This is a genomic window from Mesorhizobium erdmanii USDA 3471 (genome assembly GCF_000472705.1).
GTDB lineage: Bacteria > Pseudomonadota > Alphaproteobacteria > Rhizobiales > Rhizobiaceae > Mesorhizobium > Mesorhizobium erdmanii.
In genome coordinates, this window is record NZ_AXAE01000012.1 from 104,778 (window position 1) to 322,746 (window position 217,969).

Consider the following 217,969-nt stretch of genomic DNA (forward strand, 5'->3'; position numbering starts at 1 on the left):
ATGGCGTGGTGTTGTTCGCTGGGGCGCCGGGGTGAGTGGTGGAAGAGGCTGGTAACCCGCCGGCACACCGGACCGGATGCCATATGTTGCCATGGCCGACGCGGGCGGGGGGGCGCATTGTTGGGGTGTGCTCGGCGCCCGCGTCAACCAGGGCGGCTCGTACCGCCGCAGCAACACCATGGCATATTGCCTGATGTCCGAAACTTCCGTGAAAGCGGAATAGGCAGCGGCGCGGACCCGATTTGCCGAGTCGCAACGGCAATTGCGAGAAACAGTTTCTCGCGCCCACCGCATTGACCTCAGGCGGGCGGGCGGCAAAGGACTGGCGGGTTCAACAGGGATGGCGCCCATGAGGGAGCAGACGAACTTGAGCGAACAGACGATTTTCAGCAATGCCAAACTGGCCGATGGGTCGCTGGTCGACCTCACGGTCACCGGCGGCCGCTTCAGTGCGATTGCGCCGGCCGGCAAGACGCCGCCGGCTGATTTCGCCGCCGTCGCTTCCACCATCATCGCCCCTGTCTTCGTCGATCTTGGCGGCCAGCTCGTCGTGCCGGCCTTGGTCGAGGGGCATATCCACCTCGACACCTCGTTTTATGGCGATGCCTGGCGTCCGCACATTCCCTGCACCAATGGCTTCGACGTGCGCGAGCGCGTCGCCTTCCAGGCTCGCAACCTCGCCGCCGCGGCGCCGATGGCGGAGCGGGCGAAAAACCAGCTCGAGCTGTGCGTCGGCAATGGCAGCCTCACCATGCGCAGCCATGTCATGGTCGACGGCTCGGTCGGGCTGAAACATGTCGAGGCCATCCTTGCCGTGCGTGAGAATTACCGCGACCTCATCGACATCCAGCTCGTCGCCTTCCCGCAAAGCGGCATTCTGTCCTCGCCTGGCACGGCGGAGCTTCTCGACGAGGCGCTGAAGCTCGGCTGCGATCTCGTCGGCGGGCTCGATCCCGCCAATTTCGACCGCGATGTGAAGGGCCATCTCGACGTGGTGTTCGGGCTGGCGCAAAAGCATGGCGCCGGTGTCGACATCCATCTGCATGATGGCGGCACGCTCGGGCTGTTCCAGGTCGAGGAGATCGCCACGCGGACCAAGGCGCTCGGCATGGCAGGCCATGTCGTGGTCAGCCACGCCTATGGGCTGGGCGACATCCCGGCCGATGCGCTCGACAAGGCCGGCGCGATGCTGGCGGCGGCCGGCGTTGCGATCATGACCAACGCGCCCGGAAACCATGCCTTCCCGCCGGTGGCGGCGCTCAGGCAGGCCGGCGTCACCGTGTTCGGCGGCTCCGACAACATCCGCGATTCCTGGTGGCCTTATGGCGATGGCGACATGCTTTCGCGCGCCAACATGATCGGTTACCGCTCAGGCTTCTACGAGGATCACGAGCTGGAAGCCGCCTTCGACGTAGTCACCCATGCCGGAGCGAAAGCATTGGGGTTGGCGAGTTACGGGATCGTGGTCGGCGCCAGCGCCGACTTCGTCGCCATGCCGGCGCAGCATGTGCCCGAGGCGGTGGTGGCCGTGCCGAAGGAGCGCACGGTCTATCGCCGGGGCAAGGTTGTGGCGCGGAACGGGACGATGCTGGCGCGCTGATGCCATGGTTGGCGACGGATGGCGGAAGGGGCCTGGCGGCCAGTGCAAGGGAGACACGCCAAGCCCCGCCAGCTTCTGGCGGGAGCCGGCATTGTTTACATTAGTAGTATCTAATTTGTTTGCAAGGTGTCCTTGTGGACAGGCCCCGCCGGATTTCAGAACCCGGTCGCGCCCGTTACCATCAGCACAAGAACCAACGCTGCCACGCCCCAGACAGCCGCCGCCGCCAAGGTTTGCGCGTTCAGACGGAACCTTCGATTCGGCTTTGGCAGTTGCATCCTCGTCACGGCTCAGAAGCGATCGAAATCGCAAGCCCGAACCTTCTCGATGACCCAGTGATGGTGGCGCCAATGCTTCCTGACCTTCACGAAGCAATGCCGATTGTGATGTTTGCGCCAGCGATGATCACGCCAGTGGTGACGGCCCATGCCGCCATTGTCCGTCGTGATGACGAGGCTGGCCGCCTGCGTCGGGGCAACGTTGATGGGGGACAGCACGGAGACAAAGAGAAGTGCGCTGAGAAGGGTGGCTTTCACCTTGAGTCCTCCATTGTGATTAAAATCTTGTGGCGTTCTGGCAATCAATCTATCGCCCGGCGGTCGGCTGCCTGGGCCGATCGGGCAGGCACCGGGGAGAGGGCGTGTTGATCGGATGGCTGCTCGCCGAAATAGAGCGCACCGCCCAGGACGAGGAAAACAATCCCGACCGCCGCCAGTCCGACCATCAACACAGCGATCGCCGTCCCCGGCCCGTGGCCTGTCCTGGTAATGATGGACCGATGCTGCATCGCTGTTCCTCCGAAATTCAGTCCAGTCCGGAGACCTTGCGGCAAACGACGAAAAAGGCGGGATGTTCCCGTTGAAGCGCCGCATCGGCCTTTTGCGTTTCCTTGTAGGACCAAGGTCTTAGATCGCTGGGGCAAAGGTCCGAGGGGCCTTGTTCGGTTCCGGCAATGTCCATTGGACGTTCCATTACTTTAGCTAAATGAGATATAATATCTTGCCGTATCGAGAGGTGGTTTCGGGCGCTGGAAGAGGCAAATTGCGGCTGGCCGACACCCCCGAAAGCGATGTGCGAATCTCCACATTTCGCCGGTCGAAGGCCCCCGAAAGGCAGATAAGTGGAACCTGGTTCAATCTCGACGGCGAAGCGAACGGGCTCTTGTCTTGCCAGCGCGTTTTTCGGGTGAGGGCAGGGGCTTGCGGGTGTTTCTTACCCCAGCCACCACCATAGCGCGGCCACCACCGCCAGGACCGCCGCCACCGCCAGCCCCAGCATGATGTACGACCCCTTGATGATGTCGCGGATGATCTTCTTGATCGTCTCGCGGTCGTTGAGGTTGGGGAAGGGCTCGTTGGGCGTCGCCACGCCGAGGAAATCGCAGAGCGGCGCCCAGCCTTCGGTCACCTTGTAGACCAGCAGTTTTTCAGGCGGTACCGCCGCCTTCACTTCCTCGATGTAGCTGTTATAGCGCGCCACCGCCTTGGCACTGTCGTTCATCACGCCGTTCAGCGTGCGGCCCCACACCAGCTTGCGCGACATGTCGCCGAATTTCCGGCCGAACGGCGTCAGCCATTCCAGGATCTTGAATTGCCAGACATTCTCGGTGAAGTAGATCGTGTCGATGGTGCTTTCGTACCAGGCTTCGGCGCCGCGCGGGTGGAGGGTCAGCAGCACCTTGGCGTCAGGGTAGGCGGCCATCAATTCCTTCCACACGCAGCAACCGGGATTGTCGACGGTGGCCGTGTAGTTGGCGAACACACGGTTCCAGTCGTGCTGTGTGCCGGGTGGGCTGTTGGCTACCTTGCGCCAGAAATCGAGATGGCCTTTGTTGGCCTTGTTCATGATCACTTCCTGCATATGGTAGGAAGGCAGGCCGAGCCTGTTCAGCGCGGCAAAGGTCGACCACGTGCCGGTGCGGCCGAAACCGGCCCCGATCAGTTTGAGCGTCATGTCCCCAACCCCTTATCGGACTAGTTTTCTTCGTTCTCGCAGTCCGTGAGAATGAAATTGCTCCCGATCGGGCCGGATCGCAACAAATATCGGGGTTGGTCCTGCGTCGATCATGTACTTGCGCAGTTGCTAAAATAATGGAACGCTGCGCACGGGTATTGGGATGCAAAGGCAGGGAGTCGCTCGAACCGGGACGTTCGGCGATTTTATGGATCGATGTATTTTGGGCGATTTCTCGTGGGCATGTCGGCGACGACCATCGTCGTCGCGGTCTGGACCTACATGGCCACCGGGTCTTTCTGGCAGGCACTGGTGTGGACGGCGGTGACCCTGATCATCCTGCAGGCCGGCTATTTCCTGCTCTTCCTGGGATTGATCCTCAGGCGCGCACGCGATGCCACGACGAACCAGGATCCGGTCTACACGCCGCCGCCCTTGCGTCGGGATGGCGTCTGGTTTTGAAGCTTGGCTTAAGCCGTAGCGGGGATGGCAGTCCTCGCGGCCCGCCATCCCTTCGCGTGGAAGATGTCAGGCCTTGCCGGCCAGTGCATTAAGCTTCGCGCAGAACTCGGCGTGCGGCTTGCTCATCGCGGCGTCCTGGCATTCCTTCATCATGGCGGCCTGGTGCTTTTTCGACATTTTTGCCCAGACCTTCTTCATGTCGGCGTCGGCCTTCATGGTCTTCATGGTCTTGTCCGTGAAGAAGGGTGCCATCATCTTCGGTTCGTCGAGAATACCGGCCAATGCCGACCCGCCGATCACGGTTGCGGCCAATACTCCCAGGCAGACGGTTCTGATGTTCATGAGTTCTCTCTCCCCTGTTCCTGCCACCGGATCGGCGACAGTCGACAAACAGTACCACCGACGACAATCCATTCAGACACCGCTAATATCTTTGACTGGTCACGTTTCGGTGAGCGCGTAGGCGGCGATCCTGCCCTTCGGCTGTACCCAGCGTCACCAGCTCATCCATTCGCGCGTGCGCCACGCCAGTCCGGCAAAGGGCGCAATCAGCGCGATGACGACGAACATCAACGTGAAGGGATGCTTGGTCACGGAAGGTCGTGGGGCCATATCGGGATTACTCCTTGTGGTTGGAAATGCGTGGGGCGGTTGGAATGCGTGGGTCAACGTCATCTCCGCGACATGGTTGCATCCGACGCGGGCCACGCCGCAAGGCGGTTGGAACAACGTGGCGGCGCCGGCGTTTTTCCTGGCGCGACCGGTGAGGCTGCCACCTCCGCCGGCGCCGTCGAAGGCTCGTCCTGCTCCCGGCAGGACGAGCCTTTTTCGTGGCCCTGGCGAGGTGGTCGGGAACGACACTGCCTGCTCCACGTTAGCTGTTGCTAAGCAAGGGCAAATCGATTCCCCTTCAGAACAGGAATCGCCAGGTCTGAAGCCCGACTGTCGTTATTCACTGGCAGCGCAAATACCAGACATGCTTAGTTTCGGGTTTCACAGAAAACCTGAATGAATCCGGTCGCCGGAAGCATATAGTACTAGGCGCTCCATGCAATTTATCCCCGAAAGTTTGGATGGAACCTCACGGGGGTGACTGAGTTTTACTGCAGGGCGGAATTCAGATATCCAAAATGGAGGTTTGTTATGAAACGTTATCTTTCAAGTGCCGCGGCCGCGATCGTCCTGATGGGCGGCGTGGGGATTGCCATGGCTGACACAATCGTCGTTCAGCCAGAACAGGAGACCGTCGTTCGCGAATACGTCAAGAAGCAGCCGCTGGCGTCGGTGAACCTTCTGGGCGTCGAGCTCAAGCTCGGCTCGTCGGTACCGGACAAGGTCGAATTGCGCGAAGTGCCCAACGTCAAGTATCGCGTCGCCGTGATCAACGACCAGACCGTGCTCGTCGACCCGGAAACCCGTCAGATCGTCGAGGTTCTGCACTGACCCCTGGCAAGGCAATGGCGGTCGGTTGGACCGACCTGTCTTGAGAAAAGCCCGTCACGGCTTCGCGGCCATGACGGGCTTTTTCTTATCTTGCCGTTGCCTGTTATTCGGCGGCCAGCTTGTCCTGCGTGCTTGTGTCGAAGTCGCTGGCGTCGTGGCGCTCGTGCAGCTGCATCGCCGGCTCGCCGAAGGCGCGGTTGACCATGCGGCCGCGCTTCACCGCCGGACGCTCGTCGATCTCCTTCGCCCAGCGCTGCACATGGGTGTATTCCTGCACCGACAGGAAGTCGGCGGAATCATTGTACATGCGGCCGAGCGCCAGCCCGCCATACCAGGGCCACACCGCCATGTCGGCGATCGTGTAATCCTTGCCGCCGAGATATTCGGTCTCAGCCAGCCTGCGGTCGAGCACATCCATCTGCCGCTTCACCTCCATGGAGAAGCGGTCGATTGCATATTCGAATTTTTCCGGCGCGTAGGCGTAGAAATGGCCGAAACCTCCGCCCAGATACGGCGCCGAACCCATCTGCCAGAACAGCCAGGACAGCACTTCGGCGCGCGCCGGCTGTTCGGTGGGCAGGAATTCGCCGAATTTTTCGGCGAGATAGACCAGGATCGAGCCGGATTCGAAGACGCGCACTGGGGTCTTGCCGCTGCGGTCCATCAGAGCGGGGATCTTGGAGTTGGGATTGACCTCGACGAAGCCGCTGCCGAACTGGTCGCCATCATTGATGCGGATGAGCCAGGCATCGTATTCGGCGCCCTTGTGGCCGCGCGCCAGAAGCTCTTCCAGCATCACCGTCACCTTGACGCCATTCGGCGTTGCCAGCGAATAAAGCTGCAGCGGGTGCTTGCCGATCGGCAATTCCTTGTCATGCGTCGGTCCGGCGATCGGCCGGTTGATGCTGGCAAAGGCGCCGCCATTTGCCTTGTTCCAGGTCCATACTTTCGGCGGTGTGTAGTCGGTCATTGCGGGCCTCGGATGGTGGGGGAGGAAGAATGGGTTGGGCAGATACGCTACAACTAGGGCTGCGGAGCGAGAAGTTCAACTTGCGTTGAACTATTGTCGCGGTCCTTGGTCTCCGGCCCTTGCACCCTCTTTGGCAAGGCATACCTATACAGATATGACCTACCCAGGAAATGACAGCATGACCATCAATCCCAATCCGCGCTCCGTCGTTGCCGTGCGCGCGACCGTTCCCGATGATGCATTCACCGCCGGCGCGCTGGGCACGCTCAGGGAAGGCAGCGGCGTCGTCATCAGGGATGACGGGCTGGTGCTGACCATCGGCTATCTCATCACCGAGGCCGAAGAGGTCTGGCTGACCGCGCATGACGGCCGCGTCATCCCCGCGCACGCACTCGCCTACGACCAGGAATCGGGCTTCGGCCTTGTCCAGGCGCTGGCGCCGACCGGGCTGCCGGCCGTGGCGCTGGGCGACGCCGGCAAGGCCCGGATCGGCGATGCGGTGGTACTGGCCGACGGCATTGGCCGTGCGGTCGAGGCCAAGATCGTCACCAAGCAGGAATTCGCAGGCTATTGGGAGTATCTGCTCGACGAGGCGATCTTCATCGCGCCGGCGCATCCCTCCTGGGGCGGCGCGCCGCTGTTTGGCGCCGACGGCACGTTGCTCGGCATCGGCTCGCTGCGCTTGCAGATGAGCCGTGCCGGCGAAGTCGCCGATATAAACATGATCGTGCCGATCGATCTGTTGCCGCCGATCCTCGACGATCTCCTGACGCGCGGCCAGGTGGCCAGGCCGCCGCGTCCTTGGCTTGGCGCGCTCTCGGCCGAGAGCGACGGCAAGGTGGTGGTGATGAGCGTGACCGAAGGCGGCCCGGCGGCAAAAGCCGGCCTGCGCCAGGGCGACGTCATCTCCGAGGTGCGCGACGGCGCCGTCGACGGGCTCGCCGACTTCTATCGCAAGCTGTGGGAGAGCGGCTCGGCCGGCGCCGAGATTCCGATGCGCGTGGTGCGCGACGGCCGCGAGACCTGGCTGCGCGTCAAATCCGCCGATCGCGGCAGTTTCCTGAAGAAGCCGCAGCTGCAATAGGCCCAACCGGCCAGGCGATGCATCCCAGACTGCTCAAGACCTTCCTCGCGGTGGCGCGCAGCCGCAATATCACGCGCGCCGCCGCGGCGGTGCATCTCGCGCAATCCAGCGTCAGCGACCAGATCCAGACGCTTGAAGCCGAACTGGGTGCCGCGCTGTTCACCCGCTCGAAGTCTGGTCTCGAGCTGACGCCGGCGGGGCTGGCGCTGAAGCCGATCGCCGAAGATCTGTTGCGGCTCGATGGCGAAGCGCGCGCCGCGGTGATGGCGGCAGCGGGGCAGGCGAGCCAAGCACTGACCATCGGTGCGCTGGAAACGATCGCTTCCGCACGGCTGGCGCCGTGGCTGCCGGGGTTTCAGGCCGGCCATCCCGAGATCACGGTGCGGATGAAGGTGGCCGATAGCGGCACGCTGCTGCGGCTTTTGGAGGACGGCGACATCGATGTCGCCTTCTGCTTCGAGCGCGGCGATGGTGCGAATGCCGATGAACGCCTGGCCAGGCGAACCATAGTCCGCGAGCCGCTGGCGCTGGTGGTGGCGCCGGGGAAAGGCATCGCGCCGTGCGATCTGGCCGGCCTTGCCAGTTCGCGCTTCGTCGCGACGGAACCCGGCTGCATCTATCGCCACATGTTCGACACCGGCTTTGCCGAAGCCGGTGTCGAGGCGCCAAGACTTGTCGTCGAGGCCGGCAGCATCGGCGCCATCGCGCGGCTGGTGGCGGCCGGCGCCGGCTTGGGCCTTGTTCCGCACCTCGCCGTCAGCGACGCGCTGGCGCGTGGCGATCTCATTGAATTGCCATGGCCCGGTCGGGCGCAAGCAGCATCGCTGACGATGATCTGGCGGCGCCGGCGCGTACAGCCGCCGGCGCTGTGGCACTTGCTCGCCGCTGCGCGCGACACGCTGGCGCCGGAACGTTCTCGGGCCGGTTCAGAACCTGAATCGACAAGCCGCTCCAAAGTCTTGCTTTGAAAGCAGTTCCCGATGCCGGTTCACTTCAGACAAGCCGGTGTCCGCCTTCGACATGCAGCGTCGTTCCGGTGGCAAAACCATTGCCGAGAAGAAAGAAGATGGCATCGGCAATGTCGCCGGGCTGGCCGATCCTGCCGACCGGCAGCCGCTCGTCCATCGCGGCCAGGGTTTCGGCCTTTCGGTCGCCGGCAACCTGCGCCCAAATCTCAGTGTCGACCCAGCCGGGCGAGACGGCGTTTACGCGGATCGGCGCGAGTTCGACGGCCAGCGCCCGCACCAGCCCTTCGAGCGCTGCATTGACCGCCGCGACGACCGAGCCGCGTGGAGCCGGCCGGTAGGCGGCGATGCCGGAGACGAAGGTCATCGAACCGCTCGCGCCGAGCCGTCGTGTGCCGTGCTTGGCAAGCAGCAGAGGGCCGAACAGCTTGCTGTCTACCACGCGTTGTGCCGCCTCGAGATCAAGCTCCGGCAGCAGCCTGTAGGCGCCTTCGATATCAGCCGCCGTGCTGACGATATGGTCGAGCCCGCCGAGGCGCGCGAACAAGGACGCAACCTGGTCTTCGCGCGTGACGTCGACGACGGCAACGGCGAGGCCGACGGGATTGCCCAGCGCTTGTTGCGCTTCTTCCAGCTTCTGTTCGCTGCGCCCGGCGATGACGACTTCCGCGCCGGCCTCGACGCAGCGCCTGGCCAGCGCCAGGCCCATGCCGGAACCGCCACCGACGATCAGGATTTTCTGGTTCGAAATGCTCATTTCGCTCTGCCTTTGTTTTGAAGGGACAAGGGCAGGGGAATGGCAGCTCGAAGCGGCGAGGAGAAACGGAAGAAACCGATGGTGTTATCGGAGATGCCGATGATGCCGCGCGGGAAGGGGAGGTTAGCCAAGGTGCGCTTGAGCGCTTGTCTGCATCTTTATTCCCGCTCGGCGCTCGCGAACACCACCAGGTTCTCGTCGGGGTCGCGCATGCGCATGATCCAGAAATGGTCGGCTTTCTCGATCGGGCCGGGTTCGAGACCGGCATCCGCAAGCCGCTGCCTCTCGGGCGCCAGCGGCAGCACCCCGAGCGTCAGGGTCGAAGTGCCGGCCTTGTCCTTGTCCTCGAACAGCTGCACTTCGGCACTGTCGGTGAATTGCCATTCGGCCAGCCCGGGCATCGGCCGGCGCAGCGGCGGCTTGCCGAAGAGTTTTTCGTACCAGCCAATGCTGGCTTCGAGGTCGGAGCAGTTGACGTGGGCGAAAATGGTTTCGATTGCCATCAGGGAACCTCCATCGGACGATGCACTCTTGCCGCAACGCGGTGCTGGATGGCACGTTCCGATTCTTCCTGGCTGCGTGCTCCATTGCTGACGAAAACTGACAGTGGGTCATGCCATGATGGCGGGAATCGCACGACGATGGAGGCAATTGCGATGACAACAATCCTGAACGGGCAGACCCGTTGATGGCGCCGGTCAAGGTCGATCCCGACAAGGTCCGGGAATTCCCCGACGCGGCGAGCTTCCACGCCTGGCTCGGCCAGCACCATGCCACGGAAACCGAGGTGTGGATCAAGGTGCACAAGGTTGGGTCGGGACTGAAATCGATCACGCCGAAGGAAGCCATCGACGTCGTGCTGTGCTTCGGCTGGATCGACGCGGTGCGCAAGGGGCTGGACGGCAACAGCTTCCTGCAGCGCTACACGCCGCGCGGCAAGAAGAGCATCTGGAGCAAGATCAACATCGACAATGTCGCGCGGCTCATCGAGGAGGGGCGCATGACGGGGCATGGGCTGAACCAGGTCGAGGCGGCCAAGGCCGACGGGCGCTGGGCGCGCGCCTACGGCAGCGGCAAGGAGATGAAAATCCCCGACGATCTGCAGGCGGCGATCGATGCCGAGCCGGCGGCCAAGGCGATGCTGGAAAGGCTCAGCGCGCAAAACCGCTTCTCGCTCGCCTTCCGCACCCACAACATGAAGACCGAGGCGGGGCGCAAGAAGAAGATCGAGACCTTCGTCGCCATGCTGAAGCGCGGTGAGACGATCTATCCGCAGGGCAAGAAGTAGGCGTTCAGGCGCACGGTTCCGCCGATGCTTCATTGGCGGGGCGAGCGGCCGGCAAGGTTGCCGACGACGCCATCAGAACGTCCTCGCGCACGGCCTGAACAAGGAAGTCGAGCACCGCCGTCACGCGCGGCGGCATGTTCCGCGATGGATAGACGACATTGATCGGCAGGCGCGCCGGCGGAAAGTCCGGCATGAGCTTGACCAGCCTGCCTGCCTCGATGTCCGGCCCGGCCAGGATGTGGGAGAGCACGGCGAGGCCGGCTCCGGCCAGTGTCGCGCGATGGACGGCCATCGAATTGTTGGCCGCAAGGCGCGGCTCGATGCGCAGGACAACGTCATCCGCTCCGCTGGAGAACGACCATGAACGGCCATCGCCGGCGCGGCTGTAGCAAATGCAGGAATGATCCTTGATGTCTTGCGGCGTTCGCGGTGCGCCGCGTCCCTTGAGATAGCCTGGCGAAGCCACCAGAAAGGCTGTTGTCCAGCCGATCCGGCGGCACATCAGGCTGCTGTCACCGGCTGGCCCGAGGCGCACCTCGAGATCGATCGCATTGGCGATGAGGTCCGAAGGCTCATCCCGAAAGATCAGCTCGACATCCAGCGCCGGGTGGCTCTCCAGCAGCCCCGCGAGGCGGTCGCCGATGAACAAGCCGAGCGGCGTGGGCAGGCTCAGCCGCACTTTCCCGGAGACGGTTGCCGCTTCGGCGCCGCTGGCTTCGCCGAGCGCATCGACCGCTTCGAGGACGCGCAGCGCCATCGGCAACATCTGTTCACCTTCCGCCGTCAAGGCGAGCGCGCTCGTCGTGCGGTGCAGAAGGCGCGTCTTGAGGTGCGATTCCAGCGCGGAGACCTGCCGTGATACCGCCGGCTGCGTCAGATTGAGGTCGAGCGCAGCCGCTGAGAAGGATTTTGTCTGCGCCACCCGCAGGAACGTCCTCAACGCCGATACGACGTCCATCCTCGCCTCATACTTTTCGACATAAGCCTTATGTCCGCATCCTAGGCGGATAGCGGTTTACTGTCCAGATATTACGGATATTTATTATCCTTAAGGACATAAGATATCCTCAAAAAAAGGAAAAGCCATGACACAGCGCCTGAACGCCGCCCAGCAATCGCCTGAACTGTTCAAGAAGGTCGCCGAGATCAGTATGGCCGAGGCACACAGCGCCATCGAGGAGAAGATCCGCGACCTGGTCCACATCAGGGCATCGCAGATCAATGGCTGCGCCTTCTGCCTCGACATGCATGTCAAGGAAGCCAGGATCCACGGCGAGGGCGAGTTGCGCCTCCATCATCTCGCCGTCTGGCGGGAATCGCCCCTTTTCGTTCCGCGTGAACGCGCTGCCCTGGCCTGGACCGAAGCCGTCACCAGGCTTGCCGAAGGCGGCATCCCGGACGAACTCTACGATCGCGTGCGCGGGCAGCTTTCGGAGAAGGAAATCTCCGACCTGACCTTCTCGATCATGGCCATCAATGCGTGGAACCGTCTCAGCATCGCCTTCAAGACGGTGCCCGGCTCCGCGGACAAGCTCTACGGCCTCGACAAGGCTGGCCTGAACTAAACCCTTCCTTTCGGTTGACCATCAAACGATGCGGCGCGAGGTCGCGGTCGCAAACGGAGACTATCATGAAAATCGTCATTATCGGGGGCACCGGCCTCATCGGTTCCAAGACCACTGAACGCCTGCGCAAGCAGGGTATCGCGGTGATCGCGGCGGCGCCAAATACCGGCGTCAACACCATCACCGGCGAAGGCCTGCGGGAGGCACTCGAAGGCGCCGAAGTGGTGATCGACCTCGCCAACTCGCCGTCCTTCGAGGACAAGGCATCGATGGACTTCTTCACGACGTCGGGCCGCAACCTGCTCGCCGCCGGCAAGGCCGCGGGCGTCAGGCATCATATCGCGCTTTCGATCGTCGGCACCGAACGCCTGCAGGACGGCGGCTATTTCCGCGCCAAGCTTGTCCAGGAAAATCTGATCAAGGCGTCCGGCATTCCCTACACCATCGTTCATTCCACGCAGTTCATGGAGTTCCTGGCCGGCATCGCCAAGTCGGGCACGGTGGGCGAGGCCGTGCATCTTTCGCCAGCCTATGTGCAGCCGATCGCATCCGATGACGTCGCCGACGTGATGGCCGAGGTCGCGCTCGCCGCGCCGATCAACGGCATGATCGAGATCTCGGGGCCTGACCGTGTGCGGATGAGCGAACTGGTCGCCCGCTACCTCAAGGCTGTCGGCGATCCTCGCGAGGTCATGGCCGATCCGGAGGCGCTCTATTTCGGCGCGCGGCTGAACGACACTTCGCTGGTTTCCGACAACAATCCGCGCCTTGGCCACATCACGTTCGAGCAGTGGTTCGCCGCCTCGGCACGGCAATCACCGCCAGCAAACGCGGCGGCCTAGGCCCGGGATACCGCTCAATGGAAAAAGGAGCTTTCAAATGATCAAGTCAATCGTCGCCGCCCTCATCGTGACGGCGGCCCTGGCCAACCCGGCCGGCGCCACGCAGGCCACTCGCACTGGCGAGAAGGCGGCCAAGGTCACCCTTGTCTATGAGCATGAATTGCCTAACGTGTCGGGCAAGAGCATCAAGGGCATCCTCGTGGAATATGGCCCCGGCGGGTACTCGCCGGCGCATACCCATCCGAGTTCCGCCTTCATCTACGCGACGGTTCTGGAAGGCTCGATCCGCAGCCAGGTCAATGATGGTCCGGTCAGGGTCTACAAGGCCGGCGAGAGCTTTTCCGAAATGCCTGGCGATCGTCACAGCGTGAGCGAGAACGGCAGCAAGACCGAGCCGGCAAAACTGCTGGCGGTCTTCGTGGTCGATACCGCCCAGAAGGAACTGACCTATCCGGCCAAGAAGTAACCCTGGTAAGAGCCGGGCGCCACGTCCGGCCATTGCTCTAGATCATGTCGGTGAGCCCATGTTCGGCGAAGACCATTCCCTGGCTCTGGTCCTGATCAACCTTCTGGGGCTTGCCGGCATCGTCGTGTGGCTTGTCCAAGGGCGTGGGCGTCCGATGGCCCGGCTGATCGTCCAGATCCTGTTCTTCACCGGGATGACCGCAGTGATCTACCTCAGCGGTATCCTGCCGCACCAGGTGGTCGAGACCGACCTCCAGGGTGCCGGCGCGTATCTTGCGAGGTCCGCGCGCGTCCAGTGGTGGACGCATCTTGCCTGGACGCTTGTCGGCTTTGTGCGCCTCTACGTCGTCCTGGAACACCGGCCGCGGGAAGCGCGCCTGCTCCAGGACCTTGTCGTCGCCGCCATCTATCTCGGCGTGGCGCTGTCGATAACAGGCTTCGTCTTCGGAGCTCCGATCGGAACGCTCGTGGCAACGTCGGGCGTGGTTGCCGTCATCGCCGGGCTTGCGCTGCAGAACACGCTTGGCGATGTCTTCTCAGGCATCGCGCTGACGCTGGGCCGAGCCTACACGCTCGGGGACTGGATCGTGCTGATCGACGGCACGGAAGGGCGCGTCGTCGAAACGACCTGGCGTTCCACGCATCTGCTCACTGGCGCCGGCAACATCGTCGTCCTTCCCAACGGCATGCTGGCGAAGCTCAGCCTGACCAATCTCAGCCGTCCCGATGCGACGCTGCAGATGAGCCTGACCGTGCGCATCGCGGCCGCGCACGCGCCGCACGTCGTCGAGGGGGTCATGCAGGCGGCGCTGCGGAGTTGCGAACGGATCGTCAGGGAGCCGGCGCCGCTGGTCGCGCTCAAGGACATCGACGCCGCGGCGATCGGGATCGATCTGCTGTTTTGGGTGGCCGGTCCAGGCGACAGGCTGGTTGCGAGGAACGAAATGATCGACCTCGTTTACCGCCATTGCGAGGCGAACGGGCTTGCGCTGGCAATGCCGCCGCAGAGCTATGCGATCGTGCCTTGCGCGATCAGAGAGCCGGCGCCCGCGACGCGCGTGCGTTCACGATCATCCGGCTCGCTCTAGCACCCATTCGAAGCTGTTCTTCCAAAGGTCGGCCGGAATCTCCTGCGCCAACGCCTCGGTGAGATCGGAAAGCCTGACGCCGCGCAATTTCGCACGCCAGGCCTCGTCGGCTTCCCACATGATGCGCGACACCGCGCAAGGGCCGCTTTCGCAATAGCCCTTCGGGCGGCAAGGGTTGTTCGCGCGGATGTTGTTGCACACGAATGTCCGCGCCTTGCCTTCCACCGCTTCGACAATCTCCAGGAAGGTAATCTCGGCGGGCGCGCGCGCCAGCCTGTATCCTCCCGACGGACCGAGAGTCGTATGAACCAGGCCGGCCTGCGACAGGCTTTGCAGCGCCTTGGACAGATATTCCTTGGGAAGGCCGTGAAACTCGGCAAGCGCCTTTGTCGAGAGATAGCGGCCTTCGGGCAGGCCGGCGAGAATGGCGCAGCAGTGCAGCGCCCATTCGACTTGGCTTTTCAGGATCATCCACGGGTTCCGGGGTCGATGCCGACCGAACTTTATTAAGGATATGGAATATCCCTATTTGAGATCACTGTAAACTACCCGCGCCCGGCGAAACGGGACGGCCTGCCGGCGGCCAGCAGGCAGGCGTTCAGCCTCCGGAGTGCGGACGTGGTCGGTCCGGCACCGCAGCCGGCGGCGCTCAAGGTGACGTGAGGCGGTTCGCGATCTGAATCGCGGAACCGCTGCAAGTGCCTGTTTTTGCATACGTCCGGCTTGTCGGTCCGGCCTCGAGTGAACGCAAGAAAAAGCCGCCCTCGCTTTCTGCGAGTAGCGGCTCTTTCCCGGGAGGAAGTCAGGAGGAGGTCAAAGAAATTCCGAAAACTCAAGCCGCCTTGGCGTGCTTGTGGGCGTGCTTCCTGTGGTGCCTGTGGGTGTGCCTATGGGTGTGCTTGTGGCCGTGCTTTCTGGCGACGTGCTTGTGGCCGTGCTTGCGGTGCTTGTTGTGGTGGCGGTGATGCCTGTGGTGTTTATGCGCGCGCTTGACCGGCTTCTTCACCGCATCCACGGCAGCCGGGGTCGCCGCCGGGGTCGTCGCCGCTGCCGCCGGGGCAGTCGCGGGCGCGGTCGTCGTGGTCGTGGCCGCCGCGTTGGCGGTGCTGGCGCCGACGACCGGCATGGCGAGACCAAGCGCAATGGCCAGGCCGAGGGCGGAGAGCAGGGGCTTGTTCATGATAGGCTTTCCTTCAACGTTGATAATTGCTGTCACTGGTCGAGGTCGACAGGTGTCACGCCTAGAAGTTTCAGGGCGTTGGCGTAGGTCCGGATGCCTTGCGCCTGCTTGCGCTCGGAACAGAACCGGTTTGCCTTGTCCTGGAGTGCCGTTGCCTGCGCGATCTGGCTCGCACTGGCACCGGGTTCGGCTTTGGTGCGGATGGCTCCGTCGAGTTGAAGACCGAGCCGGCTGCAATATTCGCTCCGGGTGACCGCCGCTTCCGCACCCGACTGCGCGACCGCAAGCATGGCGAGCGAAATGCCTGCTAGGGCACCCATCCATCCGGTCGAACGTCGTTGCATTGCAGGCAGCATCCCTTTGCGTTGCTGTGGCGGCCGCTGTTCGGCTGCTACGAGGATGGTTATGACTGACGATCTTTTCGCCAGTTTTTCCCGCATGTTGAATCTTGTTTCTGGAGTGTGTCTGGGCGAGCTGCCGATCTCCCCTCTCGTGGGGGAGATGCCCGGCAGGGCAGAGGGGGGCGTGAAGGAACGCGGCCCTGCTTAGCCTGGGTGAACTGGGAACCAAACGATGGACTGGCGTGATTTGTCATTGACGGAGACGTCGGCGGGCCAGCGCCCCCCTCTGGCCTGCCGGCCATCTCCCCCACAAGTGGGGAGATCAGCTCTATCTGCGGCGCTTGTGCCTCTTCCTTTGCCGTGGTGCTTCGCGTATGGCCCCGGGGAAATCCTCCCAAAGGTCCAATTCCCCCGGAAGCCGCATGATCAGACTTGAAAGCATCAGCAAGCAGAATGGCCGTCAGCTTGTCTTCATCGAGGCGTCGGCCTCGCTGCAGAAGGGCGAGAAGGTTGGCCTTGTCGGCCCGAACGGCGCCGGCAAGACGACCCTGTTTCGCATGATCACCAGCCAGGAGCAGCCGGACGAGGGCCAGGTGCAGGTCGATCGCGGCGTCACCATCGGCTATTTCAGCCAGGATGTCGGCGACATGGCGGGCCATAGCGCCGTCGCCGAAGTGATGAACGGCGCCGGGCCGGTCAGCGACGTGGCGGCCGAGATGGCGGAACTGGAAGCGGCGATGGCCGATCCCGACCAGGCCGACAGGATGGACGAGATCATCGAGAAATATGGCGAGGCGCAGCACCGCTTCGAGGAGCTCGACGGCTATGCGCTCGACGGCCGCGCCCGCGAAGTGCTGGATGGCCTCGGCTTTTCGCAAGAGATGATGGACGGCGATGTCGGCAAGCTGTCCGGCGGCTGGAAGATGCGCGTGGCGCTGGCCCGCATCCTGTTGATGCGGCCCGATGTGATGCTGCTCGACGAACCGTCGAACCATCTCGATCTCGAAAGCCTGATCTGGCTCGAACAGTTCCTGAAAGGCTATGACGGCGCGCTGCTGATGACCTCGCACGACCGCGAGTTCATGAACCGCATCGTCAACAAGATCGTCGAGATCGATGCCGGCTCGCTCACCGCCTATTCCGGCAATTATGAATTCTACCAGCAGCAGCGGGCGATCGCCGACAAGCAGCAGCAGGCGCAGTTCGAGCGCCAGCAGGCGATGCTGGCCAAGGAGATCGCCTTCATCGAGCGCTTCAAGGCGCGCGCTTCCCACGCCGCACAAGTGCAGAGCCGGGTGAAAAAGCTCGACAAGATCGACCGCGTCGAACCGCCCAAGCGCCGCCAGATCGTCAATTTCGAGTTCCAGCCGGCGCCGCGCTGCGGCGAGGATGTCGTCACCTTGAAGAATGTCCACAAGGCCTATGGCAGCCGCAGCATCTATGAGGGGCTCGACTTCCAGGTCCGCCGCCGTGAACGCTGGTGCATCATGGGCGTCAACGGCGCGGGCAAGTCGACGCTGCTCAAGCTGGTTGCCGGTGCTTCCGATCCCGACACCGGCACGGTGGCGCGCGGGCCGAGCGTGAAAATGGGCTATTTCGCCCAGCATGCCATGGAACTGCTCGAAGGCGAGCGCACCGTGTTCCAGACGCTGGAGGACAATTTCCCGCAGGCGGGCCAGGCGCCGCTCAGGGCACTTGCCGGCTGCTTCGGCTTTTCCGGCGACGAGATCGAGAAGAAATGCCGCGTGCTGTCAGGCGGCGAAAAGGCACGGCTGGTGATGGCGCTGATGCTGTTCGACCCGCCCAATCTGCTGGTGCTGGACGAGCCGACCAACCACCTCGACATCGCCACCAAGCAGATGCTGATCGAGGCGCTGTCGCAGTATGAGGGAACGATGCTGTTCGTGTCGCACGACCGGCATTTCCTTGCCGCGCTGTCGAACCGCGTGCTGGAACTGACGCCGGAAGGCATCCACACCTATGGCGGCGGCTATACGGAATATGTGGAGAGGACGGGGCAGGAAGCGCCGGGGCTAAGGAGCTAACTCCATTTTCCGGGATCCTGCCTGAAGGCGCGTCGCCTGCATTCGTTCGCCGCGACGCGCCTTGAGGATGTCGAAGTTTACCGCAGCGAGATGGCCATGCCGCTGAGGTCGGCGTTGACCTGCAGGCCCACCTGCTTGCCGGTGAGTTCGAGCTGGGCGCCCTTGTCATTGGTCATCAGGATAACCTGGGCGCCTTTGCCGATCGTGCCGCCGCCGCCCGCCGCGCCATAGACTCCCGTCACATCCCGAGCGCGCCTGATGTGGCGCACGGTGCCATGGAAATAGGTCTTGGAAACGCCGAAGGCGAGGCCACCCGACACGCCGCCGATCGAGATGGGATAGGTCAAGCCGTGGAAGGTGAACGTGCCTTCGCCACCGGAACCGCCGACAAAGAAGGCAGCCTTGTAGACGGAAAAGCGGATCGTGCCGCTGTCGGCGTGTGCTGCGCTGGCAAGGCTGACGCCCGCCATGGCCATGGCGGCAACCGCGATCGAACGAAATCCGGACGAAATCTGCATGTGGAGCTCCTCAAAATCACTGTTTGCCCGATCGGTCGGGCGCGTCAGCGCTGTGTCAAAGTTACAACTGAACTGTCTCGCCTGTCATTTGGTTCCAGGCACGCGGCCTGATTCCGACCGCGGGAAGATCGACACGAAGCGAGGCCTGTGGCAAGCCGCTGGGGCCAGACATCGCGTATACGTGATTGGCGCGACCCGCATGACGGCCGGGCAGCGGAGAGCGGGACGGCAACAACGGGGGCTTGTGGATGAGAATTGCGCTGGAAATTGCAATGTCCGCATTGGCGGTGACATTGGGCGGGTGCGCGACATCCCCGGTCGATTATGGCGCGTCGCTTTCGCCGCAGGACCCGAAATGGGCATCGCCGCAATGCCAGCAGGCCCGCACGGCGGCTTCCGACTATCAGGCTCGTGAAAAACTTCACCCGGGCTGGGAATTCGCGGCACTCGGCCCCTACGGGCTGGGCATCATCGCGGCCACCAAGGAGGCCGAGCAGAAAAATCGAAAGCGGTTCGCCCGCGACGTGTACCTGCAATGCTCCAGCCTGCCGCTGCCGAAGGCGTTGGAGGGTGATATGAGCCCGGCGATCGCAAAGGCGCAATATCCGTAGGCATCGAGAGCCCGGAGGCCACGCCGCCGACATCGATCAGCGCATGAATGCCAAGGCTCGAGGTCGCCGGACGCGAGCGTTTATGTCACCAGCCTGTGGAACGTAAATCCATTCGCCAAGTTCTTAGCGTCAGGACAAGCGAAGGGACATCGCACATGCTGACTGCCGTTCGAGCCATGATTGGCCAAGCCCGCCCCACGACCGCGAAGAGCGAACCCGAACCGCAGGGCACCCGCCCAACTCCGATCTCGAAAGAACTCGACACGCTGGCAGCGATCCGTCTGACCGACATGGCCGGCTTGGGGGCCTGGTCGCAGGATCGCTGATTTCGATAGTGTCAGCCGGCCGATGGGGCATTGACCGCAAGTTGCGCGGCGAAGGCCCTGGCGTAAGCGGGCCGGGCTTCGCCGCGCGCCACATAGGCAGCCAGGTTTTCATATTCGTCCAGAATGCCTGACATTCTCAGGCGCAGCAGCACCGACACCATCAAGAGATCGCCGGCGCTGAACGCACCATCGAGCCAGTGGGCAGCGCCGAGGTGGACCGAGAGCTTGTCCAGCGTCGCGCGAACGCGGTCCTTCACCAATGGCAGGCGTTCCGCGCTCCAAGGCTTATCGGCTTCGAATATTCGTGCCGTCGTCAAGTCGAGGACCGGCGGCTCGACGGTGTTGAGGGCGGCAAACATCCAGGTGATGGCACGGGCGCGGGCATCGCGGTCCCCAGGCAACAGGCCGGCATGCTGTTCGGCGAGATGGAAGACGATCGAGCCGGTCTCGAACAGGCATAGAGATCCTTCCTCATAGGTGGGGATCTGGCCGAAGGGATGGATGGCCAGATGGCCAGGCGCCTTCATCTGTGCGAACGAAACGAGACGAACCTCATAGGGCTGCCCCACTTCTTCGAGCGCCCAGCGAACGCGCGTATCGCGCGCCAGTCCCTTGCCGCCATCGGGCGAGCGTTCAAAGGCCGTGATTATGGGGATCATGGAAGGCTCCGGTGGCTGGTTCGGTGTGTCTGGATCTAGGTGGCACCCAGAGGACGAACGGCCGGCTTCATTCCCGACAAGCTATCTCGTTTTTCGGCCATTGGATTTCGCGGCCCGAACCGAAGGAATGCGCCCTGGGTCCTAGCGAAGCAGGCCTTCCGCCTCGAAACTGTCCCAGCCCTCCAGCCGTGGAGCATCATCCTTTCGCGAATTCCCTGCGTTGCGAGACTTGCGCTCCCGCTTTCCCGCGCGCGTCAGAGCGGCCTTGCCGGCGCCGCGCCGCCTGTTCTCGGCGACTTCCTGCACGTCCTCCTCCCTCCAGGCGCTCGCCAAGTCACGATCGAGAATGTCCTCGATGTGGCGTGGATCGAAAACATGGAAAGTGACGGTCTTGGATCGCCCGCGCATCTTGACGGTGCGCGTGCCGATGCTTTTCAGGCGACCGTCCTTCGGCCATTTGTGGCGCTCGCGGGCGGAGATGGTGAGGATGTCTTCTGCCTCCCGCGGAAGCACGGCCAGCGTTTCGATGCCCGCCAGTGTCCTGGAGATGGTTTCAGAGGCGGCCTGGAATGCATCCGCGTCGGTTTTCAACATGCGCAATACGATGCGGCCGGTATCAGCCTTGGCAAACTTCCTCACAGCACACGGCAGCCGGGCTCGAATCTCGCGTTCGATCCCCTTCAGGCGCAAGGAGGAGCCAAGCGTTGCCGATGGCGGCAGCGGCCATTCGGCGACCACTGACGCCTTCGCGGTGCTCACGGCCTGCTCGGATGTGCGATCAGGCGCGGCGGCAATTGCCGCAACGATGCCGCTCAGGATCTTCCGCAGGGAGTCGCGCTTCTTGGCTGCCATGTTTCATGTTCGCTCATCAGGGGCCTTCGTGGAACGACAGTTCTCACAGCAGACAACCGGAACGATGCTTAGACGGTTCCACTAGCACATGTAGGCGGCTAGTCGCGTTCGCAACCAATGTGTTGCGGACCCTCGGCAAAGGGCTTGCCCTGGCGGTGCTGCTGGTCGATGTGCTGAAAGGCGTGGCGGCGATCGTGTTTGCACGCGGGCTCTATGCATTGCCGTTTCTGACGCCGCCGGCAGGGCTTGACCTGCAAAGCTTTGTGCGGCGGCAAATCCGCCGCGACGGGGCTGGGCGTGCTGCTGGCACTGTCCGGGCCAATCGGCGTGGGGGCCGGGGCGGTCTTTTGCGCCGTGCTGGCGGTATCGAGGATCGTTTCCCTGAGTTCGATGCTGGCGGCGCTGACGGCGATCGTCCTCGTCTGCGCCCTGGATCAGCCTTTGCCCTACCGGCTGCTGGTGATTGCCGGCGGGCTCTACGTGATAGCGCGCCATCGCGCCAACATCCGGCGGCTGCTCAACGGGACAGAGCCGCGGCTGGGCCAAAACAGCCCGGAAGCGAAAGCGGAGCCGCTGATATAGATTGTCCGCTCATGCGGATGCCCCTCGGACATGCACTGCCACCGGCTTTAATCGAAAATCGCGCCGTAAACCGCTGAAATCCTTAACACGATTTTCACTCCGCTGCCCTAACGCTGGGTCATGGCAGGGCATTTCGAGCGGCTGGTTGCAGGCCCCACTCCCGAGGGGCAGGGCGAAGCCGTGGCAGCCGGCATCCTGCGCGATCAGCTGGCCGACCTGCGGAAGGGCATATTCATCTCCATGCCCATCGGCACGGTGCTGTCGGCCCTGATCCTGGCCGTGCAGATGCTGTCGGGCGGCCGTCTTGCGGCGGTGCTGTGGTTCGCGGTGGTCAGTGCGCTGAATGGCGCGCGCCTGGCGCTTGCCCTGACCCGGCTGGACACCGCCGAGAGCCGACCGAAAGCGGTCGCTGCCCGGCTTTCCCGCTATGGCATGCTGGCCCTTGCGTCGGGTATCGCCTGGTCCTGCCTGGCGCTGCTGACGAACGGATACACGACGCCCCAGGCGTCGCTCTATCTGATCGTGCTCGCTGGCACGACGGCCGGTTCGGTCACCTACGGGACACCCTACGCGCCGGCCTCGATCAATTTCATAACGCTGCCGCTTGTGATCGCCGCCGGATGCGTGCTGGCGAAAGGCGGTTTCGAGAACTATGTGCTCGCCTTCACGATCGTGATTTTTCTTGGCGGCATGATCAGAAACGCGCTTCTGGGACAGTCCCGCTTCCGCGAGACGAGCCGCCTCAAATACGAGGCGAGGGCGTTCGCCGCCGAGATGGAACAGAACTCCAGGCGCGACCCGCTGACGCACCTGCTCAACAGGCATGGGCTGGAGCACGCCATCTCCCGGCTCAGACTTGCCGACGGCCCGTTCGTGGCCATGCTGATCGACCTCGACGGCTTCAAATCCGTCAACGACACCTATGGTCACAACATCGGCGACGAGCTGCTGGTCAAGGTGGCGCGCCGTATAGAAGACCACGCGCCGAAAGGGGCGACGATCGCGCGCATCGGCGGCGACGAGTTCGTGCTGCTGTTTCCCGCCGGCGGGGCTGCGCATCCGGCCGACGGGCTCGCATCCCAGATCATCGCGGCCATCGCCAATCCGGATCCGGCGTTGAGGTCGGTGCGTGTCGGCGCATCGATCGGCATCTATCAGTCGGACAAGCCGCGGCTGACGGAGATGCTGCTCCGGGCCGACTTCGCGCTTTACGCGGCCAAGCGCGGCGGCAGGAACGAATACTGCCTCTTCGATGCCGAACTCGACGGCGCGCTCGAACGCAAGCACTGCATCGAGCGCGATCTGCGTGGCGCCATCGAAGCCGGCACGCTTTGCTCGTGGTTCCAGCCCCTGGTGGCCCTGGACGCCGACGCCGTCGTCGGCTTCGAAGCGCTGCTGCGCTGGCGGCATCCGATCCACGGGGCCATCTCCCCGCCCGAGATCGTCATCGCCGCGCGGGAGACTGGCCTGCTGCCGCTGTTGACCGAGACGGTGTTCCTCAATTGCTGCTCGATGATCAAGGAGCTGATGCGCAACGGGCGCCACGACGTCCGCGTGGCCATGAATTTGTCGCCGCGCGAGCTCGAAGCCGGCGATGTCGACGACATGATCCTCGACATATTGCAGGCCAGAAACGTCCCGGCGGCGATGCTGGAGATAGAGATCACGGAAGAAGCGCCGGTCGACCGCGACAGGGTCGACGAGAAGGTCGGACGCCTGGCGGATGCCGGCATATCGATCGTGCTCGACGATTTCGGCACCGGCTTTTCGACCCTGGTCTCGCTGAAGGACAGCCGCATCCGCAAGATCAAGATCGACAAGGACTTCGTGCGCGACCTCGCCAGGTCGGTGGCGGACCAGGCCCTGGTCAAGGCGGTCATCGATCTCGGGCAAACGCTCGGCATTGAGGTCATGGCGGAGGGCGTCGAGACGGATGCGGATCGCCTGATCCTGCGATCGCTGGGCTGCAAGGTCGCGCAAGGGTTCCTGTTTTCGGCCGCGCTTCCGATGGCCGAGGCGCTGGCCTTCGACGCGGGGCGTTCCGGCACCTCGCTGGCGGCGGAAGCGATCTTCGATCCGGCGCTGCCATGGCGCGATCCCCGAAGCGGCAGCGCGGCCTGAATTGGCCGCCGGGAATTGGCCGCCGGTGTTGATAAACGCCGCGATCGGTGGTCAACGTTCGGGGCTGAATGAGCCTCAAACGGGCGGGGGACGTTTCCAGAACAATGGCCAGACGGTTTGCGTTTCTTTTGGTTCGCGACTTCACGCTGTCGCCGCTGTCGCTGTTCATCGACACGCTGCGGCTGGCGGGCGACGAGGGCGACCGCAGCCGCAGGATCGAGTTCGACTGGGAGATCGTGGGCGAACGCGGCCTGCCGATCCGGGCGAGTTGCGGCGTCGAATTGCTGCCGACGAAAGCGATCGGCAATCCGGAGGATTTCGACAACATCGTCGTGGTTGGCGGCCTGCTTGACACCAACCGTGCCTTGAGTTCCGACAAGGAGGCCTTCCTGTTGCGGGCGGCCGAAAAGGGCGTGCCGCTGACGGCGCTGTGCACCGGAAGCTTCGTGCTGGCGCGCTATGGCTTGCTCGATGGCTATAGTGCTGCCGTCAGCTGGTTCCACATCAAGGATTTCCGCAATCAGTTCCCTGATGTCAACGCCCATGCCGACAGCCTGTATTCCGTCGACCGCGGCCGCTCGACCTGCGCGGGCGGCACGGGGGCGGCCGACCTCGCCGGCTATTTCGTGTCCCAGTTCATCGGCCAGAAGGCGGCGGAAAAGGCCGCCAAGATCCTTGTGCTCGACCGCATCAGGAGCAGCCGCGACGTGCAGCCCGTCGGCGACCTGTTTCCGGCGGCGTCGAGCCGCGCGGTGAAGCGCGCCTTGCTGTTGATGGAGAGCAACCTCCAGGAGACGTTGTCGGTCGCCGAGATCGCCAGCCGCCTGAACTCTTCGCGCCGCCAGCTCGAGCGGCTTTTCCAGGCCGAACTCGGCGTCGGGCCGATGGCGGCCTATCTCGCTCTCAGGGTGCATCATGCGAAGTCGCTGCTCGAAGGCAGCGAGTTGCAGATCGGCGACATCGCCTATCGCTGCGGCTTCACCAATGCCGGTCATTTCAGCCGCGTCTTCCGCCAGCAGACCGGCATCACGCCAACCCATCTCAGGCACCCCAACCGCATGGCAGGCGCGGCGGCGGGCGGCTGATCAAGGCCGGTACTACGAAATCCGCTGGCCGGCCTCGTCGAGCAGGACGCAGTCTCCCGGGTCGAATCCGAGATCGATCGGCTCGCCTTCGCGAAGCACGCGGCCGCTGATCGGCGCGTTGGCGCGGATATTGGCCTTGCCGCCGATGTCGATCTCATAGATCGCGCTGCCGCCCAGATACGAGGCCGAGACGACACGGCCGGACAGAACGTTGGCGCCCGCCGCCGCACCGACCGACAGTTTCTGCGGCCGCACGACGACGGTGACCTTGCTGCCTTGCGCAAGCGGCCTTGGACAGGCGACGTTGACGGTCTGGCCCGTGGCGAGCAGCACCGCCGTTGCGGATGCGCTCACCGTCCCGGCGAGCATGTTGGCCTTGCCGAGGAAGTCGGCGACGAAGGCCGTGGCCGGTGTGTCATAGACCTGCTGCGGGGTTCCGATCTGCTCCACCGCGCCCTGGTTCATCACCACGATGCGGTCCGACATGGAGAGCGCCTCCTCCTGGTCGTGCGTGACGAAGATGGCGGTGATGCCGGTTTCCTTCTGGATCTTCTTGATCTCGACGCGCATCTCCTCGCGCATGTTGGCGTCCAGCGCCGACAGCGGCTCGTCGAGCAGAAGCACCTGCGGCTCGAAGACGATGGCGCGGGCAAGCGCGATGCGCTGCTGCTGGCCGCCCGACAGCTGCGAGGGCAGCTTCTTCTCGCTGCCCGGCAAGCGCACCATTTCGAGCGCCTTGCCGACCCTGCGGACAATCTCGGGCTTCGGCACGTTGCGGTACTTCAGGCCGAAGGCGACGTTGTCGAACACGGTCTTGTGCGGGAACAGCGCATAGCTCTGGAAGACCAGGCCGATGTTGCGCTTGTAGATCGGCACGTCGTCGACCCGCCGTCCATCGATCATGATCTGGCCGCCCGAAATGTCGACCAGGCCGGCGATGGAGCGCAGGATGGTGGTCTTGCCGCAGCCCGAAGGCCCCAGCAAGGTGACGAAACTGCCCTTGGCGATCGACAGCGAGAAATCGCGCACTGCGACGAACTTGCCATAGGCAATGTCGATGTCGCGGAACTCGACCGCCGGGCTGTTCGCCCCGGCGGCCTCGCCCGCATTCGCTGCCCCGGCCGACGCCGGCCGGGGATTGGATGTCGCGTCCTGGCTGTCAGGCACCCTTCGAAATCCTGTTCCACTGCTTGGTCCAGGCGTCCTCGTTGGTCGCCCAGTAGACAGGATCGGCGAAGGTCAGCGCCTTCATCGTTCCCGTCTTGTCGAAAGCCGGCAGCTTCTCGATCTTCTCGGTCAGCTTGACCTTGGTCGGGTCGAGCGAAGGCGGATAGCTCTGGCCCTCGGCCACGGCGATGGAGGTCGCGGGGTCGAGCATGAAGTTGATCAGCTCCTCGCACTCGGCCATCGGCGAGCCCTTCAGGATCAGCATGTCCTCCATCCAGGCATAGGAGCCGGCAGGATCGAGATAGCCGATCGGCGCGCCCTGGTCCTGCAAGGCGGCGACGCGGCCCGACCATGCGTCGGTCACCACGATCTCGCCCTTGGAAAGCAGGTCCATCAGCTCGGCGCCCGAACTCCAGAACTTCTTGGCGAGGTCGCGCGTCTCGCGCACCTTGGCCCAGATTGCGTCCATGTCCTTGAGGTTGTTGGGGTCCTGTCCGGTGGCCAGTGCCGCGTACCAGACGCGCGTGGTCATGTCGTCATAGCCGCCGACCTTGCCGGCATATTTCTTGTCGAGCAGGAGGGCCGCGCCCTTTTCCTTGGCTTCCTCGGGCGAGATCACCTTGGTGTTGTAGGCGATGCCTGTCGTGCCGTAGTCGTAAGGCACGGCCGAAAGCTTCGGCGTCAGCTTGCGGAACGGATCGATCATCGGCTGCAACACATTGGCCATGTTGGGAATGTTGGCCTCGTTGATCTCCGAGGTCAGGCCGGCATTCACATATTTGATGTAGTAGTTGACGCCTGAGGAATGGATGACCTGGTAGTCGCCGGGCTTGGCGGTCTTGATCTTGGTGATGATCTCGTCCTCATCGCCGAACGTGCCCTGGACCACCTTGATCTTGGTCTTGGTCGTGTAGGGCTTGAAGGCATATTTGTCGATCGCATCCTGCACAGTGCCGCCCCAGCCGTCGAAGCGAACCTCTTCGACCGCGGCGAGCGCCTGCCGCATCCAGGGCATGTCGAGGCCCGCCGCGGCCGCCGCGGCGGCGGTCAGCGTCAGGAACGTTCGGCGGCTGAGATCGCCGTTCTGGTAGCGGTCGTGCAGCCGTTCAAGCCGCTTGCTGTTGGTAAGTTTCATAGTGTTTCCTCCTTGGGTTGGTCGCGTCGTTTCAATCTGGTCAGGCTTTGCAGGATCAGGCCGCCGACAAGCGGGATGCCGACGGTCACCAGGATCATCACGGTGCCGAGCGCGTTGATCTCGGGGCTGATCGAGATCTTGAGCATCGAAAGGATCTGGGTGGGCATGGTTTCGACGCCGGCCGGGCGCCAGAACAGGCTCGCCGACGTGTTGTCGAACGAGATGGTGAAGGCGAGCAGCGCGCCGCCGACGACGGCGGGGATGAGCAGCGGCAGCGTGATCTCACGGAAGGACGAGAAGCGCGAGGCGCCGAGCGAAAGCGCGGCTTCCTCATAGACGCGGCGGATGCCGACCATGCGCGCCTGGGTGATCAGCACCACATAGGGCACTGCCAGCAGGATATGGCCGAGCACCAGCAAAAGCATGGTCCTCGGCTGGTCGATCGCCTTGATCAGAACCAGAAGACCGACGCCGAGAATGGTCTCCGGCACCAGCGCCGGCAGGATCACCAGCGTGCTCAGCGCCTGCTTGCCGGGGAATTCGAAGCGCACCAGCGCGAATGCCGTGACGACGCCTATGGCCGTGGTGACGGCCGATGTGACCAGCGCGATCCACAACGAGGTGCGGAAGGCGGTCAGCACCTGCTCGTTGGCCATCAGCTTGCCGTACCATTGCAGCGAAAAGCCGGTCATCGGGAAGCCGCCGAACATCGAGGCGTTGAAGGACAGGATCACCGTCGCCACGATCGGCGCGAACATGAATATGTAGACGCAGAGCGTGACGAAGCCGGTCAGCCGCCAGGCCCATCTGCCTTCCTGCCTGCGTCCCAACTTCATGCACCGAATCCCTTCATTCGCCCAAGCCCTTCATCCACCAAGGCCTTTGACGATCTGCGACATGCCCATGTAGCGGGTGTAGATGGCGGCGAAGAAGCCGAGCACGACGAACAGCACGATCGACAGCGTGGCGCCCATTGGCCAGTTCAATTCGCCCATGATGGTGTCGTAGATCAGATTGCCGAACAGCGCATCGCGGCCCGAACCCAGCAATTGCGGCGTCACATAGCTGCCGGCGGCGAGCACGAAGCAGAGCAGCAGGCCCGCCGCGAGGCCCGGCAAGGAAAGCGGCAGCGTCACCTCGCGGAACGCTTGCGCGCTGGTGCAGCCCATCGAGCGGGCCGCCGCGATCAGGGTGCGGTCGATGCTCTCGAGGCTGACATAGACGTTGAGGATCATGTAGGGCAGCAGGAAGTGCAGCATGCCGAGGATGACCGCGCCCTCATTGTAGAGCATCGGCAGCGGCTCGTTGATGATGCCTAGTTTCAGCAGCGCGACGTTGATGACGCCCTGTTCGCCCAGGATGTTGATCCACGAAAAGGTGCGGATGGTGAAGCTGATCCAGAACGGCACGATGAGCAGCAGCAGCAGCAGCCATTTGTGCTTGAAGGTCGTCGCCCAGATGAAATAGGCGGGAAAATAACCCAGCACCCCGCAAAGCGTCGCCGTGATGGCGCCGACCCGCAGCGTCTTCAGAAGGAAGCCGGAATAATAGCTGTCGGTGAGGAATTCGTGCCAGTTCGCTGTCGTAAGGGCGCTGGTTTCGACGCCGGCGGTGACGAAGGTGAAGAAGGTGTAGGCGGCCATCACGGCGATGGGCAGCACCAGGAAGAAGATCAGCAGCACAAGCACCGGCGCGACCAACATCCAGGCCAGCCGTGGATCATACAATGTCCATCGTCGTTTCATGAGCACCCGGTGCGCTCTCTTCGAAGCGCTTGTTCTGTTCCCGGGTCAAGATTGGGTGATTGGAGGCCCGATGTCTACAACAGGCGATTGAGCCAGTGGACATCAGGGGCGTCGCCGCACTTTCCTGAGCCGCTCTAGCCCTTCGTATAGTCAGGCCCAACCCGTGTCGGCAGGCCGTCGGCGAGCTTCAACCAAGGCAGCTTCTCCTCGAAAGCGACATGCAGCGTGGGTGCGAATTTTTCCGGCTCCTCCATCGCCGCGGCAAAGAAATGCATGACACCGGACATGTTCTTCGAACGGAAGGAGAGCGGCGATCCGCAGTGATCGCAAAATGTTCTTTCCACACCGGGAGAAGAGTTGAATATCTTCGGCGGCTTGCCCAGCCATCGCCATTGGCTGTCCAAGACGCCAATGTAAGTGGTCATCGGCGCGGAACATTGCCGCCGACAGCTTTCGCAATGACAGCTCACGCATGCTTGTTCCGGGCCATCGACTTCAAAAGCAATGGCGCCACATAGGCAATGACCACGCATGCAGATCTCCTGGAGAGAACCGGCCTGATCAGTAATCTGTACCGGCGTGGCAAGACAGTCGCCATGAGATACGCCGAGTTGGCGCTCAATTGCGACATTGCGCGCTCGAGCGTTTCGCCGTCGCGCGAGGAACTGCTTCCAAGCTGCATTCACGACCGCCTTGGCGGCCTGGCGAGCCTCAACCCTTCGAAATTCCCCTCGCGATCAGCCGGGCCAGGCGTTCCGAGAACGCCCTGGCATCGGCCGGCTTGTCGCCGTCGAGCACGCGCGCCTCGTCATAGAGGAGGTGGGCGGCATCGTCCTTGAAGGCCTGTTCGTCGTCGCCGAGGCCGGCGAGCGCCAGCACGCGCTCATGCCTCGGGTTGATTTCGAGGATCGGCTTCGCCGCCCTGTCGAGGCGGCCGGCGGCGTTCATCAGCCGCTCGAACTGCCGGTCGGGGCCATGTTCGGGCGCGACCAGGCAGACCGCGCTTTCGGTCAGGCGGTCGGAGGCCTTCACGTCGGAGACGGCGTCGCCAAGCGCTGATTTGACGAAAGCGAGGAAGCCGTCGACCTCGGGCGTTGCCGCTGTCTCCGGCTTCTTCGCATCGTCGAGCAACGGAATGTCCGAGAGTTCCGCCCCGCCTTGCGTGACCGATTTGAACGGCTTGCCGTCGAAATCCGGCGCCATCGTCACCCAGAAACTGTCGACCGGGTCGGTGAGCAGCAGCACCTCGATGCCGCGCGCCCTGAAACCTTCGAGCTGCGGCGAGGCTTCGAGCCGGGCGCGGTCGTCGCCGGCGATGAAGAAGATCGCCTTCTGGCCATCCTTCATCGCCGCGACATAGTCGGCAAGGCCGCGCCAGCCTTCGCCCGACGCGGTCGAGTGGAAGCGGGCGAGCTTCAGCAATTGTTCGCGCCGCTCATGGTCCTCGTAGAGCCCTTCCTTGAGGACGACACCGAAATTCTCCCAGATATTCGCATAAGCCTCGGCTTCGTTCTCGGCCAGCTTGGCGAGGTCGCCGAGCACGCGGTTGGTCAGGCCCTTGCGTATCGAGGCCAGCAGCGGACTTTCCTGGATCATCTCGCGCGAGACGTTGAGCGGCAGGTCGGCGGAATCGACCAACCCGCGCACGAAACGCAGATAACGCGGCAGAAGGGCGGCATCATCGGTGATAAAGACGCGGCGCACATAGAGCTTCATGCGGCCCTTGCGGTCCTGGTCGAACAGGTCGAACGGCCGCGAGCCGGGCACGAAGGCCAGCACCGAATATTCCTGCCGGCCTTCGGCGCGGAAATGGATGGTGGCTGCCGGCTCGTCGTACTGGCCAGCGACGCTCCGATAGAAGTCGGTGTATTCCTCGGGCTTGATCTCGCTCTTCGGCCTGACCCAGAGTGCGGTGCCGTCGGCGATGTCGCGCGCCTCGGCGCCGGGTTTTTCGACGAGCGTGATCGGCACCGGCACATGACCAGACTGCGCCTTGGCCAGTTGCTCGAGCCGGTAGGATCCGGTGTAGGAGACGGCGTCGTCCATCAGATGCAGCACGACGCGGGTGCCGCGCTTCGGCGCGGCTTCGAGCGGGGCGGGCGCGATCTCATAGGAACCCTTGCCGTCGGACGACCAGCGCCAGGCCTCCTCGCTGCCCGCCAGCCGGCTGATGACGTCGACGCGGTCGGCGACCATGAAGGCGGAATAGAAGCCGACGCCGAACTGGCCGATGAGCTGCGTGTCCTCCGTGCCTGTGCCGACGCGCTCGATGAAGGCGCGCGTGCCCGACCGGGCGATGGTGCCCAGCGCCTCGGCCATGTCGTCGCGGCTCATGCCGATGCCGTTGTCCTCGACGATGATCTGCTTGTTGTCGGGATCAGCCGAAATCGAAATGCGCGGCTTGGGGTCGTCGGCCAGGAGTTCGGGTCTGCTGACGGCCTCGAAGCGCAGCTTCTCGCAGGCATCGGCGGCGTTGGAAATCAGTTCGCGCAGGAAGACGTCTTTGTCGGAATAGACCGAATGCACCATCATGTGCAGCAGCCGCGAAACGTCCGCCTCGAACGCCCTGGTTTCCGTCGCTTTCGTGTCCGTTGTCATTGAAGATCTTCCCACGCTGTTCATCCACCCGCCGCGCCAGGCGCGTTCGGGCTATCCTTTCAACCATTTTTTGCGGTGCTGGCAACCGTGTTCAGCAAGGCCAGCGCGCCGACGATATGGTGGTGGGATGGCAGGGTGACAAGAGGGGGACTAGGGGCCGGCGACGAAGCAGCCAATCTCCCCCCTCGTGGGGGAGATGCCCGGCAGGGCAGAGGGGGGCGCTGTCCCGCCAACCTCTCAGTCCGTCCCGCCCAAACCCGCCACAATGACGATATGCTGGCAAGCATTGCCAATGTCGCGAATGACATCATCATTCCAGAAGCGCAGCACGATCCAGCCATCCTGTTCCAGGCGCTTCGTCCTGGTCTGGTCGGCTATCGCCAGATTTTCGTCGCCATGCTGCGAGCCATCGACTTCGACGATGAGTTTTTTCTCCGGGCAAGCGAAGTCGACAATGTAGCCGGCGATTGGAAATTGCCGGCGAAAGCCCAAGCCCATCAGCCGATGCGCGCGAAGTTCGTTCCAAAGCTTCAACTCGGCGCCCGTCATCACCTTGCGCATCGATCTGGCGTTGGCCCGGTGTCTTGGCGGCAGGGGCGTGTGGGTCATTGTAGGGGCTGGTCCGAGGTAGCGATATCGAGGCCTTTACTCTACGGCGCCCCCCTCTGTCCTGCCGGACATCTCCCCCACTGGGGGGGGGAGATTAGCAGCTTCGGCGCCGCGCCCTCTTGCGTCGACGGCTACTTCCCCGCCATTTTATCCGCCAGCGACTGCGCCTGGGCGAGCAGCGCCGGATAGGCCGCGTCCGCCGGCAGGCTCTTGCCCAGGCAGGCGCGGAAGTCGTTGTCGCCTTTGGTCCAGGCGGCGTTGGCGGCATCGGACGTGTTTTCGTCGCTCTCGTCGGTGGCCTGCTTGGCCAGTTTCTGGGCGGCGGCGTCGGCGGCGCTCCACACGGCGTCGCAGGCCGCGATCTTGGGGAGGGGCGGCGTCGCCGGCGCTTCGGCGATCAGGACGCTGTTGCCCTTGACCACCGTGACGACGACCTCCTGGTCGTAGTTCGGCCCGACATCCTGTGCCCAGCCGCCGAGCCGGGCAATCACCATGTCGGCGCCCTCGGGCTTCTTCAGCGCGAAGTCGAGCGTGCCGGTGAAGGCGGCGTCGCTGCCGATGGCCTGGGTGTAGAAGGCATCGAGCTTCAGCGCCGCGTCGAAGCTGGTCGGCAGTTTGAGATCGGCGTCCGTCTCTGCGGCGCGCGACTTGAGCCAGCGCTCGACCAGCCCGCGCGTCGAGGCCACGATGCTGGGGCCATCCTCGGTGCCGTGGCGCAGCCCGTCCAGCATGCCGAAGCCGACATCGGAGGAACTGAGGCTTTCGATATTGATCTTGCCGGCTGCCGGGAAATCCTTGACCGTGAAGGGCCCGAGCAGGGCGGTGAGACGCGTTTCGAGATCGGCGCGGGCCTTTTCATTGGCCGCATCGAGCGTTTCCACCGGCGTGTTCGTGCTTTCCATCGCCGCGATCTCCGCAATCGCCTTGTCGCGCGCGGCGATATAATCGTCCTCGGGCGAGGCGGCGAAAGCAGCACTGCTCGCAAGTGCAAACATGACCGTCCAGACCAACCGCATGACAGAACCTTTCTTCGTGGCGATCAACAGGCAAGGCAGCCATCGGGCAGCTTTGCGGCGATTGCGCGGCAGGAACCATCGAGACGAAACATCATGATCGGGGCGGGATGGCAAGCGCTGCCATTAACCATCGATTAACTATCCGTTCGCCTTTGAATCAAATCTGACGGATACTGTTTTCGGAGCCGGCTTCCAGTATTCGCGGAGGGCTGAACCTAAAAAAGAAGCGACGGACCACCGTCGCCTTGCGGGGAGGCGTCAGCATCATTTTTGATGAGGATCGCCAGAATGAAGATCGAAGACGCAGTGACCGCCGTGACAGCCGAGGCCAACGCGCTGCTGTCGTGCCTGGGCCAGCCCGTCATTGCCTACCACGTCACGGCAATCATGCGAGAGGCCGATCTCGAACACGCCCGGCGGATGCAGCTCGCCCTGATGCGGCGAAGCATCGAGGCACTTGTCGATGACGGCCTGGAGGATGGGGCGGCCGCGCATTTTGCGGCGCAGTTCGATGGGCGGATGGGTTCGGCGTGGAGGCTGCTGCACGCAGGCGAGGGCGTGGCGCACTGAGTTTGGGCAAACGAGCCGCGGTCGAGCCCTGATTGTCCGTGTTGCTAATGGAAGCAATGCGCCTCGTTCCCGTCATTCCGAACCGACGTTCGATCTCCTAAATGGCGGCCGTTGCCATGAGATTTCTGGCTTCGATCACCGAATGTCCCCTTGCGACGAGCGCCTGGAATTCGTCCAGCATACGGATATGACGGCCTGAGTCCCGGCGAAGTGCTTTCGGTACTTCATTCCCATGACGCAATGCTGTCCGGGTGGCGCCGCCATCTGGATTGCGCCACTCAAGATGAGGGTCAGGAATGACTTGGGGTGGGAAGCGGAAGGGCGGCTCTTCTTTCGAAATTTATCGAAAGCGGCCGCTCGACCGTTCGATCAGTGACACCGATGGCGCGTCAAGCCACAGCAATCAGCGGGTCAATCTGTCTATTGAAGGACGACAACCGCCTCGACTTCGAAAAGCATCGAGTCGATTGCGAGCTTGGGGACGGGAACGAGAGTTTGCGCCGGCAACCTGTCGCCGAACATTCCAATGACGTTCTGTTTCAGCACTCCGAGCTTCGACATGTCGTGATCGACCACAAAAACCGTCAGCTTGGCGACCTGATCCGGCCTGGCACCGAGACCCTCAAGCGCTGCGGCAAGATTCGCGTATGATTGTGCAACCTGCGTCGCGAAGTCGGGCGACAATTGCCCCGTGGCTTCAAAGCCGCCTTGCCCGGAAATATAGGCTACCCGCGCATCGGCAGGCACGATCACCGCAGTGCTGTAGCCGTTCAGCGTGGGGTCGCCGAGGTTCGGCGGGTTGACGATGGTTAGTTCCTGCGCAGTCGCCGCAGTCGATATTCCCATGATAATTAGTCCTCCAATGAGCAGGTGCCTGATAGCGCGTGACATGATTTTCTGAGTCCCTGGGGGTCTGAGATAGAGTCGGGATGGGCAGAGGTGTCTTGTCCACCCATCACCGACGACAACACTCTAGGCGGCCATACCTGTCACCTTGTGTCAGGTTGGTTTATCCTTTTCTCATGAGAGCAAGCCGTCTTCTATCCATCCTGACCACGCTGCAAGCGAAGGGACACGTCACCGCCGAGGCGCTCGCTGCCGAATGCGAGGTATCGGTGCGTACGATCTATCGAGATGTAGACGCGCTTAGCGCAGCAGGAATCCCGATCTACAGCGTGCGAGGCAGCAGCGGAGGTTATCGACTGCTCGATGGCTATCGGGTTCGCCTCAACGGTTTATCCTCGATAGAGGCCGAAGCGCTGTTTCTGGTCGGCCTAACTCGGCAAGCGGCTGACTTGGGGATGGGTGCTGTTGCGGCAAGCGCGCGCGCAAAACTTTTGGCTGCACTGCCGGAAACCATGCGATCCGGCGCGATGAAAGCGCGTTTCCATTTCGATGCGCCGTCATGGTTCGCCGAGCCCGAGACCTTAGAACATCTGCCCACGATTGCCCATGCTGTGCGGAATCAGAACCCGATACGCATGCGCTACAAAAGCCGGAAGAGAGATGAGGAACGGAGGATCGAGCCTCTCGGGATCGTCCTGAAAGGCGGTGCTTGGTATCTAGTCGCCCAAGTTCAAGATGAAGTTCGCAGCTTTCGCGTTTCTCGAATTGGCCCGATGACGGTGCTCGATGAACGCTTTGAGTATCCGAAGGCTTTCGACCTCGAAGGATATTGGAGGGAGAGCATTAGGCGATACGAGGTGGACCTGCATCCGAACCGAGCCGAAATTCGTCTCTCGCCCTGGGGCATAGACATGATGGAGGAGCTTCTTCCTCCCTATGTCCGCAACGGGGCTGTAGTTTCGGAGGGAGCCGATGCACGGGGCTGGAAGCAGGTCTCCCTATCGGTTGGTTCCATGGTTCATGCCGCGATGGAGATACTGCGTTTCGGAAAGGACGCCGAGGTAGTAGGACCACCCGAGCTTCGGGCCGAAATGGCGAGTGTCGTTGGCGCACTCGCAAAAATCTATACTGGCGACGGAAGATAGACGGGTGCCTGAGAGCGACTGCTTTTAGGTTTTCGGCGAGTCCAATTGAACGACGACAATGGGGTCGGCAGAAGAACGGCAGCGTCTCGCAACTTACTACCGAAACCGGATGGTCTGGAAACAGCCCCAGGTCACTCTGGGGTTGGCTGCCCGTCGAATCTTGCCGCCCGGCGCCTCGACAATTCCGTCGCGAAACCGCCTACGGACTAAGCCTGCGTCACCTCTTCTGCCTGACCAGCGGCTCCAGCGCATCCACGATCAGGTCGCAAAACTTCGGATGATCGAGCTTCGTTGCCACGGTGTGGCGGAACTCGGTCTGCTCGCTCGCCGTGCCGCTGAAATGGTGCATGCCGTCCATCTTCTCGAAATTGCAGACGGTTATGCCCTTAATCGAGCGGCCGGCGGTTTCGACACGGATGTCGGCTTTCTCGGTGGTGAAGACGCCTCCGTCGATTATCGCCGCGACGCAAGAGGCCGACGCGCCTGGGCAGTCAAGTTGCAGTACCCAAGCGATCCAGAGCCATCCCGCTCGCCAGGTAGGCCTGGTTCAGCGATCGCACCGCGTGGGTGCACGGACGGTCTCATCGGTATCGCGGCGCCGCGAATCTGTGCTAAAGCCGCCGCCCGACCAACCAAAGGACGACACCAGTGAGCGAAGTGACCGTGGCCGAGGCGATCGAAACTATCTATGCCTCGCTCGGGGCGGACAATGCCGACCTTGACGCGCATATCGCGACGCTGAAGGCCGCGCTGACACGAGAGGGCATAAAGCAGGCGGTGTTCGATCCGGCCAGGCTGGCGCAGGGCAACCGCGCAGGCCGCAAGCTGATGCAGGCCTATTTTCGGCAGCGCGGCGTGAGCGTCACGTTCTCCGAGAAGTAGGACCGCGCGCGGGCGGGCTCGAACGCGGCTCTCACCCTTGCCGCTTCACCCCTTCCGCTTCTCCACCTCGGCCTTGCGCAGCAGGAACCGCTGGATCTTGCCGCTCGGCGTCTTCGGCAGCTCCGAGACGAAATCGATCTCGCGCGGATAGGCGTGGGCCGAGAGCCGCTTGCGGACGTGCTGCGCCAGTTCCTCGGCAAGCTCGGGGCTGCCCTGGTAGGCTGATGCCAGGATGACGAAGGCCTTGACGATCTCGGTGCGCTGCGGATCGGGCACGCCGACCACCGCCGCCTCGTTGACTGCAGGATGCTCCATCAGCGCGCTTTCGACGTCGAACGGGCCGATGCGGTAGCCGGACGAGGTGATGACGTCGTCGGCGCGGCCGATGAAGGAGACCGAGCCGTCCGGTTCGTATTCCACCGTGTCGCCGGTGCGGTAATAGCCGCCCACGATGGCCGGTGTCTCGGCGTGGTGGTAGCCGTCGAACCAGCGCAGCGGCGAGTTGGCGATGTCGACGGCGAGGATGCCGGGCTGGTTGGGACCGAGTTCGTTTCCGTCGTCGTCCAGCACCACCATGCGATAGCCCGGCATGGCGAAGCCGGCGGAGCCGGTGCGCACCGGATGGCCAAGGCCGTGATGGTTGTTGACCATCATGCCGTTCTCGGTCTGGCCGTAATGGTCGTGGATGGGCGCATCGAGGTGAGCGTCGAACCAGCGGATCACTTCCGGGTTGAGCGGCTCGCCGGCACTGCTCACCAGGCGCAGCCGGCCTTTGACGCGGCCGGCGGCCTCGGGTCCTTCGGCGAGCAGCAGGCGAAAGGCGGTCGGCGAACCGGCCAGGCTGGTGACGCCGAGCCGCTCGATGATTTCATAGGTGCTTTTGGCGGTGAAGGCGCCCTCGTTGAAGGTGGTGGCGATGCCGAGCAGCAGCGGGCCTGTGATGGCGTAGTAGAGGCCGTAGGCCCAGCCGGGATCGGCGATGTTCCAGAAGACGTCGTCGGGGCGCAGCCCGATCGCGTCGCGCATATAGGCGCCGAAAGCGAGCAGGGCTTTCAGCGGCACCGGCACGCCCTTGGGCAGGCCCGTCGTTCCCGAAGTCGACATCATCATGATCAGGTCGTCACCCTTGCGCATCACGGGTTCGCGGTCGGGCGAAGCGGCGGCCAGCGCGGCGCGGAAATCGATGTCGCCCTGGGGCAGGACATCACTGGCGCCAAGAATGGTGGCGATCGGCGGGCAGTTTTCGATCTCGTCGAGCTTGCCGCGATTGGCCGGATTGGTCACCACCAGCTTCGCCCCGCTGTAGCCGAGCCGGTGTTCGATCGCCTTCGGGCCGAAGGCGGTGAACAGCGGCTGGTAGACGGCGCCGATGCGCCATGTGCCGAGGATGAGCGCCACCAGTTCCGGGATGCGCGGCAGCATGCCGGCCACGACATCGCCGGGGCCGACGCCGAGACCCCTAAGCAGGTTGGCGACGCGGCCCGACATGTCGGCGAGGTCCTCGAAGCTGAACTGCCTGAGTTCGCCGCTGATGGAGATCGCGCGCAGCGCCAACCGGTTCTGGCCGGTGTGGCGGCCGCAGCATTCGACATAGGCGTTGATGCCGGTCGCCGGATCGCCGTGAAGCCTGGCGATCTCATCCTCGATGCGAAAGGTCGCGACGGCGTCCTCGTAGCGCGGCAAGCCGGCGTGTGTCCTGGTCATGAAAATCCTCCCTGGCGGCGCCCCCGTCTCCCCATGGGACGCCGTCATGGCGACAATGGCATCAGATGGCGTTGATGGGCAACGCCGCCGCTCTACAAGTTCGCCTGCGCGAAGATGCGCGCCGCCCAGTCGAGGAAGACGCGCAGGCGCGGCGAGAGCTGCCGGTTCTGCGGGTAGAGCGCCGACAGCGGCGTCGGTGACGGCGGGTAATCGGCCAGCACTTCGACCAGCGTGCCGTCGGCAAGGTCTTTCTCGAAGCGGTAGCGTGGCGCCTGGATGAGGCCGAGGCCGAGCCGCGCCAGATCGGCGGCGGTGTCGGAGTTGTTGGCGGCGACACGGCCCGGCAAGCGGACTTCGCGGGTCTTGCCGGCGACGGTGAATTCGAAGGGCAGCACCTCGCCGGTGCGCGACGAGACGAAGCCGATAGCCTGGTGGCCGTCGAGCGCGTCGGGGGAGGCGGGCATGCCATGGCGAGAGAGATAGGCCGGGCTGGCGCAGGTCATTTCGCGGATCATGCCCAACCGGCGCATGATCATGCCGCTGTCGGGCGGTTCGCCGACGCGGATGACGCAATCGACGCCCTCGCGAACGAGATCGACCAGCCGGTCGCTCTGGCCGATCTGCAGGTCGATGCGGGAATAGCGGGCGAGGAATTCAGGCAGGCGCGGCAACAGGAAGGTGCGGGTGAGCAGCGTGCTGGCGTCGATGCGCAGCAGGCCATGGGGCTCGGCGTTGCGGAAGGCGGCCTCCGCGTCCTCGATCTCGGCCAGGATCGACAGGCAGCGCCGGTAATAGCCCTCGCCGTCCTGCGTGGCGTTCACCTGCCGTGTCGTCCGCTCGAGCAGGCGCGCGCCGAGATGCTCTTCGAGCCGCCGGAGCGCTTCCGTCGCGGTCGAGCGCGGCAGGCCGAGATCGGCGGCGGCAGCGGTGAAGCTGCGCCGCTCAAGCACGCGAACGAAGAGCCGCATCGTGTCCAGACGATCCATGGCATTTGTTCGCAGTTTCCGAATAGTGATGTCAAGTGGCGGCTGATTATCCGGAATGTGGCTACGTCTATATCCGTGTCACTGACAACACGGAGAGACTTCCATGACATTCGAGCAAAAGAGAACGGGCCAACCAACCAGAACAGCGATCGTGACCGGCGCCTCCAAGGGCATCGGCGCGGCGATCGCAAAGCGGCTCGCCCGCGACGGTGTCGCCGTCGTCGTCAACTATGCACAGGGCCGCGCCGAGGCCGAAGCGGTCGTCGGTGCGATCGAAGCCGATGGCGGCAAGGCGATCGCCGTGCAGGCCGACATCGCTAATCCCAACGGCATCGCCGCGTTGTTCGACGCCGGCGAGAAGGCGTTCGGCGGTGTCGATATCCTGGTCAACAACGCCGGCATCATGAAGCTTTCGCCGATCGCCGGGACCGACGACGCTTCGTTCGACACGCAGATATCAATCAATCTCGGCGGCGTGTTCCGTGGCATGCGCGAAGGCGCCAAACGCCTGCGCGGCGGCGGCCGCATCGTCAATTTTTCGAGCAGCGTCGTTGGTCTCTACCAGCCGGGTTACGGTGTCTATGCCGCCACCAAGGCGGCGGTCGAGGCGATGACGCACATCCTGGCCAAGGAGCTTGGCGCGCGCCGCGTCACCGTCAACGCGGTGGCGCCCGGACCGGTCGAGACGGCGCTTTTCATGGACGGCAAGAGCCAGGCGCAGGTCGACGCGATCGGCAAAATGATCCCGCTCGGCCGGCTCGGCCAGCCCGACGACATTGCCGGCGTCGTCTCGTTCCTCGCGGGGCCGGATGGCGGCTGGGTCAACGGACAGATCATCCGCGCCAATGGCGGCGCGATCTGAAGGAGGCTGACATGAGACAGACAATATTGATCAAAGCTATGCGCTGAAACTCGCCCGCTTCAGCATCGAGACGACTGTCGTCGTGCCCGGCGCCTTTACCAAGGGCACGGAACATTTCCACCATGCGGCGGCACCCGCCGATGCCGAGCGCGCCGGCCTCTACCGGTCCGGCCCATACGCCGGGGTTGACCAGCAGGTGCCGACGGGGCTGGCGTCGCCGAGGCAATCGTCGACCTCGTCGCCATGCCGCATGGCCGCCGCCCGCCGCACGTCCATATCGACCCCTCCGACGACGGTGCCGCCATCGTCAACGGCGTTGCCGAACGCGTGCGCGCGCAACTCCTGGAACGGATCGGCCTTGCCGACCTGCTCCATCCCAAAGCCTGAAACCCACCTCGAACAGAAGGAATACAACCATGCCATTCGCCAACATAAAAGTACCGCGGGCCGCACTCTCCAGGGCACAGAAGGAAGACCTCATCCACCGGACCACGGCCATGTTCGTCGACTTTTTCGGCGAGGTCGTGCGCCCCACCACAATGGTGCTGGTGGAGGAAGTCGCTGACGGCGGCTATGGCCGCGCCGACGAAGTGTTCGTGATACCGGAAGCCTATCGCGCCAAGGAATAGTGGGGCGGACCTTGCTCGGCGCGACAGCCGTCATATGACGACTGGTCGCTGCCTTCCGTAACGTCCACTCTGTCCACGGGCCTTGCATGTCTGTTCCCTGAAAATGGATGCCCCCTTTGGGGCGACATGCATCCGGCGGGGGCCAGGTGGACAGCCCCGAGCTGTCCACCTGTCTCGGCCTCGCCCGACTTTTCAAGACGCCAGGCTTAGCGGTTGCGCTTCCGTATCCCGCACCCGCTCGGCTTTCCCTGCCGTCCGATAGCGCTTGGGCGCGCTGCCGGTGGCGCGCTTGAAGGCGTTGCTGAAGGCGCTTTCGGAGGCGTAGCCGAGCGAGCGGGCAAGCACGGCCACCGGCGTATCCTCCTCGCGAAGCGCGCGCTCGGCCAGATGCATGCGCCATTCAGTCAAATAGGTCAGTGGCGCGACGCCGGCGGTCCGCTTGAAATGGAAGGCGAAACTGGTGCGCGACATGGCGGCGGCCCTGGCGAGGTCCTCCAGATGCCAGTCGCGGCCGGGGTCGCCATGCATCAGCCGCAGCGCCGGCGCCAGGCGCGGGTCGGAACGCGCCGCCTGGGATTTCATCGCGCGAGAAGGGCGCGGCCTCGAACTGTCCGTGGTCAATCCGGTGGCGGTGCTGGGCCCGGTGCTGGCCGCCGACTTCTCGCATTCGATCTGGCTGATCAAGCGGTTGATGGACGGCATGCCCGGCTGCCCGAAGGTCAACTCGGGCTATGTCGACGTGCGCGACCTGGCCGATCTCCATTTGCTGGCAATGACCAGCCCTGTCGCAAAAGGCGAGCGCTTCATCGGCATTTCGGGCCATAGCCTTTGGATGGCCGAAGTCGCCGACGTGCTGCGTCAGCGCATGGGCGCGGCGGCAAGCAAGGTGCCGAAGCGCGAAATCCCCAATTGGGTCATCCGCCTCCTGGCGCTGCGCGGCGATCCGACGACCAGGATGCTGGCCAGGCATCTCGGCGTGATGATGGACGCCACCAGCGAAAAGGCGACGCGACTGCTCGGCTGGACACCGCGCCCGGCCGAGGAAGCGATCGTCGCGACGGCCGAGAGCCTGCTGCGGCTGGGCTTGGTGGGCGGGTCGAAAGGCTAGGCAAGGGGCGACACCTTGCGACGGTCTTGTCTCGCAGGGTTTTCTTAGCCGGCCTGCGTTCAGGTTTTCTCGGGTGACTGAGATGTGGTTCCTCTCCCCCACTCAGTGGGGCGAGGAAACCAAGCGTCCGGCCATCTCGCAACTTGTGGCCTTCAGCCCTTCGCCCCAATGCTGTATCCAACGGCCCGAGTGCAAGGAGCCTTGGATGACCGCAACGCTTACAAACGCCGAAGCCGCCCCCGACTGGCAGGACGATGTCCGCCAAGGGGTGCGCCATGTCCGTGACCTCGACCGCCTGCCGCTGTCGCCCGCCGAGCGCGCCACCGCTCAAGCAGCCGCCACCCTTCACAAGGTGCGCGCGCCGAAAGCCTATCTCGACCTGATCGACTGGAACGATCCGGCCGATCCGATCCGGGCGCAGGTGATCCCGTCGCCGGACGAACTGGTGGAAACGGAGGGCGAGCTTGGCGATCCGATCGCCGACCATGAGTTCAGCCCGGTGCCGCGATTGACGCATCGCCATGCCGACCGGGTGCTGCTGTTCCCGACCTATCAATGCGCGGTCTATTGCCGGTTCTGCTTCCGCAAGGAATCGCTGACCTCGATCGGGCGCGGCTATACGCGCGAGGCGCTGGAGCCGGCGCTGGCCTATATATCAGATCATGCCGAAATCCGCGAGGTGATCCTGACTGGCGGCGACCCGCTGTCGCTGCCCGACAAGGCGCTGGCCGAAATCCGGGCGCGTATCGAGGCCATTTCCCATGTGCGGCTCTTACGCATCCACACCCGCGTGCCGGTGGCGCTGCCGTCGCGCATAACATCAGGGCTTGTGGAAGCCTTGCAGGGCCGGCTGATGGTCACGGTCGTCACTCATTTCAACCACGCGCGCGAGATCACCGATGCAGCGGAGGCGGCCTGCCGCACCATGCGCCAGGCGGGCTTCGTGCTGCTCAACCAGAGCGTTCTCCTGAAAGGCATCAACGACAGCGTCGAGGTGCTGGAAGAGCTCTGCCGCGAGCTGATGTACCGGCTGGGGGTGAAACCCTATTACCTGCACCATGGCGACCTTGCGCGCGGCATGGCGCACCGCCGCACCACGATTGCCGAAGGCCAGGGGCTGGTGGAGGCGTTGCGGGCGCGCCTGTCGGGCATCTGCAATCCCGTCTATGTGCTCGACCTGCCGGAGGGCGGCGGCAAGGTGCCGATCGGGCCTTGTCATGTCGAGGCACGGGACGGGGAGAATTGGCGTATTCGCGGGCTGGATGGGCTGGTGAGGGACTATCGGGAGATCGTCGGCGAATAGGGCAGCTGCGCTATTGCCGGACAAACGCCAGCACGACCACGCGCGGGGCAATGCAGTATGCGAGGCTGACCTTGCGGCCGGTCCTCGTCGTCGCACCGCCCGCGTCGAGGTCCACGGCGATATCCTCATAGCCCAGCACCTCGCGATCGAGCGGATAGACCGCCTTGTAGACCGCTTCCTTGGCGGCAAAGAGGATGCGGCCGGCAAGAGGCCGGTCGGCCGTCTCCATCCGGTCGGCCGTGGTTGCAACGAGCGCGAAAATGTCGTCGGGCAGGGGCAGCGCCGGCTCGACGTCGATGCCGAGCGCGCCGATATCGGCAATTCGCGCTATCGCCGCCACGGCCATGTCGTCGTCATGAGCGAGCGAGCCGATCATCCCTTCCGGCCAGACCGGCGCTGCGGATGGCGCGCGCGGAATGGCGATGTCGCCGATGCCGATATCGGCCAGCAGCCGGTGCGCGATCCAGCGGGCCGCACCGCTGGCACGCCGCGTGGCCGGCTGGCGCGCGGCGATGGAACGCGCTTCCTGCGGCAGCAGATGAGCCTCGTCGCCTTCGCGTATGAGGCGGCATCCGGCGTATACTCCACCAGGTGCGATAGCGGCCAGGGCCTGCGCCAGAGAGACCTCCTCGGGCAGGTTGGGTATGGAAGGATCGGCGGGGGGCATCATCGGTTGCCAGCGGCCGCCGGCAGGACGAGGTCGGCGATCATTTCGCCATCCTCGTCGAGCCCTTCCTCGACGAAACCGGCGGCGCGATAGAGCCGGCGCGCGGCGTCGTTTTCCGGCTCGTAGCAGATGGAAACGTGGCTGATGTGGCCGAGCCCCTGGATTTCGTGCAGCACCTGGCGCAACGCGGCCTTGCCGTAGCCTCTACCCTGCCAGGCGCGGTCGATCATGAAGCGATAGATGCGCGCCTCGTCGTCATCGCGTGGCGCTTCGTACATCAGGAAGCCGACGACGCTATCGCCGGCCATGATTGCGCGCGGCCGCGCGTCCCTGTCGGATTTGGCTTCGCACAGCGAGGCCGCATTGCCTGCGACGAAATCCATCTGCTCCGGGGCCAGCCGCAGCGCGGTGACCAAGGCACTGTTGGCAGGGGTCACCGGGGCGATCCGAACGTCCATCGTGTTTCCGGATCGCTCTGTCACGTGACCTCCAATGCTATCGGGATCCGATGTCAGGATGACGCCCTGGAGCCGTCATCCATGATCGGTTCGACGAACCGGTGCAGCTTGGCAGGGTTGCCGCGCCAGATCGAGTTGGGCTCCAGCACTTCGCCCTTCATCACGAAGGAGTCGGCATCGACCATCGATCCCTTGCCCATCACGACGCCGTAATGGACGAAGGCCGAAGGTCCGAGCGTGCAACCGTCACCGATGCGGATGAAGTCCGACTTGAACGCACCTTCTTCCAGCGAATGGGCCTGGAGGACGCAACCCTCGTTGAGCGTGACGTCATCGCCGATCTCCACCAGAGAGCGTTCGGTCAGGTTGCTGCCACCGTCATAGACGCGCTTGCCGACCTTGACGCCCAGCATGCGCAGGATCATCGGCCGGAACGGCGTGCCGGCGAACAGGTTGACAATTGGCGAATCCGCGAGCTTCCAGTGGCGTTCGTGGCGCCAGAAGTCGACATCGTAGATCGTCGTCATTCGCGGCTTCAGCTTGCCAAAACCAAGGCTTGCGCGTTCGACGAAGATGTAGAACGGAATGGTGATCGCCGACGTCAGGATCACGGCGACGAAGAGAGCGACCTCCGCCCATTCGGTATAATAATTCAGCGCGCGGTCCCAGATCGCCAGCGTGGCGAACAGCATGACCCATTGCGTTGCCATGAACAGAAGGATCGTCACCAGGTTGTGGCGGTTCTTGAACGGGATGCGCTGGCGCCGGTCGGCCTCGTCGACACCGGCGATGAGTTCCTTGTCGCGATTGACCATGCGCGGGATTTCAAAGGCAGGCGACCCGAGAAGGCCGACATTCTCGCGCACCGGTCCATCGATGGGGATCATCACCTTGGTGCCGAGCAGGACATTGTCGCCCGTGCGTCCATCCGGCGGATAGTAGATGTTGTTGCCGAGATAGTTGCGCTCGCCGATGCGGGTCGGCTCCAGCCGGAACGCGGAGGCGGACTTGTGCACATTGATCATGAACAGCCCGTCCGACACCATGGTCTCGGTGCCGATCTCGCACAGAAGCGGGTTTTCATGCTGCTGGTTGGAGCCGAAGTTGGAACCGGTCTGCACCACCTTGTTGAGGTTCCAGCCGATGGCACGCATGTAATGGACGATGGCCGAGCTGTCGCCGAACAGCAGTCCCAGCACGCGCGAATTGCTGGAGAATTCGGAGACGGTCTGCAGCCAATAGCGGAAGCCGTAGAGCGTATAGGTGCGCCCGGGCTTCAGGATCAGGCTGAACAGGCGCGGCACCACCGTGGCGGCGAAAAAGGCCACGGCGATATAACCGAACAGCGTGACCGTGGTGCCGATCGCGACGAGACCGATCGTCTCCTGATAGTCGTCGCCGACATACTCCCAATAGCTGTGGAACAGGAGCGGCAGCGGGGTGATGACGGCGAACAGGAGCACCAGCTGAACGGCTTCATAGAGGAAGCGCCGGATCTCGTAAGGGTTCGCGGTGCGTACCTTGCAATAGTCGGCCGTGGTCGGCACGGCCGGCGATCCATGCCAGTGCTCGCCGTCGGGAATGCTTTGCCCGCTCTGCAGCGAGGACGAATGGCCGAGCTGGCCGCCGTCGCCGATCGAGGTGTCGATGTCGAGCGTCGAGCCGACGCCGACAAAGGCATCACGGCCGATGCTGAGCGGCCCGGTGTGGATATAGCCGGCCTGGGCGCGATAGCCGAGGATCATCGATTCCTTGCGAAGGATCGTGTTGGCGCCGATCGAAATCAGGTCCGTGCAGACGGGCACGGATTTCGATTCGATGACGGCGTTGTGGCCGAGCCTGGTGCCGAGAAGCCTGAGATAGAAGCTATAGAGCGGGCTGCCGCGGAACAGCACGACGGGCGCCGTGCGGATCAGTGTCTTGACCACCCAGAAGCGATAGTAGCGCCACCCCCAGATGGGAAACGCCTCGGCCTTCCAGCGGCCGACAAGCAGCCATTTCATGGCAACGGCAAAGCCGGACATGCCGAAGAACACGCCGGCGGACAGCGCCACGCACCTGACATAGAGCTGCAGCGGCTCGTCGAGCGTGTCGTAGACCCAGTCGAGGCCATTGTCGATCACCCACACCGCAGCGTAGCTGTAGGCGAGGTAGAACGAAAGCTGGCCCGCTCCGCAGGTCCAATAGGCAAGGTTCGAGGCCTGGCGGGTGAGGACGGGTTCGTTGGTGGCCGTCGTCATCTCTTCGGCCACGCTCAGATGCTTGGCCAGGCGCGCGACCGTCGGATAGAGGTAGATATCGCGCATGGACGTCGTCGCCCATTCCTTGCGGGTGCGCACGCGGGCGCAGAAATGCGCCATCAGCAGCGAGTTGGCGCCGAGATCGTCGAAGAAATCGTCCTCGACCGACACCGCGTCGAATTTCAGCACCGCGGCCAGCGCGTCGGCGAGGAAACGCTCGTCGTCATTGCGGGGCGCAATCATCTCCCCATTGCCGGAGAGCCGCACGCTGGTCGGCTTCGGCAGTTGGCGCAGATCGACCTTGTTCGACACCGTCATCGGGATTGCTGGCAGTTCCTCCAGGTAGGAGGGCACCATGTAGTCCGGCAGGCGCCGCTTCATCGTCTGGGCAAGATCGGCGCGCGAGAGCGCCGGCGCCCCGGCCTTGGGCGCGTAATAGGCGACGAGCTCGACGCGGCCGGGCTCGATCTCCCAGGTGGTGACGGCGGCCTGCGCGATGGCGGGCTGGTCCAGCAACACCGCCTCGATCTCGCCGAGCTCGATGCGATAGCCGCGGATCTTCACCTGGGTGTCGATGCGCCCGGCATATTCGATCTCGCCATCGCCGTTGATCCGGCCAAGATCACCCGTGCGGTAGATACGCTTCGACGGATTGTTCGGCAGGCCGAGGAAATCGGGGATGAACTTCTGTTCGGTCAGGTCTTGCCTGTTGAGATAGCCGACGGCGAGGCCGATGCCGGCGATGCCTATTTCGCCCAGTTCGCCAGGCTCGGCAAGTTCCGGCAGCGAAGGGTCGAGAATGACGATGGAATAGGTGGGCAGCGGCGCGCCGATGGTGACAGGCTTGTCCGGCGTCAGCGCGCCCATCGTTGCCGTGACGGTCGCCTCCGTCGGGCCATAGGTGTTGAGGATCTGCCGGCCCGGCTTCGACCAGCGCACCACCAGATTGTGCGGGCAAGCCTCGCCGCCGACCAGCAGCGTGCGCAGGCTGGGCACATCCGAAGTCATCGACGAGAGAAGCGTCGGGCTGCAGGCGATGCAGGTGATGTCATGATGGCGCAGGAAATCCGCCAGTTCCTCGCCGACGAGTGGCAACTGGCCGGGTGCCGGCACCACGGTGGCGCCGGCGACGAACGGCACCCAGATCTCCTCGGAGGAAAAGTCGAAGGCGATGGTCATGCCCTGGTAGACGCGATCGCCGGGCTTGTAGCCATAGGATGCGGCGGCGACGCGGATGAAGTTGACGAAGCTCTGGTGCCTGATGGCGACGCCCTTCGGCCTGCCGGTGGTGCCGGAGGTGTAGAGGATGTAGCAGATATCTTCGATCGCCGTGGCGGCCGGCCCGTTGGTCGGCTTCAGCGGCGCGCTGGACTGTTTGGAGATCTCGGCGGCGGCGCTGTCGATCAGTACATGCGGAACCGGCAACTGGTCAGCCCGCGACGCATAGGTGGCGATGGTGACGACCAGGCTGACGCTGGCGTCTTCGATGATGAGCGCCATGCGCTCCTGCGGAAAAGCGGTGGCCAGCGGCACGAAGGCGGCGCCCGCCTTCACGACGGCGAGCAAGGCGACATAGGTTTCCGCCGACCGGTCGAGGATAAGCCCGACCCGGTGGCCCGGGCGCACGCCGCGCTTGACCAGCAGGCGGGCGAACTGGTTGGCCCGGCTGTCGAGCTCCTGATAGGTCCAGGTGCGTCCTTCGGAGATCACCGCCGGCAGCGTGGCGAATGTCTTGGCGAGCTGTTCGAAGACGGCATCGAGCCGCTCGCCCGGCTGACCTGCCCGGGCGAAGTCCGCGCCGGTCAGGATCTGGTCGTGCGCCGCCAGGGGCCGCTGAGCGCCCCTGATGAGCGCATCGACGGCAGCCAGGCCATTTTCGGCCAGCCCGGTTTCGGGCTCTCGATCCAGTCTTGCCGTGCCCCTGTCGAGTGCGGCGATATCGACACCGTGATCCATTTCCAAACTTTCTCGTCCTGACCCAGCATCGCCGGGTGCGTCACGCCGCCGTGTCGGTGGACATTGCTGGCTGCGCCGCCGTCGCGATTGCGGCGGCCGATTCCCGGCCTTTGAGGCATGCTTATGCCATCCGATCTTTTCGTCAGTTTTTCCGAACTGTTGAATTTTGTTTCTGAAGTGTGTCTGAGCGCTTTTTCCGCACGGCTGTCGTCGCCAGTTTCCACCGTCCAAAAAAATCTCGACACCCTGGGAATAAAGCACCGCCCCGCCGGGTCTTCCCTGTAGCGGGGCCATTCACCGGCCCGCGACCCGAAGAAACGAAACAAGGATTTATCAAGATGACCAAGCTCGCCCTCGGCGTGGCTGCGATGCTGCTCGCCTCGAGTGCTGCCTTTGCCGGCAGCGACCATTTCGGCGCCGACAATGCCAACCAGCCTGTCGCTTCCGTCGACACCAATGCCACCGCTTCGATCCCCTACGCGGCGCAGCAGAATGGCGCCGACGCGCGGGTGACGACCGGGCCGAGCCAGGGTTCGGTTCAGGACATCATCGACCAGCACAATCGCGACAGCCTCTGGGGCCGCTAAGCGCCCTCAAGCAATCTCTCAACAAACAGGAACCATCGACATGAAAAACATCGCTCTTGCCGCCGCCGCCATTCTCGTGGCCACCACCAGCGCCTTTGCCGGCAGCGACCATTTTGGCGACCGCACCGTCAACCCGGCGGCCGCGACCATCGACAACACCTACACCGCCTCGATCCGCCGGCCGGACATGGTCCGCAACGGCATGCAGGCGACGATGAAATCTGATGCGGACGAACCCGGCCAGGGCATCTGGGGTCGCTGAGTTCGCGAGGGGTCCGGACCATCCCCGAGGTCCCGACCCCGACCGCATCGGGACGGAGGGCCATGTGGCGTGGCCCTCCGTCATCCCGCCGCGATTTCTCGTCTTTCGCGATTTGGTTTTCCGTCACGCAACCCACAGGAGACACCCATGTTCAGCATGACACGCCGCACAGTGCTTCAATCCGCCGCCGCCGCTGCCGCCTTCGGCCTTGCCGGCAAGCTCGAGTTCACCCGCCCCGCTTTCGCGCAGACGCCGGTGGAGCCGACCGTCGGCTTCTACAAATACACGGTCGGCGATATCGAGGTGACCGCCATCTATGACGGCATCTGGAAGAAGCCGCATGACCCGGCCTTCATCAAGGATGTTTCCGTCGACGACACCAAGGCGGCACTCGCCAAGGCCGGCCTGACCACCGACTTCATGCCCATTCCGCTCACCGTCGTCGTGCTCAAGATGGGCGGCAAGCTAATCATGATGGATGCGGGCTCCGGCGTCGGCCAGTGGCAGGCCAATGCCACGCACCTGCCGGCCAACATGGCCGCCGCCGGCATCGACTACAAGGCGATCGACACCATCATGATCTCGCATTTCCACCCCGACCATGTCTGGGGCCTGATGGAAAAGGGCACCAACACGCCGGTGTTCCCCAATGCCGAGCTGATCGTCAACGCCACCGAATACAATTGGTGGACCGACCCGAGCCGGTTGGCCAAGCTGCCCGAGGGCCGCAAGCCGGCGGGCAAGCGCATCGCCGAGAATTTTCCGAAATGGAAGAACTGGAAGCTGGTCCAGGACGGCGCGGAAGTGGCGCCCGGCATCCAGATCATCGCAGCACCGGGCCATACGCCCGGACATTCGGTGTACCTCGCCAATTCCGGCAAGGAGCAACTGATGATCTCCGCCGACACCATGTATGTGCCCGCACTTCTGGCGCCGCATCCGGAGTGGCAGGGCAGCTACGACCAGGATGGGCCCACCGCCATCACCACGCGCCACAAGATCGTCGACCGGGTGATCGCGGACAACATCCGCATTTCCGGGTCGCACTTCCCGTTCCCGGGCACCGGCGTCTTCGTCAAGGACGGCAATGCCTATGGCTTCACCCCCGTTCAGATTTGAGACCGTTTGGAAACTCTACTGTGGCGGCCATCTGAAGGCGTTTTCTGCGCTTCCCCGTTCTACTGCGTCTACGCAGTAGAACTGAGCCCACGGACCCGAACGTCCGCTCCGCTCCGGTTCTCGAAACCACCGTCATATGACTCGCCAGAGCGAATTTCGAAACGGTCTCTCGACGCTAGCACTCAAACCAAGCGAGAAAGACAATGAAACACTCCTATCTGGGCAAACATGCCCTCTACGGCCTGCTCGGTGCCATTGCCGTGCTGACCGTGGTTCCGGTCGCGACGATCATGCCGGCCTATGCGGTGGACGATATCGAGGGCGCCGATGCGCCCGACCTCACCGCCGTCCAGGCCAAGATCGCCGCCAAGGACTACAAGGGCGCGCTGGCCGATCTGCGCGACCTGGCGCAGGACAACCAACAGGCCGACGTCTACAACCTGCTCGGCTTCACGCTGCGCAAGACCGGCGATTTCACCACCGCGCTGACCTACTACAACAAGGCGCTGGAGCTGAAGCCCGACCACAAGGCGGCCCGCGAATATCTGGGCGAGCTCTATGTGGAGACAGGCGACATGGGCAAGGCCAAGGAACAGCTGGCCTCGCTGCAGAAATTGTGTCCCGCCGGCTGCGAGGAGCTCTCCGATTTGCAGAAAGCCATCGACACCAAGGTGACGCAGTAAGGGCAGGGGTGACGCAGTAGGATGGCGGTTGCTTGCCCGCGAAGGGGCCTGGCGCAAACCTCTCCACACATCACAATTCGGGCGCTCGTGGCTGGCGCCCGTTGCCGGAGCCGGCACTCTCCCTCGAGCCGGCTCCGGCCTTTTCGAACATCACATCCGGCAGGCGCCGTTTTCGCGCGTCCCACGGCGGGCGGCGCCCGCCTGTTACCAAAATAGGCCTGTGCCCAAAAATTGGAGGCTGACCATGACACCGAACGACATCGCCGCGAGGCTCACTGGCCTCGCCACGAAATACCACATCAGGGACGTGACCCTGCTTGCCGGCCGCCTGCTTATGTCCTTCATCTTCCTGCATGAGGGCGTGACACTGGCCACGCATTTCGACGGCGCCGCCAAGGCGATGGCCGCGCAAGGCGTCGGCCTGCCGCTGTTCGTCGCTACCATCGCGCTGCAGCTGGGGGCAGGGCTCTCGGTGGCTTCGGGCCTGCTGACGCGGCTGGGCGGCATCGGGCTCGGACTGTTCTGCCTGGCCACGGCCTTGCTGTTCCACATCAATTTCGCCAACCAGAACGAGTTGCTGCATTTCGAAAAGGACCTGGCCATATCAGGCGGGATGTTCGTGCTGGCCGCTGTCGGCGCCGGCCGTCTTTCGCTGGACTGGCTGCTGGCCCGCTACCTGCAAAAGCGCCAGCGTGACAAGGAAATGCTAGCGGCGCTGCTGGCGGTGGAGAACGAGTTCACGCTGGATGTAAGGCTGCCTGTTTGAGCGGTGCGCGGGCGCTTTGTGGCCGCATTCCACGCAAAATTCCACACTTGCGGCGGTTCTTACCACGCTGCCTACCACGCTCGCACAAACACCAGCCCCTTATCGAAGCCGCCAACAGCGCAACAACGACCCGCGACGGTCGTGCGCTGAAACTTGCCACCGCAACGATCCAGTGAGGGTCGTGGTTGGCCGGCCTCGCCCGAGACTATGAACAGACAGCCTCACGAAAGCGATGCGGGCGGCGCGTCGAGGTCGATGTCGACTTTTGAAAGATGGAGACTTGAAATGAAGAAGATCATTCTGACCACTGCCGCGTTCCTGTTCGCCTCCGGCATGGCTTTTGCCGGCAGCGACCACTTCGGCGCGGACTTCGTGCCTGACGCCGGCAGCTTCCCGACCACCACCCATGCGATGATGTCGGGCGGCGCGCTCGACCAGGGTGTCACCAAGAGCATCACCGACAGCGCGGCCGGGTCCAATGCGACCTCAGGCATGCCCGCATCGGGCTATGGCCAGGGCATCTGGGGCCACTGACCCCATAGCCGGCCAGCACGGCCGACAGCCAGGCGGCGGGCTTGCCGCCGCCTGGCTCGTTTCAGCCGGGCGAAAGCGCGATGACGATCGGATGGTCGCTGAGCGTAATTTCCAGCGAACGCAAATTGCTCAGTGTTTGGATGGGGTCGACGCCAATTGTTGGATCGTAGGTTTTTACCGACGCCTGCTTTTCGCCGAAATGGATCGTCAAGCGGTCTTGACCGGTCAAACGTTCGTTCCACACGACAAGTTGGAACGTGCCGTCGCTGTGCTGCAGGAGCAGGTCGTGAACGGTTTCGGGTTGGTCCGCGATGGTGAAGTCGAGCTGGCCGGGTTTGGCGAGGGCGCCTTTATCCGCCAAGATCGTCGTAAGGTTGTGCAGGTAGAAGGCGGCCGTGCGGGGTGAATAATCAGCCTTGTAGAAGCCGAAAGATTGGTTGCCGCCTTCGTCGGTACGGTCCCGCAACAGATAGACCGATGTGTAGGCGTAGCCGCGCGTGAACTGAGCAAGGTACATGCTCATCAAGTTCAAGCCGTGCATTTGCTCCGTGACCGTGCCTCCGATTGCCACCCCGGTCTCGGTCGTGACCCGCGGCAGCGTATCGAGTTGCTCCTGGGTGTAGCCCAAAAACCCTCTCGCCCAGGTGACGCCGAAGTTGCCGAACAACCCGTCCACCCTGGATGCGGCGGTTGGATCGGCGGCGCGCCACGTCTTGTTGTCCGCCGGATACGGCGAATGCGAGTGATAGATGTAGTTGTGCACATTGGCGTAGTCGGCATATTTCGTGCCGTCCGGCATCCGGGTTTGAGCGCCGGGCGGGATCGTCAGGAACTGAAGACCGACATTGTCTCGCTGCGCGCCGGGTTCCGAGATCGACCAGACAGGATACTTCGCAAGCACAGGATCACTTTTGACAGCCTGGTAAAGATCGCGCTGAAGCTTGGCGACGGCCATCCACGAAGGCTCCCTGCCGCCGCCTTTCTCGCCCTGATAGGTGACGCCCCAGTTGTTCGGCTCGTTGTTGCCCTCGAATGCGAGCAGCGCGCCGGCTCCAGCAAGCACCTTGCCCGTTTCGACCAGTTTCTTCACGTCGGTCCCACCGCTGACCAATCCCCAGTTCAGCAGCACTCCGGTTTCGCGATGCAGATCCAGAAAGGTCTGGATGGTTGTGGGGCCGTCGTCGCTCAGCCCTTCTATTCCCGCCCTTATCCATCGAAAGCCGCAATAGCGGACCATCTCGATCGTCTTGGCCAATGGCTGGCCTCGATCGGGGAATGTGGAAACGACGCCGATGCTGTTGAGAAAGTCGTTCGTCGCAACGGCGTTTTGGGGTGCTGCAAGCGCATGGCGAGGCGATATGGGTGCCAGCGCCAACCACGCGCCGACGAGGAAGTGAAGCATTTTGGAAGTGGTGATCATCGCCTGGGACTCTAACCCACGTCTTTCCATGGCGCATCGCCCACCTTTGGTTAGCCCGCCTGCATGATCGCGACGCGCCCGAACGGGCGATCTCCTCGACGGTTCTTGGCGCCGAGGTCGCAGCTGATCCGGCCGAGCACGGCGGTGGCCGCGCCCGTGGGGCCCGGTGCCTCGCTGACCTTCTGCGATCCGATTCGTGCCAGCGATCACGGAAAATTCTTGGATCGTTCGCGCAGGCGCGGCGTTCTTCCCGAACACCAAGGGAGAACGCCGATGACAGACGACCGCAACGACAAGATCCGAGACCGCGCCTACGCCATCTGGCAACGCGAAGGCGGCGCCCATGGCGACCATGAGCGGCACTGGCACACGGCCGAGGCCGAGATCGACAGGGAAGCCGCCCTGCCGCTGACCGCCGACGATGCGCTGCCGCAAACCCGCGAGATCGCCAGCACCGACGTGCTGGAAGTCGAGGCACTGGCCATGCGCACCGGCATATCCGGCGACGAGGCACAGGAACTGATCGACCGCCTGGGCACCGACCGCGCCGCGACGGAGCAGGCCGCTCGCGAGCTGAAGGCAAGACGCAAGCGCTGAAGCGCGGCTTCGCGTTTCAAAACAATGCGCTGGAGTGCGTCGATGATGAGATGATTCATCGGCATGTACCGGCGAGACTCTGTCTTCTCTTGCAAAGTCTGCGCTCTACGAGGCCCCCTCTGGCCTGCCGGACAGAGGCAGGCCTCGTAGAGCGCAGACTCCGGCCACCCAAAGGCGTTTTCCTCGGAACCCTTGCCCGTCTCGCAGGTTCCTCCTGTCCCAACCACAGGAGATGCACCATGGACCACAGCACCCACATCAGGCTGACCAATGCCGAACTGACCAACGACACGCTCGAGGGCGCCACCATCTACGGCCCCGGCGACGAGAAGATCGGCTCGGTCGACCATGTGCATGGCAGCCAGGTCGTCATCGACGTCGGCGGCTTCCTCGGCATCGGTGCCAAACCCGTCGCCGTTGCCGCCAGCGAACTCGACTTCATGCGCGACGACGATGGCGACATCCACGCCGTGACCAACTGGACCAAGGACCAGCTGAAAAAGATGCCCGAACACCGCGACTGAAAGTTCGAGGGGCCCGGCCGGGCTCCTCGTCTTTCCAAGGGAGAGACCGATGATCCGCAAGCTGAAGGACGGAAAGTTCCGGCTTTACTCGCGCAAGAAGGACGAGAAGACGGGCAAGCGGCGGAACCTGGGGACGTTCGAGACGCGTGAGGCCGCCGAGAAGCACGAGCGCGAGGTACAGTATTTCAAGCGGCATTGAGGGGCGTTGTCTGCCTTCTCCGCTAGAAATGATGATGCGCGACACGCTGCGGTCATCGCCTGACACACCGGTGTTGACCTGCGGTGTTGACCTGCCCCGTCCGTGTTGGCTGCAACGTGCCGCGACACGGCCGTTGTGCCGACGAATGACGGCGCGTGCCTGACGCCTGCCGCCAGGCGAAGCAGTACGCTTTCACCCCCTCAGATTTTTTTCGCCATCCTCTTGAAGAGGATTTTCACCCCTCCCAAATCGTTTTTCGTCGAGGCTCCAGGGCTCGACATTCAATATCGTAGACGTTGAAACCCATGTTGCTTTTCGGAGGATATGGACATGAGAAGCTTTGACTACGCACCCCTCTATCGCACGACGGTCGGCTTTGACCGCCTTTTCAACATGCTCGACAGCGGCCCGCGCCCGGACTGGCCGCCTTACAACATCGAGAAGATCGGCGAGCACGACTATCGCATCACAATGGCGGTGGCCGGATTCAGCGAACAGGAAATCGAACTGACGCAGCACGGCCCCGAACTCATCGTGACCGGCCACAAGAACGCCGAGGATGAAGGGCGCCAGATCCTGCACCGTGGGCTCGCGATCGGCGATTTCAAGCAGGTCTTCCGGATCGCCGACCACGTCAAGGTCAAGGCGGCGACGCTGCGCGATGGGCTTCTGTCCATCGAGCTGGTCCAGGAAATTCCGGAAGAATTGAAGCCGCGCCGCATCCCCGTCGGCGGCGGGTCGGTCTCGGCCGAGGCGTCGAACGACACCGCTCGAATTGCCGGCGATGGCCGCGCGGGGCGCAAGGCCGCCTGACCCTGAATTAGCAGAAGCTGCGGTTCGCCTCCCGGCATGGCCCGGGAGGCCGTAATTGCGGAGACAGGAGATGACTAGAGAATTCGACACATCAACCAAGCCGAACACCAACTTTTCGAGCCGCCTCGGCGCCGGCATGCGCTTCCTTGTCCCTGGCGACGTGCTCAGGGACGCGGCGCTCTCGACCGCCGAGAAAAGAGCCATGCTGTCGTTCTGGGCTTCCGATGCGAACGTCGTTGCCGATGCGCCGTCGCTGCGTCAGCTGGAAGGTGGCATCGCGGTCGGGATCGACGACATCCTCAAAGCCCTGAAATCCCTCGATACGCCACCCGCGATCGGCACAAGGTGGCCCCGAGCGCTCGACCGCCGACGCAGCGCTGCCCGCCGGTGGTTCCGCCGCCCGGGCCCGAACGATGACGATGATCCGCCGCCCTCTCCGGCATGTGTGATGTATCCACGGCGCGGGGGTGGCGGAGCCGTCGCGGTTCCAGAACCGGCTTACGCGTAAGGGCGGCGTTCTTGGCATCGGCGCCAAGCTGGTCGCGGCAAAAGAGCTCGACTTTATGCGGGGCGCGGATGGCGAGGTCCACGCAGTGACCAGCTGGACGGTGGCGGAGCGCATCCTTCCGGACAGAACTCAGCCACCGAAGCCGGGCCTTCAGGAATAGGATGAGCGAACAGCCTCAGTTTTATCAAATATGCAAGCGTTTCATTTACCAAGTTCTTTGAGAAATTATAAAATACATCAGCAAATTCAATGGTCAAAAACGATAGGAATATATGCGCGTTGACTGATAAAAGAACTTGTGTACATTAAACACGCCGAAGCAAATCGGTGCACGCAGACTTGCGTTGATCTCAATTCTCATTGTTTAAACATTCTTTTTGCGTGTAAACAACGCATGTCTGCCTTTTGAGTGAGGGAAGACAATGGCTGGAAAGCTCGCAACTTACTTGACAGATATCGCCAAAGACCACGCTAAAATGACCACCTTCAAGGCGGACCCTTATAGCGCGATGAACGGTGCTGGCCTGTCAGACAAGGAAATCACTGCTGTTCTGAGCAAGAAACCTGAACTGATCAGCCAGGCGATCGGAGGCCGGGGCGGCCTTGCCGCGGCGGATGCAGATACCACGGTCGTCGTCGTGGTTCTCTGACTGTTTTCGAACGACGACAGCTTCCTAGAAGCAGTTTTTGGCCCGTACAAGCCTATCGGAATTGCACTCGAACACTGTGTGCGGGCCAGCTTTCAACCAAAGGTCAGCGCTACCGCCCGTCGAGACCGACTTGGTTGGTTATAGTTTCTCGCCAGGGTTTTGTACCAACGTGTGCATCCGCACCACAGGAGGTCATTGTGAAACAGATCGCTTCCGGCGAATTAATCGTCGTCGGTACCGGCATCGGACTGGCGGGGAACATGACGGCCTCGACGGAATCCATCATCATTCAGGCGGAGAAGCTACTGTATGTCGTGGCAGACGTGGCAACCGCCGCCTACCTCGAGCAGTTGAACAGCACGGCGGAATCCATTTATTCCCTGTATGACGAGAGTCTTGACAGGATCGACACCTATTACAAGATGACCGAATGCATATTAGGCCATGTCCGGGCCGGGCTAAAAACGTGCGCCGCCTTTTACGGGCACCCCGGCATCTTCGTCTTCCCGGCTCACGAGGCCGTCCTGAGGGCCCGGGCGGAAGGCTATCGTGCCGAAATGAAGGCGGCCGTTTCAGCCGAAGATTGCCTTTTTGCCGATCTTGGCATCGATCCTGGGCGCGTCGGCTGCCAGTCATTCGAGGCAACCGACTTTCTGGTGTATGATCGCATCTTCGATCCGAACAGCCTGCTCGTCCTGTGGCAGGTCGGGGTTATCGGCCAAATCGGATTTCGCAGGCAGTTCCCTATCGGACACAATATCGAAGTGCTCAAAGAAGCGCTTCGTGCGCATTATCCAGCGGATCATCACGTAATTGTCTACGAGGCAAGTGTGCTGCCGGTATGCGACCCCATCATTCGCCCGTTCCGCCTTGACAAGCTGGACCCCAGCGCGTTGTCGCCGATCTCGACACTCGTCGTGCCTCCGCTGTCGAGCCGGCGCGGCCCTAACATCGATATAGTTCGCAGACTGGATATCCCGGAACGCTATATTCTGAAGCGAGCAGAGGATCCGTCACTATACGATCCGGCAAAGCCGGGCGCGCTCGTAGACTGGCCGGCAACGGTCTGATGGTAGATCGGTTGGGACGATTTCGAAGCCAGTAGTGTCGAAAAGGGACCGCTACCGGACAGGTATGAGTCAAAAAATGACAAGACCCGCCGGACAGGTCCACCGGGTTCGGAACCGAACGTCGGCATCGAGCGTCCCCGGATTTCACCGCATCGGGATTGACGCCAGAAGACCAGGAGTGGGCCCGGCAACAACGGGCCCGCTCCGCTTTCTGGCACTTGCCTCTTCAGCTCTGGGCGTGCGGCTCATTCCTTGGCCGGCTCTTCGTAGATGCCGATGATCAGCAGCCACGCGCCCGAAATGAGGAAGGCGAACAAAACGATGGTTCCAAGGGCCGCGATGTAAAGCCCTATGCCGCGTCCGAGAACCAGCAGAAACGCGCCGATGACTTCGGCGAGGTAGCACACCGTGCCGCCCGCGAGCCGGGGCACGGTCAGCCCGATGGAGCTCATCCCCGACTTGATGGCGACGACATAGCCTCTGACAAAGATGAAGGTCGCGACGACCCATAGCAAAAGCCATTCGAGGCCGAGTGTTAGAAGATACTGACCGCCCAGAAGCGCTAGGCTGCAGGCCATGAAAATCGCACTGAAGCCTGACAGCATATTGATGGCCCGGTTCTTGTGCGTCGTGTTGCGGACTATGCGTTCGGGATTGATCGAGATGGCGACGAAGATCAACCCGGCCAGCCCCGCCGCGCCGCCGCCCACCATGATGAAGAAATTGGTCCATTGATCCAACATGACTTGCCCCTCAGGCCCGCGCTTCAGGCGGCTCGACGGACGCGCAGGCTAGCATAGCTGCGTTCTCCAACTCCACGGTGCGAGACAGCCAATTGTGAGGTTCCGTAATTTGCCCGACGGGCCCGGGATCTTGCGGCTTGGCGGTGCCCATCATCGAGCAATCAAAACCTGCCGAAATGGATGGCTGCTTTGGCTGGCGCTTCACCCGAAAACGGACCGACCGCTTCCGGCCCCCTGCGAGAGGGCCATGCGTAACTCTCTAGCGGTCGCCAATGGCCCTTTTCCGACCTTCCAATTTTTCACGAGATGCCAAGCAGCCACCCGCATTAACCATTCGTTAACCATTCCCTCGCTAGCGTTTACCTCTCAGTAAGGATTCGCCAGCCGTGACCTTTGCCGCTCCCCTCGAGGCCAAATCCATTCGCTTTCGCGCCCGCTCTTTCGTCGCTTTCACGCTGACGCCGGAGGCGCCGATTTCTGACTGGCTGGAGGGGCTGGATCACTGGATCGGCAATTCGCCGGGGTATTTTTCCGGGCGGCCGGTGGTGCTCGATCTCAACATGCTGAAGCCTGGCGCGGACGAGATCGCTTTGCTGGTCGCTTCGCTCGGTGGGCGCGGTATCAGGGTCTATGCCATCGAGCTCGACGGCGCCTCGCTCGGGCCGGAGCTGCCGCCACTGCTTTGCGGCGCCAAGGAGGCGACGACCGACGGCCTGCTGCCGCAGCCGGGCCGCAAGGGCAAGATCGATGCCGCCGATGAGGCCGGCAAGGCCGAAGCGGTGTTTACGGAACGCGGCAAGGACGGCAAGAAGCTCGATGAGGGCAAGGCGGAGGCTGGCAAGGCCGAGGTTGGCAAGGGCAAAGCGGTCAAGGCGACGGAGGCTGGTGCGGCGGAAACGGTTCAGGCCGGCACGCTGATGATCAAGTCGCCGATCCGCTCGGGCCAGTCGGTCTTTCATCCGCATGGCGATGTCATCGTGCTCGGCTCGGTCGCTTCGGGCTCGGAAATCATCGCGGCTGGCTCCATCCATGTCTACGGTACGCTGCGCGGCCGCGCCATCGCGGGTTCGCAGGGCGACCGGTCGGCGCGCATCTTCTGCCGCCGCAACGAGGCGGAGATGATCTCGGTCGACGGCTGGTACACGACGGCGGAAGAGATGGACGGCGTCTCGCGCGGCAAGGCGGTGCAGGCCTTCCTCGAAGGCGACATGCTTGCCGTCGTGCCGCTGAACTAGGGCGGCACGATGGAACCCCCCTTTTTTCCCGCTCCTGCCGCCCCGCAAGGTTCGGACCGGCTTGGCGTGGGATTATCGACAGGTTTTGACGGATACCGGTGCGCGAGCACGGCACAACAACAACAATCGGCGCAGGAGGCTTTTTCATGGGCAAGGTAGTGGTGGTCACTTCGGGCAAGGGGGGCGTCGGCAAGACCACCTCGACGGCGGCGCTCGGTGCCGCCGTGGCCAAGACCGGCAAGAAGGTGGCGCTGGTCGATTTCGACGTCGGCCTGCGCAACCTCGACCTGATCATGGGCGCCGAGCGCCGCGTGGTGTTCGACCTCGTCAACGTCATCCAGGGCACGGCGAAGCTGTCGCAAGCGCTGATCCGCGACAAGCGGGTCGACACGCTGTTCCTGCTGCCGGCCTCGCAGACGCGCGACAAGGACGCGCTGACGGAAGAGGGCGTCGGCGAGGTCATCGACAAGCTGCGCTCGGTGTTCGACTATGTGTTCTGCGACAGCCCGGCCGGCATCGAGCGCGGCGCGCAGCTCGCCATGCGCTTTGCCGACGAGGCGGTCATCGTCACCAATCCGGAAGTGTCGTCGGTGCGCGATTCCGACCGCATCATCGGCCTGCTCGACGCCCGCACCATGCGCGCCGAACAGGGCGAGCAGATCGCCAAGCACGTGCTGGTCACCCGCTACGACGCGGCGCGGGCCGCGCGGGGTGAAATGCTCAGCATCGACGACGTGCTGGAAATCCTGTCGGTGCCGCTGCTCGGCATCATTCCCGAGAGCCAGGATGTGCTGCGCGCCTCCAACCTCGGTTCGCCGGTGACGCTGTCGGAACCACTCAACACGGCCGCCAAGGCCTATCTGGAAGCGGCACGAAGGCTGGAAGGCGAAGACCTGCCGGTCATCGTGCCCTTCGAACGCAAGGGCTTCCTCGACAGGCTGCTCGGAAGGAGGGCCGCATGAGCATTCTCGACCTCTTCAAGCGGCGCACCAGCGCGCCGGTGGCGCGCGAGCGGCTGCAAGTGCTGCTCGCCTATGAGCGCCGCAGCCGTGGCCAGCCCGATCTCGTCTCCGTCCTGCGCGAGGAGATCCTGGCGGTGATCGCCAAGCACGTGCAGATCGACCAGGATTATCTGCAGGTCTCGATGGACCGCGGCGAGACCATGTCGACGCTGGAAATCGACATCCAGATCCCCAACAAGAGCGCCGTGCCGCTGGCGATGGCGGGCTAGCGCCGACGCCTTTCCTCGCCCCTTGGGGGGCTAGGTTCTGCCAGGTTTGCGCGGCGAGGTATTTCAAATGCCGAGCCAGGCGCCCCCCTCTGTCCTGCCGGACATCTCCCCCACTAGGGGGGAGATTGGCTGTCATCGCGGCCTTCGCTAATCGGCTACGTTGAAAGACAAGCGGCGAGATAGAGGCTACTGATCTCCCCCCTAGTGGGGGAGATGGCCGGCAGGCCAGAGGGGGGCGTGCCCCGCCGACATTGCCTTTTCACACCGGTCAAACACCACCGTCTGCGCCAGCCCACCACCCTGGCGGTTCTCCAGCGTCACCGTCCCCCATAGCGCTCGATGATTTCCTTGGCGATGGCCAGACCGGGCGGCGGTGCGGAGGGGAGGCCGGCGCCGCATCCGGAGAGTGAGCTGATGGGCGCCGGCCAAGGCGGATCGACAGGTCCGCCGCGAAGGCAAGATAGTGCTGGCGTGCACTGAATGGCATTGGTGCGATCGCGCAGGGTTGCCATGGCCGCGTCCCCGGCCTCTGATTCGGACGGCCGAAGGCCGTACCCGGAATCGCTGCCCGGACCTCGTCAATCCTGCGGTTCATGCTGGTAAAGCTCGTCCATGGTAAGCGATGCCAGGGCGCCGAAAGGCGCCTGCTTTTTGACCCGGCCGCCGCTCAGGATCACCACGTCGTCGCAGAACGAGATCGTGCTGTGGTGGTGGCTGATGACGATGGTCGCGCGGCGGCCGGCTCTCGACTTCAGGGTCTCGACAATGGCCGCTTCCGACAGCCCGTCCACCGCATTTGTGGCTTCGTCCAGGATGAGCAGATCGGGATCGCGCACCAGGGCCCTGGCCAGTGCGATCCGCTGCCTCTGTCCCGCCGACAGGTTGACACCTCTGTAGCCGACGAGTGTCTTGTAGCCCTCAGGCAGCCGTTCGATGAATTCATGCGCTTCGGCCAGTCTTGCGGCGCGCTCGGCGTCGCCGCCGGTGGCCGCGTCCTGCCCGTAGGTTATGTTCTCAAAAATGGTGCCATCGACCAGTTCCAGCTCCTGGCTGGCCAGTGCGATGTGCCGCCGCCATTGGCTGGCGTCGATCCGGTCGAGTGGCGATCCATCGACGAGGATCCTGCCGGTGTCCGGTTCCACGAAGCGGCACAGCAGATTGACGATCGTCGTTTTGCCGGCGCCAGAGCGACCGATCAGCGCCGTCGAGCGGCCGCCGCGGATTTCGAACGTCGCCGCATGCAGCACAACTTCACGCCGGTCCGTGCTGGAATAGGTGAACGTCACGTCATCGAACTTGATGCCTTGGCGCAAACCGTGGAACGGCCCGTCGCCTTGCGGCGGCCTGGGCTTGCCTGTGGGATCCAGCATCCATGTCACCTCTTCAAGCGATCCGCTGAGGCCCTGCAACTGGCTCCACGAGCCTTGCAAGGCCCGCATGTGCGGCTGCAGTCGGTAAAGCAGGATGACGAAGGCGATGATCAGCGGGAAACTCACTTGCGCGTACCAGGCGCCGATCACCACCGCCAGAAACAGCATGGCGTGGAGAACCTCCGTCAGCGGCGGCAACGCTCCCTGGCGGACCTGCAGGACGAAGGAGGCGTGGCGAACCGCATCGGATGCCGTGTCGAATATCGCCTTCTCCCGGCTCTCCTGTCCGAAGATGCGGATCAGGCGTCCGGCATGCACCAGATGGAGCATCTGCGAGGCGAGGTGGCCGTTGCGCGAAGCGACGCTGCGGCTCGGCTCTTTCAGATTGGCCGAGAGGACGGCGTGCGCGAGCTGGACGAGCGCCAGTCCGAGCGTGACCAACAGCGTCATGCGCCACGACAGCAGGAGCAGGAAAGCCAGCAGGATGATGGCGGCCGATGCGCTGACGATGGCCGACAGCATGATCTGGATCGCATCCGATGCGCGCCAGGATTCGTTGGAAATGATGTTGAGCAGCCGTCCGGGACTCTGCCGCAGGAAGAATGGGTAGCCGACCCGCAAGAGCTGCTCCGACAGTGCGCCGCGGATCGAATGACTTGCCTTGCCAGAGATGAAAGTCGTCAGCAGCGTGTTGGCGAAGGCGAAAACGTTCTTCAGGATGATCGAGCCGAGGATGGCGACCGAAATGGCGGCAAGCCGGTCGCGCTCGCTCAAGCCTGATCCGATTTGCTGGAGGACCGCGGAGAAACCGGCCATTCCCGCCGCATCCCCGTGTCCCATGATGATGCCCAGCAACGGGATGATCAGGCCGATGCCGAACCCTTCGAGCACGGCGCTCACCAGCCCGAGAACCACCACGGCCGGAAGCAGGCGCAGTTGCCGCTTTCCGAACGTGCGGAACAGCATCGGCAGGCTAGGCGGAAGCAATGGCATCAGAGCGGTTCACCTCGTTTGGGCATCTGCTTGTTGATCCTGCCACACCGGCTCGGCCCGCGGACGCCTCGCCAGCTGGAGAACCGCGAATCTGGCCGCGCCGAGCAAATTCATGGCGACGATCGGCCAGTGCGGCAGATTGAGTTCACGATCGAACGCAGGCCCGCCCGCCAATTCCCGGAAAGCCCCTCTCGCGGCCCAGTAGAAATGGCGAAGCAGCCAGGGCGCATGGCGACCATGTTTCAGGCAGAGCCCGCCATTGCCCAGGCTGTAGTCACGGTGGAGCTTTTCGATGGCTTTGCGATCCCGCCGGCCGTGATGATGGAATATCGTCATGTCCGGCACATACTCGACCGCGATGCCGAGCAACGCCGCTCGCACGAGGTAGTCGGTATCCTCCGCCGACCGCAATGGCCCGCCCGCGCCGAAGCGTTCGTCGAAATAGCCGATACGGGCCGCGACATCGCGGTGCATCGTCATGTTGCAGCCCAGCACAAAACCGCCGGGGTGAACATCTGGCGTCAGCCGCTCGCGCACCCGCGACCGCTTGATCGTGAACGGCAAATCCCTGGGGTCGCCCAGCTCGACACGGCCTCCCCGGATAAGCCACTGTTCCCCGGACGAATAATGTCGCTCCAGATCGCTGAGATAGTCGCAATGCACCGCGCAATCATCATCGACGAAGACCAGCACTCGGCCCCGCGCGCGCCTCAACCCGGCGTTGCGGGCAGCCGCCAATCCGGGGCGTGGCTCGCAAACGGGCGTCAGTGGAATGTCCGACGTGTCGGCGATGCTGGCCAGGCGTTCCGCCGTGCGGTCGCTCGAGCCATTGTCGACGACGACCAGCTCGGCCGCGAAGCCGGCATGGGCGCGGCACGCGGCCTGCACCGACTTGATGCAGGCCTCGAGCACCGTAACGCGGTTGCGCGTGCAGATGATGAAGCTGACTTCCGGCGCCACTCGTTCCGGTCGCGGCACGGCGCCAAGCACCGTCGAACGATCGCGCCGCGCAGCTTGGTGGGCTTTGACGGTCATCCCTCTAACCCACCTGATAAGATGCCAGAACCGCCGCGGCGGGCGCGGATTTGAAGAAGTATTCCACGGCGTCCGCCTGCTTGCCGGCCGATAGCGAAGCGCGGCTGAGCCAGGGCGCCCAGGCGCCGGGCCGCAGCGCATATTGCTCGCGGCGCCGGATGACGTTCCACTTCGCGGTCAGCGTCAGCAATTCATGCGTCAGCGGGGGCTGCTTTTCGTCGGCGACGAGCTGGTAAAGGAAATAGAACAGATTGAGCGCGCCGGCCTCGAAGCTCGGCCGCGTCTCGGCCGGCAGGGAGCAAATCCGCTCCTCCAGCGCGACGATGAAGTTGGCCGCGCGGGTAACCGCGTCGAGGCTGACCGCTTCGCCGATGTCGCGCAGGTCCCGCGTGGCTTCCGCGAGGCCCTCGCGCTCGAGGTTCTCGGCCACGATCCGCAAATGCGTCCTGCGCATCTCCTTGCTGTGCCGGCTGGTCACGCTTGCCTGATGGATGCGGTAGACGACCAGGTTTTCGGGCATCATGGCCGCCGGGTAACGGCCGGCCAGCCGCCTGAAAATATCGAAATCCTCGGCGTGCCGGTAGGTCTGGTCGTAGTGGAGGACGTCGTCTTCGATGACCTTCCTGTTGTAGACGACCGTCGGGTGCATGAAGATCGTGAAGAACATCGCCAATATGGGGATGCGGCCGAACTGCAACACCGGATCGGGCTTGCCCCTGGCGATGCGGCCGCGGATCAACATGTCGACGCCGGCACCGCAGAAGCCGAGCTCGGGCCGTCGCTCGAACAGCGCCACCTGGCGCGACAGGCGCCAGGGATAGGCGATGTCGTCCGCGTCCATGCGCGCGACCAGTTCGCCCCGGGCGATTGCCAACCCCTCGTTGAGCGTCGCGACGAGGCCACGGTTTTCACGCGAGATGATCGAGACGCGGCTGTCGGCCTCCCGGTATCGCTCGAGGATCTCGAGCGAATTGTCGGTCGACCCGTCGTCGATCGCGATGACCTCCAGGCGGCCGTGGTCCTGCCGCAGAATGCTTGCCAGCGCGGCGGCGAGATAGGGTCCGGCATTGTAGACCGGCAGCAGGACGGAGACGAGCGGAGCGCCAGTCATCGTCTCGAATCCGTTCGCTGGAGGTCGAGCGATGGCGTGCGGCCATCGGGCGATCCGACGGCCGCCCTCGCGAACCAGCCGGCATGGCTGGCCTGCGGGGCATCGGCGCGCGCGACATAGGGGAAGTGGCGCTTGAGCCTGTTGAGCGGCCTTTCGAACACCACCCAGGAAATCGAGGCCACGACAATCGTGGCGGTGCTCGCAACCAGGAGCCGCCCTGGCCCTTGCTGCGAGACGTTGAGCGGAATCCAGGGCTGCGACTTGACGGCGAGCGACAGCAATATCGGATGATAGAGATAGACGCCGTAGCTGATGCGGCCCAGAGCCAGCAGCGGCGGCAGTTCCGCAAACCCGCCAAGGGTGCCGCCAAGGCCGCGCGAACAGGCGGCGACGATTGCCATCAGCGGCACCAGGGGCAGGACTTGCAGCAGCAGCCAGTGGGCCCATTCCAGCGTCGGGTCGGGAGGCGCCGGGACAAACCACTCGATCATCAGGAACGCGGACGCGAAGGCGGGCCAGCCCAATCGCATCCACCGCGGCGGGTCGGCTCCCCTGGACCGCCAGCAGGCAAGCAGGGCGCCCGACGCGAGCGCATCCATCGATGCCGGTGGCAGCAGGTCGCGCGCCAGCGCCGGGGTGGCGGTGACCGGCCAGTAGAAGCGATAGGCGAGCGACAGCAGGATGACGCCGATGCAGATCGACTCAAAGCGCCGGCGTGGGGCCAGCAGGACGACCAGTGGCCAGGCAACATAGAACTGCTCCTCGATGCTCAGGCTCCACAAATGGCACAGCACCCAGGGCGTCCAGTCATTGCGCAGCGCATACCAGAAATTCGACAGATAGAGCGCATGCCAGACCAGCGATCCCCTGGACTGTTCCAGGTCAAACAGCCAGACGAAGCCCAGGACGGCAAAATAGGGAGGGAATATCCGTAGCGCGCGCCTGATGTAGAAGGACCGCAGCGCGGGGCGGGGTTCGAACGCGGCGGCCGCGCGCGCCTCCAGAAGCAGGCGCGTGATCAGGAAGCCGCTCAGCACGAAGAACAGCCGCACACCGATGTGGCCCCAGAAGGAAGATCCTCCAGCCGCGAAGAAATGGGAGTACAGCACCATCGTCACGGCGATGGCCCTCAGTGCATCCAGTTGGATGTCGCGGGCGTTTCCCATCAGTGGCTTGCGCCCGCGCGATGTCCGGTGCCTGCGCGATGTCCGGCCGCTTGGGCCGGCAGGCCAAGACGGACGAGACCTGCCATGACGCTGGTATCTTCAGATCCGCGCTTTGCGCGTCCGCCCGAACCGGGTTCGAAATCGACGGATGGCCAGCTCAAGCTGATCAACCTGGCGCAATCCTCCACGGCGTATGTCCAGTCGCAAAACGAGGCCCCCAGCCGATGGTTCGTTCAAGGCATTGTGCAGCGCAACACAAAAAATTTACCAGGCTGAAATACTTAGGTGAGCAAGCGCTAAAAATCGACAAACCGCCCCAGCTTTTGCGCCCTCGGCGATTTTCTTCCGCGCTTCCATCTGTCATTCAAGCTGTATCGATTGCCCGTTTTTTGGCCGATTGCTGCCTTGGGAAATAAAACTCTCGAAGTATTCGTCAAATGATACTTGGAATTGGAGAGTCTATATTTTTACCATATGAACTAGATCGCGTCCGAGCGGTGAATGAATTGGAAACATTGGGTTTTTGCGGTGCAGCAAAATCGCTGGTTGCCCGCATGGCTTGCTTCCTTGAAAACAGGCATTCCGCCCAACTGGAAGCCGTAGGCAAGGCCCCTTTACTCGGCAGGAAGCCGCGGCCTGCCAACCCCTCACATCGCCTTGAACACCACCGTCTGCGCCAACCCACCGCCGGCGCGGTTCTCCAGCGTCACCGTGCCGCCATAGCGCTCGATGATTTCCTTGGCGATGGCCAGGCCCAGCCCGGCGCCGGGGATGAATTGATGGCGGCCGGGGTCGACGCGGAAGAAGGGCTCGAAGGCCTTGTTGATCAGGTCGGGCGGGATGCCCGGGCCGTTGTCGGAAATGGTCAGCACGGCGCGCCTGTCGGTGGTCGCAAGGGCAATGGTGCACGCCTTGCCATGGGTGGCGGCGTTGACGATCAGGTTGCGTAGTGCCCGGCGCAGGCCGAGGGCGCCGGCGCGGACCGACACCTTGTCCAGATGGCCGATGGAAACGTTGTGGCCGAGCGTGGCCATTTCGGCCGCGATGTCGCGCACCATCCTTTCGAGGTCGAGCGGCTCGACGGCGTCCTGGTTGACCTCCTCGCGCACCAGGCGGATGGCGCTGTCGGCGATGCGGTCGAGTTCGTCGAGGTCGTGCAGCCACTTGTCGCGCTCCTCGTCGAGGAATTCGGCACGCAGCCGCATGCGCGTCATCGGCGTGCGCAGATCATGGCCGGCGGCGGCGACCAGGCGCATGCGGCTTTCCATGGCGGTGCGCAGCCGCGACGACAGCTGGTTCAGCGCATGCGCCGTCGCCTTGACCTCGGCCGAGCCGACTTCCGGCACCGCCGCCAGCACGCCGTCCGAGCCGATCTTGGAGACTGCGGCCTCCAGCATTTCCAGCGGCCGGATCAGCACCGAGGTGAAATAGACGGAGACGGCGGTGGCGCCGGCGACGATCAGCGAGATCCAGCCGGCCAGCACCAGCCATTCGCGCCCCGGCGGCTTGAGATGCGGCACGTCCATGATCGCCCAGCGCCTGTCAGGCAGTTGCACCGAGGCAGTCTGGCCGGCTTCGCCAGGCTTCTCGCTGATGATCGCCAGCAGATCGAGGCCGCGGCGCTGCAGGATATCGTTGAGCATTTCCGTTTCCGTGCGCGCGACCTTGCCGGCGGCCGGATGGTCCGAGAATTGCACCCGCAGCACATCGGGGATCGGTCCGGGCAGCAGCCGAACCACCAGCTCCATCTGCTGGGCGATCCAGGGCACGGTCAGCTCCGGCGGCGGCCCGCCGCCGCGCACGCTGATGACGGCGGCGGTCGCCAGACCGACGACGCCGACGATCGAAATCACCAGCAGCAGGATGAGGCGGCGGCGCAGCGAGTTCACGCCTCGACCTCCACCGCCTCGACACGGGCGGTAAGCTGGTAGCCGCCATTGCGCACGGTCTTGAACAGCGGGCCGTCGCCGGTGCCGGAGAATTTGCGGCGCAGCCGGCTCATCAGCACGTCGACCGAACGTTCGAGCGGGTCGCGCTCGCGGCCCTGCGTGAGGTCGAGCAGCTGGTCGCGCGACAAGAGCCGACCGGGGCGGTCGAGGAACACCTGCAAAAGGTCGAACTCGGCGCCGGTGAGGTCGATGAGTTCGCCTCGTCCATCCGTCACCTTGCGGGTGTCGGGCTCCAGCCGGTAGCTGGCGAAGCGGTAGATGCGGGCGCGGGGAGCCGGCGCCTCCTCGGGTGCGGCGCGCCGCAGCACGGCGCGGATGCGGGCGGTGAGTTCGCGCGGGTTGAAAGGCTTGCCGAGATAGTCGTCGGCGCCGAGCTCCAGGCCGATGATGCGGTCGACATCTTCCTTCAGCGCGGTCAGCAGGATGACCGGGACGTGCGGCTTGCGATCGCGCAAGCCGCGGCAGATGTCGAGGCCCGAACCGTCGGGCAGCATGACGTCGAGCACGACGAGGTCGAACTGGCCGGCGCCCAGCTTCTGCTCGCATTCGCGCCGGTCGGCCGCCACCGAGACGCGAAAGCCCTGGCCGTCGAGATAGCGGCCGAGCAGCGTGCGGATCTCGCGGTCGTCGTCAACGACGAGGATATGGGGTTGTGACTGCATGATCAGGCCCTTGCTTGCCGTGATTATAGGGGCCGGACGCGCGAGCGGCATGGAAAATTGCAACGCAATGTTTCTGGCCGGCGGCGGGAAACATTCGGAAACAAATTGCCCCTTTGCGGAAACCTTCGGCAACACGCCGACGCGAAGCGGACAAACAGGCTTCCTATCCTCATGGCTGTCCGAAGCATGGATGAAAGGAACCCCGTCATGCGAAGCAGACTTCTTGCGCTCGGCCTGTTTTCCCTCGCCGCGATCCACCCCGTGCTGGCGGCCGAGCCCGATGCCGGCGCGGCGCCCGGCGAGCCGCCGGTCATCGCCCAGGATGGACCGGACCACGGCCCGATGCCCCGGTTTGGCCAGAGCGGTCCGCTCGGACCGATGGGGCATGGCCCGCAAGGTTGGGGTCCCCAGGGCTTTGGCCTGCATCGCTTTGGACCGCAAGGCTTTGGCCCTCACCGCATGGGACCGCCGCCGGAGTTCATGCTGGCCGCCCGGCTGGCGGTGTTGGAGACGCGCGTCGGCATTCGCAGCGAGCAGCTCGACGCCTGGCGCGACTACACCAGCGCGTTGCAGGCGGTGCTCGCGCCGCCGCGGCATGATCGTGGTCCCGGCGGCACCGGCGGCCCGGGTGGTCCCGATGCGCCCGAGGCCAAGGTCCCCGATGCCGGTCCGGGCGGCAAACCCGATCCCTTCGCCTTCCAGGAGAGGCTGGCCGACGAGGTCACGGCGCGCGCGGCCTCGGCCGCCAAGCTGAAGGACGCGATCGCCGAGCTGCGCACCAAGCTCTCGCCTGAACAGCTCGAAATCCTCGCTTCGGCGGAACACCCCCACGGACCACCCCCCGGTCCCTGGGGCGGCCCGCCGGAAGATGCAGCCGGACCTGGAGGTCCGCCCGACCTGGGCGGGCAGCTTCCGCCACCCCAGCCCGGGAATGGCTGATACTCCGACCGGTTGCGCCGGCCGGCCCGGTGCCCAACCCGTTCTCGGGCCGGCCGGTCTCGTGGGATGGCAGGCATGTCTTGTCATCCCACCCTCAATTGCCCAGATGGAAGCACGCCGATGTGGGAAGCCATGATGATGCTGCGGCTGATCGCGTCGGTGAGCCCGAGGCTCTCGCTCGGCCAGCGCGCCAGTGATGCCGCCATGCCGGCGGCGCTGCCTGCCGACACGTTGCAGGGCGCGGTGCGGTTGAGCTTCGCCGCCTGGCGCCTGTCGCTGCCGGTTGCACGGCAGCTTCACGATCATCATGACCGCAAGACCGCATAGGATGCAGGCAAGGCTTGGCATGCCGCCGCCAATCGGCATAAATGAGCGCGATGGGCATCGCGGCCCGGAACTCGATCGTCGGGTTCGATCCGGCCGCGGAGAAGGAGCGCGACATGAGCCGCTTCGAGGCATTGCTCGACGCAGCCCTCGCACGGGCGCGGCCCATTTTCACGATATCGATCGTCATCGAGCGTATTTCATCGATCCTGCCGGGCCTCGCTTCCGGTGCCAGGCCGCCGCAACTCCAGGGAAAGATCCAGGCCATGCCTTTCACGCCTAGCCAATCCGTCTTGTCGGACCATCGACGCCGGCTCGCGCCCTGGGCGGCAATACTCGCCGCCACGGTTCTTCTGGCGGCCTGTTCGCAGGAGGGGAGCAAGGCTCCCGCCGGAATGGCCGGCGCAAGCAAGCCGGAGGTCGGCGTCGTCACGCTGCATCCGCAATCGGTGGCGATCACGGCCGAGCTGCCGGGACGCACGTCAGCCTCGCTCACCGCCGATGTGCGTCCGCAGGTCAACGGCATCATCCAGGCACGGTTGTTCAAGGAGGGCAGCGAGGTTGTGGTCGGGCAGCCGCTCTACCTCATCGACCCGGCGAGCTACCAGGCAGCCTATGACAGCACGCAGGCAGCCCAGCAGAAGGCCGAAGCGGCGGTGCCGACGGCGCAGGCCAAGTTCGACCGCTATGCCGGCTTGTTGAAGCAGAACGTTGTTTCCAAACAGGATTACGACGATGCCGCCGCAACGCTCGCCCAGGCCAATGCCGACGTGGCGTCGGCCAAGGCCAGTGTCGAAACCGCGCGCATCAATCTCGACTATACCAAGATCACCGCGCCAATCGCCGGTCGCATCGACAAGTCATCGCTGACGCCAGGCGCCCTGGTCACCGCCAATCAGGACACCTTGCTCACGACCATCCGGTCGCTCGATCCGATCAATGTCGACGTCACGCAGTCGAGCACCAATCTGCTCAACCTGCGCCAGGCGATCAATGAGGGCCGGCTGAAGTTCAGCGGCCCCAATGTCTCGGTCAAGCTGAAGCTTGAGAACGGCACCATCTACAACCAGACCGGCAAGCTGGAATTCGCCGGCGCCAATGTCGACCAGACCACGGGCACTTTTGCGCTCAGGGCCGAGTTCCCCAATCCCGACCGCCTGCTTTTGCCGGGCATGTACGTGCGGGCGCTAGTCGAGGAGGGCGTTGCCCAGAACAGCTTCCTGGTGCCGCAGCGCGGCGTCACCCGCAACACCAAGGGCGAGGCGACCGCGATGGTCATCAATGCGCAGGGCAAGGTCGAAACGCGTGTGCTCACTGTCCGCAACAGCGTCGGCAACAACTGGCTGGTGGATTCAGGTGTCGGCGACGGCGACCGCGTCATCGTCGAAGGCCTGCAACTGGTGCGCCCCGGCGGCGACGCGACGGGCGTCGAGGTGACGATCGACGAGACGACCGGCGAGGTGAAGGACAGGGCGCAGACCTCTTCGGCCGCGCCAGCTCCCGCCAAAATGGCCGCCAACGGCCAGCAGACCGGGAACTGAGCGATGTCGGCATTCTTCATCAACCGGCCGATCTTCGCCTGGGTGATCGCCATCGTGATCATGCTGGGCGGCCTGCTCGCGCTGACCACGCTGCCGATCTCGCAATATCCGCAGATCGCGCCGACCACGGTCAACGTCAGCGCCACCTATCCCGGCGCTGACGCCCAGACGGTCGAGAATTCGGTGACCAAGGTCATCGAGCAAGGCATGACCGGCATCGACAATCTCGACTACATGACGGCGACCTCGACCTCGACCGGTGCGGCCACGATCACGCTGACCTTCACCAGTGCGGCCGATCCCGACACCGCACAGGTGCAGACGCAAAACAAGCTACAGCTGGTGCAGTCGCAGCTGCCGCAGGTGGTGCAGAGCAACGGCATCACCGTCTCCAAATCCTCGACCGGCTTCCTCATGGTCATCGGCTTCGTCTCCAGCGACGGCAAGATGAACTCGACCGATCTCGCCGACTATGTCGACTCGACCATCAACGACACGCTTAAGCGTGTCGAAGGCGTCGGCTCGACGCAGCTCTTCGGCTCCGGCTATGCCATGCGCATCTGGCTCGATCCGGACAAGCTCGCCAAATATACGCTGATGCCGAGCGACGTGGCCTCGGCGATCGAGGCGCAGAACACGCAGGTCTCAGCCGGCCAGCTCGGCGGCATGCCGCAACGCAAAGGCCAGCAGCTTAACGCCACGGTGACCGCCAAGAGCCGGCTGCAGACCGCCGAACAGTTCCGCAACATCATCCTGAAGAGCCAGACGGACGGCTCGCTGGTTCGCCTCAACGACGTCGCCACCGTCGAACTCGGCGCCAAAAGCTACACCACGCAGGCCAGATACAACGGCCAACCGGCGGCCGGCGTCGCAATCAACCTCGCGACCGGCGCCAATGCCATCAGCACGGCTGAAGCGGTGCGCACGACGATCAACCGGCTGAGTTCGACCTTCCCGCAAGGGGTCGAGGTCGTTTACCCCTACGACACCTCGCCCTTCGTGCGGCTGTCGATCGAGGAAGTGGTCAAGACGCTGGCCGAGGCGATCGTGCTGGTGTTCCTGGTAATGTTCATCTTCCTGCAGAATCTGCGGGCAACGATCATCCCGACCATCGCCGTGCCGGTGGTGCTGCTCGGCACGTTCGGGGTGCTGTCGCTGTTCGGCTATTCCGTCAACACGCTGACCATGTTCGCCATGGTGCTGGCCATCGGCCTGCTGGTCGACGACGCCATCGTCGTCGTCGAGAATGTCGAGCGCGTCATGCAGGAGGAATATCTGTCGCCGAAAGAGGCGACGCGAAAATCCATGGGCGAGATCACCGGCGCGCTGGTCGGCATCGCCACCGTTTTGTCGGCGGTGTTCGTGCCGATGGCCTTCTTCGGCGGCTCGACCGGCATCATCTACCGGCAGTTCTCGGTGACCATCGTCTCAGCCATGGTGCTGTCGGTGCTGGTTGCGCTGGTGCTGACGCCGGCGCTTTGCGCCACCATCCTGCGGCGGCCCAAGGACCATGCGACGCAGACCGGTCCGTTCGGCTGGTTCAACCGCGTGTTCGACCGGGGCACGACGGCCTATCGCGACGGCTCGCACGGCATCATCAACCGGTCCTGGCGCTTCCTCGCCGTCTTCCTCGCCATCGTCATCGGCGTGGGCTGGATGTTTGCCCGGCTGCCGAGCTCGTTCCTGCCGGAAGAGGACCAGGGCATCCTGATCACCAGCGTGTCGCTGCCGGTCGGCGCGACGCAAGACCGTACCGAGCGTGTGCTGGCCGAGGTGACCGACCACTATCTCAAGGAGGAGAAGGATGCCGTCCAGGGCGTCTTCACCGCTTCCGGTTTCGGCTTCGGCGGCGCCGGGCAGAATGTCGGCATTGCTTTCGTGCCGCTGAAGGAATTCAGCCAGCGCTCGTCGCCGGCCCTGGCGGCGCAGGCGGTCGCTGGCCGCGCAATGGGTGCCTTCCGCAAGATCAGGGATGCGCAGGTCTTCGCGCTTGCCCCTCCGGCCATCCAGGGCTTCGGCAACACCAACGGTTTCGATTTCTACCTGCAGGACGTCAACGGCGCCGGCCATGATGCACTGATCCAGACGCGCAACCAGCTTCTGGGGCTTGCCGCGCAGAGCAAACTGCTCGCCAACACGCGCCCCAACGGCCAGGAGGACCAGCCGCAATTCGCAATCGACATCGACCAGGAAAAGGCCAGCGCGCTGGGCGTCAGCCTCGCCGACATCAACAACACGCTGTCGAGCGCCTGGGGCAGCGACTACGTCAACGATTTCATCGATCGCGGGCGGGTGAAGCCGGTCTATATGCAGTCGGACGCGAACTTCCGCATGCAGCCGGAGGATCTGGACAAATGGCAGGTGCGCAATGCCAGCGGCGCCATGGTGCCGTTCTCGGCCTTCGCCTCCAGCCACTGGACCTTCGGCTCGCCCCGGCTTGAACGCTACAATGGCTCGGCGGCGGTCGAGATCCTGGGCGCGGCGGCCACGGGGGTGAGCTCCGGCGCGGCGATGGACGAGATCGACAGGCTGGTAGCGCAACTGCCGGCCGGATACTCGCACGAATGGACCGGGCTATCGCATCAGGAACGGCTTTCGGGCAACCAGGCGCTGTCGCTCTACGCGATTTCGGCGCTGGTGGTGTTCCTGTGTCTCGCGGCACTCTATGAGAGCTGGTCGATCCCGTTCGCGGTCATGCTGTCGGTGCCGATCGGGATCTTCGGCGCGCTGGCGGCGGCAACGCTTTTCGGCCAGACCAACGACGTCTATTTCAAGGTCGGCCTGCTGACCACGATCGGCCTCGCCGCCAAGAACGCCATCCTGATCGTCGAGTTCGCCATCGAGCGGGAGGCGGCCGGGATGGGGCTGGTCGAGGCGACGCTGGAGGCGGCGCGGCAACGCTTGCGGCCAATCCTGATGACGTCGCTGGCCTTCATCCTCGGCGTCACGCCGCTCGCCATCGCCAGCGGCGCCGGCTCCGGCGCGCAGAATTCGGTCGGCATCGGCGTGATGGGCGGCATGATCGCGGCGACGGTGATCGGCGTCTTCCTGGTGCCGCTCTTGTTCGTCACGGTGCGGCGTATCTTCAAGGGCAGGGTGGCGAAGCCCGATATCGGGCCGGATATCGGGCAAGACACGGGCGAGAAACCAGCGACAGCCAACCAGCAATAAGGAAATTTCCAATGACAGGTTTCGAACGTGGCCCGGTGGCCGCGGGGCGGCTCATTGTGCCCATGATCACGGCTGTTCTGCTCGCTGGATGCGTCGTCGGCCCGGACTATCGGACGCCCATCATGCCAATGCCGGCATACTGGAGCGGTGAGAATTCGACGAAATCCGTCGAGCCGGCGCAGCTGTCGCAGTGGTGGCAGCGCTTGCGCGATCCCCAGCTCAATACGCTTGTCGCGGAAGCGGTTGCCGGCAATCTCGATGTCGCCACCGCGAAAGCCAAGGTCCGCGAGGCGCGCGCCAGCTATCGCCAGAGCGCCGGCGCGTTGCTGCCGTCGGTGGACGGTTCCGGCTCGATCACCCGCAACAAGTCGGCCGAGACCACATCGGGGACCAATTCCATCTACAGCGAATACCAGTCCGGCTTCGACGCCAGCTGGGAGCTCGACCTGTTCGGCGCCAACCGCAGGGGCGTGGAGGCGGCGCGCTACGGCGTGGAGGCGTCGCAAGAGGAGTTGCGCTCGACACTCCTGACCCTGGTCGGCGACGTCGCGTCCTATTACACCCAGGCGCGCGGCTACCAGGCCCGCATCGCGCTCGCCCGGCGTTCGGCCGCGTCGCAACGGCAGACCGCCGAATTAACCCGCACCATGGCTCTGGCGGGATCGGCGACGGCGGCCGATGTCGCCAAGGCGATGGGGCAGGCGGCCAGCACCGAGGCTACGGTGCCGACGCTGGAGGCAAGCTATGCCGAGGCGGTGCATCGTCTGTCGGTGCTCACCGGCCGGCCGCCGGCGGCACTCAGCGAGCGCTTGAAACGCGGCAAGCCGATCCCGTCACCGCGCTTGTCGATGCCGACCGGGATTCCCGCCGACATCCTTTTGTCGCGCCCGGACGTCCTCATGGCCGAGCGGCAATACGCGCAATACACCGCCAAGGTCGGGCAGGCGGAAGCGGCGCGCTATCCCTCGGTCAGCCTGACCGGAAACATCAGCACGGCAGCGCTCAACATCGGCGATCTCGGCAAGAATTCGTCGATCGGCTGGTCGTTCGGGCCGACGCTCAGCGTGCCGCTCTTCAATGCCGGGCAGTTGCAGGCGGCGGCCGATGTCGCCCGCGCGCAGCGCGACCAGTATTTCATCGCTTACCGCGCCTCGGTGCTTACCGCGCTCGAGGATGTCGAGAACGCGCTGGTGCTGATGGCGCAGGAGCGCATCCGGATCGGCAAGCTTGCCTCGTCGGCGAAATCCTATGGCGAGGCGGCAAGTCTCGAGGGCACACTCTACAAGACCGGCGAGACCAGCCTGCTCGACGTGCTCGACGCGCAGCGCTCGCTCTATACGGCTGAAGATTCGCTGCTGCAAAGCCGCGTGCTTCTGGCAACCAACTACATCGCCCTCAACAAGGCGCTCGGCGGCGGCTGGGACGGCGCGGTCGACAGCACAAAACCCGAAATCGTCGACGTCAAGGCCGGGCCGCGGCTGGCGGTGAAGCTCGCGAAGCAGTGAACAAAAAGTGCGATCCGCGCCGACGGTGTCGGGTTATAGTCTCCCAGAGGCCATGAGATGTCCCACATCTACGATCTTGCATCCGGTGTGGTCCGGCGCATCTATGAAAAGCGCATAGAGGCGCCGGCGATCCTCGATGCCGCGACTGATTTTCCGAACGCGGTGAAATTCACCAAGGCCTGGCAAGGCATCCGCGACGAGGCGCTTGGCTTGCGTCTCGGCAAGGCTCCCCGTTTCCACGACATCATGCCGGAGCAGGCCGAGATTTCGGCCAATGACGGGTTGGACTGGCGCATGTTCGTGCTCAAGGCCTACGACGTCACGGTGCCGGAAAACCTCGCACGGATGCCGGTTCTCAGCCGGTTGCTCGCCGAATGCCCGGAGGTCAAATCGGCGGCGGTTTCGTTCCTGGCGCCGCGCAAGCACATCCCTGCCCATCGCGGACCTTTCCGCGGCATCATGCGGTTCCACCTTGGCCTGGTCATCCCGCGGCAGCCCGATGGCCGCCCGGCAACCATCATGATGATCAACTATCAGGAGAGGCGCATCGCCGACGGCGAAGGCATGCTGTGGGACGACACCTACCAGCATGAGGTGATGAACAATTCCGACGAGGCCCGCATAGCGCTGCTGCTCGATGTCTGGCGCCCTGGAATGCCCTGGGACATGGAAATCCTGTCCAGGCTGATCGTGCGCGGGGTCCAGTCGGGGATGCGCCGCAGGGGCGTGTCCTTCTCCGGCTGAAGCCACGGCGGGCGCCGGCGCGCCGTACCGTCAGCCTGTTCAATTTGAGCGAGGACCCGCATGAGCAGCATGATCTTTCCGGTTCGCGGGCTGATATCGTGGATCACGCCAGCAGCCTACTCGAGGACTGGCGCAGTGCCATGGCCGTGCGGAGCGACAGTGATGTCGACCCGCTGGTGACGGTGATCAGGGAAGGGGGGCCTTTCCAATTGCCTCGGCGAGCTGCCGGCCTATCTCGAAAGGCTGCGCCGGACGGGCCGCGCGGCGGCAGCGGCAGAGCTCGAGCAGCGCCACCCGGCACCGCCGCCACGGCGAAAAGCGCTGAACTGAGCGGCCGGGCACCGAAAACCCGTCCGCGCCGCCATATCGATCGGCCAGGCAGCCCCTTCCGTCAGGGGCTTCCCATACGCAAGGAGCGGATGTAAAAGGGCATATTAGAACTTCATTAAGTATGTGAACAGCGTTTGCGTAGAAGGTGTTCGGTCATGAATCTCAAGAATCTGATCAAGCGTGCCGATGATGTGGACAGGGCGTTCGAGGAGCTCCAGACGGAATTGGCGGAAACGATCGAGGCGTGTCTCGACGAAGAGCCGGTTTTGCAGGACGCCAGCGTCGATGTCGGCGAGCCCGACGATGGTGGTCCGTCCGAAGCCGGTGTGGACGATCCGCAAAGCCTGCCAAGGCTGACCCCGCATACGCAGACCAGGCTCGCCGCGCTCGGAGCCCTCGACGGGCTGTTCCGCGACGCGCAGGGGCATCTCGACGAGATCGGCGGAAAACTGTCGGAACTCGCGTCCTCGCACCACCTGACGCGCGAGTTCCTCGGCATCCTGCATGGCGACGTCATGCGGGCCAACGAGATGGAACTCGTCAATGCCGGGCTTGCGACCGAGCACAAGGCGCTCTCGGACCAGTTCGCCGAAGCGGGGAAAAGACAGACCGAGCGCGACGGCGCCTTCGACACTCTTCGGCAGCGCGAGGCGAGCCTGGTGCAGGAGCGGGAGGCGCTACGCGCCGCACTCGCCGCCGCCAGACTGAAACTGGTGGAGGCCGCCAACGCGGCCGCCAAGCGCGAAGCTGAGTTCGGCGACATCGCAAACCAGCTTTCGGCAAGGACCATCGATGCCAACCGCAGCGCGAACGAGAGCAAGGTGCTGCGGGAAAGGCAGGTCAGCCTGTCGGTTGACCTCGATCGGTCACTGCATCGGGAAGCCGAGGCACGGCACAAGCTCGACGAAGTTTCCGCTATCCATTCCACCGATACGGCACGGATCGCGGATCTGATGGCCGCGCTCGGCAAGAGCGAGAAGGAGGAGGCGCGGCTGCGCAAGTCGCTCGAGAGCGCCCAGGCGAAACTTCGGGAAATGGCCGAGGCGACCAGCCTCATGGAGGCTGACCGCGACGCCGAGCTTGCCCGCACCCGCCTGGAAATGCAGGGCTTGCGCTCGGAAACCCAGAACCTGCAGGCTCGGATGGAGCAAACCATCATCGAGAACGGCGAAGCCGCGGTCGAGATCGCCAGGCTCAAGCTGCAACTGGATGACGCGCTAGCCGAAAGGCAGATCGCCGATGAGCAGCTGTCGGCATTGAGGAGCGAGAACGAGAGCGGCAAGATGAGCCTGTCGAGTGTCAGCGCCAATCTCTCGCAACTGTCGCTCCAGCGGGCGTCGGAGCAGATCGAGTTCGATATCCAGAAGCAGGAATGCGAGGACCTGCGCGCGGAGGTCGCGAGCCTCAACGCCCGCATCAAGGGGCTTCTTCCCTACGAACGCCTGCACAAGGTCACGGCCGCCAGGACCCGCGACAACAATGTAGTCGAGATCCCCGTGGCGGACCCCGTGCGCGCCACGCACAGACGGCGACTGCGCCGAAACATGCAGGTTACGTCATAGTCCACGAGAGCGTGCGGTTGCTTTCCGACCGGACTGACTGTCTGATGCCGGCACCTCGGCGCGAATGAGGCAGGCACAGCCGCGCTTGCCTGTGCCCTATCAAACGGCCGACGCTGCCTCACGACAGAAGGAGCGATTGCCCGTATCTCCACGCGGTCGCACATTGCGCGGCATGGAGGAAGAACCAGTTGACATCAATGCCGGTTGCCGGCCGCGAAGCAGCGCCCTTGCCCGTGGCGGCGCTGATGGGGGCCATGGTGTCTATCCAGATCGGCGCCACCTTTGCCAAGACGCTGTTTCCGGTGATCGGCGCGCAAGGCACGACGACGCTCAGGCTGGTCATCGGCGCGCTGATGCTGATCGCGGTGCTGCGGCCCTGGCAAATGCGGCCGACGCGCGCCACGCTGCCTTGGCTGGTTGCCTATGGCGTGACGCTCTGCGCCCTCAACCTTCTGTTCTACGCGGCCCTTGCCAGGATCCCGCTCGGCGTCGCGGTGGCGCTCGAATTTTCCGGGCCGCTGCTGGTGGCGACGCTGACCTCGCGGCGCGCCGGCGATTTTGCCTGGATCGCGCTTGCGGTCGCCGGCATCATCCTGTTGTCGCCCTTCATCCAGTCGCTGCAGCCGCTCGATCCGACAGGGGTTATGCTGGCGCTGGCGGCCGGTGGCTTCTGGGCGCTCTACATCGTGCTGGCGCAGAAGGCGGGCGCGGAGCTCGGCACCCGCACCACCGCCTATGGCATGGCGATCGCCGCCGTGCTGGTACTGCCCTTCGGCATCGCCGAGGCTGGGACCGGCCTGCTCGCGCCGTCGATCCTGGTCAGCGCGCTGCTCGTCGGCCTGTTTTCGAGCGCGCTGCCGTTCTTCCTCGAAATGGTGGCGCTGACCCGCATGCCGGCCCGCATCTACGGCACGGTGACCTGCCTGGAGCCGGGGCTCGGCGCGCTGGCCGGGTTTTTGTTCCTGCATGAAAAACTGACCATGCCGCAGTTGGCTGGCGTCGTTGCCGTTATCGTGGCCGCGGCCGGCACCGCGCTGACCTCGAAGCCGCCGGTGCCGTCGCCGGAGTAGGGGGCGCGGATATTTCAATTCAATGTGCCCCGCCGCGGCAGTTCGAAGACGTTGTGACGGCGTGTATGCTTTTTGCTTACGCAGTTGTTGACTTCCGTAAGCAATTTGCTTACATTGGAGCATGATAAAGTCGTTCAAATCAAAGGCGCTGGCGGACCTTTTCCAAGCCGGAAGAACCGCCAAGATTGATGCCAAGATGCAAAAGCGCATCCTTGTTCGACTTGACCGGCTTGAGGTTTCTGAAAAGCCGGAAGACATGAACCTGCCCGGGTTCGACTTCCATGCTTTGAAGGGCTTCGATCCGACCCGGTACACGGTGCATGTCAACGGACCGTGGTGCATTACATTCGAGTTCAATGGCAAAGACGCCGCCCGCATCGACTTCGAGCAATATCATTGATGCGGCCAGATTGGAGAAGATCGATTTATGAGCGAGCACGAGCCGACGCGTCCGATTGAGCGCTGCCCGTCCCACCCCGGAGCGCTGCTTGAAGATATCATCCCGGCAACCGGAAAGACAAAGGTGGAGATTGCGACCCTGCTTGGGATTTCCCGGCAGCAGCTTTATGACATCATCCGTGAGAAGAAGCCCGTTTCTCCCGCTGTCGCTGCACGCCTTGGCAAGATGTTCGGCGACGGTGCCGCGATCTGGCTTCGCATGCAGGCCGCATATGATGCATGGCATGCGGAACGAGAAGTCGATGTCAGCGCGATTCCGACGTTGAGAGCGGCCTGAAGGCCGGGTGCTGTCGAAACTGGGCTCGATTCAGACGAGCCCACCATTCCGGCGGGCTCGTCGAAGTAATGGCGTTGAAGCCTTCACCCCCTCCACGGCGGCACCGGCGCGAAGCGCTTGCCGATCCAGTCGGCGAAGGCGCGGGTCTTGGCGGCTTGTCCCTTGGCCGAGGGCATGACGACATAGACCGCGCCTTCGTCGGCCAGCGTCCATTCCTCCAGCACAGGCACCAGCCGTCCGTCGGCGAGTTCGCGGCCGACCAGCCAGTCGGTGCTCATCATCAGGCCGACGCCTTGCACGGCGGCCTCGACCAGCACCTCGGCATCGTCGCTGACCAACGGGCCGGAAACCTCGACGCGCGCGCGCCGGCCCTCGCGGTCGGTCATCTCCCAGGCCGGAAAGGTCTGAAAACCGCTGAAGCCCAGGCAGGAATGTCTAAGCAACGCCTGCGGTGTGTCCGGCCTGCCTCTTCGGGCGAGATAGGAGGGCGCCGCGCAGAGCAGCCGGCGCCGCGTCGCCACCTTGCGGGCGACCAGGCGTGAATCCTCCAGCGCGCCGAGCCGCACGGCGATGTCGAAATTCTCGGCGACCAGATCGGCGAAGCGGTTGGAGAATTCGGCCTCGATGCGGACATCGGGAAATTCGGCAAGGAATTGAGGCAGCAGCGGCCCGATCCACATGCGCCCGAACGTGCCGGGCAGCGCCAGCCTCAGCAGGCCGCGCGGGCCGCCGCCGGCATGCGCCGACGCGGCGGCCTCGGCCTCGTCGACGGAAGCGAGGATGGCGCGCACGTGCACCAGGAATTCGGTGCCCGCCTCGGTCAGCGACACGCTGCGCGTCGTGCGGGAGAGCAACCTTACCCCCAGCCGCTCCTCCAGCGATTGCAGGCGCCGCGACAGGATGGTCGCATCGCGCCCGATGCGCGCCGCCGCCCGGGTGAAGGAGCGGGCCTCGGCAATGGCCGCGAAGGCCGTCATTTCGGCAAGGGCCGCCGGCTCATGGGATTGCTGCATGATTTGCAATACTCAAATGTGGAAGCTCATGATTATCATTAGATAACGCAGCAACTAGGTTCACTCAACCCATCAATCGTCGCAACAGAGTGAACCATGAAAGCCATCGAACTCAGCCAGGCCAGGCTGGACGCCTTCCGCGCCGCCACCGTTGCAACGCCCGAACCGCAGCGCGGCGAAGTGCTGATCCGCCAGCGGGCGGCGAGCCTCAATTTCGTCGATGTCGCGGTGGCGAGCGGCAATTATCCGGGACCGAGCTTTCCGCTGATCCCCGTCGCCGACGGTGCCGGCGAGATCGTCGCGCTGGGTGAGGACGTCACGAGATTCAGCATCGGCGATCGCGTCGTCGTCCATGCCAAGCCACGCTGGATCGGCGGCCCGCCGCGACCTTACGAGATGACGCAGATGCGCGGCGTCTCGCTGCCGGGGTCGCTGGCCGAATATGTCGCGCTGCCGGCCAATTCGCTCGTGCCGGTGCCGGCGCATCTTTCCTTCGAGGCGGCATCGGCGCTGCCGATTGCCGGCACCACCGCATGGAACGCCATCCGCGCCGCCAATGTCGGGCCGGGCTCGGTCGTCGTGCTGCTTGGCACCGGCGGCGTCTCGATCCTCACCCTGCAGCTTGCCAAGGCCGCCGGCGCCACCGTCATCATCACCTCGTCCTCGGACGAGAAACTGGAGCGGGCGAAGGCACTCGGCGCCGACCATCTCATCAACTACCGGGCGACATCGGACTGGGACGGCAAGGTGCTGGAGTTGACCGATGGGCTCGGAGCCAACCTCGTCGTCGAGACCGGCGGCACCGCCACCTTCACCCGCGCCGTCAACGCTACCGCGCCCGGCGGCACGCTGTTCACCATCGGCTTCGTCACGGGCGCCGAGGTCACGGTCAACCTGCTGCCGATCATCATCAAGGCGCTGAAAGTGATCGGCAACAACACCGGGTCGGTATCCGACCTTCGCGACGCCGCCCGCGCCATCGGCGCAGCGAGGATCGAGCCGGTCGTCGACAAGGTGTTTTCACCTGGTGAGGCGGCCGAAGCCTATGCCCACATGGCCGCCGGCGGCCTGCATTTCGGCAAGCTGGCGTTCGCATTGGAGTGGTGAGGAAACTGATCTCCCCCCTCGAGGGGGAGATGGCCGGCAGGCCAGAGGGGGTCGGTTCGACTGGGCGCGGCTTCCTTGCGACGGTCGGAAGTTGGCACTTCACGCGAGACGACCCCATCTGTCGCCTTCGGCGACATCTCCCCCTCAAGGGGGGAGATTCGCGCTCAGATCAGCTTCTCCAGTGTGATCGGCAGGTCCCTGATCCGCTTGCCTGTCGCGTGGAACACCGCGTTGGCGATCGCCGGCGCGATGCCGACGATGGCGAGTTCGCCGACGCCCTTGCCGCCGAGTACCGAGGCGTGCAGGTCGGGTATCCCGACCGAGATCACCTCGATGTCGGGAATGTCGGCATTGGTCGGCACGAGGTAATCGGCGAGGTTGTCGTTGACGATGCGGCCGTGGCGGCGGTCGACGATGCCTTCTTCCAGCAGCGCCTGGCCGATGCCCATGATGATGCCGCCCTTCCACTGGCTCTCGGCGAGTTTGGGGTTGTAGAGCCGGCCGGAATCCAGCGCCGACACCACGCGCGACACACGCACCGTGCCGAAATCCTCGTCGACGCGCACCTCGATGAAATGCGCGCACCAGGAGTGGCGGGAATAGTCGCCCTCGGTGTGCGGCACCGACATGGCGATGGTGGTGTAGTTCTTGTAGCGGTCCTCGGCCGTCGAATTGGCCGGCATGGTGTCGCCTTTTGCTTCGATATGGTCGCGGCCGACGCTGTTGAGCAGTTCGGCGATCGAGACATCGGGGCCGTCGCCGCGCGGCGAAGCGATGCGGCCGTTGGCGACGACCAGCGTATTGGCCTGCAGCGCATGGAAGGGCGAGCGCGGATCGCTGATCGCCAGACCCACCAACTGGTCGAGTGCCGATGTCGCGGCCTTGTAGACCGCACCGGTCATGACGCCGGCCAGCCGCGAACCGCCAGTGACGCCGGCGCGGGGAAAGCGGGAATCGCCGAGTTTCACCACGACATTGTCGGCCGGCACGCCGACCGTCTCGGCGGCGGTCTGCGCCAGGATGGTGTAGGTGCCCTGGCCCATGTCGATCGAGGAGCTTTCGACCTCGACGGAGCCGTCAGCAAGGATGCGGACAACCGCCTCGCCATAGGCGCGCCGCACCGGATAGGTGCCGGCGGCCACGCCCCAGCCGATCAACTGGTTGCCGTCGCGCATCGAGCGCGGTTCTGGCGAGCGCCTGGCCCAGCCGAAGCGCTCCGCGCCTGCTGCAAAAGCCTCGCGCAACTGCCGGGTCGACCAGGCTTTTTTGGCGTGCGGATCCTGTTCGGCGTAGTTGCGCAACCGTATCTCCAGCGGATCAATACCGACCTCGTAGGCGAGCTCGTCGATGGCGCTCTCGATGCCGAAGGCCGAAGGGTTTTCGCCCGGCGCGCGCATGGCGCCCGGCACCACGGAATTGACCCGCACGACATTCTGTTTCGAGGAGAAATTCGGCGTCGCGTACATGATCGAGGTGACCGAGCCCAGCGGCTCTACCCACATACCGTCCATGGACGTCTCGTTGACGCCGCGATGCACGATCGACTGGATCACGCCGTCACGGTCGGCGCCGATGGTGACCGTCTGCCGGGTCGCGGCACGGCCGCCATAGCCGGTAAAGGTCTGCGGCCGCGTCATCACCAGCTTCACCGGCCGTCTAAGCATTCTGGCGGCACACGCGGCAACCGCGCCATGGCTCAGCGCCAGCGCCTTGGAACCGAAGCCGCCGCCAATATAGGGCGAGACCAGCCGCACATTCCCGAACGGTATGCCGAACCATTCGGCATAGGTGCGGGCCATGCCGTCCAGCCACTGGCTCGGCTCCCAGACGGTGAGATGGTCGCCTTCCCAACGCGCGACCAGGCCATGCGGCTCCATCGGCGCCTGGTATTCGCGCGGCGTGTTGTAGGCGGCGCAGATGCGCACCGGCGCCGAGGCGAAGGCGGTCGAGGCATCGCCCCATTCCTTGGTCATGGCATCGATCGGAATGCCGTCGCCGGCCTTGCCGTCGCTGAGGTCGACGATGGAAGGCGTCTCGTCATAGCTGACCTTGACCAGGGCCGCCGCGGCGACCGCCTGCTCGAAGGTCTCGGCCACGACAGCGGCGACATGCTGGCCCGAGAAGGTGATGTCGCGCGCCAGCGGGCAGTAGGGCTTGTCGGGCGGCGGCGTGCCGAACCAGTCCGCCGCGGTTTTCAGGCTGATGATGGTGTCCGGCGTCAGCACTTGCAGCACGCCGGGCGCTGCTTCAGCGGCAGCGGCGTCGATGACGCGCACCTTGCCGGATGCGATCGTGCTTTCGACCAGCACGGCATGGACGAGGCCTTCGAGCTGCTGTTCGACGGCGTATTTGGCCGCACCGGTGATCTTGGCCGGGCCGTCGACGCGCGACAGCCGGCCGCCGATGGCTTCCGCCAGCGTGCCGTCGGAGGCGTCGCCCCGTTTTGATTGACCAACTCTGATGTTGTGAACGGTCATGCCGTCTCTCCCAATTTGAGGATGGCCCTGGCGACGACGCGCGGCGCGAGCTCGATCTTGTAGTGGTTGGCACCGTGGTCGACGGCGCCTTCGACGGAGAGCTGGCTGGCGGCGCGGACGGCTTCCGGCTCCAGCACCTTGCCCTTCAGAGCGTCTTCGACGGCACGGGCCCGCCACGGTTTTGTCGCGACGCCGCCGAGCGCGACGCGCAGGTCGCGGATGGTGCGGCCATCGGCTTCCAGTTCCAGCCCGACGGCGGCGCTTGCGGCGGCGAATTCATAGGATTGCCGATCGCGGATCTTGAGGTAGGTCGAGCGGCGGGCGGCGGCGGATCCGGGGATTTCGATGGCGGTGATCATCTCGCCGGGTTCGATCGCATGCTCCTTGTCGGGCGTGCTGCCGGGGAGCAGGAAGAAGTCGTCCACCAGAAGCTTGCGCTCACCCAGATGCATCGCCGCGTCGAAGGCGACGAGTGCCGTGGCGAGGTCTCCGGGATACATGGCGATGCAAGCGTCGCTGGTGCCGAGCACCGCATGGCCCCTGGTGACGCCGCCGATGGCCGAACAGCCGGAGCCGGGTTGGCGCTTGTTGCAGGCGGAAAAATTCGCCGGATCGCGGAAATAGGGGCAGCGCGTGCGCTGCATCAGATTGCCGCCGATGGTCGCCATGTTGCGGATCTGCGCCGAGGCTGCCTGCCATAGCGCCTCGGAGATCGCGGGCAAGCGGCTCTTGATGTCGGCGTGGTCGGCGACATGGCTCATCTTCGCGAGCGCGCCGATGGTGGCGCCGTGCTCACCGATTTCGATCCGGTCTAGCCCCTTGAGGTGAGTGATGTCGACCAATGTGTCGGGCTGGGCGACGCCGCATTTGGCAAGGTCGATCAGCGTCGTGCCGCCGGCCAAGAGCATTGCGCCGGGCAGGGCCGCCGCCTGGCGCGCGGTGTCGATCGAGCCGGCGCGTAGGTATGAAAAGTCCCTCATGCTGCGAACTCCTGGGCTGCCTGGCGCACGGCGGCGACGATGTGCGGGTAGGCGCCGCAGCGGCAGAGGTTGCCGGCCATGTATTCGCGGATCTCTTCATCCGAGCCGGCATGGCCCTCGCGGATGCAGGCCACCGCCGACATGATCTGGCCTGATGTGCAATAGCCGCACTGGAAGGCGTCCTGCTCGAGGAAGGCAGCCTGCACGGGATGCAGTTCGCCCTCCCGTGCCAGCCCCTCTATGGTGGTGATGGCGCGGCCCTCGGCTTGTGCCGCCAGCGTCAGACAGGCCAGCACGCGCTCGCCGTCGATATGCACGGTGCAGGCGCCGCACTGGCCATGGTCGCAGCCTTTCTTGGTGCCGGTCAGGCCGAGCCGCTCGCGCAAGGCATCGAGCAGCGTCACGCGCGGCTCGAGCTGCAATTCGTGATGGTGGCCGTTGATGTCGAGATGAACGGGGATTGTTGTTTTCGTCATGGGCGTCGGGCTCCAGCTGCTTGACGCTGATGGGATTGATTTCATGTCGGACAGGCGAGGGCCCGCCTGTCCGTCTCGTTGGAAAGCCAGGCGCCCGGCTTTCCGTCTGTTACGCAGTCTCCCTCAGGCCAGCAGGTCCTCGATGCGGATCGGAAAGCGGCGAGGCCGCACGCCGGTTGCATGCCAGACGGCGTTGGCGACCGCGCCGGCCGTGCCGGTGACGCCGATTTCGCCGACGCCCTTGATGCCGAGCGCGTTGATGTGAGGGTCGTCCTCATGGACCAGAAGCGCCTCCACCGACGGCACGTCGGCATTTACCGGGACATGGTATTCGGCGAGGTTGGCGTTCTGGATCCGGCCCGAGCGCCGGTCGGTGACGGCTTCCTCATGCAGCGCGAAGGAGACGCCCCAGATCATGCCGCCATAATACTGGCTCCGAACCAGCCTGGGGTTGATGACCCGGCCGGCGGCGAAGGCGCCGACCATCCTGGTGACGCGGATCTGCCCGAAATCGGGATCGACCTTCACCTCGGCGAAGACGGCGCCATGCGCGTGCTTGGCATAGGTCTCCTGGGACGCGGGATCCGGAGCGCCCTTGCCACGGCCTTCGACCTCGGTGAGACCGGCGCGGGTCAGGATCTCGGCATAGCTTTCGCTCCGGTTCTCATCGTCGCGGCGATACAGCCGGCCGCCGCGCGCCACCACGCCCTCATTGCCGGCGCCGAACAATGGCGAGGCCTTGTTCTCGGTGGCAAGGTCGGCAAGCTTGGCGACGACGGCGGCACCCGCATTGTGGATCGCCATGCCGGCCGTCGCCGTGTGGCCGGAGCCGCCGGCAATACCCGCATTGGGCAGGTCGGAGCTGCCGGCCCTGAAGTCGACCTGATCGATGTCGAGCCCAAGCCCGTCGGCGGCGATCTGGGCAAAGGCGGTCCAGGCGCCTTGCCCCATATCCTGGGCGCCGGTCTCCATCAGGCCGCTGCCATCGGCCCTCAGTACAGCACGCGCTTCGGCCTGGAACATGAGGGCCGGGAATGTCGCCGTGCCCACGCCCCAGCCGGTGAGGAAACCGTCGGCGTCGCGCATCAACCGAGGCTGAAGCGGGCGGCTCGCCCAGCCGAACGCCTTCGCCGCCTGACTGTAGCACTCGCGCAGCGCCTTGGAGGAAAACGGCTTGCCGGTCATCGGCTCGACCTCGGCATAGTTGCGCAGCCTGAATTCCAGCGGGTCCATGCCGCAGGCGTGAGCCGCCTCGTCGATGGCGCTTTCCAGCGCGATCGAACCGGTGGCTTCGCCGGGCGCGCGCATGAACAGAGGCGTGCCGGTGTCGAGCCGCACCGCCTCGTGCGAGGTGGCGATGGCCGGGCTGGCATAGAGCGTGTGCGAGGCGTCGGCCGCCGGTTCGAAGAAGTCGTCGAAGGTGCTCGACGCGGTCTTGGCGTGGTGGTCGATGGCGGTCAGCCGCCCCTGGCCATCCATGCCCATGCGCAAGGTCTGGCGCGTCGGCGCGCGATGACCGACCGGGCCGTACATCTGCTCGCGCCGCAGCACCAGCTTTACTGGGCGACCAACGAGGCGCGCCGCCAGGACGCCCAGCACCTGCGGCCCCGAAATCATGCCTTTCGAGCCGAAGCCGCCGCCGAGGAAGGGGCTGCGGATGTGGATGTTTTGCGGGGCGATGCCGAACAGGCCGGCTATGCGGCCCTGCGCCATGGCAAGGCCCTGGCTTGGCGTGTCGATCGACAGTCTGTCGCCATCCCAAGCGGCGACAATGGCATGCGGCTCCATGGCGTTGTGGTACTGGGCCGGCGTCTCGTAGGTAGCCTCGATCCGTGTCCTTGCCGATTTGAGGCCGGCCTCGACATCGCCCTTGTGCTGCACCGCCGGATTGCCGACGCCGACACCGCGCGGCACGAAGCTTTCGGCGTCGTCCAATCCGACGCGTGCCGGCAATTCTTCATAGCGCGGCGACAGCAGCACCGCACCCTCGGTCGCCGCTTCCAGCGTTTCGGCGATCACCACCGCGATGCTCTGGTTGGGGTAGCGAACCTCATCGTTCTGCAACAGATCGAGCCGGAACATGAAGGGATGGTCCTTGGCATCCGGATCCATCGCGAGCGCTGGCCGGTTCCTGGGCGTCATCACCTCGACCACGCCCTTGTGCGCCTTGGCTGCCTCGATATCCAGCGAGGCAACGCGGCCGCGCGCGATGCTGCTGACGGCCAGAACGGCATAGAGCATGCCCGGGGGATGGTTGTCGGCCGCGTAGCGCGCCGCCCCGGTGACCTTGAGAAAGCCATCGCGACGGGTCAGCGGCTGGCCGATGCTGGAGCCCTGCCTGAGATGGGCGGGTTGCTGGTTGAGGCCGAGTTCAAGCGTCATGGCGCGCTCCGGGAATGTTTGAGAACGGGGAGGCGGGCAGGGCTGGCAGCCGCTCGGGCGTTCCCGCCTGCGCGGATGTCAGCGCCCTGACCACGATGCGGCGTGCAAGTTCGATCTTGAACGCATTGTCGCCGGAAGGGCTGGCGTCGGCCAAAGCGGCATCGGCCGCGCTGGCGAAGGTCGCTTCATTGGCGTCGGCACCAAGCAGCATGGCTTCCGCGGCGCGCGCCCGCCACGGCTTGGCCGCGACGCCGCCCAGAGCCAGCCTTGCGGCGCGGATCTTGCCGCCATCGACGACAAGTGCCGCGGCGGCCGAGACGAGGGCGAAAGCGTAGGAGGTGCGTTCGCGGACTTTCAGGTAGCGGGCATTGGCGGCGAAGGAGGCGGCCTCCGCGGGCAGGCGCACGGCGACGATCAGATCGCCGGGCTCAAGCGCATTCTCCCGCTGCGGCGTTTCGCCGGGAAGCAGGTGGAATTCCGCCAGCGTGACGTGGCGCCGACCCTGCTTGCCCTCGATCTCGACGACGGCGTCAAGCGCCACCAGCGGCACGCAGAAGTCCGATGGATGGGTGGCAATGCAGGCATCGCTCCAGCCAAGCACGGCGTGCAAGCGGTTCTCGCCCCCAAGTGCCGCGCAACCGGCGCCTGATACACGCTTGTTGCAGGCGCTGGCGGTGTCGTAGAAATAGCTGCAGCGCGTGCGCTGCAACAGGTTGCCGCCGACGGTGGCAGCGTTGCGAAGCTGCGCGGAGGCACCCGACAGCAGCGCTTCCGCCACCATCGGATAGGCCTTGGCGAATGCCGCGTCATGGGCGAGATCGGCGTTGCGGACCAGCGCGCCAATGCGCAGGCCGCCATCCTCCAGCCTTTCGATGCGGTTGAGTTCCGGCAGCCGTGAGATGTCGACGATGCGCTGGGGGCTGGTGACGCCGCCCTTCATCAGGTCGAGCAGATTGGTGCCGCCGGCGAGATAGGCCGAACCGGGCTCGGCCGCCGCCGCGATGGCGTCGGGGATGGAGGCGGGCCTGATGTAATCGAAGTCTCTCATGCCGCGGTCCTCCGATCGGCTTTGGCAAGTTGCTCCTGGGCTTCCAGGACGGCCTCGACGATGCCGCCATAGGCGGCGCAGCGGCATATGTTGCCGCTCAGCCCCTCGCGGATGCGTTCGGGATCGTCGCCGGCCTGTCCCTCGGCGATCAGGCCGAGGGTGCTCATGATCTGGCCGGGCGTGCAGAAACCGCATTGGAAGCCGTCATGGGCGATGAAGGCGGCCTGCACCGGATGCAGTTCTTCGCCGTTGGCGACGCCTTCGATGGTCATGACATCGGCGCCATCATGGCTGACCGCCAGCGCCAGGCAGGAGTTGATGCGTTTGCCGTCGACCAGCACCGTGCAAGCGCCGCACTGGCCGCGGTCGCAGCCCTTCTTGGTGCCGGTGAGATCAAGCCGCTCGCGCAAGAGGTCCAGCAAGGTGACGCGTGGATCGACCTCCAATTCGTGTCTATGGCCGTTGATGGTGAGCGTGATGGGAAGGCTGGTCATGGGCGTCTGGCTCCAGTTTGCTTGACGCGGATGGGGCGTATGGGAATGAATTGGTGCCTTGCCGGAGAAGGGCAAGGTGACCTTCTGGTCAGGTGTTGGCTGAAGTGGAGGTGACGGCGGATTTCCCGAGAGGCAGGCGGGCAGGGGAGATGTCGGCTTGCAGGTTCGAAAGACGTGACATACCCGTTCCCCTTCTTATATGATAAAGGCACTCCACTAAAGCGGAGGCGCCTCCGTTTATTAGTTGGGAGCTGGCCCGGCCGGGTTCAAGCCCCCATATTTCGTTCGTGGAGAAAAAATTGGCCGCAGCCGGTATCGCCGCAGAGAACGCCGCAGTGGAAAAGCCGCTGCGCGCCGACGCGCGTCGCAACCGCGACCGGCTGGTCGAGGTGGCGGCGGCGGTGTTCGCCGAGCGCGGCATAGATGCGTCGCTTGAGGAGATCGCGCGCCGCGCCGGCGTCGGCATCGGCACGCTCTACCGGCATTTCCCGACACGCGAACACCTGGTCGAGGTGGTCTACCGCCGCGAGGCGGAGGCGCTGTGCGCCGCCGCCGGCGAACTCGGCAAAAAGCATGCCTCGGATGTCGCGCTGGAAGAATGGATGCGGCGCTTCGTCGACTACATCGCCACCAAGCGCGGCCTGGCGACCAGCCTGCGCATCCTCATATCAACCAATTCGACGCTGTTTTCCGACACGTCGGGCAGGGTGTCGCAGGCGTTGCGGCAACTGGTCGAGGCGGCGGTGGCCGACGGCACCATCCGCGGCGACGTCGACGCCTCCGATGTGTTGCACGCGCTGTCCGGCATCTATTCGGCGCCCGACACGCCGGAGTGGCGCGACCGTTCGCGGCGCTTGGTCAAGTTGTTGATGGACGGGTTGCGGTTCGGAGCAGGGAAATCCGCCAAGGCCTGATGATCCCGGCCACGATCGCCAGCCAGGCGAAAACCTTACATAAAGGTGCACCCGCTAGCCATGGCAGGGCGAGCCCGCACGTCGCGCTTGCAACCTGATTGGGACCGACGCCTATCCCGAGACTGCTCGATTGCCGATCGCGACGCCACCCCAGTCCTCGGGCGCGACGTCGGCGATCGACTGTGAGAACGTCCAGTGGTGGCCGGCGAAGTCGCGACACGAATACTGGCGCTCGCCATAGGGAAAGCTGGCCGGCGGGCTCAGGATCACGGCACCGTAGCGGGCGGCTCGTTTGTGATGGGCATCGACATCGTCGACACGCACCATCACCGCGAACGGCGCGCCGGACTGCTCCGGCATCGGTTCGCCGGGCTTCGATCCGGTGACGACCACCGCTCCGTCGCCGAAGCCGAGTTGGTGGCGGTGGTTGGCGATGATCAGTCGCGGTTCGAACCCGAGCACCTGGCACAGCCAGCGGCTGGCGGCCTCGACATCGGGGTAGGACAGCACGGGTATGACCGCGCCCGGGGGCATCGAGCGATTGGCGATCATCTCATTCTCCATGGTGTTCCGCGCAGGGGCGATCCAGGACGGATTCTTCCGCCTCAACTGTAAGGCGACCAGCACTGCTGGCGAGGCCCGTTATAGGGCTGGTAGCTGTTGTCCCAGGCACGGTAGGAAACGTAGCGCCCATAGCACCAGCGTACATGCGCCGCTTCCAGACGGAAGGCGGAAGCCGGCGGCAATGGCGCGACGGTTCCGGCCGCGACACCGGCGGCAAAGGCGGCGGCGGGGAACCAGTAACCGTTGTAATACCGGTAGCCTGGCCGCACACCGACGTAGCCGCGATAGCCGTTATAGTAATAGCCGCCGCCGACGACGTAGAAGCCGCGCCGAAACCAGACGGGCGTCGGCGCGGTGGTGACCGATGCCGGGGCGGAGGCCGGCACGACCGGCAGGGCCTGGGCCGGCGAGGCCAGCACCGTAGCTCCAACCATCAAACCGCAAAATACCTTGATTGTCCGTTTCATCTTTTCACTCCTGTGGATGGGGTCGAAGGGTCTGGGGATTATTGACGGCGGAGCGCCCGCAGTTCGGAGATCGACAGCGCGCCATCGCCGTTCGTGTCCGCCTGCAGCAGCCGGTCGGGAATGAAGGCGGCAAACTCGTCGCGCGAAATCTTGCCGTCGCCGTTGCGGTCGATGCGGCCGGCCTCGGCCTGGAAACCGGAGAATTGCGCCGCCTGGAAGTCGGGCTTCGCCTTGACCTGTTCCACGGCCGCGCGCACTTCGTCCGCGTCGAGCAGGCCATTGTGGTTGGCATCCATCCGGTCGAACATGACAGCCCGCGCGGCCCGGATCTCACTGAATTCGAGCTTGCGGTCGCCGTTGGTGTCGATGCGCCGGAAGAGTTCCCTGGCGCCGCTGCCTTGCGCCGCACAGGCGCTGCCCGCGCCGAGCAGCAGGCCGGCAAAGGCGATGACGATCTTGTTCATGCTGGTCTCCGCATTGAATCGGATGGTCCGCCGCGGACCGTCCTAGCAGAGCCTTCTACGCAGCGCCGTCCGCGCTCCTACGCGGTGTGCGTCGATTTTTCGTGGCGCCGCCGGCGCTATGGCCGATCCCTGCCGCTGGCGATTCTGATTCGGCAAGAATCTTCCGCGTCGAGCGTAGGGTCCGGCCTCGTGCTGCGTATCGGTCAGCAGTCGTCCCCGACCTGACCACGAAAGGATCATCATCATGAAACGCTCAGCACTCATTGCGGCTCTGCTCATGGGGCTTACACCGCTCGGCGCGGCGCAGGCACAGGACATGCCAGGCCAGCGCATCCTGCAACGCATCGACACCAATGGCGACGGTGCCATCTCCAAGGACGAGATGGCGGCTGCCCGCGAGCGCCTGTTCAAGCGACTCGACCGCAACGGCGACGGCGTCATCGACGAGAAGGAAATCGAAAGTGCCCGTCAGGCGATCGAGGACCGTGCCGAGGTAGCACAGGCGCGGCTCGCCAACCGCTGGCGGCGCATGGACGCCAATGGCGACGGCAAGGTGTCAGAACAGGAATTCGCCAGCAGCATGCCGTTGTTCGACCTCGTTGATCGCAACGGCGATGGCAAGCTTTCGGCGGACGAGATCGCGACCGTCCGCAAGCTGCTAGCCGAGCGTGCCAACTGACCCGCAATCATTCCCTTTACAAAACAAGGAGTACGACATGTTGTCTTCAGTAAAAATCCCGGGTCTGTGCGTCGGCACGATGCTTGCCTGGTGGGCCGTTTCGCCGGCCTCGGCCGAGGAGTGGCAGCGTCCGACCGTGCATGGCGGCGAGATCAGCCGCAGCGTCGGCAAGGACGGCGATGTCTATACAGGCTCGACCATCCGCACCGGTCCGAATGGCGGCACCTACACGTCCAGTTCCAAATGCCTGGGAGGCGTTGTTGACCGCTGTGCCAGAAGCTATTCTGGCACCGGGCCGAACGGGCAGTCCTTCTCCGGCAAGCGGGTGTCGGCGCGCGGGCCGTTCGGGGGCCGCTCGGCCGGCAGCTTCACCGGCCCGAACGGCAACACGGTCCATGGCTTCCGCCGCTGGCGGCGCTGAAATCTGGTGCGATGGATTTGAACCCGAACTTCGTTTCTGTGCCGCCCCGGATCGGATTCGTAACGCCGGCAGTCTCGCCCTTGGGTGCGCGCCGCCGTGTCGATTGACCAGCCCCGAGTCGATGACGACCTTCTGGCGCGCATCGCCGCGGGTAGCCAAAGCGCGCTGTCCGAGCTCATCGCCCGCCATGGCCGCGGGTTGCGAATGTTCGCGGCGCGTTATCTCGGCAATGCAGGCGATGCCGAGGATGTGGTGCAGGAGGTGTTCGTGACCGTCTGGAAACAGGCCGCGCGCTTCGATCCTGCCAAGGGGCGGGCTTCGACCTGGCTCTACCGGATCACCGCCAACCGTTGCATCGACCAGCGTCGACGCAGGGCGCTACGCGGGTTCATCGGGCTGGACGACATAAGGGACGAGGTCGCTTCGCCGGAGGCGGATGCCGAAGCGACGACCGCTGCGCGGCAGGAACTCGCGATCGTGCGCGATGGGCTGTCACGTCTGCCGGAGCGGCAACGCATGGCGGTGCTGCTGAGGGCCGTCGGCGACCTCGACATAGCGGCGATCGCCGAGGTGATGGGCAGCAGCGTCGGCTCGGCCGAGCAATTGCTTGTCCGCGGACGGCGCGCGCTCAGGGATCATTTGGCAATGGCGGCCGCGGGCCGCGGAAGGGAGTCCTCATGACACGGGACGAATTCGAACGATGCAGGCGCCGCTTCGGCGATACCGTCGAGGCGTGGCCGGCGCCTTTCCGCCAGCAGGCGCTGGCCCTGATGGCGCAGGAGCAGAACGACGATCCGGATGCCGCGCTCGATCGCCTCGTGCTCGAGGCGGCGCAGGCCGACGGGGATGACCACGCACTGGCGCGCAAGGTGCTGGCTCGTATCGACGCCGGCTCGGCGCGCCCGTTCTTCCTGTGGCGTCCGCTCTTGAGCCCGGCCGGGCTCGCGGCCTGCACCGCCGCGGCCCTCGTGGCGGCGACGTTGGCGGGCTACCAGGTGGCGCGGCTGCAGGACGATCCGGCCGATACGGAACTGCTGGCGCTGGCGTCCGGTTCATCGCTGGCCGATGCCGGCGGTGTCGTGGCCGATCCGGAAGGGGAGGGCTCGCTTTGAAGCGTTCCTGGATATTGGCCGCGACGTTGGGCCTGCTTGCCCTTTCGCTGGCCGTCAACTTCTTCCTGGTCGGTTACGCCATGCATGGCTTGCGGCAAGGCGCGGCGGCGCGTGTGCTGTTGTCGGAGATTGCCAGCAGCTATCCGCCGGAGGTGAGGAAGGAGTTCCGCGACGTCCTGCGCGGCAACCGCGCGCGTACCTTCCAGGCACTGCGCGACCTGCGCAGCGCGCGCGCCAATCTGGCGGCGGCACAAACAGCCAAACCCTTTGACGAAGTGGCGGTGAAGGACGCGATGGGAACCGTGCGCAGCGCAACCACCAACCTTCAGGCGACCATGCAGGACTATCTCCTGACCGCGCTGAAGAATGTCAACGCCAAGCCCGCCGTGGGAGGTTGAGCCGCGACGGCCCTACTGGCGGCACAATCGTCGCCGACCTATGTCGATGTCCGACCTTTGGCGAAACCGATCGCGAAGTTGCAGCAATGCGGCACGAAAGGCTTGTTCTGACCCTGCTTTGGCGCGAGCCGTTGGCTGGTTTGCGCTCGATGCGTCGCCGCGACCTGGCATGGATCGGGCTTGGTGGCAGCGCCCTTTTTGCCTACGCCGTGGCCGACATCGTTGTCGCCTTGCAGGCGGGGGCGGCCACGCTGCGGCACGCGTGGCCGCTGTGGACCTTTGGCCTGCCGGGAGCGCTTCTTGGCCTTGGCGGCTTGGCTGGCAACTTGCTCGCGAGGCTTTGCCTGTCGCGCGCCTTCGCGCCGTTCCTGAAGGCATTGCCGCTCTCGCTTGTCCAACGCCGGCGAATGGCGGCGGTGGCGGCATGTGCGCTGGGCATTCCGATTGTCGTCCTAGTCGCGGCGACGATAGGCTTTGGCTGTTTCGTCATCGCCAAGCCACTGGCGCCTGTCTGGGGCCTCGGTGCCGCAATCCTGTTTGGCGCCGGCTTCTGCGCGACAGCCGTGCTGCATCTGCGAAGCGCTCGCGACCCCGTCCGCATCGGCAATTCCGAACTGGCGAGGGATCCAGGCGGGCACCGGCCCTTGCTAGGCCCCTTCGATCGTGCGGCGCCGGCGTGGCTCTCCAGCTGGGCCTGGGGTCTGCCCGCCGGCCGCGTAACACTCTCATGGCGGCTTGTGGGGGCAGCCATGCTTTTCGGTTTGGTGGCGGTCGTTGCCGCCTCCATCAGTCTTGTTCGTCATGATGCGGTGCCGGCGGCCATGGTCGCCCTGACCGGCGGCGTTCTGGTCTTCATGCTGAGTGCGCGCTTCCATCCGCTCGGTTCGCCGGTGCTGCGCACGGCTCCGCTCGGCTTTGCCAGGGCCTGGTTGCGCTTGGCGCGGCTGCCGCTGCAATTGTCGGTCGCCTACTTTCTCTTGCCGGCGGGTGCTGCCTTGGCGGCGGAGCCATCGGCCTGGGCAATGCCGCTCGCCAGCGGCTTCTGGCTGATGGTGCTGAACGGCGCCTATGCGGTGTTCGCCGCCTATTTCATGACCGCGCCGTTCGTCGCCGCGCTGAGTTTTCTCGGCGCCATCGCCTACACCAGCTACGAGTCGCTCGAATATGGGCGCACGGTGGTGATCGGCTTTGCTGCCCTTGTCCTGTTCTTGTGGTACCGGGCGCAACGGAGATATCGCCATGGATAGCAGTGTCCATCCTGCCGAGATACTCGCGGTTCGTGGGCTCAGCGCCGGCTATGGGGGCCGCGCGGTCGTCAGCGGTATCGATCTGTCGCTCAACCGGGGCGACATCCTTGGCCTGCTCGGCGCGAACGGTTCAGGCAAGTCCACCTTGCTCAAGGCAATCACGGGCCAGATACCGCCGCTCAGCGGCAGCGTGAACGTCAACGGCGCCGATCTTGCCAGCGCGGCGGAGCGCGCCAAGTTCGGCTTCGGCCTTGCCATCGATCCATCCGATCTGCCGGTGGCACTGACCGGGCGGCAATATCTGCAACTCGTCGGTTCGATCCGGGGCTGCGCCGAAGACGACTGGCCTGGCGTGAATGTCGCCGAACGGCTCGGGCTCAAGCCGTGGATCGACCGGGCAATCGCCCACTATTCACTCGGCACCCGGGCCAAGATCGCGATTGCCGCGGCGCTGCTCGGCGCGCCACCGCTGCTTATCCTCGACGAGTCCTTGAACGGCCTCGATCCGCTTGCCGCCTTCGAGGTGAAGCGCATCATCCTGGCGCTGGCTTCGAGTGGCCGCCATGCCGTCATCATCTCGACCCATGTCGTGGAATCCGTACCGGGCCTGTGCAATCGCGCCGTCCTCCTGGCCGATGGCCGCATTGCGCGCGACTGGCAGCCTTGGCACCTGGCCGAGGCGGGCCAGATGCCTGGCGCGTTCGAAGCTGAAGTCATGCGGGCCCTGACGGTGCAGGCGACCGATGGATGAGCGCACGTTGCGCTTGAACGGTGAAAAGAAGCCGTTTGGCGACGGCCGTCGTCACGCTGCCGCGGATCTGGTTCGAAAACAGGACCGGGATCGACATCTCAGCCGCAAAAGCCGGTCAGCGCGGTGTGGCCGCCCGTTCCACAAGAGCCCGCCGGCCGACCTCGTCGACGCCAGCAACAGCGCCAAGCCGAAGTTCAGTTGAGGTAGGGTCAAGCGGCATGGGTGCGGGAGAGACCCCGCGCCCATGGGCGGTAATCGACTACGCCTTGCTCTCCACCAGGATGACCAGCGACTCCGGCACCACGCCATCATGCGACATCGCGTCGGCGGCTTTCTGGCTCTGCATGAGCGCGGCCATCTTATCCATGTCCGGCACGTCCATCATCACGGCCACCCGCTTCGGGTTCTGCGGATCGACGAAGGTGCGGATGTTGGTAATTCCCAGCGAGCCGAAAAGCTCCTTGCGCTTGGGTGAACTCAACCAGTGCTTGGTGTCTTTCGTGATGTTGTGGTGGCCGATTACGGTTGGCATGGCATCCTCCCAAGGTGACGCCGGCGGCCGATATCGCCCGCCTTATGCTGCGATCCACCTGTGCATGCCAGTGAGCGCCGTTTCCGGCGGGCTGTCAATTAGCTGTTGCTGATGGATGGTGGCGGATTGGTTGGCGCGGCCAAGGTCTTCGGGGTCGCGAAACCCGCGGACCGGCGATCCGAACCGGGCGCCACAAGGCTCGCACAAGCGCCGGGGGCCAGACTCGGATCGTACAGAGATGCCGGCGTGGAGGCTGAATCGGCCCTAACCACCGCGTGGCAGGAGGGCTCGGGCTTGAAAAGCGCGGCAGTTCAAATCGAGACGTTTGAAGATCCGGGCCTCATCATGGGCAAGGCGCCCATTGTGCGAGCCGTTTTCGAAGGGCGGGATATTTCCCCCTTGTGGGATACACTGTTCGGACGCGTTTCGGCCGACGTCACCGATGCCTCGGCGTTTCTGGATATATCGATCCTGCTCCATGCGATCGGCGAGGAAGAGAAGGCGGTGCTCAGCCAGAAGGCCGCGCTCGAGATCAGCCGCAAGTACCGGATCCGCAACGGACGCGGCACAGGACCGAGCGTCCTTGTTTTCGTGACCGCCGGAGACTTCATGGCCAACACGCCGATCGAGTTCCTGCTCGAGGCATCCGACGCGAACATCCTGCTCCACTATGTCGACGCCGACACCGCTGACCTCGGGGATGTTCCCGAGCACGATGTCGCCTTTGTTGCAGTCGGCGAGTCGGCAGCAAATCTGGCCGTGCTGGAGAACCTCGACCGATTGCTGCGCGGTTGGCCAGGCCCGATCATGAACAACGCGCCGCGCCGCATCATGGCCCTGTCCAGGGACGGCGTCGCGGAGGCCCTCAAGGACGAGCCTTCGATGCTTGCCCCGGCCGCTGCCCGCGTTTTGCGAGCCGTGGTCGAGCAAGTGGCTTCCGGCGAGATTGAGGTCGGCTCGGTGCTCTCGGCGAACTCGTTCCCGGTGATCATCCGCCCGGTCGGGACGCATGCCGGCAAGGGAATGGAGAAAATCTCCACACGATCGGAACTTTCGACCTATCTGGAGTCTCAAGCCGAAGCCGAATTCTTCATTACGCCATTCATCGACTACAGCGGGACAGACGGCAAATTCCGCAAGCAGCGCGTCGCGTTCATCAATGGACGGCCCTATGCCAGCCATCTAGCGGTGTCCGAGCATTGGATGGTGCACTACCTGAACGCCGGCATGACCCAGCACGAAGACAGGCGTGTCGAAGAAGCGTTGTGGATGGCCAATTTCGACCATGACTTCGCGGTGCGTCACACGCGTTCATTCGATGCTCTTCATCGGCGTCTCGGCCTGGACTACTTCGCCATCGATTGCGCCGAACTCGCCGATGGCCGCCTGCTGGTGTTCGAGGCGGATGTCGCGATGATCGTGCATTCCATGGATCAGGAACACATCTTCCCCTACAAGAAGGGCGCCATGCGCAAGCTTTTTGCGGGGTTCGAACAAGCGCTGGCTCAGCGCGTCGCGCGGATGATGCCGACGCCGGCGATCACCTGCGCCCATACCGGAAAGCCCGCTGTCTACCAGCGCACCGAGGACGACTGCCTGGTTTGCGCCCTGGCGATGTTCACCGGCCGAACCTACGAGGACATCGAGGCGATCGCGCGGAACTGCGATCCGACATATCCGCTCGGCGGTCCGATGAGCCATTCCATAATGCGAGGCGTTGCCAACAGTTGCGGTTTCGTCCTCATGAGCAGCATCTACATGCTTTGGGCCAAGCCCGCGATCATAGGCGTGGTTTCGCCGACCATTCCCAACACCGGCCACGCCGTTTTCTGGGACGGCGAGAAAATCGTCGATCCGGGTTACTGCGAGCGCGTCGATCGCTCCTATGTCGACCGATGCGGGCTGGAATTCACGCAGCGGGCGAGCGATCTCCAGCCGCTGATCAGTCATGACGTTCAAATCTCCTACATGGCCGGCGCCGTGGCGACCAATGAACCACTTTGATCGTCTCGCCACCGCTGCCCTGACCGAGGAGACTGGCATGCCTGCAACTCAGCGCGGGGCCCTGGCGAGAGCGCATCCGGTTCCCCTCGATCATCAATCCCATTCACCGGCCTCGGTTTCGTTCCTGCTTGGAACAGGCGGCGACAGACGCATCTGGCCGGATGCCATCACCCGGCGCAATCGCTATGGAACGCGCGCGACGCCGGCGGAGGATGAGATTTCATTTTCGTCGACGACCGCGACCAACGTCTCCGCCGAGGGGTTCCTCGCCGCCGGATTGGAACTCGCACGCCTCGTCGACCTGGCATCGCCTTCTCCTGTCGCATCCGATCAATGGTTTGCGGACATCCGGGCCCGGATCGCCCGCGCTCTTGGCTGTGCGGGAGCGCATGTCATTCTGGCTGCGTCCGGAACGGATGCCGAGCTTCTTGCTCTGTGCATGATCGCCGGCATTTCCGGGCGCCCCTTGACCAATGTGCTTGTCGCGCCTGACGAAACGGGAAATGGCGTTCCCAAGGCAGCCGCTGGGCGCCACTATTCGGATTTGACCGCGCTTGGCAGCGCCGTCGAGGCCGGTGCGCCGCTTGAGGGCCTGCCGCCGGACCGCATCGAAGTGCGCACGATCGCCATCCGCAACGAGACGGGGGAGCCGCGGCATCAACATGAAATCGATGCCGATGTCATCGCTGCCGTCGAGACGGATCTTCGGCGGCAGCGCGACGTCCTTGTCCACGTGCTCGATACCTCGAAGACAGGTTTGCCGGCTGTAACACGCGAGGCTGCCCGCCATGTTGCCGCCCTTGCTCCCGGACGGGTGCATGTCGTCGTCGATGCCTGCCAATTCCGCGGTTCGATTTCCCGGCTGCGGCAGGACCTGGCGGATGGTTTCGTGGTCGCCTTGACCGGATCCAAATTCATCGCCGGGCCGCCTTTTTCCGGCGCCTTGCTCGTCCCCGCGGCACTGGCCGAGCAGTTCGCCGTGCGGGCCGACATTCCGGCGGGCCTTGCTGACTACAGTGCTGCCCAGGATTGGCCGGCGATGCTTCGCCAGCGGATGAATTTCGCGTTCAAGTCGGAGTTTAATCTGGGACTTGGTTTGCGGTGGGTCGCGGCGCTGACCAATCTCGACGCCTATGCCGCCATCGATGAGTCGCAGCACCGCCTCGTCAAGGAACAGTTCGTCGGACGGGTGCGTTCTCGAATTGACGCGGTGAAAGGCGTCTTCCTGCATCAGGATGATGACGGCGACCATCTCGGCTCGCGGGCAATGGTCCCGTTGACGATCACGAACGGCGCCGGCTCCTTCGCTTCGTTCGAGGAATGCCAGACTATCCAGGTGCTGATGCGCGGTCTCGACGGCGGACCGATCAGCCATGTCGGGCAAGCCGTGCGCCTGGGCTTGCGCTCGGTTCTGCGCGTCGCCGCTTCCGCTGCCGAAGTGGTCGACGTTTCGGCGAGAATGGCGGCCGGCCAGCCGCTGCATCAGGCGTTCAGGCCGATCGACGCCAGGCTCGACATCTTCTTCCAGAAATTGTCGGTGGTCCTTCATCAGTTCCGAGAGGCCTGATGTCGCCGGCCGTCAAGCGGGGGCATGCGCCGGCAAGCGGTGCGGCGGGGACGTCCGCCAGCCTTGATCCGGCGAACTGGGAACAGTTTCGCGAGATCGCGCACGGCATTCTGGACGACATGATCGACCACATCGAGACGATCAGGCAGCGACCGGTATGGCAGCGGCCGACCGATGAAGTGCGCGAACGGTTTACCCGGCCGCTGCCGAACGACCCTCGCGACCTCAGCGATGTCCTGGACGATGTGCGCACGCATATCATGCCGTTCGCGACCGGCAATTTGCATCCGCTGTTCATGGGATGGGTTCATGGTGCGGGCACGCCGATCGGAATGGTCGCGGAAATCGTTGCCAGCGGGCTGAACATGAACTGCGGCGGCCGCGACCATGCCGGCTTGGCGGTTGAGCAGCAAATCGTCCGCTGGATAGGCGAGGCGCTTGGCTACCCAGATGGCGCGAGCGGTCTGTTTCTGACGGGCTCCTCGATGGCAAACTTCGTGGCCTTGACGATAGCAAGGACCGAGGCGCTGGGCCAATCCGTCCGCGAGACCGGCCTCAGGAACTGCGACCGCGAGCTTGTCGCCTATGCATCCGCCGAGGCTCATTCCTGCATCGCGCAAGCGATGCAGCTGTCCGGTATCGGGTCGGCAAATCTGCGGGCCATCGCGGTCGATGGTGCCGGGAGGATGCTGCCGGGCGCGTTGCAGGCAACGATCGAGGAAGACCGCGCGAAAGGACTTTTGCCGTTCCTGGTTGTCGGGACGGCGGGCACGGTGAACACCGGGGCTATCGACCCGCTTGCCGAAATCGCTGAAATCGCATTCCGGCAAAATCTCTGGTTTCACGTTGACGGCGCAATCGGCGCCCTTGCCATGTTGTCCGATTCGATGCGCGGTTTGTTCAAGGGCATCGAAAAGTCCGCATCGGTGGCGCTCGATTTTCACAAATGGGGCCAGGTTCCCTATGACGCCGGATTCCTGCTTGTGCGGGACGGCGATGCCCACAAGCGTGCATTCGCGCAGCCGGCGGCCTATCTGCAGCGGGCGGATCGCGGGCTTGCCGCCGGCGAGACCTGGCCTTGCGATCTCGGCCCCGACCTGTCGCGTGGTTTCCGCGCCCTGAAGACATGGATGACGATCGAGGCGCTCGGGACCGATCGCATCGGCAACTCGATAGCCCATACATGCATGCTGGCCCGCCATCTTGCCGAACGGCTGGAATGCCATTCGGCATTTGAGGTGAAAGCGCCTGTCGCGCTCAACATCGTCTGTTTCGGCATTCGTGGGGCGACTTTCGAATTTGTGCGCAATCTGGTGTTGGATCTCCAGGAATCCGGTTTGGCCGCGCCGTCGTGGACGACCCTCGATGGCGAGCTGGTGGTGCGCTGCGCAATCGTCAACCATCGCACCACGGTGGCCGACATCGACCGGTTCGTGGACACTCTCGACCGGTATTTGGCCGACAAGGCGACAGAGAGAGGCGCCTAGAGCTCCAGACAAACCTTGCCGAAGTGCTTTTGCGCGCCATAGTGCGTGAAGGCGGCGGCGATGTCGCGCAACGGGAAGCGGCGGTCGATCACGGGCTTGAGGCTATTAATCTCGATGGCGCGGATCATGTCCTGCTGGTCCGTTCGGCTGCCGATGGAAATGCCGCTGACGCGGATCTGGTTTGAAAACAGCGCCGGGATCGACACTTCAGCCGCAAAGCCGGTCAGCACGCCGATCAGGGCTATGTGCCCGCCCGTGCGGCAGGCGGTTATGGATTGCGACAGCGTCGCCGGCCCGCCGACCTCGATCACGTGGTCGACACCGCGTCCGTCCGTCAAGTCCCTGGCCCTGCGGCCCCAGTCCGGCACGGCCTTGTAGTTGATGGTGGCATCGGCGCCGAGACGCGTCAGCCGCTCCAGTTTCTCCTCGCCGGACGAGGTGGCGATGACCCGGGCGCCGGCCGCCTTGGCGAATTGCAGCGCGAACAGCGACACGCTGCCGGTGCCGAGGACCAACACGGTGTCGCCGGGCTTGACATTGCCGCGCACGACCAGGCCCCGCCAGGCCGTGACGCCGGTGCAGGTGAGGGTCGCGGCTTCCATGTGGGTGTAGCCCCGAGGTGCCCTGGTGAAGGCCTGCGCCGGCATGCGGACATATTCGCTGGCCAAGCCGTCGAAACTCTCGCCCGGCACATCGCGCCTCGTGGACGGTGTCATGTCGCCCCCCAGCCAGAAGGGGTAGAAGGTGCTGACGACGCTGTCGCCGGGCTTGAACGCGTCGACATCGTCGCCGACGGCGACCACCTCGCCGGCGCTGTCGGACAGCGGAACGCGGCCGTCGGCGAGCGGTGTCTTGCCCTGCACCGCGAAATCGTCACGCATGTTCAACGAGCAGGCGCGGATCCTGACCAGCACGTCACCGCGCCCCGGCCGGGGCGGATCTTCCTCGACCAGTTCGAGCCTTTCCAGGCCACCGGGCGCTCTCAGCCTGATCAGCTTCATTGTCATCTCCTAATAAGGGTTGTCGAGGCGGGGCGCCGGCTCTATCGGGCCTGCCGGCCGGAGATCACCCGCAGCCAGGGTGCAAGATGGAAGGCGCTCATCAAGAGATACATGGCTGCCATGCTGGTCAGCGGCGAGGCGCCCATGCACATCATGGATGCATCACTGCCCTGAAGACAGGAGAGCAGCGCCATCACCGCGAAGGTCGGGGCGGCGGCGAGGCAGAGCCAGTCGGCGATGCCGAACGTGGCGGTGTTTTCAGGAGCCGCGCTTCCGGTGCCGGAATGGATGTCGCTCATGATCTTTCTCCTTGGTGGTCGTGACCCGTCAGGATTTGGTTCCTCACCCCCACGAAAGTGGGGGTGAGGTGGCTCGGCGAAGCCGAGACGGAGAGGGGGCTGCGCCTGACGAAGCGGGTCCCCGCTACTCTCCCTTATCCCTGAAGGCGGCTTCGCCGGCGGCGGACACTTCGGCCCATTTCTTGTCGGCGCCGGCTTCGTAATTGTCGTGCCAGTTCCACCAGCTGTAGAGCGGGGTCTGCGGATAGCCTTCGGGGGAATCCTCCCAGATTTCCTGGCGGCCGAGCGGGGTGGCGTCGAGATAGCTCCACACCGTGCCCATCGCCTCGTCGCCGCGGCTGTTGATGAGGTAGGTGCGGAAGACGCGGTCGCCGTCATGGATGAAGACGTTGTGGCCATGCCATTCGTCGACACCGAAATCCTTGTCGAAGCTGTCGGTGATCGTGTACCACGGCATCTCCCAGCCCATCCGCGCCTTCAGCCTGACAATGTCGTCCTGCGGTGCGCGCGAGGCGTAGGCAAGCGTGGTGTTGCGGGCGTTGAGATGGGCGAGGTGACCGACCTGGTCGGCGCCGAGCGAGCAGCCGCGGCAGGCGTGATCGGGCCAGCCATAGACGCCGGGCTCGAAGAAGGCGCGGTAGACGATCAGCTGGCGGCGGCCTTCGAACAGATCGAGCAGGCTGGCCTTGCCGTTTGGACCTTCGAACACATAGGCCTTGTCGACTTCCATCCACGGCATGCGCCGGCGTTCGGCCGCGAGCGCGTCCTTGGCGCGCAGCGTCGCCTTCTCCTTCACCAGCATCTTTGCCTGGGCGGCCTCCCAATCCTGCCGTGAAACGATCGGCGGGGTCTGCATCGTCATGTGCTTGGTCATTGGTCTTCTCCTTTGCCAGTGGTGGTGTCGTTGCGGTCCGTCGTTGCCTGGGCGCCCCGCGCCATGGTGGAGCCGCGCGGGACGGGCGGTGCAGATGCCATGGCACCTGCGTCCTCGGGGGCGGCACAGCAGGGATGGCGATGGGCACGCCCGGTGCTGTCGCTGGTTGCGTCGGTGGACATTCAGTTTCTCCGTTGTTGCGCCGCCCGCCGTCGATGCGGCTTGCTGCTCGGCTTCGATGACTTAAGTTAGGGCGGTGCTTTGCGGGGGTGGGAGTTACAAGTGTGACGGGATTTGAATGGACTCGCTGATCACGGCGGCGGCGCTGGCGTTGGCGGCGGGCGATCCTTTAGGCGCGCTCGACCGCGTCGCGCTGCGCGAGGATGCGCCAGCGCTGGCGCTGCGCGGCATCGCCATGGCGCAGCTCGGCGACCTCGACCGCGCCAAGCTCTTGTTGCGGCGGGCGGCGCGCGCCTTCGGCCCGAAGGAAGCGGTGGCGCGCGCCAGATGCGCCGTCGCCGAGGCCGAAATCGCGCTGGTCTCGCGTGATCTTGGCTGGCCGGCCAAGGCGCTCGACGCGGCGCGCACCACGCTCGAAAAGCATGGTGACCGGCTGAACGCGGCGCATGCCGGCCATCTCAAGGTGCGGCGCCTGCTGCTGATCGGCCGGCTCGACGAGGCCGAGCACGTGCTGGCCGGGCTCGACCCGACGCCGCTGCCGCCGGCCGCGCGGGCAGCACACGAGCTTGCGGTCGCCGGCATCGCCATGCGGCGGCTCAGAACCCGGCCGGCGCGCGCGGCGCTGGAATGGGCGCGCAACGCCGCCCGGCAGGCCGGCATTCCGGGCCTGATGGCGGAGGTCGACAGCGCATCGCTGGCGCTGGAAACACCGGCGGCGCGGCTGATCGGCCAAGGCACCGAGCGGCCGCTGCTGCTCGAGGAGGTCGAGGCGCTGCAGGCCTCGCCGGCGCTGGTCGTCGATGCGTTTCGCTACGCCGTGCGCGCCGGGGACAGAACCGTCTCGCTGGCGAGCCGGCCGGTGCTGTTCGCGCTGGCGCGCGCGCTGGCTGAAGCGTGGCCCGGGGATGTGTCGCGCGAGGAGCTCGTGGCGCGGGCCTTCGGCGGCAAGCATGCCGATGAATCGCACCGCGCCCGGCTGCGCGTCGAGATCGGGCGGCTGCGCGCCGAACTTGCCGCGCTGGCCGACATCAACGCCACCAAGCGCGGCTTTGCGCTGGCGCCGCGACAGGCACGCGCGGTGATGGTGCTGGCGCGGCCGATAGAGGAACGGCACGCGGCGGTGCTTGCCTTGCTTGCCGACGGCGAAGCCTGGTCGAGCTCGGCCCTGGCGCTGGCGCTCGGAACCGGCCAACGCAGCGTGCAGCGCGCGCTCGAGCCGCTCGCCGAGGCCGGCAAGGTGCAATCTTTCGGCCACGGCCGGGCGCGCCGCTGGATGACGCCGCCGGTGGCCGGATTCACGACCACCTTGTTACTCCCGGCGCCGCTGCCAAACGTTTAGGAGTGGGCCATTCCATTGTTGGACGAGGATCAAGACATGAAACATTCGACCGCCGAAATCCTGCGCGAATATGGACCCTTCGCCGGCGTCGAGCGCATCCATGGGGTGAGCTTCGATGGCGAGAATGTCTGGTTCGCCTCGGGCGACAGGCTGAATGCCTTCGACCCGCAAAGCGGGCAGTCGCTGCGTTCGATCGATGTCGCCGCGCATGCCGGCACCGCCTTTGACGGCCGGCATTTCTTCCAGCTCGCCGACGATCGCATCCATAAGATCGATCCCGATACAGGCGCGGTGCTGTCGACGATCCCGGCGCCTGGCGGCGGCCGCGATTCCGGGCTGACCTGGGCCGAAGGCACGCTCTGGGTGGGGCAGTACCGCGAGCGCAAGATCCACCAGATCGATCCCGAGACCGGGAAGATCCTGCGCACCGTCGAATCCAGCCGCTACGTCACCGGGGTGACCTGGGTGGATGGCGAGCTGTGGCACGCCACCTGGGAGGGCGACGAGAGCGACCTGCGCCACGTCGACCCGCAAACCGGCAAGGTCCTGGAGCGGCTCGACATGCCGGCCGGCATGAGCATATCGGGGCTGGAATCCGATGGCGGCGACCGCCTCTATTGCGGCAGCACATCCTCAAGCGTGGTGCGGGCGGTGCGCCGGCCGAAATGAGCCGGTTCCCCGGCGAAGACATCGGGACAACTAGGCAAATTTCAGGAAAACCATGTAACGGTGTTCGTGGGGGAGGACTTAGCGCTTCCCCTCGGGAATTGTGTAAAAACAAAGAGTTAGAGAGGTTAGGCGATTCCATCAAACGCTGAACCGCTCCGGGTCTAGTCGCGCGAATTTGTCCGCTGATGACTGGCCGTCTTCCCGGTGCGCGCCTAGATAGGCAGCGTCGGGCGGCCGCCCGGACATTTCTTCGCAAAGGACCCGACCATGCCCGAACAGATCACGTTGAACGATGGCGCCACCATTCCCCAGCTTGGCCTTGGCGTGTGGCAGGTCGACCACGACATCACGGCACAAGTGGTGGGCTGGGCGATCAAGGCTGGCTACCGGCTGATCGATACCGCCGAGGGTTACCAGAACGAGGAAGGGGTCGGCGAGGCGATCCGCGCCGCCGATGTGCCGAGAAGCGAGCTGTTCATCACCTCGAAGCTGCGCAACGGCGCCCACCAGCGCGATGCCGCCCTGCGCGCCTTCGACGACACGATGCAAAAGCTCGGCATCGAGCAGATCGACCTGTTCCTGATCCACTGGCCGGTGCCCAGCCAGGATAAATATGTCGAGGCCTGGAAGACCCTTGTCGAGCTGAAGCAGGCCGGGCGCATCAAGTCCATCGGCGTCTCGAATTTCAATCAGGACCATCTGGAGCGCATCATCGGCGAAACCAGCGTGGTCCCGGTGGTCAACCAGGTCGAGCTGCATCCGCGCTTCCAGCAACGCGAGCTCAGGCATTTCCATGCGCGGTACGGCATCCACGCCGAAAGCTGGAGCCCACTGGGCAGCGGCAGGTTGCTCGCCGACCCCGCCATCGCAGCCATTGCCCGCAAGCACGACAAGTCGGTGGCACAGACGATCATCCGCTGGCACCTTCAGCAGGGCTTGATCGTTATTCCGAAGTCGATCCACCAGGACCGCATCGCGGCCAATTTCGATGTCTTCGACTTCGAACTGGACGCACAAGATCTGGAGACGATCGCGGGCATGGATTCGGCCGACGGCCGGAACGGATCAGACCCGGCGACGGCGGCGTTTTTGTTTTAAGGGGCCGGCGGCGAAGCTGCCAATCTCCCCCCAAGTGGGGGAGATGCCCGGCAGGGCAGAGGGGGGCGCGAAGGATCGCGGCCTCTCGGCCCGAGTGCCTAAATCCCGGAACCATCCAATTGCTGCGCGTCCTCGCCTTCCCAGGGCGCCGGCAGCGAGGCGCCGCGGCTGAGATTGGCCGAGGGCAGGGGCATCCAGCATTTCAGCTCCGGTTCGGTATATTCGACGACGCGGCCGGGCGAGGAATCCGACGCCCGCCAGCCTTCGCCAGCGAACTGGTCGCCGCGCGCCCAGTAGGCGAGGTCGACTTCCGCCGGCCCCTGCTCGGAGGGACGGACCGTGACCAGGATGCGGCTGCCGTCCTTGGGCGCCGTCGACATGTGGCGCCACCGTTCGGGCTCGTCCATCGCATTTCCTCCAGCCTTGATGCGAGGTGAAGTGTCGCCTCGCCATCGATGGTGGTCAACCCACACTTTGTCGGATTGCAGCTGCCGGCTGCGTCCTTGGTGTGGCGATCTTCGCCTGGATATGGCGATGTTCGCCGGGACAAGGAGAGACATTCATGCGTGACAAGGGCGAGCCGGTGCCGGCTACTGGTGACATGAAACTCTATTTCAGCCGCAATCCCAATCCGCGCCTGGCGGTCGCGGTGGCGCGCCATCTCGAGGCGGGGGTGGCCTTCGAATTCGCGTCACCCTTTGCGCCGGGGCAAGCGGAGCGGTTCCGGCCGCTCAATCCCAACCTCTATATACCGATACTGACGTGGCCGGGCGGCAGCCTGTGGGAGACCGACGCCATCGCCTGCCGGCTGTCGCGCGACATGGGCTCGGATTTCTGGCGCGCCGGCGATGACCAGCCCGAAATGATCCGCTGGATAAGCTGGGGCAAGGACCATTTCGCCCGGGCGTGCGACATGGTGCATTTCGAGCGCGGCACCAAGCAGCGTTATCATATCGGCCCGATCGATCACCAACTGGTCGAAGAGGGGCTGAAACTGTTTCACACGACTGCGGCGATCCTGGAGGGGGTGCTTGCCGGCCGAAAATGGCTCGTGGGAGGCGACGTTTCCTACGCCGATTTCCGCATGGCGACCTTCCTGCCCTTCAACGACGTCGCCGGCCTGCCGCTCGGCGACTATCCCGCGCTCGCCAGCTGGTATGCCCGGCTCGAAGCCATCGACGCCTGGCGCGACCCGTTCGCTGGGTTGGACGCGCCCGAACTGCCGCCGGTCAGACCCGCTGAGGCGCTTTGCGAAAGCGCGCTGTGCCAATGACCAGCTGATCGGCCTGCGCTTGCTCGGCCGGCCTACTTGGCGTGCGCGAGCTGCTGTTCGACCAGGCCGATTTCTTTGACGTAGAAACCCTCGAAGCCTGAGCTATAGTGCTGCTCGCGAAAGATATGGCGGGCGGCGATGAAGGCGTCGCGGGCGGCCAGCAGGCTGGCCTTGTCATGCGTCCTGGTGCCGATGGCGAGCAGGATTTCGCCACGTACCGAATGGGTCTTGCCCCAGATGACCGGTGACTTGTCGCGCTTCAGTTCGGTGAGCGCCAGGTCCATCTGCTCCAGCGCCTTGCGGTAGAGCGGCACGCTGTCTTCGGCGTCCCCCATGAAGCGGTAGGCGCGACCGATATTGTAGGTGATGGTTGCCCAGGTGAAGGGATCGCTTGCCCGGGTGACCACCTCATGCGCCATGTCGAAAGCGTCAATCGACTGCTTGAAGTAATCCGAACCCTTGCCGCGCTGGCCAAGCGCCAACAGGGCCGCGCCAAGATTGTTTTCGGTCGATGCCCAATCAACCGGCTGCGTGCCGCGCGTGCGAACCTCGAGTACGTCATGGAAAGCGGCAACCGACGCTTCAAGCATCTCGGTGCCGTCCTGCAGATCGCCAAGCTGACGCATCGAAACGGCGAGATTGGCTTCTGCCATCGCCCATTGCACCGGCACTTTCTCGCGTGTCCAGACGGTCAGCGCGCCATGAAAAGCCTCGATCGCCTCGGTCAGGTTCTTCTTCGCATCGCCTGCATCGGCCATCTCGGAGAGTTCATTGCCGATGTTGTTTTGCAGCCCCGCCCAGGAGTCCGGGCTTAATTGCTTACTGTAGACCCTCAAGGCCTGCCGATACGCCTCTATCGCCTTTCTATAGTAGGCCATACCGCCAGCGCGCTGGGCCATCAGATCGTAGGCGTTGCCGAGATTGATCTGCACGGTTGCCCATTCCTGCGGATTGCGCCTGCGGGTAAAGACCTTGAGCGCACCTTCATAGACGCCGATTGCCTGCTCGACGCGCGCCGTGCCGTTCTCGCGCTCGGCCAGCGCGGTCAGTGTGATGCCTTCATTGATGGCAACACCGGCGGGGCCGTTGAAAACGGTGACGCCGGGCAGAAGCTTTGCCGCTTCATAGACATCGACGGCTTGCTGAAGTGCCGCGTTCTCGCCCTTGACCATGCCCTGGTCGGTCAAGGCATCGGCCTCGAAGACCTTGTAGAGGAAGGCGGCCTTCGGATCCCAGCGCTCGGTTTGCCTGAAGGCGTCCTCGTAACGTGCGGCGGCGGTGCGGTAGTCGAAGTTGAGGGTCGCGGTACGGGCATGGTCGGCGAACGTGCCGGCCAGTTCCAGCCGCCTCTGCCTGATATCAGCCTCGGCCTCGTCGAGCTCTTTGCTGATCGCCTCGGCACGGGCGCTGGCCTTGGCGCGGAAGGTCAGCGCCAGATTGATCGCGCCCTCGGATTGCGCGCGGTCGGCAAGGCCGGAAAGCCGAATCAATTGCGGATCCTGCCGGGTTTCGCTGTCGTGCCGGGCGAGGATTTCACGCAGCTTCTGCGCGCCCGCCGCGAGTTGCGCCTGCAATTCCCCCGGTCCGGCCGACGTGTCGACCTCCAAGGCGCCGAGCATGCCGTAGAGCTGGTCGAGCGGCACTTCGTTCTGAGCCGCCACCGTCTCGACCATCGAGCGCTGCTCGGCCGGTGTCGCGGCGATGGTCAGCAGGAGCTTGCGCCGCGCCGAACGGATCGAGGCCTCGTCGCTGCCGGTCTCTTCCGGCGCCTGACCGAAATAGAGCAGGCGCCGCAGGCTGGCATTGGTCCATGGCAACTGCCGGCCGCCGGTCTTCACATAGACCTCCTCGGCAACCATGGTCATGACGTCGCCGAAGGCGAAGCCGCCGGCGGCGAGATGTTTCAACAGGGCCGCGGCATAGGGGCTGTTGCCGCCGGCCTCGCCGTCGAGCGCGGCGTGTCCAGGCTCGGCGGCAAACCCGATGACCTCGCCCAGGCTTTGCGGCGCGCCGGATGCATCGGCCAAGGGCGCGGCCCCCCGGGCAAGATCGAGCCCTGCGGCGGCCACGGGCGTCGGGCCGGACGGTGCCGCCAGCGTTGCGCCTTGTGGAAACGGGTTGGAGCGGCAGGCATCGAGCAACACGATCGCCACGGGAACGCTGGCCTTGAGCTGCGCCAGCAAGGCGGAGACCGGCACCAGCCGGTTGGCGGGATCGGACAGCGAGGAGGCATCCGCCTCGACCGGCACCAGATAGTTCTCGCCGGCGGCCTCGATGCCGTGGCCGGAATAGTAGAGCAGGGCAACGTCGGCGCCGGCCGCATCCTCGACGAAATGCTTGAGGCCGCGCCCCAGGCGAGAGCCGTCGCCATCGGGGATGGAGCTGACCTCAAAGCCGAGGCTCGTCAAAAGCTGGGCGACGGCGCGCGCGTCGTTGGCTGGATTGGCAAGCGCCGGCAGGGAACGGTATTGCGATTCACCGATGACCAGCGCCACGCCGCGCAACGGCCTGGCATCATCGGCCCGTGACGGCCATGCAAGCACGACGGCCTGCAGCGCCAGCAGCAATGCAGCGCAAAAAGCAAAGCGATGCCAACCCGCCATGCACAACCCCGATAAGCCCACCCCATGCTAACCGGCTTAAAGTGGCGGCTCAATGACGAATGGGGCTTGCCTACTGGCGGAAAACTGACGACCGGCGCATACACAAACGAAACTTGAAGACGCCGGCCGCCATTTGGGGCGTTGGGGTGCATCCCGTTGGGGCGCGATGCAAGGGTCAGGCTAAGCGGATCCAGGGCGCCTTCAATCGGAACGCCGGCCCATGGTGAACAAGTGGTTACTATCCACAGGCCAGATTAAGGCGACCACTCCAGCAGGGCCAAAGCCGGCGGCGCGTCTCCTTGTCGGCGACATCTGTGCGCAACACGGCGCATCAGGCCATCGGCGCTCGACGGGCGGCGCCCGGGTTGGTAAGCCCCATGCCGCGCAGGAGACCTTTTTGAGTCGAGACATGACCGTAGCGATCGAGATGGGCCAAACCTCGGCGGGCGCCCCAGCGAACCTCGATCTCGAGGAACTGCTGGCGACCCGCCTTCTGGTGCAGGGCAATTCGGGCTCCGGCAAGTCGCATCTGTTGCGCCGGCTGCTGGAACAGAGCGCACCCTGGGTGCAGCAGACGATCGTCGATCCCGAAGGCGATTTCGTCTCGCTCGGCGAGCGCTACGGCCATCTGGTGATCGATGCCGAGGAGCATACCGAGCGCGGCCTGCAGGCGGCCGGCGAACGGGCACGCATCCACCGCGTCTCGACCGTGCTCAACCTCGAAGGGCTCGATGCCGAGAACCAGATGCGGCGCGCCGCCGCCTTCCTCGGCGGGCTGTTCGAGGTCGCTCGCGACCATTGGTATCCAATGCTGGTGGTGGTGGACGAAGCGCAGCTGTTCGCGCCGGCGGTGGCCGGCGAGGTATCCGACGAAGCGCGAAAACTTTCGCTCGGCGCCATGACCAACCTGATGTGCCGTGGCCGCAAGCGCGGTCTTGCCGGCATCATCGCCACGCAGCGGCTGGCCAAGCTGGCCAAGAATGTCGCGGCGGAGGCTTCCAATTTCCTCATGGGCCGCACCTTCCTCGACATCGACATGGCGCGCGCCGCCGATCTGCTTGGCATGGAGCGTCGGCAGGCGGAAGCGTTTCGCGACCTGGAGCGCGGGCAGTTCATGGCGCTGGGTCCGGCGCTGTCGCGCCGGCCGCTGGGCCTGCGCATCGGCCCGACCGACACCAGCCCGCGCAACGGCACGCCGCGGCTGATGGCGATGCCGCAGGCGGCCCTGGAGGACGCGCGCGCCATCATCCTGGCGGCTCCGCCGCCCGAAACGGTGCGCGCGCCGCGCCGGGTGGCGTCACCGGACCTGCTCGACCAGTTGATGGCGGCGAAGTCGGCGGCGCTGGAAATCCGCCCCGAACCGGCGGAACCAGAAATCAGCGCCGAGGATCTGGCCGAGCGGCGCGAGCGGGTCGACCGTGTGCTGCGCGCCATCCTGGCGCAGCCCGATGCGGGTTTTCGGGTCATCGGCGTGCTCTACCAGGAATTCGTGGTGCGCTGCCGCATCGAGGGCCTGGCCTCGGTGGTGCCCGACTTGCCGGGGTTCCGCCGCATGCTGACGCGCGCCCGCGCCGGCCTCGGCTCCGAGACGACGCAGGATGACGCCTGGCGGGACGTTTCCGTCCGCGCCTCACTGCTGCCCGACGACATGCAGGGCGTGTTCATGATGATCGCCCGGGCGGCGAAGGAGGGCTGGCCGTGCCCGAGCGACGCCGCGATCGCGCGCGCCTATGGCTCCCACTCGCTGCGCCGCGCCCGCCGCCTCTTGACCTATATCGAGGAGCAGGGCCTCATCGTCTGCCAGCTCGACGGCACGGGAAAGCGCACCGTGACGCTGGTCGAACTTGCCTGGGCCACGGCGCCCGGCGACCCCAACGCCGAGGAGGTCGAGCAGGGGAGCCTGGCGCTGTGAGGGAGCGATGACGCGTTCGACCGGCGATGGATCGCTGAGGCAGCTTGGCGGCAATGCCGCCCGGGTGCGTATCATGGGCACGCCGAGGTCGTTCATCGGCTTCTGGTGAGACCGGTCACCCTGCCGCCGCGATGCCGGCGTGGTGGCTGCCCAACTGCCAGAGGGGCAGGGGGAACCGCCCGTGCTGCACGTCGATGAGGCGGAAGCCCGCCCCGCCGATCAGGCGCAGCGGTTCGCGGTTGAGGTGGCAACCGCCGGCGAGCGATCCCCACAGCCGGTTCAGGCGTTCCTGCCACAGCCGGGCCCTCCGTCCCTCGGCCTGGCCGTGCTCGATGAAGATCAGCCGGCCCGTCGGTTTCAGGATGCGGCGGATTTCGGCCAGCGCCATCTCGGGGTCCGGTATGGTGCAGAAGGCATAGGTGACGACCACCGTGTCGGCGAAGCCATCGGCCAAGGGCAGGCTTTCGCCGCCGGCGCGGATGCATTCGACCGGGAATGGCGCGGCTCGGCTCTTCGGGGCGGCGAGGCCGAGCATGGTGCCGTCGGGATCGATGCCGATCAGCCGCTCGACCCTGGCGGCGTCGTAATAGGGAAGGTTGAGGCCCGAGCCGAAGCCGACCTCGACGACGACGCCTTGCGCGCGCGGGATGACGCGCCCGCGCATCCGCGAAAAGGCGCCGGCCGAGCAGCCGGCATGGACGAAATAAGGGGCAACGCAGCGCCCATACCAGGAAAGGCAGGTCTGGCACATGGTTCAGCCTCCATGTCCGGTGATGACGGCAAGGGCACCGCCGCCGGCAAGTGTGCTATGGCTTGATGTATTGACCGGTGACATTTCTCGCTCCAAGGGAGTTGATCGGGCCCGATTGGCCCGACTTCGCGGGGATGGATAGAAGGCCGGCGTCCCCTCAACGTCCTCTCGAAACCCTTGGCCCGGCCGCGTGCGGATCGATGGATCGCTTGCAACTGCGACTTCTCGGCTTTCCGGAGTTCCGGCTGAACGGGCGGCCGATAGAGCTCGCCTTGCGCAAGGCGGCCGCGCTCGTGATCACCCTGGCCGAAGCCGGCGGACCGGTGGCACGCGACGTCGCCGCCACGCTGCTGTGGCCCGAGGCCGACACGGAGGCCGCGCGCGCCCGCCTGCGGCGCACGCTGTACAAGATCCGCAATGCCTTCGGCACGGAGATCATCGCCGCCGGCGCGGCATCGCTCAACCTGCGGCCGGGGCTCGCCGTCGAGGCCGACGCAAGCGCCTTCGAGCAGGCCTGCGACGCCGGTAATCTCGACGCGGCGGCCGACCACTACAGAGGCGACTATCTCGCCGGCTTCTCGCTGCCGGACTGTCCAGAGTTCGAGGAATGGGTGTTCTTCCGCCGCGAGGCCTTGCGCAGCCGGCTGGTGCAGGCGCTGGAGCGGCTGGTGGAGGCCAGGATAACCGGCGGCGATGCGCGCGGCGCCGTCGTCCACGCGACGCGGCTTGCGGCCCTCGACCCCTTGAGCGAAAGCGCGCACCGCCACCTGATCCGCGCCCATCTGGCGGCGGGCGACCGGGCGGCGGCCGAACGGCAGGGCGAGACCTGCACCCGGCTGCTGCGCGACGAACTCGGCGTGGCGCCGGACCCCGCAACGCTGGCCCTGCTGCGTGCGCCGGGCGCCGAGGTGCCGAGGACCCGTTATATCCAGGTGGACGGCATCCATATCGCCTACCAGACCATAGGCGGCGGCCCCGCCGACATCGTGCTCGTTCCCGGCTTCATCTCGCATGTCGAGCGCATCTGGGAAGACCGGAGCTGCCGTGCCTGGTTGAGCGCGGTGTCACGGCTCGGCCGGCTGATCCTGTTCGACCGGCGCGGCATGGGCCTGTCCGACCGCGTCGGCGCCCGCCCCACCGTCGAGGCGACCGCGCGCGACATACTGGCGGTGATGGATGCCGCCGGCAGTCGCAAGGCCGTGCTCGTCGGCGCCTCGGAGGGCGGTCCGGGCTGCATCCGCTTCGCCGTCGACCACCCCGACCGGTTGAGCGGCCTCGTGCTGTGGGGCTCGCTGGCCAAGGGCAGCCACGCGCCCGACTATCCCTCCGCGCTGACAGCGGCGCAATACGACCTCTGGCAGCAGCGCCTGCTTGCCGGCTGGGGCGGCCCGGCGGAAATCGAAACCTTCGCGCCGAGCGTCGCCCAGGACCGCCAGGCGCGCGCCTGGTGGGCCGGCCTGCTCAGGGCGGCCTCCAGCCCCGGCGCGGTCGCCGGCCTGCTGCAGGCGCTGCGCGACACCGACGTGCGCCCGCTGCTGTCGAAAGTGAGGGCGCCGACGCTGGTGATGCACCGCACCCGCGACCGCGCCGTGCGGGTCGAGGCTGGGCGTTATCTGGCGGGAAGGATACCGGGGGCACGGTTCGTCGAGGTGGAAGGGGAAGACCACTGGTTCTGGGTGGGCGAGCAGGGGGCGTTGCTGGAGGGGATCGGGGCGATGACGAGCGGACGTTGAGGCAGGCCCCGCTCCTGCGCCTGTCGGCCAGAACCGGCATTGGTCAGGACGGCGAGGCCGCCGTGCTGGTCAACGTCAATTACACGTCGTCGCGTTCCTCAGTGCCTCCGCGCGGGAAGGCTGGGACAATGCCGCAATCCGCCGTACGGAAGCATAGAATCTCGGATAGTCGCCCGAGCACAAGTCATAGAGGCGAAGGAACGCCGGAACCTGTTCGCCGTAGACGGAAGTCGCGGCGAGCTTTGCGTTGTTGATGGGGCTGTTGAACCAGGCGTCGTACCCGCGATATCCGGCCCAGCGCCTGTCGCGCATTTGCCGGTAGCGCACTCGCAGCCTGTCGATCGCGGCTGTTTTGGCGGCAGCCATCTGCTGCGAGGCGCGAGGACTCCCATAGATCTGCCTCAGCTCGTCGCGCGTTTTCGCTATCAGCCCGAGAAAGTCGGCACTGCGTTTGCGATTGGCTTCATAGCGTCGCAAACCGGCGCGATCGCCGGCTTCGCGCAGCCATTTCCTCACGCCGCTTGTTTCGACAGAGACCGCGAAAGCTTCGTTGAACGCGGAGTCGCCGTTCACATAGATTTTCTGATGCGCCAGTTCATGGAAGATGAGGCTTGCGAGATAGGTGTCGTCCTGACGCAGCATGGTGCTGAGCAGCGGGTCGCTGAACCAGCCCAGCGTGGAATAGGCGGTGACGCCCGAGATGTAGACGTCCAGGCCTTGTTGCTGCAATTCGGCAGCACTTTCAGCCGCGGATTTCCGGGAGAAGTAACCCCGGTACGGAACGCAGCCGAAGACCGGAAAGCACCATGTTATCGGCGTGAGCGAGAATTGCGGCGCGGCAAAAACGGCAAAGGTCACGTTGTCTCGACCGATGTCGACATAGCTGCGGTAGCTGCTGTTATCGGGGAGTGCCAGCTCATCGGTGGCAAAGCGACGTATGGCGCTCGCCGACGTCAACTTCGTGCGCAATGCCTTCGGCGTCGAGGGATCGTGGATGAGCTTTCCGACACTTTTCCGCGCGGCCATGATCCGCACATGGCCCTCCAGCGACTGCGCGTAGTAGGAGACGCTGGTGCATCCGGCCACGCCGGACGCCATGACCACAGCCGCAAGCAATCGAAAAAAGTGCTTCACAGCTTGCCCACCGCCTGCTCGTCGTCCATGGCGCGAATGCCCCATTTGCCTTCGTGTCAGGCGCACCGATTTTCGTCAAGACGTGGCGGGGGCAGCAGGTCGGACTTTCGAATTGGCAGGACTGGCAGGCGATTCTTCGAAAAACTCAGACCTTTCCAGGTCCAGAGTTCAGAGAGCTTGCTGATCCAATCGGTTGAGATCGCCGTCAGCGACGACTTTTTATCGCGGCCCGATACGCCTTTTCGGCCCACTGACTAAGTGTCTCGTCATCCTCCAGAACATCTGCGGGTGCCTCCATGTAGGACTTGAGGGCTTGGGGTTTGCCTCGGCTTTGATATTCCAAGGCGTGCGAGCCGGCGGCGTCGAAGTCTGTCCGCGTGGTTTCGTCTACCTTGAAATAAACGGCGCCCTGCCACAGCATGGCGAAGACGTGCTCCCCTCGATAGAAAGCGACGGCGCCGAACAGCGGTTTTGTCGTGACGTTTGCCCAGGGTGATAACCGCTCGACGATTTCTTTGGCCTGTTCATTCTTGCTCGTCATCTGCCCTGCCTTTGCCTGTGAAGCCGCTGCAAGTCTTCTGCCGATCATACACGCTTCAGCCGCGCCTTGTGACAGCAGCCAAAAATCAGCGGGTGAAGTCTGCCACCGTCTTTCCGGGGGCGTGACCGGTGCGGTTGCGCTCTATGGCCTGAGGCAGATCCTCGAAGGAAACGACCTCGCCAATTATTGATCGCAGCGAGCCATCGGCGATTTGTTGGGCAATGGTGGCGAGCCCAGCCGCGTCGGGCTTGACCGAGAACCAGACGCCGCGGCGGCCTTGCGGCGTGCGGGCAACCACGTCGGTTGTGGCGATGCTCACCAGGATACCATTGGGCGACAGGATCGCCCAGGACTTGTCCACCAGCGCGCCACCCGCCAGATCGACGACGAAATCGATGTCGCTCAATATCAGCTCGAAGCTCTGCTGTTGGTAATCGATCACCTCGTCGGCGCCGAGGGATTGTACATGGGCCACGCTCCTGGTCGAGGCGGTGGCATAGACGGTCGCGCCGGCTGTCTTGGCGAATTGAACGGCGAAGCTGCCGACCCCGCCGGCCGCGCCGTGGATGAGCACCCGTTTGCCGCGCAGATCGAATTCGGGGACCTGGAGCACCTGCCATGCCGTCATCGCTGCCACCGGCACGGCTGCGGCGTCGATGTCGGACAGGGTCGCCGGTGTCTTGACGAGCTTTTCGGCGTTGATCACCAGATGGTCGGCATAGGCGCCCAGGCCACCGAGCGCGGCCATGACCCTGTCGCCCACGCTCAGGCCCTTGACATTGGCGCCGAGCTTGAGCACCACGCCCGACATTTCGATGCCGATTGTGGCAGGCAAGGTCAGGTTGAACCGTTCGCGCAGATAGCCTTCGCGGACTTTCCAATCCATGCCGTTGACGCCGGCGGCCTTGACCAGGACCAGGACCTGGTCCGGGCCGGGTTCGGGGGCAGGGACCGTGTCTACTTTCAAGCTATCGGTGCCGCCATAGGCTTGCAGTCGGAGAGCGCGGCCAGGGCCAAGCGGCTGAGGGTGTTCGAGGGTCATGAGATTTTTCCTTGCTATGGGCCATGGGTCCTGAAAGCTCCCGCGCCGGGGGCTTTCAATTGGACTGCTGGGATCAGGCGTCGAGCGTGGGATAGTCAGTGTAGCCAAGTGCGGTGCCGCCGTAATAGGTGGCTTGCACGGCCGCATTCAGCGCGGCATTGGACTTGAGGCGTTCCACGAGGTCCGGATTGGCAAGAACCATCTGGCCATAGGCCTCAAGATCGGCGACGCCGGAGGCGACGTCGGCGCCGATCTGTTCCCGCGCCCGGCCGGGGCGGTTGAGGATCAAGGTGCCCGACCAAAGTTTGCGGATGTCGGCCAGCAAGGCCTGGTCGCCCTGGTCCATGAGATGCAGATAGGCCAGACCCAGCTTGTTCAGCTCTGCCACGAGGAAACGGTACATTTCGGGGCCGTCCACGCCTTCGTCGATGCCCCACATGCTGATGCCCGGAGACAGGCGCATCCCAGTGCGATCGGCGCCAATCTCCTGGGCAATCGCAGTGGCGACCTCGATGGCGAAGCGGGCGCGATTGTGGATGGAGCCGCCATAGGCGTCGGTGCGGCTATTGGCGCTTGGCGCGAAGAACTGCTGGATGAGGTAGGCGTTGGCACCGTGGATTTCGACCCCATCGGCGCCGGCTTCGATCGCGAGGCGGGCTGCGTTGCGGAAATCGGCTATGGTCTGCTGCACTTCGGGGATGGTGAGTGCGCGCGGGGTGGGAATGTCCTGCATGCCGGTGGGCGTGAACATGCCGGTGCCCGGCTTGATGGCGGAGGGCGCAAGGGCCTGGCGATGATGCGGCGTATTGTCGGGATGTGACATGCGGCCGGTGTGCATGAGCTGGATAAAGATGCGGCCGCCCTTGTCGTGCACGGCGGTGGTGACCTTCTGCCAGCCGGCGACATGAGCCGGGGTGTGAATGCCGGGGGTGCTGAGATAGCCCTGGCCATCTCCAGAAGGCTGGGTCCCCTCGGTGACGATCAGGCCAAGGCCCGCGCGCTGGGCATAGTACTCGGCTGCCAATTCGCCGGGCGTGCCATCGAAAGCGGCGCGGCTGCGGGTCATGGGGGCCATGACCAGGCGGTTGGGAAGGGTGTAGGGGCCGATAGATGCTGAGGTGAAAAGTTGGTCCATGAGAAGTCTCCATTCGTTGGAGCTCCTTATCGACCATTCCAAATTCAGGATAAATCTGGCAAAGTCGAAATCATATTTCCATAAATGGAGCAATCGTGAGCCACCTCAATGACATGGCGCTGTTCGTGGAGGTCGCCAGGGCCAAAAGCTTCCGCAAGGCGGCAGAGGTTCTAGATATGCCGAACTCGACGCTGTCCCGCCGCATCAGCGGCTTGGAAAAGGCAATCGGCCTGCGATTGCTGCATCGCACGACGCGCAAGATCGAGCTCACCGAGGCCGGCCAAATCTATTATGAGCGCAGCAAGCGCATCGTTGACGAGGCCCGGCTTGCGCATGAGCAGCTCGGAGAAATGCTGGAGCAGCCGACGGGCGTGCTGCGGGTTTCACTGCCGGTCGATTTCGCGACGCTCTACCTCACGCCGATCATCGTTGATTTCGCCCGGCATTATCCTGGCATCACATTCGAGTTCGACCTGACGCCTCGGCGTGTTGACCTGGTCACCGAGCCGTTCGATGTGGCGATCCGCATGGGCAACCTGGAAGATTCCAGCCTGATCGCACGCCTGATCGGGCGGCATTCGCGCCACCTTTATGCCTCGGATTCCTATATCGAAGCGCGAGGCGAGCCAATGACGCCGGCAGAACTGGCCGAGCACGAATGCATTTGCATCCTGCGCGTACCGACATGGACTTTGCACAGGCGGGACATAAGGGCGGATGTCAGCGTCCGGGGCCACTTCACGCTCAACAGCATGGGCATGATCCGCACCCTGGCGGTCAATCACAGCGGCATAGCCTTATTGCCTGAGAAAATTGCCGCAGAAGATTTGGCATCGGGCCGCCTTCGCCACATCCTGCCCGAATGGCAGGGCACGCCTGTCAGCATCTATGCGGTCACTGAAACCCGCCTCATTCCAGCCAAAACCCAACGCTTCATCGAATTCCTCGCCGCGAAACTCATGTGAGTTCGTCGCCTTCACGGAGCGCAGTCGAGTTGTTGAGCCACACGCCATAAGCTCGAATGGCGAACATGGTCCACTAAAGCCCCAACTGTCAGCGAGATGAAGCGAACGTCAACTTTCAGGAACCTGCCGCAGTGCCTCGAATGGCCGCAATGGGTCGGCTGAAGACGGCAGCGTCTCGCAACTTACTACCGAAACCGGACGGTCTGGAAACGGCCCCAACACGGCCATTCAACTCTGCGCCCCGATGATAGCGCCGGCATAGCCGCCGCGGCCGCCGAAGAGGGAAGTCCCATTGACCACCGCCTTATCCCCGTCACTCCACAGCGCTCTCCGCAACCCTCACTCGCCCCGCAATCGCGCTGGTCACGGACAGGTCGGCGCTCTAGATGATGCGGGGCATCGACGGCGCCGGCGTGTTTTCAAGGCGGTGGCCGTCCCAGTGCTGCCTAGTATCGCTGGTTGCCATTTGTTTTGTCTGATCCGGAAGGAGGGGATTTGGAGCGAGATCAAGCAGGCCCGATAATCGTTTTGTTCCGGGACGATCTGCGCGTTGCGGACAATGGGGCGCTGGCGGCGGCGGGCGCCACGGGCAGGCCGGTCGTGCCGCTTTTCATTTTGGACGAGAACGGCAAGGACGCGCGTCCGTTGGGGGGAGCCAGCCGTTGGTGGCTGCATCATTCGCTGGAGGCGCTGGAGCGGTCGCTGGAGACGCTTGGCGGCCAGCTTTTCCTGCGGCGGGGAGCGACTGAGAAGATCGTGGCCGAGGCGGTGAAGGAGACGAGGGCGGGCGCCGTGTTCTGGAACCGCCGTTACTCTCCAGCCGGCATGGATGCCGACAAGGCGCTGAAATCCAGCCTGCGCGAGCAAGGGCTGGAGGCGAAGAGCCATGACGGGTTCCTGCTGCACGAGCCGTCGCGCATCGCCACGCAATCCGGCGATTTCTACAAGGTGTTCACGCCCTTCTACAAAAGGCTGGCCGAGGAAGATGCGCGCGATCCGATCGATGCGCCGGCCTCGCTGGCGGGATGGAAGGGCAAGCTTGCCTCCGACAGGCTCGACGCGTTCGAGTTTCTGCCGAGGCATCCGGACTGGTCGGCCGGCCTGGCGCAACGCTGGCAGCCTGGCGAACAGGGCGCGCGGGAAAGGCTGGCGCGGTTTGCCGAGGATGGCCTCGACAACTACGCCGAGAACCGTGACCTGCCCGGCATCGAAGGCACGTCGGGCCTGTCGCCGCATCTGGCGCATGGCGAGATCACGCCTTTCCAGATCATGGCGGCGCTGCGGCGCAGGCGCGGCAAGGACGCCGAGACCTTCCGCAAGGAACTTGGCTGGCGCGAATTCTCCTATCATCTGCTGTTCAACCGGCCGCGACTGCACAAGGAGAATTTCCGGCCGTCGTTCGAAGCCTTCGAATGGCAAGAGGCGCCCGCCGCGCTGAGGGCCTGGCAGCGCGGACTGACAGGCTATCCGATCGTCGATGCCGGCATGCGTGAGTTGTGGCATACCGGCTGGATGCACAACCGCGTGCGCATGATCGCGGCATCCTTCCTGGTCAAGGACCTGCTGATCGACTGGCGCACCGGCGAGGACTGGTTCTGGGATACGCTGGTGGACGCGGACGCCGCCAGCAACCCGGCGAGCTGGCAATGGGTGGCCGGATCGGGCGCCGACGCCGCGCCCTATTTCCGCATCTTCAATCCCGTGCTGCAGGGCGAAAAGTTCGATCCGCAAGGCAGCTACATCAGGGCCTATGTTCCGGAACTGGCCAAGCTGCCTGACCGCTACATCCATCGCCCTTTCGAAGCGCCGGCAGCCGTGCTGAGGGATTGCGGGCTTTCCATCGGAAAGGACTATCCGTCACCGATCGTGGACCATGCCATGGCCAGGGACCGCGCCTTGGAAATGTATCGCGGCACGCGAGAAGGCTGAAGCGCGTCGCGTCGAACGGCAAATGCGAGGAGCGGCAGGTCCCTCCGCTCCTCGACAATCCGCGGATAAGCCGCCGTCATCTCATGATGCAAGGAATTGCCAGAGCGCTTCAGGCGATCCCGTCGTGAGCAATCCGACTATGAGCGCGATCAGGGCGAGGAGTTGGAGCAGGACGATGCCAACGAGCGTGGAGCGGAACGGCTCCTTGCGCGTCTTGTGTCGGATCGTTTGCTGCGCGACCACAGTTCCGATGCTGCCGCCGATCATGGCCAGGGTCAGAAGCGTCGACTCGGGAATGCGTTGCAGACTGTTCCTGGCCCTGGACTTGTCGAATGCCATGGCGGCGTACGCCAGCAAGTTTACCGCCAAGACGTAGCCGATGACACCGATTGTGAACTGCCCCGACATGCGTCCCCCTCCGTCTTCGGGGTAGTCTAGAGCGGTTCAGCGTTTGATGGAATCGCCGAACCGCTCTAACGCTTTGTTTTTACGCAATTCCGGACGGAAAACCGTCACACACTTTTCCTGGAATTGCTCTAACCGACGACCGCCAGTGACAGCGGATCCAGCCGGTTTTCTGAACTCTCACCGCTCCTCGACAATCCGCAGATACGCCGCCGTCACGAACAGCACGATCAGCCCGAACAATATCCGCCGTGCTCCCTCCGGCATCTGCAGGATGGTCAAGAGCGTCGTCAGCACGGTCAGGATCAGCGCGCCGATGATGGTGCCGGTGTAGCCGCCGCGGCCGCCGAAGATGGAGGTGCCGCCGATCACGGCGGCGGCGACCGAGGGCAGCACCAGCGGTTCGGCGAGCGACAGCGACGGGGCCTTGATCAGGCCGATATAGAGCAGGCCGGTGATGCCGGCGAGAACGCTCGAGGTGACGTAGAGCGCCGTGATGACCTGCCAGTACTGGACGCCCGACAGGCGCGTCGCGCGCTCATTGTCGCCGACGGCGTAGAGCAGGCGGCCGAAGCCGGTACGGGCGAGCGTGAAGACGATCAGCGCCGCCAGCGGCACGAACAAAAGCAGGGCGTTGGGGAAGGCAAAGCCGACTATGGGGGTGACGCCGGTACCGAGCCAGGCGAGGAAGTCGGGGATTTTCGCGCCCGATGCGATCACCGTTCGCTGGTAGACCTGCAGACAGCCGGTGCCGATCAGGCTGGTGCCCAGCGTCATGATCAGCGGGTGGACGCGGAAGACGCCGACGCCGATGCCGTTGACGAGGCCGATCAGCACCGCCGGCATCATCGCCAGCAGGAAGGCGATAGCCGGGTCCTGGTTGACGATCTGCGTCGCCATGATGAAGGCGCTCATCGTCGCCACCGTGCCGACGGAGAGATCGATGCCGCCGGTCAGCATGGTCATGGTCTGGCAGCCGGCGAGGATCGCCAGCGGAATGGCGAATTTGATGGTGTTGGCGATCCAGCGCTCGTTGACGATGCCGGGGCGCAGGATCTGCAGGATCACCACCAGGATGACCAGCAGGATGATCAGCGGAACGAGCGGCCGGTCGGCCATGAAGCGCTTTATCCGGCGGCCGAAGGGGACGGGGGTGATCGCTGATGTGCTCATGGGGTGGCTCGCTGGGTGTTCTGCGAGGATAGCGCTCTACGGCGCCCCCCTCTGGCCTGCCGGCCATCTCCCCCACCAGGGGGGAGATCAGCAGCTTTGGCGCCGGCGCTCTTCTTGCGTCTTTGGAGGTTGGCGAAGGCCGCGATGACATCCAATCTCCCCCCTAGTGGGGGAGATGTCCGGCAGGACAGAGGGGGGCGCCGTAGGGTGCTACTTTCGCTCATTGCCGCCCCCGCATCGTGATGAACGCGCCGAACATCACCACGGCGACCATGATCAGGCCTTCGATGATGGCGGTGACGTTGGGGTCGATGGCGAGCAGCGTGAGATCGGTGCGCACCAGGCGCAGCACGAAGACGGCGACGATGGGCCCAAGCAAGCCGCCCTTGCCGCCGCCGAGCGCGACGCCGCCCAGCACCACGGCGGCGACGCTGGCCAGGAGATAGGGGCCAGGAATAGGGGCGCCGATGCCGGTGCTCATGGTCAGCGCCAGGCCGCCGAAGGCAGCGAACAGGCCCGACAGTGCATAGGCGATGATGCGGGTGCGCTTGACCGGCACTCCTGAGCGGAACGCCGCCAACTCGCTCGAGCCGATGGCGTAGATGGAGAGGCCGAGGCGCGAGCGCCTGAGCGGTATCCAGATGACGCAGAGGCAGACGATCAGCACCAGCAGCGCTTTCGGCAGCCAGGCGTCGACGGCGTCGGGCAGGCCCGGTATGGGCACCGTGCCTGATATCAGCGCCTTCAGCCATTCGGCCGCACCGCCGCCCGGTGCGTCGAGCACCAGCAGGGCGGCGCCCTGCAGCACGAACAGCATGGCCAGCGTCACGACAATGTCGGGCACGCGGGTGACAACGATCAAAAGGCCGTTCAGCGCGCCAAGGACAAAACCCATGGCGAGCACGAAGGGCACGACGAACAGCGCGTATTCTTCGGAGGCGCCTGCCATCATCGAGGCGGCGGTGACGCTGGTCAGCGCCATCATGGCGGCGACCGACAGGTCGATGCCGCCGGCAATGACGACGACCGTCTGCGCGGCCACCGCAAAGGCGTAGGGCAGCACCGCCCGCGCCAAGGAGCCGAAGTCGCCGCTGCCATAGCCGGGCTGGATGATCCTGGTGGCGATGAACAGCACGATGAGCAGGGCGAACAGGCCGACAACCCAGCCCTGGCGACGCAGGAAATGGCTCATGGCGTGGCTCCCGGCTCGGAAGCATTGGGAGCGGCCAGTATGCCGACATCAGCCTTGGCGCCGCGCGGCAGGCCGTAAGCGGCGCGCATCAGCGCCGGCTCGTCCGCCTCCTCGACCGGGAAGATATCGACCAGGCGGCCGCCGAAGATGACGATGACGCGGTCGCAGACGCGCTGCACCTCTTCCAGCTCCGAGGTGTAGAACAGCACCGACTTGCCGTGGCCGGCAAGCTCGCGCAACAGCTTGTAGATCTCCTGCTTGGTGCCGACATCGATGCCGCGCGTCGGGTCGAAGCACAGGATGGTGCGGGCATCGGCGGCGATCCAGCGGGCGATCGTCACCTTCTGCTGGTTGCCGCCGGACAGCCGCTGCACCTCGCCTTGCGCGCGGGTGTCGATCTGCAGGCGCTTGATGGCGCCAAGCACCGTGTCGCGCTCCTTGCGCATGTTGATCGGGCCCCAATTGCGCAGCGCGGCGCTGAAGGGCAGGGCAATGTTCTCGCGCACCGAGCGTTGCATGGCGAGCGCCTCGGAACGGTCGCCCGGCACATACGCGATGCCAGCCCGGATGGCGTCGATCGGATGGGCGAATTTCGCCTGATTGCCATCGACCTCGATCGTGCCGCCGGAGGGCCGGATCGAGCCGGCAAGGGCGGCGAACAATTCGTCCTGGCCCTGGCCCTCCAGCGCGACGACGCCGGCCACCTCGCCATCCCTGAGATCGAAGGAGACGTCGTTGAGCTTGGTGCCGACGCGCAGGTCTTTCACGGCGATGCGTGGCCGGGCAGGGGCTGATACCGCCTTCTCGGCAGCACTGCGGGCGGCGACATGGGTCTTGACGATGCGGGTGCCGAGCATCAGCTCGACTATCTTTTCCTCGACGCCCGGCACGATGTCGACGACGCCGACGGTCTCGCCGTCGCGCAGCACGGTGGCGCGGTCGCACAGTGCGGAGATTTCGACGAAACGGTGGGAGATGAAGATCACGGCGCGGCCGGCATCGCCCTGGCGGCGCACCACTTCGAGAACCTTTTCGGCGAGGTTGGCCGGCAGTGCCGCCGTCATCTCGTCGAGCAGCAGCACGTCGGGCTCGACGGCCAGCGCGCGGGCCAGGTCGAGCACGCGCAGCACGGCCAGCGGAATGTCGCGCGCGGTGTCGCGCAAATCGAGGTCGGCTATGCCGAGTTCACGTACCCAGGCGCGGAACGGCTCCACCGGCGTGCCGGTCAGCCTGAGATTGGACAGAACGTCGAGATCGGGGATCAGCGACGGTTCCTGGTAGACGGGCAAAAGGCCAGCGCGGCGGCCGGCGGCGGGCGAGCGTATGTCGCGGGCCTCGCCCCGGATCAGGATGCGCCCGGCATTGGCCTGGATAGCACCGGTCAGGATCTTCACCAGCGTCGACTTGCCGGCGCCATTGGCGCCCATCAACGCATGCACTTCGCCCGGCAGCACGGAGAGCGACGCGTTGCGCAGGGCGGCGACAGCGCCGTAATTCTTGGCGACACCGGTGGCGTCGAGGAGAGGGCTTTGCTGTTGAGCGCTTGTCGTCAAAAGGTGTTGCTCTCGATTCGGAAACTATCGGTGCTCTACGGCGCCCCCCTCTGTCCTGCCGGACATCTCCCCCACTTGGGGGGAGATTGGCAGTTTCGGCGCCGGCCCTCGCTTTGCAACGTTGAAAATTGGCGAAAGCCGAGATGACAGCCAATCTCCCCACCTGTGGGGGAGATGTCCGGCAGGACAGAGGGGGGCGCCGTAGGGCACCAACCTGTATAACGAGGACGGCAGTTCGCCGTCCTCGTAAGTTCATTCAAACTCAGCCCTTACTCGCCCGGCCCCTTGCAGGCGACAATCTGGTCCTTCGTGTAGGTCGTCCAGTCCGGGATCGAGATCGACACCGGCCATTCGGGGCTGAGCGACGGGTCGGCGGCGGCCTTGAGCTTGGCCTTGCCTTCCTCGGTGGCGTTTTCCCAGAGCTGCGGCTGGACCAGCACAGTCTGCTGGGCCGGCTTCTTGCCGTCGAGGATCCGCAGCGCGAGCGTCACGCCGGCGCCGCCGATCGAGCCGGGGTTGGTGACGGCGGCGCCGACCAGGCCCTTGACCGAGCTCAGCTGGCCGACGAAGCCGGCATTGTCGGCGCCGACCACCGGCACCAGCGGCGCCTGCGATTCGACCAGCGCGTCGACGATGACGTTGTCGATGCCCGATGTCCAGACGCCGTTGAACGGCGTGCCGGTTGCCAGGAACGACAGCATCTGCTGCTTGGCCTGGTCCTGCTGCCAGCCGGTGAAGACTTCCTGCGCCACCTTCACGTTGGGGAATTCGGCCAGCGCCTTCTTGAAGCCCTTGTCGCGATCGCTATCGGCCGAAGCGCCGGCGGCGCCGCGCATGTAGAACACCTCGCCCTTGCCGCCCATCTGCTGGAACAGCCATTTGGCGCCCAGATAGGCGTATTCCTCCTGGTTGTTGGAGATGATGTAGGCCGAAGGCTCGGTGACCGCCTGGTCGACGGCGACGACGACGATGCCGGCCTTGGTGGCTTCTTCCAGGCCCGCCTTGATGCCGGCGGGGTCGGCCGGGTTGACGACGATGGCATCGACCTTGGCGCTGATCAAATTGCGGATGTCTTCCAACTGGCCGGCGGCATCGGTGTTGCGGTGGGCGATGTTGAGCTTTGCCACCTCGCCGGAGGCGAGCGCCTGAGCCTTCATGGCGCAGACCATTTCCTCGCGCCAGCCATTGCCCTGCACGGTGTTGGAAATGCCGATCGTGTATTTGCCGGCGGCGGCAGAGACGCCCACCGAGGCCAGCAAGGCAGCACCCGCAAGCAGCGGGACCATTGTCAGGATCTTCTTCATTTCAGTACTCCTCCACATTGTTTTTCAGTTTCAGTTCCAACCCGTTAAAGCGCGCCGCTGACAGACTGAGTCAGCGGCGGGCCCTAATTCACTTGACCAGGGGACTCAGCACGTCGCGGGCAAGCAGGAAACCACGCTTCACCTGATCGTCGCTGCCTTCAAATCGCCTGTCCTCGTGTTCGATGATGACGGATCCGTCATAGCCGGCGCGGTAGAGGCCGGAGAAGAAGCCGCTCCAGTCGACATCGCCCAGCCCCGGCATGCGCGGTACCTGCCAGCCTATCCCGGCTGACAGAATTCCGCGCTCGTACAAACCATCATGATCAATCATCAGGTCCTTGGCGTGGACGTGCAGCATGTAGGGGCCGAACTCCCTGATGAAGCGGGCCTGATCGATCATCTGCCAGACCAGGTGCGAGGGGTCGAAATTCATGCCGACATCGCCGCCCCAGGTTTCCAGGATGCGGCGCCAGACAAGCGGCGAATAGGCGATGTTGTGTCCGCCCGGCCATTCGTCATAGCTGAAGATCATCGGGCAGTTCTCGAACGCGAGCTTGACGCCATGGCCGCGTGCAAAAGCGACGATCTCGGGCCAGACTTTCAGCGCGTCCTGCCAGTTGACGTCGACGGTCTTCGAGGCATCGCCGCCGCAGAAGGTGTTGACCACCGGCACGCCCATATTGGCGGCCAGCAAGATCACCTTCTTCAGGTGGCCGATGACCGCCTCGCGATGCGCGGCATCGGGATGCAGCGGGTTGGGATAGTAGCCGAGGCCGGAGACGGAAATGTTCTTTTCCGCCAGCGCGGCGACGATTTGCTTGGCCTGCGCGGGCGAGGTGCCATCCGCATCGATATGGCTGGTGCCGGCATAGCGGCGGGTCGCGCCGGATGATTTCGGCCAGCAGGCAATTTCCAGCGCCTCGAAGCCGACAGTTTCAGCCCAGCCGGCAACTTCGGCAAGCGGGGTCTCCGCGAACGGCGCGGTGAGCAGTCCAAGTTTCATAGTGCCTCCCCTGGCCGTGTCTTCACGGCCGATACCTATAATGCCGATTGTTTGGATCGCTTCAACCTTGCGATCTCATCTTGTTCGAGACTGTGCCGCACGACCGCCATCGGATCGTCCGAAAGCAGTTCGCTGAGCGCCGAAATGATGGCCGCGCGAAACGTCTGGTTCGCGGCGAGGCCGGGGTCGAAAATCGTGTCGATGGCAAGGATGGCGGAGGCCAGCGCCGGTGCATCGCGGCCGGTCGCGTCGGCGATCCCTGCGACCTTTCCGGCATAGGGATCGGAGACCGACCAGCGCTTGCCGAACCTTGTCGACGCCTGGATGAGGTAGGCCATCCAGGCGGCGACCGGCACCGACAGCAGGCCGATGCTGGCGCCCTGGCTCAGCCGGTCGCGGATCGGGTTGAGCAGGCGCTGGACGATCTTCTGTGAGCCATCGGTGGCGATCTGGTGGTTGCGGTGACGGATCGCGGTGTTCTTCAGCCGTGCGAGGCTTTGCTCAACATAGGCTGATGGCTCCATGCCGGGCACCGGCATCAGCGTCGGCAACGTTTCCTCGACCAGCATGCGCCTGACGAAGACCGACAGCAGCGGGTCGGCTATGGCATCGAACGTGTGTTCAAGCCCGGCCAGCACGCCGAGCGTTGCGAGCGTCGTCTGGGCGCCATTCAGCACCCGCATCTTGAGATATTCGAACGGCGTCACATCGTCGACGAAGGTCGCGCCGGCGAGATCCCAGCGCGGCATGCGGCCGGCGAATTTCTGCTCGATCACCCATTGCCGGAACGGCTCGCAGACGGCAACGGCGGCGTCGCGGTAGCCGAACCATTGCTCGACGCTTTCGAGGTCCGCCTGCGTCACCGCCGGTGCGATGCGGTCGACCATGGCGGAGGGGAAGGCGGCATTGGCCGCGATCCATTCGGCCAGGCCATCGCCGCGGAGTTCGGCGAACGTCCGCACGACATTTTCGAGGATGACGCCGTTGGTCGGGATGTTGTCGCAGGAGAGCAGCGTCAACGGCCGGCCATGCGTGGCGCGGCGCAACTCCAGCGCTCGCGTCAGGATGCCGGGCACGCTGCGCGGCCTTTCGGGATTGGCAAGGTCATGGACGATGTCGGGATGGCTAAGGTCGAGCGCGCCGCTAGACGGGATGTGGCAGTAGCCTTTTTCCGTGACCGTCATCGTTACCAGCTCGATGTCCGGCGGGGACAGTACCGCGAGCGCCGGCGCAGCACTGTCCTGGCTGTCGACCACCTTGACGATGCTGCCGATGACGCGCGCTTCGATGTGGCTGTTCTCGCGGATCAGCCTCGTATAGAGCCCGCTCTGCCGGCCGAGCGTATCGGCCAGAGTCGGCGGCCGGATGTTGATGCCGACAATGCCCCAACGATCGAACCGCAGCGACAAGAGGTCATCGGTGTATTCGGCCTGGTGGCAGCGATGGAAGGCGCCGACGCCGAGATGCGCCATGCCGGGCGCAAGGGTCGCCCGGTCGTAGGACGGTGTCTGGACAGAGGCGGGAAGCCTCTCCAGCAGATCACGGCTAAGGGTCTCGGCGGCATTCATCGGTTCGACCCGATCACAGACTGTTCCTGGTCGATGACGGCGCCGGTCATCGGCCCGGCGGCGTCGGACAGCAGGAAGACGGCAAGGTTGGCGATGTCGTGTGGCGCCAGCAGCCTGCCGAAAGGCTGGGCGGCGTTGGCGGCGTCGAGCCAGCCCGGGCCATGGCCGAGCGTCTCAGCTTGCATCAGGCGCTCGGCCGGCGTGTCGGTCCAGCCGACATTGATGCCGTTGACGCGGATGCGGTCGAAGCGGTGGGCGTTGGCGGCGTTCTTGGTCAGCGTCGACAGCGCGCCCTTGGTGGCGGAATAGACGGCAAGCTCGGGCGAGCCGCAATGCGCGTTGATCGACAGGATGTTGACGATGGCTCCGGGCGCCTTGCGCTTCCGCATGTCGGCAATCGCCGCCTGCATCAGGAAGAATGGCGCGCGCGCATTGACCGCGAACAGCGACGCCCAGTCTTCGGGGCTGGCGTCGATGAAGGAGGCGCGGTCGGTCAGGCCGGCGGCGTTGACCAAGCCATCGATGCGGCCGAAGCGCTCGATGCAGGCCTGAGCCAACAGGGCAGGCGTGGCTTCATCGGCGAGGTCGGCGGCGACGAAGAGCGTTGGCGTGCCCAGCGCCGACAGCTCCGCCGCCACGGCGTCGCCGCGCGCCTTGTCGCGACCGGTAATCACCAATCCCTCGACACCGGAACGCGCCAGCGTCTCGGCAATGGCGCGGCCGATGCCTTGCGTCGCGCCGGTGACCAGCACGACCTTGCCGTTGAGATGAAGCTCCATTCCTCCTCCCGGAACAAAGTTTCTATTTTTTAAAATATGGAACGATAATTCCCGATAGTCAATTGTGCCAGCAACACCTCATGTGCCGCGCTTTGCCGCGACGCCTTGGACCAGCGCCATGCCGACAGCCAGAGACGCCGCCAGCGAGCGGAAGCCGGCGAAGTCTGATTCCACCACCTCCAGCCAGCTGTCCGACAACCGGATGAGCGGGCTGAAAGTGCTGTCGGTGATGGTGACGATGCGGGCCTTGCGCTCATGCGCCACCGCGACGAGGTCGGGCGTGATCGAATTGTAGGGGCTGAAGGAGACCGCCAGAACGGCGTCGCTGCCGCCGATGCAGCCGACCTGGTCGAGCGCCGACGAGCCGACATTGTCGACCAGCACGTTGCGCACGCCTTGCTGCGACAAGGTCAGCGACAGATAGGCGGTGACCGGGAAGGCGCGCTTGGAGCCGATGACGTAGATCAGGTCGGCGGCGGCCAGCGTGGCCACCATCTTCTCGAAGCTTTCGACGTCGAAGCCGGCCTCGATGCGGCCAAGCGAGGCCTGCGAAGCGCCGACCATGCCGTGCAGGAAGTGCGTGGCGGCGTTGGGTTCGGCGTCGGCGCGCGGCTCGCCGCGTCCTTCCGGCCACGAACCCTTGACGTGCTCCTTGAACAGGCCCTGGAAATCGGAAAAGCCGGAATAGCCGAAGATCTGGGCGAAGCGCACCAGGGTCGAAGGCTGTACGCCCGCCTGCGCCGCCACCTGCGCGATGGTGCCGAGCGCGACGTCGCTTGGATGCTGCCACAGGAAGATCGCCACCTGACGCAGGCGCTTGGGGAAATGCACCGTACCGGAGGACAGCACCGCGCGCAGTTCCTCATAGGTCTGCGGCTGGATATAGCCCAACGCGGCAAGAGAGCGCCCGCGCTTGCGCGTCGCCGCCTCGTCGGCACTGGATCGTCCGGATGATTTTTTCGCCCCGCTCATGATTTCAGGCTAGCGTGGCACGATTGTATTACAATAAGAAAATTGGAAATCCTGTTCGAAAGTGGTAGCCGACCTTGCGGCGGGGCGCGTCGCCAACGATCTGCCCGGAGGAGAAAACATGGTCTACGCAACATCGGATGGGTCGGCGGGCAGGCGGCTGAGGGTCGGCATGGTCGGCGGCGGCCGCAACGCCTTCATCGGCGCGGTGCATCGGCTGGCCATGCGCCTCGACGACCAGATCGTCCTGGTTGCCGGCGCGCTGTCGTCCGACCCGGAGAACGCCGCCGCCTCGGCCGCCGAGATCGGCATCGCGCCGGAGCGCAGCTATGCCGATTACCACGCCATGGCAAAGTCCGAAGCGGCGCGGCCCGATGGTATCGAGGCGGTCGTCATCGTCACGCCGAACCATCTGCACGCGCCGATCGCCACCGCCTTTCTCGAGGCCGGCATCGACGTGATCTGCGACAAGCCGCTGTCGACGACGCTCAGCGACGCCGAGGCGCTGGTGGCGCTGGCGCGCGCAAGGAAACGCCGCTTCGTCGTCACGCTCAACAACACCGGCTACGCCATGGTGCGGCAGGCGCGCGAGATGGTGATGGCTGGCGAGCTTGGGCGGATCGTGTCGGTGCATGGCGCCTATATCCAGGACTGGCTGACCAAGCCGATCGACGCCGACGGCCAGAAGCAGGCGGAGTGGCGCACCGATCCGGCGCGGGCAGGGCAGTCGGCGGTGCTGGCCGATATCGGTGTGCATGCCTTCAACCTGGCAAGCTATATTTCGGGCAGCGAGGCCGAGGCGGTCGCGGCGGACCTGTTCACCGCCGTGCCGGGACGCCGGCTCGACGACAATGCGCATGTGATGGTGCGCTGGACGGATGGCGCGCGCGGCACAATCCTGGCCAGCCAGACATCGCCCGGCCACTACAATGATCTCTCCGTGCGCATCTATGGCGACAAAGCCGGCCTCGAATGGTCGGGCGGACGGCCGGAAGAACTGCGCTTTTCAGTCTATGGCGAGGAAACCCGCACGCTGGTGCGCGGCGGCCACGGCTCGACCGCCGAAAGCCAGCGCGTGTCGCGCATGCCGGCGGCGCACCCGGAAGGCTATATCGAGGCCTTCGCCAATTTCTACCGCGACGCCGCCGACATCATTCGCGCCCATCGGTCTGGCGGGGTGGTGGATGCGGCAAGGGCCGCGCAAGTGCCAGACGTGGTCGACGGTGCGCGCGGGGTGAAGTTTGTCGCCGCCGCCGTGGAATCGAACGCGGCTGGTGGTGCGTGGACAGCGGCGCGGTTTGTGAGTGATAGCTGATCTCCCTCACGAGCGGGGAGATCGGCAGCTTTAGCCGCCGGCGGCTACCCAGCCCCCAGTTGCTTCGCCAGGTCAGCCAGCATCGGGCGCTGCCCGACGAGGATCTTGATTTCGGCCTCGGGCAAAGTGAACCAGCCGGCTCTGTCGACCTCCGGAAATTCTTTCATCGACCCGGAGCGCGGCGGCCATTCCATGGTGAAGCTGTTGCTCTCGATAGTGGCGACGTTGATTTCGGCCCGCGCCTCGACAGACCAGGCAATGACCATCTTGCCGCCCGGCTGCTTGTAGTCGCCGAGGCGGGCGAAGGGGCCTTCGACGGTGATGCCGAGCTCTTCCCCGGTCTCGCGTCGTGCGGCCGCCAGTTCGTCCTCATTCTCCTCGACGAGGCCTTTGGGGATCGACCAGGCGCCATCGTCCTTCTTCGCCCAGAACGGGCCGCCGGGATGAACCAGAAGCACCCGGATAGTCCCGTCGCTTCGACGATAAATCAGCAGGCCCGCACTACGTTTTGCCATTTTTGCATGTCCGTTTGCGGCGCTGGTGCGAAGTCGGCCGATTCCGTGTGGACCACGAGTGCCGATCTTGTATCGGGAAATTGCGACGCTATGTCAGATTCATCTGCATTGCACCTCACCCGAGAGTTCGGCAATCTGATAACATCGTTTCTGGGGCGGCGTCGAAAATCAGGTGAGGCGTCCGGCATGCAACTGGGTCTGATCGGTTACTACAGCGACTTCGTGGTCTATCCGCTGGTGATCGCCCTGTTGGGGGTGGCCGGGCTGATCGAGGCTGGAGAAGAGGGCGCGCCGGACTGGATCGCCATGGCGTTGGTCTGTCTCGGCCTGTGGACGTTGATCGAATACGTCCTGCACCGCTTCGTCCTGCATCACGTGCCCTGGGTCAGGGATCTGCATGACCGCCACCATGTCGAGGAGCGCAGCCCGGTGGGCACGCCGACCTGGCTCAGTCTCGGCGTGCATGCCGCGATCGCGCTGTCCGTCTGGCTGATCACGGATTTCGCCACGGGAAGCGCGGTCGGCTGCGGGCTGATGCTGGGCTATCTCTGGTACATCAGCGTCCACCACATGATCCATCACTGGCATCCCAGCCATCCCAGCTATCTCTACACGCTCAAGCGCCGCCACGCCGTGCATCACCATGTCGACGACAATGCCAATTTCGGCGTGACGTCGATATTCTGGGACCGGATTTTCGGCACGGCGCGGCTTTGAACCCATCGGGCGCCCATACGGTTGTCGGTGGAGGGACGTCGCTCGCTGCCATAGGCGCTCGGATCTCATTTGCAGAGAGTGCGGGTATGATGCATGGTTGGGATGCACAGCCGCTTGGGCGTGGGGGATTTGCCGTGAAGAAGACCTATCGGAAGCCGGTGCTGGTGAAGCGCGAACTGCTGTCCGCCGTGACCGCGGCGCCTGCTGCTTCCGGGCGTTGATCCGGAAAGCGTGAGCGAAGGGGGCTGACACTCCCGCGCTCAGAGCTACTTTTCCATCAGTTTCCCTGCAAGTCGTCCGGAAACCGGTGCAAAGCCGAAGTCGTTGCCACGGCAGCCGGCTCAAGATAGATTCTGTTGGGGTATTGGAACCGGGGGCGTACCGCGAATGCTTCTGTCATCGTTCCATTGGCATGCGCATCGTCGCCATAGTTGGCTGAAATTGGTAGCTCTTTTCGCGCCGTTCATCCTTTTGTCTGGTTACATTGCCTATGGCTTTATCGGCATCCGGATCGACTCGCCGCTCACCGCCCTCAGGCATTTTGCTGCGTTCCCGAATTGTGCAGCCGCTCGCGCCGTTGGGCTTGCTCCCGCGCGCAAGGGGCAACCCGGCTACTGGCCTACGCATGATGCCGACAAGGACGGTATCGCCTGCGAGGCTTGGCATGGGGAAAGCGCCAGCGGCGTCAAGGTGCATCGCTACTGGCGCACCGGCAGGTAGTTCTCACAATTCCTTTTCCGCCAATTCCCTGAATTCGTCGGGCACCGAGCGGGCCGCTTCCAGCGCCACCGTGCCGTAGCCGACGGCCTGCTTGCCGAAGCGCTCGCGGATCTTGTCGATGGCGCGGTCGGCGCCGAAGCGGGCGAGGCCTTTCTGGCTGCCGGGTCGACGCTCTTCGTCGGCGAGACCGAGTGGCAGGTCGAGTTGCAGTTCCGCGCTTTCCCAGAGGTGCGAGACTGAAATCGCCAGCAGCGAGATGATTTTCTCCCTGGGATGGTCGGCGAGCACGCCGCGCACCAGGTCGCCGGCGACCTCGGCCAGCATGGTGGTCGCCGAGATCGGCTGGTCGAGCGTGATCGAGCGCGTGACGGCGCTGAGATCGGCAAAGCGTACCCGCACCGTCACCGTGCGGCCGGGCCGCGCCTTGGCGCGCAGCCGGCTGGCGACACGGTCGGCCAGATGGAGCAAGGTGGGCACGATGACATCAGCCACGGCGGGCTTGCGGCCTAGCGCCGACTGGGCGCCGGCCGAATGCGCGCGGCGCCTGGTTTCCAGTTTCCTCGGGTCGCGGTTCCACGACAAAGCAGCGAGCTTTTCGCCGGCGGCAGGCCCGAGCAGCCGGGTCAGCGCGCCGCTATGCGTCCTCGCCAACTGGCCGATGGTCTCGACGCCGATTTCGGCCAGCCGCGCTTTGGTCGCCGGGCCGACGCCCCACATCAGCCCGACCGGCAAATCGTGCAGGAAGGCCAGCTCGGTGCCGGGCTCGACCACCACCAGCCCGTCGGGCTTGGCGACCTGCGAGGCGATCTTGGCCAGGTGTTTGGTGCGGGCGACGCCGATCGAAATCGGCAGGCTGAGTTCAGCCCGTACGCGACGGCGGATCGCCATGGCGATATCTCGAGGCGAGCCGAAGAGATGTGTGCAGCCAGCGACATCGGCAAAGGCCTCGTCGATGGAAATGCGCTCCACCACCGGGGTGAAATCGTCGAGCACCTTGATCGCCGCGTCGCCCAGCCGCTGATAGTGGCTGAAATTGCCGCCGACGAAGATCAACCGCGGGCAAAGCTCGCGCGCCTTGCGCCCGGGCATGCCGCCGCGCACGCCGAAGGCGCGGGCTTCGTAGGACGCGGCCAGCACCACGCCGCCGCCGACCGCGATCGGCTTGCCGCGCAACGACGGGTCGAGCAACTGCTCGACCGAGGCATAGAAGGCATCGAGGTCGGCATGCAGGATGGTGGCTGTCGTTTCCATCCCGACCGCTCATCCGCAGTTGCTGATAGATACGAACAAATAGAGAACAAATGGGGATCAATGTCAAGCGGGGGACGGACGTGTGAGACAATCGCGGTTTGAGTGCGTCGCTCCATATCCACCGCCAGCGCTGCCCCTCACCTGCCTGCCGGCATCCTCTCCCCGTAAACGGGGCGAGGGCCGCCCTCATCGATGATTTCGCCAATCACCAACGCTGCGAAGATGGCGTCGGCGTTGCGGCCAGCTTCTTTCGCCCCGTTTACGGGGAGAAATGCCCGGCAGGGCAATGAGGGGCGGCGCCAACGTTGCAGGACGAGGCGGTACCGCATCGGCCGAACCTCAAAGCCACCGCCTATCCAACATGCTCGGCCCGCAGTGCCGCCTTGATCCGGTCCAGCGCCGGCTCGCCGCCGGCGGCCAGTCCTTCGGCGATGCGGGCGAGATGATCGTCCGCCTTGCGGTGCTTGCTGCCCCAGGCGCCAAGCGTGGCCAGCACCGGCAACAGGTCGATGCCTGCCTCGGTCAGCCGGTAGATCGCCTTCAGCCCATGGCTCGGGTCGTCGCTGCGGGTGAGGATGCCTTCGTCCTGCAGCGTCTGCAGCCGTTCGGCCAGGGTGCGCGAGGAGATGCCTTCATCCGACTGCAGGAATTCGCGAAAATGCTTTTTTCCGGCGAAGACCAGGTCGCGGATGATGAGCAGCGTCCAGCGGTCGCCGAGCAGTTCCAGCGACAGGTTGATCGGGCAGCCGGATTTTTCGCGGGTCGACATTGCTAAGGTTCCATTTTTAAATCACTTTACTATTGACATCATTTCTTCCTGGCGTCAATGGTTTCAAAAGTAAATCAATTACCTCTGAGCCTGGACAGGGAGACGACGATGAAAAAGCTCATCCTGCAGATGCAGATGTCGGTCGACGGTTTTGTCGGCGCCAACGCGGATCTGCCGTGGCAGCTGTGGGAATGGGGCGACGACATCGGCTGGGACGAGGAACTGAAGCGCGATTTCAACGCCGTCTTCGCCGGCATCGACACCATCCTGCTCAGCCGCAAGATGGCGGAGGAGGGCTATCTCAGTCATTGGGGCAACGCCGCGAAGAGGTTTCCACGCGATCCGTTCTATGCCTTCGCCCAGCGCATCGTCGAGGCGAGGAAAGTGGTGGCGAGTGACAGGCTCGCGGCCTCGCGGTGGGAGCGGACGACCGTGGTGAGCGGCGACCTGCCGCGCGAGGTCAACGCGTTGAAGACGGGCGAGGGCGGCGACATCGCCGTCTTCGGCGGCGCCGGCTTCGCCTCCGCGCTGATCGCCGCCGGGCTGGTCGACGAGTTCCAGCTGTTCATCAATCCGGCCGTGCTGGGCGCCGGGCGCCGCATCTTCGACCAGGGCGGCTTTGCCGCGTTGCGGGTGCTCGGCTCGAAGGCCTATGCCTGCGGCATGGTGGTCAACCGTTACGCCCCGGCCGGGTGATCGGGGTACGGCCAAAGGTCGCTGTCAAAAAACCGTTGGGACAGAATCCTTTGCCCTCGTCTGTTCGTCTTCAAGGTGCGGTCGCCGCTGTGGCGGCGAAAAAAAGCAGGCGGCGCGACGTATCCTTTTCATCGGCCCATTCGTCTCTGCTTCTCGAAAGGTCGCGAGGACCGCGATCCACAACTCCGGGAGACCATCATGGCCAGCATCGAGAGCGAAGCGAACAGGAACCATTACGCGGCGATCGTCGCCAATGCCGGCAAGTTCACCAGCCCGCGGGCGATGAATGATTTCAACGACACCAGCTGGACGGCGCTAACCGGCGAACCCGGCGGCGTCGATTATATCGAGGTGGATGCCGGCGGCGTGCCGGCGCTGTGGATCGTGCCGAAGGGCGCCGACGAGCGGCGCGTGTTGTTCTACGCCCATGGCGGCGGCTTTCTCGGCGGCTCGATCTACACGCACCGCAAGCTGGTCGGCCATCTGGCCAAGGCCGTCGGCTGCCGGGCCCTGTCCTACGACTATCCGCTGGCGCACCAGGCCAAGCATCCGGCCCAGCTCGAGGCGGCGATGGCGGCCTGGAACTGGCTGATCGACCAGGGTTTCGACACCAAGCACATCGCGATTGCCGGCGATTCCTGCGGCGCGGTGCTGACCTATGGCGTGCTGCAGCGGCTGCGCTCGCAAAAGCGGCCGCTGCCGGCCGCCACGCTGATCATCTCCGGCTGGTTCGACATGGCGCTGACCGGCGCCAGCTACGAGACCAACCGCGAGAAGGACCCGGCCTTCGCCAGGGAGTCCGTCGACTGGCTGGTGACCAACTTCATCGGCGAGCGCGACCGGCTCGATCCGGAGGTCAGCGCGCTCTATGCCGATCTTTCCGGCTTTCCGCCTGTCTTCCTGCAGGCCGGCGCCGACGAGACGCTGGTCGACGAAAGCCGCATGTTCGCCGAGCGCGCTGGCCAAGCCGGCGTCGAGACGCGCCTCGACGTCTTCGACGGCATGCTGCACTCGTTCCAGATGATGGCCGGCAGGGCGCCGGAAGCCGACGACGCGGTTCGCCGCTTCGCCGCCTGGGTGCGGCCGAAGCTTGGCTTGCCGGGCGCCGTCAAAGAGGAGAGGGCGGCGTGACCATGCGCCGGCCGAGCGTGCCGGGCATTGCGCTTGTGGAAGTGCCAGGCTTGGGTGATGATGTGCCGGTGCTGACCGACGTGCCGCGATGAACCAGCAGATCCGCAAATTTCGTGAAACGAGGCAGGGCATCGAGCCGCGCCTTGACCCGGAAGGCCTGTACGACATCCGCTACCGGGCATTCCTGGAGACGGTCTCGCACATGCGGGTCCGCCTCCACCGCTATTGCGCGCGAATGACCGGCTCGGCTCTCGACGGCGAGGACATCATGCAGGAGGCGCTGTTCGAGGCCTATCGCAAGATCGGGCTGCTCGACGATGCGCAAGCGTTGCGGCCGTGGCTGTTCCGCATCGCCCATAACAGGTGCATCGACTTCATCCGCAACCGCCAGGCGCGGCAGCGGGCCGAGGCCGGCTATGCCAGCGACGAGATCGTGCTGCCGGTGGAGCCCGCTGGCCCGGGTGCCGGCCGCGCCATCGAGCGGCTGGTGGTGCACCTGCCGCCGAAGGAGCGTGCCTGCGTGCTGCTGAAGGATGTCTTCGACCATTCGCTGGACGAGATCGCCGAGCTGGTCGGCTCGACATCGGGCGGCGTCAAGTCGGCGCTCAATCGCGGCCGGGCCAAGCTCGCCGCTCTGCCGGCGCAACCGGTCGCAGTGCCCGTGCATGACCTGGGGCTCGAGCGGCTGCTCGGCCGCTATGTCGAACTCTTCAATGCCAGGGACTGGGACGGTGTGCGGGCGCTGACCAGCGCCGATGCGCGGCTCAGGGTTTCGGACTGCTACAATGGCCTGCTCTCCCGCTCGCCCTATTTCGTCGAATATGAGCGCGGCGAGCCCTGGCGCATGCGGCCTGACGTGGTCGAAGGGGAGGCCGTGCTGGTCGTCGACAGGCTGCGCGGCGAGGACTGGCAGCCGGCCTATCCGGTGCGCGTTCAAGCGACCGGCGGGGTCATCGACCGCATCGCCGACTATTATGCCTGTCCGTGGATCCTGGAGATGGTCTTCGCGGACGGGTGACGGACCCATCCGGCCCGCGTCCTATCTCACCGAGTCGGCGGCGGCCAGAATGACATCGGCCACCTCGCGCGGCTTGGAGAGCATGGGGACGTGGCTGGTCGCAAGCTCGGTCACCTTAGCGCCGATCGCCTTGGCCATCGCGGCTTCAGCCGCCGGCGGTATCATGCCGTCGTGGCTGGCGACGATGTAGAAGCTCGGCTTGGTTTCGTAGGCGGCAGCCGTGAGCTTCTCGTCGAAAACGCCGGCAAAGGGCGGACCTTGCGTGGCCGCGATCAGGCTGATTTCCCGCGGCGGCAGGTCCTGCGCGAAATGTTTGGCGACGCCTTCGGGGCTTAGCCTGACATAGCCGCCGCTGTCGGCTTGCAGGGCGCTTGCCCAGGGCGGCGCCGGCTGCCCCTTGCCAAGATCGTTCACCGACATGCCCTTTGGCGGCGCGAAGGCGGCGACGTAGACCAGTGCCTTGACCTTGTCGTCCACGCCCGCCTGGCTGATGACGACACCGCCCCAGGAATGGCCGACCAGGATGACCGGCCCCTGCTGGGCATCGATGACGCGCTTGGTTGCGTCGACATCGGCGGCAAGCGAGCTCAGCGGATTTTGCACCGCCACCACATTGAGCCCCTTGGCCTCCAGCAAGGGAATGACCTTGCTCCAGCTCGAACCGTCGGCAAAGGCGCCATGCACAAGCACCACCGTTTTCTTCGGTGCATCGGCGGCCCATGCCGGTGCCGTGACAGTCATCAGGACGGCGGCTCCGAGAGCCAGGACATGCGACAGTGACATCTGATGTCTCCCTTCTCGCCGCGGGCCGCACCGCTTCCGAGGCGCGGACCCGTTGGGCTTTCTCTACAAGATCGATCTCGGCGAAGCCCGGAACGACGGTTCCAGGCTGCTACTTGGCCAGGAAATCGGTGATGAGCTTGACCGTGGCATCCGGGTTTTCCTCCATGATCCAATGGCCGGATGCTGGCACGATGGCGCCTGTCACGTTCGAAGCGACAAAGCGCAGGATATCGGCCTGGCTCGTGCCTGCCGATTTCTCCGCGCCGGCCGCCAGCACCGGCATGGGCAGTTTGCCGCCGGTGGAAAGCATCGCCTGGTTGTCGATGGCGTCCTGGTCGAAAGCCTTGAACTGTTCGAAGGCGTCATGCATGGCATGCGGCCGCGCATAGAGTTTTGCATAGTGGGCGCGCGTCGCCTCGTCGATCTTCTTCGGGTCGGCCGACAGTTCATTGTAGAAGCGGTCGAGGTAGATGCGCTCGCGGCCCGCGACCAGCCGCTCCATATCGGGGCCGCGGAAGTTGAAGTGCCACAGCAGCGGGCTTTGCTTGATCTTGTCCCAGTCGCCGATGCCTGGCAGCGGCGCGTCGATGACAACCCATTTGGTGATGCGCTTCGGATATTGCGCGGCCAGCGCATAGCCGACCATGTTGCCGATGTCGTGCGTCACCAGGTCGGCCTTGTCGATCTTCAGCGCATCCATCACGCCGGCGATGTCGACCGCCTGGTTCTTTTTGGTGTAGCCGTCGTCGGGATGCGCCGAAAGGCCCATGCCGCGCAGGTCCGGCACGATCACCGTGTGATCCTTCATCAGGGCTATCGCGGCCGGCGCCCACATGTCGCCGGTATCGCCGAAGCCATGCAGCAGCACGACCGCCGGACCTTTTCCGCCGACGCGGACGTGCAGGCTGGTGCCGTTGGTCTTGATTGTCTGCGTCTTGAAACTTGCAGGAAAGGCGACCACGCGGGCCGAAGCTGAAACACTCATCGCCAACAACCCGAGCACGATGACCAAAGGACGAAACATGAAAGCACTCCTGGAGATTTTGTTTTAGAATTTTTGTTCCGCGCAATTTCCGGACGGAAAACCGCTACGCACTTTTCCTGGAATTGCTCTATCACCGCAGTATCGCGGTTTTGTGAATTATGACACCATGCCATTGATTTCGTTAGGCGACGGTCGCCTGATTGTGAATTCGGGAAAGCCGAACAATGCTGAAGCTCGAATCCGCCGCCGCCTTCGTCGCCGTGGCGGAATCCGGTTCGATCACCGAGGCTGCCAGGCGCATGAGCCTGTCCAACTCCGTCATCAGCGAGCGGCTGTCGGAGCTTGAGCGCAGCCTCGGCGCAAGGCTGCTGGACCGCACCACGCGCAAACTCTCGATCACCGAAGCGGGGCGGGGCTTTTACGAGCGCGCCAAGCGCATCATGCAGGAGGTGGTCGAGGCCAAAGCCGAAATCGCCGAACAGCGCGGCGAACTCGCCGGGCCGCTCAGGATATCGGCGCCGACAAGTTTCGGCATCCTCCATCTCGGCCCGGCGCTGTATGGCTTCCTCGCCAGGTACCCGGGGGTTGAGCTGACGCTCGATCTCGACGATCGTTTCGTCAGCATAGTGGCCGATGGCTACGACGCCATCGTGCGTCACGGGCCGATCGTCGATGACGGGCCTGTCATCGTCAAGAAGCTGGCTTCCAGCGAGCGCTTCCTGGTGGCTTCGCCGGACTATATCGAGCGGTTCGGACGACCCGCGACCACCGACGAGCTGAAACGCCACAAGGGCATCATCTATTCCATCCGGGGCGCCGCTGACTGGCGGTTCAAGATTTCGCGGCGGCTGGTGACGATCCGCCCGCAAACCGCGCTGCGCGTCAACAACGGGATCTTGATGCGCGACGCCGCGCTTGCCGGCCTCGGCCTGGCGCTGCTCCCCGCCTATTTCATCCGGACCGAGATCGCCGACAAGCGATTGACGGTGATCGATGTCGGGGCGGAGCCTGAAGGAGCCACCATCTATATCGCCTATCCCGAGGATAGGCGTGGATCCGCCAAACTGCGCGCGCTCACCACATGGCTACGCGATGCCTTTGGCGATCCGCCCTATTGGAAGGCTTGAGCGGCGCTCACTTGGCATCGTGAAAAATGATGCCGACGGTGTGGCGCGTGCCTGAGCGCAGGCGGCTGACGCCGTGGCGCAGATTGACGCGGTAATTGCCTTTCGTTCCCTGCACCGGCCGGTTGTGGACGGCGAAGGCCACCGCATCGCCCTGGCGCAGCGGCACAACTTCGACCCGGCTCTGCATGCGCGGCCGCTGCTCGGTCAGCGCGAATTCGCCGCCGGTGAAGTCCTCGCCCGGCGCGGACAGCAGGATGGCCACCTGCAGCGGGAAGGCGAGGTCGCCATAGAGGTCCTGGTGCAGGCAGTTGAAGTCTCCCGGCACATATTGCAGCAGAAGCGGCGTTGGCCTGACCTGGCCGGCGGCATGGCATTGTTCGAGGAATTCGGCATGCGTCGCGGGGTAGCGCAGGGCGATGCCCATGCGCTCGTTCCAGCGGTTGGCGACCCCGGCCAGGTTGGGATAGAGCGCGCTGCGCAACCCGCCGAGGAGATCGGGCAAGGGATAGCGGAAATAGCGGTATTCGCCCTTGCCGAAACCGTGCCTGGCCATGTGGATGTGACTGCGAAAATGGCTTTCATCCGTGTAGAGGCCGGCGATCTGCCGGCATTCCTGTGGCGACAGCAGCTTTTCCATCACCGCGCAGCCGAAGCCGTCGAGTTCGGTGGCCAATGCCGGCCAGTCGTAAGCGGCGATGCGTGTCTCGGCGGCCTCCACCGCCGATGCGGCAACCCTGGCGTGGGCGTTCATATCCGTGCCTCCCGGTCGAGCAAGACGCGCTTGCGTTCGATACCCCAGCGATAGCCCGACGGCGTACCGTCGGCGTGGACAACGCGGTGGCAGGGAATGCCGAGCGCGATCGCGTTGGCGGCGCAGGCCGTCGCCACGGCGCGGGCGCCATTCGGCTGGCCGAGACGCCGGGCAAGCGCGGTGTAGGTGAGGGTGGCGCCGCAAGGGATGGTGCGCAGCACGCCCCACACACGCTGCTGGAACGGCGTGCCGTGGCGCATGTCGAGCGGCAGGTCGAGACCGATGCCGGGCGTTTCGACGAAGCGCGCGATCGCGGCGAGATCATCGCGCAAGGAGGCCTCGTCTTCGACCAGCATGTTGCCGGGAAAACGGCCGGCGAGGTCCTGCGCCAAGGCTTCGGCGTCGGAGCCGATCAGGATTGCGCAGACGCCGATCCGGCTGCGCGCCGCCAAGATGGTGCCGATGGCGGATTCGCCGATGGCATAGGCGATGGTGTCGAGGGCGTTGTGCGCCGTAGATACGGTCATTTGAGTTTGCATGAGGTTCATTGCCTTCACTCCTTTGTCTGTGGCTGAACCCTAGCCAGGTGCCGGTTAGCGCTCACTCCGATGCTTGCTTTCAAATTCAAACTCGCAAGTCGGGAGCATCCACTTCATCGCCGAGTTTTTGTGGCGTAGAGCGTTGAGCGCACCTATGCGACACGCGTGACGGACACCTCGCCCAGCACGAACACTTCGCCTGACAACAGCCGCAGCTCGATCTCACCCGTCCCGCTGCGGCTCCATTCGGCGTTGCCGGCGTCGACCAGTTCGCCGATGGCGGCCAACACCAGCGATCTGGCGTCCGCCCGGTCGACGGCGACACCGGTGGCGATCTCGATGTTGGCACCGGCGGCGGAAGACCTGGCCATCGCGCGCATCGCGGGTCCTCGTCAGGCCCGCGCGGACAGGTCGGTCCTGTCGGCGGCCTTCGCCGGCCCGCCCGCCTCGCGGTCGAGCAGCGCGCGCTTGCGCTCGGCGCCCCAGGCATAGCCGGAGAGCGCGCCATCCTTGCGGATCACGCGATGGCAGGGAATGGCCACGGCATGGCTGTTGGCGGCGCAGGCGGCGGCGATGGCGCGGGTTGCCTTCGGCGCGCCGATGCGCCGCGCGATCTCGGCATAGGAAACCGTGCCGCCAACCGGGATATCCCGCAAGGCCTGCCAGACGCGCTGCTGGAATGCGGTACCGCGCACGTCGAGCGGCAGGTCGAGACCGAGCCGCGGGGCCTCGACGAAGCCGACGACGCGGGCGACCAGCGCCTCGTAGTCGCGGTCGCCGCCGATCAGCCGTGCCTTGGGGAAACGGTCCTGGAGGTCGCGCACAAGCGCGTCCGGATCGTCGCCGAGCAGGATCGAGGCGACGCCCTTTCTGCTCGACGCGACCAGGATGGCGCCAAGCGAGGACTGGCCGACGGCGAAGCGTATGTCCTCGTTGGCGCCGCCGGCGCGGTAGCGCGTCGGCGTCATGCCGAGCATGCCGGTCGATTTCTCGTAGAAACGCCCACTCGAATTGAAGCCCGCGTCGTAGATGGCCGCGGTCACGCTGGCGCCGTCTTCAAGACCCCGGCGAACCCGGGCGGAACGGTGCGCGGCGGCATAATCCTTCGGTGTCAGCCCGGTGATCGCCTTGAAGACGCGGTGGAAATAGCCGGGACTGCGGCCGGCGGCGTGCGCCAGTTCGATGAGCGAGGGCTCTTGCTCGCTCTGTTCGATCCTGCGGCAGGCATTCGCCACCATCGCGGCATTGCCGGCATCGAGCGAGGGGCCGTCCGGGTTGCAGCGCCGGCAGGCGCGAAAGCCGGTGGCTTTCGCCTGCACCAGCGTGTCGTGCAACTGGACATTGGCCGGGTTGGCGCGCCGCGACGGGCAGGAGGGCCGGCAGTAGACGCCGGTCGTCGCCACCGAATACCAGAATTGCCCGTCCGCCGATTTGTCGCGCGCGAGGATGCGCGCCCAGCGCGGGTCGTCGGCGACAGGCAGCGGCGTGGATTTCAGATCTCTGGCCAGGGTGATGAACATGGCCGCATTGAAATCGACGGGAGCCAGGCCCGCCACCCGTTTCCTGCAAAATGTCAGGATGCCCCGGTCCTTCCCAGATTGGGAAGGTTCCTCTTGTTCCCAATTTGGGAAATTGCTATATCGAGACATGCAGATCATCGCTAAGAAAGCGCTGAAGGATTTTTGGGCCAAACACAATCAGGCCGAAGCTCCTTTCACAGCTTGGTATGTGGCTGTCAGCAATGCTGACTGGAAGACTCCGACAGACATCAAAAACGCATTTGGAGCGACAGTCGATTTCGTGGGCGACAATCGAGTCATTTTCGATGTTGGCGGCAACAAGTACCGCCTGATTGTCCACGTCGCCTACAAGTTTCACCGCGTTCTGATCAAATTCGTCGGGACGCATCGAGAGTATGACAAGGTTGATCCGGAGAAGGTGTGATGGAGAATATTCGACCCATTAAGACCGAAGCCGATTATGATTGGGCAATTGCCGAAATCACCAAATATTTCGAGAATGAGCCGGAGCCCGGCTCTCTTGATGGTGACCGCTTCGATGTCCTCGCAACGCTAATCGAGGCTTATGAGGATAAGCGCTACCCGATCGAAGCGCCCGATCCCGTTGAAGCCATTCGGTCGCACATGCAACTGTTCAGCCTGTCGCGAAAGGCTCTGGCCGACGTGATCGGATCATCACCTCGGGCGACTGAGGTGCTGAACAGAAAGCGGGCTCTCACCCTGGATATGGTCTTCAAACTGAACAAGGAATGGAACATTCCTGCCGAAGTCCTCTTGCAACCCTATCACCTCGCAAATGACAGGGGCCGCAAGCGCGCCTAAGCCGCCGCCAGACCCTCCTACGCCGCGCGCTTGGGTTCCACCGCGAACGGGCTGAGGCCGAGCCAGGTCTGCATCTTCTTGCCGATGGCCTGGTCGCCGGTCAGGGCAACTTTCGCACCGGCCTTTTCGACCGTGAGCACTCCCATCCAGATCGCCGTCATCGTGTGCAGGTCGGTCGAGACGTAGAGGTCGACATCGAAGCCCGGATCGTACCAGCACAGATCGACCTCGCCATGCTTCTCGACGATCAGCCACCACGACCGTTTGGATGCCGGCAGGTCCTGATACAGAAATTGGATCACGGTGCGTCCCTCCGGCAGCGGCGAGGGGTTCAGATTGCGCCGCATGTCCCACATCAGAAGCGACGGATCGAGGTTCTTCAGCGAAAGCCGGGACTCGACCCATTTCTGTCCCCAGAAGCCCATCGCCTCGACCACCGGGCGTAAATCGCGGCCGGCTTCGGTCAGCCGATATTCGAAAATCCCCTTCTCGCCCTGGACCTCCTTGCGTTCGACGATACCGGCGAGCTCGAGTTCCTTGAGCCTTTGCGACAGAAGCGTCGGCGACATTTTGGGCACGCCGCGGCGCAGGTCGTTGAAACGGGTCGAACCCGCCACCAGTTCGCGCATCAGCACCATCGTCCAGCGGGTGCACAGAACCTCGGCGGCCATCGATAGCGGGCAGAACTGCTTGTATCCATGCTGGGTCATCTCTGATGTTCCTCCCTCGAAACCGGGCCGAACATTAGGCCCTCATGAATGAAGCGGCCAGTACGGAAACTGTACCGCCTAACGCGCGTCGCTCTGGAACGGATTCAGGCGACGCGCTTTTAAGTCTTTGTTTTGATGCATGTCGCTGTCCCAGAACCGCTGCACACTTCTGGGCGACATGCACTGGTACAGATCGCGGACTGGTTGGCGAGGGTCCTGCCATGCGAGCCCTTTGGCCGGTTGCACGGGATGCCCCTGTGCGCCGCAACCAGGAGACGACCATGACTGCTTACCTAATTGCCGACATCAAGATGAAGGACCCGAAATGGGTGCCGGAATACGCCGCCTCGGTGCACGACATCGTTCACAAGCATGGCGGCAAATATCTGTCGCGCAGCGGCAATGTGAAGACGCTCGAGGGCAAGCCGCTCGATACCACGCTGATCGCCCTGATGGCGTTCCCGTCGGAAGCGGCGGCGCGCGCCTTCACCAACGATCCGGCCTATGCGCCTTTTGTTTCGGCGCGTCAGGATGGCAGCGACAGCCGCTTCCAGCTGATCGACGACACGGATCTGGCCGGAACGATCTCGTATCTGCCGAAAGGATGATCCTTCCCGGCAGTCGTCACATCGATTTCGGGATCTCCAAGCAACAACGGTCACAGCGCTTGCCTGCCAGGCCTCCGTATTTTCGGCGGCCGGCCAGCTGTGCCTTTTCAAGAAGAATGGAATGACGATGACATCAATCTTTCGCAACAGGCTACTCATGGCGGCGGCCGTGCTGGCCGTCTGCGCCCCCTTTGCACAGGCGCATCAGCAAGCGGCTGAAGCCGCGTCCGGCTCCAGTCCGCTGGCCGACAAGGTGCGGGCCGCAAACAGCCGGTTCCTGGACGCCAAGGCGGCGGTAGCCGAGGGCTATGCGCCGATTCCCTGCGCCAGCGGCATCACCGGCGGTGCCATGGGCATCCACTACGTCAACAGCCAGTATCTCAAGGATGACAAGATCGACATCGCCCGTCCCGAAGCGGTGATGTACGAGCCGATGGCCGACGGCAAGCTGCAGCTCGTGGCGGTCGAATACATCACCTCGAAGGGACCGGCATCGCTCGACGGACAGCTGTTCAACTTCAACAGCGCGCCCAATCGCTATGGCCTGGGCGAATTCTACGAACTCCACGTCTGGGCCTGGAAGGGCAACCCGGCCGGCACTTTCGCCGACATGAACCCGAAAGTGTCGTGCGAGCATGCGATGGCGCCGAGTCAGTAGCGGCCAAGGCCAGGTGGCGCCAATGCCGCCTGGCCGAAAGGCAGTGGGGTGGTTTGCCGGGCCTCAGCCGGAAGCGATCATCGCGTTGCCGGCTCGGGCAACGGCAGTCCGATCCCGGCGGTGTCCCGGCTCGCTTGCGGCAGGCCGAAACGCCCGGTCAGGTACCAGAGCACGGATACGACCAGGATCGACAGGTAGCCATCCACCGCATAGTGCCAGCCGGTGTAGACCGAGCCGAACAGGATAAGTGCCGCGAAGGACCAGCCGGCGACGGCCCAGCGGCGCCCGAAACCGCTCAGGAAGAACGCGTTGAGCGTGACGAAGGCGACATGCATGCTTGGCATGGCCGAGATGCCGCCACCGAGTTCCGGGCGGCCGCTTGCGTAGACCGTGAGCAGATAGCTGGCATAGGTATGGACCGGCGCGGCATAGCCGTTCCGCGTGAGCGCGGTCTGCAATGCGGCAAACCGGTCGCCGCCGTAGAACTGGTCATAAAATAGCGGCCCCGTGGAGGACAGCGCCATCGCCAGAACGCTACCGCAGAGGATCGTGGTCAATGTGATCGCCCACAGATAACGCAAACGCCCTGCCGGGTTGTTCCAGAAGGCGACGAACAGCAAAGTGCCGAACCATTGCACGTGCCAGCCATATCCGTAGCCGATGAAGATGACGGCCGAGATGGGTTCGGGCACGATGCTGTGCGCCCATGTCCAGGGATCGGAGCCATGCAGCCTAAGATCAAGCTCCGCCAGCATGCGGTCGGCATAGTATGGGACGACCTCCGGTATGGTGATCTTGAATGTGGTGAAGGCGGTGATGCCGAGAAAGAACAGGAGGATCACCGGTGCGGCGCCCAACCAGCGCTGCCTGAGCATGTCGAGCATGAATCGCGTCGGGCTATGTCTGGCGAATGTCAATGCCATTAGGCCGAGGCCGGCGGCAAGAAGCGCGGGCAGGAAGAAGGCGAATGGCTGGGCGTAGGATTGCGCCAGGTGCAGATAGCGGCTTGGCTGCAGGTAAAGCGCGGCCAGGGCATAGGCCAGGCACAGGGCGGTCAGCAGCCAGCCGCTCCTCGTCGCGGCGATGTCCAGGTCAAAAATGGCAAGCGAACGGCGTTCGCCGTCGCGCTGACCGGTGTACGCACGCATTGAAAAAACCCGCCAAAAAGCCCAATGCCTTACCAAGGGCATTTTGGCTCGTTAAGTATTAATATTCAGTTCCGCTTTGGAAATGACCATGACTGCAAATATTATACATCTATAATTCTTCCTTTTCCATCAAGGATTTGTTGACGAAGATGTCTGCGTCAAATGCATGAGTATTCATGAGCGCGGAGCCGTTTGCGAACATCCCGAAAAGTTGCCGAGCTTCGGCCGTGGTCGAAGCAGGGCCATCGCCGGGCCGGCGATGGCCCTGTAAAATCAGGCAGCCTTGATCAGTCCGAGCTGTGTCAGCGCCGCGATGCCGTCGTCGAGACCGATCTCCTCGACGATCCTGCCGTCGATCACCTTGAGCACCGTGGTGCCGGTGAAGCGCATGGCGCGGCCGGTGGCGGCGGGCAGCGAACCGGCGAGGAAATCGCCGAAAGCCGGGCCGGTATGTGTGCCGCCGCCCTCCCACTGGCCGACGACATAGTCGCCCTCGGCGATGAGATCGGCGGTGGCCCAGAAGTTGAGGTCCGGGAAGGCGGCACGGAAATCGGTCATGAAGGCCTTGATGTCGTCGTGGCCCCGGCGCGGCTCGTGCAGGGAATATTTGAGCAGCATGTCGGGCGCGGCGATGGCGTCGACGACGGACAGGTCGCAGGTTTCACCCCAGAAGTCGGTGAACCATCTGACGACGACGGCCTTGTTGTCTTGCTGTTTGTTCATTGGCAGGGTCCTTTGTGCTTGGCTGGTCATCGGTGTGACCCGGGCCAGCACTAGGACGATCGGCGCCGCGCAAAACTCCGGTTCTTGCCGGCCAATCGAAAGACGGCGGCTGCGGGGAAGAAGGCAGGGATGCAACCTTTGACGCGTTCCGGTAACTGTTTCTTCTCTGGTTTTGCCGCAGATTGCCCGGTGGGTGGAGCAGGCGAAAACAGACTATGGCGCGTCAGGGCAAGAAAAGTCGCAATGGAGCGTTCTGGGCCAAGGCCCTGGAGCGAGCCCATCTTGGTGTCTGGGACTGGGATCTTCGCACAGGCGACTGCTTCTATTCGGCGACCTGGGCGCGAATGCTGGGCTACGAAGAAGATGAGCTCGCCAACACCAGCGATCTGTGGCTGCGACTCACCCATCCCGACGACCGAGAGCGGGCACTGGCCAGTGGCGACCGGCACATTGCCGGGCTGACCGATACCATCGAGACAGAACTGCGGCTGAAGCACAAAGAGGGTCACTGGGTGTGGGTGCTCGACCGCGGCGGCATCGTCGAGCGCGGCGCTGACGGACAGCCGCTGCGGCTGATGGGCGTGCAGACCGACATCTCGAAGCAGAAGGCCGCCGAAGCCGCGCTCGAACAGGTCAATGTGCGCTTCCGCCTGGCGTTGGCGGCGAGCGGCACCGGCATCTGGCATTACGACATCGCCACCAACAAAAGCTATTGGGACGCCCGCACCAGGGACATGTTCGGCCTCGTCGCGGATACCGACGAGGTGCCGGGCGACCTCTGGCACAGCTTTCTGCATCCCGACGACAAGGAAGCCACCGAGCGCGCCCACCGGCCGTCACCCGGCTCGGATGCGGTTACCGCCTGGCAATACCGCATCATCAAGCGCGACGGCGAGATACGCCATGTCGAATCGCTGGTGCGCTTCGTCGCCGCCGCCGGCGCCGCCGGCCAGGTCCTTGGCACGGTGCGCGACATCACCGAGGACAAGCTGCGCGAACAGGAGCTTGCCTTCGCCGCCCGCCACGACGCGCTGACCGGCCTGTGGAACCGCGCCGCCTTTGACAGGCTGCTGGCCGACCATATCGCCACCGGCGTGCCGCTGGCGGTGTTCTATGTCGATCTCGACTACTTCAAGGCGCTCAACGACTTCGCCGGCCACGCCGCGGGCGATCTGGCGCTGAAGAGCGTGGCGGTGGGCATCGGCCGCTGTCTGCCGCCATCGGCGCATGCGGCGCGGCTCGGCGGCGACGAGTTTGCCTTGCTGGTGCCCCATTGCGACGAGGCGCAGGCCGAACGGCTGGCCGGCGTCATACTGGCGGCCGTGCGCGGCGCCGATCTCGGTGTTGCCGCGACCTCTCGGCGGCTCGCGGCGAGCATCGGCATCGCCATCGTCAGCGACCGGACAACCACGGTGGCCGACGCGCTGGCCTGTGCCGACGACGCCTGCTACGCGGCCAAGGCCGCCGGGCGCGACCGTTTCGCGGTGTTTTCGGCCGAGGCAAATTCCGGCGGCCTCAACGCGGCGCGGCTCGCCGCCGACACGGTCGACGCCATGGAGGACGGCCGGCTGAAGCTGTTCGGCCAGGAGATCCACAGGCTGGGCAAGCCCTGGCAGGAAAGCCGCCATGTCGAGGTGTTGGCGCGGCTTGCCGGACGCAGCGGCAAGCTCATCCCGCCCAGCGAATTCATCCCTGCGGCGGAACGCTTCGGCATTGCCGCCAGGCTCGACCGCTGGATCATCCGCACGGCGCTCTCGCTGCATGGCGCGGCGATGAAGTCGGGCGCGATCACGCTCGGCTTCAACCTGTCGGCGCAGACGCTGAGCGATCCGGGGCTGTGGGATTTCGTCGACAGCATCATCGAGCAAACAGGGGTGCCGCATTCCGGCATCGGCTTCGAGATCACCGAAACCGCCGCCGTCACCAATTTCGACGCCGCCGAGACGTTCGTGCGCAAGGCGCGCGAGCGGCGCTGCAAAGTCAGCCTCGACGATTTCGGCGCCGGCATGAGCTCGTTCGAATATCTCAGGCGTTTTCCGGTCGATGCCATCAAGATCGACGGCTCCTTCATCGAGCACATCGCCGAGAGCCGCTTCGACCGGGAGATCGTGCTGGCCATCACCAGTATCGCCCGCAGTCTTGGCTGCGACGTGGTGGGCGAGAAGATCGAGCGGCAGGACATTTTGGCCATGCTCGACGATATGGGGGTCGCCTTCGGCCAGGGTTTTCTGCTGCACCGGCCCGAGCCGCTGGAGCGGATTGTCGCGCGTGCGGGCGAGGTGGCGACGGCCCGCAAGGCATCGTGATCGATAGAGTTTCGGGTGAGGCGGACCTCACCCGAAACTCTACAGATCTCAATAGACTTGCCGCATCGTCTGGTGCGGAAAATCCACGACGCCGGCCTCGGGCCGCCTGTGCTGTGCTTCCGCCACCATCTCGATCAAGAGGTCGAGGGCCTCGCATGTCGAGCGGCTCGTCTCGTCATTGCCGCGCAGATAGTCGTAGGCGCGTTCGAGATGGATGCGGGCTGCTGAAAAATCGCTGGTCAATGGTACCCTCCATGATCCCGCCCTAATGTCTTTTGCCCCGCCGGGCGGAATGCCGGGTAAATATCCACAGGCGGTTTTTATTTAAATGCCGGGTACTGTGCAGGGAAGGGGTGCGCGACCGGGACGCTGTCAGGAGTGACGTCTCCAAGCCTTTGCCACGTATTGCGGCGCGGCTAGACTGCCACCTCCCTTGTCCGAGGTGACATCCATGATTGTCCAGGCCTGCATCAACGGCGCGCGTCCACGTGATTTCCACCCGAAGCTGCCGCTGACGGCACAGGCCATGGCCGGCGACGCCGCGGCCTGCGTTGCCGCCGGTGCGGCCGAACTGCACATCCATCCGCGCGGCGCTGACGGGCGCGAAAGCCTGGCCGCCGTCGACGCGACGGTGCTTGCCGTGCGCCTGATCTGCCCGGGCAAATTGGTCGGCGTGTCGACGGGCGCCTGGATCGAGAACGATGTGACCCGAACCCGCGCGGCGATCACCGGCTGGCGCGAGCTGCCCGACTACGCATCGGTCAATCTGTCGGAGGCCGACGCGCCCGCCGTGATGGAGCTGTTGCGCCGGCGCGGCGTCGGCATCGAAGCCGGACTTGCGACGACGCAAGATGCCGAGCGCTTCGTCGGCCTTGCCGATCATGGCCAGGTGCTGCGCATCCTGATCGAGATCGACATCCAGGATTTGTCAGCCGCGCTCGACGAGGCACACGGCATCGCCGCCGTGCTCGAGCGAGCCGAAGCGCGGCGGCCGATCCTGCTGCACGGCGTCGACGCCACCGTCTGGCCATTCGTGGAACTTGCGCGCCAAAGACGCTGGTCGACGCGCGTCGGGCTGGAAGACGGCAAGACGCTGGCCGATGGAACCGTGGCCAAGGACAATGCGGAGATCGTCGCGGCGGCCGTGGCGATCTTTCGATCGCCGCCGGCTAAAGCGCGCCGCGTCGAAACGGATTCATTCGACGCGCTTTAGGCCTTTGTTTTTATGCATGTCGTTCTCCCAGAACAGAGGTCACGTCTGGGCGACATGCATTAGCTGGATGGTTCAGTCCCGACCGCCGCCTGTCCAGCCGCGAAGGATGTGTTTCTGGATCTTGCCGGAGCCGGTGCGCGGCAGCGCATCGGCGGACACGAACTCCTTCGGCACCTTGTAGCGGGCGATACGGGCACCGCAGTGGCTTGCCAGACCGGCCTGATCGAGAATGCGGCCAGTCTTCATCACGACAAAAGCGCGCCCAACTTCGCCCCAGCGCGCGTCGGCGACGCCGATCACGGCTGCTTCGGCGATGTCGGGATGATCGAGCAGCACCATTTCGATCTCGACCGGAAAAACATTCTCTCCGCCGGAGATGAACATGTCCTTGCGGCGATCGACGAGGGTGACGAAGCCGTCTTCGTCCTGCCGCGCGATGTCGCCGGTGCGGAACCAGCCATCGGTAGTGAAGGCATGCTCGGTTTCTTCCGGCCGGTTCCAGTAGCCTGAGGTGATCGAGGGGCCGGACAGCCATATTTCCCCCGGCTCGCCGGCGGCGACGTCGCCGCCATCGTCGTCGACGATGCGCAGGCCGATCGTCGGCGCGGCAAGGCCGGCGGAACCCGCCTTGCCGGCGATCCGGTCGGCCTCGACCGGCATGCCGAGCACCGTGCCTGCCTCCGTCATGCCGAAACCGTCGACCATGCGGATGCCTTGCGCCAGCCACCATTTGACATCGGCGGCCGGGTTGGGCGCGCCGCCAGTGAAGATGGCGGTGAGCGAGGCCCAGCGCGCCGGCGCGAAATCCGGGTGGTCGCGAAGCATCCTGGCCATTTGCGGCACGCAGAAATAGTGGGTGACGCCAAGTGCCGGATCGGCGAGGCGACGATTGGTGGCGCCGGCATCGAAGCCGGGCGAGATCAGCACCGTACCGCCCTGGAGCAGCGGCGGACGCAGATTGGTGATGAGGCCGATGACATGGAACATCGGCGCGTCGCAGAGGAAGACGCTGGCATTGCCGACCCGTCCGAGCACGCCGAAATTGACCGCCGTGGCCAATGCATTGCGTTCAGTGACGATGACGCCTTTTGGCCGGCCCGATGTGCCGGACGTATAGAGGATGATCGACGGCGCATCGCTGGCCGGCAAGGGACGGCGCGGCGCCGGCGCCCGCGCCGCGACCGCTTTAGCGAAGGAGGGGACTTCGATTGCTTTGCAGTCCTTGGGCAGCACCGTCTCAAGGGCGGTGTCGTGCACCAGCAGCGCAGGATCGCAATCGGCAAGGATCACCTGCTGCTCCGCGCTTGCGAGCCGCCAGTTGACTGGCACGAAAATGGCGCCGAGCCGCATTGCGGCCTGCTGCAGGATCAGGAGATCGGCGCTGTTGCGGGCAAGCGTGGCGATCCGCTGCCCCGGTTCGATGCCGTAGCCGGTTTCAAGCACCCCGACGGCGCGCTGGATGGCCTCGTCGAATGCGGCGTAGCTCCAGCGCCTGCCGGATGCCAGGTCGACGCAGGCAAAGCGATCCGGCTGCAGGCCTGCATGAAGGGCCACCGGATCCGATGTCGTGAAGGCCGGCATTCGCATCTCCTCCCAGATTGCGTCGGTGGTGGTCTATGGCGTCTTCCGGGGCGTCATCTGGCCTTGTCGTAGGCGCCGAGGCCGGGCTTGTAGCTCTTTTCGTCGATGAACTGGCGGATGCCTTCCTTGCGGCCCTGATTGTCGAATGAGTTTGCCGCCTCCTGTGCCCGCACCAGATAGTCCTCGGCATTGTCGTAGGTCATTTCGGCAACGCGGCGGATGGCGTCCTTGGTTGCCTTGAGCGCAATCGGGTTCTTCTTCAGCAAAATGTTCGCGACCTCGGTGACGCGCGCCTTGAGGTCGGCCAGCGGCAGGCTTTCATTGACCAGCCTCCAGGCGGCGGCCTTCCTGCCGTCGATGAGCTCGCCGGTCAGTGCGTGGTACATGGCGTCACGCATCGACAGGAGGTCTACCACCACCTTGGTAGCGCCGCCGCCGGGCAGGATGCCCCAGTTGATCTCGGACAGAGCGAATTGCGCCTCGTCGGCGGCAAAGGCGAGGTCGCAGGCGAAGAGCGGGCCATAGCCGCCGCCAAAGCACCATCCATTGACCATGGCGATGGTCGGCTTGCCGTACCAGCGCAGGCGTCGCCACCAGCCATAGGCTTCCGCTTGCGCCTTGCGGATGGCGCCAAGACCCTTGGCCTCGGTCTCGCGAAAATACTCCTTGAGGTCCATGCCCGCCGACCAGGCGCTGCCTTCGCCAGACAGCACCAGCACGCCGACATCGTCGCGGAACTCGAGCGCGTCGAGAACCTCCATCATGCGCCGGTTGAGTGCCGGGTTCATGCAGTTGCGCTTGTCCGGCCGGTTGAAGCGCACCCAGGCGATGCCGTTCTCGACGTCGAAGGCAACGGTCTCTTCGGTCATGGTCGGTATCCTCCCGCTCCTTATTGGCGTTGGTGAAATTTGCTATGGAGCATAGCTATAATGGTTGCTATGTTGCATAGTGTTTTTCGCTTGACAAGAGGGGGCATCGCGGCGATCGGTTGCAGCATGGATGATGCAAAGGTTCACGCCGGTACCGCCGCGCGAGGTGCGATGGCCGAGGACGCGCTCGACGCACAGATCGGCTACAATCTGAGGCGCGCCTCGACCTTCGCGCTCAACGATTTCGCGGTCGAGCTGGCCGATGCGGCGCTGCGCCCGGTCACCTACGGCATGCTGGCGCTGATCGACGAGCGGCCCGGCATCAGCGCGGCCGAGCTCGGCCGTCTGCTCGGCATGAAGAGCGCCAACATGGCGCCGCTGCTGGCCGAGCTTGAAGAGCGCGGGCTGGTCGAACGCGACGACCATGCGCAGGACAAGCGAGTGCGGGTGCTGACGCTGACGCGGGCCGCAAGCGAGGCCATGCCCGGGTGGCGGCGACAGGTGCGCCGGCACGAGGACCGGTTCCTGAATCGACTGACGGAAAAGGAGCGGGCGACGCTGCTGCGCCTGCTGCGCCTGATCTGGACGGAGGAAGGGTAGGGGTTCGTGCCGCAGGAAGCGCCGCCAGCGAACCCAACCGATATGCGCCGTAAAACTCATGTTACTTGAGGAACCAGGAAAATAGCCGCACGTTCACCCTCGCCAGGGTTTTCTCACCTCGACAGGAGTCTTCGCATGTCGCTTTCCGGCTCGACAACCCGTTTTGGGCGCCTTGCCCAGGCTCTCCATTGGCTGACTGCTCTGCTGGTGCTCGCCGCATTCCTGGTGTCCGCTGGCGGGCCGCCCGAACGCGTCTATTCCACGGCGAGGGCATCGACATTGCTGCTGCACGAGTCGCTTGGCTTCTCGGTTCTCTGTTTGTTGGTCATTCGCTTGGTCTGGCGCCTTTTCGACCGCATTCCCGACGCTCCAGCGATGCCTGGCTGGATGGAGCTTGCTTCGAAAGCAACGCATTGGGCGCTTTACGCTCTGCTGTTCGCGGTCCCTGCGACGGCCATGATCGGCGCCTTGTTCGGCGGGCACCCGGTGACGATCTACGGCCTTGGAGCGATCGGTCCGTTTTCAGGCGCCTGGGGTGCGCCGCTGGCGGAAATCCATGGCACGCTCGGCGATATCATCATGTGGCTCGCCGGCCTGCATGCGGCCGCGGCCATCTTCCATCATGTCTTCTTACGTGATCGCGTGCTGAGCCAGATGGTACCGGGCCTGCCCGACCCATCGTCCGGGCAGGGCGGCTGAGCGTGGTCAATCGAGAACGATGCGGATCGCCTGATCGACGACCGGGTTCAGGCTGCTTGCCAGGCGAAAATCGCAATGCCGAAAGTTTCTGAAACAGTCAGGCTCTTATTTCAGAAACCTCATCGGAAAATGAAATAGCTATTGGAAGCTGGCGGAATCTGACATAAGGATTATCTTATTGCAGAAATCACGGCTTTTTCTGAAATATGGATCTATCGGCTTACAAGGCGGGAAAGTACGAAAAGCGATTGGAATATCGCAGTTTCGCGCCAGCCTCGATCAATCATCCCTGGATAGTCTCCGACCCGTACGTCATAGACGTGCTTAGCCGCGCCGATCGCGCACTGGGTGAATTGAACGCATTCGCGCAACTCGTTCCCGACATCGATTTTTTCATTAGCATGTACGTCGCGAAGGAAGCCACCCAGTCCAGCCGGATCGAAGGCACCCAGACCAATATCGAGGACGCCTTCAAGCAGATCGAGGACTTGTCTCCCGACGCTCGTGACGATTGGGGGGAGGTGCAGAACTACATCCAGGCGATCAACAGCGCCATTGACAGCCTGCAGCGCCTGCCTTTCTCAAACAGGCTGCTGAAGGAAACGCATGCCATCCTCATGCAGGGCGTGCGCGGCGAAACCAAGCAGCCTGGGGAATTTCGAACCAGCCAGAACTGGATCGGCGTGAGCCTGAGAAACGCGGTGTTCGTACCGCCGCATCACGAGCATGTGCCCGAGCTCATGAGTGACATGGAGAAATTCATCCATGACGACAGCCTGCGCTTGCCGCCGCTTATCCGCATCGCGATCGCTCACTATCAATTTGAAACCATCCACCCATTCCTGGATGGCAACGGACGGCTGGGCCGCCTCATGATCTCGCTCTACCTGGCTTCGCAGGGGCTCCTCGTCAAACCGGCGCTTTACCTGTCCGATTATTTCGAACGCAACAAAACCGCCTATATCGATCACCTGATGGCCGTTCGTGAAGGCAACCATATGCGTGAGTGGCTGATCTTCTTCCTCCACGGAGTAGAGGAGACCGCGCGCGCTTCTGCCGACGTGTTCCGGAAGATTCTGGTGCTGAAGGAACATATAGAACGTGAAACGCTGCCGCGTTTCAGCTATCGTCGTCAAGGCAACGCGCAGCAGCTTGTAAGGCATCTCTACAGGAAACCGCTTGTCGACGTGAAGGGCGTCACCACTTTGCTGGACACGACGACCAATACGGCCACCTCGCTGATTGCCGACTTAATCAATCATGGCGTTCTGGTCGAAGTAACAGGCCAAAGGCGCAACAGGCTTTTCGTGTTCGAACAGTATCTCCATCTCTTCGAACGACGTGGACGCGACTGATGCCGTCGGTCGCGTCGCTCCTTGTTTGCCATGCTGTCTCGTGGGTCACCATCCCGGTAGAAACGGGATCGCCTGATCACCACCGGGTGCAGGCCGCTGGCCTGGAAGCACAGGCGGTTGCCGGAGCCGACTGCTGCTCATTGCGAGGTCCGACGCGGGATCACGCCGGGACCAGGAAACGGTCGGGCGCCAGCGCCGCGGCGGTGACGCCCAGTGCGGTAACGTCCCGCGGCAAGGGCAGGCCGCGCATCAGCGCCGAGCTCAGCCTCGCCAGCGTCAGCGATACCTGGAAACCGTAGCCGCCCTGGCCGCCGAGCCAGAAGAAGCCGGGCAGGCGCGGATCGAAGCCGGCGACCGGTGTGCGGTCGGGCGAAAAGGTCCGCAGGCCCGCCCATGGCGTCGAAGGCCGGCCAATGCGCATCGACGTCGCCTGTTCGATGCGGTCGACGGCGATGGCGACGTCGATATCTTCCGGCCAGGCGTCACAAGGCTCGGAGTCCGTTTCGTCGGCGAGCGAGCCGATCAGCCGGCCGGCATCGGGTTTGAAATAGAACTGTTCGTGCAGGTCGACCACCAGCGGCCAGCCGGCGATGTCCATGCCGGCGGGCGGATCGAACAGGAAGGCGGTGCGCCGTTTCGGCCGGAAGCCGAGGCCCGCGAGCCCCGCCAGGCCGGCAACGACATCGACCCAGGCGCCGGCGGCGTTGACGACGATGTCGGCTGAGTAGATGCCGGCGCTCGTTTCAACCCGATAAGCGCTCCCGTCGAGTGATATGGCGCGAACCTCCTCGCCGGTGCGGATCAGGCCGCCGCTGGATTTCACCGCAGAAGCGCAGGACGCCAGCATCCTGGCCGTGTCGACATCCATCGCGTCCGGCTCATAGACGCCGCCGCAGGTGGCTTCTGTGGCGATGACCGGAACCAGCGCGTGAAGTTCGGCCGCCGACAGGCGGCATACGCTGGGCACCAGCGCGTGCAATTCGCCGGCCAGCTTGTCGATCGCCGCATCGTCGCCGCGCCAGCCGACATGCAACGCGCCGCGCCGATGGGTGGCGAAGCCGCCCTCGACGATGGCCTGCCGGCTGGCCAGCGTCAGGCCGCGCACCAGCCGGTTTCCGTAGGTCTCGGTGAACAAAGCGGCGGAGCGGCCGCTGGCGTGGTAGCCCAGATGCGGCTCGCGCTCGATGACGGTGACCGCTGCCCAGTCGCGCAAGGCGGCGGCCACCGACAGGCCGGCAATGCCGCCGCCGATGATGACGATTTTTGGGGAGGAGTTCGACTGCATCCGTTACTCGTAAAAATGATTTCGCATCCAGTCAAACCGCGCGGTCTTTCCCAATCGGCAGCCGCCTACAATGCCATGGTCCGCCCCAATCCTCGCCGAACTGCCTCATGATGCGCGTCGCAGGGATCCGTTTCAGGGCGACGGGCTTTGGGCTGGCAGCGCTTCCCCCGCATCCAGCAGCCATTGCCGCACGGCCTGCGTCGGCTCGGGGTGGCGCTGTTTTCTCGGCATCACGACATGGAAATCCTGGGTGCCGCGCATCTCGCCACGGACCGGCTGGACCAACCGCCCGGCGGCAAGATCGGTCTCGACCAGAAAGCGGCTGGCCAGTGCGATGCCCTGGCCGGCGAGGGCCGCGTCTATGGCGAGCCCGGTCTGGTTGAAGCGCATGCGTTTGAGCTCGACCGTCATCTTCAGGCCGACGGCCTTTTCCATGAATTCCGGCCACAGATTGTGCGCGTCGTGGAGCAGGACGTGATGCTGGATGTCGGCCGCGGCGATTTCGGTCGTGCCGGCGGGCAGCAGGGCTGGGCTGCAGATCGCGATGATCTGCTGGGGAAACAACAGGTCGACGATGAGGCCGGCGCCGAAGGGCGGCCGACCTTGTCTGACCGCGATGTCGACGCCGTCGGCCTGGAAGCTCGACAGGCTTTCGCTGGCCAGCACGCGCAGGTCGACCAGCGGATTGCCGGCCATGAAATGCTGCAGCCTGGGGATCAGCCATTTGGTGGCAAAACTCGGCGTCACGCTGATCGTCAGCCGCGCCGGCTCGGGGCGCAGCAAAAGCGTCGCCTCCGAGATCAGGTCGAAGGCGCGGCGGATGTTGGGGACATAGGCGCGGCCTCCGTCGGTCAGCGCCAGGCCGCGCGGCAGACGCTCGAACAGTTTGGTGCCGAGATGGGTCTCCAGGCCGCGAATGTGCTGGGCGACCGCCCCTTGCGTGACGTTCAACTCCTCGGCGGCGATGCGGAAGTTGAGATGGCGCGCCGAAGCCTCGAAGGCGCGCAGCGCATTCAATGGCGGCAGGCTGAGGAAGGCTTCGGGCATGCAGGAGTTTTTCTACAGGTTGATTTCAGCCATTCTGGTTCGAACCGGGCGGAGAAACCAGCTATAGCACCGTTCAAATCCCGAAAACACCGCTCGCGGTGCCCGCTGAAAGGAGAACCCAATGAGTGTAGAAAAAGTGGCTGTCGTGGTGGCCGGTGGCAGTGGCATGGGGGCAGCGGCGGCGAAGCGCCTGGCGGCGGACGGCTTCAAGGTCGCCATCCTCTCTTCCTCCGGCAAGGGCGAGGCGCTGGCCAAGGAATTGGGCGGGCTGGGCGTCACCGGCTCCAACCAGTCGAACGACGATCTGCAGCGCCTCGCCGACCTGACGCTAGAGCGGTTTGGCCGCATCGACGTGCTGGTCAACAGCGGCGGCCACGGGCCGCGCGCGCCGATCCTCGAGATCACGGACGAGCAGTGGCACACCGGCATGGATGTCTACCTGCTCAACGTCGTCAGGCCGGTGCGCATCGTGGCGCCGCAGATGGTCAAGCAGAAGGGCGGCGCCATCATCAACATCTCGACGGCCTGGGTGGCCGAGCCGAACGCGATGTTCCCGACATCGGCGGTCTTTCGCGCGGGCCTTGCCGCCTACACCAAGATCTTCGCCAACACTTACGCCGCCGACAATGTCCGCATGAACAACGTGCTGCCCGGCTGGATCGACAGCCTGCCGGCCACCGAGGAGCGCCGCGACAACGTGCCGATGCAGCGCTATGGGACGAGCGAGGAGATCGCCGCGACGATTGCGTTCCTGGCGTCGGAAGGCGCCGGCTACATCACCGGGCAGAACATCCGCGTGGATGGGGGCGTTATACGGGCGCTGTGAGGCTGGCGAGGGCCGGGCTTAAGCCGTCAAAAGCACTGGCTGTTCGAAAAGCGCATGAAGCTCGGAGACCGGCATTGGGCGTCCAAACAACCAGCCCTGCACATCCGTGCAGCCGTTCTCCCTGACCAGGCGATACTGGTCTTCGGTCTCGACGCCTTCGGCGGTCGTCGTCATGCCGAGCGTGGTGCCGAGTTCGGCGACGGCCTTGACGATCGCCCGGCTTTCGCTGCTCTCGCACATCAGGCTGACGAAGCTGCGGTCGATCTTGATGCGGTTGAACGGGAACGACCTGAGATAGCTCAGCGAGGAATAGCCGGTGCCGAAATCGTCCATGGCTATGGAGATGCCGAGGTCGCGCAGGCTGTGCAGCGTTCTCACCGTGTTTTCGTTGTTCGCCAGCAGCACCGACTCGGTGATCTCCAGTTCGAGCCGCGACGGCAGCAGGCCCGAAGCCGCGAGCGCCGAGGCAACCTGAAGCGATAGCCCCTGCTGCTTGAACTGGGCCGGCGAGAGATTGACCGCGACCTTGACGGGCACGGGCCATTTCGCGGCGTCGGCGCAGGCCCGCCGCATGATCCACTCGCCAAGCGCATCGATGACAGCCGTTTCCTCGGCCAACTGGATGAACTCCGAAGGCGCCAGGAGACCGAGGCGCGGATGGTTCCATCGCACCAGCGCTTCGAAGCCGGTGAGCTTCGAGGTCTTTGCATCGTGCAGCGGTTGATAGTGCAGAACGAATTGCTCTTTTGTCACGCCAAGAGTCAGTTCGGATTCCAGCAGGCGCCGCTCCTGCAGTCTTGCATCCATTCCCGGCTCGAACGACCTGCAGGTGCCACGCCCCTCCATCTTGGCCTTGTACAGAGCAAGGTCGGCATTGCGGATAAGGGTTTCCGAACGTTGCCCGTCGTCGGGGAAGACGGCGATACCGATGCTGCCGCCGATGTTGATCTTGTGGCCCTGGATGGAGAATTCGTCTGACAGGGCATGAATGACACGGCTTGCCAGCACGCCGGCCTCGTCGTTGCCGTCTAGCAGGAGCTGAAGGATGACGAACTCGTCCCCGCCTATTCGCGCCACCATGGCGGTTTCGCCGGCATGCTGCTTCAACCGCTTCGCCACCGCCCCGAGAAGCTCGTCGCCGACCGGATGGCCAAGCGTGTCATTGACCGGCTTGAAACGGTCGAGGTCGACGCAATGAACGGCCAGCTTCTCGCCGTGCCTGAGGCTTCTCAACGCCTCGTCCATGGTGTCCGCCAAGAGGCCCCGGTTGGGCAGGCCGGTGAGAATGTCATGCGTGGCAAGGTGCTGGATCTCGGCGGTGCGCTCCTCGACCCGCAGTTCCAACGTCGAGGCGGCATTCGCCTGCATCATCATTGCGCGTCCGATCGCATACCAGCAGGCCAGCGCCAGCAGCGTGACCACGGCGACCGCCGCATAGCCGGCCAGCTCGAATTCCCGCACGGACTGGGCGTCCATATTGGCGTCGAAGCGGCTGTTGGGAAAACCAGCCCAAAGACGCCATGCGCTTCTGGGATCGTTGAGCGAGAGCGGGATGACTTCGGAATAGATCAGGTTGGGGTCGGCGGCCGTGAAGGCACGGGAATCGGCCGCGAGCGAAGTCGACATCTTGTGCTGGTCGGATTCGAAGCCGTAGCCCGAATTGACGATGACGTAGTCGGTGCTCGGCAAGAGTTTGCGCAGCGCCGAGGTGAGCATGATCGCCGAGACCGAGCCGCGCAGGCTGCCGTCCTGGCCGAACACCGGGACCGAGAGGATGAAGCCGGAGCGATCCGCATCATTGCCGGTATGTATGAAATCCGTGTTGTCGCAGGTGATGAGCTCCTTGGTGCCGATGATCGGCAAGTTGAGCCCGTCGATGGCGCTTGAATTCGGATAGTTCGCCTTCAGCCAGGCAAGCTGCTTGGCCAGTTCATGGTATTCATAGGTTTCGACCTCTTCCGCGGGGCGGGTCAGCGCTTTGTCGTCGAGCTTCGCGTGCTTGGCGCCGCCGACGGCGTCGGATCTCGCTTTGGCATTCACGATCAGCTGGTCGAACTGGAGGATCGGCTCCTCGAGCTTGCCTGTTTCGGCATCGAACCGGTCCGGGTCGAAATCCAGCGGCAGGAAGTAGACCTCGGAAATCGACACGTTGTTGGCGAGGTTGTTGTAGATCTGCTGGATCGTCGCGCGGCCTTCGTCGCCAAGGTTCGTGCCATGCCGGTCGAGGTTGCGGACGCTTGGCAGGTAGCTCAGCGTGCGCACATTCTCGTAGACGGCCCGCAAGGCGTCTTCCACCGTTTTGGCTGTCGCCTTGGCCGCCGCCTGGGAGTTTTCGACATAGCGTTGCCTGGCCAGCGCGTAGTCGCGCTGGCTGTCGATGCGCAGCGCCACCAGCATCACCGCGCCGGTCAACAGGATCACCACAAATCCGGCCGCTCGCCTGAATGCGTTCATCGACATCCCATCCTCGAGTGGCAAGGGATACCGTATGGCGGTTTAGGAAGCGCTAATGGGATAGGTCCTTCTTTACGATTAGCCATTGTTGCCGCGCATCAAATCCTGGAGATCGAGAACCCAATTTTTCGCGGGCGGGCAGACCAGGCCGGGCGAGGCGGTTCAGTTCGCTGGCGCCGCCTGCTGGTCGGCGTCGGTGAGCGTGCCGAGAAACGCGACGATATCGTCGATCTCCGCATCGTTCAGCGCCGGCTTATCGCCCGGCCTCTTGCCGTCAAAGGGCGGGTCTTGATTCAAGTTTCCCCAGTAAGCCTTTGGCAGATCGTCATATTGCCTGACCGAGCCGTCGGCGTTTTTGGGGTACCAATGGCCGGGGTCGGTATCGCGGCTGGCGTAGAAGGCGACCGCGTCGCGCAGTGTGTGGAAGGCGCCATTGTGGAAGAAGCTTTTGCGTAGCGCGACGTTGCGCAGCGTCGGCGTCTTGAACAGGCCGCAATACTCGCTCCGTCCCTTGAGGTCGGTGCGTAGCGGGCCGCACAGGCCGAGATCGGCATAGGCGGGATCGGCATTGGCGGGAATTGCCGCGTTGCGCGGCACGGCGATGGCGATCAGGCCGAAATCGGTGAATTGCGGTGGCTCGCCGTCATTGGCCGGTTCGCTAAGGTGGCAACTGGCGCAATTGCCTTTCGCTTCGTCCTCGAACAGCGCGCGGCCGCGCATTTCCTGCATTGAAAGGGTCGCCTTGCCGGCGAGGAAGGCATCGTAACGGCTGGAATAGGGATAGAAGTCGGCAGCGCTCTGCTCGAACGTGCCAAGCGCCTCGGCGGCGGCGTCGAAGGCGTCACCCGGATGATCGAACACGTCGGCACCGAAGGCCGCCTTGAAGTCGCCTGCATAGGCCGCCTTGCTCAGTGCTGACGTGACGGCGGCGGCGTCCTTGTTGGCCATCTCGAAGGGCGAGAGCAGGGGGATTTTTGCCTGGTCCTTGCCATGGTCGGCTCGTCCGTCCCAGGTCAGGCCGCCAGTCGGTCCGTTGTCGACGCTCTCGTCGCCCTCGTCCTCGGAATCGTAGAAATGCTCGGTGAAGGCGGGCGAGGCCTGCAGATAGCGCAGCGAGGGAACGGCGCGCAGGCCCGGCTGGTCGAGGTTCGGCCCGCCCATCTCGACCGGCGTCGCCGAAGCCGGGCCGAAGGCATGGCGCGGGTCATGGCAGGACGAGCATGCCTGCTTTCCCGACGCCGACAGTCCCGGGTCGAAGAACATCTTTTTACCAAGCGCGGTCAGCGCTTCGGCGCGCGCGAAAGCCTCGGCGCGCGATAGCGGACCGGGGTGAACGCCATCAGGGCCCGCCGTGTTGGCGGGCGCGGCAAAGCCGACTGCCGCTATCGCGGCAATAGCGACCGTCCGGCTGTTCCATCGTGTCGCTGTCATGTCGCTGTCGTGTCGCTATAAAGGGCATGGTCCGCTTTGGCCCGGAAATAAGAAGGGAGTGCAACGGATTGATGACCGCTCCAGGCGCTCACGAAACCGTGTTCGCAGCGACAGGAAGTGTCACAAAGGTGACAAGGCGTCGACGTTAGTTGCATCTCCATGGTTCGTCGTTCCCGCGTCCTCCAGCCACAGTCAAGCCACGAGGTTTTTCCATGACGAGGCTCAAGCTCCTCACGTCCTTCTGTCTGGCCGGTTCGGCCCTGGTTCCTTTCACGGCCCACGCCGCTCCACCCGGCTACGACAAGATCGACACCGTCGTCGTCATCTACGCCGAGAACCGCAGCTTCGATAATCTCTATGGCGGCTTTCCCGGCGCCAATGGGCTGGCCAATGTCTCGGCCGACCAGGCACGCCAGCTCGACCGCGACGGCAAGCCGCTTTCGGAACTGCCGCCGGCCTGGGGCGGGCTGACCGGCAAGGGGGTGACGCCTGTCGTGACCGAGGCGCAGTCGGCGCATCTGGCCAATGCCACCTTCGCCATCGACGACGCCAGCGGCTTCAACGAGAAGACATCCGTGGTCACCCGCGATCTCTGGCACCGCTTCTACCAGGAGCAGATGCAGATCGACGGCGGCAAGAACGACAAGTTCGCCGCCTGGGCCGATTCCGGCGGTCTCGTCATGGGCCATTATGACGGCTCCGGCCTGCCGATGTGGGCGGTGGCGAAAAAGTACGTGCTGGCCGACAACTTCTTCCAGGGCGCCTTTGGCGGCTCCTTCCTCAATCATATCATGCTCGCCTGCGCCTGCGCGCCGGTCTATCCGCATGCCGACACCAGCCCGGTGAAAGGGCAGATCGCCGTCGTCGAGGCCGATGGCAAGACGCTGAAGGTCGCCGACAATTCGCCGGCCTCGGCACTTGGCGGCGTACCGAAATTCGTCAATGACGGCGCCATCACGCCGGATTTCCATGCCGTCAACACCATGCAGCCGCCCTATCAGCCGAGCGCCAACAAGCCGGTCGAGGGCGGCGACAAGGCACTGGCCGATCCGGCGCAGCCCACCACGCTGCCGCCGCAGCACGACATCACCATCGGCGACCTCCTGTCGCTGAAAGGGGTCGACTGGGCCTGGTATGCCGGCGCCTGGCAGGCGACGCTCGACGGCAAGAACGCGACGCCGGTGCCGAACTTCCAGTTCCACCACCAGCCGTTCAACTATTTCGCCGCCTATGCACCCGGCACCGCCGCGCGCAGCGAACATCTCAGGGATGGCGGCCTGGACGGCACCGAGTTCATCAAGGCGATCGACGACGGCAAACTGCCTTCTGTCAGCTTCTACAAGCCGCAGGGCAATCTCAACGAGCATGGCGGCTATACCGACGTGACATCGGGCGACCAGCATCTGGCCGACCTGGTTTCGCATCTGGAGAAAAGCCCGCAATGGAGCCACATGCTGGTCGTCGTCACCTATGACGAGAATGGCGGCTTCTGGGACCATGTCGCGCCGCCCAGGGCGGATCGCTGGGGTCCGGGCAACCGCGTCCCGGCCTTCATCATCTCGCCCTATGCGAAGATGGGTACGGTCGACCACACGCAATACGACACGACGTCGATCCTGCGCTTCATCACCGCGCGCTACGACCTGCCGGTGCTTTCAGGCATCGTCGCCCGCGACAAGGCGCTGACCGGCAATGGCGAGCCGCCGATGGGGGATTTGAGTGCCGCGCTGGATTTGAGCCGGTAGGGGGGCGGCGGACAGGCCACGGCGGTGCGATGGCCCCGTCAGCCGCCATTCACCAAAGCGAGGATCAGCTTCTGCAGATTGCCGCCCTGGCCGAGTTCGACACGGTCGAAATCGCGGCTGGCCTGTCGTTGAGCCTGCGAGAGCGCGGACAGGCGCTTGGTCATCTCGGTGCGGATCTTGCTGCATTTGGGGTCATCGGCGACCGTCAGGCCAACGGTCGCCGCCTCGATCTTGCGCACCATGTCGACAATGGTGGCGCCATGCACCTTTTCATGGGCGCTGACGCCGGCGAGGAAGACCTCCCAGTTCTTCTGGATGGCTGGCGGCAGCGGCGCGGAGGGGCTGGGCAAGGTGTAGGTGATGATGAGCTTCGGCTTGGCCGAAACCAGCACGCAGGCGCCGGCCCGTGCCTGATAGTCCCTCGTCCAGGTCAGCTTGAAATTGGTATGGGCGATGGCGCGGGCAGCGCCGACATTCGGCCCGTTCTCGCCGATCGACCGGTAGAGCTCCGGCCCGGACTGGCCTGAAATGGCGTAGGTCTCGACTTTCTCGACCGGCTTCCATTCGGCACGGGCGGCAGGCGGCAAGGCCACCAGGGCGGCCAGCAGAAGACACAGGCGAACTCTCGACACGACGCTCTCCAAGCGAACCACCCGATCTTGCCGAACAGGCAATGCCACGGGATCGCTTTTCCTATATGCTGGCGGCGGGTGCCGCAATTGTCAGGGGGAAATCATGAAAGCGGGAGTTCTCGTCGTCGCCGGTGCCGTGCTTGCGCTGCAGACCGCGCCGCCGGCTTTTGCCGCGTCGTGCAGCGGCTGGACCGCCAAGATGGAGGAAGACGAGGGCGGCAAGGTGCTGACCGCCTCGGTCTGCGGCGGGCCGAAGGGCGACGCGTATCTGATGCTGAACTGTTTCGACAATCCGGTGCTGAGCTACGATCTGGGCGCCAGCGGCCAGCAGCTGGAGCCTGGCATAAGCGGCTCGTTCGACTTCAAGGCCGACGGCAAGACGGTGACCAAGACGCTGCAGCTTGAGGCCATGTACAATTATTTCGTGGTCGACTTGGCGAAGGCCGACCCGCTGCTCGACCTGTTGCGCGGGAAGGGCGATATTTCGGTCAGCGCGGCCAAGTATGGTTCGATCAGCTTTCCGTTGAAGGGATCGAGCGGCGCCATAGGCAAGGTGCTGGCGCAGTGCGGCAAGGCCAAGCCCGCGGGTGATGCGGATTGAGGGCGGTACCCGCGCCTTCGTCATGCATTACTCTTGCTCTGCAGCACGGGTGGTAGTGCTTTATCCTGATCCGCTTTGACTTCTCACAGGTGTCGCGACATGGATCCCAGGGTCTCCGCGACGGAGCTGCGCTCCTGCTTCGCCCTAGGATGACGAAGGCAGGGGATGCTATCGCATCACCCCACCTAACCTTGCCGTCGCCGCCCTCAATTCCTCGTCCGAGAACCCCGAAAACCCCAGCACCAGCCCGTGCCTCGGCACCCCGTCGATGAACATCGAGGACAGTGCCCGGGCGCCGACGCCCACGGCCTTCGCCGCCTCGACGATCGCGGTGTCCGGGCCGCCCTTCAGCATCGCCATCAGATGCAGCCCCTGTTCGGGCACCGTGACGTCAAGCATATCGCCGCAATGCGCCTCGAGGCCGGCGACCAGCGCGTCGCGCGCGGCTTGCACGCGGCGGCGCACGCGCCTGAGATGCGCGGCGAAGTGGCCTTCGTTCAAGAGATCGGTCAGCGCGCCTTCGGCGAGTGTCGAGGGGTAGCGGTCGGCGCGCGCCCGCACCGCCATCACGGCATCGAGCAGCGGCTCCGGCACCACGACATAGCCGATGCGCAGTCCGGGGAAGAGCACTTTCGAAAACGTGCCGAGATATGCGACGCGGTCCGCGCCATCCATGCCTTGCAGCGAGGTCAGCGGTGGCCCGGCATAACGGAACTCGCTGTCGTAATCGTCCTCGAAGATCCAGGCGTCGTTGCGCCGCGCCCAGTCGAGCAAGGCGAGGCGGCGGCGCATCGTCATCGTCACGCCGAGCGGATATTGGTGCGAGGGCGTGACATAGGCCGCGCGTGCCTTCGGATACAGGCGCGCGCCGATCTCGGGATCAAGCCCCTCGCTGTCCACTGGCACGGCGGCGACCCTGGCGCCGCTGCCAGCCAGCGCGGCATGGGCCATGGGGTAACAGGGGTTTTCGATCCACACGGCGTCACCTGGGCGGATCGCGGCTCGTACCAGGAGGTCGAGCCCCTGTTGCGTGCCCGAGGTTAGCACGATCTGGCCGGCATCGCAGCGTACGCCGCGAGCGGTCCTGAGATACTTGGCAATCGCGGTGCGCAGCGCGATGCCGCCGCGCGGGTCGCCATAGCGGAAATGCTCTGGACCGGGGCGGGCGAGGTGGCGCGACAGCAGGATGCGGAACAGGTCGAGCGTGCGCGGGTCGGACACCGCCACGCCAAGGCCGCAAGGCAGCGAGGCGGCGACGTCGATCTCCGGCGGGCGCGCCTTGGCCAGTGTCGTCGGCAGATACGGTACGTCGCGCGCGACGAAGGTGCCGGCGCCGACCTTGGCGACCGCAAAGCCTTCAGAGATGAGCATTTCGAAACAGGCGACCGCCGCCGAGCGCGACAGGCCGAAGCGCCCCGCCAGATCGCGGGTGGTCGGCAATTTGGCGCCGGCGGCCAAGGCGCCGGTCTCGATCAGCCGCCGGAGCGCCGCATAGAGCTCGCGGCTGCGCGGGCCGTCGCCCGGCAGGACCGGAATCAGTGCCGACCAATCCGGCGGATTGGTCTGAATTTTATTCTCTTGATTGGTTCTTTTTTCGACCAATGGCATGGCGCATGGTTGGCAGACAATAGTTGAGGATGCAAGCTGTGAACGACGTCGCCGCCAGTTTTCCGACCACCAGCCGCAACCGGGTCAAGCGCCTGCACGAGCGGGGCAGCTACGACCATGCGGCGGTCTTCGCGGTGCTGGATGCCGGGCTGATGTGCCATGTCGCCTACAATTTCGACGGCCAGCCCTACTGCACGCCGACGATCCACTGGCGCGAGGGCGACATGCTCTATTGGCACGGTTCATCCGCCAGCCGCATGCTGCGCCAGCTGCGCGGCGGTACGCCGGCCTGCCTCACCGTGTCGCATCTCGACGGGCTGGTGCTGGCGCGCACCGGCTTCAACCATTCCGCCAACTACCGCTCGGCGATGTGCTTCGGCACCGCTGGGATCATCGACGAGCCGGAGGAGAAGATGAAGGCGCTGGCCGGCGTCGTCGATCGTTTCTATCCCGGCCGCAGCGAGACCTTGCGGCCGATCTCGGCGCAGGAAGCCAAGGCGACGATGGTGATCGGCATGCGCATCGAGGAAGCATCGGCGAAGGTGCGCGCCAAGGGTGTCGCCGACGACGAGGAGGATTATGGCCATCCGGTCTGGGCCGGCGTCATCCCGGTGCGCATGGTGATCGGCGCGGCCGAGCCGTGCCCCAGGCTGCTGCCCGGTATCGAGCGGCCGGGGAACCTGGCTGGGTATGCGGAGGGCGAGCGGCTGGACCGGGCGCTGATGCAGGCGCAGGCTGCTTATGAGGGCGATGGCTAATCAGCGCTCTTCCTCCTCCCTTGAGGGAGAAGAAAGAGCGCGAGCTTGCCGCCACCACCGCCTCGCGCTATCCCGTCACCATGATCACCTTCCGCAAGGCGAAAGCCTCCGACCTGCCTGCCATCGTCGCCATGCTGGCCGACGACCCGCTGGGGGCTGGCCGCGAGGATGCTTCGTTGCCGTTGGCGCAGGGTTATGTCGATGCCTTCGACGCCATCGATGCCGACCTCAACCAGCTGCTCGCGGTGGCCGTGGATGGCGGTGAGGTGATCGGTACGTTGCAGATCACCTTCCTGGCCGGGCTTTCGCGAAAAGGCGCCTGGCGCGGGCAGATCGAGGCGGTCCGTGTCGCCAGCGGCAGGCGTTCGGGCGGTATTGGCAAGAAAATGTTCGAATGGGCGATCGATCAATGCCGGGCGCGTGGCTGTAGTGTCGTCCAGCTGACCACCGACAAGGGGCGGGCGGATGCGCACCGCTTTTATGACAGCCTCGGCTTCACCGGCAGCCATATCGGCTACAAGAAGACCTTGTAGGCGTTCCGCCCTAGCGGCGACTGGCGTATACCGCTAGGCCTTCAGGCCCTATTCAAATTGGCCGGCAAAGCGGATATAGGTCAGCTAGGTTGACCTATATGAAAATCGTCTGGGGAGGCGTGACTTGACCCTTTTGAACCTCCTGGCTTCGCGCTCTTCGCGCATGAAAGCCTCCGAAATCCGCGAGCTTTTGAAGCTGCTCGACCAGCCTGATATCATTTCGTTCGCCGGCGGCATTCCCGACCCTTCGCTGTTTCCGGCCGACGCCATCCGCGACGCCTATGCCGAGGTGCTCGGCGGCGCCGAAGCCGGCGCGGCGCTGCAGTACCAGGTCTCGGAAGGCTATCTGCCGCTACGGCGCTGGATCGCCGGGCAGATGGGCAAGCTCGGCGTCGCCTGTGACGAGGCCAACATCTTCATCACCTCCGGCTCGCAGCAGGCGCTGGATTATCTCGGCAAGCTGTTCCTGTCGCCCGGCGACACCGCGCTGGTGACATGGCCGACCTATCTCGGCGCGCTGCAGGCGTTCAATGCCTATGAGCCGCGCTACGACCGGCTGCGGCCCGAAGGCGGCAACATGACGCCGGCGGCCTATCACGCCGCTGCCGCCGCGAATGGCGGCAAGGTCAAATTCGCCTATCTGGTGCCGGACTTCGCCAACCCGACCGGCAACACGCTGGACAGAAAGCAGCGCGAAGCGGTGCTCGACCTTGCCGGCGAACTCGACATCGCCGTCATCGAGGACGCCGCGTATCGGGCGCTGCGCTATGACGGCGAGGGCGTGCCGCCGATCCTGGCGCTCGACTGCGCGAGATCCGGCGGCATCGACAAAGCGCGCACGCTCTATTGCGGCTCGTTCTCGAAAATCCTGTCGCCGGGCATGAGGGTCGGCTGGGTGTGCGGGCCGCGCCACGTGGTGGAGAAACTGGTGCTGATGAAGCAGGCCTCCGATCTGCACAGCCCGTCGATCAACCAGATGGTCATGCACCGCGTCGCCGAATCCGTGTTCGATCGCCAGGTCGACAAGCTGATCGGCGCCTATCGCGAGCGCCGCGACAACCTGCTTGGCGCGCTAGAGGCCAACATGCCGGATGGCGTGACCTGGAGCCGCCCGGAAGGCGGCATGTTCGTCTGGGTGACGCTGCCGGAAGGGGCCGACGCCACCGCGCTGTTGGCACGATCGGTGAAGGAGGCGCGCGTCGCCTTCGTCCCCGGCAACGCCTTCTACGCCGACGGCAGCGGGCGCAACACGCTGCGGCTCTCCTTCACGCTGGCCGACCGCCGCGCGGTGGCCGAGGGCATTCCGCGACTGGCGGCACTGCTCAAGGGCTGAAACCCTCGTCGAAAGGCGGCACCCCTAAGCTGTCACGTTGACCAGCTGCCTGAGCTTCGCAAGTCTGGCGCGCGCCAGCTTGCGGATCGGCTTTTCGAACTTGTCCTCGCGGGTTTCGACGACGAAGACCAATGTCATGAAGTCGAGCATGAACTCGTCGATGGCGGTGGTGAGCGTCTGCGACTTGCCCTTGAACCGCCGCAGCAGGGCGGTTGCCTCCTCGACGTCACCGACACCGGCGCTGTCGACGAGCGCCTCGAGTCTCTGAAAACTGTCCAAGCGCTTTTCCTCCCGCCGCGCCACCAAACTTCACTTTGGGCAGAAGGTTCCCTCAAGGCCTGAGAATTGTCGGCGGTTGTCAGCAGATCGATGTGCCGGCGGCTCCGCACCGGGTCCTCCACATTGACGGTGTTCAGTCGGGGCCTAAATTCGCCCCTTGCGAGGAGGAACTTTCATGGAAACGCAGGAACTGCATCGCGGCCGGCTTATCGATCACATCCAGCTCGTGGTGAGGGACCTCGCCGCCAGCCGGCGTTTCTACGAGGCCGTATTCCAGGCTCTCGACGTGCCGATCGGCGGCACCGGCGAGGATTATTTCTGGTGCGATGAGCTGTTCATCGCCAGCGCCGACAGTCGAGCCGCACAGGGAGAGCTCACCGGCCGTCACCATCTGGCTTTCCAGGCCAGGGATCACGCCATGGTCGATGCCTTCCACAAGGCAGGGCTGGCGGCCGGCGGCAAGGACAATGGCGCGCCGGGCGAGCGGCCCTATCATCCCGGCTACTACGCCGCCTTCCTGCTCGATCCGGACGGCAACAACATCGAGGCCGTCCATCACGGTCCGCACCGGCGCAGTGCCGCGTCGGTCAAGATCACCTTTTAGGACACTGCCTGGCTAGGAGACTGCCCGGAAGCTTGGTCTGGCAGCCAGCCGGCGACGTGCGCCCCGATCCAACGGCGTGCACGTTGCCGTCCTTTGCGTTGCCAGATTGACGGCGCCAATGCTAACCGTGCGAATGGCGGCAGGAATCGGCGCCTAAGCAAGGAACGTCGCCAATTTCTCAATAAAATGCCTGACAGAAACATCATTATCCCATCGTGGAGAAATATATTTCATGCAAAAATCAACCAGGGCGATCTGTGCCGCCACGCTGTTCCTTGTGATTGGAACCACGGCTCTGGCAAATATATTATCTATTACTTATACATTAACCGTCCAGGCCCAGGAGGAATATCTTCCGACGCAGAAGGACTTCGTCGGCAAATGGAAGCTCGCCGGTGGGGCCATCCGGCCGCCGCGCGACATGACGGACGCACCGACGCCGGAACAGGAAGCGGCGGCCAATGAGTTCCAGCAGACGGTGACCAATTTCTACACAGCCTTCGACTATCTCGAGATCACGGCGGACGGCCGCTACAATTTTCATCAGCCCGGCGATCCGACCTCGGCGCCTTGCGTCTGGTGCGGAACCTGGTCCTTCAGCAAGAGTTCGCTGTGGCTCAAGCTGGACACGGCGCCCCGGCTCGATATCTACGCCAAGGACGGCGATATCCAGATGACCTATACCGCCGAACCCGATGAAAAGTCGAAATACGCCTGGCTGGTCTTCGGCTGGACGAAGGTCGAGTAGGCCGCGCGCGATGCGCCGGTAGCGTTCATTCAGGGTTGGCGTAGCTCGCTACGTTCGTCATCCCTGGGCGAAGCAGGAGCGCAGCTCCGTCGCGGAGACCCTGGGATCCATGCCGCGACCTCGAACGAAGGGCGCAGCTGAGCAGAATTCCGCACCGCTGTAGCTCTCGAAAGTCGCGGCATGGATCCTATGGTCTGCGCGGCGTCGCTTCGCTCCTTGCTCCGCCATAGGATGACGAAGCGGGTGTTGGAAGCGCATTTCGAGACAGGGCCTAACGTGTCTTGCATTTTTGATGCGAGCTGTCCGAGAACCCTATGAACGCGCTGCCAGAAGCCGTGCCGCAGGCGCAGATTTAACCTAGACGAATAGCCGCCGATCCGCACGGACGGGCTCGGTCAAGCATCGCGCCTAGCTGGCGGTTCGACAACCCAGATGATTCCCGTGCTCTTGGATATTTCCGAGCATTTCTGAAATCTCGAACGCCGATTTTCGGCACATCCTTGACCGGGACGGCAATGAAATTGTCTTGCAAAGCACAGATATTACCGACTCTGGACAAGACATAAGCAAGTTCCATAGGGTGTGGTCTCTGGAAGGTGCGGGAAGGTGCGGTTACACTGAAAAAGAACGTCTTCTCCTCAGTCGATCTGCCGTCATATCTGGACGATCGCGCGCGGTTCGCGCTCTGGCAGGATATCCATGTCGCCGAGATCTGGTCGGTCGAATACGCCATCTCGGCCAACCGGTCCTTCGCCGCGGCCATCGAGGCCATGCCGGTCGGGCCGCTGGTGCTCGGGCAGATGGCCGGAACGATCCAGCATGCCAGCCGCAAGACTCGCAACATCGCCGACGATGGCCGTGACGGCTACCTCCTGTTGATCAACAATGGCGACACCAGGCTGAGCGGCGCCCAGGTCGGCCGCGACTACAGCGTGGGCAAGGGGGAGGCCGCACTGGTCTCGGCCTCCGAAGCGCTGGAAATGAGTGGCGGCGACAGCAATGTCTGGGCCAACATCGTCGTCCCGCGCGAGATACTGGAGAATGCTTTCGCCCATGCCGACGACCGGCTGGCGTTGACCGTGGCTGCCGACAATGAGGCGCTGGCCATGCTCCGGCGCTATTGCAGCTTCCTGGAAGCAGGTCCGGTCCTGGTTTCACCTGAACTCATCACCCATGCCACCGAAACGATCGTCGACCTGATCGGCCTGGCGATCGGCGCCAAGGGCGATCCAGCCGAACTTGCGGGCATGCGCGGCCTGCGCGCGGCACGGCTGCAGGCCATACTGGACAAGATCCGCGACAACTTCGCCGATCCTGCCATCTCTGCCCAGCAAGTCGCCCAGCAGTTGCGGCTCTCCGTGCGTTATGTCCATGATCTGCTGCAGGAAAGCGGTGCCAGCTTCGCCGAACGCATTCTCGAACTGCGCCTGCAAAGGGCCCACCGGATGCTCAGCGACAGGCGCAACGACCGGATGCGGATCAGCGAGATCGCGCTGCTGAGCGGCTTCTCCGACGTTTCCTATTTCAACCGCTGCTTCCGTCGCCGCTTCGGCTCGACGCCGAGCGGCGCCAGATAGAGCATCCAAGGGTCTGCCTCGTCCGGTGTGCGCAACGGCCACACCAGACGGGAAAGCATCACGGCGCGCCCGGAGACAAGTCCGGTGCGGTCCAGCCCAAGACGCCGGGCAGCGAACAGTGCAACACCACGACGTATCGCTGTGGACGCTCTCCGCGGCGGCGATCATGTCGGGGACCTCGGACAAGCAATGAAAACGTTTCTTCTCGCCGCCGCCTTCCTGCTTGCATCCGCCGGCATGGCTTCAGCCGCTGACGACGGCGCGACCTTGCCTGCCGCCGCCTACAACTGGTCCGGCGCCTATATAGGGGCACAGGCCGGATACGGATGGGGCGAAGCAAGGGTTGGCCAGACTTTCGCGCCTGACAGTTTTGACGGCTACGGCTGGGACTACGGCAGCCTGTCGGGCGGCTTCGGCGGCCTTTATGCCGGCTATATGAAGCAGTTGGACGGCGGCCTGGTCCTGGGCATCGAGGGCGACTACAACTTTGCAAATCGCAAGGATACGACCGTCTATCAGGCGCTGGGGGTCGATGATCCCGGCTTCGGCGGTGTGCTGGAACTGAACGCGATCGGATCCGCTCGGCTGAGGGCGGGCTACGCGATGGATCGGTGGCTTCCCTTCGTCACCGCCGGCGTGGCGGTGACGCACTACAAGCACAGCACTGCCTTCCTTCCGAGCGAAGATGTCTATGCCGATGTCGAGGACACCATCGCGGGCTATGCGCTGGGCGCCGGCGCCGAATATGCCGTCACCGACAATTGGGTGGTCCGGGGCGAATATCGCTTTGCCGATTTCGGCCGCCATGTCTCCATACGCCACTCGACCTTCGATGGGCCCCCCATAAAGCCCGATGCGATCGAATTGCGGACGCATGATATCCGGCTCGGCATCGCCTACAAATTGTGACCGGGACTGTCCCGCCGGCCGGGGGGTCGACCGATGCCGAACGGCCACAGCGGCGCGCCAAGCGCGGCAGCGCATTCCAGGACAATTCGCATGCGGTCCAGCCCAAGACGCGGGACGGCGAACAATGCAACACCCAGGGTTGGGAAGGGCCGGCCGTGGCGGCGGGCCGGTTTAACCGTCATCTTCGACCGGACGTGGGATCCGGGATTCATCTTCGGGGGCTTCAATGCATCGCTTTTCACTCGTCGTCGCGTCGCTGGCCGCCACGACCTCCGCTTTCGCCGCTGACGCCTTGCCGCCGCTCGCCGGCGGGGCGATGACGACGCCGCATATTTCGGGTTACGGCGAACTGTATCTCGGCGGCCTCCGCTTTGTCGGCGACGACTACACGACCCGGGCCGGTGGCGGCGCCGCCCGCGTCAACATTGCCTTTGCCCAGCGCTGGAACCTGCAGGGCGACCTGACCTACAACCGCATATGGGGTCACTATGACCCCCTGGACGACACGCGCGGCGCGATCCATGGCTACTATCGCGATCCCGACACGTTCGCCGCCGGCCTTTTCGTCTCCTACGCATCGATTGGCCAAACCGGCGTGACCGTAAACAACTATGCAATCGGCCCGGAAGCCCAGCTCTATCTCGGCAATCTTACCCTTTACGGCCAGGCCAGCGTCGGCCAGCTCACCATCAACGACTTTCATGGCGACCAGTGGGGCGTGCGCGGCGTGGCGCGCTATTTCGTCCAGAAGAACCTTCGGCTCGATGCGGAGCTCGACTTCAACCAAACAGACTACAACGGCACCAGCGAGCACGTGGTCGGTGCCGCCGTCCAGGCGATGTACCGGTTCGACGAAACGCCATGGGCGGTGTTCGGACGCTACGAATTCGAACAGAGGAAGTTCGAAACGTCCACCGAAGGCATCAAGGCCAATAAGTTCGTCATCGGGCTGCGCGCCAGCTTCGGCAGCGAGACGCTGTTCGACGAAGACCGCAACGGCGCGACAATGGACACCCACGGGGCCGCTTCGGTGATCAACACGAAGTAAGGGGCGAGCGCGGCGGACACAGTCCCGGAGCTTGATCTCTGTCGACGCCGTCCACAAGGACCGGCTAGCCGGAACGCGGCTTCAGGGGAGATCACCCTTCCAAGTGGCTTTTCATTTCTCGTATCCTCGTATACGAGATTGGATTGAGCTGCCTCGAGGAGCCGAATGAGTCCGTTGCCTGAAGCCGTGCCGTTTTTCAGCCAGTGGGAAACGCCCGACATGACGCTGGCGGTGCTCGCGGATGGCGCGGAGGCCGCGCTCAGGCGCGATCCGCTGTGGCGCGGCTCAGGCGCGGAAACGCTGGACGAATACGCGGTCTGGGCCGCCAACATCTGCGGCATGGCGTGCCTGAAAATGATCCTGGCGACGCGCGGCGAGATCGTGCCGACGATCGAACTGGCGAGGCGCTGCAGCGCATATGGCGGCTATGTCGTCAACGACGGGTCGATCAAGGGGCTGATCTACGCGCCTTTCGTCAGCTTCGTGCAGGCGGAATTCGGCCTGCAGGCGCAGGTGATGACCAATGTCGCGACGGCGGACATTCCGGCGATTCTTGGCCGGTCATCCTTCTTCATCGCTTCGGTCAGCAGTTCGATCCGCTGGCCCGAGCGCGAGCCGCCGTCGAAGGGTGGGCATCTGGTGCTGTTGACGGCGGCGTCCGATGACGGTTTTCGCTTTCACAACCCATCCGGCCATACCAGCGCCACACAGACAAACGCAGTGTTGGCGCCTGCCGATTTCGACCGCTTCTTTGCCAATCGCGGCATTGCCGTCACCATTTGATTTTCTTGAGGGGTTTCAATGACCGGGAAGACAAGAGTAGCCATCCTCTATGGCGGGCGCTCGGCCGAGCATGACGTGTCGCGCCTTTCGGCCGCCAATGTGCTGAAGGCGATCGACCGGACGCGCTACGAGGTGGTGCCGATCGCCATTTCCAGGGATGGCAGATGGCGGCTGCAAAAATCGTCCGGGGCTGGCGGCGACGGAGCAGGGGCTCCGGTATCCGAGGATGGCATCGAGGTTGCCCTGTTGCCTGGCGGCAAGGGAAGGCTGGTGGCCGCGCCGCATGACGGTGCGCACACTGACCTGCCGCCGGTCGATGTCGTCTTTCCCGTGCTGCACGGGCCGTTCGGCGAGGACGGTTCGGTGCAAGGCTATGCCGAAATTGCCGATGTCGCCTATGTCGGCTGCGGCATCCTGGCTTCGGCAGCCGCCATGGACAAGGATGTCGCCAAGCGGCTGCTGCGCGAGGCCGGCCTTTCGGTCGCGCGCTCCGTCACCGTGCTTAGAGGCGATGTCGGTTCCTTCCAGGAGGTCGCCGGGGCGCTGGGGCTGCCTTTCTTCGCCAAGCCGGCGCGCCAGGGTTCGTCCTTCGGGGTGAGCAAGGTGAACGACAGGGATGGCTTCGACGAGGCCGTCGAAACGGCCTTGCGCTACGACAGCAAGGCGCTGATCGAGGAATTCGTCGACGGCCGCGAAATCGAGTGTTCAGTGCTGGAGCGGGCCGATGGTTCGCTGACGGTTTCGCTGCCCGGCGAGATCATCCCGGCAGGCAAGCATGGGTTCTACACCTATGAGGCCAAATATCTCGATGCCGACGGCGCGCTGGTCAAGGTGCCCGCCGATGTCCCGGCCGGTGTCGCCGACAGAGCGAAGGAGATGGCAGCGCGGGCTTTCCGGGCGCTCGGCTGCGAGGCCATGGCGCGCGTTGACTTCTTCCTGCGCGCCGACGGTTCGCTGCTGGTCAACGAGGTCAACACGCTGCCCGGCTTCACCGACATTTCCATGTACGCCAAGGCACTGGCGGCGATCGGCATCGGCTATGGCGAGGTGATCGACGCGCTGATCGAGCACGCGCTGGCCAGGCATGCGGCACGCTGAGCGGGCTCCACGTCTCTCGCGCTCTGCTCCTGTTCGGGAACAGAGCATCCTGCAAAGACTTGACTTGAAATTTGCTCCCGTACGGTGTCTGGCCTGCAAATCCTGATCCCGATCGGGGGCAGTCCAGCTTGAATCTCGATCCCAAGCTTGCTATGTTCCCGTCCGGGATCAAGCCTATGCCGAAGACGACCACGCCTGTTCCGACCGCCGCGCCGCCGAGCGCGATCGAAATCGCCCGCCGCGTCGCAGGGTCCGTTCCTCGAATTGCCCATGTCACCGAACAGGGTGACTTGTTCGGGCCGCTGACACCGATTGCTCCGGCTCACGGCGTCTCAAACGAGCACAATGAGGACCTGGAAGACACGCTGACCCTGAATGATGCAAAGCCTGTCGCGGTATCGCCGCGGCGCCGGCTCCCTTCGGCCATGAGCGATGGCGGCGACACCGCAGGGCAATCCACCCCGCAGGTTTCCACAGGGCGCCAGCAGACGAGTACCATAACGTCATCGGCGGATATCGGCCGGCTGGTGCGCGAAGCCCGCAAACGAGGGAATTTCTCGCAACAAAAGTTCGCCGATCTCGCCGGGGTCGGCCGGCGTTTTCTATCTGAGCTGGAGAACGGCAAGCCGACACTCGAACTGGGCAAAGTGCTGAAGGTCGCCAACGCCGCCGGTATTGTGCTCTTCGCCAGGAAGCGCTGAGTGGGTCCTGGCAATCGGGCCGCGCCCGTCCGCATGACACCGACCAAGTCCCGCGAGACATCCCATTGCCGCCAAAGTTGCGCGCCGGCTCAATATATCAGACGATGCTAATCGGCAGGGGAGGCATCAATGGTGGCCAATCGTCGAAACGGCGCTGCGTCGACGCCTCAGGGGCTGGACGATATTCTTTCGCCCGCCGCGCCTCATCCGCGAACCGCCTTGCCCAATGTGGCGACCACCGTAACCACGGTGGCGGCGCTGTATTTCGGGCGCGAAGTGTTCCTGCCGATCGCCATCGCGCTGCTTTTGACCTTCGCGCTGGCGCCGCTCGTCTCGGCGCTCAGACGGGTCGGCATTCCCCGGATCGCCGCCGTTATCGCCAGTGTGTTGGCCGCCTTTGCTGCTCTGGCCTTGTTCAGCTTCATCGTCGCGACCCAGGTCAGCGAACTGGCGCAGAACATTCCGGTCTACCAGACCAACATCCTGGCCAAGATCCGCTCGCTCAAGGAAACCGGCGTTGGCGGCGGGATCATTTCGAGATTGAGTCGCGTGGTCGAGCGCGTCGGCCAGGAGATCGACAGGCAGGACGCCACGTTGCCGGCCGCCACGCCGGACAAGCCGCCGCGCGAGCCGGTGCCGGTCGAGATCGTCTCGCGTGAAAAGCCGCTCGAGGTCCTGCAGAACATCGTCGGTCCGCTGATCAGCCCGCTCGGGTCGGCCGGCCTGATCATCGTCGTCGTCATCTTCATGCTGCTCGAACGGGAGGATCTGCGCGACCGCTTCATCCGGCTTGTCGGCTATGGCGACCTTCACCGCACCACCGAGGCGCTTCGCGACGCGGGAAAAAGGGTCGGCCTCTATCTGCTCATGCAATTGGTGGTCAACATCGTCTACGCCATACCGATCGCCATCGGGCTGTGGGTGCTCGGCATTCCCAATGCCCTGCTGTGGGGGATGCTGGCGCTGGCGCTGCGCTTCGTTCCCTATATCGGCCCGGCCATCGGCATGCTTCTGCCGCTGTTCCTGGCGCTGGCCGTGGCGCCCGGCTGGGCGCTCGTCGCGTGGACGGCCGCTTTGTTCGTGGTGATGGAGCTCATCACCGGCAACGTCGTCGAACCCTGGCTTTACGGGTCGCGAACCGGGCTGTCGCCGCTGGCGATCATCGTCGCGGCGATCTTCTGGACGTGGCTGTGGGGGCCGCTCGGGCTTGTGCTGTCGACGCCGCTCACCGTCTGCCTGGTGGTGCTGGGCAGGCACGTGCCGCAGTTCGAGTTCCTCGACGTGCTGTTCGGCAATGAGCCGGTGCTGGAACCTCACGCACGTCTCTACCAGCGGCTCCTGGCCGGCGACCCGGACGAAGCCACCGATCATGCCGAGGAGATGCTCGAGGAAAAATATCTGGTCGACTTCTACGACAAGGTGGCCATTCCGGCGCTTCTTTTGGGCGAGCGGGACCGCATGCGCGGCGTCATGGGCGATATGCAGAGACGGCAAGTGGCGGCCAGCGCGCTGACGCTGGTGGCCAATCTCGATGAGGATGCGAAGGAGGAAGCGGTCGAGGAGGATGCGCCTGAAGTGAGCGGGGAGGCGGACGAGAACGGCGAGGCCGGCGACGAGGAGGCGGCCGATCTGCCCGACGGCACCGGCCTGTCGGTGCTGTGCGCTGGCGGGCGAGGGGAACTCGACGACGCCGCCGCCGCGATGCTGGCGCAGGTGCTGGAAGTCCAGGGCGCGGCCGCGTCCACGGCTGGCTTTGCCGAGATGGAGCCGTCGAGCATCCGCCGCCTCGACCTCGGGGCGATCGACACCGTGGTGGTCGGCTTCCTCAACCGGGATTCAGTCAAGCACGCCCGCTTCCTGGTTCGCCGGCTGAAGCGCGCGAAAGCGGGGCTGCGGGTGGGCATCGTATTCTGGTCCGAAGCCGGCAACGACGACAGCCAAGCGGCCGCCAGCCTCGCCCATGACATCAACGCGGATTTCGTGGCGCATGGCATGGTCGATGCGGTGACGGGCGCGCTGTCGAAGGAGCAGGCGGTGGCGCTGAAGCTGGTCGCCAAGCGGCGCCGGCCACGGCTGGGGGCGAAGAAGGTGGCGGCGGCGGGGTAGGGAGCAAGCTCGTTCACTTTGGAGCGACAACGTTCGACCGGATAGGGGCGATCGTTCGCAGTTGTCCTGCAATGCAGACGGAACATCGGAAGTTCTGGAGCATTGCTACTGGACGTCACTGGAACCGCCAACTCGTTTCCAACTTGCGGCTTAAAATGCGACTCTCATTGAAGGAGCTATGGGACCTCGTCCGAGAAGCCGTGATCGGCTTTGTCGACGATGACGCCCTTAGTCACGGCGCCGCGATGGCCTTCTACGCCGCCACGTCGCTGGCGCCGGTCCTGCTGATCGTCGTCGCAATCGCTGGTCTGGCGTTCGGTCACGAGGCCGCGCAACTGGCGCTGTCCGCCCAGATTTCGGGTCTAATGGGAGCGGAAAGCGCCGGTCTTCTGCAAACCGCGCTGGAAGGGGCATCCGCCAAGTCATCCGGAACCGTGGCGGCGATCGTCGGCATGGCTACCCTGTTCGTGACCGCCTCCGGCGTGTTTGGTGAAATGCAGCAGTCGCTCAACCGAATATGGAAGGTTGAACCGAAGGGAAGCTCGCTGTCGCGCCTCTTGCGCGCCCGGGCAGCAAGCCTCGGACTCGTGGCCGCACTCGGTTTCATGCTGCTCGTATCCCTGGCGGCAAGCGCGGCGATCTCCGGACTCAGCCAGTTCATCAACGCTCAGTTGCCGTTCGGCACGTTCGTGCTGAGCATAGTCAACACCGCCGTGTCGTTTGTCCTGATCTCCGCGATGTTTGCCGCCATCTACAAAGTCTTGCCGGATAGAACGCTTGAATGGCGGGATGTCGCTATCGGTGCCGCAGTGACCGCTGCCCTGTTCACGATCGGAAAGTCGCTGATCGGCTGGTATCTCGGCACAAGCGCGGTCGCCTCCTCGTATGGCGCCGCCGGCGGGCTCCTGGTGATCCTGCTGTGGGTATATTACTCGTGCGAGATTTTTCTGCTCGGAGCCGAGTTCACTCGCGCATTTTCGATTCGACATGGCAGCAGGTCCGATCTGGGTCGCTTGGTCCCTGACGCCCCAGAAGATGCTGTCACCGAAGACCAGCTGGCATCTCGCACAACACGAAAGAAGGGTGCCGGTGGTGTTTTGGCGGTTGTCGCGACGGCGTGCGCAAGCGCGACGATTACGGCCTTTCTGCTGGGACCTCGCCGACCTTGACCTTATGAGGAGCCGGCAAAGCCAGGCGAATTGAAGTGAGTTGGCTGGGAGGCATGCTGCGTTCGGTCCCATTTTCCTAAGAGCCAATCGCCATGGCTGACCGGCCGTTGCCGCACACTCCAAAAACCCGATTGCAATATCAAATCAGTCGATTTACCTTGAAACTGATTGCATAATGCAATCGGATTTCGCTTGGATACGGCTCAAGGGAAGAGGAATCAGTATGGCCAGGCTTGTCTTCGGAATGAACCAGTCGCTGGACGGCTATGTCGACCATACCGGCTTTGCGCCAGGCCCTGTGCTGTTTCGCCACTTCATCGAGGAGGCGGAGCGGCAGGCGGGCAGTGTGTACGGTCGCCAAATCTATGAGATCATGCGTTACTGGGATGACGATCATGCTGAATGGAAGGCAGATGAGCACGCCTTCGCGGCGGCGTGGCGCAAGCAGCCGAAATGGGTCGTTTCGCGCACGTTGAAATCGGTCGGCCCCAACGCGCGGCTTGTCCAAGGTGATCTGGAGAGCGCGATCCGCGCGCTCAAGGCCGAGCGCGATGGGGATATCGAAGTTGCTGGCCCCGGCCTGGCGCGAAGCCTCACGGACCTTGGTCTGATCGATGAGTATAGGATCTACCTGCATCCCGTCGTGCTTGGTCGCGGCAAGCCGTATTTCGCCGGACCGCGGCCGCCGCTCCGCCTCATGTCTCATGATCGGATTGACGGGGATGTGATCAGGTTGACCTACGTCCCTGCTTGATCCTGGGACTCGCCGGGCAGAGCCGCTCTCGTCGCCTACCCATCCACCATCGCCATGTCCCCTTCTCCATAGCGGGACCCTGAGATTTTTTCCGTCGCGAGCGATTCGTCCAGAGCGACCATTTCGGCGGCGTGGAGACTGCCGGCAACTAGCGATATCGCTGGGTTGACAAGAAACGGCAGCTTCAACACATTCCGGTCGAGGGAAAAAGCGAGGACAATATGAAGAAGACTTATGAAAAGCCGGTCCTGACCAAGCGTCAGAGACTCCCGTCAATCACGGCGCAGCTCGTCCCTATGTCGCCGACGAACAACTAAACCTGATCGTCGCCCAAGGAAATATAATATCGAGCCCGCCGGCTTTAGTCGGCGGGCTCGATGCTTTTAGGACTTTCACTTTGAGGCTCGGCGCGGGTTTGATCGCAGCTCAATCAATCATAGCGACGATTGCTGCGGCGCTCTTCCATCAGGCCCGAGGCGGGGGAATCCATGCTTCGGGCCGACATGCACTAGTCAGTTCGAGAGGTTACCGCCCCATCCCGAATTTGTATGTGACGCGCGCCAGACACGTTGCACTGGCGCAGCCTCAGGTCGATAGTGTTTCCATGGAGGCAGTTCCCAAGCTCACGACACAAAGGCTTGTGCTTCGGGCGCCGAGCGAGCGTGATATCCCGGCATGGTTGGCGCGCGCAACGGATGTCGAATCCGCGTCCCTTGCCGGCGATCCCGTTCCCGACGACATAAGCGCTGGCGAGCGATGGCTCGCCCGTTCGCGTCAGCGTTTCGCCGACGGCAGGGCGATCCAATGGTCGATAGACCGGGTAGGGGTATCTGACGCGATCGGGACGATAACCCTGTCGTTTGGTGCAACCGGCGCCAGGACGGCCGCATTGGGATTTGTCCTGGCGCGTGCGCATTGGGGGCACGGGCTGGGCAGCGAGGCGGCGCGCGAAGTCCTCTGCTACGCTTTTGAGACTCTGGCGCTTGAACAGGTCAAGGCCGAGGCGGCGGCGCGCAATCTCGCTTCGCTGCGGATACTGGCGAAGCTCGGCTTCAAACATGTCGAGAGCTTCATCGATGAGTTCGACGGCGAGCGCTGCGAGCGTTTTGCGCTCGACGTGAACATCGGATCGTCACTGTTGGCGAACAACGCGATGCAAGACCCGTAGGCTTTGAGCCATCCGCCAACAAAGATTGCTTTCGACGGAGTGCGCTAGCGATCCACCATCGCCATGCCGCGCTCATTATAGCGCGGCCCGGAGATCTTTCCTGGAGCCAGCGCCTCGTCGAGTGCCGCCATTTCGGCCGCGTCGAGTTTCAGCGAGGCGGCGGCGACATTCTCTTCCAGATATTGTCTGCGCTTGGTGCCGGGGATCGGCACGATGTCGACGTCAAAACCGGTGCCCTTTTGCAGCAGCCAGGCAAGTGCGACCTGGCCTGGCTTGACGCCTCGCGCCGCCGCGATGTCGCGCACCTTGGCTGCGGCCTCGGCATTGGCGTCGTAGTTTTGGCCCTGGTAGCGTGGGTCGTTGCGGCGGTAGTCGCTCTTGGGATAATCCTCGGCACGCTTGACGTCGCCGGTCAGGAAACCGCGACCGAGCGGCGAGAACGGCACCAGGCCGATGCCGAGTTCCTTGAGCAGTGGGATGATCTCGGGTTCCAGATTGCGCTCCCACAGCGAATATTCGCTTTGCACCGCCGAGACCGGAAAGGCGGCGTGCGCCCGGCGGATGTTGGCGGCGCCTGCCTCCGACAGGCCGAAGAAGCGCACCTTGCCCTCGGCGACCAGCCTGCCGACGGCGCCGGCGACATCCTCCATCGGCACATCAGGGTCGACACGGTGCTGGTAAAGCAGGTCGATATGGTCGGTGGCGAGCCGGCGGAGCGAGGCTTCCACAACCTCGCGGATGTGTTGCGGCCGGCTGTCGACCCCGGTCTGCTTGCCGTTTTCGATGCGGAAGCCGAATTTGGTGGCGATCGTTATCTCGCCGCGCTTGCCCTTCAGCGCCCGGCCCAGCAATGCCTCGTTGGTGTGCGGGCCGTAGACCTCGGCGGTGTCGAAGAAGGTGCAGCCAAGCTCGACGGCGCGGTGCAGCGTGGCGATGGATTCGGACTCGTCGGCGGGACCGTAGGACTGGCTCATGCCCATGCAGCCGAGGCCGATGGCCGAGACTCGCAGTCCCTGGCTGCCGAGCTTGCGTGTTTTCAGGGTCATGGATGAGGTTCTCCGGCGGCGGACTGCAGGGAATATAGCGCCCGCCTGCTCGATTCCCACGACCGATAGCTGACAAATTGGTGATCTTTGGAACCAGGCTCACATATGCGAGGTGATGTCGCGCGCCGCGACTGGCTTGGGTTTATGCGCCGGCAGCTGTCTTGCCGTCTGGTGAGCGACGTGGGGCGCCGTCCTGATCGGTTTCACAGTGGCCGGTGGTTGCGCCTTGCGGCGCTTGAGCCAGTTGGCGGACAGGTCCGCCAGGAGACCACGCAGGTTTTTCACGACATCCTCCTCTGTCAAGACGATGCAGCAATTTCCGAAGACCGGACTCGTTCCACGCCATGAAGGCGAAACCGCACCGGTTGGTTATCTTATCCCGGTTCCAAGCGAGAGCGCCACGCGCTTTTGCAGGGAAAACCGCTGCACGCTTTACCTGGAATCAGGAGTGAGGCCGGTTACGAAAGTCTGGGCCGGAATCGGCGGCGAGCCCGCTTTCCAGCAGGCACGATCCGCCCAGGCCGTCGAATTCGATCGCCGCGCCAAGCGCTTGGGCAGCGTTCAGAACCAGATGTTCGACGTCTTCCAGAGCGACATTCTCGGCCAGATTGGAGACTCTGACCTGTTCGGCTATCGCGGTGATGTTGACTATACCTACCGTCTCGAAGGCCGTGTGAACCGCTGATGACACGTCATTGCGCAATTGCTCGGAAAATTGGTACCGCATGAAAACCTCCCAAAAGGTCCGATTTTTCGTTGAGTTTGCACCATGCGCCCAATGGTCGGTCATGGCAAGCGCATAATTAGAAAAAATCAAAATAAATCAATAAGTTAGCATAGACATGCAAACGTGCTATCGGCGCTTTATGCGCATCATGGGCGTAATGCGCGGGTTACACGTCGACCACACTTGACGCGTTCTGGGGCTCTGCCTCATTATTAGTCGAGTTAGACATAGTCTAACTCGATGCGTTTTGGCCCGATTGCGAGGAAACATGGCCGAACTGGAGCGTCCGCAACGCCTGCAGATCATGCTGACGACGGAGGAACTGATGGCGCTGGAGAACTGGCGCTATGACAAGCGCATGCCCAGCCGGTCGGCGGCCGTGCGGGAATTGCTTCGGCGCGGCCTTGCCGCGGAAGGCTTCCTGACGGCCGAACAAGGCCTCAAATCGCAGAGTTTCGGCGTCATCAATGGCGTCAGCGAGAACCGCGGTTCTGCCGACGATACATCGGATTGAGGTGTTGCCTGCCGGATGCCTGAACCCGGGGCTTTCGCCTTGCCTCGATCCGCCTTCGCGCTATCTGAATGACGATGAAGGAATTGCGGGCGCCGATGGCTGACGAGGGGAACGACACCAGGCAGGATGCAACCGTCGATGCGCGGCTCGCGGCGATAGTCGATTCCTCCTTCGATGCCATTATCAGCAAGGATCTGAACAGCATCATCAAGAGCTGGAACCAGGCGGCCGAGCGCATGTTTGGCTACAGCGCCGAGGAAGCCATCGGCCAATCTATTCTCATGCTCATTCCCGACCACCTCAAGGGCGAGGAGGTGGAAATCATCAGCCGCGTCCGCAGCGGCGATCGCGTGGCGAGCTACGAGACAACACGAAGGCGCAAGGACGGCGTGCTGATTGCCGTCTCGCTGACGGTGTCACCGATCAAGAACGCCGATGGCGACATCGTCGGCGCCTCGAAGATCGCCCGCGACATTTCCGCCATCAAGGAGAGCGAGCGCAGGATCAGGCTCTTGATGCGGGAGGTCAACCATCGGGTCAAGAACCAGTTCGCGGTCATCCTGTCGATGGTCAGGGAGACGAGCAAGCGCTCCAGCGACCCGCGCGAATTCGAGGAACTGATCCGCGCCCGCATCATGGCGCTGTCGCGCTCGCACGATCTGCTCGTCACCTCGGAGTGGGCGGGAGCGAGCTTGTTCGACCTGATCCAGGAACATTTGAAGCCGTTTGGCCGAGAGGGGCAGATCCTGCTGTCCGGCCCGGTGCTGACATTGCAGTCGAACGCGGTGCAGGCCCTCGGCATGGCGTTCCACGAACTCGGCACCAATTCGTCCAAATATGGCGCGCTGGGCAGCGAAGGCGGACGAGTCGAGATCACCTGGACCATAGGCGCGGGCACTCAAGTCTCCTCCAGCGCCCGGGGCGCTGCTGCTTCGGCCGAGCGCGAATTCCAGTTGCTCTGGAAGGAGATATCGACGCCTCCCCAAGGCGACAGGGGCGATGAGATTTCGCGCCCCGACGATACGCGCAAGGGCTTCGGCACCGTTGTCCTGCAGCGGGTGGCGCCGCAGTCGCTCGGCGGCTCCGCCGAGCTGGAACGCTCGCCCGGCTATCTCAGCTGGCGGCTCAGCGCGCCGCTGGCAGCGATCATCGTGCCGCAAGCCAGCGCCGAAGCCGAGGACGCCGCCGCGCTGGGCTTCGGCATCTAGCGTTTCGTCAGGTCCCGGGAAAACCGTCTCACGCTTTTCTGTGATTGCCTCAGAGGATGTTGGTCGTCACCTCGACGATGATGGCGGCGCCGTCCAATGTGCCGTCCGGGACATGCACCACGCGCGACACCCGCAGATCCTGCGGACTTCCGTCTACCGAAAGCGAAACGCTTTCCCCGATCCGCGGCACCGCCTGGAAAACAGCGTCGGTGGCGTCCGGCCGGTTGTCGATGGATATGCGGCAGTTGACGGTCATGAGAAGTCTCCTGTGCTGGCCATGCCCGGAGTTCAACGCAGGGTCGATGAAATGGTTTCAGGATGACCGGTTCACTGGCGCGGCGCAAAGGGGCAAAGGGCTGCGGCCCCGCTGGTCTGGAAATCAGCGCGCCGGGGCTTGACCAGCCGGGGTCGAGAGCCGGCTGACAATCACATGCATATTTGCTAATATATAGAAGCATGCAAACGAGGGAGATAACGGCCATCAATGACTGAAAAGCCGGCCACAACCTACGTGGTGAGCGTCTTTGAAAAATCCAGATGGCGTACGGTCCTGACCACGACGGACAAAACCAAGGCCTTGGCGCTCGCGAAAGAGATCGGCGACAAGGTGCGGGTGGACGAGATCATACCGAAGCCTTGAGGCGTCGAAGACGCCAGCCACGGATGAGCAGGGAACATCAGGCGGCGCCGCGAGTTGGTTTTGCGGCAGGGGTTCCAACGCTCCGGCAAGTCCCGCGATCCCTAGGGGCGCCCGCCGCCGCCGTGAATGGGGCGGCGGGTCTCTCACCAAGGTGATCACACCATATTGCAATTGGATAAAGTAACGGAACGTCCAATGCACGATACCGGAACCAACGCGGTTACGTCGGACCTTTGTCGGAGGACGGTAGGACCTTGGTCCCGATGGGAATAGCCCGCCACAGGAGCGACCCGCGGCGGGCTTTCGGAGTGGCTACATCCCGAAGGAATCGACCGCTTGTGGCCGTACTGTGAACCCGATGACCGCGTTAGCCTATGGTGTGATCGCGGAAGCCGGGACCGGGGCTCGCCGCAGGTCGGTCCCTAAAGCCCGAAAGACTGCGGAAAAGGGTTCATATCATACCCGAGGCGGGGCTCGGGATTGGCTTTGGTGTCAGTGTGCGGCGTGGCCAGCGTGCCAGTTGCACTACAGTCCAGTTTTGCTGCCACGGCGGCCTTGATCGACAGACCTGCACATGCGTTGGCCGTGACCGTGGCTTTCTTCTTTTCGTGCGCCACGGCAGCACTTGATGCGGCAAGGACGAGCGCCGCGCAAACGATAGCGATTTTCATTAGTTGCCCCTATTTTAGCTATGCATAATAAAAAGTTAACGCAACGTCACCTGTCCGTCAATCGGAGGGTTCAAACCGTCTGCGCCAATTGCCGGTATCCGATGTGCCAGGAGCAGGCCTATGCCAACAATGGCTGCTGATAGCCAAGCCCAAAGGCCCGGCGGCTGCTCCGCTCTTCGGGCCCATTTGTCATCAAAGCATTCGACAAACTGATTTTGGCTGGTTCCCGCTCATGGGCTCGAACCACGATTCACGCCTTCAAAGGGCGCTGTCCTACCATTAGACGAAGCGGGAGAAGCTCGGATGGTTATGGAGCCGCGGCGGCGGCCCGTCAATTCGGGAAGTTGTCGACCGGTTCCTCGCAGCGGTAGACCGGGCAGTGCCCGTCGCGCGCCGGGATATAGGCCGACATCGGCACATCAGGCCAGTCGCACTCATTTCCGAACTGCCTGACATAACGGTCATAGGTGTTCGGGCCGGTGGTCAGCACCACGGCGCGATGGCTCTGGATCATGGCCTGGATCGCGGCACAGCTCATGGCGCGGCTGTCCGGCCGGGCCTCGGCCAGGGTGGTCGCCGCAAGGAGGGCGCCCAGGGTCATCAGCAGGACTGGAAGGCGAGCGGACATGACGATTCTCTGCGGTCTGATGCGGGATGCATTGTTCCAGAAAACCCGCTACCTGTCCGCAGGTTCCACCACAGCCGCCCGTAGCGCGGCGCGGGGGCGCCAGCGCAACCAAATCGCGCGTCGCGCATTGCTGCGAATGGACAGCAGGAAGCCATACGAAACGCCGCGATGGTGGCCCGGAAGCGAAGGCACGGAAGCCATGTGCTGCTCCTTCTGCGGCGGCCGCGACCACCGTTATGACGACTGCCCGCAAAGGAGCGATCCGCCTGCCGCATGGCCCGACGACGAGGAAGCCGGGCTGCCGCCACCGCGCTAGGAAGGGGCCGGGAAAGTGCCAGCTGCAGGAATGCCAGCCCGACCTCGATGCCGCCGACGGAACCGTGGTGCTTCGCCCACGTTGTGGCCGTCAACCCAGGGGAAATCATGGAACAGCTCGTCGAGGAATTCGGCCATCCCACCTACACCTCGTTTCCGGTCATCGCGGCGCGGCTGCTGCTGGCGACGCTTTACGGGGCCGTCATCGGCTTCGAGCGCGAATGGCGCAATCGCCCCGCCGGGCTGCGCACGCATATTCTCGTCTGCGTCGCCGCTGCCACTTTCGGCATCCTGACGGTCGAGATCGTCCATGCGCCAATGTTCGCGCAGGAGGCGGTGAAGGTCGACCCGATCCGCGTGGTCGAGGCGGTAACCGCCGGCGTCGCCTTTCTCGCCGCCGGCTCGATCCTGTTTTCGCGCGGGGAAGTCCATGGGCTGACCACCGGGGCCGGCATGTGGCTCGCCGGCGCGATCGGTGTCGCCTGCGGCTTGGGCTTGTGGCAGGTGGCCGGGTTCGCGACGCTTATCGTTTTGATCGTCGCGGGGCTTCTGCATCGGCTCCAACCGCGTGCCGGCCTTGTGGAAGACCAGGACGAGAAGGAACCCGCATCGGCATCCGCCAAACGTCCGCGCGGCTAGAATCCGTCCGCCGGAATTGGTGCCAACCTTTTTGGACGGCGAGCGTTGTCCCTGCGAGGCCGCAGCGGGCGGTCGTGCAAGACAAGGAGGCCCGAGATGAAACCTCTCGCCATCGCGTCGCTGGTGCTGGCCCTGGCCGTGCCTGCGGCGGCACAGACAAATCAGCAGCAGAACCCGGCCCAGGCCGACAGATGCCGCGTCGAAACCGATCAAGCCGGCAAACAGCACACCGGCAACGGCAATCTGACCGAAAAGCTCAACGATTGCGGCGGCGTGCTGAAGCCGCCGGCGACCGGCGACCAGGGCATGGCCGCGCCTGCGCCCGACGAAGGCAAGACGCCGGTGATCAAACCCGGCCAGGTGCCGGCCCAGCCCCCGGCGAATTGACGCCGCCTGGCAAGTTAATCTCGTGCCGTGCCGGAACTCAGCTTCAGGTGAAACGTTTCTTTAATGACTTCTAATTTGGGAGATGATCGTGAGAGATATTGCCGGCACCGCCACGTTTATTGCCTCGATCGCCATCGCCATCGTCCTGATGCTGATGGCGCCGAAGGGATTCGGATTTGATGCTTCCCATCCGATCGTGCATGGCGATTTGCCCGCGGAATAATCAGACCCCGGTTCCAACAAAAAAGCAGGCGACGCCATCGCCTGCTTTTTTGTTGGAAGTTCGTTCAGTCTCCGGGCTGAATCTACCGAACCAGAAGGCCGGCGTGGTCGCACAGCGCGGTGAACGCCTCCTGCGCCTGTGCCGCGCCGGCCTTGTCTTGCAGCGCCGCCTCGATCTTTTCGCGAGCGGCCTGGTAGAAGGGGCCGCGGCGGGCATGCGGCCAGTCGATCAGGATTTCACTGGCGTCCTGAAGCGTCGCCACCTCGCGGATCGTGTCCGAGCCATGCGGCCTGATACGAATCGGTGACGACAGCCTGATGTCGGTCATTGTTGGTTCCCGCTATTGGAGGATGTGGGCTTCGCGCGCGGCGTCGATCATCGCCCGCATCGCCTTTGCCGGCGGCGTCCAGCCATCCAGCGCGTCGCGGCAGCAGCGCAGTGCCGCCCGGTATCGCCGGCCGTGGACGGCGGGCCAGTCGCCGAGGCATTCCAAGCCCTCCCAGGCGCTGCGCACCAGGCGCTCGCGCTCGGGGGCGAATTTCAGGCGGATAGGTCGGGGAAACATCTTGTCGTTCAACGCTCGTCTCCGTGGCATGTCGGCCCTGAGCGAACTGGCTGTTCGTCAAAACAGCGCGCTGAAGGGCCGCCGGATAACGTCGCCGTCAGGGGAGGGTTCCGGGCCCCAAGTATGAATTTTCAATCGTGCGCGACGGCGTCCGACAAAGGTCTTGGCGCGGGTGGATCAGCGTCTTCCGATCTCGGCCGGTCATGCTCGAACTGCTCGGTGCCGGGCAAGGCATGCAGCCAGGTTTCGCGGCGGCCGATCCACAATTCATAGGCGGGGACAAGGTCGGTCGGCGCGACGTCGAGGCTGCCGAGCATCACCTCGACCTCGGTGTCGTCGACCCAGGCGACGCGGCTGCCGCAAGTCGGGCAGAAGCTGCGCGTGCCGTAAGAGGCGACCTCACCCGATGCCTCGTAGGCGTCGCGGGGAAAGATGGCGAAGGCCGAATAGACAGAACCGCCCGCCTTGCGGCAGTCCTTGCAGTGGCAAAGGCCGACCCGCGTGGGCTGGCCGGTGACGACGAAATGGACGCCGCCGCACAGGCAGCTGCCGGTCCTGCGTGGGGTGTCGGACATGGTCGCGGCCCTCCATTGTCGCCAGTCTGGCCTCTCGTGGCCGCCGCCTAGCCGCGCGCGGCCATGTGGTTGTCGAGTTTCTTGCGCGACGGCCCGTAGCGCTTGATGATGGTCTGCGCTTCGCTCTGCGGGATGCCGTATTTGCGCGCGAACGCGGCGACCTCATAGGTCTCCTCGCTCGAAACCAGCTTGCGGTCCTGCTTGATCTTCGATTTGTCGTCGGGCATGCCGGGCCTCGCTTTCTGTCAGCCGCATGATCACGCGGACACCAGTATATAGGATACCGCGGTCCTACATAACAGCGATCGGCGCTGGCGGTTCCATGGCTGGCAGCGGATGTGGCCGCCCGACGCCAACCGCAAAACGCCGGTCAGGCGGTTGGATCGGCTGGATTGGCGCCGTGCTGCCCGGTCTCGGCGCATTCGGCGCAGGGCGCGCTGGCGCCGGGACAGCCGCGCTGATGGGTGCCGGCGGGACAGCAAAGGCCGTTGGAACTTGTCCAGCGCGGGCATTGGAAAACCTGCCCGGTGCCGCCGCAGCCGTTGCACTCAAGGACCGGTGACCGGACCAGATAGGACTGCGTCCCGAACTTTACGCTCGCGCCCAAACTCAACCCACCCAATTCGCTGCACAGGACAGACCCCGTGCATTAGCCCCAGCTAAGAATATCACGGTGCTGGTTACGGACAAGTTTCAGGATCATTAATCGCTGGTGAATGGGGGCGCCGGGCGCCTGCCGCGCGGGCCGCGGCGAAAAAAATCGAGGATGCGTGTCGGAAACGGCACCGCCGGTGCGTCCTTGGGTCGAAGCCATTCCAAACCCTGGAGAGACAGCATGCCGGATATCACTCAATCGCCGTGGCAGACCGCGGCCCTTCTCATCGCCCGCCTGATCTTCGCCGCCGTCTTCCTCATGGGTGTGGCCTTCAAGTTCATGGATATGGGCGCCACCGCCGGCTACATCGCCGCCGCCGGCTTCCCGTTTCCACTGTTTCTGGCCTGGTGCGCCGCGATCCTCGAGACGCTGCTGGTACTAGCCTGCCTGACCGGCGCCTTCCTGACCCCGGCCGCCCTCGTCGGAGCGGTCTATGTCACGTTTCTCGGCTTTGCCTTCCATGGCCCCTCGCACTGGGCCGCGAACCAGGCCGAGTTCGGCGCCTTCATGTCGCATTTCCCGTTCGCCGCGGGCCTGCTCTTCGCCGCCGTGCACGGGCCGGGACGGGTGCTGGCGCTGAACCCGGGCTGGCCGGGCAGGGCGTGAACCTCACAACTGGTCGTTATAAGGCTCCTTCATCTGGCCGACCATGCGGGCCAGTTTCGAGAAGGACGGCATGTCGGCCTCCGGCTGGCATTGATTGGCGAGTTCCAGCAGCCGGATCGGAAAATTGACGGCGTCACGGCTCGACGCCGACATGCCGCCGGATCGCTCCTCGCCGGTCTCGCCGGCCTCGGCCTTGCGCAAGGCGATGTCGATCTCTTGCGATGTCAGCACGCCCTTGCGGACCAGGACGTGATTGATCGATGCGACGGCCATCAGCAGGCCTTCGAGTTGCAGGTTGGCGACGTTCATGAAGATTGCTCCCTCGATTGATCCAAGTTCATCCAGGTTCAAACGCGCGAGCCGTGGTTCCGATCCGGAGGGAGGCGCCGGGCCGGGTGCGGGCCCAAGGGCAAACGGCTTATTCCCGCGTCAGCTGCTCGCCATATTCGCGCCACACCGCCTTGACGTCCAGGCTGTCGAGGCGCGGGATCGACGGGTCGCCGCAATCCACGGCGGCGGTGCTGATGTCGTAGTTGGGAAAGGCGTTGGCGAGGAAGCGGATCGCTTCGCCCAGCGAGTTCACGCGGATGACCGGATCGGCCTGGCCCTGGCCGGTGCTGCGCACACCGGAGACCGTGGCTGGAGCATGCCGCATCCTGTAAACGGATGCCATGGCTGGTCTGTCCATCGTCCTCTCCCACAAAGGCCGTGACGGGAATCATTCCATGCGCTTCGACTAATGATCCCACAACTGCGGGGTTGTGAAAAGCCGGCTAGCGATTGCGCGGTTTTCCGGCATGCCGGCACCGCTTCGATTGTCCGGTGAGGGCAGTTGTGCTATGATTTCATCCACGGTGCTGATTTGCGCCGCCGACCCGCCGCCGAGGCGGGTTTTGTTTTTTCGACTTCCCGCGGGCGATGCTGGCTGCGTTTTGGTAGGGCGCCGAGATGGAGTAGGACGTTTTCCTTGTTATATCCTTGACGTATCAGGGAATAAAATCCTATGATTCGCGCCGGCAGGCCGGCAGTTGCCCCGCAATCATTTGCAGTAGGGGGCGATGAATTTTTCCAGAACGTCGAGCGTCTGCGAGACGACTTTGGACATATTCGCCAGCGTTGGGATAACAGGCTGGTTCTCGAAAACTGCTCCCTGTGGGAAGCGTATTTCGACGGACGTGCTGAAATTGTCATCCATGGAAATTGGGACGCCGGATTGGATGACTGTAACTGGGCCGTCCGCCTGCCATCCAGCGCCGCAATTCTCCATGATCATTCCGCCGGATCTGAGGTTAATGTTATCGATCTTCATGACCATGACGGTAGGCAGAAAGTCATTGTGTTTGTTGTCGTTGCAGAGGCTGGTGACGGCCCACAGATCGAGGTTCGTGTCCCTGCAAGGTTCTATTTCTTTCGCGATAAATTTCGCCGCGTCGGGGAAGGCCTTCTCGACCGCAGGATAGGTGCGGGAGGTTTCAAGGTCTTTCCGTTCTTCCGCAAAGGGGAAATGGACCTTTCGGGCAGGCCCAACGCATCGGACAGCGTTATTCATCCAGTAATCGAGCGCCTCCCTGAGATTGTTGACGGCGTCGCCCAAGATCGCGCCAAAGTGCTCGTTGATTGGCTCTTTGGGCCGGTAGGTCAGTGCAAAACAATCAGGATTAGCCAATAGAACGTGGCTCCGATGCGCCCCATTGCGGATTTCATAGAGATCGCGGCTCAAGGGAGACGAATCCCGTATAAGTGCATTGATATGGCTTTCGGCTCTTTTGACCTTTAGCCTAGGGTTTTTCATAACTTCGAACAGTTTCATGGCGAAATCCCCCAAAGACAAAGACCAGGTAAAGGGCGACGAGGTGTTGCGCCGCCTTTTGAATACGCCGCCAATCCCCCACCAAAAGGAAGAGCGTCCGGATCGCTCCGAACGCTCCCTGCATTAAAAGAAGATCCTGAGAATGGCGGCGATGCCAAATAGGCAGAGCGCAACGTTCACTTTCACTTCCCAAGTAACCGATATGTGCTTCCGCATTGGGATGCTCCTATCGGGCAGTCCGGACTACCCTTGAGGGGATAGCTGGCGGAGTATTTGTATCGCGCCCTTGCTGGCGCTAGACGTTGCCGCCCTAGAAACGGCACCATCGATCGGCAACATACACCTCATCCAAGGGCGGACACTGTCCGCACGTATGTTGCCATAGCCCCCGCTGTCTGGCGGTGACACAGGCCCCGACATGGGCCTAGATGGGCCTGCGGTTGTCCATTGATGTTGGATCCGGAGGACTCACCTTTTCTCAAGGTGGCAGATTCACGATTTCGGGTCGAATCTTAGCTTTCTCTTATACACAAAGAACTTTTCGCGCCTTTTGGTTAGGCGTGACCGCTTCACCAATCCGCCGACAAGTAAGGCGCTTGTCGCGGGCCATGCAAAGCAAATCTTCGGCGCAGCCTGCATCCGAGACTTTCGGGACAGTGCGGAGGTTGTAGCGGAAATCGAACTCGGCCAAGCAGCGGTACAGATGAGCCTCGCCGCAATGCTGATAGACGCCAATCATGCCGCGGTTGTGGAGTGAGAACTCGGTTTCAATAGTGCACGTGGTGCACCGTGCGAGTTTAGGAATTTTTTCCTAATTATATACATGACAAAAGTAACCAAATCACATAAGCTGGAAGGCGACAGGCCGGCAAAAGGCGGAAACCCGCCAACGAATCAGGAATTGACGCCAGAAATGGTGACCGCTTTTGCGAACGTCTTACGCGAAGCAATCGGTCTGGGATTGGACGCGAACGACCCTCAATCGAAATTCGAGACCGTAGCGGAAGAGCTAATGTCTAGCCCACTATTGGCGCGAATCCGCTCACGATCCTGAACTGAAGATTGAATATGGTGTTCGATAAATGCTCGAACATCTCAGCGGCCTTATCGAGCTCTGATTTGTCGAAAAGGAATTTTCCTAGCAAAGCCTTTCGCTCTTGTTCCGTGCTGTAGGTGGGGCCAAATATCTGCTCAGCGGAAAAGGTGCGGATCAATTCAGTGTGCTGATATTCCTCGCCATTAAAGTAATGGGTTTCGTTCCATCGCCCGTGAATTATGCGGTTCCTGATTGTCGCCTTCTTGCCGATTTTTTCGGTTGTGCGTTCTACGTCCTTCAGAAGATCGGGATCTTTGCGAAGATGGGACCGCGCCGCTGCTTCAATGACGCGAAGCTGCGCTTGAATGCCGATGATTGATAGGAGGATCGAGCCAGACTTGTTGAGGTCGGTGGGAGTGCTGACGGAATTGAAGAGAAACATCATTTGCCATTCGACATTCGACCAAGCGTCGACGGCGGTGGCAAATGCGATGTAGGTTTCATCGCGGGTTGGGCGAAAAACTAACTCTTTTGGGATTTCCGGCATGGCTGACACCGACAAAGACAAAGACCTGGATGAAACAAAGCGCATCATGGAGCGCTTGGTGAAGACGCCGCCCAAGATTCACGAGACTACAAAGACCAAGAGCGCGGGCAAAGGGTCAGTGGTCCCGGACATCAGCCAGCCCGATTTGCCGAAGGAGAAAACGGCCAAGCGACGTTAGATGTGTAGAACCGGCCGTCATCATTCCCGTCTTTTCGTCAAATTCTGGAATCTCGCCCTTCTTTATCTTGGCGTATCGAGACGCAAGAAGGCCCAGCGTGCGCAATTGGGTGCGTGCCAGTTGGTGCAATGTTCCTTCGTCGACTTCTGATTGGTCAGATCCGAGGTGAACAGGGACCGGCCGCAGGATAGCAGCGTGTTTCTTGGCAAACTCTTTATCGTCATGGTTCTTTCGAAGGTAGCCGGATAGGATGATGATCTGGTCATCATCTATTTCGTCCAAGATGTTCAAAAGTCGCTTCGCCTGAATGCGGTCCTTTTCTTCCCCAGTAAGGCCAAGTGCCACAATGCGACTAATGTAGTCGATGCGATCTTGCGACAGAGCGCGGGAAGATTTCAAAACACCATCTTCGAATAAATCGACCTTGTCAGGGCTATCAAACTGGCTAACTTTGATGGGTTGTCCTAGTTCTTCAAGACGATCATGAAGCGATTTTACAAACGCCTCTAAGCGATCAACGCGCTGATTTGGGATTACTTGGCCGATAATCTCTCCAATTATCGTTCCCGCAACCGGCACGGCGCCGGCCAGACCTTTTAGCGCGCTCACAATGTAATCGGTCTTTGTCGGTCCTACCGGTACGCCCTCGCCATCTTTAGTCATTTCCACACTCCCCCATGAGGTAATCGATATGTCCTGCTTCAGGATGGCTATATTAATCACCATCCTGTTTTCTGCGATAGTATGGCTGTACTGTTTGTCTATTTCGGGGGAGCCGCAGTCGGTTTGGATTATGCGCAAGGTAATCGGCGTCACGCCTTCTTTCGGCGCATACGTGCCAGCTTCAAGGCCTTCTGGCGCAACGTCTTTGCCCTAGTGAGCGCTTCGATATGTCAGTCGCTTGCCTTCGATGCCTTCCATGATGGCATCAACGCGCATCTTGTCGGTGAAGCCAAGCTTGGTGCGGCGATTGTAGCGGAAATCGAACTCGGCAAGGTAGCGATGCAAGTGAGCCTCGCCACAGTGCTGATAGACGCCAACCATGCCGCGCTTGAAGACTGAAAACACGTTTTCAATCGTGTTCGAATGAACCACGTACTCGCCTTCGCGGCGGGCATATTCGTTGGCCGAATGCTTGACGGTGCGATGCGAGGCGAACTCTTCGCCAGTGCGGGTGTAGAGGTTCGACTCGTCGGTATTGAGGTGTGAAGCGCGGTCAACGTTGCGGACCAGCACGTCACGCACGGTGAGCCTAGTAGCGTCGTTCAAATGGAACATGCGGGCTTTGCCGCCGCGCTCGACCAAGCCAACGACAATGCGCTTCTCGCGACCGCCGCCCTTGCCCTTCTTGGTGAAGGGACGGCCCTTGCGCTGCGCAGAAATGCGGGGCGTCTCGCGCTTGCCGATATAGGTTTCGTCCGCTTCCACGGTCTTGCCTTCGCCGCCCAAAGGACCGGACGATGCAACGTCTTCCTTCATCGCCTCGCGGATGCGGTGCGCCATGAACCATGCGGTTTTGTAGGTGACGCCAAGCATACGGTGCAGCTGGTGAGCGGACATGCCTTTCTTGGATGCGCCGAGCAGATGCGTTGCCAGCCACCACTTGGACAGCTTGATCTTGGAGCGCTCGAATACGGTACCGACAGTGACGGTGAACTGACCCTTGCACTCGTTGCAATAGCGCAAGCCCGGACGGTGCGACTGCTTCTTGCCTTCGATCAGCGCAATCTTGTCGGGGTTCGCGTTGCCGCAATGTGGGCAATAGGGACCATTCGGCCAACGGACGGCTTCAAGGGCTTCGCGGGCCTTGTCTTCATCGTGAAAGATTGGGTTCTGAAGGTCGGTCATTTGGGTAACTCCTTGGATTTGTTATCGTCCAAAGGGCTACTTTTGTCAAGTATATAATTAGGAATTTTTTCTTAGAAGCGATTGACCGGGTGAGGGCAGCCATGCTACATATTTGTCCATGGTGCTGATTTGCGCCGATGACCCGCCGCCGAGGCGGGTTTTGTGTTTCTGGCGATCTCATTACGCGAAGTGGCTTTGTGCCGACACTGAGATGACGGCGGGACAGCGCCCCCCTCTGGCCTGCCGGCCATCTCCCCCACTTGGGGGGAGATGGGCAGCTTAGGCGCCCCGCCTTTCCTTGCGACGTTGGTGATTGGCGAAAGCCGAGACAACGGCCAATCTCCCCCCTAGTGGGGGAGATGTCCGGCAGGACAGAGGGGGGCGTCGTAGAGTGCTGCCTTTCATCTGACGATTCATTCCGCGAGAATCCAATGACCCAACGCTACGCCACGATCAACACCGACGATGACGGCCACGAGGTCGTCAGCGCCATTGGCGAATTCGAGGGCGCAGCGCCGCGGGCGCGGCTTGGCCGGATCGAACAGGTCGCGCCCGGCGTGCTGATCGGCATGGTGCGGGATGCGGCGGGCGGCTTCGGTTTCCCGCAGGCAGGCATCGCTGGCCGCGCCGCCGGTCTTGTCGTGGCGAGGCTGCGGGCGCGGACCGTAGCGGCAAAGCCCGGCAAACCTGCCGATGCGACGCAGTCGCGGGCAAGGCCGAAGCGCAGGGGCAAGGCGAAGAAAAGGACCGCTCGCGCGAAGAAGCCGGCCCGATCGGCGAAGGCGCCAGCGTCCGCCGGCGATGTCGACGCTTCGGGGCAGGTCCATGACTGACGGGCCGGCGCGCCGCAAGACAAGGCCGGCCGGGCGCAAGCCATCCGCCGCGCCGGCTTCCGCGCCCCGGCCGAAGCGGGTGAAGAAAACGCTGGGCGACGATTTCCTCGCCGCCGTGCGGGCCGATTTCCGCGTGCATGGCGCCGGCGTCATCGCCGAGGTGCGCGCCGACAAGCCGGACCAATATCTGAAGATCGTGCTTTCGGTGCTGCCCAAGGATTTCCCTGTGCTCGGCACCATCAACCAACTGGACGGGCTGAGCGATGAGGAAATCCGCAGCCGTATCCGTGGCCTCGAAGCCGTGCTCAAGCCGTTCCTCGAAGAGCCCGCTGACGGCGGCGCGGACGGAATATCTGGCGCTGCTGGCGGAGCTTGACCGCCGGCGGCGCACAAATCTGGTGGCGGCCTACTCGCCATATCAGCGCCAGGCCGAATTTCACGCCGCAGGCGCGGTCAACCGCGAACGGCTGTTCATGGCCGGCAACCAGCTCGGCAAGACCAGGGCCGGCGGCGCCGAATGGGCGATGCACCTGACCGGGCGTTATCCCGCGTGGTGGCAAGGTAAGGTTTTCGACAGCGCGGTGCGGCTCTGGGCCGCCGGCGTCACCGGCGAAGGCACGCGCGACAATCCGCAACGCGTGCTGGTCGGCCCGCCGCAGCAGCAGGCGGCCTGGGGCACCGGCATGATCCCGGCCGATGCCATCTTGCAGACCATCATGGGCCGTGGCGCGCCGGGCGCGCTCGACAGCGTCGTGGTGCGCCATGGCGGCGGCGGCGATTTGCAGGCCGGCGAGAGCGTGCTGTCGTTCAAGAGCTTCGAAAAAGGCCGCGAGAAATGGCAGGGCGAGACGCTGCACGGCGTCTGGTTCGACGAGGAACCGCCGCTCGACATCTATTCCGAAGGCCTGACCCGCACCAACGCGACGGGCGGGATAACGATCGTCACCTTCACGCCGCTGCTCGGCATGAGCGATGTGGTGCTGTTGTTCCTGTCGGCGGGAGAGGTGGAGAGGATGGTGAAGGGCTAGCCTATGGATACTGGCTGCCCGCAAGCTGCCTCGCGCGGGCCTTGGGATCGGTGGCTTTCCGCGTCAGCGGTTGGCACCATATCCTTGTGTCGCCCTTCTGATTGGACCAAACATTGCACACTTTGTACGGCGTGTCCGGGGCACAAACGTTGTGCTTTTCCCCGGCATAGTCGATGATCTTGCAGGTCTGCTTGCTTGTATCATAAGGCACGTTCGATTGGCACGCGGACGTGCTGGCGGCAATGGCCACGACAATTGCTATCCGGATCATGTATGGTCCCCAAATCCCCAAGCAACCATGCACCGGATCAACAGTATAAGCAATGGCGATTGTTTGGCTCTGCGGAATATTATGGCAAGATGATATGTCCCGACACGTTACTTTCATGACCATCGATGATGCCGCGCACTATTCGCCCGAGGAGCGGGCGGCGATCGTTGGCGCCTATCCCGAGCATGAGCGCGAGGCGCGGGCTCGCGGCATTCCGGTGCTGGGGTCGGGGCGCATCTTTCCGGTGGCCGAGGCGCTGATTGCCTGCGAGCCGTTCCGGCTGCCGCGCTACTGGCCGCGCATCGGCGCGCTGGATTTCGGCTGGGACCATCCTTCCGCGGCGATAGAGCTCGCCTGGGATACCGAGGCCGATGTCGTCTATGTCACCAAGGCGGCGCGAGCCTCGCAGCAGACGCCGGCCATGCAGACGCTGACGCTCAAACCCTGGGGCGAATGGCTGCCCTTCGCCTGGCCGCGCGATGGCCGCCGCGAGACGCTGGAGGGCGCCGGCGTGGCGCTCGCCCGGCAATATCAGGCACACGGGCTGAACATGCTGTCGCGCCACGCGCAATTCCCCGATGGTTCGGTGTCTGTCGAGGCCGGGCTGATGGAGATGCTCGACCGCATGCAGAGCGGCCGCTTCAAGGTGTTTTCGACGCTTGGCGACTGGTTCGAGGAGTTCAGGCTTTTCCATCGCAAGGACGGCCAGGTGGTGAAGTTGCGGGACGACCTGATGGCGGCGACGCGCTACGGCGTGATGATGCTGCGCGAGGCGGTGGTCGATCCGGCCGAGTTCAGGGCGGCGCGAAGGCAGGCGGGGCAAAGCGATCCGCTGGGCGCGTTTCGGTAGGAGACGGGGCGCCTCCGCCGAAACACGCGCCGATCGCTCGAAAAATCTTCGATCCGACAAGTGCCCTTGCCGAACTTCAGCATGGCAAATTCGGGGCGTATGCGACCGATTCAAACTACGCCAAGAAGCTTCGGCCTTATCTGAACGATTTACGGTGAGGCGGCTTTGGACCTTGAAGAGGAGCTCCACGCGTTACCGATTGTTGCGGAATGACCGGGCGATACGCTCGGCAATCGGCCTAAACGTCGCCTGATCCTTCTTGTTCCAGACCATATCGAAACAGGTGATGATACGGTGTTTCTGGCACATGCCGTAGAAAATTGCCGTGCCGTCCGCTGAGGTGCCGGAAACCGCGGCGAGCGATGGCTTGTCAAGTTTATATGTCACTTTGTGGGCATCGCCGACGACCGCCTGCTTGAGATACTCGAACGGGCTCATTTTGTTGTTATCGGCCCGGTACTGACGGAGCTCGGCATCGGGATACCCGATTGGATCGAACGTTTGGCCGTGGTTGTCGGCGAAGCCACCAAGCAATCGACCATCGCCCTCAACAAAGAAAACGGGGATTTCGATTGTGCTTCCACCGCTGATGGAGGTGGTCCATTTGATAGGCTCCTTGGCAACGGCCAGCGGTTGCGCCAGCATCAATAAGCCAAGTGCAAAGACGATTGCTCTCATGACATTTCCTCTCCCAGCATCGCCATCGTAGAAATGCCTCCTATGGTTGTGCCGTTATCGTACTACGCCGATCAGGTTGTGACAAGAATTACATGGGCCGCAACAGCATTTTCAGCAGGCGTTGTGAGGTTATCCCGAACGCTGCGCGACATGGCTTTGCGATGGCCGTGCTTCTCAATGAAGATGGAATGAGAACGATAGGGAGTTACATGCTGGCCCGGAAGCATAAATTAGGAATTTTTTCTTACGTGCCATTGACGGCGTGAGGGCACCAATGGTACATTTTTATCCATGGTGCTGATTTGCGCCAACGGCCCGCCGACGAGGCGGGTTTTGTTTTGGGGCGATGGTCGGTTCGGATAGATGCCGCGACGATCGCGACGGAACGTAGCGCCTCGTCGCGGCGCCCGCAGGTCACGGGATGAGATCCCTTGGGTTGCGGAGCAGCTCCAGGTCTGCGCCGCGCTTCCTCCGCCATAGGATGACGAAGCAGATGGCGCATCGGCGCTTCCTTCGCCGACGATGGCTTCCGACTGACGAAAGTCCATCCATGACGTTCCGCATCATCCCCGCCACGCTGCGCGATCTTTCCTACATCGCCGCGAACCTGCGCCCCGAGGATCGCGCCGAGATCGACTGCCAGCTCGACCATTGGTCGCCGGCGCTGCTGGCGATGGCGGCGCTGCAGGGGTTTGCCTATGCCGCCGAGCTCGACGGCAATCCGGAGGCCGGGTTTGGCGCGGCCGAGCAGCGGAGCGGGCTGTGGATCGCCTGGAGCTGGGGTACGCGCCGCATGAAGCGCTGCGTGCCCGGAATAACGGAATTCTTTCACATCGTGCTTGGGCCTGAGGTGGCGGCGCGCGGCGCCTGGCGGGTCGAAGCCCGCGCTTTGGCTGCCAATCATCTGGCGCTGCGCTGGCTCGGCCGGCTCGGCGCCACGCAACGCTGCCGGCTGCCGGGCTATGGCAAGAACGGCGAAGATTTCTTCCTCTACGACTGGACAAGAGAAGGCTGGAACCATGTGTCTGTTTCAAAAACCACCGGAACTGAAGCCGCTGCCGCCGGTGCCGACCGTGCAGGACAAGGATGTGCAGGCGCGCGAAGCGGCGCTGCGGGCTGAGCTCGAACAGCGCCAGGGCACGGCGAGCACGATCAAGACCGACCTTGCGCCGTCGAGCCTCACCGGCCAGCGCCGCGTGCTCTTGGGGCTTTGACCATGACCGCGATGAAGCGCAGTTTTCGCCGCCGCGTGCTGGACTGGTGGTACTGGCGCCGGCATGCACGGCTGGTGAAGAAGCGGGGGTGAGGGGCATCCTTCTCCCCAGGGAGAAGGGAAGGCTCCGCCGTTCACGCTTTCTTCGCGAACGCCCAGACCATCAGCGGGTATTCTTCATCATTGCTCAAGTCGCGCCACAGGCCGTAGGCGCGCACGGGGCCGCCAATATGGGCGCGGGCGCATGCCTTGTTGCCCCAGCCATGCACCTTGACGTTGGCCTCGGCAAAACCACCCTCGACCATCAGCTGCTTCAGGCCGGCTGGCGTCCATCTGTTGTAGTCGTGCGGCCTGGCATGGACCCGGAACAGGAAGGGCGTCGCCACCATCGCCCAGCCGCCTGGCCTTGTCATGGAATGGATATTTGCCACCGCCGCCAGCGGCCGCTGGACATGCTCCAGCACCTGGTCGGCGATGACGATCGAATATTGCTCGTCGGTGCGGTCCTTGCAGATGTCGAAGGCGGGGAAATCGACCGACCTATAGTTGGGGCACATTGCCCGCCAGTAGCGGTTCCAGCCGGGCGAGATCTCGATGACATCGGAGGCCTTGCGGTTTCCGGCTTCGAGGAACAGCGTGAACGCCTCGATCTGGCGGATGCGCAGCCAATTGCGGGAATCATAGCCAAGCAGACGTTTGGCCGCCTGTTTGCCGCGGTTTTTCAGGGCGCCGGCAAGGCTTGTCGTCATAGGATCGACCTCCTTCAAAGCCCGCCGCGCAGGAGCCCCTAACACCGCCAGGTGGGCAAAAGATGACAGGACAGCCAATCTCCCCCCTCGTGGGTGAGATGCCCGGCAGGGCAGAGGGGGGCGTGAAGGAACGCCAACCTCGGTCATTTCCAATCGAACACCCGTGACGGGCAACATGAATATGAGGCTGGCGGGACAGCGCCCCCTCTGGCCTGCCGGCCATCTCCCCCACGAGGGGGGAGATCGACAGTTCCTGCCTCGGCGCCAAACAAGCGAGCTTAGACATGACCGATTCCCGCGCCCGCGATATCCTGTCCCGCCAGTCCGAGCTCGAGAGCGAGCGCAGCCAGTATGAGGCCGTGTGGGAGCAGGTGGCGGAGTTCTGCGACCCCGATGCGCCCGATATCTGGAACGGGCGCCGGACCGGCGGCCCGGATTCCCAGGCCGAGCGGCAGGAGCGGCGCGGCGCCCGCGTCTACGCCAACACCATCAACTCGGCCGCCAACCGGCTCGCCGCCGGGCTCGAAAGCCTGATCATTCCGCAATCGGAAAAATGGCACGGGCTGTCGACGGCGGAAATGAACGACGAGGAGACCGACGAGGAAAAGGAATGGGCGGAAGCCTTGCGCGACTTCCTGTTCTCGCTGCGCTACTCCGCCAATTCGAATTTCGTGCCGGCCACGCAAGCCTGCCTGCGCAATGTCGTGCGCTATGGCCCGGCCTATCTCTATGCCGAGGAAGGGTTCGGCTCGACGCTGATCCGCTATGCCTCGATCCCCGTGGTCGAGGGCTATCTCAGTCGCAATCGCTGGGGCCAGGTCGACACTTTCCATCGCCGCTACGAGCGCACGGCGCGGCAGGCGGCGCAGCTGCTCGGCTACGACAGGCTGCCGGCGCGCATCAAGGTGCTGGTCGACGACCCGGCCAAATGCGAGGAAAAGATCTCGCTGATCCAGTGCATCCAGCCGCGCGACGAGCGCAAGATGTATCGGCTCGGCGACCACACCCAGTACCTCGACACGGCGTTCGCCTCCTACCACGTCATCGAGGACGAGGATGAGATCGTGCGGGAAAGCGGCTTTCGCACCTTTCCGGTGTCGACCTTCAACTGGCGCCGCTACGAGGGCGATCCCTACGGCATCTCGCCGACCATCGAGGCGCTGACCACGGTGCGCGAAGAGAATGCGGTGCGCCGCTCCGGGCTGCGCGCGCTGCAGCAGATCACCGACCCGGCGACCGCCTCGAAGGCCCGGCTCGACTATGTGCCGGTGCTCAACCCGGGCGAAAACTATCCCGGCCTGATCGACGACAATGGCCGGCCGCTGATCCAACCGATCACCACCGGGCAGAACCCGACCTATGCCTTCAACTATGCGCAAAGCCGCGCCGACGAGATCCGCGACATGATGTTCGTCAACCTGTTCCAGACGCTGGTGCAGAACCCACAGATGACGGCCACCGAAGCGCTGATCCGCCAGGAGGAGAAGGGCGCGCTGCTCGGGCCTTCCGGCTCGATCATCCAGGCGGGCTTCGCCACCAATCTCGACCGCGAGCTCGGCATTCTCGAGGACAAGGGCCTCTATGACGAGGACAGCCGCTTCCTGCCGCCGGAGAGCCTGGCCGGCAAGGCGGTGCGGCCCACCTTCACCGGCCCGCTCGACGTGCTGCGCCGCTCGGCCGAGGCGCGCGACACCATTCAGGTGGTGACGACGGCCATGCAGATGGCGCAGTTCGATCCCGGTGTCATGGACAATATCGACAGCGACGAGGCGATCAAGATCGTGCAGAGCGCCGGCCGCAGCCCGCAGCGCATTTTCCGGCGCAAGGAAGAGGTCGACGGCCTGCGCGATGCGCGTGCCAAATCCCAGCAGGCGCAAGCCGGCATGGCGGCGATCGCCACCGCCGGCAAGGCGGCCAAGGACGCGGTGCCGGCGGCTGTGCAGGCACGCGACAGCGGCCTGCTCGATGGGTTGCAGGCGATGCTCCAGGGCGCGGGTGGTCAGGGTGGGGAGGGCGCTCAGACCGGGCAAGGCGTGCCCGCTGGCCAGGGCCCGGCGGGTGGCGGCGCATGAGCGGCAAACGCTTCGCCCGCTCCAGCCAGGCCGGCGGCCCGGCCAAGGCGCGGGACGCGCTGACCAAGGCGTATCTGCGCGTCTTTTCCGGCGAGGACGGCGAGATGGTGCTGGCCGATCTGGCGGCGACCGTCGGCTACTACCGCCGGCCGTCCTATGGCGAGTGGATGGCGCGGACCAGAACGCCCGAAGGCTTCGAACTGCACAGCGCGCTCAGCAATGCGCGGGCCGAGGTGGTGCAGCACATCATGGGGTTTTTGACTCTGGATGACGCGCAGCTGGCGGCGCTGGAGAAGGCGGCACGGGCTGAGGAGAGGTGAGGCGCTGAAGCCGCGTCCCTCGCCTCGTTTACGGGGAGTTGAGGAGTGGTCCGCACAGCGGACGGAAAAGCCAACGGCTTGGCTTTTCGAACGACGAACGCCGGCAAGCAGGCGAGGGCCGGCGCCAGCTTCTCATAACTCGGTGCCGCCCCTCATCCGCCCTTCGGGCACCTTCTCCCCGTGAACGGGGAGAAGGCCAGTCACCGCGGTCATCTCGACCCCTCCGACATCCAGGCTCCGGCCGAACCCACGATCCGCACTGCCGCACCCGCCGCCATTCCCGGCGGTTCGCCGCTGCGCGCGCTCTCGAAGCCAGCCGGCAGGAGACAGCCAATGGTCAGCATCATTCCTCTCTCCGTCGGCCAACGCCGGCTCGATACCGGCAATGCGCCGCAATACCCGCAGGGATCGCCGATCGGCGGCGCCATGCAAGGCCTGGGCGACCAGTTTTCCGCTGTCGCCGAGCGCTACCAGCAGATCAGGGATCAGCAGGAGGCGTTCGACGCCGAGCTTAAGCGTCGCCAGTTCATCGGGCAGATCGCGCAGGCTGAGGACGAGGTGGCGGCGAACGCGCCGCCGGACGGTGCCGGGCTGCATGAGACGATGTACGGCGAGGTCGACCCACGCAACGGCCGGGTGGTCAAGACCGGGCTGTTCGACACGCTGTTCGACGCTGCTTTACCAGGTATGCCCGAGAGCCAACGCGCCAATTTCGCCGGGCAGAAGGAGGCGATGCGCGCGGTTGGCGCGCGGCGCTTGGCGCAGCGGCAGCTTGAGCGGCGTCGGGACTATGAGCAGACCGAGGGCGACACGGCGCTGAAGACCAGCGCCATCGCCATCGGCAAAGCCGATCCCGACGATCACGCCAGCTTCGACGCGGCCCGCCAGGAGGGGCTCGACCTGATCGACAAGATGGGTGTCGACCCCGGTATCAGGCAGCAGAAGGTGAAGGACTGGTTCGGGACCGCCGCCAAGGCGCGGTTCGAGGCGCTGATTGCCAAGGACCCGAAGCGGGCGCTGGAGATGTTTGGGGTGGGCGCGCCGGGAGAGTCTTCGGAGAGCGATGCCTCCGGTATTCAGTCGGTTAGCTGGATGCGTGCTTCGGGTGGCTCGGAAGCAACTGCCGCGAAAAGTGATCGCGTTGGCAAGCCAGATGAGCGAGTGGCGCAGGCGTTCGCGGACAGTGTTCCGGCGGGCGATCCGATAGCTCTCAAGCCCGCAACCGGCCCTCTCGCGGACCTATCTCCAGATGATGTCCGGCGGCTGATCGACCGGGCACACGCCGCGAATACCGCCCAACTGATCGAGGCGCGCACCAACATCGCTCTCGCTTCGCAGAACGCCCCAGACGCAATCGCCAACACGGGTATCTATGCCGGCAAGATGCCTGACCCTGCGGACTTCGCCGCCGTTTATGGCACTGAAGAGGGCGGGAAGCGCTTCCAGGATTTCAGCCGACAAATTGATGTCGGCCGCCAGGCCTTTGGCATGCGGACCGTGCCCAATCAGGCGATCCACGCAACGCTACGCGATGCCGAGCCTGGGCCGGGCAGTTCCGAGGAGGACCGGGCACGGTTTAGGACTACCGCTGCTGCTGCCCTCAAAATACTAGGCATGAGGCGGGCAGACCCTGCTGGCTATGTTCGCGAGGTCTTTCCCAATGTCGACGCCGCATGGAGTGCGGCAACGAGTCCGGACAGCATGCCGGAGAATGGCGATGCGTACAAATGGGCCATCGCCGTCTCCGTTGCGGCCCAAAGGCAACTGGGCGTTGAAAATCCCCAACCCCTGCCAAGCACCGTTGTCCAAAGCCTGGTCGACACGCTTGGCAACAAAGATGTGCCGCAGGCTGAAAAGGGGAGCATCCTGCATGACCTTCTGGCCGCAGCGCGCGATCCGGTTGTTCGCGATGCCCTGTCTCAGCAATTGGATCAAGCTGGCCTTTCTGGGCCGGCTCAAGTCGACCCGGTCGTCACTACTGCGACAGGACGGCCTCCGTCAGCGCCGCCTAGCGAAGCCTGGTCTAGATTCCAACGAACAGCGGAGGACTTCGGCGATTATCTAAGCGAGGGTTTCGAGGCCCTAGGCCGCATCCCGCATGACATTGGGCTTGGTATCCAGGATCTGCGCGATTCCCCTTGGGGCTTCCTAGAACAACTGCCGGTTACCCCCGGCTCTGGGGCGGTTGCTGAAGGGCGCTTAGCAGTAGAGGCAGTCGGCGAAGCCGTAGCAAAAGGCTTGGCCATAGTCCGCGGCGGGACGGGCAAGTTTGCCAAGCCCTTAGAGAAGCTCGCTGCCAACGGTTCGCGCGCAGCATCGGACGTCTCCGCAGAAGGGACGGTGGCGCGCCAGACTGTCGATGCGGAGTCTCGTGCAGTAAATGCAGCAAATGAGGCCGCTTACCGCCTGAGCACAGGTGCCAAGCCCGACAAGGCTGAACTTCTTGAAATAATAAAGTCAATCGCGAGGGACCCGTCAAAGATAAAGTATGAGGGAGCATCGTTTGGCAAGGCTCTTTCAAAAAACTACCGCAAAACGTTTCTCGACGCGAACCCGAAACTGGAGGGTGAAGTTGTGGTCCACCACGCGGCTGAGCAGCAAATCTTGCACAGATATCTCGGACTCGTGACCGAAGAGGAGATGCACTCGCTTCAGAATCTGCGTGGAATTCCTAAGAGTTTGGACAATCTTTTGCACAACAAAATTTTTCGATTCGAGTGGGACGAATTTTATGCGTCGCATCCTCAGCCCACTCGTCAGCAAGTGCTGGACTACGTTGAGTATATCGACAAAAAATACGGACATCTGTTCAACCCCCCAATAGGTGGATAATGCAGTACTTCTATATCAGACCGGATGTGGCTGGTGGGCTTGGCAGAAACACCGTTTTGGACCCCAGTGTCCATCCCCCGATTGTGACCAAGCTCCACTACGTGATGGAGGGCTGGACCGGTGATGTGCTCGTTACGACGTTCCCGTGTTACCTCGTCACCGAAGAAACCCAGCGCGCATTGCAGCAGATAGGATTTTCAGGTGCGACGTTCGCTGAAGCCGAGGTGACGACATCTGAGGAGTTTCATGAATATCAACCTGGGCAGGAACTTCCACCTTTTGTCTGGTTGAAAGTGAATGGCAAGGCCGGCCGCGACGACTTCGGGATCGCAGCAAACTATCGCCTCGTCATCTCGAAACGCATTCTTGATTTGCTGGAGTCTTTGGGGATTCCGTTTGCTGTGGTCGAGCCTTACGAACAGTAACGGGATCGCGCTTTTTTTCGTCGCGGCGACGCAACGCTGACCGGCCTCTCCAGTGAAGTTTGGCGGGAGTCCGATCGATGTGTCCAACAAGGTTGTTCTGCAGCAGATTGCGCCCTGGTGGAACAAATTGCTGAAAGACATAGGAGAATATAAGTGTGATATAATTTAACGGAGGGAGATCTCGATCCACCGGCTGAAGCTGCGGTTGTCGATGGCCTATCCGCAAACCTGGGAGTAACGCTGCCCAAAGATTACGTCAATTTCCTTAAGGAGCATAATGGAGGTGAAGGCTGCATTGGCGACAGCTATTTAATTTTTTTCAAAGCCGAAGAGTTGATAGACTTCAATCGAGAATATGAGGTTGCAAAATACGCACCAGGCATCCTCTTGTTCGCATCAAACGGAGGAGGGGAAGCCTATGGCTTCGACACCCACGATGTGGAAATGCCAATCGTGCGCATCCCCTTTATATTTGTGGAACGGCAATCCGCCGAGACGATAGCGCGAGACCTCGCCGGTCTATTTGCTACGCTGGAGGACTCGGAATGAGCGTCCAAGGTACAGCTTCGCGGTCTAAGGGCATGGAACTGTTCGAGGTCAAACCGATTGCAGTCGGCGGCGATCCAGTCAGTTTGGAAAACAAGATCTGGTTGACCAGACAAGAGCATTTTGAAGTAGTGCGTTTCTGGAATCGGACTATCGAAATTCAGCGTAAGGCGGCGCTCGATCCTCATTAGGTAAGTGATGAACTATTTTTACATAAAACCCGATGTTGCTGGTGTGGGGGCGCCGCGCGCCAGAACCCAGCGTCATGCAACTTGTCCCTAGATCCCAGCACGATCCTGGGACTATCTTCCAGAAAGCACTGCACCCGAATCGTCGAGGAGGATTTTCTTTGTGGGGAAAATAATAAAGTTGTTGGATATCGTTGGAAGACTTTCGGATTTTGACGAGGATGACACGATCTATGTGGCCGAGCCTTGGACCGAGGATTCCAATGCAATGGTCGCGACCGCGCCCGACGATAGCACGGCGCCTCCGAAGGCGGCCGCCAAAGCAGGGCTGACATATTTCATCGAAATATTCATTGCGATCGAGTTTACCGAGGCCTGGGTTGCTTCGCTGGAAGAAAAACCCAGTCTGTCGGCCATCTGCCAAAGGCTCATTGAATACGCTATCAACGATGCGTGAGGGAAAATGTCGACCGACCCACGTCACGAAGGAAAGCCGCTGCTCAGGCTGCTGGAGCTTTATGTGCTCTGGGCCATCGGAGAACTTTCTCAAGAGTCGGAGGATGGCTTGAAAAAGATGGCCCCCAAACTGCAATCTATCTATGGCGGAGATGGACAATGGTATGACGCAATAGCCCAGTCTATGCACATGCCTGAGGGAATGCCGGCAGCAATCCGGGATATGTGGGCAAGGAATCTCAAAATCGCCCGCGACAACAATGTGACGCTCACGCCCCAGCAATTTGCCGAGATGTTCGTGGACAACAATTTCGCGGCGTGATCGTTCGGCAGCACCAGCTTTTTCAGACCTTGGCGCTGCCCCTCATCCCCCTGCCGGGACCTTCTCCCCGTGAACGGGGAGAAGGGAGCTGGCGATCAATAATTGCCGTTGTAGTAGCGGTCGTCGCAGGGCGCGGTGTAGATGCGGCCGTACCGGTCCTGGTAGCGGCAGAGCTGGTCTTCGCGGCGCTGCGGGGTGGTGGCCGAGCCGACGACGGCGCCGAGCAGGGCGCCGCTGGCAGCGCCGATGACCGTGCTCTTGGTGTTGCCGCCGATCGCCTGGCCGACGAGAGCGCCGCCGGCGCCGCCAATCAGGGCACCGGTCGTGGCCCGCTGCTGGCCTTCGGTCTGCGACTGGCAGCCGGCAAGTGCCGCGGTCATCAGCACAGCGGCCATGGCTTTGTGAAAGGTCATGCGAGGTCTCCCTTAAAGGTCTGAAATCCCTATCGATCGTCCCGTGCCGCCGCATTGCGGCGGAACGGGGGCACCGTCACTCACGATATAAGACATGGTTTCTCGGGCGTTGATGGACCGGGAGGCCAAAACATCTCTTTCGAACAAGGCGCTAGCTCAAGTCCTTGTCAGAATGATTCAGCCGGTGGCGGCTCGGCTGAAGCCGGGCCTGGTCCTTGCCGCGCGCTGTGCGCCTCTGCTCGTCTCACTGAACAATGGAGAAATGTCATGACCCGAGGTCTTCCCCGGACGCTTGTCCGTGCCGCCGCCCGCGAGGCCGGCCTTGCCCCGCCCAAACTCGGCCTCAAGGCCGTCACCACCGGGCAGGGCGGTGCTTTCCGCACCGTCTTCACCTTCGCCGGCATGCAGGTGCCGGTGACGGACGCGCTCGCCTATGCCGCCCAAAAGCTTTTCGACTTCACCGATGGCAAGGTGCGCATCAAGGGCGGCACGGCGCGGCTGCAGGTCGCCGTGCTGACGCCCCGCGCGTCGACCATCAACGACGGTGCGGCGCTGAACTGGTCGCTCGGTTCAGTGGCGGCGTCGAGCGCCACGCTGGCCGGCACCATGGTCAATGTGCTGGCCTCGACGGCGCGCACGCTGGACGGCGCCGGTGCCGCGCTCTCCACGGCCTCCACCGCCGATATCGCAGCGGCCGCGACGCTGGATGGCACCGCCACACCGGTCGATCTCTATCTCAATCTGGCGTTCGCCACCGGCACCGACATCGATGCGGACGGCACACTGGCGATAACCGGCATGGTGACGCTGCTGTGGGAAAACTGGGGGGATAATGCGTGAGGCCTGGGGGAGGCATGATAGCCGCTAAGTGCGGCCTTTGAGCCAAGCCTCCCAATCCGACTGGGTCATCATCTCGTGTCCGTGCACGCGATGCCACTCCACCCATTCGGCATGCGTCGGGAGTTCTGCGAGTATCGGCTGGTAGCCTCGCTGTTCGTATTCGCTCTTTGGCAGGAGCATGGAATTCTTCTCATAGAGGACCAT

238 protein-coding genes, 1 tRNA gene and 6 pseudogenes (2 of these 245 only partly in view) are annotated in these 217,969 nt (G+C 64.0%); 132 read left to right on the top strand and 113 right to left on the bottom strand.

Annotated elements, in window-relative coordinates; all coding sequences use genetic code 11:
• Together A3AU_RS0107795 and A3AU_RS0107800 are read left to right on the top strand one after the other, a co-directional pair.
• Positions 1–35, top strand: partial view of a WD40 repeat domain-containing protein gene (locus A3AU_RS0107795; RefSeq protein ID WP_027052298.1) — the 3' portion only. Its footprint begins 1,546 nt before the window's first position; the window shows 35 of its 1,581 coding nt (coding positions 1,547–1,581); its start codon lies off the left edge, out of view; the stop codon is at positions 33–35.
• 314 nt (positions 36–349) lie between these two features.
• Entirely contained in the window at positions 350–1,600 is a 1,251-nt protein-coding gene (locus A3AU_RS0107800) for an amidohydrolase family protein (protein ID WP_027052299.1), read from the top strand.
• 290 nt (positions 1,601–1,890) lie between these two features.
• Here the strand turns inward: A3AU_RS0107800 and A3AU_RS0107810 are convergent, their stop codons facing one another.
• The 4 genes from A3AU_RS0107810 to A3AU_RS0107825 all read right to left on the bottom strand — a co-directional run bounded on the left by A3AU_RS0107810 (position 1,891) and on the right by A3AU_RS0107825 (position 3,553).
• The gene (locus A3AU_RS0107810; RefSeq protein WP_027052300.1) at positions 1,891–2,136 is read right to left on the bottom strand and encodes a hypothetical protein; all 246 of its coding nucleotides are present in this window, start codon (positions 2,134–2,136) and stop codon (positions 1,891–1,893) included.
• 44 nt (positions 2,137–2,180) lie between these two features.
• Positions 2,181–2,387, bottom strand: a complete 207-nt coding sequence (locus A3AU_RS0107815; protein ID WP_027052301.1) for a hypothetical protein — start codon at positions 2,385–2,387, stop codon at positions 2,181–2,183.
• A 17-nt stretch (positions 2,388–2,404) separates the two neighbouring features.
• Positions 2,405–2,560 carry a hypothetical protein gene (locus tag A3AU_RS1000000138840; protein ID WP_154674545.1) on the bottom strand — a complete coding sequence of 52 codons (156 nt, stop codon included), beginning with the start codon at positions 2,558–2,560 and terminating at the stop codon, positions 2,405–2,407.
• 252 nt (positions 2,561–2,812) lie between these two features.
• A complete protein-coding gene (locus A3AU_RS0107825; protein WP_027052302.1) occupies positions 2,813–3,553 on the bottom strand; it encodes a sulfotransferase family protein in 741 nt (246 codons plus the stop codon).
• Between the two features lie 243 nt (positions 3,554–3,796).
• Between A3AU_RS0107825 and A3AU_RS0107830 the strand changes: the two genes are divergently transcribed.
• Positions 3,797–4,015: an exopolysaccharide production repressor protein gene (locus tag A3AU_RS0107830; protein WP_244277632.1), complete on the top strand. Its 219-nt coding sequence runs from the start codon at positions 3,797–3,799 to the stop codon at positions 4,013–4,015.
• Between the two features lie 66 nt (positions 4,016–4,081).
• Here the strand turns inward: A3AU_RS0107830 and A3AU_RS0107835 are convergent, their stop codons facing one another.
• The gene (locus A3AU_RS0107835) at positions 4,082–4,405 is read right to left on the bottom strand and encodes a hypothetical protein (protein WP_335334238.1); all 324 of its coding nucleotides are present in this window, start codon (positions 4,403–4,405) and stop codon (positions 4,082–4,084) included.
• A gap of 753 nt (positions 4,406–5,158) precedes the next feature.
• Here A3AU_RS0107835 and A3AU_RS0107845 point away from each other — a divergent pair.
• The gene (locus A3AU_RS0107845; RefSeq protein WP_027052305.1) at positions 5,159–5,458 is read left to right on the top strand and encodes a DUF1236 domain-containing protein; all 300 of its coding nucleotides are present in this window, start codon (positions 5,159–5,161) and stop codon (positions 5,456–5,458) included.
• Between the two features lie 103 nt (positions 5,459–5,561).
• Here A3AU_RS0107845 and yghU read toward each other — a convergent pair whose 3' ends face one another.
• Entirely contained in the window at positions 5,562–6,428 is an 867-nt protein-coding gene (gene yghU / locus A3AU_RS0107850; RefSeq protein WP_027052306.1) for a glutathione-dependent disulfide-bond oxidoreductase, read from the bottom strand.
• 178 nt (positions 6,429–6,606) lie between these two features.
• Between yghU and A3AU_RS0107855 the strand changes: the two genes are divergently transcribed.
• Both A3AU_RS0107855 and A3AU_RS0107860 read left to right on the top strand, forming a co-directional pair.
• Complete coding sequence (locus tag A3AU_RS0107855; RefSeq protein ID WP_027052307.1) at positions 6,607–7,512, top strand: S1C family serine protease; 906 nt, start codon at positions 6,607–6,609, stop codon at positions 7,510–7,512.
• Between the two features lie 17 nt (positions 7,513–7,529).
• Complete coding sequence (locus A3AU_RS0107860; RefSeq protein ID WP_027052308.1) at positions 7,530–8,480, top strand: LysR family transcriptional regulator; 951 nt, start codon at positions 7,530–7,532, stop codon at positions 8,478–8,480.
• Positions 8,481–8,505: 25 nt separating this feature from the next.
• On the opposite strand, the gene A3AU_RS0107865 is transcribed toward A3AU_RS0107860, so the two are convergent.
• Both A3AU_RS0107865 and A3AU_RS0107870 read right to left on the bottom strand, forming a co-directional pair.
• The gene (locus tag A3AU_RS0107865; RefSeq protein ID WP_027052309.1) at positions 8,506–9,234 is read right to left on the bottom strand and encodes an SDR family oxidoreductase; all 729 of its coding nucleotides are present in this window, start codon (positions 9,232–9,234) and stop codon (positions 8,506–8,508) included.
• 158 nt (positions 9,235–9,392) lie between these two features.
• Positions 9,393–9,737 (bottom strand): VOC family protein, encoded by a 345-nt coding sequence (locus A3AU_RS0107870; RefSeq protein ID WP_032916987.1) that lies wholly within the window; start codon positions 9,735–9,737, stop codon positions 9,393–9,395.
• Positions 9,738–9,922: 185 nt separating this feature from the next.
• Here A3AU_RS0107870 and A3AU_RS0107875 point away from each other — a divergent pair, with 185 nt between their 5' ends.
• Positions 9,923–10,522 carry a YdeI/OmpD-associated family protein gene (locus tag A3AU_RS0107875; RefSeq protein ID WP_027052311.1) on the top strand — a complete coding sequence of 200 codons (600 nt, stop codon included), beginning with the start codon at positions 9,923–9,925 and terminating at the stop codon, positions 10,520–10,522.
• 4 nt (positions 10,523–10,526) lie between these two features.
• On the opposite strand, the gene A3AU_RS0107880 is transcribed toward A3AU_RS0107875, so the two are convergent.
• Positions 10,527–11,480, bottom strand: a complete 954-nt coding sequence (locus A3AU_RS0107880; protein WP_027052312.1) for a LysR family transcriptional regulator — start codon at positions 11,478–11,480, stop codon at positions 10,527–10,529.
• Positions 11,481–11,607: 127 nt separating this feature from the next.
• Between A3AU_RS0107880 and A3AU_RS0107885 the strand changes: the two genes are divergently transcribed.
• The 4 genes from A3AU_RS0107885 to A3AU_RS0107900 all read left to right on the top strand — a co-directional run bounded on the left by A3AU_RS0107885 (position 11,608) and on the right by A3AU_RS0107900 (position 14,482).
• Positions 11,608–12,087: a carboxymuconolactone decarboxylase family protein gene (locus A3AU_RS0107885; RefSeq protein ID WP_027052313.1), complete on the top strand. Its 480-nt coding sequence runs from the start codon at positions 11,608–11,610 to the stop codon at positions 12,085–12,087.
• Between the two features lie 65 nt (positions 12,088–12,152).
• Complete coding sequence (locus A3AU_RS0107890; RefSeq protein ID WP_027052314.1) at positions 12,153–12,929, top strand: SDR family oxidoreductase; 777 nt, start codon at positions 12,153–12,155, stop codon at positions 12,927–12,929.
• 37 nt (positions 12,930–12,966) lie between these two features.
• Entirely contained in the window at positions 12,967–13,395 is a 429-nt protein-coding gene (locus tag A3AU_RS0107895; protein ID WP_027052315.1) for a cupin domain-containing protein, read from the top strand.
• 58 nt (positions 13,396–13,453) lie between these two features.
• Positions 13,454–14,482, top strand: a complete 1,029-nt coding sequence (locus tag A3AU_RS0107900) for a mechanosensitive ion channel family protein (RefSeq protein ID WP_027052316.1) — start codon at positions 13,454–13,456, stop codon at positions 14,480–14,482.
• On the opposite strand, the gene A3AU_RS0107905 is transcribed toward A3AU_RS0107900, so the two are convergent.
• The 3 genes from A3AU_RS0107905 to A3AU_RS0107920 form a co-directional block, all read right to left on the bottom strand.
• The gene (locus A3AU_RS0107905) at positions 14,465–14,953 is read right to left on the bottom strand and encodes an RrF2 family transcriptional regulator (protein WP_027052317.1); all 489 of its coding nucleotides are present in this window, start codon (positions 14,951–14,953) and stop codon (positions 14,465–14,467) included. The genes A3AU_RS0107900 and A3AU_RS0107905 overlap by 18 nt on opposite strands.
• Positions 14,954–15,314: 361 nt before the next feature.
• On the bottom strand, positions 15,315–15,662 hold the full coding sequence (locus tag A3AU_RS01000000135075; RefSeq protein WP_051355306.1) for a hypothetical protein: 348 nt from the start codon (positions 15,660–15,662) through the stop codon (positions 15,315–15,317).
• A gap of 32 nt (positions 15,663–15,694) precedes the next feature.
• Complete coding sequence (locus A3AU_RS0107920) at positions 15,695–15,982, bottom strand: hypothetical protein (RefSeq protein WP_081709463.1); 288 nt, start codon at positions 15,980–15,982, stop codon at positions 15,695–15,697.
• A 443-nt stretch (positions 15,983–16,425) separates the two neighbouring features.
• On the opposite strand from A3AU_RS0107920, the gene A3AU_RS0107925 reads away from it, so the two are divergent.
• On the top strand, positions 16,426–18,048 hold the full coding sequence (locus A3AU_RS0107925; protein ID WP_027052319.1) for an ABC-F family ATP-binding cassette domain-containing protein: 1,623 nt from the start codon (positions 16,426–16,428) through the stop codon (positions 18,046–18,048).
• A gap of 77 nt (positions 18,049–18,125) precedes the next feature.
• Here A3AU_RS0107925 and A3AU_RS0107930 read toward each other — a convergent pair whose 3' ends face one another.
• Positions 18,126–18,566 carry a lipid-binding SYLF domain-containing protein gene (locus tag A3AU_RS0107930; RefSeq protein WP_027052320.1) on the bottom strand — a complete coding sequence of 147 codons (441 nt, stop codon included), beginning with the start codon at positions 18,564–18,566 and terminating at the stop codon, positions 18,126–18,128.
• A gap of 248 nt (positions 18,567–18,814) precedes the next feature.
• Here A3AU_RS0107930 and A3AU_RS0107935 point away from each other — a divergent pair, with 248 nt between their 5' ends.
• Positions 18,815–19,177, top strand: a complete 363-nt coding sequence (locus A3AU_RS0107935) for a hypothetical protein (protein WP_027052321.1) — start codon at positions 18,815–18,817, stop codon at positions 19,175–19,177.
• Between the two features lie 155 nt (positions 19,178–19,332).
• Positions 19,333–19,503 (top strand): hypothetical protein, encoded by a 171-nt coding sequence (locus tag A3AU_RS1000000138845; RefSeq protein WP_154674546.1) that lies wholly within the window; start codon positions 19,333–19,335, stop codon positions 19,501–19,503.
• Positions 19,504–19,514: 11 nt separating this feature from the next.
• Here A3AU_RS1000000138845 and A3AU_RS0107945 read toward each other — a convergent pair whose 3' ends face one another.
• Both A3AU_RS0107945 and A3AU_RS0107950 read right to left on the bottom strand, forming a co-directional pair.
• The gene (locus tag A3AU_RS0107945; RefSeq protein ID WP_027052322.1) at positions 19,515–20,162 is read right to left on the bottom strand and encodes a glutathione S-transferase family protein; all 648 of its coding nucleotides are present in this window, start codon (positions 20,160–20,162) and stop codon (positions 19,515–19,517) included.
• 141 nt (positions 20,163–20,303) lie between these two features.
• Complete coding sequence (locus A3AU_RS0107950; protein ID WP_027052323.1) at positions 20,304–21,014, bottom strand: hypothetical protein; 711 nt, start codon at positions 21,012–21,014, stop codon at positions 20,304–20,306.
• 110 nt (positions 21,015–21,124) lie between these two features.
• Here A3AU_RS0107950 and A3AU_RS1000000137665 point away from each other — a divergent pair.
• The 3 genes and pseudogenes from A3AU_RS1000000137665 to A3AU_RS0107965 form a co-directional block, all read left to right on the top strand.
• Positions 21,125–21,596, top strand: a pseudogene (locus A3AU_RS1000000137665) (glycerol-3-phosphate acyltransferase); the annotation flags it as partial.
• Positions 21,597–21,716: 120 nt separating this feature from the next.
• On the top strand, positions 21,717–23,717 hold the full coding sequence (locus tag A3AU_RS01000000135085) for a putative bifunctional diguanylate cyclase/phosphodiesterase (RefSeq protein WP_051355308.1): 2,001 nt from the start codon (positions 21,717–21,719) through the stop codon (positions 23,715–23,717).
• A 104-nt stretch (positions 23,718–23,821) separates the two neighbouring features.
• Complete coding sequence (locus A3AU_RS0107965) at positions 23,822–24,802, top strand: GlxA family transcriptional regulator (protein WP_027052324.1); 981 nt, start codon at positions 23,822–23,824, stop codon at positions 24,800–24,802.
• Positions 24,803–24,814: 12 nt separating this feature from the next.
• On the opposite strand, the gene A3AU_RS0107970 is transcribed toward A3AU_RS0107965, so the two are convergent.
• The 8 genes from A3AU_RS0107970 to A3AU_RS0108005 all read right to left on the bottom strand — a co-directional run bounded on the left by A3AU_RS0107970 (position 24,815) and on the right by A3AU_RS0108005 (position 33,051).
• Entirely contained in the window at positions 24,815–25,969 is a 1,155-nt protein-coding gene (locus A3AU_RS0107970) for an ABC transporter ATP-binding protein (RefSeq protein WP_027052325.1), read from the bottom strand.
• Complete coding sequence (locus tag A3AU_RS0107975; protein WP_027052326.1) at positions 25,962–27,104, bottom strand: ABC transporter substrate-binding protein; 1,143 nt, start codon at positions 27,102–27,104, stop codon at positions 25,962–25,964. The genes A3AU_RS0107970 and A3AU_RS0107975 overlap by 8 nt, the downstream gene beginning before the upstream one ends.
• Positions 27,101–27,940 (bottom strand): ABC transporter permease, encoded by an 840-nt coding sequence (locus A3AU_RS0107980; RefSeq protein ID WP_027052327.1) that lies wholly within the window; start codon positions 27,938–27,940, stop codon positions 27,101–27,103. Before A3AU_RS0107980 ends, A3AU_RS0107975 begins: the two co-directional genes overlap by 4 nt.
• 30 nt (positions 27,941–27,970) lie before the next feature.
• Positions 27,971–28,849 (bottom strand): ABC transporter permease, encoded by an 879-nt coding sequence (locus A3AU_RS0107985; protein WP_032916988.1) that lies wholly within the window; start codon positions 28,847–28,849, stop codon positions 27,971–27,973.
• A 134-nt stretch (positions 28,850–28,983) separates the two neighbouring features.
• On the bottom strand, positions 28,984–29,382 hold the full coding sequence (locus tag A3AU_RS0107990) for a GFA family protein (RefSeq protein WP_081709464.1): 399 nt from the start codon (positions 29,380–29,382) through the stop codon (positions 28,984–28,986).
• Between the two features lie 178 nt (positions 29,383–29,560).
• Positions 29,561–31,447, bottom strand: coding sequence for a molecular chaperone HtpG (gene htpG / locus A3AU_RS0107995; protein ID WP_027052330.1), 1,887 nt, complete (start codon positions 31,445–31,447; stop codon positions 29,561–29,563).
• A 237-nt stretch (positions 31,448–31,684) separates the two neighbouring features.
• On the bottom strand, positions 31,685–32,056 hold the full coding sequence (locus A3AU_RS0108000; protein ID WP_051355309.1) for an endonuclease domain-containing protein: 372 nt from the start codon (positions 32,054–32,056) through the stop codon (positions 31,685–31,687).
• 131 nt (positions 32,057–32,187) lie between these two features.
• Complete coding sequence (locus A3AU_RS0108005; RefSeq protein ID WP_245235433.1) at positions 32,188–33,051, bottom strand: hypothetical protein; 864 nt, start codon at positions 33,049–33,051, stop codon at positions 32,188–32,190.
• A 309-nt stretch (positions 33,052–33,360) separates the two neighbouring features.
• Between A3AU_RS0108005 and A3AU_RS0108010 the strand changes: the two genes are divergently transcribed.
• A complete protein-coding gene (locus A3AU_RS0108010) occupies positions 33,361–33,642 on the top strand; it encodes a hypothetical protein (protein WP_245235434.1) in 282 nt (93 codons plus the stop codon).
• A gap of 420 nt (positions 33,643–34,062) precedes the next feature.
• Here the strand turns inward: A3AU_RS0108010 and A3AU_RS0108020 are convergent, their stop codons facing one another.
• Complete coding sequence (locus A3AU_RS0108020; RefSeq protein ID WP_027052334.1) at positions 34,063–34,533, bottom strand: RidA family protein; 471 nt, start codon at positions 34,531–34,533, stop codon at positions 34,063–34,065.
• A 131-nt stretch (positions 34,534–34,664) separates the two neighbouring features.
• On the opposite strand from A3AU_RS0108020, the gene A3AU_RS0108025 reads away from it, so the two are divergent.
• On the top strand, positions 34,665–35,633 hold the full coding sequence (locus tag A3AU_RS0108025) for a helix-turn-helix transcriptional regulator (protein ID WP_027052335.1): 969 nt from the start codon (positions 34,665–34,667) through the stop codon (positions 35,631–35,633).
• Between the two features lie 217 nt (positions 35,634–35,850).
• Here the strand turns inward: A3AU_RS0108025 and A3AU_RS1000000140730 are convergent, their stop codons facing one another.
• Positions 35,851–35,982: a hypothetical protein gene (locus A3AU_RS1000000140730; protein ID WP_272481083.1), complete on the bottom strand. Its 132-nt coding sequence runs from the start codon at positions 35,980–35,982 to the stop codon at positions 35,851–35,853.
• Positions 35,983–36,281: 299 nt separating this feature from the next.
• Between A3AU_RS1000000140730 and A3AU_RS0108035 the strand changes: the two genes are divergently transcribed.
• Positions 36,282–36,515 (top strand): hypothetical protein, encoded by a 234-nt coding sequence (locus tag A3AU_RS0108035; protein WP_027052336.1) that lies wholly within the window; start codon positions 36,282–36,284, stop codon positions 36,513–36,515.
• 45 nt (positions 36,516–36,560) lie between these two features.
• Here A3AU_RS0108035 and A3AU_RS0108040 read toward each other — a convergent pair whose 3' ends face one another.
• Both A3AU_RS0108040 and A3AU_RS0108045 read right to left on the bottom strand, forming a co-directional pair.
• Complete coding sequence (locus A3AU_RS0108040; protein WP_027052337.1) at positions 36,561–38,219, bottom strand: acyl-CoA synthetase; 1,659 nt, start codon at positions 38,217–38,219, stop codon at positions 36,561–36,563.
• A 92-nt stretch (positions 38,220–38,311) separates the two neighbouring features.
• Entirely contained in the window at positions 38,312–39,205 is an 894-nt protein-coding gene (locus A3AU_RS0108045) for a LysR family transcriptional regulator (RefSeq protein WP_027052338.1), read from the bottom strand.
• A 103-nt stretch (positions 39,206–39,308) separates the two neighbouring features.
• Between A3AU_RS0108045 and A3AU_RS0108050 the strand changes: the two genes are divergently transcribed.
• The 3 genes and pseudogenes from A3AU_RS0108050 to A3AU_RS0108060 all read left to right on the top strand — a co-directional run bounded on the left by A3AU_RS0108050 (position 39,309) and on the right by A3AU_RS0108060 (position 40,696).
• A complete protein-coding gene (locus A3AU_RS0108050) occupies positions 39,309–40,067 on the top strand; it encodes an SDR family oxidoreductase (RefSeq protein WP_027052339.1) in 759 nt (252 codons plus the stop codon).
• A gap of 19 nt (positions 40,068–40,086) precedes the next feature.
• Positions 40,087–40,454: pseudogene (locus A3AU_RS1000000140280) on the top strand (oxidoreductase); the annotation flags it as partial.
• A 29-nt stretch (positions 40,455–40,483) separates the two neighbouring features.
• Positions 40,484–40,696, top strand: coding sequence for a tautomerase family protein (locus A3AU_RS0108060; RefSeq protein ID WP_027052341.1), 213 nt, complete (start codon positions 40,484–40,486; stop codon positions 40,694–40,696).
• A gap of 192 nt (positions 40,697–40,888) precedes the next feature.
• Here the strand turns inward: A3AU_RS0108060 and A3AU_RS01000000135090 are convergent.
• A pseudogene (locus A3AU_RS01000000135090) lies at positions 40,889–41,263 on the bottom strand (helix-turn-helix transcriptional regulator); the annotation flags it as partial.
• Between the two features lie 46 nt (positions 41,264–41,309).
• Between A3AU_RS01000000135090 and A3AU_RS01000000135095 the strand changes: the two are divergent.
• On the top strand, positions 41,310–41,804 hold the full coding sequence (locus A3AU_RS01000000135095) for a Rossmann-fold NAD(P)-binding domain-containing protein (protein ID WP_245235435.1): 495 nt from the start codon (positions 41,310–41,312) through the stop codon (positions 41,802–41,804).
• Positions 41,805–42,009: 205 nt separating this feature from the next.
• Positions 42,010–43,107 (top strand): KamA family radical SAM protein, encoded by a 1,098-nt coding sequence (locus tag A3AU_RS0108075; protein ID WP_027052343.1) that lies wholly within the window; start codon positions 42,010–42,012, stop codon positions 43,105–43,107.
• A 10-nt stretch (positions 43,108–43,117) separates the two neighbouring features.
• Here A3AU_RS0108075 and A3AU_RS0108080 read toward each other — a convergent pair whose 3' ends face one another.
• The 3 genes from A3AU_RS0108080 to A3AU_RS0108090 are packed head-to-tail and all read right to left on the bottom strand — an operon-like array spanning position 43,118 to position 48,428.
• Entirely contained in the window at positions 43,118–43,774 is a 657-nt protein-coding gene (locus A3AU_RS0108080; RefSeq protein ID WP_245235436.1) for a 4'-phosphopantetheinyl transferase family protein, read from the bottom strand.
• Positions 43,774–44,232: a GNAT family N-acetyltransferase gene (locus tag A3AU_RS0108085; protein ID WP_032916991.1), complete on the bottom strand. Its 459-nt coding sequence runs from the start codon at positions 44,230–44,232 to the stop codon at positions 43,774–43,776. Before A3AU_RS0108085 ends, A3AU_RS0108080 begins: the two co-directional genes overlap by 1 nt.
• Positions 44,233–44,285: 53 nt before the next feature.
• Positions 44,286–48,428 (bottom strand): Pls/PosA family non-ribosomal peptide synthetase, encoded by a 4,143-nt coding sequence (locus tag A3AU_RS0108090; RefSeq protein WP_032916992.1) that lies wholly within the window; start codon positions 48,426–48,428, stop codon positions 44,286–44,288.
• 338 nt (positions 48,429–48,766) lie between these two features.
• Here A3AU_RS0108090 and A3AU_RS0108095 point away from each other — a divergent pair, with 338 nt between their 5' ends.
• The 6 genes from A3AU_RS0108095 (at position 48,767) to A3AU_RS0108120 (ending at position 52,379) form a co-directional block, all read left to right on the top strand.
• Positions 48,767–49,015: a DUF680 domain-containing protein gene (locus A3AU_RS0108095; RefSeq protein ID WP_027052347.1), complete on the top strand. Its 249-nt coding sequence runs from the start codon at positions 48,767–48,769 to the stop codon at positions 49,013–49,015.
• A gap of 40 nt (positions 49,016–49,055) precedes the next feature.
• On the top strand, positions 49,056–49,277 hold the full coding sequence (locus tag A3AU_RS0108100; protein ID WP_027052348.1) for a DUF680 domain-containing protein: 222 nt from the start codon (positions 49,056–49,058) through the stop codon (positions 49,275–49,277).
• 147 nt (positions 49,278–49,424) lie between these two features.
• Positions 49,425–50,396 carry an MBL fold metallo-hydrolase gene (locus A3AU_RS0108105; RefSeq protein WP_027052349.1) on the top strand — a complete coding sequence of 324 codons (972 nt, stop codon included), beginning with the start codon at positions 49,425–49,427 and terminating at the stop codon, positions 50,394–50,396.
• Positions 50,397–50,599: 203 nt separating this feature from the next.
• Positions 50,600–51,079, top strand: coding sequence for a tetratricopeptide repeat protein (locus A3AU_RS0108110; protein ID WP_032916993.1), 480 nt, complete (start codon positions 50,600–50,602; stop codon positions 51,077–51,079).
• Between the two features lie 244 nt (positions 51,080–51,323).
• The gene (locus tag A3AU_RS0108115) at positions 51,324–51,845 is read left to right on the top strand and encodes a DoxX family protein (protein WP_027052351.1); all 522 of its coding nucleotides are present in this window, start codon (positions 51,324–51,326) and stop codon (positions 51,843–51,845) included.
• Between the two features lie 285 nt (positions 51,846–52,130).
• Entirely contained in the window at positions 52,131–52,379 is a 249-nt protein-coding gene (locus A3AU_RS0108120) for a hypothetical protein (protein WP_027052352.1), read from the top strand.
• A 61-nt stretch (positions 52,380–52,440) separates the two neighbouring features.
• On the opposite strand, the gene A3AU_RS0108125 is transcribed toward A3AU_RS0108120, so the two are convergent.
• Positions 52,441–53,799 (bottom strand): hypothetical protein, encoded by a 1,359-nt coding sequence (locus A3AU_RS0108125; RefSeq protein ID WP_027052353.1) that lies wholly within the window; start codon positions 53,797–53,799, stop codon positions 52,441–52,443.
• A 273-nt stretch (positions 53,800–54,072) separates the two neighbouring features.
• Between A3AU_RS0108125 and A3AU_RS0108130 the strand changes: the two genes are divergently transcribed.
• The 7 genes from A3AU_RS0108130 (at position 54,073) to A3AU_RS01000000135100 (ending at position 58,160) form a co-directional block, all read left to right on the top strand.
• Positions 54,073–54,396, top strand: coding sequence for a DUF2934 domain-containing protein (locus A3AU_RS0108130; protein WP_027052354.1), 324 nt, complete (start codon positions 54,073–54,075; stop codon positions 54,394–54,396).
• A 239-nt stretch (positions 54,397–54,635) separates the two neighbouring features.
• A complete protein-coding gene (locus A3AU_RS0108135; protein WP_027052355.1) occupies positions 54,636–54,920 on the top strand; it encodes a hypothetical protein in 285 nt (94 codons plus the stop codon).
• A gap of 49 nt (positions 54,921–54,969) precedes the next feature.
• A complete protein-coding gene (locus tag A3AU_RS1000000139760; protein ID WP_154674547.1) occupies positions 54,970–55,119 on the top strand; it encodes a hypothetical protein in 150 nt (49 codons plus the stop codon).
• A gap of 330 nt (positions 55,120–55,449) precedes the next feature.
• Positions 55,450–55,932 (top strand): Hsp20 family protein, encoded by a 483-nt coding sequence (locus A3AU_RS0108145; RefSeq protein ID WP_027052356.1) that lies wholly within the window; start codon positions 55,450–55,452, stop codon positions 55,930–55,932.
• A gap of 70 nt (positions 55,933–56,002) precedes the next feature.
• Positions 56,003–56,440 carry a hypothetical protein gene (locus A3AU_RS0108150; RefSeq protein WP_027052357.1) on the top strand — a complete coding sequence of 146 codons (438 nt, stop codon included), beginning with the start codon at positions 56,003–56,005 and terminating at the stop codon, positions 56,438–56,440.
• Positions 56,441–56,862: 422 nt separating this feature from the next.
• On the top strand, positions 56,863–57,090 hold the full coding sequence (locus tag A3AU_RS1000000138860; protein ID WP_154674548.1) for a hypothetical protein: 228 nt from the start codon (positions 56,863–56,865) through the stop codon (positions 57,088–57,090).
• Positions 57,091–57,287: 197 nt separating this feature from the next.
• On the top strand, positions 57,288–58,160 hold the full coding sequence (locus A3AU_RS01000000135100) for an SAM-dependent methyltransferase (RefSeq protein ID WP_209444639.1): 873 nt from the start codon (positions 57,288–57,290) through the stop codon (positions 58,158–58,160).
• A gap of 245 nt (positions 58,161–58,405) precedes the next feature.
• Here the strand turns inward: A3AU_RS01000000135100 and A3AU_RS1000000137230 are convergent, their stop codons facing one another.
• A complete protein-coding gene (locus tag A3AU_RS1000000137230; RefSeq protein ID WP_154674549.1) occupies positions 58,406–58,903 on the bottom strand; it encodes a hypothetical protein in 498 nt (165 codons plus the stop codon).
• A 386-nt stretch (positions 58,904–59,289) separates the two neighbouring features.
• Between A3AU_RS1000000137230 and minC the strand changes: the two genes are divergently transcribed.
• The 3 genes from minC (at position 59,290) to minE (ending at position 61,369) form a co-directional block, all read left to right on the top strand.
• Positions 59,290–60,138, top strand: coding sequence for a septum site-determining protein MinC (minC, locus tag A3AU_RS0108170; protein WP_027052358.1), 849 nt, complete (start codon positions 59,290–59,292; stop codon positions 60,136–60,138).
• Positions 60,139–60,284: 146 nt separating this feature from the next.
• A complete protein-coding gene (gene minD / locus A3AU_RS0108175; RefSeq protein ID WP_027052359.1) occupies positions 60,285–61,100 on the top strand; it encodes a septum site-determining protein MinD in 816 nt (271 codons plus the stop codon).
• On the top strand, positions 61,097–61,369 hold the full coding sequence (minE, locus tag A3AU_RS0108180; RefSeq protein WP_027052360.1) for a cell division topological specificity factor MinE: 273 nt from the start codon (positions 61,097–61,099) through the stop codon (positions 61,367–61,369). Before minD ends, minE begins: the two co-directional genes overlap by 4 nt.
• A gap of 578 nt (positions 61,370–61,947) precedes the next feature.
• On the opposite strand, the gene A3AU_RS0108185 is transcribed toward minE, so the two are convergent.
• From A3AU_RS0108185 to A3AU_RS0108200, 4 genes are read right to left on the bottom strand one after another with little or no spacing between them, the layout of a single operon-like run.
• Positions 61,948–63,732: an ABC transporter ATP-binding protein gene (locus tag A3AU_RS0108185; protein ID WP_032916994.1), complete on the bottom strand. Its 1,785-nt coding sequence runs from the start codon at positions 63,730–63,732 to the stop codon at positions 61,948–61,950.
• Between the two features lie 9 nt (positions 63,733–63,741).
• On the bottom strand, positions 63,742–64,767 hold the full coding sequence (locus A3AU_RS0108190; protein WP_027052362.1) for a glycosyltransferase family 2 protein: 1,026 nt from the start codon (positions 64,765–64,767) through the stop codon (positions 63,742–63,744).
• 4 nt (positions 64,768–64,771) lie between these two features.
• Positions 64,772–65,878, bottom strand: coding sequence for a glycosyltransferase family 2 protein (locus A3AU_RS0108195; protein ID WP_027052363.1), 1,107 nt, complete (start codon positions 65,876–65,878; stop codon positions 64,772–64,774).
• On the bottom strand, positions 65,875–67,044 hold the full coding sequence (locus tag A3AU_RS0108200; protein ID WP_027052364.1) for an acyltransferase family protein: 1,170 nt from the start codon (positions 67,042–67,044) through the stop codon (positions 65,875–65,877). Before A3AU_RS0108200 ends, A3AU_RS0108195 begins: the two co-directional genes overlap by 4 nt.
• An 84-nt stretch (positions 67,045–67,128) precedes the next feature.
• Between A3AU_RS0108200 and A3AU_RS01000000135110 the strand changes: the two genes are divergently transcribed.
• Positions 67,129–67,320 (top strand): hypothetical protein, encoded by a 192-nt coding sequence (locus A3AU_RS01000000135110; RefSeq protein ID WP_032916995.1) that lies wholly within the window; start codon positions 67,129–67,131, stop codon positions 67,318–67,320.
• Between the two features lie 371 nt (positions 67,321–67,691).
• Here the strand turns inward: A3AU_RS01000000135110 and A3AU_RS0108205 are convergent, their stop codons facing one another.
• The gene (locus A3AU_RS0108205; RefSeq protein ID WP_027052365.1) at positions 67,692–68,933 is read right to left on the bottom strand and encodes an ATP-binding protein; all 1,242 of its coding nucleotides are present in this window, start codon (positions 68,931–68,933) and stop codon (positions 67,692–67,694) included.
• The gene (locus tag A3AU_RS0108210; protein WP_027052366.1) at positions 68,930–69,655 is read right to left on the bottom strand and encodes a response regulator; all 726 of its coding nucleotides are present in this window, start codon (positions 69,653–69,655) and stop codon (positions 68,930–68,932) included. The genes A3AU_RS0108205 and A3AU_RS0108210 overlap by 4 nt, the downstream gene beginning before the upstream one ends.
• 207 nt (positions 69,656–69,862) lie before the next feature.
• Between A3AU_RS0108210 and A3AU_RS0108215 the strand changes: the two genes are divergently transcribed.
• The 11 genes and pseudogenes from A3AU_RS0108215 to A3AU_RS0108260 all read left to right on the top strand — a co-directional run bounded on the left by A3AU_RS0108215 (position 69,863) and on the right by A3AU_RS0108260 (position 81,577).
• Complete coding sequence (locus A3AU_RS0108215; RefSeq protein WP_027052367.1) at positions 69,863–70,594, top strand: hypothetical protein; 732 nt, start codon at positions 69,863–69,865, stop codon at positions 70,592–70,594.
• Between the two features lie 120 nt (positions 70,595–70,714).
• Positions 70,715–70,921, top strand: coding sequence for a hypothetical protein (locus A3AU_RS0108220; RefSeq protein WP_027052368.1), 207 nt, complete (start codon positions 70,715–70,717; stop codon positions 70,919–70,921).
• A gap of 263 nt (positions 70,922–71,184) precedes the next feature.
• On the top strand, positions 71,185–72,459 hold the full coding sequence (locus A3AU_RS0108225) for an efflux RND transporter periplasmic adaptor subunit (protein WP_032917055.1): 1,275 nt from the start codon (positions 71,185–71,187) through the stop codon (positions 72,457–72,459).
• 3 nt (positions 72,460–72,462) lie between these two features.
• Entirely contained in the window at positions 72,463–75,630 is a 3,168-nt protein-coding gene (locus A3AU_RS0108230) for an efflux RND transporter permease subunit (protein ID WP_027052370.1), read from the top strand.
• A gap of 11 nt (positions 75,631–75,641) precedes the next feature.
• The gene (locus A3AU_RS0108235) at positions 75,642–77,135 is read left to right on the top strand and encodes an efflux transporter outer membrane subunit (protein WP_027052371.1); all 1,494 of its coding nucleotides are present in this window, start codon (positions 75,642–75,644) and stop codon (positions 77,133–77,135) included.
• Between the two features lie 57 nt (positions 77,136–77,192).
• The gene (locus tag A3AU_RS0108240) at positions 77,193–77,879 is read left to right on the top strand and encodes an aspartyl/asparaginyl beta-hydroxylase domain-containing protein (protein ID WP_027052372.1); all 687 of its coding nucleotides are present in this window, start codon (positions 77,193–77,195) and stop codon (positions 77,877–77,879) included.
• A 29-nt stretch (positions 77,880–77,908) separates the two neighbouring features.
• Positions 77,909–78,209: pseudogene (locus A3AU_RS1000000140285) on the top strand (sulfatase); the annotation flags it as partial.
• 155 nt (positions 78,210–78,364) lie between these two features.
• Positions 78,365–79,771, top strand: a complete 1,407-nt coding sequence (locus A3AU_RS0108245; protein WP_027052373.1) for a coiled-coil domain-containing protein — start codon at positions 78,365–78,367, stop codon at positions 79,769–79,771.
• 188 nt (positions 79,772–79,959) lie between these two features.
• Positions 79,960–80,841, top strand: coding sequence for an EamA family transporter (locus A3AU_RS0108250; RefSeq protein WP_032916996.1), 882 nt, complete (start codon positions 79,960–79,962; stop codon positions 80,839–80,841).
• A 121-nt stretch (positions 80,842–80,962) separates the two neighbouring features.
• The gene (locus A3AU_RS0108255; protein WP_027052375.1) at positions 80,963–81,241 is read left to right on the top strand and encodes a type II toxin-antitoxin system RelE/ParE family toxin; all 279 of its coding nucleotides are present in this window, start codon (positions 80,963–80,965) and stop codon (positions 81,239–81,241) included.
• Positions 81,242–81,268: 27 nt separating this feature from the next.
• Positions 81,269–81,577, top strand: coding sequence for a HigA family addiction module antitoxin (locus A3AU_RS0108260; protein WP_027052376.1), 309 nt, complete (start codon positions 81,269–81,271; stop codon positions 81,575–81,577).
• An 83-nt stretch (positions 81,578–81,660) separates the two neighbouring features.
• Here A3AU_RS0108260 and A3AU_RS0108265 read toward each other — a convergent pair whose 3' ends face one another.
• A complete protein-coding gene (locus A3AU_RS0108265; protein ID WP_027052377.1) occupies positions 81,661–82,590 on the bottom strand; it encodes a LysR family transcriptional regulator in 930 nt (309 codons plus the stop codon).
• Between the two features lie 96 nt (positions 82,591–82,686).
• On the opposite strand from A3AU_RS0108265, the gene A3AU_RS0108270 reads away from it, so the two are divergent.
• Positions 82,687–83,697: a zinc-dependent alcohol dehydrogenase family protein gene (locus A3AU_RS0108270; protein WP_027052378.1), complete on the top strand. Its 1,011-nt coding sequence runs from the start codon at positions 82,687–82,689 to the stop codon at positions 83,695–83,697.
• Between the two features lie 164 nt (positions 83,698–83,861).
• Here the strand turns inward: A3AU_RS0108270 and A3AU_RS0108275 are convergent, their stop codons facing one another.
• The 6 genes from A3AU_RS0108275 to A3AU_RS0108300 form a co-directional block, all read right to left on the bottom strand.
• A complete protein-coding gene (locus tag A3AU_RS0108275; RefSeq protein ID WP_027052379.1) occupies positions 83,862–86,174 on the bottom strand; it encodes a xanthine dehydrogenase family protein molybdopterin-binding subunit in 2,313 nt (770 codons plus the stop codon).
• Entirely contained in the window at positions 86,171–87,154 is a 984-nt protein-coding gene (locus tag A3AU_RS0108280; protein ID WP_027052380.1) for an FAD binding domain-containing protein, read from the bottom strand. The genes A3AU_RS0108275 and A3AU_RS0108280 overlap by 4 nt, the downstream gene beginning before the upstream one ends.
• On the bottom strand, positions 87,151–87,630 hold the full coding sequence (locus A3AU_RS0108285) for a (2Fe-2S)-binding protein (RefSeq protein ID WP_027052381.1): 480 nt from the start codon (positions 87,628–87,630) through the stop codon (positions 87,151–87,153). The genes A3AU_RS0108280 and A3AU_RS0108285 overlap by 4 nt, the downstream gene beginning before the upstream one ends.
• 123 nt (positions 87,631–87,753) lie before the next feature.
• Positions 87,754–90,012: a xanthine dehydrogenase family protein molybdopterin-binding subunit gene (locus A3AU_RS0108290; protein ID WP_027052382.1), complete on the bottom strand. Its 2,259-nt coding sequence runs from the start codon at positions 90,010–90,012 to the stop codon at positions 87,754–87,756.
• Positions 90,002–91,060 carry an FAD binding domain-containing protein gene (locus A3AU_RS0108295; protein WP_027052383.1) on the bottom strand — a complete coding sequence of 353 codons (1,059 nt, stop codon included), beginning with the start codon at positions 91,058–91,060 and terminating at the stop codon, positions 90,002–90,004. The genes A3AU_RS0108290 and A3AU_RS0108295 overlap by 11 nt, the downstream gene beginning before the upstream one ends.
• The gene (locus A3AU_RS0108300) at positions 91,057–91,554 is read right to left on the bottom strand and encodes a (2Fe-2S)-binding protein (RefSeq protein WP_027052384.1); all 498 of its coding nucleotides are present in this window, start codon (positions 91,552–91,554) and stop codon (positions 91,057–91,059) included. The genes A3AU_RS0108295 and A3AU_RS0108300 overlap by 4 nt, the downstream gene beginning before the upstream one ends.
• 287 nt (positions 91,555–91,841) lie before the next feature.
• Between A3AU_RS0108300 and A3AU_RS0108305 the strand changes: the two genes are divergently transcribed.
• On the top strand, positions 91,842–92,468 hold the full coding sequence (locus A3AU_RS0108305; RefSeq protein ID WP_027052385.1) for a TetR/AcrR family transcriptional regulator: 627 nt from the start codon (positions 91,842–91,844) through the stop codon (positions 92,466–92,468).
• A gap of 111 nt (positions 92,469–92,579) precedes the next feature.
• On the opposite strand, the gene A3AU_RS0108310 is transcribed toward A3AU_RS0108305, so the two are convergent.
• Genes A3AU_RS0108310 through A3AU_RS0108320 form a run of 3 tightly spaced genes read right to left on the bottom strand, consistent with a single transcriptional unit; the run spans position 92,580 to position 93,963 of the window.
• Entirely contained in the window at positions 92,580–93,020 is a 441-nt protein-coding gene (locus A3AU_RS0108310) for a VOC family protein (protein WP_027052386.1), read from the bottom strand.
• A gap of 53 nt (positions 93,021–93,073) precedes the next feature.
• Entirely contained in the window at positions 93,074–93,499 is a 426-nt protein-coding gene (locus A3AU_RS0108315) for a BA14K family protein (RefSeq protein WP_027052387.1), read from the bottom strand.
• Between the two features lie 38 nt (positions 93,500–93,537).
• Positions 93,538–93,963 carry an EF-hand domain-containing protein gene (locus A3AU_RS0108320; RefSeq protein WP_027052388.1) on the bottom strand — a complete coding sequence of 142 codons (426 nt, stop codon included), beginning with the start codon at positions 93,961–93,963 and terminating at the stop codon, positions 93,538–93,540.
• 244 nt (positions 93,964–94,207) lie between these two features.
• Between A3AU_RS0108320 and A3AU_RS0108325 the strand changes: the two genes are divergently transcribed.
• The 8 genes from A3AU_RS0108325 (at position 94,208) to A3AU_RS1000000138865 (ending at position 98,773) form a co-directional block, all read left to right on the top strand.
• Positions 94,208–94,642: an EF-hand domain-containing protein gene (locus A3AU_RS0108325; protein WP_027052389.1), complete on the top strand. Its 435-nt coding sequence runs from the start codon at positions 94,208–94,210 to the stop codon at positions 94,640–94,642.
• Positions 94,643–94,679: 37 nt separating this feature from the next.
• Positions 94,680–95,063: a hypothetical protein gene (locus A3AU_RS0108330; protein WP_027052390.1), complete on the top strand. Its 384-nt coding sequence runs from the start codon at positions 94,680–94,682 to the stop codon at positions 95,061–95,063.
• Positions 95,064–95,147: 84 nt separating this feature from the next.
• The gene (locus A3AU_RS0108335) at positions 95,148–95,744 is read left to right on the top strand and encodes an RNA polymerase sigma factor (RefSeq protein WP_027052391.1); all 597 of its coding nucleotides are present in this window, start codon (positions 95,148–95,150) and stop codon (positions 95,742–95,744) included.
• Complete coding sequence (locus A3AU_RS0108340) at positions 95,741–96,175, top strand: hypothetical protein (RefSeq protein WP_027052392.1); 435 nt, start codon at positions 95,741–95,743, stop codon at positions 96,173–96,175. Before A3AU_RS0108335 ends, A3AU_RS0108340 begins: the two co-directional genes overlap by 4 nt.
• Entirely contained in the window at positions 96,172–96,573 is a 402-nt protein-coding gene (locus tag A3AU_RS0108345; RefSeq protein WP_027052393.1) for a periplasmic heavy metal sensor, read from the top strand. The genes A3AU_RS0108340 and A3AU_RS0108345 overlap by 4 nt, the downstream gene beginning before the upstream one ends.
• A 149-nt stretch (positions 96,574–96,722) precedes the next feature.
• On the top strand, positions 96,723–97,820 hold the full coding sequence (locus A3AU_RS0108350) for a hypothetical protein (protein WP_245235437.1): 1,098 nt from the start codon (positions 96,723–96,725) through the stop codon (positions 97,818–97,820).
• Positions 97,813–98,571, top strand: a complete 759-nt coding sequence (locus tag A3AU_RS0108355; RefSeq protein ID WP_027052395.1) for an ATP-binding cassette domain-containing protein — start codon at positions 97,813–97,815, stop codon at positions 98,569–98,571. The genes A3AU_RS0108350 and A3AU_RS0108355 overlap by 8 nt, the downstream gene beginning before the upstream one ends.
• On the top strand, positions 98,564–98,773 hold the full coding sequence (locus A3AU_RS1000000138865; protein ID WP_154674550.1) for a hypothetical protein: 210 nt from the start codon (positions 98,564–98,566) through the stop codon (positions 98,771–98,773). The genes A3AU_RS0108355 and A3AU_RS1000000138865 overlap by 8 nt, the downstream gene beginning before the upstream one ends.
• 57 nt (positions 98,774–98,830) lie before the next feature.
• On the opposite strand, the gene A3AU_RS0108360 is transcribed toward A3AU_RS1000000138865, so the two are convergent.
• Positions 98,831–99,103: a hypothetical protein gene (locus A3AU_RS0108360; RefSeq protein ID WP_027052396.1), complete on the bottom strand. Its 273-nt coding sequence runs from the start codon at positions 99,101–99,103 to the stop codon at positions 98,831–98,833.
• A gap of 399 nt (positions 99,104–99,502) precedes the next feature.
• Between A3AU_RS0108360 and A3AU_RS01000000135115 the strand changes: the two genes are divergently transcribed.
• From A3AU_RS01000000135115 to A3AU_RS01000000135125, 3 genes are read left to right on the top strand one after another with little or no spacing between them, the layout of a single operon-like run.
• Positions 99,503–101,107, top strand: a complete 1,605-nt coding sequence (locus A3AU_RS01000000135115; RefSeq protein WP_209444640.1) for an ATP-grasp domain-containing protein — start codon at positions 99,503–99,505, stop codon at positions 101,105–101,107.
• A gap of 37 nt (positions 101,108–101,144) precedes the next feature.
• Positions 101,145–102,674 carry a hypothetical protein gene (locus A3AU_RS1000000137235; protein ID WP_154674551.1) on the top strand — a complete coding sequence of 510 codons (1,530 nt, stop codon included), beginning with the start codon at positions 101,145–101,147 and terminating at the stop codon, positions 102,672–102,674.
• A complete protein-coding gene (locus tag A3AU_RS01000000135125; RefSeq protein WP_032916999.1) occupies positions 102,674–104,161 on the top strand; it encodes a pyridoxal phosphate-dependent decarboxylase family protein in 1,488 nt (495 codons plus the stop codon). The genes A3AU_RS1000000137235 and A3AU_RS01000000135125 overlap by 1 nt, the downstream gene beginning before the upstream one ends.
• On the opposite strand, the gene A3AU_RS0108380 is transcribed toward A3AU_RS01000000135125, so the two are convergent.
• From A3AU_RS0108380 to A3AU_RS0108390, 3 genes are all read right to left on the bottom strand, one after another.
• Entirely contained in the window at positions 104,158–105,162 is a 1,005-nt protein-coding gene (locus A3AU_RS0108380; protein WP_027052397.1) for a zinc-dependent alcohol dehydrogenase family protein, read from the bottom strand. The genes A3AU_RS01000000135125 and A3AU_RS0108380 overlap by 4 nt on opposite strands.
• A gap of 41 nt (positions 105,163–105,203) precedes the next feature.
• Positions 105,204–105,461, bottom strand: coding sequence for a hypothetical protein (locus A3AU_RS0108385; RefSeq protein WP_027052398.1), 258 nt, complete (start codon positions 105,459–105,461; stop codon positions 105,204–105,206).
• A gap of 124 nt (positions 105,462–105,585) precedes the next feature.
• On the bottom strand, positions 105,586–106,335 hold the full coding sequence (locus tag A3AU_RS0108390; RefSeq protein ID WP_027052399.1) for a DUF899 domain-containing protein: 750 nt from the start codon (positions 106,333–106,335) through the stop codon (positions 105,586–105,588).
• 298 nt (positions 106,336–106,633) lie between these two features.
• Here A3AU_RS0108390 and A3AU_RS0108395 point away from each other — a divergent pair, with 298 nt between their 5' ends.
• The 3 genes from A3AU_RS0108395 (at position 106,634) to A3AU_RS0108405 (ending at position 109,621) form a co-directional block, all read left to right on the top strand.
• Entirely contained in the window at positions 106,634–107,854 is a 1,221-nt protein-coding gene (locus A3AU_RS0108395; RefSeq protein WP_027052400.1) for a helix-turn-helix domain-containing protein, read from the top strand.
• 36 nt (positions 107,855–107,890) lie between these two features.
• The gene (locus A3AU_RS0108400) at positions 107,891–108,523 is read left to right on the top strand and encodes a Vgb family protein (RefSeq protein WP_027052401.1); all 633 of its coding nucleotides are present in this window, start codon (positions 107,891–107,893) and stop codon (positions 108,521–108,523) included.
• Positions 108,524–108,790: 267 nt separating this feature from the next.
• Positions 108,791–109,621, top strand: a complete 831-nt coding sequence (locus A3AU_RS0108405; protein WP_027052402.1) for an aldo/keto reductase — start codon at positions 108,791–108,793, stop codon at positions 109,619–109,621.
• A gap of 98 nt (positions 109,622–109,719) precedes the next feature.
• On the opposite strand, the gene A3AU_RS0108410 is transcribed toward A3AU_RS0108405, so the two are convergent.
• The gene (locus A3AU_RS0108410) at positions 109,720–110,028 is read right to left on the bottom strand and encodes a hypothetical protein (protein ID WP_027052403.1); all 309 of its coding nucleotides are present in this window, start codon (positions 110,026–110,028) and stop codon (positions 109,720–109,722) included.
• A gap of 194 nt (positions 110,029–110,222) precedes the next feature.
• Between A3AU_RS0108410 and A3AU_RS01000000135130 the strand changes: the two genes are divergently transcribed.
• Positions 110,223–110,894, top strand: coding sequence for a glutathione S-transferase family protein (locus A3AU_RS01000000135130; protein ID WP_032917062.1), 672 nt, complete (start codon positions 110,223–110,225; stop codon positions 110,892–110,894).
• A gap of 32 nt (positions 110,895–110,926) precedes the next feature.
• Here A3AU_RS01000000135130 and A3AU_RS01000000135135 read toward each other — a convergent pair whose 3' ends face one another.
• Positions 110,927–113,497, bottom strand: a complete 2,571-nt coding sequence (locus tag A3AU_RS01000000135135) for a caspase family protein (RefSeq protein WP_081709466.1) — start codon at positions 113,495–113,497, stop codon at positions 110,927–110,929.
• A gap of 409 nt (positions 113,498–113,906) precedes the next feature.
• Between A3AU_RS01000000135135 and A3AU_RS0108425 the strand changes: the two genes are divergently transcribed.
• Positions 113,907–115,409, top strand: a complete 1,503-nt coding sequence (locus A3AU_RS0108425; protein ID WP_027052404.1) for a helicase HerA domain-containing protein — start codon at positions 113,907–113,909, stop codon at positions 115,407–115,409.
• A gap of 115 nt (positions 115,410–115,524) precedes the next feature.
• Here A3AU_RS0108425 and A3AU_RS0108435 read toward each other — a convergent pair whose 3' ends face one another.
• Positions 115,525–116,160 (bottom strand): class I SAM-dependent methyltransferase, encoded by a 636-nt coding sequence (locus tag A3AU_RS0108435; protein WP_027052405.1) that lies wholly within the window; start codon positions 116,158–116,160, stop codon positions 115,525–115,527.
• Positions 116,161–116,360: 200 nt separating this feature from the next.
• Here A3AU_RS0108435 and A3AU_RS0108440 point away from each other — a divergent pair, with 200 nt between their 5' ends.
• Complete coding sequence (locus A3AU_RS0108440; RefSeq protein WP_027052406.1) at positions 116,361–117,893, top strand: bifunctional AfsR/SARP family transcriptional regulator/alpha/beta hydrolase; 1,533 nt, start codon at positions 116,361–116,363, stop codon at positions 117,891–117,893.
• Between the two features lie 75 nt (positions 117,894–117,968).
• Here A3AU_RS0108440 and A3AU_RS0108445 read toward each other — a convergent pair whose 3' ends face one another.
• From A3AU_RS0108445 to A3AU_RS0108460, 4 genes are all read right to left on the bottom strand, one after another.
• Positions 117,969–118,991, bottom strand: coding sequence for an aminopeptidase (locus tag A3AU_RS0108445; protein WP_051355314.1), 1,023 nt, complete (start codon positions 118,989–118,991; stop codon positions 117,969–117,971).
• A gap of 241 nt (positions 118,992–119,232) precedes the next feature.
• The gene (locus A3AU_RS0108450) at positions 119,233–119,568 is read right to left on the bottom strand and encodes a TfoX/Sxy family protein (protein WP_027052408.1); all 336 of its coding nucleotides are present in this window, start codon (positions 119,566–119,568) and stop codon (positions 119,233–119,235) included.
• Positions 119,569–119,653: 85 nt separating this feature from the next.
• Complete coding sequence (locus tag A3AU_RS0108455; protein WP_051355315.1) at positions 119,654–120,610, bottom strand: NADP-dependent oxidoreductase; 957 nt, start codon at positions 120,608–120,610, stop codon at positions 119,654–119,656.
• 73 nt (positions 120,611–120,683) lie between these two features.
• A complete protein-coding gene (locus A3AU_RS0108460; protein ID WP_027052410.1) occupies positions 120,684–121,745 on the bottom strand; it encodes an alkene reductase in 1,062 nt (353 codons plus the stop codon).
• 95 nt (positions 121,746–121,840) lie between these two features.
• Here A3AU_RS0108460 and A3AU_RS0108465 point away from each other — a divergent pair, with 95 nt between their 5' ends.
• Entirely contained in the window at positions 121,841–122,710 is an 870-nt protein-coding gene (locus A3AU_RS0108465; RefSeq protein WP_027052411.1) for a LysR family transcriptional regulator, read from the top strand.
• A 495-nt stretch (positions 122,711–123,205) separates the two neighbouring features.
• On the top strand, positions 123,206–124,639 hold the full coding sequence (locus A3AU_RS0108470; protein WP_027052412.1) for a cryptochrome/photolyase family protein: 1,434 nt from the start codon (positions 123,206–123,208) through the stop codon (positions 124,637–124,639).
• Between the two features lie 81 nt (positions 124,640–124,720).
• Here the strand turns inward: A3AU_RS0108470 and A3AU_RS01000000135140 are convergent, their stop codons facing one another.
• The 9 genes from A3AU_RS01000000135140 to A3AU_RS0108515 all read right to left on the bottom strand — a co-directional run bounded on the left by A3AU_RS01000000135140 (position 124,721) and on the right by A3AU_RS0108515 (position 134,588).
• Complete coding sequence (locus A3AU_RS01000000135140) at positions 124,721–125,047, bottom strand: DUF1294 domain-containing protein (protein WP_051355316.1); 327 nt, start codon at positions 125,045–125,047, stop codon at positions 124,721–124,723.
• 177 nt (positions 125,048–125,224) lie between these two features.
• The gene (locus A3AU_RS0108480; protein WP_027052413.1) at positions 125,225–126,217 is read right to left on the bottom strand and encodes an ABC transporter permease; all 993 of its coding nucleotides are present in this window, start codon (positions 126,215–126,217) and stop codon (positions 125,225–125,227) included.
• Positions 126,218–126,437: 220 nt separating this feature from the next.
• Positions 126,438–127,409 (bottom strand): ABC transporter permease, encoded by a 972-nt coding sequence (locus A3AU_RS0108485; protein ID WP_027052414.1) that lies wholly within the window; start codon positions 127,407–127,409, stop codon positions 126,438–126,440.
• Entirely contained in the window at positions 127,406–128,962 is a 1,557-nt protein-coding gene (locus A3AU_RS0108490) for a sugar ABC transporter ATP-binding protein (protein WP_027052415.1), read from the bottom strand. Before A3AU_RS0108490 ends, A3AU_RS0108485 begins: the two co-directional genes overlap by 4 nt.
• Positions 128,963–129,231: 269 nt before the next feature.
• On the bottom strand, positions 129,232–130,266 hold the full coding sequence (locus A3AU_RS0108495; protein WP_027052416.1) for an ABC transporter substrate-binding protein: 1,035 nt from the start codon (positions 130,264–130,266) through the stop codon (positions 129,232–129,234).
• Between the two features lie 88 nt (positions 130,267–130,354).
• Positions 130,355–131,269: a sugar phosphate isomerase/epimerase family protein gene (locus A3AU_RS0108500; RefSeq protein WP_027052417.1), complete on the bottom strand. Its 915-nt coding sequence runs from the start codon at positions 131,267–131,269 to the stop codon at positions 130,355–130,357.
• Between the two features lie 35 nt (positions 131,270–131,304).
• Positions 131,305–132,837: a mannitol dehydrogenase family protein gene (locus A3AU_RS0108505; protein WP_027052418.1), complete on the bottom strand. Its 1,533-nt coding sequence runs from the start codon at positions 132,835–132,837 to the stop codon at positions 131,305–131,307.
• Entirely contained in the window at positions 132,834–133,616 is a 783-nt protein-coding gene (locus A3AU_RS0108510; protein WP_027052419.1) for an SDR family oxidoreductase, read from the bottom strand. Before A3AU_RS0108510 ends, A3AU_RS0108505 begins: the two co-directional genes overlap by 4 nt.
• A gap of 78 nt (positions 133,617–133,694) precedes the next feature.
• Complete coding sequence (locus A3AU_RS0108515) at positions 133,695–134,588, bottom strand: MurR/RpiR family transcriptional regulator (protein WP_027052420.1); 894 nt, start codon at positions 134,586–134,588, stop codon at positions 133,695–133,697.
• A 118-nt stretch (positions 134,589–134,706) separates the two neighbouring features.
• On the opposite strand from A3AU_RS0108515, the gene A3AU_RS0108520 reads away from it, so the two are divergent.
• On the top strand, positions 134,707–135,900 hold the full coding sequence (locus A3AU_RS0108520) for a Gfo/Idh/MocA family protein (protein WP_027052421.1): 1,194 nt from the start codon (positions 134,707–134,709) through the stop codon (positions 135,898–135,900).
• 44 nt (positions 135,901–135,944) lie between these two features.
• Here A3AU_RS0108520 and A3AU_RS0108525 read toward each other — a convergent pair whose 3' ends face one another.
• Positions 135,945–136,415, bottom strand: a complete 471-nt coding sequence (locus A3AU_RS0108525) for an NUDIX hydrolase (protein WP_027052422.1) — start codon at positions 136,413–136,415, stop codon at positions 135,945–135,947.
• A 186-nt stretch (positions 136,416–136,601) separates the two neighbouring features.
• On the opposite strand from A3AU_RS0108525, the gene A3AU_RS0108530 reads away from it, so the two are divergent.
• From A3AU_RS0108530 to A3AU_RS1000000137240, 3 genes are all read left to right on the top strand, one after another.
• Entirely contained in the window at positions 136,602–137,132 is a 531-nt protein-coding gene (locus A3AU_RS0108530) for a sterol desaturase family protein (protein WP_027052423.1), read from the top strand.
• 86 nt (positions 137,133–137,218) lie between these two features.
• Positions 137,219–137,353, top strand: a complete 135-nt coding sequence (locus tag A3AU_RS1000000140735; protein ID WP_272481084.1) for a hypothetical protein — start codon at positions 137,219–137,221, stop codon at positions 137,351–137,353.
• Positions 137,354–137,519: 166 nt separating this feature from the next.
• Positions 137,520–137,852, top strand: a complete 333-nt coding sequence (locus A3AU_RS1000000137240) for an excalibur calcium-binding domain-containing protein (RefSeq protein WP_027052424.1) — start codon at positions 137,520–137,522, stop codon at positions 137,850–137,852.
• 3 nt (positions 137,853–137,855) lie between these two features.
• Here A3AU_RS1000000137240 and dinB read toward each other — a convergent pair whose 3' ends face one another.
• Together dinB and A3AU_RS0108555 are read right to left on the bottom strand one after the other, a co-directional pair.
• Positions 137,856–139,103, bottom strand: a complete 1,248-nt coding sequence (gene dinB / locus A3AU_RS0108545; protein WP_027052425.1) for a DNA polymerase IV — start codon at positions 139,101–139,103, stop codon at positions 137,856–137,858.
• A gap of 352 nt (positions 139,104–139,455) precedes the next feature.
• Complete coding sequence (locus A3AU_RS0108555) at positions 139,456–139,872, bottom strand: winged helix-turn-helix transcriptional regulator (RefSeq protein WP_027052427.1); 417 nt, start codon at positions 139,870–139,872, stop codon at positions 139,456–139,458.
• Between the two features lie 108 nt (positions 139,873–139,980).
• Between A3AU_RS0108555 and A3AU_RS0108560 the strand changes: the two genes are divergently transcribed.
• The 3 genes from A3AU_RS0108560 to A3AU_RS0108570 all read left to right on the top strand — a co-directional run bounded on the left by A3AU_RS0108560 (position 139,981) and on the right by A3AU_RS0108570 (position 142,717).
• Positions 139,981–140,568: a dihydrofolate reductase family protein gene (locus A3AU_RS0108560; RefSeq protein ID WP_027052428.1), complete on the top strand. Its 588-nt coding sequence runs from the start codon at positions 139,981–139,983 to the stop codon at positions 140,566–140,568.
• A gap of 198 nt (positions 140,569–140,766) precedes the next feature.
• A complete protein-coding gene (locus A3AU_RS01000000135150) occupies positions 140,767–141,699 on the top strand; it encodes an alpha/beta hydrolase (protein ID WP_032917004.1) in 933 nt (310 codons plus the stop codon).
• Between the two features lie 88 nt (positions 141,700–141,787).
• Positions 141,788–142,717, top strand: coding sequence for a sigma-70 family RNA polymerase sigma factor (locus A3AU_RS0108570; protein WP_027052429.1), 930 nt, complete (start codon positions 141,788–141,790; stop codon positions 142,715–142,717).
• Between the two features lie 21 nt (positions 142,718–142,738).
• Here the strand turns inward: A3AU_RS0108570 and A3AU_RS0108575 are convergent, their stop codons facing one another.
• Together A3AU_RS0108575 and A3AU_RS0108580 are read right to left on the bottom strand one after the other, a co-directional pair.
• Positions 142,739–143,500 (bottom strand): alpha/beta fold hydrolase, encoded by a 762-nt coding sequence (locus A3AU_RS0108575; RefSeq protein WP_027052430.1) that lies wholly within the window; start codon positions 143,498–143,500, stop codon positions 142,739–142,741.
• 109 nt (positions 143,501–143,609) lie between these two features.
• The gene (locus A3AU_RS0108580) at positions 143,610–144,524 is read right to left on the bottom strand and encodes an alpha/beta fold hydrolase (RefSeq protein WP_027052431.1); all 915 of its coding nucleotides are present in this window, start codon (positions 144,522–144,524) and stop codon (positions 143,610–143,612) included.
• Between the two features lie 185 nt (positions 144,525–144,709).
• Between A3AU_RS0108580 and A3AU_RS0108585 the strand changes: the two genes are divergently transcribed.
• A complete protein-coding gene (locus A3AU_RS0108585) occupies positions 144,710–145,612 on the top strand; it encodes a LysR family transcriptional regulator (RefSeq protein ID WP_027052432.1) in 903 nt (300 codons plus the stop codon).
• A gap of 7 nt (positions 145,613–145,619) precedes the next feature.
• Here the strand turns inward: A3AU_RS0108585 and A3AU_RS0108590 are convergent, their stop codons facing one another.
• The 4 genes from A3AU_RS0108590 to ada form a co-directional block, all read right to left on the bottom strand.
• Positions 145,620–146,363 (bottom strand): 2OG-Fe(II) oxygenase, encoded by a 744-nt coding sequence (locus A3AU_RS0108590; protein ID WP_027052433.1) that lies wholly within the window; start codon positions 146,361–146,363, stop codon positions 145,620–145,622.
• On the bottom strand, positions 146,360–146,911 hold the full coding sequence (locus A3AU_RS0108595; RefSeq protein ID WP_027052434.1) for a methylated-DNA--[protein]-cysteine S-methyltransferase: 552 nt from the start codon (positions 146,909–146,911) through the stop codon (positions 146,360–146,362). Before A3AU_RS0108595 ends, A3AU_RS0108590 begins: the two co-directional genes overlap by 4 nt.
• A gap of 143 nt (positions 146,912–147,054) precedes the next feature.
• Positions 147,055–147,273, bottom strand: coding sequence for a hypothetical protein (locus A3AU_RS0108600; protein ID WP_245235438.1), 219 nt, complete (start codon positions 147,271–147,273; stop codon positions 147,055–147,057).
• A 21-nt stretch (positions 147,274–147,294) separates the two neighbouring features.
• The gene (gene ada, locus A3AU_RS0108605; RefSeq protein ID WP_032917072.1) at positions 147,295–148,422 is read right to left on the bottom strand and encodes a bifunctional DNA-binding transcriptional regulator/O6-methylguanine-DNA methyltransferase Ada; all 1,128 of its coding nucleotides are present in this window, start codon (positions 148,420–148,422) and stop codon (positions 147,295–147,297) included.
• Between the two features lie 127 nt (positions 148,423–148,549).
• Between ada and A3AU_RS0108610 the strand changes: the two genes are divergently transcribed.
• Together A3AU_RS0108610 and A3AU_RS0108615 are read left to right on the top strand one after the other, a co-directional pair.
• Positions 148,550–148,846, top strand: a complete 297-nt coding sequence (locus A3AU_RS0108610; protein WP_027052437.1) for a type II toxin-antitoxin system HigB family toxin — start codon at positions 148,550–148,552, stop codon at positions 148,844–148,846.
• On the top strand, positions 148,846–149,244 hold the full coding sequence (locus A3AU_RS0108615) for a helix-turn-helix domain-containing protein (RefSeq protein ID WP_027052438.1): 399 nt from the start codon (positions 148,846–148,848) through the stop codon (positions 149,242–149,244). The genes A3AU_RS0108610 and A3AU_RS0108615 overlap by 1 nt, the downstream gene beginning before the upstream one ends.
• A 17-nt stretch (positions 149,245–149,261) precedes the next feature.
• Here A3AU_RS0108615 and A3AU_RS0108620 read toward each other — a convergent pair whose 3' ends face one another.
• Positions 149,262–149,954 carry a winged helix-turn-helix transcriptional regulator gene (locus A3AU_RS0108620; RefSeq protein ID WP_027052439.1) on the bottom strand — a complete coding sequence of 231 codons (693 nt, stop codon included), beginning with the start codon at positions 149,952–149,954 and terminating at the stop codon, positions 149,262–149,264.
• Between the two features lie 281 nt (positions 149,955–150,235).
• Here A3AU_RS0108620 and A3AU_RS0108625 point away from each other — a divergent pair, with 281 nt between their 5' ends.
• Positions 150,236–150,562: a DUF1330 domain-containing protein gene (locus A3AU_RS0108625; RefSeq protein ID WP_027052440.1), complete on the top strand. Its 327-nt coding sequence runs from the start codon at positions 150,236–150,238 to the stop codon at positions 150,560–150,562.
• Positions 150,563–150,683: 121 nt separating this feature from the next.
• Entirely contained in the window at positions 150,684–151,220 is a 537-nt protein-coding gene (locus tag A3AU_RS0108630) for a hypothetical protein (protein ID WP_418001063.1), read from the top strand.
• A gap of 77 nt (positions 151,221–151,297) precedes the next feature.
• Here the strand turns inward: A3AU_RS0108630 and A3AU_RS0108635 are convergent, their stop codons facing one another.
• Together A3AU_RS0108635 and A3AU_RS0108645 are read right to left on the bottom strand one after the other, a co-directional pair.
• Positions 151,298–152,368 (bottom strand): phosphatase PAP2 family protein, encoded by a 1,071-nt coding sequence (locus tag A3AU_RS0108635; RefSeq protein WP_027052442.1) that lies wholly within the window; start codon positions 152,366–152,368, stop codon positions 151,298–151,300.
• A 273-nt stretch (positions 152,369–152,641) separates the two neighbouring features.
• The gene (locus tag A3AU_RS0108645; RefSeq protein WP_027052443.1) at positions 152,642–153,091 is read right to left on the bottom strand and encodes an ester cyclase; all 450 of its coding nucleotides are present in this window, start codon (positions 153,089–153,091) and stop codon (positions 152,642–152,644) included.
• 215 nt (positions 153,092–153,306) lie between these two features.
• Here A3AU_RS0108645 and A3AU_RS0108650 point away from each other — a divergent pair, with 215 nt between their 5' ends.
• Complete coding sequence (locus A3AU_RS0108650) at positions 153,307–155,397, top strand: EAL domain-containing protein (protein WP_027052444.1); 2,091 nt, start codon at positions 153,307–153,309, stop codon at positions 155,395–155,397.
• Between the two features lie 48 nt (positions 155,398–155,445).
• Here the strand turns inward: A3AU_RS0108650 and A3AU_RS0108655 are convergent, their stop codons facing one another.
• Entirely contained in the window at positions 155,446–155,640 is a 195-nt protein-coding gene (locus tag A3AU_RS0108655) for a hypothetical protein (RefSeq protein WP_027052445.1), read from the bottom strand.
• Positions 155,641–155,848: 208 nt separating this feature from the next.
• Here A3AU_RS0108655 and A3AU_RS01000000135155 point away from each other — a divergent pair, with 208 nt between their 5' ends.
• Positions 155,849–156,610, top strand: a complete 762-nt coding sequence (locus A3AU_RS01000000135155; protein ID WP_051355317.1) for a 3-keto-5-aminohexanoate cleavage protein — start codon at positions 155,849–155,851, stop codon at positions 156,608–156,610.
• A 72-nt stretch (positions 156,611–156,682) separates the two neighbouring features.
• On the opposite strand, the gene A3AU_RS0108665 is transcribed toward A3AU_RS01000000135155, so the two are convergent.
• Together A3AU_RS0108665 and A3AU_RS0108670 are read right to left on the bottom strand one after the other, a co-directional pair.
• Positions 156,683–158,191 (bottom strand): AMP-binding protein, encoded by a 1,509-nt coding sequence (locus tag A3AU_RS0108665; RefSeq protein WP_027052446.1) that lies wholly within the window; start codon positions 158,189–158,191, stop codon positions 156,683–156,685.
• A 53-nt stretch (positions 158,192–158,244) separates the two neighbouring features.
• Complete coding sequence (locus tag A3AU_RS0108670; protein ID WP_027052447.1) at positions 158,245–159,060, bottom strand: p-hydroxycinnamoyl CoA hydratase/lyase; 816 nt, start codon at positions 159,058–159,060, stop codon at positions 158,245–158,247.
• Between the two features lie 171 nt (positions 159,061–159,231).
• Here A3AU_RS0108670 and A3AU_RS0108675 point away from each other — a divergent pair, with 171 nt between their 5' ends.
• The 3 genes from A3AU_RS0108675 (at position 159,232) to A3AU_RS0108685 (ending at position 161,714) form a co-directional block, all read left to right on the top strand.
• Positions 159,232–159,660: a MarR family winged helix-turn-helix transcriptional regulator gene (locus tag A3AU_RS0108675; protein ID WP_154674552.1), complete on the top strand. Its 429-nt coding sequence runs from the start codon at positions 159,232–159,234 to the stop codon at positions 159,658–159,660.
• Positions 159,661–159,795: 135 nt separating this feature from the next.
• On the top strand, positions 159,796–160,359 hold the full coding sequence (locus A3AU_RS0108680) for a cytochrome b (RefSeq protein ID WP_027052449.1): 564 nt from the start codon (positions 159,796–159,798) through the stop codon (positions 160,357–160,359).
• Positions 160,360–160,607: 248 nt separating this feature from the next.
• A complete protein-coding gene (locus A3AU_RS0108685) occupies positions 160,608–161,714 on the top strand; it encodes a Fic family protein (protein ID WP_245235439.1) in 1,107 nt (368 codons plus the stop codon).
• A 160-nt stretch (positions 161,715–161,874) separates the two neighbouring features.
• Here the strand turns inward: A3AU_RS0108685 and A3AU_RS0108690 are convergent, their stop codons facing one another.
• Positions 161,875–162,999: an NAD(P)/FAD-dependent oxidoreductase gene (locus tag A3AU_RS0108690; RefSeq protein WP_027052451.1), complete on the bottom strand. Its 1,125-nt coding sequence runs from the start codon at positions 162,997–162,999 to the stop codon at positions 161,875–161,877.
• Between the two features lie 132 nt (positions 163,000–163,131).
• Positions 163,132–164,046 carry a LysR substrate-binding domain-containing protein gene (locus A3AU_RS0108695; protein WP_027052452.1) on the bottom strand — a complete coding sequence of 305 codons (915 nt, stop codon included), beginning with the start codon at positions 164,044–164,046 and terminating at the stop codon, positions 163,132–163,134.
• 121 nt (positions 164,047–164,167) lie between these two features.
• Between A3AU_RS0108695 and A3AU_RS0108700 the strand changes: the two genes are divergently transcribed.
• Positions 164,168–164,872, top strand: a complete 705-nt coding sequence (locus tag A3AU_RS0108700) for an SDR family oxidoreductase (protein ID WP_027052453.1) — start codon at positions 164,168–164,170, stop codon at positions 164,870–164,872.
• Between the two features lie 18 nt (positions 164,873–164,890).
• Here A3AU_RS0108700 and A3AU_RS01000000135160 read toward each other — a convergent pair whose 3' ends face one another.
• Entirely contained in the window at positions 164,891–167,326 is a 2,436-nt protein-coding gene (locus A3AU_RS01000000135160) for a putative bifunctional diguanylate cyclase/phosphodiesterase (RefSeq protein WP_027052454.1), read from the bottom strand.
• Between the two features lie 162 nt (positions 167,327–167,488).
• On the bottom strand, positions 167,489–168,757 hold the full coding sequence (locus tag A3AU_RS0108710) for a cytochrome-c peroxidase (protein WP_027052455.1): 1,269 nt from the start codon (positions 168,755–168,757) through the stop codon (positions 167,489–167,491).
• A gap of 212 nt (positions 168,758–168,969) precedes the next feature.
• Here A3AU_RS0108710 and A3AU_RS0108715 point away from each other — a divergent pair, with 212 nt between their 5' ends.
• Positions 168,970–170,502, top strand: coding sequence for an acid phosphatase (locus tag A3AU_RS0108715; protein WP_027052456.1), 1,533 nt, complete (start codon positions 168,970–168,972; stop codon positions 170,500–170,502).
• 38 nt (positions 170,503–170,540) lie between these two features.
• Here the strand turns inward: A3AU_RS0108715 and A3AU_RS0108720 are convergent, their stop codons facing one another.
• Entirely contained in the window at positions 170,541–171,134 is a 594-nt protein-coding gene (locus A3AU_RS0108720; protein ID WP_027052457.1) for a DUF922 domain-containing Zn-dependent protease, read from the bottom strand.
• Between the two features lie 103 nt (positions 171,135–171,237).
• Here A3AU_RS0108720 and A3AU_RS0108725 point away from each other — a divergent pair, with 103 nt between their 5' ends.
• Positions 171,238–171,735 carry a hypothetical protein gene (locus A3AU_RS0108725; protein WP_027052458.1) on the top strand — a complete coding sequence of 166 codons (498 nt, stop codon included), beginning with the start codon at positions 171,238–171,240 and terminating at the stop codon, positions 171,733–171,735.
• 168 nt (positions 171,736–171,903) lie between these two features.
• Here the strand turns inward: A3AU_RS0108725 and pdxR are convergent, their stop codons facing one another.
• Positions 171,904–173,343, bottom strand: a complete 1,440-nt coding sequence (pdxR, locus tag A3AU_RS0108730) for a MocR-like pyridoxine biosynthesis transcription factor PdxR (RefSeq protein ID WP_027052459.1) — start codon at positions 173,341–173,343, stop codon at positions 171,904–171,906.
• Between the two features lie 38 nt (positions 173,344–173,381).
• Between pdxR and A3AU_RS0108735 the strand changes: the two genes are divergently transcribed.
• The 3 genes from A3AU_RS0108735 (at position 173,382) to A3AU_RS0108745 (ending at position 175,967) form a co-directional block, all read left to right on the top strand.
• Entirely contained in the window at positions 173,382–174,101 is a 720-nt protein-coding gene (locus A3AU_RS0108735; RefSeq protein WP_027052460.1) for a pyridoxamine 5'-phosphate oxidase family protein, read from the top strand.
• 80 nt (positions 174,102–174,181) lie between these two features.
• The gene (locus A3AU_RS0108740; protein ID WP_027052461.1) at positions 174,182–174,634 is read left to right on the top strand and encodes a GNAT family N-acetyltransferase; all 453 of its coding nucleotides are present in this window, start codon (positions 174,182–174,184) and stop codon (positions 174,632–174,634) included.
• 163 nt (positions 174,635–174,797) lie between these two features.
• The gene (locus tag A3AU_RS0108745) at positions 174,798–175,967 is read left to right on the top strand and encodes an aminotransferase-like domain-containing protein (RefSeq protein WP_051355326.1); all 1,170 of its coding nucleotides are present in this window, start codon (positions 174,798–174,800) and stop codon (positions 175,965–175,967) included.
• 24 nt (positions 175,968–175,991) lie between these two features.
• Here A3AU_RS0108745 and A3AU_RS0108750 read toward each other — a convergent pair whose 3' ends face one another.
• Positions 175,992–176,246 (bottom strand): hypothetical protein, encoded by a 255-nt coding sequence (locus A3AU_RS0108750; protein WP_245235440.1) that lies wholly within the window; start codon positions 176,244–176,246, stop codon positions 175,992–175,994.
• A gap of 175 nt (positions 176,247–176,421) precedes the next feature.
• Between A3AU_RS0108750 and A3AU_RS0108755 the strand changes: the two genes are divergently transcribed.
• The 12 genes from A3AU_RS0108755 (at position 176,422) to A3AU_RS0108815 (ending at position 188,911) form a co-directional block, all read left to right on the top strand.
• Entirely contained in the window at positions 176,422–176,850 is a 429-nt protein-coding gene (locus tag A3AU_RS0108755; protein WP_027052464.1) for a VOC family protein, read from the top strand.
• Positions 176,851–177,082: 232 nt separating this feature from the next.
• Positions 177,083–177,598 carry a hypothetical protein gene (locus A3AU_RS0108760; RefSeq protein WP_027052465.1) on the top strand — a complete coding sequence of 172 codons (516 nt, stop codon included), beginning with the start codon at positions 177,083–177,085 and terminating at the stop codon, positions 177,596–177,598.
• A 596-nt stretch (positions 177,599–178,194) separates the two neighbouring features.
• The gene (locus A3AU_RS0108765; protein WP_245235441.1) at positions 178,195–179,175 is read left to right on the top strand and encodes an AraC family transcriptional regulator; all 981 of its coding nucleotides are present in this window, start codon (positions 178,195–178,197) and stop codon (positions 179,173–179,175) included.
• A 189-nt stretch (positions 179,176–179,364) separates the two neighbouring features.
• On the top strand, positions 179,365–180,084 hold the full coding sequence (locus tag A3AU_RS0108770) for an outer membrane protein (RefSeq protein ID WP_027052467.1): 720 nt from the start codon (positions 179,365–179,367) through the stop codon (positions 180,082–180,084).
• Between the two features lie 226 nt (positions 180,085–180,310).
• On the top strand, positions 180,311–181,132 hold the full coding sequence (locus A3AU_RS0108775) for an outer membrane beta-barrel protein (RefSeq protein ID WP_027052468.1): 822 nt from the start codon (positions 180,311–180,313) through the stop codon (positions 181,130–181,132).
• Positions 181,133–181,297: 165 nt separating this feature from the next.
• Entirely contained in the window at positions 181,298–181,915 is a 618-nt protein-coding gene (locus A3AU_RS0108780) for a C39 family peptidase (RefSeq protein ID WP_027052469.1), read from the top strand.
• An 18-nt stretch (positions 181,916–181,933) separates the two neighbouring features.
• Positions 181,934–183,013 carry a D-alanine--D-alanine ligase family protein gene (locus A3AU_RS0108785; protein ID WP_027052470.1) on the top strand — a complete coding sequence of 360 codons (1,080 nt, stop codon included), beginning with the start codon at positions 181,934–181,936 and terminating at the stop codon, positions 183,011–183,013.
• 128 nt (positions 183,014–183,141) lie between these two features.
• A complete protein-coding gene (locus tag A3AU_RS1000000140290; protein ID WP_245235442.1) occupies positions 183,142–183,714 on the top strand; it encodes a helix-turn-helix transcriptional regulator in 573 nt (190 codons plus the stop codon).
• A 129-nt stretch (positions 183,715–183,843) separates the two neighbouring features.
• Entirely contained in the window at positions 183,844–185,820 is a 1,977-nt protein-coding gene (locus A3AU_RS0108795) for an AI-2E family transporter (RefSeq protein WP_027052472.1), read from the top strand.
• Between the two features lie 71 nt (positions 185,821–185,891).
• Positions 185,892–186,989: a YihY/virulence factor BrkB family protein gene (locus tag A3AU_RS0108800; RefSeq protein ID WP_418001064.1), complete on the top strand. Its 1,098-nt coding sequence runs from the start codon at positions 185,892–185,894 to the stop codon at positions 186,987–186,989.
• A gap of 223 nt (positions 186,990–187,212) precedes the next feature.
• A complete protein-coding gene (locus tag A3AU_RS0108805) occupies positions 187,213–187,743 on the top strand; it encodes a dihydrofolate reductase family protein (RefSeq protein WP_027052474.1) in 531 nt (176 codons plus the stop codon).
• A gap of 550 nt (positions 187,744–188,293) precedes the next feature.
• Positions 188,294–188,911: a GNAT family N-acetyltransferase gene (locus tag A3AU_RS0108815; RefSeq protein ID WP_245235443.1), complete on the top strand. Its 618-nt coding sequence runs from the start codon at positions 188,294–188,296 to the stop codon at positions 188,909–188,911.
• 44 nt (positions 188,912–188,955) lie between these two features.
• Here A3AU_RS0108815 and A3AU_RS0108820 read toward each other — a convergent pair whose 3' ends face one another.
• Positions 188,956–189,957 (bottom strand): aldo/keto reductase, encoded by a 1,002-nt coding sequence (locus A3AU_RS0108820; protein WP_027052476.1) that lies wholly within the window; start codon positions 189,955–189,957, stop codon positions 188,956–188,958.
• A 99-nt stretch (positions 189,958–190,056) separates the two neighbouring features.
• On the bottom strand, positions 190,057–190,242 hold the full coding sequence (locus tag A3AU_RS0108825; protein ID WP_161633498.1) for a hypothetical protein: 186 nt from the start codon (positions 190,240–190,242) through the stop codon (positions 190,057–190,059).
• A gap of 22 nt (positions 190,243–190,264) precedes the next feature.
• Here A3AU_RS0108825 and A3AU_RS1000000139480 point away from each other — a divergent pair, with 22 nt between their 5' ends.
• The 3 genes from A3AU_RS1000000139480 (at position 190,265) to A3AU_RS0108840 (ending at position 192,406) form a co-directional block, all read left to right on the top strand.
• Positions 190,265–190,642 (top strand): hypothetical protein, encoded by a 378-nt coding sequence (locus tag A3AU_RS1000000139480; RefSeq protein WP_027052478.1) that lies wholly within the window; start codon positions 190,265–190,267, stop codon positions 190,640–190,642.
• 310 nt (positions 190,643–190,952) lie between these two features.
• Complete coding sequence (locus A3AU_RS0108835; RefSeq protein WP_027052479.1) at positions 190,953–191,198, top strand: hypothetical protein; 246 nt, start codon at positions 190,953–190,955, stop codon at positions 191,196–191,198.
• Between the two features lie 95 nt (positions 191,199–191,293).
• Entirely contained in the window at positions 191,294–192,406 is a 1,113-nt protein-coding gene (locus tag A3AU_RS0108840) for a PAS domain S-box protein (protein ID WP_154674553.1), read from the top strand.
• Positions 192,407–192,455: 49 nt separating this feature from the next.
• Here the strand turns inward: A3AU_RS0108840 and A3AU_RS0108845 are convergent, their stop codons facing one another.
• Complete coding sequence (locus A3AU_RS0108845; RefSeq protein ID WP_027052481.1) at positions 192,456–192,662, bottom strand: hypothetical protein; 207 nt, start codon at positions 192,660–192,662, stop codon at positions 192,456–192,458.
• 228 nt (positions 192,663–192,890) lie between these two features.
• On the opposite strand from A3AU_RS0108845, the gene A3AU_RS1000000139765 reads away from it, so the two are divergent.
• Complete coding sequence (locus A3AU_RS1000000139765) at positions 192,891–193,046, top strand: hypothetical protein (protein WP_167335223.1); 156 nt, start codon at positions 192,891–192,893, stop codon at positions 193,044–193,046.
• 422 nt (positions 193,047–193,468) lie between these two features.
• Here the strand turns inward: A3AU_RS1000000139765 and A3AU_RS0108855 are convergent, their stop codons facing one another.
• The 3 genes from A3AU_RS0108855 to A3AU_RS0108865 form a co-directional block, all read right to left on the bottom strand.
• Positions 193,469–193,717, bottom strand: a complete 249-nt coding sequence (locus tag A3AU_RS0108855) for a hypothetical protein (protein ID WP_027052482.1) — start codon at positions 193,715–193,717, stop codon at positions 193,469–193,471.
• A 220-nt stretch (positions 193,718–193,937) separates the two neighbouring features.
• Positions 193,938–194,011, bottom strand: a tRNA-Gln gene (locus A3AU_RS0108860).
• A 37-nt stretch (positions 194,012–194,048) separates the two neighbouring features.
• Entirely contained in the window at positions 194,049–194,345 is a 297-nt protein-coding gene (locus A3AU_RS0108865) for a hypothetical protein (RefSeq protein WP_027052483.1), read from the bottom strand.
• Here A3AU_RS0108865 and A3AU_RS1000000138870 point away from each other — a divergent pair.
• From A3AU_RS1000000138870 to A3AU_RS1000000140740, 4 genes are all read left to right on the top strand, one after another.
• Entirely contained in the window at positions 194,344–194,661 is a 318-nt protein-coding gene (locus tag A3AU_RS1000000138870) for a hypothetical protein (protein WP_027052484.1), read from the top strand. The genes A3AU_RS0108865 and A3AU_RS1000000138870 overlap by 2 nt on opposite strands.
• A 107-nt stretch (positions 194,662–194,768) precedes the next feature.
• Positions 194,769–195,299 carry an MgtC/SapB family protein gene (locus A3AU_RS01000000135170; RefSeq protein ID WP_032917014.1) on the top strand — a complete coding sequence of 177 codons (531 nt, stop codon included), beginning with the start codon at positions 194,769–194,771 and terminating at the stop codon, positions 195,297–195,299.
• Positions 195,300–195,395: 96 nt separating this feature from the next.
• On the top strand, positions 195,396–195,686 hold the full coding sequence (locus tag A3AU_RS0108880) for a hypothetical protein (RefSeq protein WP_027052485.1): 291 nt from the start codon (positions 195,396–195,398) through the stop codon (positions 195,684–195,686).
• An 88-nt stretch (positions 195,687–195,774) separates the two neighbouring features.
• Positions 195,775–195,909, top strand: coding sequence for a hypothetical protein (locus tag A3AU_RS1000000140740; RefSeq protein ID WP_272481087.1), 135 nt, complete (start codon positions 195,775–195,777; stop codon positions 195,907–195,909).
• Between the two features lie 82 nt (positions 195,910–195,991).
• On the opposite strand, the gene A3AU_RS0108890 is transcribed toward A3AU_RS1000000140740, so the two are convergent.
• The 4 genes from A3AU_RS0108890 to A3AU_RS0108905 all read right to left on the bottom strand — a co-directional run bounded on the left by A3AU_RS0108890 (position 195,992) and on the right by A3AU_RS0108905 (position 197,276).
• The gene (locus tag A3AU_RS0108890; RefSeq protein ID WP_027052486.1) at positions 195,992–196,237 is read right to left on the bottom strand and encodes a DUF982 domain-containing protein; all 246 of its coding nucleotides are present in this window, start codon (positions 196,235–196,237) and stop codon (positions 195,992–195,994) included.
• 12 nt (positions 196,238–196,249) lie between these two features.
• The gene (locus A3AU_RS0108895; protein WP_027052487.1) at positions 196,250–196,486 is read right to left on the bottom strand and encodes a DUF982 domain-containing protein; all 237 of its coding nucleotides are present in this window, start codon (positions 196,484–196,486) and stop codon (positions 196,250–196,252) included.
• A gap of 119 nt (positions 196,487–196,605) precedes the next feature.
• A complete protein-coding gene (locus tag A3AU_RS0108900; RefSeq protein WP_027052488.1) occupies positions 196,606–197,049 on the bottom strand; it encodes a GFA family protein in 444 nt (147 codons plus the stop codon).
• Positions 197,050–197,096: 47 nt separating this feature from the next.
• Positions 197,097–197,276, bottom strand: coding sequence for a DUF3606 domain-containing protein (locus A3AU_RS0108905; RefSeq protein ID WP_027052489.1), 180 nt, complete (start codon positions 197,274–197,276; stop codon positions 197,097–197,099).
• Positions 197,277–197,884: 608 nt separating this feature from the next.
• Between A3AU_RS0108905 and A3AU_RS0108915 the strand changes: the two genes are divergently transcribed.
• Positions 197,885–198,310, top strand: coding sequence for a DoxX family protein (locus A3AU_RS0108915; protein ID WP_027052490.1), 426 nt, complete (start codon positions 197,885–197,887; stop codon positions 198,308–198,310).
• Between the two features lie 3 nt (positions 198,311–198,313).
• Here the strand turns inward: A3AU_RS0108915 and A3AU_RS0108920 are convergent, their stop codons facing one another.
• The 7 genes and pseudogenes from A3AU_RS0108920 to A3AU_RS0108950 all read right to left on the bottom strand — a co-directional run bounded on the left by A3AU_RS0108920 (position 198,314) and on the right by A3AU_RS0108950 (position 203,729).
• Positions 198,314–198,619, bottom strand: a complete 306-nt coding sequence (locus tag A3AU_RS0108920) for a hypothetical protein (RefSeq protein WP_027029924.1) — start codon at positions 198,617–198,619, stop codon at positions 198,314–198,316.
• Between the two features lie 109 nt (positions 198,620–198,728).
• Positions 198,729–198,998, bottom strand: coding sequence for a hypothetical protein (locus A3AU_RS0108925; RefSeq protein ID WP_027052491.1), 270 nt, complete (start codon positions 198,996–198,998; stop codon positions 198,729–198,731).
• Between the two features lie 351 nt (positions 198,999–199,349).
• A complete protein-coding gene (locus tag A3AU_RS0108930) occupies positions 199,350–200,120 on the bottom strand; it encodes a hypothetical protein (RefSeq protein WP_027052492.1) in 771 nt (256 codons plus the stop codon).
• A 523-nt stretch (positions 200,121–200,643) separates the two neighbouring features.
• Positions 200,644–200,904, bottom strand: a pseudogene (locus tag A3AU_RS1000000138875) (hypothetical protein); the annotation flags it as partial.
• Positions 200,905–201,136: 232 nt separating this feature from the next.
• Complete coding sequence (locus tag A3AU_RS0108940; RefSeq protein ID WP_027052494.1) at positions 201,137–201,703, bottom strand: hypothetical protein; 567 nt, start codon at positions 201,701–201,703, stop codon at positions 201,137–201,139.
• 115 nt (positions 201,704–201,818) lie between these two features.
• Entirely contained in the window at positions 201,819–202,697 is an 879-nt protein-coding gene (locus tag A3AU_RS0108945) for a hypothetical protein (RefSeq protein ID WP_051355319.1), read from the bottom strand.
• A gap of 57 nt (positions 202,698–202,754) precedes the next feature.
• Positions 202,755–203,729 carry an IS1595 family transposase gene (locus A3AU_RS0108950; protein ID WP_027052496.1) on the bottom strand — a complete coding sequence of 325 codons (975 nt, stop codon included), beginning with the start codon at positions 203,727–203,729 and terminating at the stop codon, positions 202,755–202,757.
• A gap of 431 nt (positions 203,730–204,160) precedes the next feature.
• Here A3AU_RS0108950 and A3AU_RS01000000135175 point away from each other — a divergent pair, with 431 nt between their 5' ends.
• From A3AU_RS01000000135175 to A3AU_RS0108965, 3 genes are read left to right on the top strand one after another with little or no spacing between them, the layout of a single operon-like run.
• The gene (locus A3AU_RS01000000135175; protein WP_032917017.1) at positions 204,161–204,562 is read left to right on the top strand and encodes a hypothetical protein; all 402 of its coding nucleotides are present in this window, start codon (positions 204,161–204,163) and stop codon (positions 204,560–204,562) included.
• The gene (locus A3AU_RS01000000135180; protein ID WP_032917019.1) at positions 204,555–204,938 is read left to right on the top strand and encodes a hypothetical protein; all 384 of its coding nucleotides are present in this window, start codon (positions 204,555–204,557) and stop codon (positions 204,936–204,938) included. Before A3AU_RS01000000135175 ends, A3AU_RS01000000135180 begins: the two co-directional genes overlap by 8 nt.
• A complete protein-coding gene (locus A3AU_RS0108965; RefSeq protein WP_245235444.1) occupies positions 204,850–205,590 on the top strand; it encodes a terminase large subunit domain-containing protein in 741 nt (246 codons plus the stop codon). The genes A3AU_RS01000000135180 and A3AU_RS0108965 overlap by 89 nt, the downstream gene beginning before the upstream one ends.
• A 1-nt stretch (position 205,591) precedes the next feature.
• On the opposite strand, the gene A3AU_RS0108970 is transcribed toward A3AU_RS0108965, so the two are convergent.
• Complete coding sequence (locus A3AU_RS0108970) at positions 205,592–205,861, bottom strand: hypothetical protein (RefSeq protein ID WP_027052498.1); 270 nt, start codon at positions 205,859–205,861, stop codon at positions 205,592–205,594.
• 94 nt (positions 205,862–205,955) lie between these two features.
• Here A3AU_RS0108970 and A3AU_RS0108975 point away from each other — a divergent pair, with 94 nt between their 5' ends.
• Positions 205,956–206,711, top strand: coding sequence for a phage terminase large subunit family protein (locus A3AU_RS0108975; protein WP_081709470.1), 756 nt, complete (start codon positions 205,956–205,958; stop codon positions 206,709–206,711).
• Between the two features lie 192 nt (positions 206,712–206,903).
• Here A3AU_RS0108975 and A3AU_RS0108980 read toward each other — a convergent pair whose 3' ends face one another.
• Entirely contained in the window at positions 206,904–207,389 is a 486-nt protein-coding gene (locus tag A3AU_RS0108980) for a hypothetical protein (protein WP_154674554.1), read from the bottom strand.
• A gap of 550 nt (positions 207,390–207,939) precedes the next feature.
• Here A3AU_RS0108980 and A3AU_RS0108985 point away from each other — a divergent pair.
• Positions 207,940–208,509, top strand: a complete 570-nt coding sequence (locus A3AU_RS0108985; RefSeq protein WP_027052501.1) for a hypothetical protein — start codon at positions 207,940–207,942, stop codon at positions 208,507–208,509.
• A gap of 227 nt (positions 208,510–208,736) precedes the next feature.
• Here A3AU_RS0108985 and A3AU_RS0108990 read toward each other — a convergent pair whose 3' ends face one another.
• Complete coding sequence (locus A3AU_RS0108990) at positions 208,737–209,351, bottom strand: class I SAM-dependent methyltransferase (protein ID WP_027052502.1); 615 nt, start codon at positions 209,349–209,351, stop codon at positions 208,737–208,739.
• 284 nt (positions 209,352–209,635) lie between these two features.
• Between A3AU_RS0108990 and A3AU_RS01000000135185 the strand changes: the two genes are divergently transcribed.
• From A3AU_RS01000000135185 to A3AU_RS0109030, 8 genes and pseudogenes are all read left to right on the top strand, one after another.
• Entirely contained in the window at positions 209,636–211,423 is a 1,788-nt protein-coding gene (locus A3AU_RS01000000135185; protein ID WP_032917021.1) for a portal protein, read from the top strand.
• Positions 211,420–211,743: a Bbp19 family protein gene (locus A3AU_RS0109000; RefSeq protein ID WP_027052503.1), complete on the top strand. Its 324-nt coding sequence runs from the start codon at positions 211,420–211,422 to the stop codon at positions 211,741–211,743. Before A3AU_RS01000000135185 ends, A3AU_RS0109000 begins: the two co-directional genes overlap by 4 nt.
• Positions 211,744–212,076: 333 nt before the next feature.
• Positions 212,077–214,575 (top strand): hypothetical protein, encoded by a 2,499-nt coding sequence (locus tag A3AU_RS1000000140110; protein ID WP_209444641.1) that lies wholly within the window; start codon positions 212,077–212,079, stop codon positions 214,573–214,575.
• On the top strand, positions 214,575–215,000 hold the full coding sequence (locus tag A3AU_RS0109010; protein ID WP_027052504.1) for a hypothetical protein: 426 nt from the start codon (positions 214,575–214,577) through the stop codon (positions 214,998–215,000). Before A3AU_RS1000000140110 ends, A3AU_RS0109010 begins: the two co-directional genes overlap by 1 nt.
• 207 nt (positions 215,001–215,207) lie before the next feature.
• Positions 215,208–215,549: pseudogene (locus A3AU_RS1000000136810) on the top strand (SMI1/KNR4 family protein); the annotation flags it as partial.
• Positions 215,546–215,737, top strand: a complete 192-nt coding sequence (locus A3AU_RS0109020; RefSeq protein ID WP_027052505.1) for a hypothetical protein — start codon at positions 215,546–215,548, stop codon at positions 215,735–215,737. The pseudogene A3AU_RS1000000136810 and the gene A3AU_RS0109020, both read left to right, overlap by 4 nt.
• A 178-nt stretch (positions 215,738–215,915) precedes the next feature.
• A complete protein-coding gene (locus tag A3AU_RS01000000135205; protein WP_154674555.1) occupies positions 215,916–216,191 on the top strand; it encodes a hypothetical protein in 276 nt (91 codons plus the stop codon).
• Positions 216,192–216,197: 6 nt separating this feature from the next.
• Positions 216,198–216,512 (top strand): hypothetical protein, encoded by a 315-nt coding sequence (locus A3AU_RS0109030; protein ID WP_027052506.1) that lies wholly within the window; start codon positions 216,198–216,200, stop codon positions 216,510–216,512.
• Between the two features lie 95 nt (positions 216,513–216,607).
• Here A3AU_RS0109030 and A3AU_RS0109035 read toward each other — a convergent pair whose 3' ends face one another.
• Complete coding sequence (locus tag A3AU_RS0109035; protein ID WP_027052507.1) at positions 216,608–216,925, bottom strand: YMGG-like glycine zipper-containing protein; 318 nt, start codon at positions 216,923–216,925, stop codon at positions 216,608–216,610.
• Positions 216,926–217,192: 267 nt separating this feature from the next.
• Between A3AU_RS0109035 and A3AU_RS0109040 the strand changes: the two genes are divergently transcribed.
• Positions 217,193–217,765: a hypothetical protein gene (locus A3AU_RS0109040; protein ID WP_027052508.1), complete on the top strand. Its 573-nt coding sequence runs from the start codon at positions 217,193–217,195 to the stop codon at positions 217,763–217,765.
• A gap of 24 nt (positions 217,766–217,789) precedes the next feature.
• Here the strand turns inward: A3AU_RS0109040 and A3AU_RS0109045 are convergent, their stop codons facing one another.
• A protein-coding gene (locus A3AU_RS0109045) for a hypothetical protein (RefSeq protein ID WP_027052509.1) crosses the window boundary here: on the bottom strand, positions 217,790–217,969 show its 3' portion. 39 nt of this gene lie beyond the right edge of the window; the window shows 180 of its 219 coding nt (coding positions 40–219); the start codon falls outside the window, past its right edge; it ends in the stop codon at positions 217,790–217,792.

Excerpts from the sequence above, each read along its gene's own strand:
- A3AU_RS0107975 (WP_027052326.1), bottom strand. The coding sequence starts at position 27,104 with ATGAAACTTACCAACAGCAAGCGGCTTGAACGGCTGCACGACCGCTAC.
- A3AU_RS1000000140730 (WP_272481083.1), bottom strand. The coding sequence starts at position 35,982 with ATGCACCATTTCAGCGGCACGGCGAGCGAGCAGACCGAGTTCCGCCAC.
- A3AU_RS0107930 (WP_027052320.1), bottom strand. The coding sequence starts at position 18,566 with ATGCAGATTTCGTCCGGATTTCGTTCGATCGCGGTTGCCGCCATGGCC.
- A3AU_RS0108500 (WP_027052417.1), bottom strand. The coding sequence starts at position 131,269 with ATGAAACTTGGACTGCTCACCGCGCCGTTCGCGGAGACCCCGCTTGCC.
- A3AU_RS0107925 (WP_027052319.1), top strand. The coding sequence starts at position 16,426 with ATGATCAGACTTGAAAGCATCAGCAAGCAGAATGGCCGTCAGCTTGTC.
- dinB (WP_027052425.1), bottom strand. The coding sequence starts at position 139,103 with ATGGAAACGACAGCCACCATCCTGCATGCCGACCTCGATGCCTTCTAT.
- A3AU_RS0108270 (WP_027052378.1), top strand. The coding sequence starts at position 82,687 with ATGAAAGCCATCGAACTCAGCCAGGCCAGGCTGGACGCCTTCCGCGCC.
- A3AU_RS0108675 (WP_154674552.1), top strand. The coding sequence starts at position 159,232 with ATGGCCGAGGACGCGCTCGACGCACAGATCGGCTACAATCTGAGGCGC.
- minE (WP_027052360.1), top strand. The coding sequence starts at position 61,097 with ATGAGCATTCTCGACCTCTTCAAGCGGCGCACCAGCGCGCCGGTGGCG.
- A3AU_RS01000000135140 (WP_051355316.1), bottom strand. The coding sequence starts at position 125,047 with ATGTCGGGGCAGTTCACAATCGGTGTCATCGGCTACGTCTTGGCGGTA.
- A3AU_RS0108570 (WP_027052429.1), top strand. The coding sequence starts at position 141,788 with ATGAACCAGCAGATCCGCAAATTTCGTGAAACGAGGCAGGGCATCGAG.
- ada (WP_032917072.1), bottom strand. The coding sequence starts at position 148,422 with ATGTTCATCACCCTGGCCAGAGATCTGAAATCCACGCCGCTGCCTGTC.
- yghU (WP_027052306.1), bottom strand. The coding sequence starts at position 6,428 with ATGACCGACTACACACCGCCGAAAGTATGGACCTGGAACAAGGCAAAT.
- A3AU_RS0108125 (WP_027052353.1), bottom strand. The coding sequence starts at position 53,799 with ATGATCACCACTTCCAAAATGCTTCACTTCCTCGTCGGCGCGTGGTTG.
- A3AU_RS0108930 (WP_027052492.1), bottom strand. The coding sequence starts at position 200,120 with ATGAAACTGTTCGAAGTTATGAAAAACCCTAGGCTAAAGGTCAAAAGA.
- A3AU_RS0108115 (WP_027052351.1), top strand. The coding sequence starts at position 51,324 with ATGACACCGAACGACATCGCCGCGAGGCTCACTGGCCTCGCCACGAAA.
- A3AU_RS0108380 (WP_027052397.1), bottom strand. The coding sequence starts at position 105,162 with ATGAAGCTGATCAGGCTGAGAGCGCCCGGTGGCCTGGAAAGGCTCGAA.
- A3AU_RS0108385 (WP_027052398.1), bottom strand. The coding sequence starts at position 105,461 with ATGAGCGACATCCATTCCGGCACCGGAAGCGCGGCTCCTGAAAACACC.
- A3AU_RS0108520 (WP_027052421.1), top strand. The coding sequence starts at position 134,707 with ATGGTCTACGCAACATCGGATGGGTCGGCGGGCAGGCGGCTGAGGGTC.
- A3AU_RS01000000135185 (WP_032917021.1), top strand. The coding sequence starts at position 209,636 with ATGACCGATTCCCGCGCCCGCGATATCCTGTCCCGCCAGTCCGAGCTC.
- A3AU_RS0108615 (WP_027052438.1), top strand. The coding sequence starts at position 148,846 with ATGGAGAATATTCGACCCATTAAGACCGAAGCCGATTATGATTGGGCA.
- A3AU_RS0108300 (WP_027052384.1), bottom strand. The coding sequence starts at position 91,554 with ATGACCAGCCTTCCCATCACGCTCACCATCAACGGCCATAGACACGAA.
- A3AU_RS0108585 (WP_027052432.1), top strand. The coding sequence starts at position 144,710 with ATGCTGAAGCTCGAATCCGCCGCCGCCTTCGTCGCCGTGGCGGAATCC.
- A3AU_RS0109010 (WP_027052504.1), top strand. The coding sequence starts at position 214,575 with ATGCAGTACTTCTATATCAGACCGGATGTGGCTGGTGGGCTTGGCAGA.
- A3AU_RS0108110 (WP_032916993.1), top strand. The coding sequence starts at position 50,600 with ATGAAACACTCCTATCTGGGCAAACATGCCCTCTACGGCCTGCTCGGT.
- A3AU_RS0108210 (WP_027052366.1), bottom strand. The coding sequence starts at position 69,655 with ATGCAGTCACAACCCCATATCCTCGTCGTTGACGACGACCGCGAGATC.
- A3AU_RS0108235 (WP_027052371.1), top strand. The coding sequence starts at position 75,642 with ATGACAGGTTTCGAACGTGGCCCGGTGGCCGCGGGGCGGCTCATTGTG.
- A3AU_RS0108240 (WP_027052372.1), top strand. The coding sequence starts at position 77,193 with ATGTCCCACATCTACGATCTTGCATCCGGTGTGGTCCGGCGCATCTAT.
- A3AU_RS0108595 (WP_027052434.1), bottom strand. The coding sequence starts at position 146,911 with ATGAACCTCATGCAAACTCAAATGACCGTATCTACGGCGCACAACGCC.
- A3AU_RS0108600 (WP_245235438.1), bottom strand. The coding sequence starts at position 147,273 with ATGGCCAGGTCTTCCGCCGCCGGTGCCAACATCGAGATCGCCACCGGT.
- A3AU_RS1000000137240 (WP_027052424.1), top strand. The coding sequence starts at position 137,520 with ATGCTTCTGTCATCGTTCCATTGGCATGCGCATCGTCGCCATAGTTGG.
- A3AU_RS0108260 (WP_027052376.1), top strand. The coding sequence starts at position 81,269 with ATGAGCGAGCACGAGCCGACGCGTCCGATTGAGCGCTGCCCGTCCCAC.
- A3AU_RS0108865 (WP_027052483.1), bottom strand. The coding sequence starts at position 194,345 with ATGTCCGCTCGCCTTCCAGTCCTGCTGATGACCCTGGGCGCCCTCCTT.
- A3AU_RS0107870 (WP_032916987.1), bottom strand. The coding sequence starts at position 9,737 with ATGGCAATCGAAACCATTTTCGCCCACGTCAACTGCTCCGACCTCGAA.
- A3AU_RS0108010 (WP_245235434.1), top strand. The coding sequence starts at position 33,361 with ATGAAGATCGAAGACGCAGTGACCGCCGTGACAGCCGAGGCCAACGCG.
- A3AU_RS0108495 (WP_027052416.1), bottom strand. The coding sequence starts at position 130,266 with ATGAAGAAGATCCTGACAATGGTCCCGCTGCTTGCGGGTGCTGCCTTG.
- A3AU_RS0108560 (WP_027052428.1), top strand. The coding sequence starts at position 139,981 with ATGAAAAAGCTCATCCTGCAGATGCAGATGTCGGTCGACGGTTTTGTC.
- A3AU_RS0108405 (WP_027052402.1), top strand. The coding sequence starts at position 108,791 with ATGCCCGAACAGATCACGTTGAACGATGGCGCCACCATTCCCCAGCTT.
- A3AU_RS0108635 (WP_027052442.1), bottom strand. The coding sequence starts at position 152,368 with ATGCGTGCGTACACCGGTCAGCGCGACGGCGAACGCCGTTCGCTTGCC.
- A3AU_RS0109040 (WP_027052508.1), top strand. The coding sequence starts at position 217,193 with ATGACCCGAGGTCTTCCCCGGACGCTTGTCCGTGCCGCCGCCCGCGAG.
- A3AU_RS0108670 (WP_027052447.1), bottom strand. The coding sequence starts at position 159,060 with ATGACCGAAGAGACCGTTGCCTTCGACGTCGAGAACGGCATCGCCTGG.
- A3AU_RS0108530 (WP_027052423.1), top strand. The coding sequence starts at position 136,602 with ATGCAACTGGGTCTGATCGGTTACTACAGCGACTTCGTGGTCTATCCG.
- A3AU_RS0108900 (WP_027052488.1), bottom strand. The coding sequence starts at position 197,049 with ATGTCCGACACCCCACGCAGGACCGGCAGCTGCCTGTGCGGCGGCGTC.
- A3AU_RS0108285 (WP_027052381.1), bottom strand. The coding sequence starts at position 87,630 with ATGACGAAAACAACAATCCCCGTTCATCTCGACATCAACGGCCACCAT.
- A3AU_RS0108435 (WP_027052405.1), bottom strand. The coding sequence starts at position 116,160 with ATGTGCCAGACCTGCCTTTCCTGGTATGGGCGCTGCGTTGCCCCTTAT.
- A3AU_RS0108080 (WP_245235436.1), bottom strand. The coding sequence starts at position 43,774 with ATGCCCCCCGCCGATCCTTCCATACCCAACCTGCCCGAGGAGGTCTCT.
- A3AU_RS0107990 (WP_081709464.1), bottom strand. The coding sequence starts at position 29,382 with ATGCGTGGTCATTGCCTATGTGGCGCCATTGCTTTTGAAGTCGATGGC.
- htpG (WP_027052330.1), bottom strand. The coding sequence starts at position 31,447 with ATGACAACGGACACGAAAGCGACGGAAACCAGGGCGTTCGAGGCGGAC.
- A3AU_RS0108980 (WP_154674554.1), bottom strand. The coding sequence starts at position 207,389 with ATGAGAGCAATCGTCTTTGCACTTGGCTTATTGATGCTGGCGCAACCG.
- A3AU_RS01000000135150 (WP_032917004.1), top strand. The coding sequence starts at position 140,767 with ATGGCCAGCATCGAGAGCGAAGCGAACAGGAACCATTACGCGGCGATC.
- A3AU_RS0108845 (WP_027052481.1), bottom strand. The coding sequence starts at position 192,662 with ATGACCGTCAACTGCCGCATATCCATCGACAACCGGCCGGACGCCACC.
- A3AU_RS0108025 (WP_027052335.1), top strand. The coding sequence starts at position 34,665 with ATGAGAGCAAGCCGTCTTCTATCCATCCTGACCACGCTGCAAGCGAAG.
- A3AU_RS0108630 (WP_418001063.1), top strand. The coding sequence starts at position 150,684 with ATGACGATGACATCAATCTTTCGCAACAGGCTACTCATGGCGGCGGCC.
- A3AU_RS0108725 (WP_027052458.1), top strand. The coding sequence starts at position 171,238 with ATGAAAGCGGGAGTTCTCGTCGTCGCCGGTGCCGTGCTTGCGCTGCAG.
- A3AU_RS01000000135135 (WP_081709466.1), bottom strand. The coding sequence starts at position 113,497 with ATGGCGGGTTGGCATCGCTTTGCTTTTTGCGCTGCATTGCTGCTGGCG.
- A3AU_RS0108890 (WP_027052486.1), bottom strand. The coding sequence starts at position 196,237 with ATGACCGACATCAGGCTGTCGTCACCGATTCGTATCAGGCCGCATGGC.
- A3AU_RS0107875 (WP_027052311.1), top strand. The coding sequence starts at position 9,923 with ATGGCGCCGGTCAAGGTCGATCCCGACAAGGTCCGGGAATTCCCCGAC.
- A3AU_RS0108915 (WP_027052490.1), top strand. The coding sequence starts at position 197,885 with ATGCCGGATATCACTCAATCGCCGTGGCAGACCGCGGCCCTTCTCATC.
- A3AU_RS0108325 (WP_027052389.1), top strand. The coding sequence starts at position 94,208 with ATGAAACGCTCAGCACTCATTGCGGCTCTGCTCATGGGGCTTACACCG.
- A3AU_RS1000000138870 (WP_027052484.1), top strand. The coding sequence starts at position 194,344 with ATGACGATTCTCTGCGGTCTGATGCGGGATGCATTGTTCCAGAAAACC.
- A3AU_RS01000000135155 (WP_051355317.1), top strand. The coding sequence starts at position 155,849 with ATGATTGTCCAGGCCTGCATCAACGGCGCGCGTCCACGTGATTTCCAC.
- A3AU_RS1000000137230 (WP_154674549.1), bottom strand. The coding sequence starts at position 58,903 with ATGTTGGATCAATGGACCAATTTCTTCATCATGGTGGGCGGCGGCGCG.
- A3AU_RS1000000139480 (WP_027052478.1), top strand. The coding sequence starts at position 190,265 with ATGCAGCAATTTCCGAAGACCGGACTCGTTCCACGCCATGAAGGCGAA.
- pdxR (WP_027052459.1), bottom strand. The coding sequence starts at position 173,343 with ATGCCATTGGTCGAAAAAAGAACCAATCAAGAGAATAAAATTCAGACC.
- A3AU_RS0107945 (WP_027052322.1), bottom strand. The coding sequence starts at position 20,162 with ATGATCCCCATAATCACGGCCTTTGAACGCTCGCCCGATGGCGGCAAG.
- A3AU_RS0108700 (WP_027052453.1), top strand. The coding sequence starts at position 164,168 with ATGAGTGTAGAAAAAGTGGCTGTCGTGGTGGCCGGTGGCAGTGGCATG.
- A3AU_RS0108740 (WP_027052461.1), top strand. The coding sequence starts at position 174,182 with ATGATCACCTTCCGCAAGGCGAAAGCCTCCGACCTGCCTGCCATCGTC.
- A3AU_RS0108185 (WP_032916994.1), bottom strand. The coding sequence starts at position 63,732 with ATGCCATTGCTTCCGCCTAGCCTGCCGATGCTGTTCCGCACGTTCGGA.
- A3AU_RS0108855 (WP_027052482.1), bottom strand. The coding sequence starts at position 193,717 with ATGAAAATCGCTATCGTTTGCGCGGCGCTCGTCCTTGCCGCATCAAGT.
- A3AU_RS0108840 (WP_154674553.1), top strand. The coding sequence starts at position 191,294 with ATGGCTGACGAGGGGAACGACACCAGGCAGGATGCAACCGTCGATGCG.
- A3AU_RS0107890 (WP_027052314.1), top strand. The coding sequence starts at position 12,153 with ATGAAAATCGTCATTATCGGGGGCACCGGCCTCATCGGTTCCAAGACC.
- A3AU_RS0107855 (WP_027052307.1), top strand. The coding sequence starts at position 6,607 with ATGACCATCAATCCCAATCCGCGCTCCGTCGTTGCCGTGCGCGCGACC.
- A3AU_RS0108350 (WP_245235437.1), top strand. The coding sequence starts at position 96,723 with ATGCGTCGCCGCGACCTGGCATGGATCGGGCTTGGTGGCAGCGCCCTT.
- A3AU_RS0109000 (WP_027052503.1), top strand. The coding sequence starts at position 211,420 with ATGAGCGGCAAACGCTTCGCCCGCTCCAGCCAGGCCGGCGGCCCGGCC.
- A3AU_RS0108525 (WP_027052422.1), bottom strand. The coding sequence starts at position 136,415 with ATGGCAAAACGTAGTGCGGGCCTGCTGATTTATCGTCGAAGCGACGGG.
- A3AU_RS0108275 (WP_027052379.1), bottom strand. The coding sequence starts at position 86,174 with ATGACCGTTCACAACATCAGAGTTGGTCAATCAAAACGGGGCGACGCC.
- A3AU_RS0108050 (WP_027052339.1), top strand. The coding sequence starts at position 39,309 with ATGACATTCGAGCAAAAGAGAACGGGCCAACCAACCAGAACAGCGATC.
- A3AU_RS1000000139765 (WP_167335223.1), top strand. The coding sequence starts at position 192,891 with ATGACTGAAAAGCCGGCCACAACCTACGTGGTGAGCGTCTTTGAAAAA.
- A3AU_RS0108200 (WP_027052364.1), bottom strand. The coding sequence starts at position 67,044 with ATGGGAAACGCCCGCGACATCCAACTGGATGCACTGAGGGCCATCGCC.
- A3AU_RS0108105 (WP_027052349.1), top strand. The coding sequence starts at position 49,425 with ATGTTCAGCATGACACGCCGCACAGTGCTTCAATCCGCCGCCGCCGCT.
- A3AU_RS0108990 (WP_027052502.1), bottom strand. The coding sequence starts at position 209,351 with ATGACGACAAGCCTTGCCGGCGCCCTGAAAAACCGCGGCAAACAGGCG.
- A3AU_RS0108620 (WP_027052439.1), bottom strand. The coding sequence starts at position 149,954 with ATGACCCAGCATGGATACAAGCAGTTCTGCCCGCTATCGATGGCCGCC.
- A3AU_RS0109020 (WP_027052505.1), top strand. The coding sequence starts at position 215,546 with ATGAGCGTCCAAGGTACAGCTTCGCGGTCTAAGGGCATGGAACTGTTC.
- A3AU_RS0108695 (WP_027052452.1), bottom strand. The coding sequence starts at position 164,046 with ATGCCCGAAGCCTTCCTCAGCCTGCCGCCATTGAATGCGCTGCGCGCC.
- A3AU_RS0107980 (WP_027052327.1), bottom strand. The coding sequence starts at position 27,940 with ATGAAGTTGGGACGCAGGCAGGAAGGCAGATGGGCCTGGCGGCTGACC.
- A3AU_RS0108360 (WP_027052396.1), bottom strand. The coding sequence starts at position 99,103 with ATGCCAACCGTAATCGGCCACCACAACATCACGAAAGACACCAAGCAC.
- A3AU_RS0108510 (WP_027052419.1), bottom strand. The coding sequence starts at position 133,616 with ATGGAGCTTCATCTCAACGGCAAGGTCGTGCTGGTCACCGGCGCGACG.
- A3AU_RS0108145 (WP_027052356.1), top strand. The coding sequence starts at position 55,450 with ATGAGAAGCTTTGACTACGCACCCCTCTATCGCACGACGGTCGGCTTT.
- A3AU_RS0108940 (WP_027052494.1), bottom strand. The coding sequence starts at position 201,703 with ATGCCGGAAATCCCAAAAGAGTTAGTTTTTCGCCCAACCCGCGATGAA.
- A3AU_RS0108450 (WP_027052408.1), bottom strand. The coding sequence starts at position 119,568 with ATGACGAGCAAGAATGAACAGGCCAAAGAAATCGTCGAGCGGTTATCA.
- A3AU_RS0108355 (WP_027052395.1), top strand. The coding sequence starts at position 97,813 with ATGGATAGCAGTGTCCATCCTGCCGAGATACTCGCGGTTCGTGGGCTC.
- A3AU_RS0108795 (WP_027052472.1), top strand. The coding sequence starts at position 183,844 with ATGGTGGCCAATCGTCGAAACGGCGCTGCGTCGACGCCTCAGGGGCTG.
- A3AU_RS0108665 (WP_027052446.1), bottom strand. The coding sequence starts at position 158,191 with ATGCCGGCCTTCACGACATCGGATCCGGTGGCCCTTCATGCAGGCCTG.
- A3AU_RS0108975 (WP_081709470.1), top strand. The coding sequence starts at position 205,956 with ATGTCCCGACACGTTACTTTCATGACCATCGATGATGCCGCGCACTAT.
- A3AU_RS1000000138865 (WP_154674550.1), top strand. The coding sequence starts at position 98,564 with ATGGATGAGCGCACGTTGCGCTTGAACGGTGAAAAGAAGCCGTTTGGC.
- A3AU_RS0107860 (WP_027052308.1), top strand. The coding sequence starts at position 7,530 with ATGCATCCCAGACTGCTCAAGACCTTCCTCGCGGTGGCGCGCAGCCGC.
- A3AU_RS1000000137235 (WP_154674551.1), top strand. The coding sequence starts at position 101,145 with ATGCCTGCAACTCAGCGCGGGGCCCTGGCGAGAGCGCATCCGGTTCCC.
- A3AU_RS0108135 (WP_027052355.1), top strand. The coding sequence starts at position 54,636 with ATGGACCACAGCACCCACATCAGGCTGACCAATGCCGAACTGACCAAC.
- A3AU_RS0107815 (WP_027052301.1), bottom strand. The coding sequence starts at position 2,387 with ATGCAGCATCGGTCCATCATTACCAGGACAGGCCACGGGCCGGGGACG.
- A3AU_RS0108800 (WP_418001064.1), top strand. The coding sequence starts at position 185,892 with ATGCAGACGGAACATCGGAAGTTCTGGAGCATTGCTACTGGACGTCAC.
- A3AU_RS0108820 (WP_027052476.1), bottom strand. The coding sequence starts at position 189,957 with ATGACCCTGAAAACACGCAAGCTCGGCAGCCAGGGACTGCGAGTCTCG.
- A3AU_RS01000000135175 (WP_032917017.1), top strand. The coding sequence starts at position 204,161 with ATGACCCAACGCTACGCCACGATCAACACCGACGATGACGGCCACGAG.
- A3AU_RS0107800 (WP_027052299.1), top strand. The coding sequence starts at position 350 with ATGAGGGAGCAGACGAACTTGAGCGAACAGACGATTTTCAGCAATGCC.
- A3AU_RS0108390 (WP_027052399.1), bottom strand. The coding sequence starts at position 106,335 with ATGACCAAGCACATGACGATGCAGACCCCGCCGATCGTTTCACGGCAG.
- A3AU_RS0108715 (WP_027052456.1), top strand. The coding sequence starts at position 168,970 with ATGACGAGGCTCAAGCTCCTCACGTCCTTCTGTCTGGCCGGTTCGGCC.
- A3AU_RS1000000139760 (WP_154674547.1), top strand. The coding sequence starts at position 54,970 with ATGATCCGCAAGCTGAAGGACGGAAAGTTCCGGCTTTACTCGCGCAAG.
- A3AU_RS0108460 (WP_027052410.1), bottom strand. The coding sequence starts at position 121,745 with ATGGACCAACTTTTCACCTCAGCATCTATCGGCCCCTACACCCTTCCC.
- A3AU_RS0108255 (WP_027052375.1), top strand. The coding sequence starts at position 80,963 with ATGATAAAGTCGTTCAAATCAAAGGCGCTGGCGGACCTTTTCCAAGCC.
- A3AU_RS01000000135125 (WP_032916999.1), top strand. The coding sequence starts at position 102,674 with ATGTCGCCGGCCGTCAAGCGGGGGCATGCGCCGGCAAGCGGTGCGGCG.
- A3AU_RS01000000135085 (WP_051355308.1), top strand. The coding sequence starts at position 21,717 with ATGGCAGGGCATTTCGAGCGGCTGGTTGCAGGCCCCACTCCCGAGGGG.
- A3AU_RS0108770 (WP_027052467.1), top strand. The coding sequence starts at position 179,365 with ATGAAAACGTTTCTTCTCGCCGCCGCCTTCCTGCTTGCATCCGCCGGC.
- A3AU_RS0108970 (WP_027052498.1), bottom strand. The coding sequence starts at position 205,861 with ATGATCCGGATAGCAATTGTCGTGGCCATTGCCGCCAGCACGTCCGCG.
- A3AU_RS0108150 (WP_027052357.1), top strand. The coding sequence starts at position 56,003 with ATGACTAGAGAATTCGACACATCAACCAAGCCGAACACCAACTTTTCG.
- A3AU_RS0108280 (WP_027052380.1), bottom strand. The coding sequence starts at position 87,154 with ATGAGGGACTTTTCATACCTACGCGCCGGCTCGATCGACACCGCGCGC.
- A3AU_RS0108880 (WP_027052485.1), top strand. The coding sequence starts at position 195,396 with ATGAAACCTCTCGCCATCGCGTCGCTGGTGCTGGCCCTGGCCGTGCCT.
- A3AU_RS0108295 (WP_027052383.1), bottom strand. The coding sequence starts at position 91,060 with ATGAGAGACTTCGATTACATCAGGCCCGCCTCCATCCCCGACGCCATC.
- A3AU_RS1000000138845 (WP_154674546.1), top strand. The coding sequence starts at position 19,333 with ATGCTGACTGCCGTTCGAGCCATGATTGGCCAAGCCCGCCCCACGACC.
- A3AU_RS0108445 (WP_051355314.1), bottom strand. The coding sequence starts at position 118,991 with ATGGCGTCCGGCGTGGCCGGATGCACCAGCGTCTCCTACTACGCGCAG.
- A3AU_RS0107895 (WP_027052315.1), top strand. The coding sequence starts at position 12,967 with ATGATCAAGTCAATCGTCGCCGCCCTCATCGTGACGGCGGCCCTGGCC.
- A3AU_RS0108575 (WP_027052430.1), bottom strand. The coding sequence starts at position 143,500 with ATGTCACTGTCGCATGTCCTGGCTCTCGGAGCCGCCGTCCTGATGACT.
- A3AU_RS0108440 (WP_027052406.1), top strand. The coding sequence starts at position 116,361 with ATGGATCGCTTGCAACTGCGACTTCTCGGCTTTCCGGAGTTCCGGCTG.
- A3AU_RS0108315 (WP_027052387.1), bottom strand. The coding sequence starts at position 93,499 with ATGAAACGGACAATCAAGGTATTTTGCGGTTTGATGGTTGGAGCTACG.
- A3AU_RS0108045 (WP_027052338.1), bottom strand. The coding sequence starts at position 39,205 with ATGGATCGTCTGGACACGATGCGGCTCTTCGTTCGCGTGCTTGAGCGG.
- A3AU_RS0108040 (WP_027052337.1), bottom strand. The coding sequence starts at position 38,219 with ATGACCAGGACACACGCCGGCTTGCCGCGCTACGAGGACGCCGTCGCG.
- A3AU_RS0107880 (WP_027052312.1), bottom strand. The coding sequence starts at position 11,480 with ATGGACGTCGTATCGGCGTTGAGGACGTTCCTGCGGGTGGCGCAGACA.
- A3AU_RS0108710 (WP_027052455.1), bottom strand. The coding sequence starts at position 168,757 with ATGACAGCGACACGATGGAACAGCCGGACGGTCGCTATTGCCGCGATA.
- A3AU_RS0108650 (WP_027052444.1), top strand. The coding sequence starts at position 153,307 with ATGGCGCGTCAGGGCAAGAAAAGTCGCAATGGAGCGTTCTGGGCCAAG.
- A3AU_RS0108120 (WP_027052352.1), top strand. The coding sequence starts at position 52,131 with ATGAAGAAGATCATTCTGACCACTGCCGCGTTCCTGTTCGCCTCCGGC.
- A3AU_RS0108925 (WP_027052491.1), bottom strand. The coding sequence starts at position 198,998 with ATGGACAGACCAGCCATGGCATCCGTTTACAGGATGCGGCATGCTCCA.
- A3AU_RS0108005 (WP_245235433.1), bottom strand. The coding sequence starts at position 33,051 with ATGTTTGCACTTGCGAGCAGTGCTGCTTTCGCCGCCTCGCCCGAGGAC.
- A3AU_RS0108090 (WP_032916992.1), bottom strand. The coding sequence starts at position 48,428 with ATGGATCACGGTGTCGATATCGCCGCACTCGACAGGGGCACGGCAAGA.
- A3AU_RS0107950 (WP_027052323.1), bottom strand. The coding sequence starts at position 21,014 with ATGGCAGCCAAGAAGCGCGACTCCCTGCGGAAGATCCTGAGCGGCATC.
- A3AU_RS0107865 (WP_027052309.1), bottom strand. The coding sequence starts at position 9,234 with ATGAGCATTTCGAACCAGAAAATCCTGATCGTCGGTGGCGGTTCCGGC.
- A3AU_RS0108340 (WP_027052392.1), top strand. The coding sequence starts at position 95,741 with ATGACACGGGACGAATTCGAACGATGCAGGCGCCGCTTCGGCGATACC.
- A3AU_RS0108130 (WP_027052354.1), top strand. The coding sequence starts at position 54,073 with ATGACAGACGACCGCAACGACAAGATCCGAGACCGCGCCTACGCCATC.
- A3AU_RS0109035 (WP_027052507.1), bottom strand. The coding sequence starts at position 216,925 with ATGACCTTTCACAAAGCCATGGCCGCTGTGCTGATGACCGCGGCACTT.
- A3AU_RS0108220 (WP_027052368.1), top strand. The coding sequence starts at position 70,715 with ATGTGGGAAGCCATGATGATGCTGCGGCTGATCGCGTCGGTGAGCCCG.
- A3AU_RS0107830 (WP_244277632.1), top strand. The coding sequence starts at position 3,797 with ATGTCGGCGACGACCATCGTCGTCGCGGTCTGGACCTACATGGCCACC.
- A3AU_RS0108190 (WP_027052362.1), bottom strand. The coding sequence starts at position 64,767 with ATGACCGTCAAAGCCCACCAAGCTGCGCGGCGCGATCGTTCGACGGTG.
- A3AU_RS0108455 (WP_051355315.1), bottom strand. The coding sequence starts at position 120,610 with ATGACCCTCGAACACCCTCAGCCGCTTGGCCCTGGCCGCGCTCTCCGA.
- A3AU_RS0109030 (WP_027052506.1), top strand. The coding sequence starts at position 216,198 with ATGTCGACCGACCCACGTCACGAAGGAAAGCCGCTGCTCAGGCTGCTG.
- A3AU_RS0107905 (WP_027052317.1), bottom strand. The coding sequence starts at position 14,953 with ATGATCCTGAAAAGCCAAGTCGAATGGGCGCTGCACTGCTGCGCCATT.
- A3AU_RS0108480 (WP_027052413.1), bottom strand. The coding sequence starts at position 126,217 with ATGAGCACATCAGCGATCACCCCCGTCCCCTTCGGCCGCCGGATAAAG.
- A3AU_RS0108225 (WP_032917055.1), top strand. The coding sequence starts at position 71,185 with ATGCCTTTCACGCCTAGCCAATCCGTCTTGTCGGACCATCGACGCCGG.
- A3AU_RS0107965 (WP_027052324.1), top strand. The coding sequence starts at position 23,822 with ATGGCCAGACGGTTTGCGTTTCTTTTGGTTCGCGACTTCACGCTGTCG.
- A3AU_RS0107885 (WP_027052313.1), top strand. The coding sequence starts at position 11,608 with ATGACACAGCGCCTGAACGCCGCCCAGCAATCGCCTGAACTGTTCAAG.
- A3AU_RS0108060 (WP_027052341.1), top strand. The coding sequence starts at position 40,484 with ATGCCATTCGCCAACATAAAAGTACCGCGGGCCGCACTCTCCAGGGCA.
- A3AU_RS1000000138860 (WP_154674548.1), top strand. The coding sequence starts at position 56,863 with ATGGCTGGAAAGCTCGCAACTTACTTGACAGATATCGCCAAAGACCAC.
- A3AU_RS0108290 (WP_027052382.1), bottom strand. The coding sequence starts at position 90,012 with ATGACGCTTGAACTCGGCCTCAACCAGCAACCCGCCCATCTCAGGCAG.
- A3AU_RS0108785 (WP_027052470.1), top strand. The coding sequence starts at position 181,934 with ATGACCGGGAAGACAAGAGTAGCCATCCTCTATGGCGGGCGCTCGGCC.
- A3AU_RS01000000135170 (WP_032917014.1), top strand. The coding sequence starts at position 194,769 with ATGGAACAGCTCGTCGAGGAATTCGGCCATCCCACCTACACCTCGTTT.
- A3AU_RS0108100 (WP_027052348.1), top strand. The coding sequence starts at position 49,056 with ATGAAAAACATCGCTCTTGCCGCCGCCGCCATTCTCGTGGCCACCACC.
- A3AU_RS0108215 (WP_027052367.1), top strand. The coding sequence starts at position 69,863 with ATGCGAAGCAGACTTCTTGCGCTCGGCCTGTTTTCCCTCGCCGCGATC.
- A3AU_RS0108425 (WP_027052404.1), top strand. The coding sequence starts at position 113,907 with ATGACCGTAGCGATCGAGATGGGCCAAACCTCGGCGGGCGCCCCAGCG.
- A3AU_RS0108950 (WP_027052496.1), bottom strand. The coding sequence starts at position 203,729 with ATGACCGACCTTCAGAACCCAATCTTTCACGATGAAGACAAGGCCCGC.
- A3AU_RS0108075 (WP_027052343.1), top strand. The coding sequence starts at position 42,010 with ATGACCGCAACGCTTACAAACGCCGAAGCCGCCCCCGACTGGCAGGAC.
- A3AU_RS0108555 (WP_027052427.1), bottom strand. The coding sequence starts at position 139,872 with ATGTCGACCCGCGAAAAATCCGGCTGCCCGATCAACCTGTCGCTGGAA.
- A3AU_RS0108310 (WP_027052386.1), bottom strand. The coding sequence starts at position 93,020 with ATGATCGCCAATCGCTCGATGCCCCCGGGCGCGGTCATACCCGTGCTG.
- minD (WP_027052359.1), top strand. The coding sequence starts at position 60,285 with ATGGGCAAGGTAGTGGTGGTCACTTCGGGCAAGGGGGGCGTCGGCAAG.
- A3AU_RS0108320 (WP_027052388.1), bottom strand. The coding sequence starts at position 93,963 with ATGAACAAGATCGTCATCGCCTTTGCCGGCCTGCTGCTCGGCGCGGGC.
- A3AU_RS0108680 (WP_027052449.1), top strand. The coding sequence starts at position 159,796 with ATGTCGCTTTCCGGCTCGACAACCCGTTTTGGGCGCCTTGCCCAGGCT.
- A3AU_RS0108515 (WP_027052420.1), bottom strand. The coding sequence starts at position 134,588 with ATGAGCGGGGCGAAAAAATCATCCGGACGATCCAGTGCCGACGAGGCG.
- A3AU_RS0108760 (WP_027052465.1), top strand. The coding sequence starts at position 177,083 with ATGCAAAAATCAACCAGGGCGATCTGTGCCGCCACGCTGTTCCTTGTG.
- A3AU_RS0108920 (WP_027029924.1), bottom strand. The coding sequence starts at position 198,619 with ATGAACGTCGCCAACCTGCAACTCGAAGGCCTGCTGATGGCCGTCGCA.
- A3AU_RS01000000135110 (WP_032916995.1), top strand. The coding sequence starts at position 67,129 with ATGACGCTGGTATCTTCAGATCCGCGCTTTGCGCGTCCGCCCGAACCG.
- A3AU_RS0108745 (WP_051355326.1), top strand. The coding sequence starts at position 174,798 with ATGAAAGCCTCCGAAATCCGCGAGCTTTTGAAGCTGCTCGACCAGCCT.
- A3AU_RS0108590 (WP_027052433.1), bottom strand. The coding sequence starts at position 146,363 with ATGAACGCCCACGCCAGGGTTGCCGCATCGGCGGTGGAGGCCGCCGAG.
- A3AU_RS1000000140735 (WP_272481084.1), top strand. The coding sequence starts at position 137,219 with ATGATGCATGGTTGGGATGCACAGCCGCTTGGGCGTGGGGGATTTGCC.
- A3AU_RS0108195 (WP_027052363.1), bottom strand. The coding sequence starts at position 65,878 with ATGACTGGCGCTCCGCTCGTCTCCGTCCTGCTGCCGGTCTACAATGCC.
- A3AU_RS0108985 (WP_027052501.1), top strand. The coding sequence starts at position 207,940 with ATGACGTTCCGCATCATCCCCGCCACGCTGCGCGATCTTTCCTACATC.
- A3AU_RS0108000 (WP_051355309.1), bottom strand. The coding sequence starts at position 32,056 with ATGACCCACACGCCCCTGCCGCCAAGACACCGGGCCAACGCCAGATCG.
- A3AU_RS0107845 (WP_027052305.1), top strand. The coding sequence starts at position 5,159 with ATGAAACGTTATCTTTCAAGTGCCGCGGCCGCGATCGTCCTGATGGGC.
- A3AU_RS0108245 (WP_027052373.1), top strand. The coding sequence starts at position 78,365 with ATGAATCTCAAGAATCTGATCAAGCGTGCCGATGATGTGGACAGGGCG.
- A3AU_RS0108330 (WP_027052390.1), top strand. The coding sequence starts at position 94,680 with ATGTTGTCTTCAGTAAAAATCCCGGGTCTGTGCGTCGGCACGATGCTT.
- A3AU_RS0108580 (WP_027052431.1), bottom strand. The coding sequence starts at position 144,524 with ATGTTTCGTCCTTTGGTCATCGTGCTCGGGTTGTTGGCGATGAGTGTT.
- A3AU_RS1000000140110 (WP_209444641.1), top strand. The coding sequence starts at position 212,077 with ATGGTCAGCATCATTCCTCTCTCCGTCGGCCAACGCCGGCTCGATACC.
- A3AU_RS0108410 (WP_027052403.1), bottom strand. The coding sequence starts at position 110,028 with ATGGACGAGCCCGAACGGTGGCGCCACATGTCGACGGCGCCCAAGGAC.
- A3AU_RS0107920 (WP_081709463.1), bottom strand. The coding sequence starts at position 15,982 with ATGGGTGCCCTAGCAGGCATTTCGCTCGCCATGCTTGCGGTCGCGCAG.
- A3AU_RS0108020 (WP_027052334.1), bottom strand. The coding sequence starts at position 34,533 with ATGTCACGCGCTATCAGGCACCTGCTCATTGGAGGACTAATTATCATG.
- A3AU_RS01000000135160 (WP_027052454.1), bottom strand. The coding sequence starts at position 167,326 with ATGAACGCATTCAGGCGAGCGGCCGGATTTGTGGTGATCCTGTTGACC.
- A3AU_RS0108610 (WP_027052437.1), top strand. The coding sequence starts at position 148,550 with ATGCAGATCATCGCTAAGAAAGCGCTGAAGGATTTTTGGGCCAAACAC.
- A3AU_RS0108775 (WP_027052468.1), top strand. The coding sequence starts at position 180,311 with ATGCATCGCTTTTCACTCGTCGTCGCGTCGCTGGCCGCCACGACCTCC.
- A3AU_RS0108400 (WP_027052401.1), top strand. The coding sequence starts at position 107,891 with ATGAAACATTCGACCGCCGAAATCCTGCGCGAATATGGACCCTTCGCC.
- A3AU_RS0108395 (WP_027052400.1), top strand. The coding sequence starts at position 106,634 with ATGGACTCGCTGATCACGGCGGCGGCGCTGGCGTTGGCGGCGGGCGAT.
- A3AU_RS0108485 (WP_027052414.1), bottom strand. The coding sequence starts at position 127,409 with ATGAGCCATTTCCTGCGTCGCCAGGGCTGGGTTGTCGGCCTGTTCGCC.
- A3AU_RS0108905 (WP_027052489.1), bottom strand. The coding sequence starts at position 197,276 with ATGCCCGACGACAAATCGAAGATCAAGCAGGACCGCAAGCTGGTTTCG.
- A3AU_RS0108755 (WP_027052464.1), top strand. The coding sequence starts at position 176,422 with ATGGAAACGCAGGAACTGCATCGCGGCCGGCTTATCGATCACATCCAG.
- A3AU_RS1000000138840 (WP_154674545.1), bottom strand. The coding sequence starts at position 2,560 with ATGGACATTGCCGGAACCGAACAAGGCCCCTCGGACCTTTGCCCCAGC.
- A3AU_RS0107825 (WP_027052302.1), bottom strand. The coding sequence starts at position 3,553 with ATGACGCTCAAACTGATCGGGGCCGGTTTCGGCCGCACCGGCACGTGG.
- A3AU_RS0108835 (WP_027052479.1), top strand. The coding sequence starts at position 190,953 with ATGGCCGAACTGGAGCGTCCGCAACGCCTGCAGATCATGCTGACGACG.
- A3AU_RS0108095 (WP_027052347.1), top strand. The coding sequence starts at position 48,767 with ATGACCAAGCTCGCCCTCGGCGTGGCTGCGATGCTGCTCGCCTCGAGT.
- A3AU_RS0108780 (WP_027052469.1), top strand. The coding sequence starts at position 181,298 with ATGAGTCCGTTGCCTGAAGCCGTGCCGTTTTTCAGCCAGTGGGAAACG.
- A3AU_RS0108805 (WP_027052474.1), top strand. The coding sequence starts at position 187,213 with ATGGCCAGGCTTGTCTTCGGAATGAACCAGTCGCTGGACGGCTATGTC.
- A3AU_RS0107985 (WP_032916988.1), bottom strand. The coding sequence starts at position 28,849 with ATGAAACGACGATGGACATTGTATGATCCACGGCTGGCCTGGATGTTG.
- A3AU_RS0107900 (WP_027052316.1), top strand. The coding sequence starts at position 13,454 with ATGTTCGGCGAAGACCATTCCCTGGCTCTGGTCCTGATCAACCTTCTG.
- A3AU_RS01000000135130 (WP_032917062.1), top strand. The coding sequence starts at position 110,223 with ATGAAACTCTATTTCAGCCGCAATCCCAATCCGCGCCTGGCGGTCGCG.
- A3AU_RS0108085 (WP_032916991.1), bottom strand. The coding sequence starts at position 44,232 with ATGGACGTTCGGATCGCCCCGGTGACCCCTGCCAACAGTGCCTTGGTC.
- A3AU_RS01000000135180 (WP_032917019.1), top strand. The coding sequence starts at position 204,555 with ATGACTGACGGGCCGGCGCGCCGCAAGACAAGGCCGGCCGGGCGCAAG.
- A3AU_RS0108265 (WP_027052377.1), bottom strand. The coding sequence starts at position 82,590 with ATGCAGCAATCCCATGAGCCGGCGGCCCTTGCCGAAATGACGGCCTTC.
- A3AU_RS0108645 (WP_027052443.1), bottom strand. The coding sequence starts at position 153,091 with ATGAACAAACAGCAAGACAACAAGGCCGTCGTCGTCAGATGGTTCACC.
- A3AU_RS0108230 (WP_027052370.1), top strand. The coding sequence starts at position 72,463 with ATGTCGGCATTCTTCATCAACCGGCCGATCTTCGCCTGGGTGATCGCC.
- A3AU_RS01000000135075 (WP_051355306.1), bottom strand. The coding sequence starts at position 15,662 with ATGAACAAGCCCCTGCTCTCCGCCCTCGGCCTGGCCATTGCGCTTGGT.
- A3AU_RS0108625 (WP_027052440.1), top strand. The coding sequence starts at position 150,236 with ATGACTGCTTACCTAATTGCCGACATCAAGATGAAGGACCCGAAATGG.
- A3AU_RS0108505 (WP_027052418.1), bottom strand. The coding sequence starts at position 132,837 with ATGAATGCCGCCGAGACCCTTAGCCGTGATCTGCTGGAGAGGCTTCCC.
- A3AU_RS0107935 (WP_027052321.1), top strand. The coding sequence starts at position 18,815 with ATGAGAATTGCGCTGGAAATTGCAATGTCCGCATTGGCGGTGACATTG.
- A3AU_RS0108690 (WP_027052451.1), bottom strand. The coding sequence starts at position 162,999 with ATGCAGTCGAACTCCTCCCCAAAAATCGTCATCATCGGCGGCGGCATT.